Origin of the sequence: Rhizobium sp. RHZ01 (genome assembly GCF_014851595.1) — a bacterium.
In the GTDB taxonomy this organism is placed as follows: Bacteria; Pseudomonadota; Alphaproteobacteria; order Rhizobiales; family Rhizobiaceae; genus Rhizobium; species Rhizobium altiplani.
The window spans coordinates 1-165670 of the sequence record NZ_JACUZZ010000011.1 but is presented as its reverse complement, the minus strand read 5'-3'; the positions used below and the strand labels follow the sequence as shown (position 1 = coordinate 165670).

Annotated in this window: 166 protein-coding genes and 14 pseudogenes; 92 read left to right on the top strand and 88 right to left on the bottom strand. The window is 58.6% G+C overall.

Annotated features, from left to right (window positions below; genetic code table 11):
- From IB248_RS14135 to IB248_RS14110, 6 genes and pseudogenes are all read left to right on the top strand, one after another.
- Positions 1 to 330, top strand: a pseudogene (locus tag IB248_RS14135) (UDP-glucuronate 5-epimerase); the annotation flags it as partial.
- Positions 327 to 1130, top strand: coding sequence for an acyltransferase (locus IB248_RS14130; RefSeq protein ID WP_192241111.1), 804 nt, complete (start codon positions 327 to 329; stop codon positions 1128 to 1130). The pseudogene IB248_RS14135 and the gene IB248_RS14130, both read left to right, overlap by 4 nt.
- A complete protein-coding gene (locus IB248_RS14125; protein ID WP_192241110.1) occupies positions 1097 to 2275 on the top strand; it encodes an acyltransferase family protein in 1179 nt (392 codons plus the stop codon). Before IB248_RS14130 ends, IB248_RS14125 begins: the two co-directional genes overlap by 34 nt.
- A gap of 74 nt (positions 2276 to 2349) precedes the next feature.
- Positions 2350 to 3561 (top strand): acyltransferase, encoded by a 1212-nt coding sequence (locus tag IB248_RS14120; protein WP_169683113.1) that lies wholly within the window; start codon positions 2350 to 2352, stop codon positions 3559 to 3561.
- Positions 3562 to 3579: 18 nt separating this feature from the next.
- Positions 3580 to 3810, top strand: a complete 231-nt coding sequence (locus IB248_RS14115; RefSeq protein ID WP_169683111.1) for a hypothetical protein — start codon at positions 3580 to 3582, stop codon at positions 3808 to 3810.
- Between the two features lie 65 nt (positions 3811 to 3875).
- Entirely contained in the window at positions 3876 to 4136 is a 261-nt protein-coding gene (locus tag IB248_RS14110) for a response regulator (protein ID WP_281412466.1), read from the top strand.
- A gap of 446 nt (positions 4137 to 4582) precedes the next feature.
- On the opposite strand, the gene IB248_RS14105 is transcribed toward IB248_RS14110, so the two are convergent.
- Positions 4583 to 5314, bottom strand: coding sequence for a hypothetical protein (locus IB248_RS14105; RefSeq protein WP_169683107.1), 732 nt, complete (start codon positions 5312 to 5314; stop codon positions 4583 to 4585).
- 698 nt (positions 5315 to 6012) lie between these two features.
- Positions 6013 to 6462 (bottom strand): annotated as a pseudogene (locus IB248_RS14100) (alpha/beta hydrolase); the annotation flags it as partial.
- Positions 6463 to 6732: 270 nt separating this feature from the next.
- On the opposite strand from IB248_RS14100, the gene IB248_RS14095 reads away from it, so the two are divergent.
- Complete coding sequence (locus tag IB248_RS14095) at positions 6733 to 7659, top strand: cation transporter (RefSeq protein ID WP_169683105.1); 927 nt, start codon at positions 6733 to 6735, stop codon at positions 7657 to 7659.
- Between the two features lie 533 nt (positions 7660 to 8192).
- On the opposite strand, the gene IB248_RS32185 is transcribed toward IB248_RS14095, so the two are convergent.
- A complete protein-coding gene (locus tag IB248_RS32185) occupies positions 8193 to 8318 on the bottom strand; it encodes a hypothetical protein (protein ID WP_281412465.1) in 126 nt (41 codons plus the stop codon).
- 1543 nt (positions 8319 to 9861) lie between these two features.
- Here IB248_RS32185 and IB248_RS14090 point away from each other — a divergent pair.
- Positions 9862 to 10248 (top strand): hypothetical protein, encoded by a 387-nt coding sequence (locus IB248_RS14090; RefSeq protein ID WP_062368878.1) that lies wholly within the window; start codon positions 9862 to 9864, stop codon positions 10246 to 10248.
- A 245-nt stretch (positions 10249 to 10493) separates the two neighbouring features.
- Positions 10494 to 10919, top strand: a complete 426-nt coding sequence (locus tag IB248_RS14085; protein ID WP_169683103.1) for a SyrB-like regulator — start codon at positions 10494 to 10496, stop codon at positions 10917 to 10919.
- A 1689-nt stretch (positions 10920 to 12608) separates the two neighbouring features.
- Here IB248_RS14085 and IB248_RS14080 read toward each other — a convergent pair.
- The gene (locus IB248_RS14080; RefSeq protein WP_169683101.1) at positions 12609 to 13490 is read right to left on the bottom strand and encodes a LysR family transcriptional regulator; all 882 of its coding nucleotides are present in this window, start codon (positions 13488 to 13490) and stop codon (positions 12609 to 12611) included.
- 97 nt (positions 13491 to 13587) lie between these two features.
- On the opposite strand from IB248_RS14080, the gene IB248_RS14075 reads away from it, so the two are divergent.
- Positions 13588 to 14334 carry a sulfite exporter TauE/SafE family protein gene (locus tag IB248_RS14075; protein WP_192241109.1) on the top strand — a complete coding sequence of 249 codons (747 nt, stop codon included), beginning with the start codon at positions 13588 to 13590 and terminating at the stop codon, positions 14332 to 14334.
- 182 nt (positions 14335 to 14516) lie between these two features.
- On the opposite strand, the gene IB248_RS14070 is transcribed toward IB248_RS14075, so the two are convergent.
- The 10 genes from IB248_RS14070 to IB248_RS14025 all read right to left on the bottom strand — a co-directional run bounded on the left by IB248_RS14070 (position 14517) and on the right by IB248_RS14025 (position 23824).
- A complete protein-coding gene (locus IB248_RS14070) occupies positions 14517 to 15428 on the bottom strand; it encodes an ABC transporter permease (RefSeq protein ID WP_169683097.1) in 912 nt (303 codons plus the stop codon).
- Positions 15425 to 16525, bottom strand: a complete 1101-nt coding sequence (locus IB248_RS14065) for an ABC transporter permease (protein ID WP_018857910.1) — start codon at positions 16523 to 16525, stop codon at positions 15425 to 15427. The genes IB248_RS14070 and IB248_RS14065 overlap by 4 nt, the downstream gene beginning before the upstream one ends.
- A complete protein-coding gene (locus IB248_RS14060) occupies positions 16522 to 18045 on the bottom strand; it encodes an ABC transporter ATP-binding protein (RefSeq protein ID WP_169683095.1) in 1524 nt (507 codons plus the stop codon). The genes IB248_RS14065 and IB248_RS14060 overlap by 4 nt, the downstream gene beginning before the upstream one ends.
- A 3-nt stretch (positions 18046 to 18048) precedes the next feature.
- Positions 18049 to 19146: a BMP family ABC transporter substrate-binding protein gene (locus tag IB248_RS14055; RefSeq protein WP_026371865.1), complete on the bottom strand. Its 1098-nt coding sequence runs from the start codon at positions 19144 to 19146 to the stop codon at positions 18049 to 18051.
- 23 nt (positions 19147 to 19169) lie between these two features.
- Positions 19170 to 20549, bottom strand: a complete 1380-nt coding sequence (locus IB248_RS14050; RefSeq protein WP_169683093.1) for an amidohydrolase — start codon at positions 20547 to 20549, stop codon at positions 19170 to 19172.
- Between the two features lies 1 nt (position 20550).
- Positions 20551 to 21210 carry a glutathione S-transferase family protein gene (locus IB248_RS14045; RefSeq protein WP_169683091.1) on the bottom strand — a complete coding sequence of 220 codons (660 nt, stop codon included), beginning with the start codon at positions 21208 to 21210 and terminating at the stop codon, positions 20551 to 20553.
- A complete protein-coding gene (locus IB248_RS14040; protein WP_018116632.1) occupies positions 21207 to 22052 on the bottom strand; it encodes an aromatic ring-hydroxylating dioxygenase subunit alpha in 846 nt (281 codons plus the stop codon). Before IB248_RS14040 ends, IB248_RS14045 begins: the two co-directional genes overlap by 4 nt.
- Entirely contained in the window at positions 22045 to 22701 is a 657-nt protein-coding gene (locus tag IB248_RS14035) for a Rieske (2Fe-2S) protein (protein WP_169683089.1), read from the bottom strand. Before IB248_RS14035 ends, IB248_RS14040 begins: the two co-directional genes overlap by 8 nt.
- A 159-nt stretch (positions 22702 to 22860) precedes the next feature.
- The gene (locus tag IB248_RS14030; protein ID WP_169683087.1) at positions 22861 to 23130 is read right to left on the bottom strand and encodes an acylphosphatase; all 270 of its coding nucleotides are present in this window, start codon (positions 23128 to 23130) and stop codon (positions 22861 to 22863) included.
- Positions 23131 to 23308: 178 nt separating this feature from the next.
- Positions 23309 to 23824: a DUF6428 family protein gene (locus tag IB248_RS14025; protein ID WP_169683085.1), complete on the bottom strand. Its 516-nt coding sequence runs from the start codon at positions 23822 to 23824 to the stop codon at positions 23309 to 23311.
- 42 nt (positions 23825 to 23866) lie between these two features.
- Between IB248_RS14025 and IB248_RS14020 the strand changes: the two genes are divergently transcribed.
- The 6 genes and pseudogenes from IB248_RS14020 to IB248_RS13995 all read left to right on the top strand — a co-directional run bounded on the left by IB248_RS14020 (position 23867) and on the right by IB248_RS13995 (position 29948).
- Positions 23867 to 24226 (top strand): metalloregulator ArsR/SmtB family transcription factor, encoded by a 360-nt coding sequence (locus IB248_RS14020; RefSeq protein WP_025661954.1) that lies wholly within the window; start codon positions 23867 to 23869, stop codon positions 24224 to 24226.
- On the top strand, positions 24168 to 25427 hold the full coding sequence (gene arsK, locus IB248_RS14015) for an arsenite efflux MFS transporter ArsK (RefSeq protein WP_169683083.1): 1260 nt from the start codon (positions 24168 to 24170) through the stop codon (positions 25425 to 25427). Before IB248_RS14020 ends, arsK begins: the two co-directional genes overlap by 59 nt.
- Positions 25428 to 25488: 61 nt before the next feature.
- A pseudogene (locus IB248_RS31740) lies at positions 25489 to 25801 on the top strand (sulfite exporter TauE/SafE family protein); the annotation flags it as partial.
- A 383-nt stretch (positions 25802 to 26184) separates the two neighbouring features.
- A complete protein-coding gene (locus IB248_RS14005; protein WP_192241108.1) occupies positions 26185 to 27021 on the top strand; it encodes an N-formylglutamate amidohydrolase in 837 nt (278 codons plus the stop codon).
- Positions 27018 to 28904 carry a flavohemoglobin expression-modulating QEGLA motif protein gene (locus IB248_RS14000; protein ID WP_169683081.1) on the top strand — a complete coding sequence of 629 codons (1887 nt, stop codon included), beginning with the start codon at positions 27018 to 27020 and terminating at the stop codon, positions 28902 to 28904. The genes IB248_RS14005 and IB248_RS14000 overlap by 4 nt, the downstream gene beginning before the upstream one ends.
- Positions 28905 to 29948, top strand: a complete 1044-nt coding sequence (locus tag IB248_RS13995; protein WP_192241107.1) for a glutathione synthetase — start codon at positions 28905 to 28907, stop codon at positions 29946 to 29948. It abuts the gene before it with no gap.
- A gap of 34 nt (positions 29949 to 29982) precedes the next feature.
- On the opposite strand, the gene IB248_RS13990 is transcribed toward IB248_RS13995, so the two are convergent.
- From IB248_RS13990 to IB248_RS13970, 5 genes are all read right to left on the bottom strand, one after another.
- Positions 29983 to 31383 carry a CehA/McbA family metallohydrolase gene (locus tag IB248_RS13990; protein ID WP_192241106.1) on the bottom strand — a complete coding sequence of 467 codons (1401 nt, stop codon included), beginning with the start codon at positions 31381 to 31383 and terminating at the stop codon, positions 29983 to 29985.
- Positions 31384 to 31389: 6 nt separating this feature from the next.
- A complete protein-coding gene (locus tag IB248_RS13985; protein ID WP_029792795.1) occupies positions 31390 to 32490 on the bottom strand; it encodes an ABC transporter ATP-binding protein in 1101 nt (366 codons plus the stop codon).
- A gap of 13 nt (positions 32491 to 32503) precedes the next feature.
- Entirely contained in the window at positions 32504 to 33334 is an 831-nt protein-coding gene (locus IB248_RS13980; protein ID WP_018857924.1) for a carbohydrate ABC transporter permease, read from the bottom strand.
- Positions 33334 to 34242, bottom strand: a complete 909-nt coding sequence (locus IB248_RS13975) for a sugar ABC transporter permease (protein WP_192241105.1) — start codon at positions 34240 to 34242, stop codon at positions 33334 to 33336. The genes IB248_RS13980 and IB248_RS13975 overlap by 1 nt, the downstream gene beginning before the upstream one ends.
- A gap of 78 nt (positions 34243 to 34320) precedes the next feature.
- Complete coding sequence (locus tag IB248_RS13970) at positions 34321 to 35685, bottom strand: extracellular solute-binding protein (RefSeq protein WP_192241104.1); 1365 nt, start codon at positions 35683 to 35685, stop codon at positions 34321 to 34323.
- Between the two features lie 274 nt (positions 35686 to 35959).
- Here IB248_RS13970 and IB248_RS13965 point away from each other — a divergent pair, with 274 nt between their 5' ends.
- Together IB248_RS13965 and IB248_RS13960 are read left to right on the top strand one after the other, a co-directional pair.
- A complete protein-coding gene (locus IB248_RS13965; RefSeq protein ID WP_192241103.1) occupies positions 35960 to 36997 on the top strand; it encodes a LacI family DNA-binding transcriptional regulator in 1038 nt (345 codons plus the stop codon).
- 29 nt (positions 36998 to 37026) lie between these two features.
- Positions 37027 to 38964, top strand: a complete 1938-nt coding sequence (locus tag IB248_RS13960) for a DUF5054 domain-containing protein (RefSeq protein ID WP_192241102.1) — start codon at positions 37027 to 37029, stop codon at positions 38962 to 38964.
- A 301-nt stretch (positions 38965 to 39265) separates the two neighbouring features.
- Here IB248_RS13960 and IB248_RS13955 read toward each other — a convergent pair whose 3' ends face one another.
- Positions 39266 to 40405, bottom strand: a complete 1140-nt coding sequence (locus IB248_RS13955) for a Fic family protein (protein ID WP_192241101.1) — start codon at positions 40403 to 40405, stop codon at positions 39266 to 39268.
- A gap of 406 nt (positions 40406 to 40811) precedes the next feature.
- Between IB248_RS13955 and IB248_RS13950 the strand changes: the two genes are divergently transcribed.
- Positions 40812 to 41066 carry a type II toxin-antitoxin system prevent-host-death family antitoxin gene (locus IB248_RS13950; protein WP_192241100.1) on the top strand — a complete coding sequence of 85 codons (255 nt, stop codon included), beginning with the start codon at positions 40812 to 40814 and terminating at the stop codon, positions 41064 to 41066.
- On the top strand, positions 41063 to 41485 hold the full coding sequence (locus IB248_RS13945) for a type II toxin-antitoxin system VapC family toxin (RefSeq protein WP_018857931.1): 423 nt from the start codon (positions 41063 to 41065) through the stop codon (positions 41483 to 41485). Before IB248_RS13950 ends, IB248_RS13945 begins: the two co-directional genes overlap by 4 nt.
- A 45-nt stretch (positions 41486 to 41530) precedes the next feature.
- On the opposite strand, the gene IB248_RS13940 is transcribed toward IB248_RS13945, so the two are convergent.
- Positions 41531 to 41686, bottom strand: a complete 156-nt coding sequence (locus IB248_RS13940) for a hypothetical protein (protein WP_246734496.1) — start codon at positions 41684 to 41686, stop codon at positions 41531 to 41533.
- 428 nt (positions 41687 to 42114) lie between these two features.
- Entirely contained in the window at positions 42115 to 42801 is a 687-nt protein-coding gene (locus IB248_RS13935) for a FadR/GntR family transcriptional regulator (RefSeq protein ID WP_018857933.1), read from the bottom strand.
- A gap of 163 nt (positions 42802 to 42964) precedes the next feature.
- Between IB248_RS13935 and IB248_RS13930 the strand changes: the two genes are divergently transcribed.
- The 6 genes from IB248_RS13930 to IB248_RS13905 all read left to right on the top strand — a co-directional run bounded on the left by IB248_RS13930 (position 42965) and on the right by IB248_RS13905 (position 48708).
- Positions 42965 to 43759: a transporter substrate-binding domain-containing protein gene (locus IB248_RS13930; protein WP_018116614.1), complete on the top strand. Its 795-nt coding sequence runs from the start codon at positions 42965 to 42967 to the stop codon at positions 43757 to 43759.
- Positions 43760 to 43829: 70 nt separating this feature from the next.
- A complete protein-coding gene (locus IB248_RS13925) occupies positions 43830 to 44504 on the top strand; it encodes an amino acid ABC transporter permease (RefSeq protein ID WP_018116615.1) in 675 nt (224 codons plus the stop codon).
- Entirely contained in the window at positions 44501 to 45238 is a 738-nt protein-coding gene (locus tag IB248_RS13920) for an amino acid ABC transporter ATP-binding protein (protein ID WP_025662401.1), read from the top strand. Before IB248_RS13925 ends, IB248_RS13920 begins: the two co-directional genes overlap by 4 nt.
- 28 nt (positions 45239 to 45266) lie before the next feature.
- Complete coding sequence (locus tag IB248_RS13915) at positions 45267 to 46538, top strand: cysteine desulfurase-like protein (protein WP_113471638.1); 1272 nt, start codon at positions 45267 to 45269, stop codon at positions 46536 to 46538.
- A complete protein-coding gene (gene hydA / locus IB248_RS13910; protein WP_169683064.1) occupies positions 46538 to 47950 on the top strand; it encodes a dihydropyrimidinase in 1413 nt (470 codons plus the stop codon). The genes IB248_RS13915 and hydA overlap by 1 nt, the downstream gene beginning before the upstream one ends.
- Before the next feature lie 332 nt (positions 47951 to 48282).
- Positions 48283 to 48708, top strand: a complete 426-nt coding sequence (locus IB248_RS13905; RefSeq protein WP_169683063.1) for a BA14K family protein — start codon at positions 48283 to 48285, stop codon at positions 48706 to 48708.
- 195 nt (positions 48709 to 48903) lie between these two features.
- Here the strand turns inward: IB248_RS13905 and IB248_RS13900 are convergent.
- The 4 genes and pseudogenes from IB248_RS13900 to IB248_RS13885 all read right to left on the bottom strand — a co-directional run.
- A pseudogene (locus IB248_RS13900) lies at positions 48904 to 50195 on the bottom strand (IS66 family transposase); the annotation flags it as partial.
- 495 nt (positions 50196 to 50690) lie between these two features.
- Positions 50691 to 51926, bottom strand: coding sequence for a cyclopropane-fatty-acyl-phospholipid synthase family protein (locus IB248_RS13895; RefSeq protein WP_192241098.1), 1236 nt, complete (start codon positions 51924 to 51926; stop codon positions 50691 to 50693).
- Positions 51927 to 52005: 79 nt separating this feature from the next.
- A complete protein-coding gene (locus tag IB248_RS13890; RefSeq protein ID WP_246779245.1) occupies positions 52006 to 52806 on the bottom strand; it encodes a DUF1365 domain-containing protein in 801 nt (266 codons plus the stop codon).
- A 46-nt stretch (positions 52807 to 52852) separates the two neighbouring features.
- On the bottom strand, positions 52853 to 53230 hold the full coding sequence (locus tag IB248_RS13885) for a DUF2147 domain-containing protein (RefSeq protein WP_018116541.1): 378 nt from the start codon (positions 53228 to 53230) through the stop codon (positions 52853 to 52855).
- 117 nt (positions 53231 to 53347) lie between these two features.
- Here IB248_RS13885 and IB248_RS13880 point away from each other — a divergent pair, with 117 nt between their 5' ends.
- Positions 53348 to 53749: a DUF2177 family protein gene (locus tag IB248_RS13880; RefSeq protein ID WP_192241096.1), complete on the top strand. Its 402-nt coding sequence runs from the start codon at positions 53348 to 53350 to the stop codon at positions 53747 to 53749.
- Here IB248_RS13880 and IB248_RS13875 read toward each other — a convergent pair.
- Genes IB248_RS13875 through IB248_RS13855 form a run of 5 tightly spaced genes read right to left on the bottom strand, consistent with a single transcriptional unit; the run spans position 53714 to position 57450 of the window.
- The gene (locus tag IB248_RS13875; protein ID WP_169683055.1) at positions 53714 to 54313 is read right to left on the bottom strand and encodes a hypothetical protein; all 600 of its coding nucleotides are present in this window, start codon (positions 54311 to 54313) and stop codon (positions 53714 to 53716) included. The two genes, IB248_RS13880 and IB248_RS13875, sit on opposite strands and share 36 nt — an antisense overlap.
- Positions 54310 to 55347, bottom strand: coding sequence for a cyclopropane-fatty-acyl-phospholipid synthase family protein (locus tag IB248_RS13870; RefSeq protein ID WP_192241095.1), 1038 nt, complete (start codon positions 55345 to 55347; stop codon positions 54310 to 54312). Before IB248_RS13870 ends, IB248_RS13875 begins: the two co-directional genes overlap by 4 nt.
- Before the next feature lies 1 nt (position 55348).
- Entirely contained in the window at positions 55349 to 56158 is an 810-nt protein-coding gene (locus tag IB248_RS13865; RefSeq protein ID WP_169683051.1) for a DUF1295 domain-containing protein, read from the bottom strand.
- A 3-nt stretch (positions 56159 to 56161) separates the two neighbouring features.
- Positions 56162 to 56815 (bottom strand): ChrR family anti-sigma-E factor, encoded by a 654-nt coding sequence (locus tag IB248_RS13860; RefSeq protein WP_192241094.1) that lies wholly within the window; start codon positions 56813 to 56815, stop codon positions 56162 to 56164.
- Entirely contained in the window at positions 56812 to 57450 is a 639-nt protein-coding gene (locus IB248_RS13855) for a sigma-70 family RNA polymerase sigma factor (RefSeq protein WP_192241093.1), read from the bottom strand. Before IB248_RS13855 ends, IB248_RS13860 begins: the two co-directional genes overlap by 4 nt.
- Positions 57451 to 57582: 132 nt before the next feature.
- On the opposite strand from IB248_RS13855, the gene IB248_RS13850 reads away from it, so the two are divergent.
- The 3 genes from IB248_RS13850 (at position 57583) to IB248_RS13840 (ending at position 60961) form a co-directional block, all read left to right on the top strand.
- Positions 57583 to 58917, top strand: a complete 1335-nt coding sequence (locus tag IB248_RS13850) for an FAD-dependent oxidoreductase (protein WP_192241092.1) — start codon at positions 57583 to 57585, stop codon at positions 58915 to 58917.
- Positions 58918 to 59004: 87 nt separating this feature from the next.
- On the top strand, positions 59005 to 59487 hold the full coding sequence (locus IB248_RS13845; RefSeq protein ID WP_169683046.1) for a TspO/MBR family protein: 483 nt from the start codon (positions 59005 to 59007) through the stop codon (positions 59485 to 59487).
- Positions 59480 to 60961 carry a deoxyribodipyrimidine photo-lyase gene (locus IB248_RS13840; RefSeq protein ID WP_246733769.1) on the top strand — a complete coding sequence of 494 codons (1482 nt, stop codon included), beginning with the start codon at positions 59480 to 59482 and terminating at the stop codon, positions 60959 to 60961. Before IB248_RS13845 ends, IB248_RS13840 begins: the two co-directional genes overlap by 8 nt.
- A 42-nt stretch (positions 60962 to 61003) precedes the next feature.
- On the opposite strand, the pseudogene IB248_RS31735 reads toward IB248_RS13840, so the two are convergent.
- The 3 genes and pseudogenes from IB248_RS31735 to groES all read right to left on the bottom strand — a co-directional run.
- Positions 61004 to 61183, bottom strand: a pseudogene (locus IB248_RS31735) (arginine deiminase family protein); the annotation flags it as partial.
- Positions 61184 to 61885: 702 nt separating this feature from the next.
- On the bottom strand, positions 61886 to 63514 hold the full coding sequence (gene groL / locus IB248_RS13830; protein WP_169683044.1) for a chaperonin GroEL: 1629 nt from the start codon (positions 63512 to 63514) through the stop codon (positions 61886 to 61888).
- 47 nt (positions 63515 to 63561) lie between these two features.
- A complete protein-coding gene (groES, locus tag IB248_RS13825; RefSeq protein WP_169683042.1) occupies positions 63562 to 63876 on the bottom strand; it encodes a co-chaperone GroES in 315 nt (104 codons plus the stop codon).
- Positions 63877 to 64156: 280 nt separating this feature from the next.
- On the opposite strand from groES, the pseudogene IB248_RS13820 reads away from it, so the two are divergent.
- Positions 64157 to 64420, top strand: a pseudogene (locus tag IB248_RS13820) (aspartate-semialdehyde dehydrogenase).
- Between the two features lie 332 nt (positions 64421 to 64752).
- Here IB248_RS13820 and IB248_RS13815 read toward each other — a convergent pair.
- The 4 genes and pseudogenes from IB248_RS13815 to gatC all read right to left on the bottom strand — a co-directional run.
- The gene (locus IB248_RS13815; protein WP_169683040.1) at positions 64753 to 65058 is read right to left on the bottom strand and encodes a DUF982 domain-containing protein; all 306 of its coding nucleotides are present in this window, start codon (positions 65056 to 65058) and stop codon (positions 64753 to 64755) included.
- Between the two features lie 1158 nt (positions 65059 to 66216).
- Positions 66217 to 66399 (bottom strand): annotated as a pseudogene (locus tag IB248_RS32380) (Tn3 family transposase); the annotation flags it as partial.
- Between the two features lie 98 nt (positions 66400 to 66497).
- Entirely contained in the window at positions 66498 to 66800 is a 303-nt protein-coding gene (locus IB248_RS13805) for a DUF982 domain-containing protein (protein ID WP_246733767.1), read from the bottom strand.
- A 243-nt stretch (positions 66801 to 67043) separates the two neighbouring features.
- Positions 67044 to 67199 (bottom strand): annotated as a pseudogene (gene gatC, locus IB248_RS13800) (Asp-tRNA(Asn)/Glu-tRNA(Gln) amidotransferase subunit GatC); the annotation flags it as partial.
- 233 nt (positions 67200 to 67432) lie between these two features.
- On the opposite strand from gatC, the gene IB248_RS13795 reads away from it, so the two are divergent.
- The 5 genes from IB248_RS13795 (at position 67433) to IB248_RS13780 (ending at position 70020) form a co-directional block, all read left to right on the top strand.
- Complete coding sequence (locus tag IB248_RS13795; RefSeq protein ID WP_169683123.1) at positions 67433 to 67657, top strand: hypothetical protein; 225 nt, start codon at positions 67433 to 67435, stop codon at positions 67655 to 67657.
- 641 nt (positions 67658 to 68298) lie between these two features.
- On the top strand, positions 68299 to 68775 hold the full coding sequence (locus IB248_RS13790) for an Hsp20 family protein (protein WP_169683033.1): 477 nt from the start codon (positions 68299 to 68301) through the stop codon (positions 68773 to 68775).
- A 70-nt stretch (positions 68776 to 68845) separates the two neighbouring features.
- Positions 68846 to 69145, top strand: coding sequence for a DUF982 domain-containing protein (locus IB248_RS13785; RefSeq protein ID WP_169683031.1), 300 nt, complete (start codon positions 68846 to 68848; stop codon positions 69143 to 69145).
- 9 nt (positions 69146 to 69154) lie between these two features.
- Positions 69155 to 69436: a hypothetical protein gene (locus IB248_RS31730; protein ID WP_246733765.1), complete on the top strand. Its 282-nt coding sequence runs from the start codon at positions 69155 to 69157 to the stop codon at positions 69434 to 69436.
- Positions 69437 to 69786: 350 nt separating this feature from the next.
- The gene (locus IB248_RS13780) at positions 69787 to 70020 is read left to right on the top strand and encodes a transposase (protein WP_169683029.1); all 234 of its coding nucleotides are present in this window, start codon (positions 69787 to 69789) and stop codon (positions 70018 to 70020) included.
- Positions 70021 to 70451: 431 nt separating this feature from the next.
- On the opposite strand, the gene IB248_RS13775 is transcribed toward IB248_RS13780, so the two are convergent.
- The 8 genes and pseudogenes from IB248_RS13775 to IB248_RS13740 form a co-directional block, all read right to left on the bottom strand.
- Positions 70452 to 71789, bottom strand: coding sequence for an ATP-binding protein (locus IB248_RS13775; protein ID WP_192241090.1), 1338 nt, complete (start codon positions 71787 to 71789; stop codon positions 70452 to 70454).
- The gene (locus IB248_RS13770; RefSeq protein WP_169683025.1) at positions 71786 to 72463 is read right to left on the bottom strand and encodes a response regulator transcription factor; all 678 of its coding nucleotides are present in this window, start codon (positions 72461 to 72463) and stop codon (positions 71786 to 71788) included. The genes IB248_RS13775 and IB248_RS13770 overlap by 4 nt, the downstream gene beginning before the upstream one ends.
- Positions 72460 to 73027, bottom strand: a pseudogene (locus IB248_RS13765) (cytochrome b/b6 domain-containing protein). The gene IB248_RS13770 and the pseudogene IB248_RS13765 overlap by 4 nt, the downstream one beginning before the upstream one ends.
- 1 nt (position 73028) lies before the next feature.
- Complete coding sequence (locus tag IB248_RS13760) at positions 73029 to 73295, bottom strand: PepSY domain-containing protein (RefSeq protein ID WP_169683023.1); 267 nt, start codon at positions 73293 to 73295, stop codon at positions 73029 to 73031.
- A 217-nt stretch (positions 73296 to 73512) separates the two neighbouring features.
- Positions 73513 to 74304 carry a sulfite exporter TauE/SafE family protein gene (locus IB248_RS13755; protein WP_169683021.1) on the bottom strand — a complete coding sequence of 264 codons (792 nt, stop codon included), beginning with the start codon at positions 74302 to 74304 and terminating at the stop codon, positions 73513 to 73515.
- 38 nt (positions 74305 to 74342) lie between these two features.
- Entirely contained in the window at positions 74343 to 74783 is a 441-nt protein-coding gene (locus tag IB248_RS13750; protein WP_169683019.1) for a YeeE/YedE family protein, read from the bottom strand.
- Entirely contained in the window at positions 74783 to 75211 is a 429-nt protein-coding gene (locus IB248_RS13745) for a YeeE/YedE thiosulfate transporter family protein (protein WP_025662572.1), read from the bottom strand. The genes IB248_RS13750 and IB248_RS13745 overlap by 1 nt, the downstream gene beginning before the upstream one ends.
- 6 nt (positions 75212 to 75217) lie before the next feature.
- Positions 75218 to 76156 carry an MBL fold metallo-hydrolase gene (locus tag IB248_RS13740; protein WP_169683017.1) on the bottom strand — a complete coding sequence of 313 codons (939 nt, stop codon included), beginning with the start codon at positions 76154 to 76156 and terminating at the stop codon, positions 75218 to 75220.
- A gap of 107 nt (positions 76157 to 76263) precedes the next feature.
- Between IB248_RS13740 and IB248_RS13735 the strand changes: the two genes are divergently transcribed.
- From IB248_RS13735 to IB248_RS13725, 3 genes are all read left to right on the top strand, one after another.
- Entirely contained in the window at positions 76264 to 76911 is a 648-nt protein-coding gene (locus IB248_RS13735) for a peroxiredoxin (RefSeq protein ID WP_169683014.1), read from the top strand.
- A complete protein-coding gene (locus IB248_RS13730) occupies positions 76908 to 77333 on the top strand; it encodes a metalloregulator ArsR/SmtB family transcription factor (protein WP_192241089.1) in 426 nt (141 codons plus the stop codon). The genes IB248_RS13735 and IB248_RS13730 overlap by 4 nt, the downstream gene beginning before the upstream one ends.
- Before the next feature lie 661 nt (positions 77334 to 77994).
- Positions 77995 to 78906 carry a phosphatase PAP2 family protein gene (locus IB248_RS13725; protein ID WP_246733763.1) on the top strand — a complete coding sequence of 304 codons (912 nt, stop codon included), beginning with the start codon at positions 77995 to 77997 and terminating at the stop codon, positions 78904 to 78906.
- Here the strand turns inward: IB248_RS13725 and IB248_RS13720 are convergent.
- Positions 78858 to 79997 (bottom strand): annotated as a pseudogene (locus IB248_RS13720) (AarF/ABC1/UbiB kinase family protein). The gene IB248_RS13725 and the pseudogene IB248_RS13720 sit on opposite strands and share 49 nt — an antisense overlap.
- A gap of 23 nt (positions 79998 to 80020) precedes the next feature.
- Here IB248_RS13720 and IB248_RS13715 point away from each other — a divergent pair.
- Both IB248_RS13715 and IB248_RS13710 read left to right on the top strand, forming a co-directional pair.
- On the top strand, positions 80021 to 80239 hold the full coding sequence (locus IB248_RS13715; RefSeq protein WP_169683010.1) for a hypothetical protein: 219 nt from the start codon (positions 80021 to 80023) through the stop codon (positions 80237 to 80239).
- Between the two features lie 131 nt (positions 80240 to 80370).
- On the top strand, positions 80371 to 80652 hold the full coding sequence (locus IB248_RS13710; RefSeq protein WP_169683008.1) for a hypothetical protein: 282 nt from the start codon (positions 80371 to 80373) through the stop codon (positions 80650 to 80652).
- A gap of 401 nt (positions 80653 to 81053) precedes the next feature.
- Here the strand turns inward: IB248_RS13710 and IB248_RS13705 are convergent, their stop codons facing one another.
- Entirely contained in the window at positions 81054 to 81887 is an 834-nt protein-coding gene (locus IB248_RS13705; RefSeq protein WP_169683006.1) for a universal stress protein, read from the bottom strand.
- Between the two features lie 374 nt (positions 81888 to 82261).
- Here IB248_RS13705 and IB248_RS13700 point away from each other — a divergent pair, with 374 nt between their 5' ends.
- Complete coding sequence (locus tag IB248_RS13700; protein ID WP_113164025.1) at positions 82262 to 82957, top strand: VIT family protein; 696 nt, start codon at positions 82262 to 82264, stop codon at positions 82955 to 82957.
- Between the two features lie 184 nt (positions 82958 to 83141).
- Here the strand turns inward: IB248_RS13700 and IB248_RS13695 are convergent, their stop codons facing one another.
- From IB248_RS13695 to IB248_RS13675, 5 genes are all read right to left on the bottom strand, one after another.
- Positions 83142 to 83531: a DUF302 domain-containing protein gene (locus tag IB248_RS13695; RefSeq protein WP_169683004.1), complete on the bottom strand. Its 390-nt coding sequence runs from the start codon at positions 83529 to 83531 to the stop codon at positions 83142 to 83144.
- A 269-nt stretch (positions 83532 to 83800) separates the two neighbouring features.
- Positions 83801 to 84721 (bottom strand): FAD:protein FMN transferase, encoded by a 921-nt coding sequence (locus IB248_RS13690; RefSeq protein ID WP_192241088.1) that lies wholly within the window; start codon positions 84719 to 84721, stop codon positions 83801 to 83803.
- Between the two features lies 1 nt (position 84722).
- Positions 84723 to 86921, bottom strand: coding sequence for a PepSY domain-containing protein (locus tag IB248_RS13685; RefSeq protein WP_169683000.1), 2199 nt, complete (start codon positions 86919 to 86921; stop codon positions 84723 to 84725).
- An 18-nt stretch (positions 86922 to 86939) separates the two neighbouring features.
- Entirely contained in the window at positions 86940 to 87410 is a 471-nt protein-coding gene (locus IB248_RS13680; RefSeq protein ID WP_025662080.1) for a DUF2271 domain-containing protein, read from the bottom strand.
- Positions 87411 to 87445: 35 nt separating this feature from the next.
- Positions 87446 to 87760: a hypothetical protein gene (locus IB248_RS13675; RefSeq protein ID WP_169682998.1), complete on the bottom strand. Its 315-nt coding sequence runs from the start codon at positions 87758 to 87760 to the stop codon at positions 87446 to 87448.
- 156 nt (positions 87761 to 87916) lie between these two features.
- Between IB248_RS13675 and IB248_RS13670 the strand changes: the two genes are divergently transcribed.
- Both IB248_RS13670 and IB248_RS13665 read left to right on the top strand, forming a co-directional pair.
- Positions 87917 to 88576 (top strand): response regulator transcription factor, encoded by a 660-nt coding sequence (locus IB248_RS13670; RefSeq protein ID WP_169682996.1) that lies wholly within the window; start codon positions 87917 to 87919, stop codon positions 88574 to 88576.
- Complete coding sequence (locus IB248_RS13665; protein ID WP_169682994.1) at positions 88573 to 89937, top strand: ATP-binding protein; 1365 nt, start codon at positions 88573 to 88575, stop codon at positions 89935 to 89937. Before IB248_RS13670 ends, IB248_RS13665 begins: the two co-directional genes overlap by 4 nt.
- Before the next feature lie 480 nt (positions 89938 to 90417).
- Here the strand turns inward: IB248_RS13665 and IB248_RS13660 are convergent.
- Positions 90418 to 90804 (bottom strand): annotated as a pseudogene (locus IB248_RS13660) (DUF2254 family protein); the annotation flags it as partial.
- Between the two features lie 350 nt (positions 90805 to 91154).
- Here IB248_RS13660 and IB248_RS13655 point away from each other — a divergent pair.
- Entirely contained in the window at positions 91155 to 91592 is a 438-nt protein-coding gene (locus IB248_RS13655; protein ID WP_169682992.1) for a universal stress protein, read from the top strand.
- A gap of 38 nt (positions 91593 to 91630) precedes the next feature.
- The gene (locus IB248_RS13650) at positions 91631 to 92014 is read left to right on the top strand and encodes a phasin family protein (RefSeq protein WP_113164022.1); all 384 of its coding nucleotides are present in this window, start codon (positions 91631 to 91633) and stop codon (positions 92012 to 92014) included.
- A 59-nt stretch (positions 92015 to 92073) separates the two neighbouring features.
- Here IB248_RS13650 and IB248_RS13645 read toward each other — a convergent pair whose 3' ends face one another.
- A complete protein-coding gene (locus IB248_RS13645; protein ID WP_113164021.1) occupies positions 92074 to 93012 on the bottom strand; it encodes an ABC transporter ATP-binding protein in 939 nt (312 codons plus the stop codon).
- Positions 93013 to 93116: 104 nt separating this feature from the next.
- The gene (locus IB248_RS31340) at positions 93117 to 93473 is read right to left on the bottom strand and encodes a hypothetical protein (RefSeq protein ID WP_312867251.1); all 357 of its coding nucleotides are present in this window, start codon (positions 93471 to 93473) and stop codon (positions 93117 to 93119) included.
- A 242-nt stretch (positions 93474 to 93715) separates the two neighbouring features.
- On the opposite strand from IB248_RS31340, the gene IB248_RS13635 reads away from it, so the two are divergent.
- A complete protein-coding gene (locus IB248_RS13635; RefSeq protein ID WP_246733761.1) occupies positions 93716 to 94042 on the top strand; it encodes a hypothetical protein in 327 nt (108 codons plus the stop codon).
- Here IB248_RS13635 and IB248_RS13630 read toward each other — a convergent pair.
- A complete protein-coding gene (locus IB248_RS13630) occupies positions 94039 to 94851 on the bottom strand; it encodes a universal stress protein (protein ID WP_169682988.1) in 813 nt (270 codons plus the stop codon). The genes IB248_RS13635 and IB248_RS13630 overlap by 4 nt on opposite strands.
- 76 nt (positions 94852 to 94927) lie before the next feature.
- Positions 94928 to 95761 carry a universal stress protein gene (locus IB248_RS13625; RefSeq protein ID WP_169682986.1) on the bottom strand — a complete coding sequence of 278 codons (834 nt, stop codon included), beginning with the start codon at positions 95759 to 95761 and terminating at the stop codon, positions 94928 to 94930.
- Positions 95762 to 95910: 149 nt separating this feature from the next.
- Between IB248_RS13625 and IB248_RS13620 the strand changes: the two genes are divergently transcribed.
- Positions 95911 to 96168: a hypothetical protein gene (locus tag IB248_RS13620; protein ID WP_169682984.1), complete on the top strand. Its 258-nt coding sequence runs from the start codon at positions 95911 to 95913 to the stop codon at positions 96166 to 96168.
- A 62-nt stretch (positions 96169 to 96230) separates the two neighbouring features.
- On the opposite strand, the gene IB248_RS13615 is transcribed toward IB248_RS13620, so the two are convergent.
- Positions 96231 to 96542, bottom strand: a complete 312-nt coding sequence (locus tag IB248_RS13615; RefSeq protein ID WP_169682982.1) for a hypothetical protein — start codon at positions 96540 to 96542, stop codon at positions 96231 to 96233.
- 155 nt (positions 96543 to 96697) lie between these two features.
- On the opposite strand from IB248_RS13615, the gene IB248_RS13610 reads away from it, so the two are divergent.
- The 3 genes from IB248_RS13610 (at position 96698) to IB248_RS13600 (ending at position 99489) form a co-directional block, all read left to right on the top strand.
- Positions 96698 to 97681: a zinc-dependent alcohol dehydrogenase family protein gene (locus IB248_RS13610; protein ID WP_192241087.1), complete on the top strand. Its 984-nt coding sequence runs from the start codon at positions 96698 to 96700 to the stop codon at positions 97679 to 97681.
- Positions 97682 to 98140: 459 nt separating this feature from the next.
- Complete coding sequence (locus IB248_RS13605) at positions 98141 to 98590, top strand: EF-hand domain-containing protein (RefSeq protein ID WP_192241086.1); 450 nt, start codon at positions 98141 to 98143, stop codon at positions 98588 to 98590.
- Between the two features lie 236 nt (positions 98591 to 98826).
- Positions 98827 to 99489 carry a hypothetical protein gene (locus IB248_RS13600; RefSeq protein WP_192241085.1) on the top strand — a complete coding sequence of 221 codons (663 nt, stop codon included), beginning with the start codon at positions 98827 to 98829 and terminating at the stop codon, positions 99487 to 99489.
- Between the two features lie 95 nt (positions 99490 to 99584).
- Here IB248_RS13600 and IB248_RS31720 read toward each other — a convergent pair whose 3' ends face one another.
- From IB248_RS31720 to IB248_RS13585, 4 genes are all read right to left on the bottom strand, one after another.
- Entirely contained in the window at positions 99585 to 99785 is a 201-nt protein-coding gene (locus IB248_RS31720; protein WP_246733760.1) for a hypothetical protein, read from the bottom strand.
- A gap of 22 nt (positions 99786 to 99807) precedes the next feature.
- Positions 99808 to 100602 (bottom strand): DUF2092 domain-containing protein, encoded by a 795-nt coding sequence (locus IB248_RS13595; RefSeq protein ID WP_192241084.1) that lies wholly within the window; start codon positions 100600 to 100602, stop codon positions 99808 to 99810.
- A gap of 460 nt (positions 100603 to 101062) precedes the next feature.
- On the bottom strand, positions 101063 to 102220 hold the full coding sequence (locus IB248_RS13590; protein WP_169682974.1) for an HlyD family secretion protein: 1158 nt from the start codon (positions 102218 to 102220) through the stop codon (positions 101063 to 101065).
- Positions 102220 to 102561, bottom strand: a complete 342-nt coding sequence (locus tag IB248_RS13585) for a DUF3302 domain-containing protein (protein WP_169682972.1) — start codon at positions 102559 to 102561, stop codon at positions 102220 to 102222. Before IB248_RS13585 ends, IB248_RS13590 begins: the two co-directional genes overlap by 1 nt.
- Positions 102562 to 103399: 838 nt before the next feature.
- On the opposite strand from IB248_RS13585, the gene IB248_RS13580 reads away from it, so the two are divergent.
- From IB248_RS13580 to IB248_RS13565, 5 genes are all read left to right on the top strand, one after another.
- Positions 103400 to 103624, top strand: coding sequence for a hypothetical protein (locus IB248_RS13580; protein ID WP_169682095.1), 225 nt, complete (start codon positions 103400 to 103402; stop codon positions 103622 to 103624).
- A gap of 189 nt (positions 103625 to 103813) precedes the next feature.
- On the top strand, positions 103814 to 105181 hold the full coding sequence (locus tag IB248_RS13575) for a SulP family inorganic anion transporter (protein WP_246733689.1): 1368 nt from the start codon (positions 103814 to 103816) through the stop codon (positions 105179 to 105181).
- 44 nt (positions 105182 to 105225) lie between these two features.
- Complete coding sequence (locus IB248_RS31715) at positions 105226 to 105516, top strand: sodium-independent anion transporter (protein ID WP_312867247.1); 291 nt, start codon at positions 105226 to 105228, stop codon at positions 105514 to 105516.
- A gap of 53 nt (positions 105517 to 105569) precedes the next feature.
- Complete coding sequence (locus tag IB248_RS13570; protein WP_192241083.1) at positions 105570 to 106988, top strand: DUF2252 domain-containing protein; 1419 nt, start codon at positions 105570 to 105572, stop codon at positions 106986 to 106988.
- 234 nt (positions 106989 to 107222) lie between these two features.
- The gene (locus IB248_RS13565; RefSeq protein WP_025661492.1) at positions 107223 to 107597 is read left to right on the top strand and encodes a hypothetical protein; all 375 of its coding nucleotides are present in this window, start codon (positions 107223 to 107225) and stop codon (positions 107595 to 107597) included.
- A 50-nt stretch (positions 107598 to 107647) separates the two neighbouring features.
- On the opposite strand, the gene IB248_RS31710 is transcribed toward IB248_RS13565, so the two are convergent.
- On the bottom strand, positions 107648 to 107866 hold the full coding sequence (locus IB248_RS31710) for a hypothetical protein (RefSeq protein ID WP_246733690.1): 219 nt from the start codon (positions 107864 to 107866) through the stop codon (positions 107648 to 107650).
- A gap of 206 nt (positions 107867 to 108072) precedes the next feature.
- Positions 108073 to 108888, bottom strand: a complete 816-nt coding sequence (locus IB248_RS13560) for a class I SAM-dependent methyltransferase (RefSeq protein ID WP_192241082.1) — start codon at positions 108886 to 108888, stop codon at positions 108073 to 108075.
- 102 nt (positions 108889 to 108990) lie between these two features.
- Here IB248_RS13560 and IB248_RS13555 point away from each other — a divergent pair, with 102 nt between their 5' ends.
- From IB248_RS13555 to vapB, 4 genes are all read left to right on the top strand, one after another.
- Positions 108991 to 110121: an ABC transporter substrate-binding protein gene (locus tag IB248_RS13555; RefSeq protein ID WP_169682099.1), complete on the top strand. Its 1131-nt coding sequence runs from the start codon at positions 108991 to 108993 to the stop codon at positions 110119 to 110121.
- Positions 110122 to 110124: 3 nt separating this feature from the next.
- Positions 110125 to 111189: an iron ABC transporter permease gene (locus IB248_RS13550; protein ID WP_169682100.1), complete on the top strand. Its 1065-nt coding sequence runs from the start codon at positions 110125 to 110127 to the stop codon at positions 111187 to 111189.
- A complete protein-coding gene (locus IB248_RS13545; RefSeq protein ID WP_169682102.1) occupies positions 111183 to 111935 on the top strand; it encodes an ABC transporter ATP-binding protein in 753 nt (250 codons plus the stop codon). Before IB248_RS13550 ends, IB248_RS13545 begins: the two co-directional genes overlap by 7 nt.
- A gap of 346 nt (positions 111936 to 112281) precedes the next feature.
- A complete protein-coding gene (gene vapB / locus IB248_RS13540) occupies positions 112282 to 112512 on the top strand; it encodes a type II toxin-antitoxin system VapB family antitoxin (RefSeq protein ID WP_169682104.1) in 231 nt (76 codons plus the stop codon).
- A gap of 326 nt (positions 112513 to 112838) precedes the next feature.
- Here the strand turns inward: vapB and IB248_RS13535 are convergent, their stop codons facing one another.
- From IB248_RS13535 to IB248_RS13515, 5 genes are all read right to left on the bottom strand, one after another.
- The gene (locus IB248_RS13535; RefSeq protein WP_169682108.1) at positions 112839 to 114281 is read right to left on the bottom strand and encodes an amidohydrolase family protein; all 1443 of its coding nucleotides are present in this window, start codon (positions 114279 to 114281) and stop codon (positions 112839 to 112841) included.
- The gene (locus IB248_RS13530; protein ID WP_169682109.1) at positions 114274 to 115371 is read right to left on the bottom strand and encodes an amino acid ABC transporter permease; all 1098 of its coding nucleotides are present in this window, start codon (positions 115369 to 115371) and stop codon (positions 114274 to 114276) included. Before IB248_RS13530 ends, IB248_RS13535 begins: the two co-directional genes overlap by 8 nt.
- A gap of 2 nt (positions 115372 to 115373) precedes the next feature.
- On the bottom strand, positions 115374 to 116522 hold the full coding sequence (locus tag IB248_RS13525; protein WP_169682111.1) for an ABC transporter permease subunit: 1149 nt from the start codon (positions 116520 to 116522) through the stop codon (positions 115374 to 115376).
- Between the two features lie 68 nt (positions 116523 to 116590).
- On the bottom strand, positions 116591 to 117610 hold the full coding sequence (locus IB248_RS13520) for an amino acid ABC transporter substrate-binding protein (RefSeq protein WP_169682112.1): 1020 nt from the start codon (positions 117608 to 117610) through the stop codon (positions 116591 to 116593).
- Between the two features lie 94 nt (positions 117611 to 117704).
- Positions 117705 to 119261 carry an amidohydrolase family protein gene (locus IB248_RS13515; RefSeq protein ID WP_192241081.1) on the bottom strand — a complete coding sequence of 519 codons (1557 nt, stop codon included), beginning with the start codon at positions 119259 to 119261 and terminating at the stop codon, positions 117705 to 117707.
- A 170-nt stretch (positions 119262 to 119431) separates the two neighbouring features.
- On the opposite strand from IB248_RS13515, the gene IB248_RS13510 reads away from it, so the two are divergent.
- Positions 119432 to 120997 carry an ABC transporter substrate-binding protein gene (locus tag IB248_RS13510; protein WP_192241080.1) on the top strand — a complete coding sequence of 522 codons (1566 nt, stop codon included), beginning with the start codon at positions 119432 to 119434 and terminating at the stop codon, positions 120995 to 120997.
- A 177-nt stretch (positions 120998 to 121174) separates the two neighbouring features.
- Here IB248_RS13510 and IB248_RS13505 read toward each other — a convergent pair whose 3' ends face one another.
- Positions 121175 to 121339 carry a hypothetical protein gene (locus tag IB248_RS13505; protein ID WP_169682114.1) on the bottom strand — a complete coding sequence of 55 codons (165 nt, stop codon included), beginning with the start codon at positions 121337 to 121339 and terminating at the stop codon, positions 121175 to 121177.
- Between the two features lie 13 nt (positions 121340 to 121352).
- Between IB248_RS13505 and IB248_RS13500 the strand changes: the two genes are divergently transcribed.
- The 6 genes from IB248_RS13500 to IB248_RS13475 are packed head-to-tail and all read left to right on the top strand — an operon-like array spanning position 121353 to position 127947.
- The gene (locus tag IB248_RS13500; protein WP_169682115.1) at positions 121353 to 122321 is read left to right on the top strand and encodes an ABC transporter permease; all 969 of its coding nucleotides are present in this window, start codon (positions 121353 to 121355) and stop codon (positions 122319 to 122321) included.
- An 18-nt stretch (positions 122322 to 122339) separates the two neighbouring features.
- On the top strand, positions 122340 to 123299 hold the full coding sequence (locus IB248_RS13495; protein WP_169682116.1) for an ABC transporter permease: 960 nt from the start codon (positions 122340 to 122342) through the stop codon (positions 123297 to 123299).
- Between the two features lie 5 nt (positions 123300 to 123304).
- Entirely contained in the window at positions 123305 to 124498 is a 1194-nt protein-coding gene (locus IB248_RS13490; RefSeq protein WP_169682117.1) for an amidohydrolase family protein, read from the top strand.
- Complete coding sequence (locus IB248_RS13485) at positions 124498 to 125985, top strand: amidohydrolase family protein (RefSeq protein WP_169682118.1); 1488 nt, start codon at positions 124498 to 124500, stop codon at positions 125983 to 125985. The genes IB248_RS13490 and IB248_RS13485 overlap by 1 nt, the downstream gene beginning before the upstream one ends.
- A complete protein-coding gene (locus tag IB248_RS13480; RefSeq protein ID WP_169682119.1) occupies positions 125978 to 126961 on the top strand; it encodes an ABC transporter ATP-binding protein in 984 nt (327 codons plus the stop codon). The genes IB248_RS13485 and IB248_RS13480 overlap by 8 nt, the downstream gene beginning before the upstream one ends.
- Positions 126958 to 127947, top strand: coding sequence for an oligopeptide/dipeptide ABC transporter ATP-binding protein (locus IB248_RS13475; protein ID WP_169682120.1), 990 nt, complete (start codon positions 126958 to 126960; stop codon positions 127945 to 127947). Before IB248_RS13480 ends, IB248_RS13475 begins: the two co-directional genes overlap by 4 nt.
- A gap of 178 nt (positions 127948 to 128125) precedes the next feature.
- Here IB248_RS13475 and IB248_RS13470 read toward each other — a convergent pair whose 3' ends face one another.
- Entirely contained in the window at positions 128126 to 128803 is a 678-nt protein-coding gene (locus tag IB248_RS13470; RefSeq protein WP_037135495.1) for a GntR family transcriptional regulator, read from the bottom strand.
- Positions 128804 to 128933: 130 nt separating this feature from the next.
- Between IB248_RS13470 and IB248_RS13465 the strand changes: the two genes are divergently transcribed.
- From IB248_RS13465 to IB248_RS13455, 3 genes are all read left to right on the top strand, one after another.
- Entirely contained in the window at positions 128934 to 129563 is a 630-nt protein-coding gene (locus IB248_RS13465; RefSeq protein WP_037135497.1) for a flavin reductase family protein, read from the top strand.
- Between the two features lie 22 nt (positions 129564 to 129585).
- On the top strand, positions 129586 to 130308 hold the full coding sequence (locus tag IB248_RS13460; RefSeq protein ID WP_192241079.1) for an aspartate/glutamate racemase family protein: 723 nt from the start codon (positions 129586 to 129588) through the stop codon (positions 130306 to 130308).
- 209 nt (positions 130309 to 130517) lie between these two features.
- Entirely contained in the window at positions 130518 to 130688 is a 171-nt protein-coding gene (locus IB248_RS13455; RefSeq protein ID WP_192241078.1) for a 3,4-dihydroxy-2-butanone-4-phosphate synthase, read from the top strand.
- 84 nt (positions 130689 to 130772) lie between these two features.
- Here IB248_RS13455 and IB248_RS13450 read toward each other — a convergent pair whose 3' ends face one another.
- From IB248_RS13450 to IB248_RS13440, 3 genes are all read right to left on the bottom strand, one after another.
- Positions 130773 to 131000 carry a hypothetical protein gene (locus IB248_RS13450; protein ID WP_113163781.1) on the bottom strand — a complete coding sequence of 76 codons (228 nt, stop codon included), beginning with the start codon at positions 130998 to 131000 and terminating at the stop codon, positions 130773 to 130775.
- 159 nt (positions 131001 to 131159) lie between these two features.
- Positions 131160 to 131534, bottom strand: coding sequence for a DUF983 domain-containing protein (locus IB248_RS13445; RefSeq protein ID WP_192241077.1), 375 nt, complete (start codon positions 131532 to 131534; stop codon positions 131160 to 131162).
- Positions 131535 to 131587: 53 nt separating this feature from the next.
- On the bottom strand, positions 131588 to 132004 hold the full coding sequence (locus IB248_RS13440; protein WP_169682123.1) for a DUF983 domain-containing protein: 417 nt from the start codon (positions 132002 to 132004) through the stop codon (positions 131588 to 131590).
- A gap of 315 nt (positions 132005 to 132319) precedes the next feature.
- On the opposite strand from IB248_RS13440, the gene IB248_RS13435 reads away from it, so the two are divergent.
- Complete coding sequence (locus IB248_RS13435) at positions 132320 to 133696, top strand: PLP-dependent aminotransferase family protein (protein ID WP_192241114.1); 1377 nt, start codon at positions 132320 to 132322, stop codon at positions 133694 to 133696.
- 42 nt (positions 133697 to 133738) lie between these two features.
- On the opposite strand, the gene IB248_RS13430 is transcribed toward IB248_RS13435, so the two are convergent.
- Entirely contained in the window at positions 133739 to 134179 is a 441-nt protein-coding gene (locus IB248_RS13430; protein WP_192241076.1) for a type II toxin-antitoxin system HicB family antitoxin, read from the bottom strand.
- A gap of 5 nt (positions 134180 to 134184) precedes the next feature.
- Entirely contained in the window at positions 134185 to 134373 is a 189-nt protein-coding gene (locus IB248_RS13425) for a type II toxin-antitoxin system HicA family toxin (protein ID WP_192241075.1), read from the bottom strand.
- A 320-nt stretch (positions 134374 to 134693) separates the two neighbouring features.
- Here IB248_RS13425 and IB248_RS13420 point away from each other — a divergent pair.
- From IB248_RS13420 to IB248_RS13385, 8 genes and pseudogenes are all read left to right on the top strand, one after another.
- Positions 134694 to 134888, top strand: a pseudogene (locus tag IB248_RS13420) (LysR substrate-binding domain-containing protein); the annotation flags it as partial.
- Positions 134889 to 134917: 29 nt separating this feature from the next.
- Positions 134918 to 135418 (top strand): GNAT family N-acetyltransferase, encoded by a 501-nt coding sequence (locus IB248_RS13415; RefSeq protein WP_192241073.1) that lies wholly within the window; start codon positions 134918 to 134920, stop codon positions 135416 to 135418.
- 114 nt (positions 135419 to 135532) lie between these two features.
- Positions 135533 to 136534 carry a LacI family DNA-binding transcriptional regulator gene (locus IB248_RS13410; RefSeq protein ID WP_113471146.1) on the top strand — a complete coding sequence of 334 codons (1002 nt, stop codon included), beginning with the start codon at positions 135533 to 135535 and terminating at the stop codon, positions 136532 to 136534.
- A gap of 148 nt (positions 136535 to 136682) precedes the next feature.
- Positions 136683 to 137717, top strand: coding sequence for a sterol desaturase family protein (locus tag IB248_RS13405; RefSeq protein ID WP_192241072.1), 1035 nt, complete (start codon positions 136683 to 136685; stop codon positions 137715 to 137717).
- Positions 137714 to 138025 (top strand): MocE family 2Fe-2S type ferredoxin, encoded by a 312-nt coding sequence (locus tag IB248_RS13400; protein WP_018857947.1) that lies wholly within the window; start codon positions 137714 to 137716, stop codon positions 138023 to 138025. The genes IB248_RS13405 and IB248_RS13400 overlap by 4 nt, the downstream gene beginning before the upstream one ends.
- A gap of 74 nt (positions 138026 to 138099) precedes the next feature.
- The gene (locus tag IB248_RS13395; protein ID WP_169682142.1) at positions 138100 to 139044 is read left to right on the top strand and encodes a substrate-binding domain-containing protein; all 945 of its coding nucleotides are present in this window, start codon (positions 138100 to 138102) and stop codon (positions 139042 to 139044) included.
- A 51-nt stretch (positions 139045 to 139095) separates the two neighbouring features.
- On the top strand, positions 139096 to 140301 hold the full coding sequence (locus IB248_RS13390) for an FAD-dependent oxidoreductase (RefSeq protein WP_192241071.1): 1206 nt from the start codon (positions 139096 to 139098) through the stop codon (positions 140299 to 140301).
- Positions 140301 to 141134, top strand: coding sequence for a sugar phosphate isomerase/epimerase (locus tag IB248_RS13385; protein WP_192241070.1), 834 nt, complete (start codon positions 140301 to 140303; stop codon positions 141132 to 141134). The genes IB248_RS13390 and IB248_RS13385 overlap by 1 nt, the downstream gene beginning before the upstream one ends.
- 323 nt (positions 141135 to 141457) lie before the next feature.
- Here IB248_RS13385 and IB248_RS13380 read toward each other — a convergent pair whose 3' ends face one another.
- The 4 genes from IB248_RS13380 to IB248_RS13365 form a co-directional block, all read right to left on the bottom strand.
- Entirely contained in the window at positions 141458 to 141679 is a 222-nt protein-coding gene (locus IB248_RS13380; protein ID WP_018857951.1) for a hypothetical protein, read from the bottom strand.
- A gap of 293 nt (positions 141680 to 141972) precedes the next feature.
- Entirely contained in the window at positions 141973 to 142491 is a 519-nt protein-coding gene (locus tag IB248_RS13375; RefSeq protein WP_192241069.1) for an RES family NAD+ phosphorylase, read from the bottom strand.
- Positions 142488 to 142877, bottom strand: coding sequence for an antitoxin Xre/MbcA/ParS toxin-binding domain-containing protein (locus IB248_RS13370; RefSeq protein WP_192241113.1), 390 nt, complete (start codon positions 142875 to 142877; stop codon positions 142488 to 142490). Before IB248_RS13370 ends, IB248_RS13375 begins: the two co-directional genes overlap by 4 nt.
- Positions 142878 to 143128: 251 nt before the next feature.
- Positions 143129 to 146155 (bottom strand): glycoside hydrolase family 38 C-terminal domain-containing protein, encoded by a 3027-nt coding sequence (locus IB248_RS13365; protein WP_192241068.1) that lies wholly within the window; start codon positions 146153 to 146155, stop codon positions 143129 to 143131.
- Between the two features lie 212 nt (positions 146156 to 146367).
- Between IB248_RS13365 and IB248_RS13360 the strand changes: the two genes are divergently transcribed.
- Positions 146368 to 147504 (top strand): ROK family transcriptional regulator, encoded by a 1137-nt coding sequence (locus IB248_RS13360; protein ID WP_192241067.1) that lies wholly within the window; start codon positions 146368 to 146370, stop codon positions 147502 to 147504.
- A 15-nt stretch (positions 147505 to 147519) separates the two neighbouring features.
- On the opposite strand, the gene IB248_RS13355 is transcribed toward IB248_RS13360, so the two are convergent.
- On the bottom strand, positions 147520 to 148566 hold the full coding sequence (locus tag IB248_RS13355; protein WP_192241066.1) for a Gfo/Idh/MocA family oxidoreductase: 1047 nt from the start codon (positions 148564 to 148566) through the stop codon (positions 147520 to 147522).
- A gap of 268 nt (positions 148567 to 148834) precedes the next feature.
- Between IB248_RS13355 and IB248_RS13350 the strand changes: the two genes are divergently transcribed.
- The 9 genes and pseudogenes from IB248_RS13350 to IB248_RS31700 form a co-directional block, all read left to right on the top strand.
- Positions 148835 to 150133 (top strand): extracellular solute-binding protein, encoded by a 1299-nt coding sequence (locus IB248_RS13350; RefSeq protein ID WP_192241065.1) that lies wholly within the window; start codon positions 148835 to 148837, stop codon positions 150131 to 150133.
- A gap of 68 nt (positions 150134 to 150201) precedes the next feature.
- Positions 150202 to 151131 (top strand): sugar ABC transporter permease, encoded by a 930-nt coding sequence (locus IB248_RS13345; RefSeq protein WP_062369754.1) that lies wholly within the window; start codon positions 150202 to 150204, stop codon positions 151129 to 151131.
- Positions 151128 to 151970, top strand: a complete 843-nt coding sequence (locus IB248_RS13340) for a carbohydrate ABC transporter permease (protein WP_018116375.1) — start codon at positions 151128 to 151130, stop codon at positions 151968 to 151970. The genes IB248_RS13345 and IB248_RS13340 overlap by 4 nt, the downstream gene beginning before the upstream one ends.
- A gap of 41 nt (positions 151971 to 152011) precedes the next feature.
- Complete coding sequence (locus IB248_RS13335; protein ID WP_192241064.1) at positions 152012 to 153250, top strand: ROK family transcriptional regulator; 1239 nt, start codon at positions 152012 to 152014, stop codon at positions 153248 to 153250.
- 31 nt (positions 153251 to 153281) lie between these two features.
- Positions 153282 to 154136, top strand: coding sequence for a sugar phosphate isomerase/epimerase (locus IB248_RS13330; protein ID WP_192241063.1), 855 nt, complete (start codon positions 153282 to 153284; stop codon positions 154134 to 154136).
- A gap of 22 nt (positions 154137 to 154158) precedes the next feature.
- Complete coding sequence (gene ugpC / locus IB248_RS13325; RefSeq protein ID WP_113583040.1) at positions 154159 to 155229, top strand: sn-glycerol-3-phosphate ABC transporter ATP-binding protein UgpC; 1071 nt, start codon at positions 154159 to 154161, stop codon at positions 155227 to 155229.
- 216 nt (positions 155230 to 155445) lie between these two features.
- Entirely contained in the window at positions 155446 to 155634 is a 189-nt protein-coding gene (locus IB248_RS13320; RefSeq protein ID WP_192241062.1) for a hypothetical protein, read from the top strand.
- A gap of 214 nt (positions 155635 to 155848) precedes the next feature.
- Positions 155849 to 156034 carry a hypothetical protein gene (locus tag IB248_RS31705; RefSeq protein ID WP_113583057.1) on the top strand — a complete coding sequence of 62 codons (186 nt, stop codon included), beginning with the start codon at positions 155849 to 155851 and terminating at the stop codon, positions 156032 to 156034.
- A gap of 649 nt (positions 156035 to 156683) precedes the next feature.
- Positions 156684 to 156845, top strand: a pseudogene (locus IB248_RS31700) (VapC toxin family PIN domain ribonuclease); the annotation flags it as partial.
- Positions 156846 to 156885: 40 nt separating this feature from the next.
- On the opposite strand, the gene IB248_RS13315 reads toward IB248_RS31700, so the two are convergent.
- Entirely contained in the window at positions 156886 to 157131 is a 246-nt protein-coding gene (locus tag IB248_RS13315; RefSeq protein WP_192241061.1) for a helix-turn-helix transcriptional regulator, read from the bottom strand.
- 92 nt (positions 157132 to 157223) lie between these two features.
- On the opposite strand from IB248_RS13315, the gene IB248_RS13310 reads away from it, so the two are divergent.
- Positions 157224 to 158111 carry a LysR family transcriptional regulator gene (locus tag IB248_RS13310; RefSeq protein WP_192241060.1) on the top strand — a complete coding sequence of 296 codons (888 nt, stop codon included), beginning with the start codon at positions 157224 to 157226 and terminating at the stop codon, positions 158109 to 158111.
- Between the two features lie 526 nt (positions 158112 to 158637).
- Here the strand turns inward: IB248_RS13310 and IB248_RS13305 are convergent.
- Positions 158638 to 159654 (bottom strand): transposase, encoded by a 1017-nt coding sequence (locus IB248_RS13305; protein ID WP_348648599.1) that lies wholly within the window; start codon positions 159652 to 159654, stop codon positions 158638 to 158640.
- Between the two features lie 226 nt (positions 159655 to 159880).
- Here IB248_RS13305 and IB248_RS13300 point away from each other — a divergent pair, with 226 nt between their 5' ends.
- Together IB248_RS13300 and IB248_RS13295 are read left to right on the top strand one after the other, a co-directional pair.
- Positions 159881 to 161128, top strand: a complete 1248-nt coding sequence (locus IB248_RS13300) for a toll/interleukin-1 receptor domain-containing protein (RefSeq protein ID WP_192241059.1) — start codon at positions 159881 to 159883, stop codon at positions 161126 to 161128.
- Positions 161125 to 163449, top strand: coding sequence for an SUMF1/EgtB/PvdO family nonheme iron enzyme (locus IB248_RS13295; protein WP_192241058.1), 2325 nt, complete (start codon positions 161125 to 161127; stop codon positions 163447 to 163449). The genes IB248_RS13300 and IB248_RS13295 overlap by 4 nt, the downstream gene beginning before the upstream one ends.
- Here IB248_RS13295 and IB248_RS13290 read toward each other — a convergent pair.
- The 4 genes and pseudogenes from IB248_RS13290 to IB248_RS13275 all read right to left on the bottom strand — a co-directional run.
- The gene (locus IB248_RS13290; RefSeq protein WP_192241057.1) at positions 163446 to 164357 is read right to left on the bottom strand and encodes a hypothetical protein; all 912 of its coding nucleotides are present in this window, start codon (positions 164355 to 164357) and stop codon (positions 163446 to 163448) included. The genes IB248_RS13295 and IB248_RS13290 overlap by 4 nt on opposite strands.
- On the bottom strand, positions 164354 to 164731 hold the full coding sequence (locus IB248_RS13285) for a hypothetical protein (RefSeq protein ID WP_192241056.1): 378 nt from the start codon (positions 164729 to 164731) through the stop codon (positions 164354 to 164356). The genes IB248_RS13290 and IB248_RS13285 overlap by 4 nt, the downstream gene beginning before the upstream one ends.
- Before the next feature lie 29 nt (positions 164732 to 164760).
- A complete protein-coding gene (locus IB248_RS13280) occupies positions 164761 to 165504 on the bottom strand; it encodes a hypothetical protein (RefSeq protein ID WP_192241055.1) in 744 nt (247 codons plus the stop codon).
- Between the two features lie 39 nt (positions 165505 to 165543).
- Positions 165544 to 165670 (bottom strand): annotated as a pseudogene (locus IB248_RS13275) (IS481 family transposase); the annotation flags it as partial.

The window sequence follows — 165670 nt, the reverse complement described above, 5'->3', positions numbered from 1 at the left end:
CCGTCGGAGGCCAACCGCGTGGCCGACGAACGGGTGGAGACGCTCTCGCATCAGGCGCCATTCCGCGTCGTCAATATCGGCGGCGGCCAGCCGGAGAACCTGATGACCTTCGTCGAGACGGTCGAAAAGGCCCTCGGCCAGCCGGCAAAGCGCAAGATGCTGCCGATGCAGAAGGGTGACGTACCGCGCACCTTTGCGAGCCCCGATCTGCTGGCGGCTCTGACCGGTTACAAGCCGGAGACGACACTCAATGTCGGTGTGAAGGCTTTCGTCGACTGGTATCTGGAAGCGCGCGGCGAACTCGACCGTGAACCAGGGGTCATCCGATGAACTATCGTGCGGAAATTGACGGGTTGAGAGCAATCGCCGTTGTTCCCGTTCTCTTCTTTCATGCCGCGATCTATCCCTTCAGCGGCGGGTATGTCGGTGTTGATATCTTCTTCGTCATCAGCGGATACCTTATCACCGGCATTTTGCTGAACGAGATCGAGCAAGGCAGCTTTTCGGTTGTCGGCTTCTATGATCGTCGTATCCGGCGCATTTATCCCGCACTTTTTGCCACGATCGTCGTCACGGCGATTGCCGCCGCGTTCGTCCTATATGCCGACGACCTAAAGGACTTCGGGCAAAGTGTCATTGCAACGCTTACCTTCATGTCCAATGTCTTGTTCTGGCATGAAACCAATTACTTTGCGCCAAATGCAGAATTCAAGCCGCTGCTGCATACCTGGTCACTCGCGGTTGAAGAGCAGTTCTACGTTCTCTTTCCGCTGCTTCTTTCCGTTCTTGCTTACCGGGGCCGACGCAGCCAATTCGCAGTTATTGCGATCCTAACCCTCATAAGTTTTGCAGCAGCCGACGTTGCCTCGCTGCGATCTCCAGCAAGCGCGTTCTTCCTTTTACCCTTCCGGGCATGGGAACTGTCGGTAGGTGCGCTCCTTGCACTTTATGAAAATGGACGATCGCGCCCGGCTGGACGTATCGCGTCGATAGCTGCGATCGTCGGTCTTCTGCTGATTGCCTATGCGATCGTCGGTCTCATCTTGAGACCCCGTTTCCGGGGCGATGGGCGTTGCTTCCGGTTTGTGGAGCCTTATTGGTCCTGCATTTTGCACAGCCCTCCAATCTGATCGGCAGGATACTCGGTTCGCCGGTTCCGGTCGCCATCGGCTTGATAAGCTACAGTCTCTATCTTGTGCACCAGCCCATCTTTGCACTGTACCGATATGCCCGCATCGCTGAACCGTCTCGCTTCGAGATGGTGGCCTTGATCGCGTTGAGCTTTGTGTTGGCATCGATATCCTGGAAGCTTGTGGAGCAACCATTCCGACGGGTCCGCTATCGGTCACGCACGGTCTTTGCTTCAGCCGCATGTGGCAGCCTTGTTTTGATTTCATTTGGCGTAGTGGCGCACCTGAACGCAGGCTTCCCCTCCTGGACGCTAGCACGGCTTTCGCCGCAGCAGGCGGTGGTCTATCGAAATCTGCTGGAAGAGCGCGGTCGTATCGACAAGGTAGCAGACCGCAACAAGTTCGCTGAGTGTGTATTTCGCACGGGTGAACTGAACGAGACCTTCCGTCGACAATTTGCTGATTGTTCAAAGGAGCATGGCGCCGCGACCATCATTGTCGGCGATTCGCATGCAGGCAACCTTTTCGACGCGATCGCGCCGCTATCGGGCCGGCCGTTTTTCATCGGAATAAACAAGGGTTTTTGCCGCGCTGTCGAATCCAACCCTCAATGCTTCTATGATGAACTATTGGACTTCGTCGCAACGAACGCTGCTTCAATCGATAAGATCATTTACATGCAGGCGGGGTTCTATCTTCTCGATGCCCCGGACGGCGCCATCGGTAGTCGGGACATGTTCCAACGCTACACCGACCGACAATTTCCGGTTAGCCAATCTCGTATCGACCAGACGCTGGCGTATCTCGGCAAGCTTGCGAACCACGCAAATGTGGTGTGGTTGGGTCCGTGGATAGATCCGCATGTCACACATAACCAGCTTGTTGCAAACGGCTGCAACGGCGCAACTGACCTGCCCAATTCCTTTGTGATACCGTCATATATGCACCTTGATCAGACAGTGAACGCGTTGGCTCGTAAAAGGCAACTATCCTACTTGTCGACGATCAACGCGCTGAATTTCAACGCGCGGCACGATCTTGTCGACTGCCAGAATGTCTACTTCATCGATGCCGACCACTGGAGCGTCGCGGGCGAGCAGAGATTTGGGCCGAAGGTGCTGGAAGCACTCAACAGGACAATGTGAAAGGGGCTGCTGCCCGGGCAGGCGCCTTGATCGAAGGCAAGCTATCGGCGTGAGATCCATCAGGGGAAATTGTCATGACAACGAAAACACCGCGATATCATGCCCTCGATGGTGCACGCGGCGTTGCCGCTTTTGCGGTGGTCTTATGCCATTGCCTATCCAGGGCATATCGCCACCCTGAGCTGTCGTCGCTGCAGCTGAACGCTCTGAAGGCTTTCCTTACGCTCGGTCACCTGAGCGTCATCTTCTTTTTTGTCCTCAGTGGGTTTGCTCTCGGCATTCGCTACACCTTGGGAAAGAACAGTTCATACTGGCGGTTTCAGTTGAGCCGGCTGGCGCGTCTGGTGCCGTGTGTAGCAGCCGTCGTCGCTACCGCAACAATCCTTCGGTTGATGACGCCGGACCTTTCTGTCGACATGCTCTCGGGCGCTTTTGTCGATTTGTGGAAGCTTCCGATTAACGGCGAGCTGTTGGCCCGACACGTCTTGTTGATCGGGGTCAGTCGAATGGACACCGACTTGGATCCTCCCTTGTGGAGCCTCGTTTACGAAATGCGCGCCGGGCTCTTCATTCCCTTGTTCATGTATTCGCTCAAACGATATTCGCTTCACAGCAATATTATACTGATTATCGCCCTCTATGCTTTTTCCTCGATCTCACTGTCCATGTTCGGGTTACCAAACCCGGTTTTCTATGGCGAGACACTGTTTGGTTCGCTGCTGGCAACGTTCCACTATCTGGGGTCGTTTCTTCTAGGATGCGTGATCTGCCATTGCCTGCATCAAAGCGAAGGGAATTGTGCTCCAAACGGAGCTCGGCGCCTCACACTATTGATGGTGGTGGCATTCCTCGCCTTCTGGCTTGGAGGCATTATCACCCATAGCGACCTACTTCTAAGTCTGGCGGCGGCTTGTGCGATATTTTGCATTTTGCGCATCGCGCCATTGCAGCAAGGGCTGGAGTTGGCGCCGATCCAGTTTCTCGGAAGAATATCCTATTCACTGTACCTCGTTCACATGCCTGTTTCGCTGGCGGTCCTGCGATTGACGGGAGGCGCCATCGGCGATGGTTACTTCCTTATCATTGCCCCGACGCTTAGCGTTATTGCCGCAACGGTGCTGTTCGTGATTGTGGAACGTCCCTCGATAGCTCTTTCAAGAATAGTCGGGCGGCAAGGTAAGGCCTCGAGCCCAGGCAGCCAAGGCGGGCGTGACGAGCAACGCCCGGCCGGGACAAGAAAATCGTCGATTGATCAGCCTGAAGACATGCAAGTTCAATCGCAGTGATCATGAAGGAGAAAGCTGATGGATGCCAATGACCCGAGCTGCCCGAAGAGTATTGATGAAATGGCGTTGATTGCAGCGTCCATCCTGAGCTCGGCCAGCTCTTCATCAATTGAAATCTCCAGTGCAAGGAGTGTTCTCGTCGAAGTTAGGCGCGCATCGTACCGTCTTGCGACTGACGAGGACGTCAAGGCCCAATACCAGCGCCTTGCCCTGGCCTGTGCTGCTCGCAGCCAGACATCCAGGCGCTAAATCAGCGAACCCTTCGCCCGGTCATCGAATCGTGCTCGTGAACGCTCCAACGCGTCAGGTGTGGGATGCGAACGTCAAATTCGAACGCGATTGCAATCCTCGTCGTGGACGACGAGCTACCGGTGCGAATGGCGCTGCGTGCCGAGCTTGAGGATGCGGCGATGACTGTAATCGAAGTGCGAAACGCTACAGAGGCGTTGTGGGAACTCGAAACAAATATGAGCATCGAGGCTGTGTTGAGCGATATCCGAATGCCTGGGGATTTGATGGAGCCGCCCTGGCAAGGTTCGTGGAACGTTGATGGACGTTTGTTGGAATTCTGCTGACGTCGGGGGAGCACGCAGTCTCTGACAGGGACCTACATTCGGGCACGCGCCACATCGCCAAATCTACGAAGGACGACAGGTGGTCACAATCATTCGCGGGATGGTATGAGGTTACGCCTGGGCATAATTTGACACCGATCATATCGGCACTGGCAATCGATCGGATTTTGATCGGAGCTCTGCTGCAAACGGCCATATGAACGATCGCCAGCTGAGCCCTGGAATGGTCTGTTCGGGGTTTTCGAATAAGCTTTGTGCAGGAACAGCCCTCTGTCAGCCATTTCTTCCTTTTCGAGCGCGCATTTGGATCGCAGTAGGGTTCGTGGCCTCTTCAGCCGCGGCCGGGGAAACCAAATCGTTCGTCTTCTTGAGATCCCGTCACGAGCCGGCGGAAAACGCCGGCCCTAACGCGTGGCGGCAAGCCACAACCTCGTTGCCGTATTGCGTCAATGCCTGAGCCGCGCCTTCAACCTGCTATCGGCGTGGGGATCGAAATAGTGGTAGAGAGCCGTCGCGCGCACGGTGCCGGGATCGCATGGTTCGTTTGCGTGGATACTTCGGTAGCCCCAAAACAGGTAGAGATTTCCGGGAACCATTTTGATCCTCGTGAATGACGATGGATCCTTCGCTGCTCGGGTTCTCAGTGACCGTTGCCGGATCTTGTCGACCATTATTTTATCGACGAGATTTCCTGCATAGGTTTCCCGGACGGGTCTGGTATTCGGGAGGAGGAGGAGATCGCCGGCCAGGCCGACGGTGGGGATGACAATGGGAAGCAATGCTGTGACGAGGTAGGAGTCGTAGTGGAAGTTGAGGGAATGTTGCATCATCCCCTTGCCGGTCAGGCATCTAAGCAATTGATAGAATTCGACAGCAGGAGCAGGCTTGCTGCGGCTCGCCACATAAAGCCTCGAAAAGATAGACTGGAAGCGCGTGGATTTGGCCAGTTGATCAAGCCCGGAACCCTTGACGGCTTCGCTCCCTTTGAAGGCAACATATTCGTTCCGGGAGTCGCGCACGGATGATTTAACGAACTCCTGCATCGTCACTAAACTGGCGGGCGCCAGGAAATCCGGTACGCAGCAATACCCGTCGCGCTCCATAGTGGAGAAGAGTGATTGCAGTTGGGCATCGGAGATTTCGGGGGTGTTTTCATCAAGCGCACTTGTAGTATCCATGACGGACCTCGAAGCGTTTGACCTCCCATCACAACCATAGCTTCTATATCTAGGGTTGTCTAGTCGTTGGATCAAAGAATCGAGGCCAATACGGCATCGTTCGCAGGGGCGCAGCGCTCTGCCCCCGCGTCTCCGCGGCCTTTCATAAATGGATAAACTGTGGTTGCATCATGGTAACCACAGTTGCCTCGCGCACATATGGAGAGGTGGAAATGACCGCGGCACCAGAATGCAAGCAACTTTTACGAGTGCGTTGCCGACTGCATTGCAGCCGGCATCCGATCCGCGCATGATGGCCAGCGGCTGTTCTGTACCGCATCAAAAGGCCGGACGCATGGCGGCTCCGACGAGCAAAGCGCGTGAAAGTTGGCCCAACTGTCTTGCCAAACCGGAGCCGTCGGCCAATCAGGCTGACAAGGTAGAGCCGGATGTTGTCCAGCACTTGCTTTGATGCGATCGGTGAGTTGCGCATCTCGCAGAATTCCGAGATTCCTCGCTGAAAATGACGTGATGAATGAACTTGTTTGGCGATACTCATCCCGTTTCTCTCGGCACCATTGCCGAGGGCGAGCGGAAATAGGAGCGCAGTTTTAAGGAAGGATGTATCGGAGGCGGCACATTGAGGTCTGGCCAAATCCATTGTCATTCAGATCTTATGCAGCCTGTTCTGAATCTGAGTTGCGAGCCGAAGGGAGCGCCTACTCGGTCAACGGTTGCGGCTTGAGATCGCCTTGCAGGGTTTCGTCGACAGGGCGCTTCTTGGCCCGCATCGGCTGTTCAAGCACGGTGACCGGCGCGGCGACAGCCGTGGCTGCGACGTTACCGATGGTCGTCACTGTTCCGCCAACAACAGCGGTAAGTCCCTGGCCGAGCGTGACGTTGGAATCCGTCAGCGTCTGACCAGTGACGATCCGCTGGCCAATCAGCTGAACGATTTCAGGACTTTCGGCGAACTTGCCGTGGTTCAGGCCTTCGCCTTTGACCTTGGTGAGATCGATGGCGGTAATGCCGGCGGCTTCGAGTTTCGAGCGATAGGGCTCGACGGTCGGATCGATCGCGCCCAAACGCGAAACCTTTCCAGTGATGAAACTCGAAACCGCAAGCGCCTTGTCATCCTGAGACACGAAGATCGTGAATTTCGGCGTCGGTCGGTTTTGGGCATCCGCAAAGGACGTGTCGAGGGGGAAACGTCTCGGGACACCGCCGAGAGGGAGGCTCTCGAAGAGGCCGGCAGCAAACCCCCTGGGATCGAATGGGTCGTTCACCGGATCTAGTTTGACGAGGAATTTGTAACAAAGGGGTCGTTGGTTCTGACCCCCATCAAGACCGCCAATTCAAGCGTTCCGACGTCGTTCGTGAGATTTTCGTCCCAGCGATGCCATAACGATATGTTGGATTGGTTCTGTGGAGATACGTGAATGTTGAACGAGCAGCAGTTTCTACGCATTTCTATCGCGGCAACGGTTATTGTCGCCGCTCTTGGAGTGGCCTTTGGCATATTGTCGGGCTCGTTCTCCATCGCCTTTGACGGCGTCTATTCTCTGGGCGACGCGGCGATGACCGGCCTTGCGCTTTGGGTGTCGAGCCTGATCGTGAAGTCAGCGCAAACCGACGCGTTGTCTGGAAGAGTTCGTAACCGCTTTACAATGGGCTTCTGGCATCTGGAGCCAATCGTCTTGATGCTTAACGGCAGCCTGCTGATGACCGTTGCGGTTTACGCGCTGATTAACGCGATCATCAGCATCCTCAATGGCGGGCACGAACTGCGTTACGGCGTGGCGATCACCTACACGGCGGCGACCGTACTCGTCTGCGCTGTCATGGCCGTTATTGGTGTCAGGTTGAACCGCCGCCTGAAATCGGACTTCATTTCTCTCGACGTCAAGGCTTGGATCATGTCGGGAGGTATTGCCCTTGCCCTGCTGATCGCGTTTTTCATCGGTCTCGCTGTTCAGCCGACCCCTGTCGCGTGGATCGCCAGCTACGTTGACCCAGTCGTCCTCGCATTGGTTTGCGTGGTGATGATTCCGCTTCCAATCGGTACAATCTGGAAGGCACTGACCGAGATCCTTCTCATCGCGCCGGTCGAACTTAAGAACCATGTGGACAACGTCGCTTCCGAGACCGTGCGTCGCCTCCACTTTCTTTCATATCGCGCCTACGTTGCTCGTGTCGGTCGGGCGACACAGATCGAACTCTACTTCATCGTTCCCAAGGGCCTTCCGCCGAAAACGGTGGAGGATTGGGATGCGCTGCGCGACGAAATAGGGAATGCGATCGGCGATGAAAGCACCAACCGCTGGCTCACCATTGCGTTCACGGCCGATGCGGAATGGGCGGAATAGCCTTTCGAGCATCGCGCTTTTCGGCACAGCTCTTGCGCTTTGAAGAGCATGATTGACTGCCGTTGACTGATTTGAACACCGCTTCGTCACAAGAGGCCTCACTCGATACGGTGACAGCTCAGAAGACCCCTTGGGCGCCGACTTTCTCTCAGCGTCCGCTATCACGCGACGCTTCAAAATGCCAAGCCTCCATTTCCTCAGATCCGAGAGCTGCTTGGCAGGTCACGCTGACCGCGCCGTTAAGGTCGACACCAACGCCTACCCGGAACCGCCGCGCCGAGAACAATCAGCCGTGACCGATCGCGGGGCCGCGCGGCGCCGACTATTAACGACGTTGAAGAATCGTGACTCGACTTGTCCTTCACGCCCGTAGTTCAATTCGCAAACGGGGATTGGAGGGTAGGTCAATGAGATACGAACGGCATGATGCTCGGGCTTATGTGATCAAGATAGTCTCGATATTGTTGGCGTCAGCCGTAACGGCCGGGGTTCCCACCTGGATTGTGGCTAGAGCCATGGGTTTTTGACAAAGGTCAATGCCGCGCTGCAAGCCTGCCCGCAACGTAAAACAGGCGGGCCGCAATCGCCACTGCCTGGCTGCCTGTCCTTGCCAACGATCGAGCGGTTTCGACGATATCGTCGCGCTCAGCGGTTTTCATTTTCTCCATCACCCTGGCCCAAATCGGCGATGGGCAAACGTGACGCCAGCACCTAGGACTTTGGACCGAGGTGCTCGGACCTTGGTCCAACTAGCGTGCACCGCCCACGGCGGCTATCTCTAGGTTGTCCTGATCGCTGAGCGGCTGGGAAGCACAAGAAGGGAAGCCCCCGCCCCAAACGGCTTCCCTTCGCCCGCTTCAGACCGACAATATCTTTGGGCCCCCAGACCTGCTTAAAACGGTGCTGGTCAAACAGCCTACACGGTCGTTGCTCAAACCCACGCTCTTTCCGATCGAGTGAAGGCTCTCGCGTTCAGTCCGCCGCAAGGCGGCCCTGCGTCGGCGACATTGCTGCTGACTGCGTTATTGACCAGTACTATCCTGCAGAAGGATGGGACAGCTTTAACATGATCCCACTTGCATGCGGTTTGGGGGAAGGGCGCTCAAGCTGACTTTAATAGGGCTATGGAGCCTGTAAGAATCCGTGCCTCACCTATGGAGACGCCATAGGATGCCATCAGCAACAAACTCAATGCGACGGCGCGCGGAACGGGCAAGTCGCCTGTGGCCCATCGGCGGCTTGTAAGTTCGTCTACATCGAAAAGCTCTTGCACGACGCTTGCCGTCAATCCGATGACAGCCAGCGTCGCCCGGTACTCGGACGGTGTCATTTGATTCGTTCCCGGCGCGATTTGTTTGCGCTTTATTTCATTATAACTACATTACCTTTCATTTAATTACGTGATGTCCAGATTACGACATTCGTCTATCCAATAGCGACACACCGCCAACGGCTCTCCAGCATAGCGAACTTGCTATCCTCATCAACCAAGCGGTGAATGGAGCCAAGCATGAAGGCGATGCGATACCTTCGTAAATATCGAGGAGGATTCGGAACTGCATAACACGCCGCTGGTGTCGCAATCATGTTGGTCGGGGAGGACGCACGGCGATTGGAAGAGAATCGTAGAAGACCAGGTAGTCGTATGTGTCATCTTCCAGTTTCTTGCAGGTCTGATTGAATTCGGCGACGAGGCCAACTTGTCGTGCCCGCCTCATCTTTTCACGAAAGGTATTGGCCGCGCTGTTCGCTTCAGATAGGTCTCGAAGCTTGTGTTGCTTGCCCTCAAATGAGCGAAGTCGATGACACCCCATTTCAGGGCGGCCCAGCCCGTGTCGTGGCCGAATTTTCGAGCGTATCGCCGCAGGTTTCCCTGCTGGAATGACCGGGAATGACCAAGACTAACGTTCAACAGCTGATCTTTACCTTGAGCGCTGCGCGAGAGATGGCGTCGCGGGGTCTATTTTTCACAGCCGGCTATTAGCGCTGCGTAACGACCCGCGGTCCCACGATTGTTCTCCTCGCCCATCAAAGCTTGCGGCGGCCGCCCCTGCAAGTGAGACGAGTAGCGGCTAGCTCGCCAGAGACCTTTACAATATATCGCCGATCCGCAATCCTTGAGCCGGGATAATCAAAAACGCAATCAGCGCGGAAGAAAACTCGCACATCAACGCCAAGTCACAGCCAATAGGAGGTCGAACCATGAGACAGAAGAACGTTCGGATCTATCGAAATCCAGAGCGCGGCGAGTCCGTCAAGGTCACTTGGGGCGAGGGCGGGGAGAACGACTATTCTGACGTCAACGCGGCCGCGACCGCGCTTGGCTGTTCGGCAGAGTGGCTGGAACAAAACCTGAAGACCAGCTTTCTCACGAGCGTTGGCATATCGGAACTCGACCTATATTGGGACGACTCGATGTGGCGTTCCGACACGTCTAGCAGGAGTTTCACCATAAAAGACCGTGTCAGTCTGTTTGGTGAGATTACTGCCGTGGACGACGAAAAGGGAGAGGTTACCATTCGGATCAATGGCGCTCCTGTGACTGTAACCTTGTCGAACGAGAACGTTGTTCTTCTCGCAAGGAACTAGGCTTGATCGAAGAGAGTTTATGCCCGTAGCGCTGGTGGGGCATTGCAGGATCCCGCCAGCTTCATTCAAGCGGCCATTCGTCGCCCTCGAAGCGACCGCTCACGACTTGAGCAAGCCACCAGAATAGGGGGTGTCGCACCGAATTGAATGAAGCGGGTAGAAATCACAATCCCGCCGATTGGCCTTATGTTGACTCTGTCCCCCGCGCAGTTGAAAAGAATCCCCAGCTAGTGAGGGAGAAAATCATGGCTGACGACAATAATACCGCGTCGATAACCGAGGGCGCAGAAGCGACTACTTCGGCGGAGGCGCCTGCGCCGAAGAAAACACGGGGACCACGACGTCCGAAGGCCGCTGCCGACGTAGCGGCAGCGCCGGTCGTAAAATCGCCCCGAGGTCGCCGCAAGAAGGTGGAAGAGCCAGCGAGCGAGCCAAAGCCAGCTGCTTCGGCAACGACCGCCACGGCGAAAGCGAAGGGCGCGGTCAAGCAAGGCCGGAGACTTGGAGCGCAAAAACAACTGACCAAGACAGCTCCCGCTTCTGTCTCGGCGCTGGACGATATGGCAGATCTTATCCAACTCGAGGAAGAGAACAGCCGGTTGCGCAAGACACTTGCTGAAAAGCTACGCGCCGAAAATGCTGACCTTCGCAAACGGCTTGGTCTTAACTGAGAGTTCAAAGAACTCGATCAGTTGCGGTAACCCAGCGTGACATGATGTGGCGACGGACGTTGTCTAAACTGATTTGGTCGGGCCCAGTTCCGGGCCCGACCAATATGCTACTGCAACCTCGCGATGCAGCTTGTTCAAGATTGAAACACGATGAAATCTCCTTGGAAATTCCTGTCAAACCTGACGTTGCGCCAACGGCGAACGGAAGGTGTATCTTCACCCGGTGACGAGGCCGACACAAAGGCGGTTGAAGTCGAGAAAGAGCACTTTCCCGCATCGCCAAAGGTACCGGATGCGCTGGATCTGGCGCCAGGAAACGACGACACGCTCGCAGGTCCGGACGCGGCCAGAAGCGACATTGATCCTCCATCATCGGGGCTGCCAGTCGAATTTGTCGGGGATGAAGCACGGAGCAATGCTCAGGTCCCTTCGCCGGGCGCGAGAGCTCAGGAATCGTTTGGGGAAGGCGGCTCCGGTGGGCAACACGCACGCAAAAGCAACGCGCGACGCATGCGCCATGTCAAAGAAAACCGCCCGGATGGAGTTGTCGGAAAGACCGTGGTATCAGGGGAGGGTCAAAGAGCGAGATCAATTTCGCCGCCCCGAGAAACGCCCATTGACCCGTTGAGGGAACTCGATGACGAAATAGGGCAGTTGAGGATGCGACTGGCTGAAAAGTTGCGCCAGCAGAATGCTCAGCTTAGAGAGATGCTCAAGAGATTCGACGCAAGCTGAATTGCGTCGTTCGCACAGTTTGGGAAACCATGAAAACACAGCAACGGAAATTTGTCGTCGAGTTCAAGTCAGCGCGGCGTCGATCGAAAACACAGTCGGCTTCCATTTGGGCCGGTACGGATCTTGAGGCCGCCGTCCGTGAAACGGCCTCGCAGACACCGAACCTTTTCGGGCCGAGCACTGTTTCGATACCTGCCGTCCAAGAAAGCCAAATCGAGTCGGTTCCGGTTCCAGTGCGATCAATTCATGTGCCGAGCGAAAGTCGCACCGACCAAACGATCCAGGTTCCGGTCGCCGCTTTTGAGGCTCCAACGGTTCAGCAAAAAGACGGCGTAACAGTCAGCTCGGATTCCAAGGCAGAGATAATGGAACCTGAGGTCACTTCGCCAAATCAAAGTGCGCCTCCTCCCAAGAAACGCGCCGCCCGCCAGAAAAATCGCGTCCCACAGGCGAGCAATCTGACCACGCGCATTGCGAAGATCGAAACGCAATTCGACGATCTCGCTGACCTGGAGGAGGAGAACAGGCGGCTGAAACGACTTTTGGCAATACGCCTTCGCCAAGAAAATCTGCAGCTCCAGACGATGCTTCGACGCTTCGTCGAATGATTATTGAATAACGGACCAGGGTCGGTGCGGCTCGTCCCGCAAACCCGAGTCTGGTGAAGAATACCACATGCCGTCCGCTCGCTAAGTGGTGACTCGGACAGGTGTGTGATGTTTTCTTAAATTCCTTGCTTTTTTTCCGGGATAGCAGAGCGAACCGTGGAATCCTTACCTTGCAAATGTACGGGTCCCTGCGTCGAAGGCGAAAAAGAAACCCCGCAAATTGGCGGGGCCGTTTAGGTGGAATTAAGAGGACGCACCAGAACAGGTGCAAGAGATAAACTAGCGCAGAAGTCGCATACGTCAACAAAAAGCCCGCTTCGTTGCCGCGGCAAATGCTGGCATCAGGTCATGTATTTGCCAAGTGGTCGAACAGCTCTCGAGCAATTGGAGTGGGATCGAATCCAGAGGCCACGCAAACGGAAAGATTTCGCCGCGCCCATGCGTCGGTTAAGGGCGTTATCCCGAAGTTATAAGCCCGCTTGCACTGCCGCGCCAGCGTGTCCGGCACGATAGCGACCCCAACGCCGTTACTTGCTGCTGCACATATGGATTCAAACGTGCGGAGGCGGATCCGGTATCGGAGCACTACGCCCAGCCTCCCGGCTTGAGTGTCGAGATGGTCCTGCAATGCGCCGCTTTCCAGGCCTATGAAGTATTGCTCGGCGAGCCGGGCGAATGGGATTTCCTTTTCAGTCGCGAGCCAATGTGTCTTTGCTGAGACCACGACGAGTTTGCTCACCGCGAAAGGTTTAAGGATTAAACCTTCGTGGGCAGCTGCATCCGACAATACGCCGACATCGGCGAAACCTGCAGAGACGCTTCGGGCGATTTCATGGCTTTGGCGCTCCCGGAAATCAATATCGACTTGCGGATGCGAAGCAAGCCACGACGATAGACGGATTGGAAGAGCCTCGACGATGGCCGCAGTATTTGCGATTAGACGAATAGTCGCGCGTATGCCTTGTGCGAAGCGTCCCATTTCCCCACGCATTAGCGTCACTTGATTTAGAATCTCACGAGCGTGGTGCGAAAGCGCCTCGCCCGCTTCGGTCAATGTCACGCCCCGACGACCTCGTTCGAGCAGGCGTACGCCTCCGGTTGTCTCCATTTCCCGCAGGCGCTCACTCGCCGCCGCAAGCGAGAGGTTCACCTCCGCCGCTCCGTGGGTGATGCTGCCAGCGTCAGCAACAGCAAGAAAGAGGCGAAGATCGGTAAAGTCGAAGCGCATCCTCGAAGGTTACACTCCTCGTTGCCTTCGGTCCAGGCGAAGGCTGGAAACGGAACTGCCGCATTGTGGACGATGTCAGAAGTCGTAATGAGAAGACATGAATGATGTCTCGATCTCATTGCTGCTCGCTGTCGCAGCTACATTTTTTGTCGCCGGTATCGTAAAGGGTATCACAGGGATGGGCCTTCCGACGGTCGCCATGGGCATTCTCGGCGGATTGTTGTCGCCCGTTACAGCGGCATCGCTGCTCATCATGCCCTCGTTCACAACGAATGTCTGGCAGCTCATCGCTGGCCCGAACGTTGTCGCAGTCGTTTGTCGGCTTTGGCCGATGCTGGCTGGAGTTTTTGTCGGCACACTCGCCAGTACGTCTGTGCTGACAGGTGGCGAAACCCGCCTGAGCACCGTCTTCCTCGGCCTCGCGCTTACGGCATATGCGATCTACACGCTGTCAGCCAAACCTTGCCATATTGACCAAACACACGAGTGTTGGCTCTCGCCCATGATTGGGTTGGCGACAGGCCTCATCGCAGGCGCAACCGGCGTGTTCGTCATTCCGGCCGTACCGTATGTCCAGGCACTTGGCTTTGAACGGGATGATCTCGTTCAGGCGCTCGGACTATCCTTCACGATTTCCACCATCGCGCTCGCCGCTGGGCTTGCTCTGCAAGGTACATTTCAGCTCGATGGAGTAGCGCTGTCGAGCCTCGCTGTTCTTCCAGCTCTGATCGGTATGTGGGCCGGCCAGTACATGAGGAAGGCGGTTAGCCCAGTGACGTTCAAGCGCTGCTTCTTGATCGCCCTTGCGCTTCTCGGGATAGAAATGCTGCTGCGAAGCGTTTAGTCAGCCTCTCCTGGCATGACCGCTGGCCAGATCGGGACCGCGCATAAGGGGATCTCGCTTCAATACGTATGGCCCTGAGAACATCGACGCTCTTGGCAGGTGCGATTGGGTTAGCCGGCGGCGAAGCCATCATAATCTCTCCCACCAGCTTCGATCGTGCTCGATGCAGCTATTTGCAACGCTCAGCGTTCGAAGGGCTCGCCGAGCGAGGCGACCCCGTTCAGCTTCAACAGGCGACGATCTGCCGAAATGATGCCGAGCACGATGATGGTAACGAGGTAGGGCAGGCTTGCAAGAAGTTGCGAAGGCACGTTCAACCCTGTCGCCTGTGCGGCAAGGCCCATCAGGGAGACGGCGCCAAACAGGCACGCTCCGAGAAAGATGCGGCCAGTCAGCCATGTGCCGAAGACAACAAGCGCAATGGCAATCCAACCTCGACCAGCGATCATCCCGTCTGCCCAAAGCGGCGTGTAGACCACCGAAGCATAGGCGCCCGCAAAGCCTGCCATCGCGCCGCCGAAGGCTACAGCAATCACGCGAACAGCAATCACGTGATAGCCTATGGCGTGAGCAGCCTTGGGGTTTTCACCCACTGCCCGCACGACGAGCCCAACCTTCGAAAAGGTAAAAAAGGCCCAGATGCCGATCGTTGCGGCGAGCGACAGCCAGACGACAACGTCTTGAACAAAGATCCCACCGATGACCGGGATGTCGGACAGAAACGGAAGGGAAAGTTTGGGCAGGCCCTTGACCGTGAGACTCTCGTAGGACTTGCCAAACAGTGCAGACAGACCCTGGCCAAGGATGCCGATCGCAAGGCCCGTTGCCACCTGGTTGGCCCTGAAGCCAAGGGCAATCAGCGCAAAGACCAGGGAAAGGGCGGCGCTGCCAAGCCCCGCGACGACAAACCCCGCAAAGTGCCCGCCGCCGTGATAGACGATGATGAAGGCCAAGGCTGCGCCAAAGGCCATCAGACCCTCTACGCCAAGGTTCAAAACCCCTGCGCGCTCAACGACCAGCTCGCCAAGCGCCGCAAGAAGAAAAGGGGTTGCGGCTGCGAGCATGCCCGCAAGAATGAACTCGATGGCATTCATGATTGGCTCCGGTGGACGATCCGACGCCACTCAAGACGGTACCGGACGAAGGCGATTGCAACCAGGTAAGCGAGAAGGAGACTTCCCTGGAAAACCCGGACCGCAGCGATGGGCAGGTTTGCTGATACCATGGCATTGTCGCCGCCAATGTAGAGAGCCGCCATGAACAATGATGAGGCGATGATGCCGATTGGATGCAGACCGCCCAGATAGGCGACGATGATGGCCGCGTAGCCGTAGCCGGTGGAGATTGACCGCTGCAACTGTCCCAGAGGCCCTGCGACCTCAGCGGCTCCGGCAAGACCTGCGGCACATCCACCGATCAGGAGCGAGAGCCAGATTGCCCAGCCTTCCTTGAAGCCGGCATAGGCTGCAGCACGCGGCGCCAGGCCTCCAACCTGTAGCTTGTAGCCGGCAAAGCTCCGCTGCATGAATATCCAGGCAGCCAAGGACAGGACGATTGTAATGATCAACGAGACGTTGACGCGCGTACCCGAAATCAAGAGCGGCACCATCGCGTCGTACTGGAACATGACCGATTGCGGGAAGTTGAAACCGTTGGGATCCTTCCAGGGGCCGAGCAGCAGGTAATTCAAAAGCTGCGATGCAACCAGGCTCAGCATCAGTGAAACAAGGATTTCGTTTGCATTCAGCCTGACACGCCAGAACGCTGTGAGTGACGCCCAAAGGGCGCCACCGACTGTCCCAAGGACAAGCATCAGGGGCCAAATCCACTGACCGGTTGCCTGAGGAAACCACACGGGAATTGCAGAGGCAAAAATGGCGCCGAGAATGAACTGGCCTTCGGCACCGATGTTGAACACCTTGGCTCGGAAGCCGATCGCGAGACCCTGCGCAATGAGCAATAGCGGCCCTGCTTTCAAAAGCACTTCCGAAAACGATGCCCACGACAGAAAGGGCTCAAGCAGCATTGCATAGACGACGGCGACCGGGTTGCGGCCCATCGCCACGTAGAGTGCGACATTCAGGATGGTTGCTACCACCAGCGCCAGGAATGGCGCAGCCAGCGTCGCAGAAAACGAAGCGCGTTCCCGGCGGATAAGCGTAGGCAGAAAGGCGGCAGACACGGCATTCATGCGATGACTTTCTTTGAAGCGTCTTGCGCGCCAATCATGTAGCGGCCGATTTCCTCGGGTTGCGTTTCCTTGGTGACAAGCGGCGGGCTCAATGTGCCGTGGTACAATACCTGGATGAAATCGCAGAGCTCGAAAAGTTCCTCGAGTTCTTCTGAAATGACGAGAATGGCCATGCCTTCGTTGCGTAACGCGACAAGACGGGCGCGTATAGCGGACGCCGCGCCAACATCCACACCCCATGTGGGCTGCGCGACAAAGAGCAGCTTCGGCGCCAACATGATCTCACGGCCAACGATGAACTTCTGAAGATTGCCGCCCGAAAGTGCGCCAGCTTCGGCGTCGGGGCCAGGCGTGCGCACATCATACTGGCGGATGCAATCCTCGGCAAAGGCAGACGCCCTTGTCCTGTCTATCAGGCCGTGACGAAGAAGGTTCAAAGGGTGGGCGGTCAACAGCCCGTTGAGTACGAGTGACATTTCAGGAATTGCTCCCCGTCCCAGCCGGTCCTCCGGAACGAATGCAAATCCAAGCTGGCGTCGGTGAGCTGCGTCGAGCCTTCCCACATCACGTCCCATCATGTAGATCCGGTCGCGCTGGTCTCTCGGGAGGACGATCTCGCCTGAGATCAGCGAGGCAAGCTCGCTCTGCCCGTTGCCGGAAATGCCCGCTATCCCGAGGATCTCGCCAGAACGGACCGTCAGCGCAATATCAGAAAGCGGCACCGCAAAGGGATCTTCCGGCCGATGATGAAGGCCGATGATCTCAAGGCGTTTCTCGCCGCCTGAGAGCGGCACGGCGGCCATGGGTTCGGGCATGTCGCGGCCAATCATCATGCGGGCGAGGTCATGGGCATCGTGTTCTCGCGGGTCGATATGTCCCGTGACGCGGCCGCCGCGCAAAATGGTTGCCCGGTCACAGATAGCCCGGATTTCCTCCAGCTTATGCGAGATAAAGAGGATCGATACACCGCCGTCCCGCAGCCGGCGCAACGTCTCGAACAGCTTTTCAACCAGCTGTGGCGGCAAAACAGATGTCGGTTCGTCGAGGATCAGCAACCTCGGATTGGTCATCAGGCAGCGGATGATCTCTACTCGCTGACGTTCACCGACCGAAAGCGCATGCACGTGGGCGAGCGGATCGACTTCAAGGCCGAATTCATGCCCAAGAGCACGGACACGTTTAACGAGATCGGCTTTTTTGCCAGGGACAACGAGCTGAATATTTTCAACGACGGTCAGGGTCTCAAACAACGAAAAATGCTGGAATACCATGCCGATACCCTTGGCCCTTGCCTCCGCCGGGGAGGCAAGGGCCAAGGGTTCGCCTTCCCAGGCGACCGACCCGCTGTCTGGTTGCTCGACGCCGTAGATCATTTTCATCAGCGTCGATTTGCCCGCCCCGTTTTCGCCGAGAATTGCATGGATCGACTGCGGGGCTACGTCCAGATCAACGGCCTGGTTGGCATGGACCTGGCCGTAGGTCTTCGAGATGCCGCGAAGCGACAGGAGCGGGGCGGTCATGGCTTACTTTGGCAGCGGCGTGGTCACGCCCTTGACGTGCCAGTCCATGGCCACGATTTCTCCATCGGCCAGGGTCTTTCCAGCGGCCGCGCCCTCGCTGCCGTCGGCCTTGCTGATCGGGCCGGTAAACGGTGAGAGACTTCCGTCGGCAATCTTTGCCTCTGCAGCCTTGATCTTCGTCATCGTTTCTGCGGGGATCGAAGGGTGCCAGTCAACAACCTCGACGACTTTGTCTGCAACACCCAGGAAGGTGTTTGCACCCTTGAAGGTGCCGGCGAGATGAGCGTCGACGGAGGCCTTGAAGAACGGGGACCAATCGGTGGACACACAACCAAGATATGTCTTCGGCGCGTATTTCTTCATCGACGAATTGAGGTTGAATGCGTAGACGCCAGCCTCCTCGCAGGCGGAGATGACGGAGGGCGTATCCTGCGCGTTGGAGAAGATCACGTCGCATTTTTGCGCAATCAGCGCCTTGGCCGCTTCCTGTTCCTTGGCCGGATCAAACCATGAGTTTACCCAGACGACCGAAACTTCGATGTTGGGGTTCACGGCCTGAGCACCGAGCGTGAACGCGTTGATCGAGGTAATCAGTTCCGGAATGGCGAAGGCGGATACGGAACCGAGCTTTCCGGTCTTTGACAGCGCAGCCGCCGCCATGCCAAGCAGATACGTCCCCTGGAAGTACTTGGCAGCAAACGGCGAGAAGTTCGGGGCCACCTGGAAACCCGATGCATGCAACACGGTGACATCAGGGTTGCGGCGAGCAATCTGCAGGGCACCGTTTTGATAGCCAAAGGAGCCTGCGATCAGGAACTTGTTTCCGTCGGCGACTGTCTTGTTCATGATGCGGTCAGCATCCGGACCCTCCGCAATGTTTTCGACGACCGTCACCTTCACCTTGTCGCCATATGCTGCCTTGATCGGCTCCAGACCCGCAGCCAGCGCGTGACCCCAGCCAACGTCACCAATGGGCGAGGGAACGACGAGCGTGATCCCGAGCGGGCCGTCGGCCGCAAATGCGGCGCGGCCACCAAATGCGCCGGCCAGGCCGGCAGCTGCAACGCCCTGCATCAGGGTTCTTCGAGAAATGTTTGTCATGCTGGTTCCCCTTCTTTGTGATTTTAGAGATCGACAGTCGCAAGTGCAGCTTCAGCCTCAGCGAACATCCGGCTTTCATCGAGGCCGATGAACTCGCCCTTCTGCCATACAATGCGGCCATTGATCATTGTCAGGTCCGTCGGCATGCCGATACCGACCTTGGCCATCAGGCTCAGCGGATCATGGCGTGTGCCGACATAGTCCATCCGCCGCGTGTCGATAGCAAACAGGTCGGCGGCCATGCCGGGCGCCAGCCTGCCTATGTCCTGGCGACCAAGCAGAGCCGCACCTCCCGCCGTCGCATAGCCCAGAAAATCAACCGGAGGCGGGACAGGGTGGTTTCGCGTCGATGCGGTCAGGCACTGCAGCATGTAGGCGGAGTGGATGCAATGCATCAGGTTTGAGTTGTCATTCGAGGCAGCGCCGTCGCAGCCCAGTCCGACGCGAAGGCCAAAGGCTGCCATGGCGGGAATATCGGTTACCTCGGCGCCAACCAGATAGACGGGCTCCGGGCAATGTGAAACGCCGGTCCCGTCCGCAGCCATCTTGCGCAGTTCGTCTTGGGTCAGTTCCCAGCAATGGGCGTAAAAGGCATCAGGCCCCGCAAAACCCAGCTCTGCACAGTAATCTACGGTGCGCATGCCATGTCGGGCCTCGATCACGCGGCTTTCACCCTCCCCAACATGGGTATGCATCTGAACACCACGATCACGTGCCAGAGCCACCGATTCCACGAAGGTTTCACGGTAGCAGTTTACCGGCTGGCATGGGGCGACCACCACCTGGCGCATGCTGAAAGGTCGGGCATCGTGATAGGTGTCGATCAGCCGCTCGCAATCACCAATGAACGCGTCCGTCGTTTCGAGCATCGCGTCGGGAATGGTCGAGCCTTCGGATTTCGGAAGTGTGTTGCCACCGCGGCCGGCATGAAAGCGCATGCCCAGAAGATCGGCCGCCTCGAACTGGCGGTCGATCAATCTTTTGCCTGCATGCCTCGGGAAGCAGTACTGGTGATCGAAAGCCGTCGTGCACCCGTGCTTGATCATCTCGGCCATGGCGGTGACTGAGGAGTGATAAAAGCAATCCTCGTTCAATCGCGAAAAGATCGGATAAATGCGATCAAGCCACTCGATGACCGACAGCTTCGTCCAGTCGAGATCCGCACGGTTGCGCACAAAGCATTGAAAGAAGTGGTGGTGTGTATTGACGAGCCCAGGATAGACGAACCAGCCGCTCGCATCTTGAACGATCGTACCGGTCGGCAGTTCGTCCTGTCCAAGATTGTCGCCGATTGCCTGAATGGCGGAACCGTTTGTCAGGACGTCAACGTTGCGACGGGTCGTCTGGCCCTTGCCCTCATCGACGATAACCGCTGCGCAGTTCTTCAGAAGATAGCCGGTCATGTTACTCCTCGCCCGTTCCAATCTGGGGCTCGGGCTTCAACTCATGCAGTCGGTGTATGCCTGGCATCTCAATGAAGTTATCGAGCGCGCGAATGGCGCGCGACCAGCGCCGGATCGCAGGGTAGGGGTCAAGCGAGACACCGCCATCTGGCGCGAGCGCCACGTAGGGAAAGCACGCGATGTCTGCGACCGTCGGGCGATCGGAAGCGAGGAACGGCATGCCTCGAAGATCTTGCTCGACCAGCCCGGCTTCAAGTTCGCGCAGCGCAGCAACGCCCTGCGCTTGCAACAGGGCGATATCGCCCGGGCGAAGCAACATCTCGTGGAGGCGCGCGCCACCAAGATTTGCGGTCAGCCGGTGAGAAAAGGAAAGCCACTGTTGCAGCCTGGCCGATTGCTCGGCCGTTCCGTCCCCAAGCCACTCCGGAGCCGCCTTTCTTGCGAGGTACACGAGCATTGCTGACGATTCCGTCAGGAGCAGATCCCCGTCCTCCAGGATAGGGATGGAGCCAGCCGGGTTGAGTGCCAGAAGTTCCGCTTTGCGGTGCTCGCCGCCCGGATGAAAGTCGACCGGCCGGATATCCAGTGACTGCCCGGTCAAAGCCGCCATCAGGCGCACTTTGTAGCAACTGGGCGAGAGGATGTAATCGTAAAGCCTCATTGCGCCACCAACTGTGCGCCATAGGTGTAATTGTGGCGCTTTAGCCAGCGTCGGTAGGCTACCGATGTCAGATCGGCGCGCGTCGGGATCTCCATGCCGGGGTCGAGTGGCAAAAGACGCGGGATCTGATTCTCAAGGATCGAGCGGTCCTGCAGAAAGATCGTCTGCTGGAAATGGATGAGGTCGGTCATCGATGTTTCATCGTCAAACAGCGCCATCCACGGCCAGACATCGCAAAGATCCTCGGCCAGCGGCTGGACGAAAAGCGTAATGACGTCCCATTCACTAGGGCGCGGTGGGCAGGTTTTATAAAGCACTGAACAGGTCGGGGCCGGCACGCGGTACATGTACTCTGTCGTAATCCCGCCGCTTGCCGACTTTGCTGCTTGCGGCTGGTAGAATTTCACCTGCGTTGCCCAGACTTCATCCTCGACGTCGCGAATTTCAACCTTGTAGTTCTGCACTTCCGTGTGCGGCTCTGCTCCGAGGATGTCAGTATGGACGAAAGGAAAATGAGCGATGTCGAGAAAGTTCTCGACCGCGCGAAGCGGCGAACAGCGAACGCGAACCACACCAACATCGACAAACCGGCGACCAGGTTGGTCAGCCTCGGGAATGGAAAAGATCTCCTTTTGAGGATCTCCGATGGACGACCACACGTGGCCATAGCGAACACGTGACGACAAAACACGTCCGCCCGACGTCGTCACGATCGCATTGCCGTCAGCCCCGACAGAAACCTCGATCGGTTCGCCCATCAGGGCCGTCTTGTATGCGGTCGTTTTGACCTGGCTGAAGAGGCCGACTGGATACCACTCGTCGAGCATAGCTTCCTTAGCCATCACGAGATCTCCTTGCCTGAAGGTCTTCAGCACATCTGCGCAGGCTTTCGACGCCCCGCGACGCTGAGATGCGGTCACCGAGCGTGTTCTCGCCGTCAAGGAGTACATGGACGAGGGTGTGGCCCTGTTCCTGTTCGGAAAGCAGCAGCCACATCGTTTCGGATTGCTGCGTTGCTTTTATAAGGCCGGTCTCGTCTGATTTCGCGCCGGAAGCCGCCTCAATGGTGGTAACATCGGCATGCATTGTTAGCGAGCGCAATGCAACGAGACCCTCCAATTTCGGGGGCGGATGCACGGGTTCTCCGACGGCTACCCAGATCACGCCATCGGCTTCCTCGACCAGATGCGTCGCAACGCGGATCGTGTCGGGCGGGGTAAGACCAGGGTGAGCCGGGATGCGCAGGCAGTTTCCCGTCTGCGTGTAACTCCAGCCGTGATAGATGCAAGACAGCGACTCACCGCGCACAAAGCCATAAGACAGGCGCATGCCACGATGGGGACAGCGGTCTGCCGATGCCGCGACCCGTCCTGAATCACTTCTCCAGAGGGCAATTGAGCCGGCTCTTGTGCGTGCGGGGATTACCGTCCCTGACGGCAAATCCGCTGAAAGCGCGACTGGCGTCCAAAAGCCCGTCGTATCGGCTGACATGGTGGAACTTTCTCAGCATTATCAACGTTTTGTCCGCTTCAAGGCAACCGCTTTGATTGCGGCGGTTCGTAGCGGACGGGAGCACGTTTGCATAATTTTTCCGCATTGGCAACGCTGATCAAATAACGTGCAGTGGAAAATTGAAGGGCGTCTCAACGCCTACTCTGCGTCGCTTTCGATCGGCGTGCGGAGTATGGTTTCCACCCATACATCAATAGGTCCGAGCGAGCATCCCACCTCCATCATGTCGATCAATTCTATCGGTCCGGCGACCTCGAGTTCGATCCGGTCGACGCTTCGATGAGATATGGCCTGGGACAGGCCGAGCTTTGCTGCGTGACGACGGATCCACGGAACAAACGATGCGGCTTGGAGGTCGCCAAGGATCGTCATTCGTTCGTGCAGGTGTCCGTGATGTTGAGCTGTCATGAAAGTCTCGTGCTGGCGCCTCCTTGGCACGATAGCGCCTAAATGGACTTTCGAAACCCCTTCTTTTTCCAGTTCACAGAATCCGGTTCAACATAAAGGGCTTTCGGAGAGCTCGCGCTTCGTCCTGAAAACTCACCGCTTCCGGCGTAGCGTCCGGGAGCGATCCAGACTGGTCGGTTCACCCGCAGCACTTCGACGAGTTGGTGGCCGGCGCGCAGCAAGATGATTTTTCCTGCTCCTCCGCCAGCCAGCGATCCCGCGGCTTGCAGCTTGCGGGTCGGGCGGCAAGCGCTACTTCGAACGTGCCGGCGATGAGCCGCGGCGCTGCCGCGCAATAAAGGGCCATCGGCCGCTCTCCATCACTAACCTCAAATGTGAGCTTGGCCGATGGCTCGAGCTGTACGTGATCGGAGACCTTGCGGATGATCGCAGAGAACTTGCTTGCCGGCATATGGGTCCGACCGTCCTCATCGATATCCCAGAGTTGGACGAAGATCTCAGACCAGGCTTCCGGATTGGCGCCGCAGTCCAGCGCCGAAAACTGACCTGCCTTGACCTCGGTGACATGGTAGCCCGACCGGACGGCAATGCCCTCATAGCTGAACACCAGTGGTGCGTCTGGCGCGACCGCGAGAACATCGAGGAGATGGCCGAGAGAGATGTCGGAAGAATGTGTCTTGTCGATTGCGTTCATGTGGGCTATTCCTATATCCAATAGTTCAAGGATTATTGAATAATGGAAGAACGTCAAGCCCTATCTTCATTTGCCGCGCTGTCCCAAGAGACTCGTCTCGCCATTGTCCGGGCGCTGGTTATTGCCGGCCCCGAGGGAATGGCCGCTGGCGCGATCGCGGAACGCATGGGCGTGTCGGCGACCAACGTCTCGTTCCATTTGAAGGAGCTGGAGCGGTCGGGATTGATCTCCCAGCGAAGGGAATCCCGCTCGATCATCTACAGCGCCAATTACGACGCGCTCGCCGATCTCGTCAAATTCCTGATGGAGGACTGCTGCGCCGGCCATCCGGCGATCAGGGAAAATGTCGAGCGTAGCGACGACTGCTGCGGTTCCGCCGGCAAGGGTGAGATCGTTGCATAAAATCCCTGCGGGCATCGTCTCGGCGCTCGGCCTGACGCAGATCATCGGCTACGGCACGCTCTATTACAGCTTCAGCATTCTGGCTCCCGGCATGGCGGATGACCTCGGCCTGACGCTGGCCGAAGTGTTCGGGGTCTTCTCCGTGTCCCTATTCATCGGCGGCCTGTCGGCTACCTATATCGGCAAGCAAATGGACCGGATCGGCGCAGCGGCGATTATGACGATCGGCTCCATGTTCGCGGCGCTGACGCTTGCGCTTTGCGCCTGGTCGCCATCGGTCGCCATCTTCACCGTCGCCATCATCCTGCTCGAAGTGTCGTCCGGCATGGTCCAGTATCAGGCGGCTTTCGCTGCGCTAGTCGAAAGCGATCCCCGCACCGCCTCGCGCAGCATCACCTATCTGACGCTGATCGGCGGCTTCGCCTCGACGATCTTCTGGCCGATCTCGGCCGCTTTGACCGGATATCTCTCCTGGCGCGAAATCTATCTCGTCTTCGCGGCTCTGAACCTCTTCCTCTGCATGCCGCTGCACCTCTGGATCCGGAGTCTCGGACAAAAGTCGGGCGACGCAACGATCCGGACACGCGAGACGGTGATCGGGGCAATCCCGCCTTATGAGCGACGCCGCGCGATGGTCATCGTCTCTATCGCCTTCGCGCTTCTTGGCTTCACCCTGGCCGCGATCCTGGCTCATATGGTCCCGATGCTCGACTCGATCGGGCTTGGCACGGTCGCCGTCGTCATCGGCTCACTGTTCGGTCCTGCTCAGGTCCTCAGCCGTCTGATCAACATGGTCTTCGGGAAAAACCTGTCGCCGCCAACACTCGCTGTTCTCTCAGCCGTCCTGATCGTCTTCGGCGTCCTGATCCTGCTGGTAACTGGAAACTGGCTACCGGGAGCAGTTGCATTCGCCATCTGCCTTGGTTTGGGCTCCGGTATCAACAGCATCGCGCAGGGTAGCCTGCCGCTCTATCTATTTGGATCGGACGGATATGGCGCAATCACCGGCAAGATGGCTACCGCCCGTCTGGCAGTCGGGGCCGGAGCGCCGTTCGTGTTTGCGGCAGCCATGGAAAATGTCGGACTAAGTTTCGCACTGGCCGCAAACGCCTGCCTCGGCGCGATCAGCATCGCGGCTTTCGTCGCGGTGGCGGCGTCTGCAAGATCAAGGGCTATTGGCGTCCTTGCGGAGAACCGGTGAAGTTTGTTCGACAGACGACACCGCGCAGAGAAAACTCGTTCCGACCTTCGCCGACCGCGGGATCATCGGGGCGTTGGGTGGCCTGATCGGGCTTGGCGGCTCTGAATTCCGTCTTCCTCTACTCATCGGTATCTTCAACTTCGCGGCACTCGGGGCCGTCATCCTCAACAAGGCCATGAGCCTGGTGGTTGGCGCGTCAGCCCTGCCGTTCCGCACGGCGACCGTGCCTTTCAACGAGATTGGATCGAATTGGCGGATCGCGGTCAATCTGCGGCCGGAAGCCTCGCTGCGCGTGGTTCGGCGCTGGATGGGCGACCCGTCTGAAGTCCGAGACATTGTATAAGACAATCTCGGCGCGTCTCGTGGTCATCGCCAGCCATACGACGGATTCTGACATGGCGAGACATACCGCACCGATCTTCATCACCCGGAAATTCGCAGTCGGCCTCAGGGTTCCAAGGAAACACAGAGGCATGCTCCCGGCTTCCAGTCGGGAAACGCTGCCGTCCACTCCGATCGACCGCTATTTTTCCCCCAAGCGGAACCGGCTCCGCGGTAACTGCGTTCTTCGAGCAGGCATTTGAAGCCAAACGGCCATTGCGTTTCAACGGGGAGGCGATCCCACACGGAGCAGCGACCGGTTCTCGTTTCAGGGGCCACGCCAATCGGCGCTTGGCAGACGATGATCAACTCTGGCCCGTACACGTGCATTCTGTTCTGCGCGGCCGCGAGGTTCCCGTAACTTGAGGCGGAGTCAATGCAGAGAGGCTCTATGGCGATAGAGAACGTCGAGGTTCCAAAGGGGGAGAATTCCGATCCTCTGTGGACTCTCACGAGAAGTCAGTCGCCCATTATTGGAACGGCGATCCATGACGGCAGCCATGTTCGGAGAAGTCTGCGTTCTCGATACGCCTTGAACGAGGTCGAGCGTCTTCGCGAAGAAGACCCGTTCACGGCGAGCTTGATCGGGGGCTTGCCAAACCAGATTGTATTTCACCGTTCCCGATTTGAAATCGATCTCAACCGAAGCCGTGACCAGGCTGTTTATCTTCGCCCCGAGCAGGCATGGGGGCTGACAGTTTGGAAAGAGGATCTTCCGCAATCGGAATATCGTAGGTCATTGCTTATCCATGACGACTACTATGAGATGCTTCGCTTCTTTCTTGACGGCATCGTGCGATACCATAAGCACTTCGTTCTCCTGGATGTGCATAGTTATAACTATCGTCGAGCGGATCCGGACACGCCAACGCCCCAGGATCAGGCGCCCGACGTCAATATCGGTACGTTCTCCATGGATCGAGAACGATGGGTCCATGTAGTCGAGCCATTGATGGATCACTTCCGATCCTTCGGCGTTGGCGGCAGGCGGCTTGACGTGCGGGAGAACGTTGCCTTTCACGGGAAGGGAGAACAGACGCGGTTCGTCCATGAACAATATCCGGGAATCGGCTGCGCGATCGCCATTGAGTTCAAGAAGATTTTCATGGACGAGTGGACGGGAAAGCCAGACAACTCGACACTTCGTGAATTGCGGGAGGCGCTTACCTCGGCCGTTCCGCTTCTCGAGCGTGCTTTGAGGCCAATGTCATGACGAAACACGCGTCAGCGACCCAGGACGATTGGCTATGTGATATCAAGCAGTCGCTTCGCGACGACAAACCGATCCGAAGGGAATTCCCCGAAGGTGGTCGCTTGCATATCGATCGACCACTCCCCTTTCTGTTCGTCCATATCAACACAGGAAAGGCGGAGGACGTGGCGCAAGCGGTAGTCCAGGCCAATGCTTCCTATCTCCTTGCATCGGACCCTCAGGAGGTCGTGTCGATTGTCGAGGCGATCGCCGCGGTCGCGGTCGAGCAGTTCGGGACCCTCCTTGTCGTTCGAAGCAGTGAGCTTGAGCGTGACCGGTTTCTTACCGATGACGCTCCCTATCTCCCGCCGTTTGAGGTTTCCGTTTGGTCATCCGAGAATGCCGCCCTTGCAAAGACGACTTTCTCGAAGACCATTATGGCGAGCGAGGCCAGGTTCCGCACACCGAGAGTCCTTGAGCGGAATATCCCCACGTCGACCATTGACGCACAGATTGCGGCCATGCCCGGCTGCGCCATACTTGGTGTCGAGTTCGCGCCGATCTACCGGACGCCCGAATCCGGGGAGATTTACCCTGAAGTTCGCGACCAATTGGTCTCGACACTGTTCGACGCTGGGCTCCGCGCGTGTGGCGCCTTTCTGGAAACCAAGAAAATTGTCAAGCTTGCGTCGTATCGGTCCCTTGGCAGACGTGCCTTCGTCGACGCTGTCAGCCGCGTCGACAGAAGCATCGACGAGATTGCATCGCTCTTCGACGTTCTCCTTGCCGTCACCCCCATCAACGCAAGGCAAGCATTTGACGAATTCAGATTGGCTGGGTTTGAAAGCGAGCCGGTCTTTCTATACCGCCCGCTGACGACCCAGGTGGAAAATGCGAAGCATCGGCTCTTTGCTATCTCCTTTGACCAAATGGAAGATCCGGTCCTATACGACCTCTGCCGGGAAAAACAGCGTGAAGTCGACTTGCAACTTTCGCTGATTGCTGCGCGCCAGACCAAGAGCTTCGTAGAGTTTGGCAGGGCGCTTTATGGTCCGGTCGAGCATTCTCTTTTGCTCGAAGCCGAGGATATTCTTGGAATGCTCGCGGACGAGTATCCTGTGGATCATCTTAAGTCGCGTTCCAATATTCCCACCGCCGATGCCGACTACGTGGAACGACGTGCGCAAGCCATGATTGATCGTTACCGAACGGTCTGGCCGGACTTCAAGGCAAGCATTGTGCTTCGCGATGACCTTCCTTCTGGCCTGATGGTGACCAATCATCGTCTCCTCATTTCGAGGTCGACAATCATGGACCGACGACGTGTCGAGTCGCTTCTTGCGCATGAAATCGGCGTTCATCTCCTCACCTATTTTAATGGTTCCTCTCAAGGGCTGCGACTCTTTCGCTCCGGGCTGTCCGGATACGAAGGCATGCAGGAGGGGCTGGCGGTTTTCGCTGAGTATCTCTCGGGTGGCCTGACTGCCGAGCGGCTTAAGCTGATAGCTGCGAGGGTCGTCGCATGCGCTTACATGCTTTCGGGGCTAAGCTTCGCCGAAACTTTCGGTCGGCTCGTTTCCAGCTACAAATTCTCCGATCACGGGGCGTTCAACCTTGCACTGCGTGTTTACCGCGGCGGCGGATTGGCCAAGGATGCGATCTACTTGAGAGGCCTCCTTCAAATATTGGACCATCTGAAACGCGGTGGCGCACTCGAGCCGTTCTGGATGGGCAAAATCGCTTCCTCCCATTTCGCCGTTATGGAAGAGCTTGCATTACGCGGACTGCTCAAGCCGCCATGCGTCCATCCGCTGTTTCTGGAGACTGCTGAAGGCCGCGAACGACTTGACAGCGCAAGACAGGGATTGCGCCCCATCGACCTGGTTCAACCAAAGGAAGCCTAAATGCGAATAGCATTCTTCGTGAACGCGATCGAAAGCGAGGCGCCTTATTATACTACGACATCCCTCGCAATGGTCGCATGCGCCCGTGGCCATGATGTTTGTTATGTCACGCCTGGGGATTTTGTGCTGCGATCCGACGACAGCTTGGCAGTGCGCGTACGAGCTCCGAGTGTGGGCAAACCGAAGAATGAAGACGCGTTCATTGCCGATCTCAACGAGAAGGCGCGCGTCGAAACGATTGACGTGAAAGATGTGGACGTGCTGTTTTTGCGCAACGACCCTTCCCTTGATGCCGAAGAGCGACCCTGGGCCGCTCATGTCGGCGCGATGTTCGGGCGACTTGCCGTCGAGCGAGGCGTGCTGACGGTGAATGATCCCGACACCTTGATGAAGGCTCAGAACAAGCTCTATTTCCAAGACTTTCCCGAGGCTATTCGTCCCACGACACTGATTTCGAAAAGCCTGGACGAAATTAGAGCCTTCATCGACAGCCAGAAACGCGGTGTGATCCTGAAACCACTACAGGGATCGGGAGGCCGGCATGTATTCAGAATTAAATCGAGCAAGGAATCCAATCTCAACCAGATTTTTGAAGCAGTCAGTGGCGAAGGGTATCTGATCGCTCAAGGTTACCTCCCGGATGCGGTTGATGGTGACATCCGGTTGTTCCTGATGAACGGTCAACCCCTTGAAAAGGACGGTGCCTATGCGGCATTTCGCAGAGTTCCTGCGAAAGGAGAGATCCGCTCCAATATCAGTGCCGCCGGAACAGCTGCAGCAGTAAAGATTACCCCCAAGATTCTTGAGGTTGCCGAGACTGTCAGGCCTAAGCTTGTCGCAGACGGAATGTTTCTCGTGGGCTTGGATATCATCGGTGACAAGATCCTCGAGATCAATGTCTTCACGCCGGGCGGACTGCGAAATCTCGAACAGCTCTATTCCGTGGACTTCTCCGCAACGGTCATCGAGGCTCTCGAAAGGAAAGTCAGCATTCGCCGGAACTATGGTTCCCAACTGTCGAATGCAGTGCTGGCGACACTCTGAGAAGCCGTCGCAAAAGGATCTTCCGGCGCTCCTGTCACCATTCTACATAGACCGGGTTGCTGATCGCCCGGCGGATCGGTTGGTTTGCCATATCAACGCCCTGGAGCTGCCAAGGGAGCGAACGTCCTTCGAGCGCTGAGGAGAATTCGGAAATCAAGCCCTCGCGACTTGCAGCAGCGATGATTTCAGTGCGCAGAAAAGCCTTCGGCCTGCCGGTGAAGCCACCGGTCCAATCATCGGAACGTATCGTCTCGGTCGAAAGTATGCCGGTCGCGTCGATCCATACGAGCGTATCGCCTTCCGCGCGTTTCGTTTCCGCCGTTGCGGTAACTTCGGCGTGCGTCGTCGACCCCATCGGCTGGCCATTGACGGTCAGAGCAAGGTGCGGACCGGTTGGGCTTTCTGTTACGTAACCGCGCCCGGCCTTCATGGCGGCGAGGATCGCGTCTTCTGAAAGTTCATCGAGCCATAGCACCGTCGTCGGGCGGGCCAGAGCCAGCGGTCCTTCCGGCATCAGCCGTGCAGGCTGATGAAAGTCGCTGCCGCCAATTGCTGAAATCTTGAGGCCAGAGGCGAGCCGGTCCTGATAACGGCCGAGTGATACCCAGTTCCAGGCCATCCAGTGAGATTGCCAGACTTCCATACAGTCGATCCTCGGCAGGTCATAGTCCCACTGGATCGTCGGTTTGTCGTGGTTGATCGAAAGAAGGCCACCATGGTCATGAACAAGACGCGACAGCGTATGGGCATGCTCTGGTTTCGTCATGCGGAAATCTATCCATTCATCGACACCGTAGACATTGGCATGTCCGACGGCGGTGGTGATTTCCATCGCACGCACAAAAATCAGTTCCGGCGAAGAATGCGGATGGAAATAACGTCGCTGGGTGATCGTGTTGTGGTCGGCGATCGCAAGGAAATCGAGGCCTGCCTGCTTGGCTGCAGCGTGCAGGAGTTCGGGCGAGCCGGCCGCATCTGAATGAAAGGTGTGGCAATGCAGGTCGCCGCGATACCAGCCCGCGCCCTGTCGCACCGGGAAAGTTCGCGCCGGTGGTGGCAAGAGTTCGCGCGATGCGCTGTCGAAGAGGACTGTCAGCCGCACATCGGCACCGCCGGGCGGTACCTTGTAGAGGCCGAGCATCACCTTCCATACGCCGGCCGGGATTTCACCATGAATGTAGCCCGGCGTCGCATCATCGGTCGCAACGAAGAAACGATCCCGCGCCCCGCCGCTCCAGCCGCGAAAACCCGCCGTGGTCGGATAATCGCCGGCATGGGGATCGAGCATTCCGAGATCGATGATGCAATCGTCAGCCTTCGGGTAGCTCATTGTCACGTCGATGCGTGTCGTGTCGGCGGGAATATCGACGGGCACGTAGAAATATGGATCGGCGGCCTGATCAGCAGGGGTCACGTGAACGGTGATTTCGACCATGACGGCTTACTCGCCTATTGCCGGAATACGGGCGCCGGTCTCGTCGAACAGCGTCACGTGGCGGGTATCGAAGGAGAGTGTGACCTGATCGCCGGTGCGTATTTCGTCGTCGGTGAAGATGCGCGCGGTCACCCGGCCGGAATCTGCACGTTCCATCGTAACCAGACTTTCCGGCCCCATGTTCTCGTTGGCAAACAGCTTTCCGGCAATCGTATTGGCGTCGCCCGCCTCCGCCATTCGTAGGTGTTCCGGGCGAATTCCGAGCGTCATCTTGCCTTTCGCCGCAGCCTTGGCGATGGCATCGGACACAGGGAGGCTGGGCAGGGTCAGGCCGTCCGCGCGCAACCGCAGTTGCCCGCCATCGACCATTGCCGCCACCGGCACGAGGTTCATCGGTGGATTGCCGACAAAATTTGCCACGAATGTCGTAGCCGGCCGGCGATAAATCTCGATTGGCGGCGCGAACTGCACGATCCGGCCCTTGTCCATGACGGCGATGCGGGTCGCAAGCGCCATGGCCTCGGCCTGATCGTGGGTCACGTAGACGGCGGTCATGCCCATGTCGCGCTGCAGGTGGTTGAGGAAACCGCGGGCCTCGAGGCGGAGCTTGGCATCGAGGTTTGAAAGCGGCTCGTCGAAGAGATAGACCTGACTCGGATAGACGAGCGCACGAGCAAGCGAGGTGCGCTGCTGTTGGCCGCCGGAAATCTGACTCGGCAGTCGCCTCATCAGGTCACCGATCTTCAGGACGTCGGCCACTTCTCTGGCGCGTGCATGTCGCTTGTCCTCGGTCTCGCCGCGCACCTTCAGCGGATAGGCGATATTGTCGGCGAGATTCATATGCGGATAAAGCGCATAGTCCTGAAAGACCATCGAGATCTGCCGATCCTTGGGATACAGATAGGTGACGTCCTTGCCGCCGATCAGGACCTTGCCGGCGGAGGGAGTTTCAAGGCCGGCAATCATTCGCAGGCTCGTCGTCTTGCCGCAGCCGGAAGGGCCGAGCAGGCAGACGAATTCGCCATCGGCGATCGAGAAGCTGATGTCCGGTACCGCGGTAAACGAACCGAATGTTTTGGAGACGTTCTGGAATTCGACTGAAGCCATGAGAAAGGTCCAATTACGACTTGATGCCGCCGAAGAACCGGAAGCCAAACTTCCAGTTGACGAATAGGTAAAGCACAATGACGGGCAGCGAGTAGATGAGCGAATAGGCGGCGAGCAACGTGACAATCGGCGTACCGGCCTCCGAATAGAAGGAATAGATGGCGACCGAAGCCGGCATCAGCGTATCCTTGCGCAGCAGGATGAACGGGATGAGGAAACTTCCCCAGATGTTCACGAAGGCCCAGACGACGACCACGACGATCCCGGGCCGGATGACCGGTAGCGCCACATCGAAAAAAGCCTGGATCGGTGAGGCGCCGGCCACCATGGCGCTTTCCTCGTAGGATCGCGGAATGGCGTCGATGAAGTCACGCAGGATGAACATGGCGGTCGGCAACAGCCCGCCAGCGAACACCAGGATGACGGCGAGATGCGTGTCGATCAATCCGATTGCCGAGATGATCAGGAAGATCGGCACCATGGCTGCCGAGCCGGACACGACCGAGGAGAAAAGCAGGAGGATATAGGTGACCGCGCCCTTGCCGGGAATGGACGATCGCGACAGCGCATAGGCGGCAAGTGTAGCAGCGCCGCCGACCAGAATGACACCCCCAAAGGCCTGGATCAGGCTGTTCAAGAGCGCGTGCATCGCGAAGCTGTTCTGGAACACGGTCACGAAATTGGACAGCGTGAACGGCGAGGGAATGGCAAGGCCGAGTTCTGCGCGCGCATTGAACGGCGCGAAGATGAACCACACAAGCGGCAGGGCGAAGACCACGCCGATCAGCGAGGCGACGACCGAAAAGACCGCGCGGCGCATATAGATGCTGCGGGAAATCTGCATCACTCGGCCTCCGCCTTCTTCTTCTTGGCGATTTGCAGGTAGATAAGCGCGAAGGCGAGGTTGATCAGCATGATGATGACACCGACTGCCGCGCCGCGACCAAATTCGAAGTCCTTGAAGGCAACCCGGTAGGTGTAGATCGACAGCAGCTCGGTCCGGTATGAGGGGCCACCGCTGGTCAGCAGGAAGGGCGTGAAGACGTTGAATGTCCACATGGTGATAAGGATGAGATCTGTCACCACATGGCCGCGTATCAGTGGCAGGGCGATATCGCGCAGTTTCTGCCACGAACTCGCACCGGCAACATCAGCCGCCTGAAAATAGCTCGGAGGTATCGACTGGAAGGCGGAGTTGAACAACATCATGGAGAAGGCCGCGCCCCGCCAGGTGTTGAAGACCACGATGACCCAGAAAGGCTGTTGCAGCAGCAAGTCGCCCGGCGGCAGACCGAGGCCGCGCATGATCATGTTCAGTGTACCATTGTCGTAATCGAGAAAGGCGAACCAGGCGAAGCCGATCACCACTTCCGGCAGGATCCAGGCAGCAATGACAGCCGTCTGCAGGAAATTCTTGAGCGTCGGCGAGACGGACTGGCTGAGCCAGGCAAGGATGAGCCCGAGCAAGGCCTGGCCGATCAGTGCCGAAAATAACACGAACTGGACCGTCAGGATCAGCGAAAAGCCGAACTGGCCGCGCGTAAAGAACGTCGCGGGGTTGAACAGCGTAAAATAGTTCTGCAGCCCGACAAAATCGGGATCGAGGGCCGTGCGGCCGAGTAGCGTTTTGTTTGTGAAGGAAACGACGATCACCCAGAAGAACGGGATGATGACGAAAACGCCGACCAGCGCGGCGACGGGGGCGAGAAACACCGCGCCCGCGCGCGTGGAAAGCAGGGAGAATTTTTTCATGCGCGATTACCCCGTGGCAGCGCCTGCCGCGACGCGGAGGCCGGACCTTGCCGACCGGCCTCCGTTTGATTTTGGTGATCAGAGACGGCTGATTGTGTTCTCTTGGCCAACGATGGCGGTGACTGCTTCCTTGTACTGCTTCATCGCGTCTTCCGGTGTCAGTTCGCCTGAAACGACGGCCTCGGTCATGCGCTGGATTTCGGCGGAGACCTTGTTGTAGTTGGCGTCGTTCGGTCGGGCTGTCGTGAACGGCAGCAGCGTCTTGGCGGTTTCGGTCAGGAACGGCGAATTCGGGATCGCGACATCGTCGCGAATGCGGATGGCCGGCTGGATATCCTGAAAGGCGGTGAGCTGTTCCTGGCTGTTCATGAAGGAGAGCAGCGCCCAGGACTCTTGCGGCGCGTCCGTATGCGGATTGATGACGAAACCCGTACCGCCGGAAATGGTGACGAAATCCTGGCCGCGCAGGCCCCGGCCCGGCTGTTCGGACGGCATCTTCTTCCAAGTCATCACATTGTCGCGGTCCGCGACCGCAAATTCCGCGCCCGGCTTGGTAACGGAACGATAGAACCAGTCGCTTTCGATCAACATCGCCGTCTTGCCCTCGCGAAAGTTCGCGAAGGTACGATTGCGCCCATCGCCAAGCATCTGGGCGCGTTGATCGCCAAGCTTGTCGTCGACATAGACGGTCTTGTAGAGATTGAGCGTGTCCAGAATGCCCTGGCTCGAAACGATATATTTGCCGCTCTCGTCAGTCACCTGCTCGCCAGTGCCGAGCAAAGCCATCCAGTAGCCCTGCATCGTGGTGGCTTCGCCCATCGAGACGCCGGCATTGATCTGTAGCGGGAAACTCGCTGGATCAGCCGCCTTCAGCTTACGGGCGGCGTCGAGCAGTTCGGCCCAGGACTTCGGCTGCCAGCCGTCAGCGTCAATACCTGCCTTCTTGAACAGGTCCTTGCGTACGAAAATCATACGGGCATCGGTGCCGAGCGCGATGCCATAGGGCTTGCCCTGATAGCTCATCAGCGCCTTGGTGCCGTCGGAAATATGGCCCCAGCCATCCCATTTTTCGACATCGGCGCCGCCGATCTCATCGAGCGGCTTCAGGAGGCCGCCCTGAACGAAGCTCGGAATGAGGAAGCCGTCGAAGCCGGAAACATCAGCGCCAGCGCCGCTGGAAAAGTCCAGCGCGAGCTGCTGGGTCAGCTGCTCGTCAGCTCCGCCGAATTGAGTGAGCTTGACGGTGACATCTTTGCCGTCTGCCTTCATCTTGGCGGTAAAGGCGGGAATGACCTTCTTCTCGATCCATTCCGCCATGCCGCTGTTGACGCCGCCGATGACGCAGCGGCAGGTGATGTTGAGTTCCGTCGCCGCCATGGCCTGGCTCGACAGCGCAATCACCGCCGAAGCGCCCAGCAACAGAAAACGTATGCTCTTGCGCATGTGAATTCCTCCCGAATTGGTCCGTTACCGGACAAGTTGGTTCGGTGCATTCGGACCGCCGGAACCCTCCTCCCGGCGTGCCTCGCCTCACCCGGCCCTTAGAGTGAACACGTTTTCATTTTTGTCAACAGTGCCTTCGAGACGAGAAATCAATTTTGACTCCACAAATTCGCAAGTTGCGCGGTTGCCAGCAGGAATCGCATCGCCGGCCCCTTGACGCACTATTGTTTAGGTCCCAAAATAGTGAACACGTTTTCATTTTGTTGATGCATTGATGACCGCACGAAATGACAGAAAGAGCGCCCGTGCGACGGCGGATCTCGTGGCCCGAGAAGCGAATGTCTCGCGCGTCGCCGTGTCCCGCGCTTTCAATCCGAATGCATCGTTGAAGCCGGAAAAGCGCGACCGAATCCTGCAGATTGCCCGCGAACTGAATTACACGCCGGACATGGCAGCCCGATCTCTTGTTACCCGCCGCTCGCATCTGGTTGGCATGATCGTGCCTGATGTCTGTTCACCCTGGGAAAGCCAGGAGATCGACGCGCTGACGACGGCGCTGCAGGCCGAAGGCTTCGCGACCTTGCTGTTCAAGGCCAAGGCCGATTTCAGCATGGACCAGACACTGCTTACCTATATGCGCGGCTTCAACCCCGATTCTGTGATCGCCTTCACGGAAAATGTCGATGCCGACGTTTTGAGCGGCTTTCTCGACCGCGCCGTGCCGATCTACGTGATCTACGACGACGGTGCGCAATTTGCGGACACATCCTCCAGTCTTTACGACCGGCTGCTGGTGCGCCAGCGGGACGGTATCGAGCAGGCCGTTGCGCTGCTGCAGGGGTACGGTGTCCGTCGCGTTGCTTATCTCGGCGGCAAGCGCCAGTCGCTCGCCAACCGCGAGCGCGAGCGGATGATCACCAAAATCCTCGTCGAGCGCGGTATGCAGCCGCCGACAGTCATCGATGGCGACTATACCTACGATACCGCCTATCGCGCCACGCTCGACCTTTTCCGGGTCGAGGACGGTGCGGACGCGATCTTTGCCGCCAACGACGTCGGTGCCTTCGGGGCGATTGATGCCCTGCGCCACGATCTTGGCTTTTCGGTGCCGGGCGACGTCAAGGTCATCGGATTCGACGACATCCCGCAGTCGCACTGGAAAGCTTACAATCTCACCACCGTCCGGATCGATCTCGAGGACCGCGTCCGCGCCCTCGTTCGCCTCATTCTCCGGCGTCTGAGGAATCCCGACGACGGTCCATTGACCGAAACGCTCGGCACCCGGCTCGTCGTGCGTGGCACAGTGGGTTGATTGAAATTGATCGGCTGATTGAAATGGAAATGACAGAAAAGCGCGTCCATCTGGTCTTCAAGACGCATCTCGACATCGGCTTCACCGATCACGCGGAAAAGGTCCGCAAACAGTATCACGACCGGTTCATTCCTCAGGCAATCGAGACGGGCGCGCACTTCTTCGCCGAGAACCCGGATGAGCCGCGCTTCATCTGGACGACTGGCGCCTGGCTGATCTGGGATCACCTGAATTCCCGCTCACCGGCAGAGGTCAAGCGTCTGGAACAGGCGATCGAGCACGGTCTCATCCGCTGGCACGGCCTGCCCTACACGACGCATACGGAACTGATGTCCCCGGCGCTTTTCCGTGCCGGCCTCTCCTATTCGCAAGAACTCGACCGGCGTTTCGGCAAGAGGACGATCGCCGCCAAGATGACCGATGTGCCGGGTCATACGCTCGGGATGGTGCCGATGCTCGCCGACGCCGGCATTCGTTTCTTGCATCTGGGCGTCAACACAGCCTCTCCACCACCGAACGTGCCGGATGTCTTCCGCTGGCGAGCCCCGGGCGGCGAGGAGATCGTCGTCATGTACCAGCGTTCCTATGGCGAGACCTATTTTCCGGAAGGCATGAGCGACGCGCTGAGTTTTGCCCATACCAGCGACAACATCGGCCCGCAGAGCGTGGCTCAGACTGTGGACGTCTATCGCGAGATGCACCACAAGGCGCCAGATGCTGTCATACGCGCCGCGACACTCGAAGACTACGGCGCAATCCTCTGGGATGCCCGCGAACAATTCCCGGTGCTCGATATCGAACTCGGCGACAGCTGGATCCACGGAAGCGCCACGGATCCCCAAAAGACCGCCCGGTTCCTCGCATTGCAACGCCAGTATGACCGTTTCGCTGACGACGGGCTGACACCGAGCCGGCTCGCATTCGGGCGCGGCCTGGCAATGGTCGCCGAACACACGTGCGGCGTTGACATCAAGACCTATCTCCGGGACGACAAGGCCTGGTCGCGGAAGGACTTCGAAGTTGCGCGGGCATCCGATTACCGGTTTGCCTATTCGGAAGTTTCCTGGGCCGAGCAACGGGCCTATATCGACAAGGCTGTCTCGATGCTGGGGTGTGACGACCGCGAGATTGCCGAAGCGGCAATTTCCAGGCTCGCTGCACCCGCCCTGCCAGCGATTTCGGCTCGGGCCGGAACGATCAGTGCCGGCCGATGGGAAGCTCATGTCGACCCGGTAACCGGAGATCTCACGGCCCTTGTCACGCCCGCCGGGCGTACGATTGAAGGCCGAACTGACACGGAGGGACGACATTCTCTGGTCGCATACCGCTACGAGAGCTACGACGCCACCGACATGGCGCGGCATATGGACACCTATCTGACGCATCGGCAGGAATGGGCGATCCTCGACCACGACAAGCCGGGTCTTGCCGCTTCTGGAGCCGGTCTCTCCAAGGTCTTCGTGCCGGTGCTGACGGCTGCAGAGGGATCCTCCGCCGTCCTCTCCATGCCCAAACAGGCAAACGGGCAGTATGGAGCGCCGCCGATTTTGTCGCTGCATATGGAGGAGGGGGAGGGGTTGATTCTGACGTTCGTGTTGCGCGGCAAGCCCGCGAACCGAATGCCGGAGGCAAGTTTCCTGTCTTTCACGCCGGCCGGCGCATCGGACTGGAGTTTCAACAAGATGGGCCTCTGGCACTCATCGGAGCGCATTGCCGAAAGTGGCGGGGCACAGCTTCAGGCGGTCGCTGCTGCGCGGGAGGCCTCCACTTTGACGATCGAGCCGCTGGATACACCGCTGGTGGCGCCGCAGAGCTGGGACTTCATGACCTTCTGCAAGACGCGCCCGAGCTTTGCCGAAGGCATCCGCTTCAATCTGCACAACAATAAGTGGGGAACCAATTTCCCCATGTGGTGCGAGGGCGATATCGTCGCCCGCTTCCGGATCACGGAATCCACCGGATACTGAAGTCTACAAAGTGAGAAACTGGTCCGGCCCACCTGATCGGAATTCACCGGCATTGCCGCGCCCCGCTCTTAAAGAGCTTCAGTCTTCAAGTATACAGGATTGATGGCTCAGATCTTATCAAGAGCACAACCCTGGCTGAAGGCACTTTACCGCAAAATCGAGGAACGCTCGTCGCTTCTGGTAGAGACAGACGCAGAGTAGTCGCAATAAGCGACCAACCCGGCAAACCGCCGGCGATCTCGTCTGATTGCTTCCATGGTGTACGGCTCACCGGAGGGTCTTGTGGCTGATCGGATCGATCTCACTCGGATCGCGAGGTGTGCGTCGGAAAGTCCATAACCAGTTCATAGGCTGTGCTGCGCCCACCAGCCTCACCTTTTTGCAGGATCCCTTTCGCCAACAGGTCCGCAATATCGCGAGACGCTGTGTCCTGGGATGCGTTCGTCAATTTCGCCCATTTCGTCGATGTAAGCTTGCCTTCGAAGTTTCCTTCTAGCAATTGGTTAAGGACCTTGGCTTGTCGCGGATTGAGATCGCCTGTGGCATGGGCTTGCCAGAAATCATTCTTCAGCATGACGTTGTCGAGGGTTAGCAACGCGTCGCCGACAGCATTGCCCAGACGATCCAGGAACCACCCGATCCAGCTCGTGATATCGAGAGCTTCCTTGCTCGTGATTGACTGCAGGGCTTCATAGTAGCCGAGGCGCGATCTCTCGATCGCTGCAGACATGGAGTAAAGTCTCTGAGCGCCGCCATCACCGCGTGCGAGCACCATATCGGCGATTGCGCGGGTTATGCGGCCATTACCATCGCCAAAAGGGTGGATGGCGACGAACCAGAGGTGGGCGATCGCTGCTTTAACGAGAGGATCAAGGTCGTTCGATCCGTTAAACCATTCGAGGAAGGCTGACATCTCAGCGTCCATGCGATCTGCTGGTGGAGCAACATAGTGGACTTTCTCATGTCCAAATGCGCCGGAAACGATTTCCATGCGGCCGCCTGAGTCGTCGCGCCAATCGCCGACGCGAAGCCGGTGACCCCATTCGTTGCGGCCGGTCGGAAAAAGGGCCGCATGCCATTGAAACAGCCGCTCCGTCGTCAGTGGTTCCGAGCAATTGATTGTGGCATCGAGCGTGATATGGACGATCCCCTCAACCGAGCGGTCGGGTGTCACGAATCCGTCGATATCGATTCCGAGCCGCCGTGCCAGCGACGACCGCACCTGTTGTTCATCCAGCCGCACTCCCTCGATCGCCGACGACTTGACGACGTCGTCAGTTAGCGCTCGCAGAAAGGTCGCCTCGCGCGTACGAAAACCGAGGCTCTCCACACGGCCGATGAGGCGCCCCTGATCGAGGCGTACGGTTGCAAGTCTTGATGCAAGGTTATCGAATTTCCATTCGAAACGCGGCCAGTAGGCAGACTGCCATATATAGGTCATGTCTCAAGATAGGGTACGAATGCGGAGAATGGCAAGCATAATCTCCGCATTTATGCGGATATTGTTGAGGTTAATCTCCGCATTTTACTACTGTACGGTCATTTCGACCGATAGCGCCTGTCTCACTCAGCGTTACCTGACAACGAATGTCTGTGGTCCGGTGCGAGCAAAACGGACTCCAGCACCGTCCGTCGAAGGTGAGCGGAAACACCAGGTTTGGTAAATCTCGAACTTGGAAATCTGTGAGTCCCGTTACAGGTCATTGCCTAGCCTGGACAATTTGTTGTCAGAGGAAAACAAAACAAAGGGGTCATCAGTTCCAACCCGTTCACGTCGGCTAACTTGGATATTGCTCCACATTCAACCGTATCCTATATGTAGGTATGTTCCTACATGGAGGAATTCTATGAGCATCACAAGTTTGTCTAGCCGAGAGTTGAACCACGACGTGAGTAGGGCAAAGAAGGCTGCAAAAAAAGGACCTGTAGTTATTACAGATCGCGGGAAGCCGTCACATGTGTTGATGACGTACAGCGAATTCGTGCGCCTGACCGGCAAGCGCCGCAATCTCGTCGATGCTCTTTCAATGCCTGGTTTGTCGACGATCGAATTGGATCCGCCGAGAGTCGAAATTGCACCTCGCGAGGTCGATCTGTCTTGAAGTACCTGTTGGATACAAACGTCGTCTCCGAGTTGCGAAAAGTTGGAGACGGTAAAGCAGACGCCAATGTGACAAAGTGGGTCGGGGCGCAAGATTCAAATGACTTGTTCATTTCCGCGATTACGATCCTGGAAATTGAGCGCGGGATATTAACCATCCAACGTCGCGACGCCGCCCAGGGCTCTCGCTTGCGAGGATGGATGGATAGTCGTGTTCGCCCTGAATTCGCCGAGCGAGTTCTGCCAATCGATGACGCGATAGCGACGCGTTGTGCCCACTTACATATTCCAGACCGCCGCAACGAGGCTGATGCTTTGATCGCCGCTACCGCGCTGGTTCACGGTTTAACTGTAGTCACGCGTAATGTTCAGGATTTCGATGATACGGGCGTGATCGTCGTTGACCCGTGGCAAGACTGAACTCGGCGCGGGCACCCGCTAGGGATGTCCTTTTAATTCCTTAGATCACCCCAGAGTTTTTTGTGATCGCCAGAGGCTGGATAGCCCCTCAGGCGCGATCCGGCCGATAGAACGCCAAGCACCTTTGAATTCGTCGATTTCGGTGATCAGCGACAGGACTTCGGGCGTGATCCGCACGGTCGCCGTGTTTAGAAATTCCATATTCCCATCCAATTCTTGGGACACTGTCATGCACTATTTATCCATCCGTTTCCATCCAATTTCCACGAGATAGTTTGTCAGGTCTGTCAGTTGATCGCGAGCTAGATGACTGCCCAGACTTCACTCGAGCGGATTCAGACTTTTGCAGCGAGAGGACGACAGCTATCAGAAATTCGAGACAGTTCTCCTATGTCATTGGCAAGGCACTGGCGGCCGAGGACGAGGACTGGGATTTCTAAGCCTCTGACGTCTCTAAGAGTTCGGATGAGATCGACGCGAAACAACAGTGGGTCGTAGGTTCGACCCCGCTCTAGACCAGACGAGTCGTGCCCGCGATATATGGCCGGCGTTGTTGACGCGGCTCGCGTTGCTTGTGGGGGGGCACCTCTGCTCGATCGAAACCGTCATGATGGCCGCGCCACTGAAGTTCACGGGTTCAGCCCCGCGCAGCGCGCCGTGTTGAGTACATGCGTTTCCATTTCAAGGCGGGCGCGTGCCGCATCATTGTCGCTTAGAGCCGCAATGATGCGGCGATGCTCGGCGATCGAGGCCTGCATGCGCGCGGGCTCTGTGATCGGAATCGGTTGGCGCTGCGTTTCCGTCAGCTGCTCGCGCACGACTTGGTAAAGCGCCCGCAGCATGGCATTGCTGCAGGCAGACGCAATGATGCCGTGGAATTCGAGATCGGCTTCGACATTGGCCAGCAGATCCTGTTTGGCCCAGCAATCCTCCATCTGCTTCGTTGCCGCTTCCATCGCCTGCAGCTGATTGCCGGTGAGGCGTCCGGCGGCGAGTGCGGCGATATTGCCCTCAAGCATGATGCGCGTCTGGAAGACGTCGAAGACCGAATAGGTGTCGGAGTAGCGCCAGGGTGCCATATTGCTTCCCGGGGCGCCAGGGTCGGCAACAAAGGTGCCTCGGCCGGCTTCGGTTTTGATCAAGCCCAGAGTTTCGAGAGTCAGCAGCGCTTCGCGTAGCGAGGCCCGGCTGATGCCGAGCTTCAGGGAAAAATCACGCTGCGACGGAATCTTCTGACCGGCGGCGAGTTCGCCGCTCTGGATCATGTCCTGTATCAGTCGAGCCGCCGATTGCGGCACCAAAGTCCTGTTCAGCATTCTTGCGCTTCTCCGACATCTGATCGGCGCGTCTGGTTCGCCCCGTACATTTAAATCCATCACGCGCTTGCAAATGACAAGATACCATGATTGATTTGGCCTGACTGGTCAGACCGGTTAGACCATTAGCAAAAATACGCGCCATAAAACAAGGGGAACCTAGATGCGTCATTTTTCCTTTCTGAAGACTGCGGTGATTTCGGGCGTTCTCGCCTTCGCCAGCCATGCATCCCTTGCCGCCGATCTTTCCGTCGGCGCCAATATCGGCAATGTGCCATGGGAATTCCAGGACGAAACCGGCAAGACCGTCGGCTTTGAAGTCGATCTCATCACCGAAATTGCCAAGCGCCTCAACAAGTCCGTCGAATTCGTCAACATCCCGTTCAACGGCCTCTTTTCTGCCGTCCAGTCGGGCCGAATCAACATGGCCGTCTCGTCGATCACCATCACCGAGAAGCGCCTGGAATCGGTTAGCTTTGCCCAGCCCTACTATGACAGCGACCAGTCGCTTACTGTCATGGCTACCGCCGGCATCAAGGATCTCTCGGGCATGAGCGGCAAGGTGGTTGGCGTCGACACGGGTTCGACTGGCGACGTGTGGGCAACCACCAACACCGCCAAATACAGCCTCGGCGAAATCCGCCGCTTCGAAGGCCTGCAACCGGCCATGCTCGATCTCGCTGCCGGCCGCATCGACGGCTATATCAGCGATATTCCGGCGCTTCAGTATTACGTAAAGGACAAGCCGACAATCAAGGTCGTCGAGCGTATCCCGACCGGCGAAAAATACTCGATCATGTTCAACAAGGGCGACCCGTTGGCCAAGCAGGTCAACGACGTGATTACGACACTGAAGGGCGAGGGCTTCATCGCCAAGCTGCACGAAACCTGGTTCGGCGCGAAGGCCGAGGATACGACCTCTACAATCAAGGTCGCCGACATGCCTGCTGCTAAGTAAGGCCGGATGGTTCAGGCCACGGATGGCGGCTTGTCCGCCATCCGCCCCACAACGACCGACCGGTGCCTAAATGGATATCTTTACGACCTTTTTTAATCTGGCGGTGCTGGAGCGCTCTTTTCCGCTGCTCCTCTCCGGCCTCTGGATCACCCTCGAACTTGGCGTCGTCAGCATCGTTGGCGGCCTGGCGGGTGGGTTGATCCTCGCGCTCCTGCGCCTCTATGGCGCCACGTTTCTCCAAGCGCTTGCCAAGATCTATATCGACATCTTCCGCTCAATTCCGCTGCTAGTGCTGCTCATCGTGATCTACTATGCCTTGCCTTTCGTCGGCATCCGGCTCTCGCCGTTCCTTTCGGCCGCCGCTGCCTTGACGATCGTTTCGACGGCTTACACGGCGGAGATCTTTCGCGCCGGCATCGAAGCCATTCCGCGCGGCCAGTTCGAGGCCTCGGAAGCGCTCGGACTTTCCTATCGTCACATGATGGTGGAAATCATTCTGCCGCAGGCGATCAAGATCGTCATTCCGCCGCTGACGAACAACTGCATCAACGTGATGAAGGATACGGCGCTGGCGTCCGTTGTCGCCATGCCCGATTTGCTGAAGCAGGCAACGCAGGCGCAGGCATTGATGGCAAATCCCTCGCCGCTCATTGGCGCAGCCATCATCTACGTCGCGTTCCTGTGGCCGCTGGTCAGCATCGTTGCCCGTCTCGAAAAACGCTTCAGTGCCGGGAGGCGTCGATGAAAACCATTGTCAATATCCACAACCTCAACAAGTCTTATGGCAATTTCCAGGTCCTTCACGGCATCGATCTGGCAATCGGCGAAGGCGAGGTCGTGTGCGTTATCGGCCCCTCGGGCTCCGGTAAATCGACGCTGATCCGCTGCATCAACCACCTGGAGAGCTTCGCAAACGATAGCCACGTCGAGGTCGATGGCATCAAGGTGGAGCGCGGGCGCAATCTGGCGCAAGTGCGCGCAGAAGTCGGAATGGTGTTCCAGTCCTTCAACCTCTTCCCGCATTTGACGGTCATGAAGAACATCATGATCGCGCCGATGCGGGTACGCGGCACACCGCCTGATGAGGCCGCCCGCAAGGCGCGCGAACTGCTTGCCCGCGTCGGTATCACCGAGCAGGCGGAGAAGTATCCGGAACAGCTGTCCGGCGGCCAGCAGCAGCGAGTGGCGATCGCCCGCGCGCTGGCGATGGAGCCGCGCGTACTGCTCTTCGACGAGCCCACCTCGGCGCTCGACCCGGAGATGGTGGGCGAAGTGCTCGACGTCATGCGCACGCTCGCCGGCACCGGCGTCACCATGATCGTGGTTACGCATGAGATGGGCTTTGCCCGTCAGGTCGCCGACCGTGTCATTTTCATGGATGGCGGCCGGATAGTGGAAGCCGGCACACCCGCCGAGATATTCGACAATCCGCGGGAGGAGCGCACGAAGAGCTTCCTGCGCGCCGTTCTCAATCACTGACAATAAAGACAAGGTTCCGGAGGACCACATGGAGACGCAACGCCCACTCGACATCGACTTTGTCAGGAGCCAGTTCCCGGGGCTTCAGCATGGATGGACGTTTTTCGACAATGCCGGAGGCTCGCAGATCCTGAAGCGCGCGGTCGAGCGCATCAATACGTTCCTCTATGACAAGAACGTCCAGATCGGCGGCAGCTACGACGTGTCGCAGCAGGCGGCGAAGGCGTTGATGGAAAGCCGCGTCGCCGCCACACATCTGGTGAACGCGGCGCGCCCGGAAGAAATCATCTTCGGGAGCTCGACCACGGTGCTGCTGCAGAATCTGGCGCGCGCCATGCGCAGCCAGCTTTCGGCCGGCGACGAGATCATAGTTACCATTTCGGACCACGAGTCCAATATCGGGCCTTGGGACGGGCTGCGCGACATGGGCGTCGTCGTCAAGTTCTGGCCGCTCGACACCAAGACCTATGAGCTCGACCTTGCCGATCTCGAACCACTGATGAGCGAGAAGACAAGGCTCGTCTGCGTCACCCATGTCTCCAATATTCTCGGCGCCATCAATCCGATCGCCGATATCGCGGCCATGGTGCATGCGCGCGGCGCGCGTATCTGTGTCGATGCCGTCGCCTATGCGCCGCATCGCGCCGTCGATGTCCGAGCGATGGATGTCGATTATTACGTCTTCAGCTTCTACAAGACTTACGGCCCGCACTACGCGATGATGTACGGCAAATATGATTATCTTCTGGAGCTCGATCCGCTTTATCACTTCTTCTATGGGCGCGACAAGGTTCCGGGAAAGCTGGAGCCGGGCAATCCGAACTACGAGCTCGCCTATTCGGTCACGGGGATCGTCGATTATCTCTGCGAACTCGGCGCAAAATCCGGCGCCTCGGGCTCGCCGCGTCAACTGATCCTTGCGGCCTTCGAGGCGATCACCATTCAGGAAAACGCGCTGACGGATCGGCTGCTAACCTATCTGCGCAGCCGCAACGATTGCCGCATCATCGGCGAGACGGCAAACCGCAATGGCCGGCGTATCCCGACGATCAGCTTCGTCTTCGAGGGGCGCAATTCGGAAGATATCTGCAAGGCCATGGACGCCTATAAGATCGCAATCCGTTTTGGCGATTTCCACGCGCGGCGGCTTGGCGACCATGTTGGCCTGCCGCAGTACAATGGCGCCGTGCGCGTTTCCATGGTGCATTACAACACGGTCGCTGAGGTCGATGGACTGATTGCGGCGCTTGATGAAATCTTGGGGCGCGACAATGCGGGCCTGAACAAGGGGGCTGCCTGATGCATTTCGATACCATCATCAAGAACGGCACAGTCTTCACCGCGAGCGATACGTTTCGTAGCGATGTCGGGATTCGCGATGGAAAGATCGCTGCGCTGGCCGCTGGTCTTGATGATGCCGATGAGATCATCGATGCCACCGGCCTCTATGTCATGCCCGGCGGCATCGACAGCCATGTCCATATCGCCCAACCCTCGGGCGACGGGATCGTCATGGCCGACGATTTCGCGAGCGGTACCCTTTCGGCCGCCTTTGGCGGGAACACGACGATCCTGCCTTTCTGCCTGCAGGAAAAGGGCACGACGCTGCGTGAATCGCTGAAGGATTACCATGCCAAGGCCGATGGCCAGTGCCATATCGACGTATCGTTTCATCTGATCCTTAGCGATCCCACGGCCTATGTGCTCGGGCAGGAGCTTCCGGCGCTTGTCGAGGATGGCTATACCTCGCTCAAGGTCTTCATGACCTATGAGAACCTTCGCCTGCGCGACGACCAGATCCTCGATACATTGGACAGCGCCCGCCGTTCCGGCGCGCTCGTCATGGTCCATTGCGAGAATGAAGACGCAATCCGCTATCTGATCGGCAAACATGAGCGGAATGGCGATCTGGCGCCGAAATTCCACGCGCTGAGCAGGCCTGCCGCGGCTGAGCGCGAGGCGACGCATCGGGCGCTTTCGCTTGCCGAAATCGTCGATACGTCGATTGTCATCGTCCATGTCTCGAACCGCCAGGCGATGGAAGAAATCGAGCGGGCCCGCAAGCGCGGCGGCAAGGTCGCGGGCGAAACCTGCCCGCAATATCTGCTGTTGACGGCAGACGATCTCGATGCTGCCGAGCTTGAGGGCGCGAAATTCGTTTGCTCGCCGCCGCCGCGGGACAAGGAAAGCCAGATTGCCTGCTGGGAAGGCCTGCAGAATGGCACGTTCGAACTTTTCTCGTCCGATCATTGCCCCTTCCGTTACGAGGATGAGGGAGGCAAGCTCAACGAGAAGGGCAAGCGGAATTTCCGTTGGATTCCAAACGGCATTCCCGGCGTCGAGACGCGGTTGCCCATTCTGTTTTCGGAAGGGGTGAGCAAAGGCCGGATCGATATCAACCGCTTTGTGGCGCTGTCATCCACCAATCATGCCAAGCAATATGGCCTCTATCCGCAGAAGGGCACGATCGCGATCGGCTCGGATGCCGATATTGCCCTCTGGGATCCGTCGAAGAAGGTGACCATCACCAACGACATCCTGCATCACGGCGCCGATTACACACCCTATGAAGGTCTTGAGGTCGAGGGCTGGCCCGTGCGCGTCATCCTGCGTGGCGCGACCATCGTTGATGGAGAGGCGTTCACCGGCGCTGCGGGTCAGGGTGCCTATCTTCGCCGGGCGAAAGTTGGCGTCGTATCGCAAAATAGATAAATGCGAAAACGCTCTTTGGTTTTGCGTAGCTTGGCGAAGTATGGTGGTTGAAAGCTGGAGAGCGGCTGAGGGTGCTACCGCAGAGCCATAGCCCTTTCCCGTTCTCGGCGTTTTCGCATTTTGGGGGAAGCCGATGCAGGTCTTTGCCTTGGCACGAAAGCGGCCATCGAAGGCGCAACTGTTGTAGAGAAGTCTGCCAAGGGGCATTTCATCATCGGCCGGTCGCGTGCAAGGTGGCCAAGGATCGCTTCGGGAGCACCTATTTGCTTGTAGCTACACGGAACGATTGTCGTCATACTACGCTCAACGTCGGTTGAGGAGCAGGGCAGACCATGGACAAGTTAGGCCCGGTAGCGTTTGGACTGATCATAAGCGTTCTCGGCATCACATCAGCTCAAGCGTTTCCGGCAATTAGTCCACCCGGGATCCAATTGCCGCAGCAAACAGAAACCGTGCAATGGCGTCACGGAGGCGGCGGCGCATACGGCGATTACGGTGTAATCGTCGGCGGCGCATTAACACGGCCTCGCTACGGTCCCTACGGGGCTACATATTACGGCTCGTTCTACGGGTATCAGCGCCGGCCAGATAGCTCTTATTGGCCGTACCGCGGGTATGAACCGTCAGTCGCCTATGAGGGCGGCGGCCATGTGAGTTGGTGCTATGCGCGCTATCGTACGTACAGGGCATTCGACAATACGTTCCAGCCTTACTACGGCCCCCGTCGCGAATGTGTCGGACCATATCGATGGCGCTAATCGCCTATCTCCTACCGCCAGGTGCCCCTAGTCTACGTTCGAACGCCCTTCTGGCGGATTCGAGCGTTATTGCGGCGATGCCGTTCGCCTCTCTGTATGCGACGTCCACGCCCCATCGATTTCTCAATCAGTTGCAGCGATCTGAGGTTGATCTACGGGCCGTCAAATGCGCTCACCGACGAGTACCTGACGAGCTCATTGTGAGGCCTTGATGCGGGCGACATAGGCCCATGGCATCAGGGTATCGATGTCTTTGACGAGGTGGCCATTTGCGAGGCGGGTGAAGAGGTCGCACAGATAGGCGCAGGGTTCAACGCCGTTCATCTTGCAAGTGCCGATCAGCTGGCAAACCCGGCCCAATTACGGCCCCCTTCATCGTGCCCCGCAAAGAGGGCATTGCGGCGGTTCATGGCCGGACGGCGGATCGCGTTTTCCACCAGGTTGGAGTCGATATCGACGTGGCCGTCGTCCAGGAACAGCCGGAAGCCGTCCTGCCGTGTCAGCATATAGGCCAGGGCTTTTCCGAGGTCAGACTTGCGTGAGAGACGCTTGGCTTGCGCTGCCAGCCAGGTGAAGAACGCGTCCACCAGCGGGAGGGACAGGTGCTGTCGAACTGCCCGCCGATGATCGGGATCTGAGCCCCGGATACTGTCTTCGATCTTGTAGAGCGCGGCGATCCGCAGCAGCGCCTCGTCGACGATGGGCGATCCACTCTTTGGCGTGGCCTTGATCAGCTTTCTGCGTCCGTGCGCCCAACAGAAAGCCAGTTTCAACGGGTCACCGCCCACCCGGTCCGACGTGGCGAGGTGAGAGTAACCACCGTAGGCATCGACCTGGATTGTCCCGTTAAACCCTTCGAGGATTTCAGCGGCATATTCGCCTTTACGCCCATGTCGATAATGGAACACCACGCCCGGCGGCGCGGAGCCATTCCAGCCGCGATCGTCACGCAACACGGCCCAGAGATAACCGGTCTTCGTCTTGCCTCGCCCCGGATCCAACACCGGAGCCGTGGTCTCATCGACATAGAGCCGCGTGCTTTCCAACAGTAGCCGTTTTGCCATGTGGTCGACCACCGGTGCGATTTCGCTGCCCGTGCGCCCCATCCAATCGGAAAGGACCGTGCGGTCTATCGGCACCCCGTGTCGCGCCATGACCTCAGCCTGCCGGTTGAGCGGCATATGTTCGGAATGCTTGGAGACGGCAATCTCAGCCAGAAGGGCTTCGGTCGGGCAGCTCCCTTCCAAAAGATGTGCCGGCGCTCTCGCCTGGACGACGCCCGTTCGACCCTTGGGGCATGCGTATTTCGGGCGGATCGTGACGATCACCTCGTAGCGCGCCGGAATCCGGTCGAGCCGTTCCGTCCGATCCTCGCCAATCCGGACCATGTTGCCGCAACCGCAGGGACAAACGATGCTCTCGGGCTCGATCACTCTCTCGACCCGTGGCAGGTGTTCGGGCAGTGCACGGGCCTTACGCTCCTTGCGAGGAACCGCCTTGTCCGGAAGCCCTATATATCGGTCCATGGTTGCCTCCATTCGATATTTGGGCCCCCGGTTCCAATCGTGAGCCCGTATTTCCATCTGATCGGGGGCAACCAACCCAGCCAGCATCATCTTGCATAAAGTTGCCGGGGGCAGTCGCACCGCGATTACCCCATGTGTAGCCGCTTGCCGCAAATTCGATCCGACGCCTCCCAAACAACGACGAGCGCTGCCCGCACGTCATCACCGTAAACCCGCCACCCTGCCCGATCGCGGAACGTTTTCGAATTTGCATTGACGTTAATTTTGGCCTCTTTCGCGGCCGTGACAAAGGCGGCTCTGGTGCTTGTGGCAAGCGGCTCTCACGCAAGAATCGCAAGCGACCTTCCACGCGTCGTTTGGCTTAACCTCCGGTCATCGCTCGGCCATGCGGGCCGACAGGCTTTGTCGTCAACCAGCAGTCACAGCGTAATAGCGAGCCGCCGGCAAATCGACCCGCTATTTGTCTTCCGGTTGCTTTTCTAGGACGTAGAGGCCCACGTCGATGGTCCCCGCCTTAAAGCCCGCAGCGCAGTAACACATGTAATAGTCCCACAAGCGGTAGAACTTCTCGGAATAGCCCATTGCTTTGATATTGGGCCAAGCAGCCAGGAATCGCTCTCGCCATTCGAGGAGCGTCCTCGCATAATCCATGCCGAAATATTCGGATTGTGCCAACCGAAGGCCGGTGCGCGCGGCCTGTGTCCGGATGACCGCTTTTGTCGGCAGCATGCCACCGGGGAACACATGGCGCTGAATGAAGTCTGACGTGCGACGATAGGCGGCAAACCGGTTCTCGTCGATGGTAATGACTTGGAGTACAGCATGTCCGCCTGGGCGAAGCCGTTTATGCAGCGTTTTGAAGAATACGGGCCAGTAAGCCTCGCCTACCGCTTCTAGCATTTCAATCGAAACAATCCGGTCGTAGGTTCCGGTCACATCCCTGTAGTCTTTCAGTTCAATCCTAACAGTTTCGTGGAGCCCTTCGGCTCGAATGCGCCCTGTCGCAAATGCCAATTGCTCAGAGGAAAGCGTGACGCCGCTTACCATCGCACCGGCACGGCCAAGCCTTTGGGCCAGCGATCCCCAGCCGCAGCCAATCTCCAGAACACGCTCCCCGCCCTTGAGCTTCAGCAGCTCTTCTACCCGCTCGAGTTTTGCTGTTTGCGCGCCTTCCAGGCCTAGGTTCGGCTCCAAATAGAGTGCGGACGAGTAGGTCATGCTCGGATCGAGCCACTGTCTGTAAAACGCGTTGCCGAGATCGTAGTGGTAGGCGATGTTCTTTCGGCTTCCGGCCTTACTGTTTGCATGCAGCGTGTGACGAAGCCGATTTAACAGCCTAGCGATTGCATTACCCGAAATCCTTCTATCAAGGAGATCGATGTTACGGGCGGTCAGCTCCAGGAAGGCTTCCAAATCCGGCGTCGTCCAATCCCCATCAATGTAGGCCTCGGCGAAGCCCAGATCACCGCGTGTCGCAAGCCGCTTGATGGTGCGCCACTTGCGAATGACGATCGTCGCGGACGGTCCCGGCCGGGTGCCGGTTTTCTCAACCCGTTCTAAGGATGGAAGAACCACTGTAATTTTACCGGTATCTATCGAAGAAACGGCGGCAACTATTGCCTTCGCGAGAAGCCCGTCCTTGGTTAAAGTCTTGTTGATGGCTCTCTTAAGTATTCTTGCCAGGGCTACCACGATTATTTCCCGAAAATCTCATTGTTGCTTGCGAGGACTTGTGCGTCTATGCCTCGACCACTGCTACGCCAAAAGCAGGTCAGGTGGTGTCCCGGTAGCTTGATGTCTTGGGTGGGGGCGGGCTGGTTCGGAAGCTTGCGCCCTTCAGCCATAGCCTGAGTGCCTCCCAGTGGATACAGGCCATCACCTTCAACGTCATGAAAGGGAACCGCAGGAGGCAGCGAGCGAGGTTGGCGTCGGTCAGCGGTGCCGCGTCGGCGTTGAACGTGGCGGCCAGCACCGGTTGCCCGCCAGCAGTCTCGTGGATGCGCACCCGCACGGTTTTGCCGGGCGGCAAGATACGGAAGTGGTAGCGCAGCCCCATGTCCATGAAGGGCGACACGTGAAAGATTTTCGTCCTCCTCTGGCGGATACCGGCTGGACTTTCCTCGCCCGGAAGCACCGGCGCCACATAGTTATGCCGCTCGCCGAAAGTGTTGCGCACGGCGTAGATGATCGCGATCAATCGCTCGTTCTCATCATAGGCGAAGTAGGTCGCGAGCGGGTTGAAGACGTATCCGAACATACGCGGATAGGCGAGCAGCAGGATCCGTGCCGCCGGCTTCTCGAGTCCGGCGTGTGCCAGCAGGCGATCGACAAACTGGCGCAGCATCTCGTCCTTCTCGTCGACGTGATCACGCTCGTGAAAGGAAATGATGCCAGGCCGATTGACCGACAGCAGGCTGGAGAGCTCGGCAAGATCGCCAAGGCGGTCGATATCCACTAACAAGGAAAAGACGCTGTAGCTGAAGCGATGGCCGAAGGGACTGAGCCGCTGGTGCATGACCTTACCTGGAAAGAGCGTGCCGGCCGCCGCGGGCGGCGGGCCGTTGTTGGCCATGCTCGTGATGCGGTTTTCCCTCATTCTTTACCCCTTGCCGAGTCCGTCACCGGGAAGGCTGCCAGCGCACATTCTTGCACAATAGCCCACCCAGAATGCAGCCGCGGGTGAGAAGCGATTTGTCGGAGACCCGCACGGTGACCGAAAATGTGCGGTCTCGTTTCGGGTCATAAGCAGTCCCTGCTAGTGTATCGGACGATTTCGGCTGAAGGGACATGACCAGGCGATCGCCGGCCTCTTCACCCTTGGTGGTATCGCGGATCCACAGATTGGTCGCGCAGATATTGCTGCCGCAGGGTGCTATGCGCACACGCGCGTTTCCGTCGTCGCGTAGCCAGATACCGCTCGGATCGGCGGATTGCTGCGCCTGCACGGCGGCTGTCGATATCAAGGCGGCATACGTAGTCAGAACCGCTATCCTCATCGGTCCATTCTCCTTCTTTTCGTGACATACGCACGGGCAAGTCGATCGGTTCACTCGAGGTGATCCGCCGAGGCGGTGATGCCGTAGAGAATGTCGACACCATCGGGGGGACACCATATGAAAACCATGATCACGGCCTATCTGGCGACAGGCGTCGCTTTCCTGACTGTCGATGCCATCTGGCTTACGACGATGGCAGATATGCTCTACCGACCGCGTCTGGGCGATAAGCTTGCGCCGCAGTTCCACCTGGCCCCGGCAATCTTCTTCTATTTGACCTATGTCGCCGGCATTGTATTCTTCGCCGTGCTTCCGGCTCTCGGGAAAGGCGGTCTTTGCAGGGCTGCACTGAACGGCGCCGTGCTTGGTCTTATGGCCTATGGGACCTATGACCTCACCAATCAGGCTACGTTGAAGGACTGGCCACTGGCCATCACGCTTGCCGATATTCTCTGGGGCGCCTTGGTAACTGCCGTTGGCGCATCAAGCGGCTTTTGGGCCGCCAGCCGGCTCGGATGATTGCTCGGCCTGCGCAAGGAGGTTGGAGAAAATAAGGGCGACGAAAGCTGTAAGGGTGCAGCCGCTGATGAGATTAAGCCGCGCCAGAGCGTAATATTCGGCCGCGTCATACCACGCTAGCGGCGGCCCATAGGCATCGTGCCACACTAGAAAGACGCCGAAGGCGACTGCGGTCAGCGCCAACCCGATAAGGCGTTCGTGCGGGCGAAACAGCAAGAGGGCGATCACCGCGCAGGGAACGAGGAAGATCTCGACCCCGGATGCCGTGCCGAAGAGCCAAGCCGAAAGTACCGTATTACCGATACCCGCCAGCGGCAGGAGCGCCCGGGCGGCGACGCAGTTCCAACGTGCAACGGCGGGCACGACGAGAAAGAACGGCGTTGAAAGGAAAGTGAACCAGGCGGGCGTTATGTCGGCGCTAACCAGCCAGAAAAGGTAAAGCGGATAAAACGGCTGGTTCGAGGCAATCAGAAGTGAAATGACGTTCCCTGCAGCGACACGTGGGTCTGGGTGGCGAGCGTAGGCTCGCACGATCTTTGTAAGTGTTCTGAAAAGGGAGGTCACGGCCGTGCGCTGGCGGGTCGCAGGCGATAGTGGCTGACACCCCATTCCTCGCCATTGGCATGGCCGAAAAGCCCGGCCGTTGCGAGAAAGAATATCCGCCAGCGCCTCATCCAGAGCGCCGCATCTTGCCCGTAGGTCGCCTCAAAAATGGCGCGGATGATGTGGCGGTTCCGGTCGAAATTATCTAGCCAGTCAATCGCCGTGCGTTCGTAATGTTTTCCGCTCCAGCGCCAGTCCCTTTCGACAATGAAGCTGTCGCTAAATTCTCGGACCAGCTCGTGGCTCGGCATGATGCCGCCGGTGAAGAAATACTGGGCGATCCAATCCGCCTTGTCGGCATGGTCGAAACGGTAAGCGGTCTTGCGATGGGAAAAGATATGCAGGAAGAGCCGGCCGTCGTCACGGATCCAGACGCGCACCCGTTCAAGCAGCGACTTCCAGTTGGACATATGCTCGAACATCTCGACGGAGACGATCCGGTCAAAGGTATTGTCGGGAGCAAAGCTATTCATGTCAGCGGTGATGACCGTCAGGTTCAGAAGACCGCGCCGTTTGGCTTCAGTCTCGATATAGCTGCGTTGCGATGAAGAATTCGAAACGGAGACGATGCGGGCCGACGGGTAACGCTCGGCAATGAACAGCGAGAGGGAGCCCCAGCCGCAACCGAGATCCAGAATATCCTGTCCGTCCGCAAGGTCTGCATGAATGCGGGTTTCATCCAGCGCCGCAATCTCAGCTTCCGCTAGCGTGCTGTTGGGTGAGGTATAAAGGCACGAGGAATATTTGCGCCGCGGACCGAGCGTCAGCGCAAAGAACGCCGTCGGTAGGTCGTAATGCTGCGCGTTGGCTTCATCGGTGTGAACGGCGATCGGCCATCCGGTCATCGATTGCGCAAACTCGCGATCCGTCACACCGCCTCCGTCCGCCAGAAGCTTGCGCCTGCGACCGACGAACCGGCTGATGACGAAGCGCAAGGCGTCATCAGGAAGCGGCAGCTGCTCGGCGGCAGCGATGGCGGCAGCGACAAGATTCATGTCAGCTTTCCCCGTTTTGCAAGCCAGGCCAGAAAGCATTGACGCGATTGGCGTAGGCGGAGAAGGCCGCGCCGCGTGAGCGCATCATATGCGCTTCGAGCGGCGGAATTCCCGAGACATGCACGAGCAGCAAATACATGAAGGCGGGACCGACAAGCGCCAGCCAACCCCAGCCCCATACCCCTGCGGGGCCGATAGCGATGACTGCATATCCGGTCCATCCGAGCCACTGGAAGAAGTAGTTCGGATGGCGCGAGAGGCTCCACAAGCCCTCGTCACAGATCCCTCCGCGGTTCGCGGACTTACCGCGAAATCGCGCCAACTGCGCATCGGCGAAGCCTTCTCCGACTATGGCTATAACAAGGATGGCAATGCCGGCGAAATCACTCCATTGCAGGCCCGTTGAAGGGTTTCGTGCGGCGATGAAGATGGTTGCAGTTAAGAGTAGCGCGGCTCCTGCCTGTATCTGCAGGAACAGGTACAAACGTAAACGCCAGCTTTTGCCCCATTCCTCACGCAGTTTGACATATCGTGGATCCTCTCCGCCCTGTAGGGTGCGCTGCAGGATATGGAGGCCTAGGCGGCAGGACCATAACCCGGCGGGGGCGGCGACAACGAGCCGCCGCTGCCATTCTCCCTCCCAGCCATCGACCGGGACGAGCGATGCTGACAGGCCGGTAGCTCCGACGAGAAACGACCAGACTACGTCGATCCAGCCGGATGCCGCGCTTCTTACCACGGCAAACCAGACAGCAGTCATCGCAAGAGAAACAGCGGCTGCCAGCAGGATGAAAAGCGCGGTCGCCGCCACGGCTCAGATCCCGAAGATCGGCTGCAGCATGCGGCCGATAAAGCTTTTGAACCGCATCTTTCCCTCCATGGCGGCAAGGCAGATGCACTCGCCATTCTTGTCGACAATAGGTTGATGCTCGGCATCTTCATTCATTTCCGCAAGATCACCAGGGCGGAAAGTGCCGAACCGATCTGAGAACGAGCCCGAGACGACATAGGTGAATTCCGTGCCGACATGTCCGTGATCGGGGAGGGCGCGGCCCGGGCTAACCTTGAGCAGGATGAGATTGGCATCCGGATCGTGCGGCACGCCGACCCGGCTCATCCTCATGCCGGGGCCGATCCAGCGCCAGCGCCCGATTGCGCAGCCGCACAGGGCCTTTGGCAGGGGAATGCCCTCGATCTCCACCGGCACAAGTGGCGGCAGAACGAGAGAGTGTCCCGCGTCCTCATCATCGAGCATTGCAAGCACATCACTCAGCGCGGTGGCCGAAAGCGTCGTTGGTTCTATTTCTTCCAGCAGGGCACCGCCGAGCGCCTCATGTTCGCGAACGCGAGAGCGGCAGGCCGGGCAAGATGCCAGATGCGCCTCGACCGCGATGGCCGGACCTGCGGCAAGCGTGCCGGCCGCAATGCGCATCAAGGTTTCGTCGGTTGCGTGGTGTGTGATCGTCATGATTTGTCTTCCAGCAGCGCGCGCAGGCGGTTCATTGCCAGGCGTGTTCTAGATTTTACCGTGCCAAGCGGGATGCCCAGTTCATCGGCGATTTCGGCTTGCGATTTCTCGTTGAAATAGGAAAGGCGGATGATCGTCTGCTGCTCCGGTGAGAGCGTGGTTAGCGCCCGGCGCACCAACGCGTCCCGCTCGGCCCCAATCAATCCCTCCTCAAGCGTTTCCGGTGTATTCTCGGGATCGGGCGGCAGAGCTGAGGGATTGCGCTGGCGGCGCACGTGGTCGATGCGCATGTTGCGGGCTATCGTAAAGATCCATGTGGCAACACCCGCCCGCGCAGGGTCAAAATACGAAGCCTTGCGCCACACCGTCAGCATCGTCTCCTGCATGAGCTCCTCGGCCATGCCCGACGAGGGCGTCCAGCGCAGAAAGAAGGTTTTCAGCTTCGGCCCGAAATGGCGGAAAAGCCGCGCAAAGGCCTGTCGGTCGCGGTCTTGAGCAATCTGAACCATCATCTCTGCGAGCGCATCGGGTGAAGGCGCCTGCTGTACATCCCTCGAACTCACCACGGCAAGTCGCCGGCCTCTCGGCACGCCTGGTCTGCGATCCATCTCAATGGAGCTCGAAACTTCATTCATGCATCCTTTTACGCGGCGGTCTCCAAAGCGGATCACACGTGCAGAAATCGCTTGTAGTGATCCGCCAGAAGCCGCTCTTCGTACACGTTACTATAAGGTTTCGACAATATCGACAGCTGCAGAAGGATCGACATGCGCCATTTTCCTCAATCGGACCGGCCGATGAAGATTGCTGTTGTTGGCACGGGCATCGCCGGTCTTTCCGCTGCTTGGCTTCTTTCGAAACGTCATGAGGTGACGGTCTTTGAGGCTGACAATCGCGTCGGCGGTCATTGTCACACCGTCAATGCAGGCGGTGTCCCGGTCGATACGGGCTTTATCGTCTATAATGAAACGACTTATCCAAACCTGACGGCACTATTTGCGCATCTTGATGTCTCGACCAAGGCCTCGGACATGTCCTTTGCCGTTTCGATTGACGGAGGACAACTTGAATATGCAGGAACGAACCTTGCCGGTCTATTTGCCCAGCGCCGTAATCTTGCAAACCCACGGTTCTGGTCGATGCTGCGCGACCTCGTGCGCTTTTACCGCGAGGCGCCGAGCGGCGTGCGAAATCTCGATCCATCCGCGAGCCTCAACGACTATCTTGATAGCGCAGGCTTTGGCCGAGCCTTTCGAGAGGATCATCTATATCCGATGGCGGCTGCAATCTGGTCAACACCGGCGCTGGAGATCGGCAATTATCCGGCGCATTCCTTCGTAAGCTTCTGCGAGAACCACGGCCTTCTGAAATTCGTGCGTCGGCCGATCTGGCGCACGGTGGTCGGCGGAAGCAGCGCCTATGTCGAGCGGCTGTCCGCGCCCTTCCGCGATCGCATTCGTACCAATGCCCCGGTGAGGTCGATTCGTCGTGTGAATGGTGCGGTGGAGGTTTTCGTGCCCGGCGTACAACCAGAGTGGTTCGACCATGTCGTGATTGGTACTCATGCCGATGAAGCACTCGCTATGCTGGCCGACCGGTCGCAGCGCGAGGCGGAACTGCTGAGCGTTTTTGCCTATGGCGATAACGAAACCGTACTCCATGGGGATGAAAGCCTGTTGCCCCGCCGCCGACGCGTCTGGGCGAGTTGGAACTATCTGGCATGTTCGGGGCGTGATGGCGCCGCGCGGCAAAAGCCCTGTGTCACCTACTGGATGAACCGACTGCAGGGTATCGCCGAACCGCGCTCCTTCTTCGTGACGCTCAGCCCGCTGCATGACCCGGCCGCAGACAAGGTGATCTGGCGCGGCCGCTACAAGCATCCCTTGTTCAACGCAGCCACGCTTGCAGCGCAGAAACAGCTTTGGTCGCTCCAGGGTGAAGCCAACACCTGGTTTTGCGGCTCCTACTTCGGATCCGGTTTCCATGAGGATGCGATCCAGGTCGGCCTTGCAGTCGGCGAAAACCTGGGCGGTATCGCTAGGCCGTGGTCTGTCGACGGGGAATCGGATCGCATATTTCGAACGGTCGGTGCGCGATCATGAGTTTCCGTGTGAGTGTGTGTCTCGTCGAAGAGCCACCCACAAGCGACCCTCTTAACCGAGAATGCTGAAGCGAGAAACGTGTCCGACATGAGTAAACAGTCCGTTCTGATAAACACAGCAATGGCGATAATTCCCGTAGTTATGGTTTCGCTGCTCGGCCAATTGGCCACCTACCCAAATATTGCTGGTTGGTATTCTGGACTGCTCAAGCCAGCCTTTAATCCACCGGCTTGGATTTTTGCGCCTGTTTGGACCGCACTGTATATTCTGATGGCTTGGGCGGCATGGCGTGTATTGACGATGCCTTCAGATCGCCTTGGCCGTAGCACTGCGCTTGTCTTCTTCTTCACCCAGCTTGCTATGAACGCTGGATGGTCCTGGATGTTTTTCGGACTGCGCTGCCCCCTGGCAGGTTTGATCAATATCGTGCCGCAACTGCTGGTGATCGTGCTAACGCTTACATTCTTCTTTCGGCTGGACCGAGTTGCGGGAATGAGCCTCGTGCCGCTTGCCGCATGGGTTTGTTTCGCGACCTTGTTAAACTTCGAGATCTGGCGGCTAAATGGCTAATTCTCAACCTCTCGATCGTGCCGGCTCGAGCGACATGGCGCCTATTGTGGTCTGGTTCCGCGAGGACCTTCGTCTTGGAGATAATCCAGCATTTTATCACGCTGCAGCAACGGGGCGGCCGCTGGTGTGCCTCTTTATAGACGAAGTCGCTGGACCAGATGTGCGGCCATTGGGCGGTGCTGCGCGATGGTGGTTGCATGGCTCGCTGTTGGAGTTGGACAAATCATTGCGCGAACGTAGCGGACGCCTGCTTTTGTTTCGCGGCGTTGCCGGAGAGATCGTGCCCCTAGTCGTTGCTGCTTGTCGGGCCATCGCAGTTTTCTGGAACCGTCGATATACCGAAGCAACGCGCCGGATTGACGAAGATCTGAAAAAGTCCTTCAGACAGCAATGCATTGACGCCAGAAGCTTCAATGGCAATCTGTTATACGAGCCCTGGACACTGTCGACGAGTGCCAAGGCACCGTTTAGGGTGTTTTCGGCATTTTGGCGTGAGGCGCAAGCTTCTGGTGAACCGGACCCACCATTGCCCGTCCCGGAACGACCGCATTTTTATGCCATTCCACACGAGGTCGAGGTACAAAGCCTGCGGCTTGAAGATCTGCGCCTGGAGCCTGCCGCACCCGACTGGGCGCGCGGTTTACGCACAGCATGGCGGCGCGGTGAGCGTGGCGCCCACACACGCTTGAACAACTTTATCGGCGGTGGCCTTGCACATTACGAAGACTCGCGCGACCGGCCCGATCGGCTGGCGACGTCGCGCCTTTCACCCTATCTGCGCTTTGGCAACATTTCAGCTCGTCAGATCTGGCACCAAGCGAGCATTGCCCCCAACGCGCGAGGTCCAGCGCAGACTACGCGTAGTCTCAAGAAATTCCAGTCAGAGCTTGGCTGGCGCGAATTCTCATATCATCTACTCTATCACAATCCCGATATTGCAAAACGAAACCTGCAGAAGAAATTCGATCGCTTTGCCTGGCGCACCGACCCCGAGGCGCTAGTGGCATGGCAGCAGGGCAGGACGGGATATCCACTCGTGGATGCCGGCATGCGGGAGTTATGGAACACCGGCTACATGCATAATCGCGTGCGCATGGTGGTTGCATCTTTCCTCGTGAAGGATCTTTTGATCGACTGGCGTGAGGGCGAATCCTGGTTCTGGGACACGCTGATCGATGCGGATGCCGCCAACAACCCCGCAAGCTGGCAATGGGTGGCCGGCTCGGGAGCGGATGCCGCCCCGTTCTTCCGTGTCTTCAATCCCGTGTTGCAGGGTGAGAAGTTCGACCCCGATGGCGACTATGTGCGTCGGTGGTTGCCGGAGCTGGCGCACCTGTCCGCGAAATTCATTCACCGTCCATGGGATGCGCCCGACCTGCTTCGACGGCGTGTAGTTGATGTATATCCCGATCGAATCGTCGATCATGGCAAGGCACGCAAACGGGCGCTACAAGCTTGGTCCGAATTGAGCTGAATCTCTCTGATCCCTTCCGACGCCGGTTGCGCCAACGTCACCGTCGGCGAATGTGAAGATCGTGTCAAGATGCATGGCAGCGCGTAGCTTTGGTTGCGACAATAGCGCGCTCGGCCGCACTTTTTTCGAACAGCGCCTGGGCAACCTGGCTCTGATCGCCTGGCGCGAGGTCCGCTCGCTCATGCCGATTAGCACGTTGCCTTTGCCGATTGGCATGACGTCATCGGCATATGTTCGCATCTCCGCAAGCGTTTCTTCCGGCGCAACTGGAATGGCGACGATCAAGTTTTGAGGCGCCCTGGCTTCTCATAGCAATTAGTGCCGCTATTGCGGTCCCTCCCGTCGCCAGACCATTATCGACAATGATGGCACGCATCCCTTCGGCGCCCGGTCGTCGAGATAAATCGCGCGTCGAAGTTCGATCTCGCCGAGTTCACGTTGTCGAGTGGCTGCCTCGTCGGCCTGATGCAAATCAATGCCGGTTTCACGATCTGGTGTACCTTTGGCGGCATTTGGACGATCTCGTCGAGTCCGTAGCCATCCTGATCAACTGCACGCTCCGGCGTCGGGTCGCCTCGAAAAATGCCCGTTTGCAGACCGCAAGCGACCCTCGCCTTTCACTCTTTACTATTTGACGATGTGCGCATTCCAGTGTGGGTCTGCATCAGATCGCTCTGCGAATGGGCTGATCGCATAGCGGCTGACGTGAGATCATCGCGTTCTCGGAGCCCGCTGTTGAAGAGCCGCGCCACCAGCACGGTTAGCTTTCCGATAGCGACCGGGTCTCTGGAAACTCCCCTTGTCTGGGAGATTTCCTTGACGACACTCGCGCACAAACGCGCCTCCTCCTTTGTTGGCAAAGACGTCGGATTCATTTCTCACTCCGGGAACGGCCCGCCCGACGGGCGGGCCTGGCTGATCCACCTAGAAGTCCATGCCGGCGCCAGCGGGGATCGCCGGAGCGGCTTCCTTCTTGGGTTTTTCGGCGATCATGGCTTCCGTCGTCACCAGCAGGCCGGCAACGGAGGCTGCGTCCTGAAGCGCGGTGCGCACGACCTTGGCCGGGTCAATGACGCCCTGTGCGTAGAGATCACCATACTCGCCGGTCTGGGCGTTCCAGCCGTAGGAGAAGTCGGACTTCTCGCGCAGCTTGCCGACGATGATCGAACCTTCTGCGCCGGCATTCTCGGCGATCTGACGGACAGGGGCCTCGATCGCACGTCGGACGATGTCGACTCCGACACGCTGGTCCGGGTTTGCCACATCAAGATTGTCGAGCGCCTTAATGGCCCGCAGCAGTGCCACGCCACCGCCCGGCAGAATGCCTTCCTCAACCGCCGCGCGGGTCGCATGCAACGCGTCGTCGACACGGTCCTTCTTTTCCTTGACTTCGACTTCGGTCGAACCGCCGACGCGAATGACAGCCACGCCGCCAGCGAGCTTGGCAAGACGTTCTTGCAGTTTCTCCCGGTCATAGTCGGAGGTGGTTTCCTCGATCTGCGCGCGGATCTGCGCAACGCGGCTGTCGATCTCGGCCCTGGAACCGACGCCATCGATGATCGTCGTGTTCTCTTTCTCGATCGCGACCCTCTTGGCACGCCCAAGCATGTTCAGCGTCACGTTCTCCAGTTTGATGCCGAGGTCTTCGGAAATGACCGTGCCGCCGGTCAGGATGGCAATATCTTCCAGCATAGCCTTGCGCCGATCGCCGAAGCCCGGAGCCTTGACGGCAGCAATCTTCAGGCCACCACGCAGCTTGTTGACGACCAGCGTAGCGAGTGCCTCGCCTTCGACGTCCTCGGCGATGATGAGAAGCGCCTTGCCGGACTGCACGACGGCTTCGAGAAGCGGGAGCATCGATTGCAGGTTCGAGAGCTTCTTCTCGTGGATGAGGATACAAGGATCTTCGAACTCGACCCGCATCTTGTCAGCATTGGTGACGAAGTAGGGGCTGAGATAGCCGCGATCGAACTGCATGCCTTCGACGACTTCGAGCTCGGTTTCGGCGGCTTTGGCTTCCTCCACGGTGATGACGCCTTCGTTGCCGACCTTCTCCATTGCTTCAGCAAGGTAACGGCCAATCTCGGAATCACCGTTAGCGGAGATCGTGCCGACTTGGGCGATCTCGGAATTGTTGGAGATCTTGCGCGCGTTGGTCTTCAGTTCCTTGACGACAGCGTCGACGGCAAGGTCGATGCCGCGCTTCAGGTCCATTGGGTTCATGCCGGACGCCACCGCCTTGGCACCTTCCCTGACGATTGCCTGGGCAAGCACCGTCGCGGTCGTTGTGCCGTCGCCAGCGAGATCGTTGGTCTTCGAAGCCACCTCGCGCAGCATCTGCGCGCCCATGTTCTCGAACTTGTCCTCAAGCTCGATTTCTTTGGCGACCGTTACGCCATCCTTGGTTATGCGCGGCGCGCCGGAGGACTTGTCGATAACGACGTTACGACCCTTCGGGCCAAGTGTCACCTTCACAGCATTGGCAAGCACATCCACCCCACGCAGCATTCGTTCACGGGCATCGGTGTGGAACTTGACTTCTTTCGCAGCCATTTCTTTAACTCCTCAATAGGCAGCTAATTTAACTGATCGGTCGGCCTTCAGGCGGCCTGCTTCTGCTCTGCCGGGGCTTCGATGATGCCCAAGGCATCGCTTTCCTTCATGATCAGCAGGTCTTCGCCGTTGATCTTGATCTCAGTGCCGGACCATTTGCCGAACAGGATGCGATCGCCAGCCTTGACGTCGAGCGGCTGGACCTGGCCGGCATCGTTACGCGCGCCGGGTCCGACGGCGATGACCTCGCCTTCCTGTGGTTTTTCTTTGGCGGTATCGGGAATGATGATGCCACCCTTGGTTTTTTCTTCGGACTCAACCCGGCGGACAAGAATGCGATCATGAAGCGGTCGGAACGACATGTTTTCCTCCGATGGACAAACAATGATGACGTTGTTCCCCTGGCCGAACCGGATGACCAGTCCGGGCGGGAGCAAAACCTCAGTCGAGCGTTTTGCGCGAAATGATCTGGTTTTGCGATTTTTCGATTTCAAGAGGTCAAAACAAAAAAATGGCTCTCTTCAGAGGCGGCTGCTAACACGCTGGAAAAAAACAACAACAGGGGTCTTTACGTTTGAAAATCCGTTGCTGGCCTCAAAATTTTGCGCCACATTCGCCAGTGTCACTAAACGGAGATGAAGCATGGGATTTTCATCGGATCTGGAGTGTCAGCTCAATGGCTTCGGCCTCACCACTGCCCATAAACTCTACCGCATTCCTGATTTTGAATCCGTGCTGCAACCCTTCGTTTGGCAAGATTGCTCCCGATTTTCCTGCGATGCAGAAGTTCCTTGATTACTGGCGGGCCAATCTCGATGGGTGCTGCGTTCCATCCGCTATACGCATCAGCGCCTGACCGGACAGAACGAATGGTGCCGCGTCGAAGGCGAGTTCAAGCTGCACTGAGACTTGAATTTCCGGATTCTTCGGTTCTTGGCTTTTTTCGTGACGCAGGTTTGATGAGCCCGGCCTATCGCACGTCACCGGTCTCCGTGTGATGATGGGTCGCGGAAGCCAGTTGCTCCAGACTGCTTGCGTAGGTCGTCGGAATTTAGGGGCTCATCTTGTGACTGAACTGTTTTCGAGACATCACAACATCCTCCATGAAGAACGTCTCTGTTTCGATCGCTTTGGAGGCCCCGCTAGAAGAGCGGGGCAAGCGTTGGGACTGAAGGGTTGAGGCAAATGCCTCTGGCCGATAAAGGCGGTTGCCGGTCATTCGTTCCGGCGTTGTCGGATCAGAAATGTCGGTGAGCGGTTTCCGATAAGCCGTGGCCGCTCGCTCGCCTGATAACGCTTCGAGCCGTAAAGCCCGCCTCTAGGCATGCCGCGAGAAAGAGTTCTTTACTTACCGCGGGAGGAGTTTGTCGATTGAGGGCATTTCGGCAGCTCGCTACTGCTGCGTCGTGATACGCACCGTGTACCTTGGGCCAATCGTTCTCAAGAAAGTCCAAGGTGTCGTGGATACTTTGGAACGACTTCTCAGTGCCATTCGGAAGCCGAACATTTACGGGACTATTCCAAAGGATATCTGACGTCGGCATTTTTTCCTCCTTTTCCTACCAACGACAATAACCAAAAGTTAGTATTGGAGACGGGCGCGTGCAAGGGCCAGCGGGTGAGCGCCGCTAGGCGGTTCAAGACCCCCGGCCGGCCATACGCGAGGGTCTCAGAGCCAGCCCTCAGCGCAATGCCTCGGATCAGCAGCCGATGTGGCTCGGAGGCCGATTATACCCTCATGCGGTTCCGGCTGGTCGACCAGGGCGAATTCCAAAAAGGCGGCCCAACGCATTTTTGGCGAGAGGTCTCCGGAACGCTGCCGGGGAGCTGCTCGAACGGGCATGGCGCGGCAGCAGAGCGATAGGATCCATGACCGGGTTTCGTATGGCCTCTCCTCGCCGCGAGGCGTTCCGATGCGCCCGAGCCCCCCGTAAGCCTTGCCGAGATAGGATGTCTATGGATGTTGGAGCGGTCGGCGGAAGAAGTGGCACATAGTTGCAAGCCATACGCGCGATCGTACGAAATAGGTGTCATCAGCCGTCTTGTCTTGGGAAACCCGCCACACCAGATCTTCTAGCGCCACCGCCAGGTCGAAAGGTCTCAGGATGCGGAAGGTCGAAGAACGGGTTTCTCCTTTATCAAAACTCAACACGGTGAATGCTGTCGCAGGAGCGGTATTGTTTTTCTGCCCATGGGTTCTGAGCTACGAAGGGGCTTTGCTCGCATCAATCAACGCGTGGATCGGTGGGCTGGCGTTGATGGTTCTCGCCGGTGCTGCTGCAACGGACATCTGGCCAAAGCTAAATCTGGTATGTCTGTCGATAGGCGTCTGGATCTTCGCAGCCCCATGGATCCTGGACTTTCCGAACAAAGCCGACCCTACCACCTCACACCTCGCGGCAGGGGCCATAGCGATTCTTGTCCCCCTTGTATGCTTAGGTGGCAGATGGATCACGAGACCGCATCAATGAAGTTGCCGCCGCAAGTCAACGGCTCGAACCGTCGGTATAGGAATTCGGCGGTGGTTGCCTGAGCTCAATTGAACACCGCCGGAGCATGGGTATGAGGGGGTCAACGAACAGAATAGGCAAGTGATCGACATGATTGGGGTTATGATAGCCAGGGATGTGCAACGAGCTCAAAGCTCGCAGATTTGACCTGGACCCAATCCGCGTATCGCTATACCGGCCCGCGTTGGGCGCAGCCGGACAGCGCCGACGCAACGACTTTTGTATTCCATGCGATTTTCAACCTGGTTGGCTCAATGCGGCCGAGTTCGCTCGGCGCTTCGGCAAGGGGCTGGATTTCGATAAGCTGACGACTTTGAGGATCGTCGATGGCGCAACGGTGCGCGTCGTGATCGAGGCCGCCAGTCGCAGGAGATCAAGGCAGCGTAAACATAATGCAGCCGAATTGCCTAAGGTGCCCCGCGCGATGAACGTTCGAAGGTTGGGGCACTAAGAGGTGCCCCAACCCAGCCATTCTAGGCAAGCGAGTGTTGACCGCCAGCGCCGGTCTTCGTCCCGAACGGTCCATCTACGCCCGTTGACAATCCCGCATCGCGGCAGGCGTCAATGAACGCTTCGCGCGCGATGGTGACTGGCGTCATTCGGTTTAGAGCACGGCGGCACGTTTGAACCGCCCGATTGTAATTTCTGCCTCGATAGATGGCCCAATCGCCTTCCAGAAAGTCGAGCGCGTCGTTGACAGAAGCGAAGACCTGGGAGCTCTCGTCCTTCATGCGGACGGCGACGGGCGTCATCCAAACCAATTCCGGGTGAAGCATGATGTCCTCCTTTCGCATTCAAACCGGATGAAAAAGAAGAAAAAAAATATCGGTGCCGAGCGAGTGAATTTCAAGGCCTCAGAACCTGCCACATCGTCGACGCCGACTGACCATCGTAGCGAACAGATCGTCACCTCACCCCTTCCATACACAATGACAGCGGAGGCGCGCGCCTGGCAAAGGCACTAAGGATCGCGCTACGCCGGTGGCCCGCCGATGCTAAGTTCTCCAATTCCTGCGATTTGGGGGGACGCCTTGGACATCAACCTCCGAAAGTTGCTCGATAAAGGTCAGAATCTCCTTAAGCTCGCCGCACATTTTTTCAGCCTCGTCTTCAGTGAGTGCTAGGCTGGCAAGGCGCGCAACATACCTGACGGTAGCGATATCTATCGACGTGATCTGCGTCCCATGTGGCAGTCGACAACGAATGACTGAACCAGATGCTGGCTGCGGCGAGGATCGCGACGCCAAGAGCGGCCGGCGTCTCCTGGACTTGTGTCGACTCTCATCGGGAAATCGACTAATATCAATATAATTCAGTGCGTTAATGTTTCAAGGAGAGTGGATTATCTCAGGTGGAAAACCGAGGCGCGACCATATTTTGGCCGAGGTAGAGGGAGGAGTAAATGGCTATGACAATGACTTCGGACGACGTCATTGCCGTCCTGGGACCTGTCGACGAAACGCTGGTGGCCGAGGTCATCGCGACAGGCGCTACGCAGGCTGAACTTGCCGAGGCATTTGCGTGGGCCAGCAACGACGAAGTCTTGTTGGGTGAAGGCCGGCATCTGCCGACGGGGAGGGTTGCTGTGCTCGTTGATCTGCTGTCCGCCGACGAGGAAGAGCAGGATGAATAGCGTTCTGGCCACTGCCCCCCGGCGCGATCGACCCGACCGGTCATATAGCCCTTGCGATCGATCACCTCCACCACGACTGGCCAGCGGAGGACGGAGATCGTAAAGATGGCTATGGCTGCTAGATGAATGGCGGGCGGTCAGGTTTCAAATATATCCGAACCCACGCGTCGTCGATAAGGGCACTCCGCTCGAGGAGGAAACAAGCACGTCCCGTGATCGGATGCGGACAAATCCCCCCGGTCTGGGTTTCGCTGGGGTGTACGATAGTGAACAGTCGCCATCGAGGAGGATTTCAATCGCTGTTACATCGGAGCACCAGAGATGGCGTGACGATGTGCCTTTAATGTCGTTCTGCGCCTGTGATTGTCGGGTTTGAATTCCGTGGTGGGACCGACGGCGGCAATCTGCGCCCGCCTTATGTGAAGGCTTGCGCGATATACAGAATATAGCTCCAAGCTATGAGCTCGATTGTATGCTTCGCCAGGACTGAAACACGCTAATTTTTCTCAAGCGCAGCTCTTGAATCCGAAGTTTTCAAAAACCAAATCGATATCCGCCAGCCGCTGAGGATAGGGCTGGCCTTGCTGGAAGCGCCATCTTTCGGCGCTCCGTACCCATGTTGCTTCAAGGAGGATATGGCTATGGCAACATCCTACGACTATGCACCGCTGTTCCGATCCAGCGTCGGTTTCGATCGGGTCTTCAATCTTCTCGAAAATGCTCAGCGCGCCCGCTCGATCAACGACTGGCCGCCCTATGACATTGTCAAGACTGGCGATGACAGCTATCGGATCTCAATAGCGGTGGCAGGTTTCGCCTTGGACGATCTCGACATAACATTCCAGTCCAACCTTCTGACCGTGACCGGCACGAAGCAGGAGGCGGCTGCCGAAGCCTACCTTCATCGCGGCATAGCCGGCCGGCCGTTCGAACACCGGTTCGAGCTGGCCGACCATGTCAGGGTGAACGGAGCGGATTTAAAGAACGGTCTCCTGTCCGTGGATCTCGTTCGTGAGGTTCCGGAGGAAATGAAGCCGCGGAAAATCGCCATCGAGACCGCTTCAAGTGTTGAGCCGTCGGCTTCTCCCACGCAGATCGAAGCGCAGAAGGCCGCCTAAGTAGAACCCCTCAAGGAGGGCGTCGCTGCGGCGGCGCCCGTCAACATCGCGGGTTGGAAAGGAGAGCGTAATGAAACCCGATATGTTCAAAGAGCCTGTTTCTATTCTGGTCGGCCTGGGCTTTCCGGCCGAAGTTCGCAGCGCGATGGATGCCTACAGGCATCTCGTCGAGTGGCCTGAGGCGCTCAGAGATAGCGCGCACTCCGTTGCGCTTAAGGCATGCGGAGCTGCGCTGCGCGGTGAAATCGAAGCGGAGACCGCCCGCGGCCTATTTGCCGCCTTTGCTGAAAAGCACGATCTGCTGGCGCCGGAAACCAACGTCCTCGTTGCGTCTCGCCTGCGCCGGGACAGGGATCCGCACATACGCTGAGGTAAATCGATGATGGACAAGATGTTGGAGCTGGCTGCCAGCAATGCCATGGCGATCGGGCCAACAGTTCTAGCGCCGCAAGGTCTGCTGTTTCGACGGCCAATCGATGTGGTAAGGGCGCCAGTACTTTCTGTCGATGATAAGCGAACTATCCTCGCGGCATGGGCTTCGGACTTTTACGCGATCGATTCGAAACCGTCTCTCCGTCACGTTCCAGGAACACCGGAGCCAGTTTCGATCGATGAGGTTCAGTCTGCCCTCAGAGAACTCGATCGGCGCTACGATACCTGAGATCAGGCTGTCAGGCCGTCTATCTCGGCGACTTCCGCAGCTGCTTGACGGTGCACCAACAAGCGAGCGTTGTTCGTCGCCGCCAGGCTCTACGGAGTTTAATGACTCCGGCTCGCGAACGGGCGTTAGTCGCGAAGGCTCTACTAGCAGCGGCGATCGCCTCGGTGTCGTGTGCGAGGGCATGGCCATATGGGGCGAGGCAAAAGCGGTGGTTAGGGGAAATTGGTGGCGCTTGGTGCGTCGTCTGGCCGACAAAGCGGACGATAATGAGATTGCTCCGCGAGCCAGTTCCATAAAGCGCAGCCTGGCAAACGACCTGGCCGCCCAACGGGCCACACTTGGGTATTGGAGTGCTGAACGCCTCGACCCTGGTTGCTGCAATAGGCAATGCCACCAGCTTCGATCGTGCTCACGATCTCAGTGCATGGCTAGGCCGCGTTCCGTGGCAGTTTACGACCGGAGGCAAGCCCCGTCTGCTCGGTATCCCGAAGCGCGGCAACGTCTACCTCAGAACCCTAGTCGTGCACGGCGCGCGAGCGGCAATGCCTGCACTCAGTCAAAGCAATACACCCATCGGACATTAGCTTCGCGCGTTACTTTCTCGAGGCATCCATCGCAACGTGGCGATCGTCGCGCTCGCAAACAAGCTCGCCCGTATCGCTTGGGCAGTTCTCCGTAAGGACCGACCGTTCGAGCGAACTTATGGCATGGCGCCAGCTTAGTAGGGAGGATTGGCTGCGCGTCCTCACGGCCCATGATGTTTGCGAGAAGGACTATAGATGGCCCGACTGTCGACCGGCGTGCGGAAAGCCCAGCAGTGCAAATGGCTCGTTGAAGCCGCGTTGATTATTGAGGCTCCGGACGTGCGAATATCCATCTTGGCCGCGGCGTGACCGTGAGACCGAAAACGTTGAAGCAGACTGCAGGGATCTAAAATTCTACTCGCGAACAGGGCGGGCCATAGGTTTGCACTGAGAAATGACTCGGCATTTTGCGCCGAGAACAGACCCGCCTCTTAGGCATGTTTCGGGTCGGGGTTGCCGAAAGTTATCTCGAAGACGTGCCCCAGCTTGGAAGTAGACTGGCGAAGCGAGCCTCGGTGCAGTTCAGCTATTCGTCTGACGATCTTCAAACCGATGCCCAGGCTGTCACTGCAGCGGGACGCGCTGGTTTCTCGCCGCATACCACCTCGATGCCGATCCTCGACACGAACCGTATTGCTCCCCACGTACACAAGAATATCAGTTCCGGTCGGCGTATGGCGCACGGCGTTTTCGATGAGATTGCGCAACGCGTCCTTCAGCAGCGCCGGCGCCCCTTGAACGAGGGCGGTTTCGACTTGAGGGTAAAACTCGAGGGAATGAACTTGCCCATAGACCCACGGAGCGAGTTGCTCGACGACGGAGGACGAAAGCGCTACGAGATCGATGGTCTCAAACATGCCATGATCGAAGCTATCAAGCCGGGCGAGGGTCGTCAGTTCTGCGACGAAGCGTACGAGGTCATCCAGATCGGCTTCCGCTTTGCGAGCACGCGGATGGTCGATGTTTGCCAGTTCAAGCTTTATGGCCGCAAGTGGCGTGCGGATTTCGTGAGCTATGCCTGATGTAAGAACCTTCTGTGACGTCATCAGTTCGCCTACGCGCTCAAAAGCGCGATTGACGGCGATAGCGAGATGGGCGACCTCGCGCGGCATCGCATCGAAATTCAGATGCGAATTTGCATCCATGGGATCAATGTTATCAGCCGCGTCGGCTGCGGCTCGCACGGGCTTCAATGCCTGTCGTACGGAGAGCAAGGTGGCGCCGAGAACCAGGACCAGCAAGATGCTCATCGGCACCAGCATATGTTCGATGACTTCCTTCCAGAAGACCGAGGTGACGACGTTTTGCGGATCGTCGATTGTTGCGACGTCGACGACGAACCGTTGATTACCAACCACGAATGCACGACCTCCCACCAGCGCCAACGGCTTGCCGGGCCGCAGAGACCTTAGCCAGAAATCGGGAGGATTGACATCGGCAGGAAGAAAGCGGTTTTCGCAGGCATCGTCGCAAGACTCGAATACCAGCGCGCCGCCGGCGTCGCGAATTCGAGCAACGTAGCCGGTCGACCGCTCCTGGTAGCGCTGCCTGAGGTTCTCGGGGAGCCGATACTGCACGCCTTGGCCATCGATGGTGATGCCCGAGGCAAGCCGCTCAGTTTCCTGTTCGACAAACAGACGCGATAGCTCGCCGACATTCCAGTAGTAGTCGGAGAAGATCACGGCAAGCTGCAGGACCACGGCAAGTACGGCAAAGAACGCAATCCGTCTCGTCAGAATCACACCCAGGGTAGGATGCGAGCGGCTCATGCGCTTTCCTCTCGCATCATGTAGCCGACACCTCGGACGGTCTCGATCGAAGAGCCGGTCGGATGCCCTTCGAGCTTCTTGCGCAGCCTCGATATCGCGAGCTCGACCGCATTGCTGCTTCTTTCGTCGCCGAATTCTGAAAACGCATGCTCTATCTTAGCCTTGGAGACGACCTTGCCGCCATTGCGCATCAGAAGTTCGAGCAGATCCTTTTCCGATGGGGCCAGTGCGATCTCGGCGCCGGCGCAGGTTAGGCATCGCGAAGCGACATCGAGTCGAAGTTCAGCAAACTCCAATATTGGCATGGTGGTGAGGGGAGCTCGCCGCATGAGAGCACGAATGCGCGCGATCAGTTCGCCATTGTGGAAAGGCTTCGCAAGATAGTCATCCGCGCCTGCATCCAGGCCAACGATGCGCTCGTCGATCGCGCCGCGGGCCGTCAACGCGAGAACGGGCGTCTGAACCTTTGCACTTCGCAGTGATTTCAGAACATCGATTCCGTCTTCATCGGGCAGGCCGAGATCAAGAAGGAGAAGATCGTACTCCGCTCCGTTGAGAGCGAGACGTCCTTCCTGCGCCGTCGCGAAGGCGTCGATTTTCCAACCGACGCTCCTGATAGCTTCGCAAAGTAGGTCGCGAAGCCGTAAGCTGTCCTCGATCAGCAGAATTCTCATGCCTTCTTTCGACCTGTAACCATCGACCAGACCAGATTTTCCCTGTGTCTCCAGCTTTCGATGACAGCGGCGCCGGCATGGATGAAAGCGAGGACCATGATGCTGTTGGCGATTGCGCTGTGCAATTCCTCCAGCCACTTTTCTCCCCAGAAGGCGTCGAGCGTCGTCATCCAGCCCGTCAGCGTCGTTGCGGCCAGCAATGCCATCAGGCAAAGCATCATCACTGAAGCTAACGGATTATGGCCAACGTAGCGCTTTTCGTTCCGATCGAGGATGTCCAGGATGTGCCCCATCACCTTCGAAGGCGTCGGCAAGAAATCAACGAAACGGGAGTGCTTCGTGCCAATGAACCCCCCAAACGACGCGGACGGCGATGGCGGTGGCAACGACGTATCCTGTGACGCGGTGCCAGTACTTTCCCTCCTCGAGCACAACGAGATTGAGGATGCATGCCGCAACCACCGTCCAATGAAACAACCGCACAACAGGATCCCACACCTTGATCATGCGCTGGGCAGTGTTGGAGGGCGCTAAGCCCTCCTTCTGCGGTGAGACCATCGTCATCTCAGTCCCCCTTCTGGACAATGGCACCGGAAACGGGATTGAAATAGACCTCGGCACGGTTGCCGCTCTTATCCTTGCCGTAGATTTCGTAGCAGTTGCCCGTAACCTCGAACGTCTTCACCTTGTAGCCCATGGCGTCGATCTTCGCCTTCATGGTTCCTTCGGACATCCAGTTGGACTTCGGTTCACCGGTGCAGCTCGGGCTTGCGAGCGCCAGGGCGGGCGTTGCGGATGCGATGGCGATTGCGGTGATAAGTTTCAGCGTCATGAACAATGTCCTCTGTTGATACCCGTTGCGGGCGACAGGCACATCGTTAAGGCTGCGAAGCTGTCGATTTCCTGTGCGATGCGCGATGATCCGCCGAGCGTTGTTTTGCCGCTCGCGCCGGCGCGGCGTTCCGGTCGGTAGCCCAAGCATCACAATAGGCCGCGGCAGCGTGCGGACAATCTGACCGACAGGCAAGGGTCGATTTTCGTATCCGATACTACGCACCCAATGTCTGCCCGGCGCTTCGATAAAGCATGTAGGCGGCAACGACGAAGATTAGGGCCGCAAAAAGGCTGTTCAAAAGCCCCTTACGCGCCGAAAGATGTCGGGCGAGATTGGCACCAACCAATCCTCCGACCACGCCGCCGGCGATGAAAACCGCTGCGAGCAACCAGTCAACATATCCGGACAGGGCGTAGTTGAGCGCCGTCGTCAATCCGAATGCAGCGACGGCGACGAGTGACGATCCGATTGCGAAGAGGATCGGCATTCCGGTCGAGGCGATCAGACCTGGAACGATGAGAAAGCCGCCACCAATACCGAAGAAGCCGGAGAACACACCTGTCAGTCCGCCAAAACCGACCACCTTGTGCGCGTTTCCTCGTGAGCATTGCGCACCTGGATCGCCTTCCGCTCCGCGCTTGCGGAGCATCAGGAAACCGACCGCAAGCATGAGAAGTGCGAAAAAGACAAGCAGCTTCTGTCCGTCGATCATCTTGCCGACGGTCGACCCGATGAAGGCTCCGATGATGCCCGCGACACTGTAGACGCCAGCGCATCGCCATTTGACATTGCCAAGCCTCGCATGCCCGAGGAGATTTGCAAATGCATTGGCGGCAACTGCAAAGGCGCTCGTCCCGATTGCGAGGTGAGCGCTCGGAACGCCGACGAAGTAGACCATGAGTGGAACGGCAAGGATTGAACCGCCACCGCCGAACATCCCAAGGGTGAAGCCTACAAGTCCGCCGGAAACGGTCCCAAGAATATATTGCATTGCATCGAGGTACATGGCGATGGTTTTTGGGCCGCCGCGCGGCCTCCTCATACTCAACTAAAGCGAAGTGGCGCGCTTAGCCTTGATTTGGCGATGCGGTAGGCGAACATGCCCGCAATCATGGCCATAGCGAACAGAACGGTCTCCCAGCGCCCGGTGACGAGTGATGCGATCGCCGGGCCGGGGCAGAAACCGACTAGGCCCCATCCCAGGCCGAAGAGAACCGAGCCCAAGACGAGCCTGGCGTCTATAGAGCGGCTAGTCGGAACGTGAAATTCTGTATCGAAGGCCGGGCGTGATCGATATTGCTTAATCGCATAGGCTACGGACGAGGGGATCAACGCGCCGCCCATGACAAAGGCGAGAGACGGATCCCAGTCTCCGGCGACGTCGAGGAAGGCAAGCACGCGAGCCGGGTTGACCATGTCCGACACGACCAGGCCAATGCCGAAAAGAATGCCGCAGAAGATCGAAGCAAGGATACGGCTGGTCATCACAGCCCTCCAATCAGATGGCGCATCATGTAGACAGTCACTGCCGCAACCGCCATGAAAGTCGCTGTGGCAACGAGCGAACGCGGCGACAATCTTGCCAGACCGCAGACGCCGTGACCGCTGGTACAGCCCGAGCCCAGTCGTGTGCCGAAGCCTACGAGCAGGCCCCCGGCAATGAGAAGGATTGGCGACGATACGATCATCAACTCGGCATGCCGAATATAGGTGAACGCGATGCCAGCGCCGCCGACGATCCCGCCAATGAAGCCGATGCCCAGGGGACTGACGCCAGCACCCGTCCAGCCGAAGGCAGAGGCAGTCAAGCCGGATATGCCTGCGATGCGGCCGTCGAGTAGCAGGTAAAGTGCTGCTGACAGGCCGATCAGAAGGCCGCCGGAAAGCGGCCAGATGTAGTTCAAGTGAGACATGAGTGCCTACAGTGCGTTGATTGGAATCTTCAGATAGTGAATGCCGTTGTCCTCGGCCGGGGGTAGTTTGCCCCCACGCATGTTCACCTGCACGGAGGGGAGGATCAGCTTCGGCATCGCTAGCGTGGCATCGCGATCGTTGCGCATCTTGACGAAGTCGTCTTCGGTCACTCCCTCATGCACGTGGATGTTGCCTGTGCGTTCGGCGCCGATGGTCGTCTCCCAGGCGTAGTCGTCGCGCTTCGATGCCTTGTAATCATGGCACATGAACATACGCGTCTCGTCGGGAAGTTGGGTCAGGCGCCTGATGGACCGGTAAAGCGTGCGGGCGTCACCACCCGGAAAGTCGCAGCGCGCCGTGCCGTAATCGGGCATGAACAGGGTGTCGCCGGGAAAGACGGCATCGCCGACGACGTAGGCCAGGCAGGCGGGCGTGTGGCCGGGAACGTGAAGAACCGTCGCATTCAGATCGCCGATCTTAAAGCGGTCGCCGTCCTGGAAGAGCTGGTCGAACTGGCTGCCGTCTCTTTGAAACTCCGTGCCGGCATTGAAGATCTTACCGAAGACCTCCTGGACGCGAACGATCTCGCGGCCGATGGCGAGCTGGCCGCCGAGTTCAACTTGAAGGAGCGGCGCGGCCGACAAGTGGTCGGCATGCGCATGCGTCTCGAGAAGCCATTGAACTTCGAGACTTTCGGATTTCACGTAATCGATAAGGGCACGAGCGGACACGTTTGTCGTTCGCCCGGATGCTGGGTCGTAGTCGAGCACACTGTCGATGATAGCGCAGGCGTTCGAGTTCGGATCGCGGACGACATGGCTGACGGTGAAGGTCGAAGGATCGAAGAATGATCGAACGTCAGGCCGCTTCGAATGATTTTGAAGAGCTTCCCGGACGATCCCGGACGCATGTGAAAGAGGGGTGTCTATAGCCGAGCTGGGCATGGCCTACTCCATTTGGTAAAGCTAAAATACATATTTACATTAAACATGCAAGCATGTACTTTGATGTCGAACGGCTTTGCGATACTGTCCGATAGACAGGGGTAGGAATGGACACGACGACTGAAAATATGGAGGCCGCGTCAGGGGCTTTGCGGATCAATGACAGGGCGCCGGGCTTTGTTGCGCGCTCCACAGGCGGGGAAGTGTCGCTCTCGAGCTATCGGGGACGATGGCTCTTGTTTTTCTCTCACCCGGCCGACTTCACCTCAGTGTGCACCAGCGAGCTAATCGCATTCGCTCGTGCCCATGAGAGCTTTTCCAAACTAAACTGCGACCTTCTCGGCCTGTCCATCGACAGCCTCTATTCTCACGTCGCTTGGCTGCGCGACATCGAGCACAGCTTTGGAGTGAAGGTTAAATTTCCGTTGATCGAAGATTCGGCGATGGTGATCGCCAGAGCCTATGGCATGTTGGATAGTTCTTCCGAAAATAGCGGGGCCGTGCGTGCCACCTACGTGGTCGATCCGAAGGGGATCATCCGGGCCATCGTCTGGTATCCGATGAATGTCGGGAGATCGGTAGGCGAGCTCCTCCGTCTTGTCGAGGCATTGCAGACCTCGGAAAGGGAAGGGGCTCTGACGCCCGAGGGCTGGAAGCATGGGGAAGCACTGCTTGAGCCTGCTGCGGCTTCAATGGATGAAGGCAACGACCTTCGCAAAGGCGAGTCCTGGTACTACCGGGAGCGACGCGGATGAGCGGCGCTGCTCTGGAAGAAATGCAGGAGAAGGCCGTTGAGGCTGCCGAGTTCATGCGACTGTTCAGCACACCAAGCCGGCTGATGCTTCTTTGCTGCATTGCGCAAAGAGAGCGTTCTGTCGGCGAGATCCAGGAAGAACTCGGTTTTAAGCAGCCGGCGCTTTCGCAGCAACTCGCGGAACTTCGCCAGGCGGGCGTGGTCGAGACCCGTCGCCACTCGCGCCAAGTCTACTACTCGATCTCCGATGGGCGCGTCGCGGCCGTCATGAGTATGCTCACGCAGATGTTCTGTGAGGTTGGACCGAAAAGTGACGCGCAGATCGCGCCGGTTAGTCCCGCCAAACGACAATCCCGTGCGGGGGCCGGGGCTGCTATTCCGGGAGAAATGGCGCACTGGGCGCGACTGGAGAAGATGGACTGAATTTGGAGGGTGCCGGATGGAGATGCTCGGTTTCGAAGCGTCGCTCGACCATGCTCGGTAGGGCGCTAGCAGCCGTAGGCGATCAGGTGACCAACAGGACCGCCAAGGCATTCTGCGCCTGATCCAAGGGACTCGTTCTTCTGCAGTGATCCAAAAGTGATGATGGGGATGGGGTATCCGGACGAAATGCAAATCAAACAGAGGCGAAAATCCAGCTCATACCTGGGCGGCAGCGCCCCATGCGTCTCCCGTGTCCGCTTGGGTGCCACTCCAGGCGGTAGTTTCAAGGAAGATATGCAGAACCAATTGCAGTCACCACGGCCCACTCTCGATTTGATCGCGAAGACGTTGAGTTTTGACGATCGCCGCCCTAATGGCTTGCCAACATCTTCACGCCGCAAATGGAGGCGTCGCTCAGCGATCTGTTGTCACGACAGGAAGATATGGCGCTTGGATTGGGATCTATCTACACAGCCTCCTATTCTGGGCCCAAAGCTTCCTGCCTTTCAGTGCAGGACGCTGTCACAGACTAGGGGCGAAGAAAGAGAGCAACAGACTGGTTTCCGAGAACAAAATTGCCGTTCTTAAGCGGTTTCGGGTAGCTGTCAGGCTATGGTGGCGTTGGATAAAGGGGCAACCATCGGCTTCGAGCGCTAAGACAATGATATCCCAGGCACGCCACCAGTCGTACTGCGCAACACCATCGGTAACGATGTTCTTCGCCTTGATCGTGGCTTGGTTTACCTTGCTTGCGACATTCTACACTCATCCCACTATCGATATCAGCGTGTCCTCGGCGTTCTTCAGAGGGCCACTTTGCGCTGGGGCTCTTTCCGGGGTCGAATGCGGATATTTCCCGCTTCGTCGAATGGAAGTGTTCAAGGGTATTCGTTGGATGCTCTACCTCCTTCCATACGTCGCCGCGATGCTCATCGTTGTGATGGGATTGATCGGCGCCTTCTCGAGACAGCTGCGGGAACATCTACCGATGACGCGCCTTTTGGTGGCGTTGATCAGTCTTGGTGTCGGACCTGGCCTATTGGTGAATTCGTTCCTGAAGACTTTTTCCGGTAGACCGAGGCCCTTCCAAACGAATCTCTTTGGCGGAAATCTGGATTTTACTGCCGCCGGAACGTTCGTCGGCGAGTGCACCCGAAACTGCTCATTCGTGTCCGGAGAAGCGTCGGGAGCGGGCTGGCTGTTGTGCCTTCTTTTCTTGGTTCCGGCTAATGCTCGCGTGTGGATTGCACCGCCGTTGATTATTGCTTCCACAACCATGGCGGCTTTGCGTGTCGCGGTTGGATCTCACTACGCTTCCGACGCGCTTCTCGGGTGGCTTCTGGCGGTAATCGTATTCATGGGGATGCTTATTTTGGAAAGTAAGATCCTTGCCGGTTGGGATAGAAGTTCAAAAAAGGCGAGCGAGCGTTCTTTGCGGGGCCGGTGGCGTCGAACCTCCGTTGATGGGTCGCAAACAGCCCGCTCTGAAGGATCCTGCAAGCCCCAAGAAGTTGGTGGACTATTTCAGACCCGTTCCCTAAGAGGGGGCGGGGACATCACTTCGGGAGGATAGGCAGAAGTGAGTTCGATATACGACGTGTCCGACTGATTTTGCAAGATTCCAGTGAGTGCGGTGGCCCGATGACCAGCAGAGGGGCGCCGGTCTTCACCTTGTGCCGTTGAAATAGTCCATTCTGAGCTCTGGCCCATTGAGAGGACAGCAACCGTCTCCCAGACGAACAGATTAGGATCGAGGATGCGCACGGTGTGTTCGGCGAGAAACATCGCCCGCATTAGAATGAGAAGGTCAAGCGGGACAAAGACATTCTGCGCCTGTCCGAGCCGCGTCACTCGCAGGAAAGCTTCGGCCAGGGACCAGTCCTTGAGCGGCAGTGCGGCATAGTCGCCAATGATCTCCACAAGGCCGCGGCGAAACTCGCTTCGGTCCAGGTCTCCCCCCAGGATGCCAAGATCTATTGCGGCCTCAAGGAGCCAGTCGGCGTCCTGGCGAACGAAGGCCAAAGCAAAGGCGGCAAGCTTGCGGCGCATGGCCTTGTCAAGAAATCCGACGATCCCGAAATCGTGGAGGCAGAGCCGCCCGTCTTCAGTGATAAGGATGTTTCCCGGATGAGGGTCGCCGTGAAAGACGCCCTATACGAAAATTTGATGCAGATAGGCGTCGACGAAGTTTGCTGCGAGGCGAGGACCGGCGGATTTCAAAGATGCGTCGTCGATCCGCAGCCCGCTGCTCCGCTGCTGTACGATCACGGTCTCTGCGACCAGGTCGTCGACCACATCTGGAATTTCGAGCGCCGGCCAATCGGCGAAGGCCGCCACGAAGTGCCTGACGCTTCTTGCCTCGCGGCAAAAATCTATCTCCTTCAGGAGGTTTGTCCATATCTCCGTGATGATGCGCAGCGGCTGGTAGTGGCGCAGGCGCGGCATGATCACCGTAGCCACGCGCGCCAGCCAGAAGAGTGAACGCATGTCCTGATTGACCTGGCGTTTCAGGCCAGGCCGGCGAACCTTGACGATGACGCTTCGTCCGTCGTGCAAGTGTGCGGCGTGCACCTGCGCGACGGACGCCGCTGCAAGTGGCGTTTCCTCGAAGTCCGCAAACAACTCCGCTAGGGATTTGCCGAGGCCGTGCTCGATTTCTAGCACGGCGACGAGAGGAGAATGCCCTGATGATCACTGCATTGCTGCGTCCGGCCACGCTTGCCACTTTTGTCGCTGTCGCCAGCACCGTCGGCGCCGCCGCACAAACGACCGCGGTCGATCCGCATCATCCCAATCCGACGCTCGCCTGGGCGACGCCACCTTCCGGAATTCAAGGAATGTCATGGCAAGGCAGGCAGCGGAAGGCCCAAAAACATGGATCCGACGGCGTGGCCCACAGACTTTGATCCTGATCAAAGAACTCTGTCATTGTTCGCCTAGAATTCAATCGTTCTGGATCAGCGCAGTTGCTGGATGTCACAAGAGCGCTTGGCTCGTCCAAGTTAGACGGGGCAGTCGGCGGGAGGAGGTTGTTAACATGTCCGTCAGATTTCTCACCGCGTTTCTCAAATCCTCCGGCGAAAACGGCATCGTGATGCTCGAAAGCGGGGGCGAACAAAAGACGGTGCTGGTCGATCGAAAGGCTCTGATGGCGCTTGGATCGCCGCCACGCGCGGATGAAACACGTCTCCAGGAAAACGTGCAGACATTGTGCGATATCGCGGAGGCGAAGCTTCTGCACCCGGTCGCTATGGGGCGGTCCATCCGGATTAGTGAGGCCGACGTGACTGATTGGAAGCGGCGGCACCATTTGCGCTGACATCCCAACGCCTATCTTTCGCAGATGTTATGGGCGCATGTTTGCCCGTGCCAACAGGACGGCGAGACGGTGCCCGAGGAAGTCCAAATATTCATACCTCTGGCCGTTGCCGCCTATGGCGGAATTCGGCACGACCTATCGCAGCCGCCTCACCCCCGCGATTGATTTCGCTTGAGGGGGGACTTGACCCCGGCGTTGTACAGGCGTCCGCGCAAATCTCGACGAACTATTTTGCGAGAGGGCTGTCGAGACATGCGGTGGGTTCAAGCCGGTTCCCGATCGCGACTTTCCATACGCGAGGTCATATGAGGCTAGGTTTGGGACCACTCCGATCATTCGGACCGCCCATTCAGGCGCAGATGCGTTGGCTGCGATGGCGGAGAAGAAATCTTCACAGTTCGTCAATGTGACATGAGGACAGGTAAAAGAGGTACGTGCAAGACGCCATCGGTTGCTCCTCCAAGGACAAAATCTCGCAACCTCGAGTGCCCAAATCCTCCCATCACCAGAATATCGGCGCCAAGTTCCAACGCGGCCTGCTGAATGCTGAGGCCGATGGATGACGAGGTGAACCGAGCTACCGTGGCGCTGGCATTGACACCGCCCGAAACCAAGATCTCAGCAAGATGTGCCCCGGTCGTCTCCGGCAGCGGCTTTTCGCCCGTCAGAGACAACACCGAGACACGCCGGGCCATGCGAATGAGCGGCCTTGCATCGTTGACCGCCCGAGCGGCTGCTCGGCTTCCGTCCCAGGCAATAACCAAATGGTCGATTGGGCCTGCAAGGGTCTTGTTGGGAAAGATGATGGCCGGCCGGCCGGAGCCGAATATCACCGCTTCGGCAATGGTACGGGTATCCGGAACGTCCGGGATACATTCGAGAATAGTCAGATCGAAAAACCGTGCTTCGGCGGCCGCCGTCTCGTGCAATAGAGGCAAGCTGATTTTGACTGTTCGGCAAAATAATCCGATCTTGGCATTCGCTCCGAGATTGGTCGCCGCTTCAACCAGTTTTGCGGCGCGATTTGCGCTCAAAGCTTCGGCCTGCTCGATCATCTTCGGGGTATCCAGCAGCAACGACGACCATTCCTTGGGAATGTGCGGGATCACGACTCTTAATGCGCATACGTGAAGATTTGCGCCACAGTACCCCGCAAAGGCTACAGCGTTGGAAATGATCAATTCAGAACTTGAATAGGGATAGGTCGCTAGCGGAAGAAAATACTGTGCCTTCATGTCCTACTGCACCTCTCGGAGACCGCAACTATTATAATTATCTATCTGTTTTGGCAGCTCGGCATTGATGTAACGCAATTGCGCGAATGCCGAAGAAGCCGACAGGAAGTTCGCACAGGCTGCCTTTTGACTGGAAGTCTTCGTAAGTTGATCGTAGTCAAATCCTTGATGGCCGAGGTCCAGTATTGAATTCGGGAGGACGAGCCTTTGACAATGGGAGCGCGAAGTGAATCAACCACGGCCGAAACCGCGGGGATGCAGCCCAGACTCGCACGCACGCCAAGCTTGGCGCACGCCGTGCTCGTGATCGACATTATACTCTTCTGTTAATCTCGCACTCATCACGTCAAATCGGTTTTGTCTTGGAGACACTCATGGGCAGACTGCATTCCGAACATCACCTGATCTCCCGCATCGGCTGGCTCCGGGCAGCCGTCCTCGGCGCAAACGACGGAATCGTCTCGACGGCGAGCCTGATCATGGGCGTCGCCACCGCGTCGGCGGAACCGTCACAGATCCTGGTGGCGGGCGTCGCGGGTCTGGCCGCGGGCGCGATGTCGATGGCGGCCGGCGAATATGTGTCGGTGAGTTCGCAGGCGGATACTGAGGAAGCCGATCTTGCGCGGGAGCGGATGGAGTTGGAGACGCAGCCCGAAGCGGAGCTCGAGGAACTGACGCAAATCTATGTCAAACGCGGTCTCACCCAAGAGCTGGCCAGGCAAGTCGCGACCCAACTGACCCGTGATGATGCTCTCGACGCGCATTCGCGCGATGAACTCGGTATTGTTGATCACACGGCGGCCCGGCCCGTTCAGGCAGCGCTGACGTCGGCTGCCACGTTCGCCGTAGGGGCCGCATTGCCCCTTCTTACGGTCGTCCTTTCACCCACCTCGATGCTCATCTACACCGTTGCAGCCGCTTCTTTGGCCTTCCTCGCGCTGCTGGGCGCAATCGGTGCGAAAGCGGGCGGCGCGAACGTCTGGCGAGCCACCACCCGGGTCACTTTCTGGGGTGCCTTCGCCATGGCATTGACGGCTGGAATCGGTGCGCTGGTTGGCACTGCGGTCTGAGAGGCGGCCTCAACCCACTCTACCTTTCTACACGCCTGGCTTGTCGGACGAAGTGAGCTTCTTCCGATGCTGCGGTTCGCGTCGCGCAATGAACGAGAAGCCGATCCAAGTTCTCTGGTCGGCGCAGGCTGTTTGGATCCACAATCAGAACGGCTTGGGAAGCCGGCTCTCGCAATATCCGATGTCAAACCTCCGCCACCGCGTCGGCGAGCATCGAGCGGACCTTGCCTGCCAGAAGGCTCAGCCTTTCATTGTCGATCGAATGCATCGACGCGACCGGATCGATGGCGCTCACCACGACCTCGCCGCCACCGACGTCGCGCACGATGACATTGCACGGCAGCATGGCTCCGATCTTCGGTTCCAGTTTCATCGCCTCGAACGCCATGTGCGGATTGCAGGCTCCGAGGATGAGGTAGTCGTCGATGTCGACCTCGATCTTCTTCTTCATGGTTGCCTTGACATCGATCTCCGTCAGAACACCGAAACCGTGCCTTGAAAGAGCGGATTTCGTCCTGCGGACGGCATCGTCGAAACTGGTTGCCGACAAGGTTCTATCCAGCGTGTAGGTCATACGATATCTCCTTTGGCAGTTGGACGTCTCAACATAGACTTTCCGCATCTCTCCTTGAGCCGTTATCATCGCCGAGCATGGAACTGTTTTTTAGGATACGATGAATGCCGGGTTCAAACGTTGCGATGGATCAAACCACAAGCCGCAATGCCGATGAAATGCTGAGGATCGAGCCGCCCGACCCGAGAGCAAGGGTTCTTTCAGTACGATTGGCTCATTTCAGGGCTCATAACCGTTGAGCTTTTGAGCTGGCTGTTTCGCGGCGCCGATCAGCGCGCAAACAGGCCGCATCCGATCCCTTTCGACTGGTCGTGCTCGATGAAGAGAACCGGCAGCCCAAACGTTTCGGCGAGCGCAAGACCACGTGCTTCGCCGAGAACCATCATCGCCGTCGCCCAGGCGTCGGCGCTCATACAATCGCAGGCGATCACGGTAGCGGACGCGGGCGGATGCCTGAGCGGCATGCCGAGGTGCGGGTCTATGGTGTGCGACAGACGGCGGCCGCCGACATCGATCCAGTGCCGATAGTCGCCTGACGTCGCAACGGCGGCATCTTGTAGCACGAGGACGGAATGCGCGGCACGCGTTTCCACGTTTGGCATTTCGACGGCGACGGTCCAGCCGCGACCGTCGGGCTGTGTGCCAAGCGCTCGCAGTTCGCCGTCGATGGCGAACAGGCCGGCTTCGATACCGAGCTGGCGCGCAGCCCGGGTCAGTTGATCGACGCCATAACCCTTAGCGATGCCATTGAGATCGAAGCACATCTCTGAGTGCTTGCGGGCGCGTCCGGCGGCCTTGTCTAGCTCCAGAACATCATAGGCGGGGCTGCGTCTCGCTAGACGGGCGGTCTTGATCCGGCCCTCGCTTGCGTCCGCCGGGCCGAAACCCCAGGCGGAGACGGCGTCACCCATGCCGATATCGAAAGCGCCGCCCGAGGCCTGGCCGATTTTAAGACCCGTTCCCAGCACGGTAAGCAGGCTGTCGGGCAGAGAAACCCATTCACCGGGCTTTGCGGCACTCAAGCGGCTAAGGTCGCTTTCAGGCCGCCAGGTGGACATTTGTTCGTCGACTTCCGTCACGGCGTCGGCCATCGCCTTGCGGGCGCGGTGGACATCGAAATCCGATGGCATGTGAAAGAGGGCTGACCAGCGCGTGCCCATAGTCGGACCGTTCATCGCGTAGCGCGTCATGTCAGTACACGTCCTCGGCATAGCGACCATTGGCTTTCAGGACCGCGAGGTTGAAACCCTGTGGCGCGAGAATGTCGGCGAGCACGGTTGCAACAGCCGCCGCCATGTCCCGACTCCCGCAGATGAGAACCTGACCGCCCGCAGCGATAAGCTTGCCGATTCGCTCGGCATCCTTGCACAGGATATCCTGCACATAGACCGGGTTGGCGGTTCGCGAGAAAGCGGTCGAGACCGAGGTCAGCCGGCCGTCCTTGTTCCAGTTGGAAAGTTCCTCCGCGTAGAGCGCATCGCTAGCTGGATGGCGGGTTCCGAAATAGAGATGCATGGGACGGCATCCCCGGTTTCCGCGGGCAAAGCCGGCTAGCGGACCGATCCCCGCGCCAGCGCCGATGAGGATGACGGGCTTGCGTCCGCGCGCCGGACGGAACGCCGGGTTTGGACGCACGAAGGCCGCAATAGTCTCGCCCGGTTCCAGCGCGGTGAGTTGGTTGGAGCAAAGCCCTCCGACTTGCTTGCGGACACAGATTTCGAGAAAGCCATCTTTCATACCGGAAGCAAGCGAGTAGAATCGCGGCAGATCCGAGCCTTGTGGCACGATGCCGATCAGGTCTCCGGCCTCAAACCGCGAGAAGCCCTTGCCCGTTAGACGCTGCCAAAGCGATATCTTCGGAAGGGCAAAGCGCAGGATGGCGGTTGTCGCCTGTACGCTTGCTCCATAATCGCGGCGAGATATGACCGGCAATCTCCAGGTCTTCGGAGCGGTCGGTTGGTGGTTCAGCTCGAAAACGAGGCCAAGCGTTTCAGCCAGGCGCCGCCCCCAACGGGCGAAATCCTGTGGCGATTGTCGATCTACCGTGTCGAAGGGGCTAAGGACGGCCCAGCCCTTGTCCTCAGCGATCCTCGCGATCTCGGTGGCGAAACCGCAGAAGGCCGGGAAGCTGCGATCGCCGAAACCGAGCACGGCGAGCGGCAGGCCGGGCATTGCCGGCACACGCTCGAAGCGTTCGACGAATTCCTTGGAGGCTGCAGGCGCCGTGCCATCGCCATAGGTGGCGGCGAACAGAATGACACGCCGCGCCTTTGGCCAGTGGGCCGGCTCGAAATTGGACATCGGGCCGACATGAACGCAAAGACCCTGTGCGGAAAGAGCAGTCTGCAGCGTATTGGCGAAGCCCCAGGTCGTTCCGTTCTCACTGCCGACTAGCAGGATCGTATCGGCCTCGTCGGCGGCAACCGAGGCTGCCTTGGGGTTGCGGCGCCCCCTCAGCCAGACAATCATGCCAGTCCAGCCAAGGACGGGTACCGCAAGCGCAGAGAACCCGAGGACGAGCCCAAGCCACGCCACGCCGCGCCCGGTGTGCAGCATGGTCATGAGGCGTGTGACCTTGTCGACCCAGCCGGCGTCAGACCAAGCCAGCAGCGCACCGTTGCCCTGGTCGATGTAAGCTTCTCCTCCTGTTTTCTTGAGTGTGAAAACGTCCGTTGAGTCGCCGGTGGCAGGGAAGTTAAGCGAGAGCAGGTCATCGACCATAGTCTCTTGAAGCAGGGCGACAGAGGTAAGGGCCACGCCGGTCTTGCCGCTGACGTTGGCCGGGAAGGCCGGCGCATTCGCGCCTTCCGGCAATAGCCCGAAAACAGCAGCCGTCATCCAGAACGCGGTGAGCGCGGAGAGGAAGAGGCCGGGCAGGGCAAGGCGTGAGACGACGGCGTGTAAGCGTCCATCGCCGTAGCCGCGAACGGATGTCAGGACGGACCGCCAGCCGCCGGCGCGCCGCGCCATCAGGAATAGCCCGGAGATTGCAAGGGCAAGCACAACCGCTGCACTGCCAGCAGTTATGAAGCGTCCGGGATCGTCCAAGAAAAGCGAACGATGAAGATTGGTCAACCAACGCTCCAGCTCCGAGGTGCCGGCGCTGCCGACCGGCTGGCCAGTGGCAGGGTCGATGACAGCGGAGGCGGGTTGGTCGCCTTCGTAGTAATAGGCGGTGATCCGCCCAGACGGCGCGCGCCTGATCTGTTCGACCGTAGGTTCTGACGCCTGGACTCGCGTGGCGAGTTCCGCGACGCTGATACGCTGCGCCGCAGGTGTGGTGAGCGCCTCTGCGGCTGGGAAGATCGAGAGTGCGGCGCCGCTCAGCGCGACGACGGTGAGAAGGACGGTAGCGATCAGTCCGAAGCAGCGGTGGAGCGAGCGACTCATGACAGGTGTCCCTTCTCCTCAACGCACGTAGGTGAAGGCGGCGATGTAGCGCGTACCTTTCACGTTCTGGCCCGAGCCGCCCGACGTCAGCGGCACCACGATCTCATTCGGACTGTCGCGCATGTCCTCCACGGCGGAATCGATGTGAAGCTGATAGCCGGCATCGAACAGCGTATCGGCAAGGTCGACCGTGACCTTAAGCGAACGACCCGCCCCAACGCTGGCGCCCGTAATGCCGTTGATCTCGCCGATGTCACCGCCGGTGGCACGGTACCAGCCGCCGAGATGCTCGTAGTATCTAGTCTTGCCGCCCGCCATCCAGAGACTGCCGACATACTTGCCTTGCGCATCGGTGACGTAATAGGCAACGTAGGCGCCATCACCGCCGTAGCTGCGCATGTTGGTGGTGAAGGTCACCTCGCGGGCCATGGCAAGGCCGGGAACGGTAAGGGCCGTAGTGACAGCAAGCAGGGCAATGAAGGACTTCATTCTCATTTATCGTCTCCTTGGTCGGACTTGGCGGTTCAGTTCGTCTGGGCGCGCGGCTTGGAGCCAGGCGTGAACAGGCCGTTGCTTGGCGGGGTGGCGTTCTGCTGCTGCAAGACGCCGCCTCGACCGCAGGAATTTTCATCCTCGTCTTCGCAGTCGTCGGCGGCGTAGCGGCCATTGTCGTCATGACGGAGGCGATGTTCCTGGTGATCATCGTCCTCGTTCTCTTGATACCCGGCCAATATGGCCCCAGTGGTCTTCGCTGCGGGGAACGGCATCGCGAGACTGCCCAGGGGGGCGAGAAAGCCTATGCCGGCGCACGCGGCCAGAAGAAGTTTGCGGTATGTCATAAGTGATCTCCAGTTGGGCATCTGACGGGGATTTCGGGCTGATCAATTGCGTCCTAAGCTGACCGCCACCTGACAATTGGCGCGACAGCGCTTCAGGTTCCCGTAAGCTGGCGGGTGGACTACGGGGCCAAAGAGAGGCAGAGAGGAAAGATTGCGATGCGGGTTCTGCTGATCGAGGACGATACGGCGCTTGGTGCGGCCATTCGCGACCAGATCGCCGCCGATGGGCATTCCGTCGATTGGGTCAACCGGCTCGACCAGGCAGGCGATGCGATCGTTGCGGCTGCCTATGATCTGGTGCTGCTCGATCTGATGCTGCCCGATGGGCTCGGCGTTCCCTTCCTGAAGGGATTGCGCGGGCGGGGCGACGTGACGCCGGTTATGATCCTGACAGCGCTCGATCAGGTCTCTGACCGTATTGCCGGACTGAACGCCGGCGCTGATGATTACATGGTGAAGCCCTTCGACCTTGCAGAACTATCGGCCCGCATCGGATCGGTGGCGCGCCGTTATGCCGGCAACCCAAATCCGAACATCACGCTCGGTCCGCTCGCCATCGATCTCGCGGCCAGAAGCGTCGCGTTGAATGGCAAGCCCGTTGCTCTTACGGCGCGAGAATGGGTCCTGTTTGAGGCCTTTCTGCAACGTCCCTCCCAGCTCCTATCAAAGGCACAGCTCGAGGAGCGGCTCTATTCCTTCGATACGGAAATCGACAGCAACGCCATCGAGGTCCATGTCAGCCGGTTGCGCAAGAAACTCGGCGCTCATGTGATCGAGACCGAGCGCGGCCTCGGTTATCGGCTGGGGCAACCGTGAAGATCGGCGCTTCGCTTCAGACGCGCCTGGCACTTGCCATCGGGCTTTCAGTGACGCTTCTGTGGTTGGCGGCGGCGGCGCTCACGGCGCACCGCCTTGGCGGGGAAATGCAAGAGGTGTTCGACGACGGGCTGAAGGCCACGGCGCTGCGCGTTTTGCCGATTGCCCGGCACGACTTGCGTGAAGGCGACGAACGTGGCGATCCTGTAGAACATGATGGTAACGAGGAAGGCGACCATGGCGAGAGGCGCATCGGCCGCGAGGCGCGGTATGGCGAGGACGTAACTTTTGTCGTGCGTGACCGCAACGGGAGGGTTCTTCTCGCCTCCGCAGGCGCGGATGCCTCCATCTTTCCGCCGTTTGTCAAGCCTGGTTTTCTGCGCACCGAAACGCACCAACTCTATTACGATGCTAGCGTCGATGGCGGCCTGACGATTGCCGTTGCCGAACCGCTGGATCGTCGCACGGAGCTTTCCCGCAAGATGCTGCTGGGGCTTCTGCTGCCGTTGATCGTGATGATCCCATTCAGTCTTCTCGCAATCGTTCTGGCGGTGCGCCGTTCCTTGCGCCCTGTACGCTTGCTTCGACAAGAGCTTGCCCGCCGCGGTGCGCAGGACCTGTCGCCCCTACCAGATGGCGGTCTGCCGAGCGAGCTTCGCCCGATCTCGGCAGGCGTCAATCAATTGCTGGACCGTCTGACGGCGGCGTTCAATGCCGAGCGCGCCTTTGCAGCGAACGCGGCGCACGAGCTGCGCACGCCGGTTGCAGGCGCGATCGCGCAGGCTCAGCGCATTCGGACTGAAACCGGCGAGGAATTAACGGGCCAGCGGGCAACAGAGATAGAGACCACGCTGAAGCGACTGATGCGCACGTCGGAAAAGTTGATGCAACTCGCCCGCGCCGAAGGAGGACGGCTGCAAACAGACGAGCCCTCCGATCTGAGACCTGTCCTGGAGATGATCGTCGAGGGTTTCACGCGGACTGGAGAGGGACGGATCCTGCTGACCCTTCCGGAAGAACCGGTTCTTTCCAGGTTAGACCCCGACGCCGTTGGCATTCTGTTTCGAAACCTGATTGAAAATGCGCTGAAACACGGGGCTCAGAATGGTTTAGTCGAGGTCGCGTTGCAGACAGACGGCTTACTTTGCGTCGCCAATGACGGCGCGGTCCTGTCCGCCGATGCCACGGAGAGGCTGGGGAAGCGGTTCGCGCGCGGTGGGGGAAAGGTCGGCGGTAGCGGCTTGGGATTCTCCATCGTAAAGGCAATCGCCGACCGCACAGGCATGAGTTTGAAAGTCGTTTCCCCGAGGCCGCTCAAGCATGAAGGCGTACAGATCCAGGTAACGCTGCCTCTCGCCTGACTTTCGCGGGAACCGACAAAAAGAGACGAACAAAGGAGCTGCCGATCCCTGATCGAGTTTTGACCTCCGGGATTGAGCGCCTGAACTAGCGGCGCTAAGCGCTCTGTCGAGGTGTGGCCAAGAAATCGCCGAAGATTATTTCTCCTTACGACTGCAGACATGCGACGGCATCTGCGACGTGGACGATTTTCCCGAGTATGATATCCGTTAACACGTTTCTATGATCGCATTCTAGCTCAGGCTGAACATCGTGATGCCCACGGCCGCCATGCAGCTGGTGGCCAACCATCCCATTACGGGCAGTCCAAATGAGGCGACGAACTGCCCCGTTTCGTCCTTCCGGAAAACCGTGATCATCATTGCCGCTCGGAGATCGCGCCTTTGAGGACAGCGTTCCAGAAACGGCACCCGTATGATGCTGGCTGGGTCTTGCGTTTGCAAAGTTGCTGAATCGACTGGCTTCGGATCCACGTCTGAAGCTCAATCCGAATTAGCCTGTCTCGACCGTCTCTCCGAGCCGCCCAGCCCCTGCGAGTCGGGCGTCTGAGCCAGGTTCAAATCCTCCGGAAAAACATAGATCCTCTCGAGCATTCGGTCGCGCAGATCCAGTTCGCTGAGGAGGGCTGGGCGACGATCGTCAGGCAGAACCTGTGATGCAAATTCGATCACCGCGCGAAATCGACGGGCGATCTGGAAGTTTTCAGCGCCGTAGAGGCCGATCTCGCTGAAGGTTAACTGCACGAAATCCTCCCAGTTCGTCGTTCTGCAGATCAGCCGCAACTTGCCGGACTTGCTCCTCATCTCATCGCCGAGCAGGTGCCTTCCACTGACGAAGCATAGGAGACGTTGAAGCTGGTCGATCGCAAGGACGGCTGTCGTTGCCTTCGGCGACCATCCGCATCACATCGCTGTAAGGGATATGTGCGATGTCGCGCGAGGCCGCCAGCCAGAATGCGACCGATCCCCCCGATCGCCAGAGCTGTGACCAGATGTCCGATCCGTATGACCCTCTCGCGTTTCATCGCGATTCCGCCTAGCTGATTCCTCACGGCCTCTTTGCATATCCGCTCCATGAATTCCTTGATCTTGGTCAAGGTAGGGCCGCCTTGCGAGCAATTGGCGATAGGTGACGACCGCAGTTTCCTCGCCGAATATTGACACGGATCAAAGACGGGCGAGCGACCGGCCGTAGTATTTATGCGAGGAGGAAGTGTGTCATGTTTGCAAAGATTCTCGTTCCAACGGATGGATCCAGACTTGCGGTCACGGCCGCGGAGAACGCGGTGGCGTTTGCCAGAGACGCGAACGCATCGGTCGTATTCGTCTGCGTCATCGAACCATTTCGCATCTTCACAACGGACAGCGATAAGCTGGCGGCCAGCCGGGAAGACTACGATCGGTTGTCGGATGAACAAGCCGTTCAATTCCTAGACGAGGTCGAGTTGCGCGCTCGTCATCAGGGAGTTACCTGCTATACTGTCAAGCTCCGGAGCGATGAGGTGCACCAAGCCATCATCGAGACAGCCGATCTTCATGGATGCGATCTGATCGCAATGGCATCGCATGGCCGCGGAGGTGTCGCTGCGTTGATCCTTGGCAGCGTTACGAACAAAGTCCTCAGTCATTCGCGTATCCCCGTGCTTGTATATCGATGAAGGGATCGGGGATTTTATCCGCTAACGGGAGAACCGAAATGATCCAAAACACCGACAAGATCTATCCCATTCCCTCGAATCTCCCGGCTGTTGCAGCGGCGGAGAAGTTTCTGGAAGCAGGTGTAGGCTTTCAGATCCAGGCCTTGAGCACTGCCTCGCGCCTCCAGATCGAGTCCTTTAGTTTTCTGATGCGCCGTTACCAGCAGCATGTGAGGCTCGTTGGTGATCTTGTTGGCAGTGCAGGAAGAAACGACGCGCTCGATGTCATCGGCGATTTCGTTCGAGTTGCTAAAACCGATTACGCTAGCGAAATCAGCAATATGCTCATGATTGGTTCGAAGCTGGCCTCGGAGGCAGCACATCGCATAGAGGAGGAAGCCGCTTCGGGATTGGAAGACATGGCCGCTCGAACTGTCGCCTAGCCTTCCTTTCCTCCTCCCTGGCGACAATGTCAGGAGGCCCATGCAACGATATCGCAGACCTAATTCGCCTGCATGTTTGCCTGACTGGCATTTGCCGTGCTCGCGTCACGGATAAGCTCGTATTTCACCTGGGTTACCTTCAAGTCGCGATACCAGTCGACGAGCGCTCCCCAGGGGTCCGACACTTTGTTGAGGCCCGCAATGAAGGCGACGACAGTCCCAATCTCGATCTTGCCCGTTATGACATAATAGCCCCCAAGCGCGAATATTCCGGCAAAACCGAGCTGAAACATCAGGTTCATCAGGAAGTTGAGCGCGTACTTGAGCTTGTAGATGCTCATGTTGGTCGAAAATAGTCGTTGGACGCGGGCTGCCTGGTGCTTCGGCGAGTTCGGCGAAGTATGGTCGACCATCTCCTCACTGAGGTGTCGCATGACGGTGATCTTCGTCTTGACCCGCTGATTGATTAGCCCTTGGAGAACAGGAACCAGGACGGACTGCGGGACGAATACGGCGATGACGGCTAGAGCAAGGAGCGGCTGAAGGTAGATCATGTAGCTACCGACTGCCAAAAGGATGCCCGCCTGTAGGATTGGCTCCGAGATGCTGGTGCCGACAAACCCACCCACAGGTTCCGCCTCCGCGAGCACGATCGACATTTCGACGCCTTCGGCCAAGGTGGTAAGATCATCGGGATGGCGTTCTCTCGTATCGATGACCGCCATGCGAAGCCAACGAATGGAAACTTCTCCGATCCAGCCGCGGTAGACGTTCAAAACAAGCTTGATCCCACCTTCGCTCAGGACGAGCGCCAGGTAGGCGAGCACGAGTACGAGGATCGTGTTCAGAGTCGCTCCCTGTGTCGCGCCGTTTACGATGCGTCGTTGAACCTCGAGCGGCAGAATTCCCACGGCGAACAAGAGAACCGACAGCAAAACCAACATTGCCTGATGGCCCCGTCCCATCATCGAGATGAACCCGGAAAGCCTCCGCGGCATGGCGTCTTCCTTGCGAGATAGCATATTCGCCTCCGTGTCTGCCTGTGCGGGCGCCTCGTGTCGTCTCCCCTCAAATCCAATCGAGCGTCCTCCTGAGGGGACATTCAGCCAGATCCGGGCCCTCGCTTCATTGACTCACCGCAATTTCGCTGGCGGTCGGTAGGGCACGCGGAGATCGAGCACCTATTCCTACAAGCCCCATCATCGGACAAACCAGTCCTTCGCCAGTGTGCGAGGATTGCATAGAGAAAGAGGATTGCCGCCAGCATTGGCCAGTACAGAAGAGGCAGGGACACGAAGCCCAGCGCGCTTCCGACGCCAGTAAAGGGTAGGAAAACGCGGACGCCCGCGATGAGGAGGCTCGTTGTCACCAGGGCCGGGTTGGCGGAGCTTTCGACGAACGGAATGCGGGAAGTCCGTATGATATGTATGACCAGAGTCTGCGTCAGCAGCGACTCCACGAACCATCCCGTTTGGAATAGGGCAGGGTTCGTCCACGCCTTGAACACTAAGCGGGGATGCCGTTCGGGCAATCGAAGATCTCCGCATGCTCGGCATAAAGCATATTTCGCTCGCAAGCGGCGATCGGCTCGAGGTCGCTAAGGTAATCGCTGACCGTCTTGGAATGGACACCGTCTAGGCAGATCTCAGTGCGGCAGACAAGGTAGAAGTCCTTTTAAGGACGAAGACGCTGGGCAACGTGATGATGGTGGGCGACGGCGTCAATGACGCTCCGGCACTGGCCGCAGCGGACGTCGGACTATCGGTCGCCCGCGGCAAGCTGGCCGCCGCGGCTGAGGCTGCGGACCTCGTGCTGCTCAAGAGCGGGTTGAGCGGCATAGTGGCCGCGTTGGGGGTCGCCCGTCGGTCGTGGCGAATTGCACTCCAAAGCGTGGCAGTTGGTATTGGTCTGTCTGCGGTCGCGATGGCATTCGCCGGAGTCGGACTTCTCCCGCCGGTCCAGGGCGCTCTGATCCGGGAGGCGATCGATGTCGCGGTCGTCGTGAACGCCCTTCGAGCGCTAGCTTAGTGGGATAGCAGGGCCGGAATGCGGAGATTGTCGAGTAAGGTGCGCGTCACACCGCCGACCAGGGCCTCGCGCAGCTTGGTGTGCCCATAGGCACCAGCGATAAGAAGGTCGGCATGGCCCTCTATGGCGTTGTCCTGGATGATGGTGGTGACGTCTTCTGCGTCGCTGTGCACGACAGCTAACGCGACTTCGAGCCCTGAATGCTTCAGTGCTTCGGTATAGCGATCAAGAAAACCCTCACTCCGCCGAGCCGCGGCGCCCACACATATTACTGTCGCTTTCGTCGCCGATTGGATCATAGGGAACGCGTTGGCGACGGCGCGGGCCGCCGTTGCACTCCCATCCCATGCGATCGCAATATTGTCGATGCGGCCATAGAAATCGGCCGACGGCAGGAGAAGCAGCGGGCGACCGCTGTCAAAGACGAGGCTTTCTACAATCGGCCTCGCCAGCTCGGTGTTTTCCAGGATCGTAACGTCGTAGGCGCGAGCAAGTTCGGCCAGCCGGATTGTCGCCGACATCGCCTCGGCCTCAGTGGGAACAAGCCTCACGTCGAGGCCAACCCGTTCGGCCCCCTCCCGCAAATGCCTGACGAGCTGAGCTGCGACATCCCTATCAAAGCGGTCTGCCTGGAACTCGTCATCGTCTGAATATGCTTCGGCGGCTTCGTCGCCATGGCGCCGCGCGGCAGCAAGGCTGGCGACAAGATGGGCACCCTGATGCAACGAAAACTGAATAGCGTTCTCGATGATCGCAAACGAACTCGCTTCCGGACGCGTGGTCAATGGCAGATGAAACTGTGGCTTCATGGCGTCCTCCCAAGACATTACATGGTCCATTGCTTCTAGCGTCCGGGCCGACCGGCAGGGCCGCTAGACGTTTCCACTACCGCGACAGGAAAAGCGGAACCCGGCTGTCCTTCAGCATCGAACGGGTGACGCCTCCAAACAGGCGTTGCTGTATCCGCGGGTGATTGTAGGCACCCATGACCACCATGTCGGCTGCCACGTCCGTGGCATGTTGGCGCAAGGTTTCGTCCACGCGGCGTCCACCGCTGGCAACTCGATCGACCTCGACCTTCACGCCGTGACGGGTGAGGAACATGGCGATGTCGGATCCGGGCTCTTCGCCATTCTCCCAGCTTCTCGCGACCGGGTCTACGATCGTGATGTGAACGGCACCACAGCCCTTCAGGAATTCCAGCGACTGGCGGGTGGCACGCGCTGCCTCGTCGCTCGAATCCCAAGCGAGCAGGATCGACTTTGGAAACGAGCTGACAGCCTGCGTACGTGGGTTGATCAGGATCGGCGTCGGAGACTCGAACAGGGCACCGTCGACGATACGTCTCTGAAGATCCTCGTTGCCGGCAGCTTGGGCTCCCACGAGAACGAGATCGGCGTACAGCGCATGCTGAGCGATGTCTCCTTCCGCCCACGCAAACTCTGTGTAGACCTCCTGGACGTCGAAGGACAGCTCCGTCCTTTCCAGGATCTCCTGTACCGCTTTCGTTTCCGCGGCGAGCCGGTCTATTTCCTGCTGTTGGCCTTCGAGCCACGCTGTTGAGATTGCTTCGTAGGTGGCGATCGCCGGAACGGCCCCCATGCAGATCACAAGGGCGGTCATATGGGCGCCCTGTGTTTCGCAAAATTCCATTGCCGACTTGAGGTCCTGGTCCCAGCGGTCGACGTCGAAGACGCACATGACGGTTTTGATACTCATTGCACTGCCTCCTTCTTGATAGCTGCAATCATATCGCTTTCCTGGAAGGCTTCTTTGATGCTCGTCAAAATCGATTGCTGAGCTCAGGGAACCGCTGGACGACTTCTGCGTTCAAACGTCCAATCGAAACGCAGTACCGGCAGCCTGCAATGCGACAAACATTCGGTCCTTTCGCTCACGGCTGGCTGCTTCTGCAGATGCGGTATCGGGCCTTTCGCGGCAAGCGGCATCGCGTAAAGGACCTATGCGAATCCTACAGCGAGGTGGTTCTTTATCTCGAATGGTTGCGGACGTCGGGAGATAAAAAGCTGCTCGGCGAGTACGGTCAGCTATGTGCCGACCTCGAGCAGGACGTATATTGGTTTCTCGGATTCTACGATGCGCATCCCGAGGCGGGTACGGGATAGCCGGCAAGCCGCGGGTTAACCCCGGTCGACTCTCGATTTGGTGGGCGTGCGCCGGTCGGGCGCTAAAAGACGTCCATTCCGCCAAGCCCGACGAACTCCGTCCTGAATCCCTGGGTGCGAGCTTGCTTCAACAGACGGTCGGCGCTCATCATGTCTAGCAGCATGCTTCCGGAGAAGCAGGAACGAAGAGGACAGCAGAGCTCCCTTGTCGCCCAGTCGAGAGCCCGCGGTGAGATCATCGTGACGACCCAATGGTCGTCGTCCGCCCGCTCGAGCAGGATGTCGCCTTCGTTCTTTCTGGCAGGAGGGGCGGATGTGCACGCGGCGAAAGCCGATGCGTCCTTGTCCTTGGCGGCGGTCACCATCTGGTTCATCCTGCTATCCTCCTGTTGCTGCGGCCACCACGACGTGGGAACCGACTTAAGCTTATCCGGAGACGGGGTCAGGGTTGTTGATCCAGGTCAAGGCGGCAAGCTTTGGCTTTCGGATTGATCGAAATGATCCATCGGGTGTCGACAAGGAGAAAGAGATGAGGGCGATGGTCCTGGAAAGAGTCGGCGTTCCGCTGCGTCTTATGGAGACGCCGGATCCGTGTCCTTCCGCGGGTCAGGCTGTGATAGCGGTGGAAGCCTGCAGGGTTTGCCGCACGGACCTTCACGTCTTCGATGGCGATCTTCCAAATCCGAAGCTGCCTTTGGTGCTTGGACACGAGATCGTTGGTCGCGTGGTCGCCGTTGGCCCCGGTGTCTCGAAAAACCTTGAGGGATGGAGGGTGGGCGTGCCATGGCTCGGACACACGTGCGGATGTTGCTCATTCTGTCTCTCTGGAACCGAAAACCTTTGCGACGCACCCGGCTTTACCGGCTATACGCTCGACGGCGGATTTGCGACGCATGTCGTGGCCGACGCGAACTATGCGTTCACTTTACCAGAGGGCTTAGACCCTGTCGCAACCGCGCCTCTCCTTTGCGCGGGTCTGATCGGATGGCGATCATTGAAAATGGCTGGACAAGGCAAGGCGATCGGCCTCTATGGCTTCGGTGCAGCGGCGCACATTCTCGCGCAAGTGTGCCAGTGGCGAAAGCAGGAGGTCTACGCTTTTGTTCGTCCGGGGGATGAGGCGGGAAGGCGCTTCGCGCTCGAGCTGGGCGCCAGCTGGGCGGGCTTCTCGGACGAGATGCCACCTGTGCAACTGGACGCGGCTATCATATTTGCGCCAGTAGGAGAGTTGGTTCCCAAAGCTCTGGCGGCGGTCCGCAAAGGCGGCACCGTCGTTTGCGGGGGCATCCACATGAGCGACATTCCGGCCATGCCCTATCGGCTCCTGTGGGGAGAGCGTCGCATCGTATCGGTAGCCAATCTCACACGCGACGATGCTCGAGAATTCTTCGGGCTGATGGGACAGGCGAGCATCCGAACAGTCACCACCTCCTATCCACTGGAGCGTGCCAATGACGCGCTGGCCGACTTGCGGGCAGGGCGGATCAATGGGGCAGCGGTGCTCGTGCCGTGACCCAGCCGCTCGACGATGCACCGCGGCATTTGCTTTGGTTGATGCCGGGTTCCGAAGCGGAAGGGTGATGTTTCCACACTCTTGATTCATATCAAAGAAGCACGCAGCCGGCAGGTTCATTGTTCGCATGTCAAAGTGGCTGCATATGCAGCCCGGTGGAGGGCGAACTGCAGGGCATTGCGAGGGCGCGAAAGCTCAGCCAGGCGATGATGAGCAACATCCGCCAGAACCTGTTCTTCGCTCGCATACTACAACGCGGCGGGTGTGCCCGGAGCGGCAGGCGTGCTCTATCCAATCTTCGGGCTGCCTCTCGCCGATCCTCGGTCAGCGTCATCGGCTGCGGCTGCGGCTGCGGCGCGCGTCGATCGCCTAGTTGTCCCCCGGCGCGGTCGTCGGGAACCACAATAGAATTCGTTCAGTAAGAAGCCGCGGATACAGACCAGCAAAAGGAGAAACGACATGAGAACCATACGAACTGCAAATGCGGTCCTGCTGGCCGCGCTGATTGCTATAGGAGGAGCCGGCGCCGTCTACGGCCAGACGAGCGGAGCCGATCTCCATCATCCTGTGAATTTGGCGCAGGCCACCCCACAGTCTGGAATGCCGCACATGATGGGGGGTGGCATGATGGGACAGGGCCAGGGCGCTATGCCAGGCGGACCAGGCATGATGGCTGGTGGTATGATGGCCGGGAACATGATGCAGTCCGGCATGGTTGGCGGCATGCCTATGATGGGTATCCGAGGACCCATGATGAAGATTATGTTTGCGATCGCCGACACGAACGCGGATGGCGCGCTGTCCTTCGAGGAGGTGATGACGATCCACAGGCGAATCTTCGACAGCGTGGACGCCAACAAGGACGGAAAGGTCACGCCCGAAGAGATGCAGACGTTCTGGCAGCAATAGGCTTCGGAACGATGACCGGGATGATCGACGATCGCGCCATTCGGCTGGCGCGACCGCGATCCGTTGCCAAGACGACGAACGGTCATGTAACTTTCTGATCCTGGCTGCCCAGACTTTCCAGATTTCCCATTGGCGAGGTATCATTCGAAGGCGCATTGATGCTTAGACCCGCTGACATTCTAGCGGGGACAGGAGCTGGACGATGACAAGCATACGAAATTCGCAGGACGTCTGACATGGGCGCGACTTCACGCCCGAGAACAACCGGTGTGGGACAATTCCTCGATCTTCAGCAGCAGCGCGATTGGATAGCGGGGAAGATCGACTTGTTGGACGCGGGCGAGCGCCCGGAGTCCCTTGAACAGCGCTTCAAATATGTCGCTCGATTTGAGAAGCTCCTCAGTCGCCCGCAAGCGAGGCAACTGCTGGAGATTCTCGGGCTATACGGTCCAAACTGCATTCCGATCAGGCGCAAGACCGAGCGCTACTACTGGTCGGTTTCCTGTCTGCCATCCACCTCGGACAAGCCGCTCATACGAGTCAATGCGAGCTGGATGGAGCTCTTCACGCTCTATGCCCACGGTGACGATATCCGCGCCCGATTCATCGTGCATCTTTCGGATTTCACTACAGATGGTTCAGCAACACCGAGCCGGGTGGACGAACACTTTCTCGAGCAAAGTGTCGCGATGCCAGAGCACGTCAGTTACTTCTTCCCGCGTGGTGCTGATATTCTCGGCATCAATGTGCGCGGCTCTGTCTCGATCCGCAAATTTCTCAGAAGCCGCCGCGTACTGAGCGCCATTCGCACGTTCAACCTGACGCACATGAACCGGGGGCGGAACGCCTATCAGGCGAGCCATTGCTACAGTGTGGCGGATTACATGCAGGCAGTTTGAGGGGTTCACCAACGCACGCTTTCCTGGCGAACTTGCCGTCGTTGCTCCCCGAAGAGGAGGAGATGGATGCTGTTCGCTTTCGGCCGCCACCTTAGCTAACAATTATAGACCCCAGCCGCGCATCGGCGCGCGCTCCTGCGAGCAACGCCGGCGACGCTGACAGGTGTCAGCGGACGCCCGACCCTGGCCTCGGCGTTTGACACGAAGTTGAATTCGACCGGTAGGCCGCCGCCAATTTCGATGCATGAAGCGCCGGCGGCCAAAGCCAGCAATATGATTGCGATTCGCCTGAGCATGTCGTTCCTCCTTCGAGTTTGATCATTTTACGGAGAATATTTCTGGCAGTTCGTCGGTGTCGGGAAGGTCGTTCAACTTCCGCTCCTTGGCCCCATCGGGAACTTTGAAGCTGAAGTCGCCTGCTGCCCCGTCCGCTCCCGCCTTCCAGGACCTTATGTCGATCGTGTATTGCGGAAACCCCGCCACTTTCGTGCTGGTGACGACATAACGGCAAGGATACGGGCTCTGACCCTGGGCGATCCAGATTTGCCAATCCACCCCATCATCGGTGCGAAAGGCGAGGTGGTCGCATTCCTCACCCCGAATGACGCCGCTCCCGAGATCCTTCACATCGACGACATGGGGCATGAGCTCGTCGTAGGGATGAGACATCAAGATGTCCCCGGCCGGCAACGGCCTGTGGAATTTGTCCCGCAATGCGTCGATGAGGTGATCAATTGTTCCCGGCACTTCGGTCTGAGCAAAGAGGTTGGCGTCCTTGCCGAGCACCGACAGCGTTTTTCCGTCAAATACCATTTCGACATTGGCGAAGCCGCCCTGACGAGTAACGCGTATCTTGTCGGGCCTTTTGAGCGTCACGGCGCCGGAGCTCGCAAGTGCCAGCTTTTGGTGCTTCTTGGTAACGACTTCCAGGCTCGTGTCATACTCGAACGAGATTGCCTCTTGCGCCGCCATATAGTCCGACATGGTCTTCAGCAGGTCCTTCGCCTGCTTTTCATCGGCGTGGCCGGGCGTCGCGCCGGCCAGCGCCGCGAGGGCCAAGGTAACGGTAAGCAGTCTGGCATTTTGAAACGGGGATTCCGATCGATATCGCATGGGTGTTTCCTCCGCTGACACAGTAAGAATACACTCCGCGTGGCTTAAGCAACGGCGCGGGATGGAATAGCCCCTACAGCGCTCACTTGGGTCCGCTCTCGCTTGGACGGTCCGGTTGCGACTCTCGGCTCAACCTTAACCCTTCAAAATGACGGCTTGCATAAGAATTGCGATTGTCGCAAGCGGCGCGGCCAAGTTCGGCAGACCTCCGGCTTTGCCTATTGATTGGTTGTGCGCGCAATGTCACAGGTGCTCTCCCTAATATACAGCAACCTAGCGGCGCAAGGAAGCCGCCACCAAATAGGGCAAGGCGGCTTGCTTTGCCTTCGATTGCTCCCATGATGGGAGAGCGAAGGAGCAATTGTAGACGACCCACGAGATCGGAAAACCTCGTTCTCTCTCACTCATCTACACCGGCGAGAATCGCCCTTCCAGCCAGCGGGCGTGCCGCCCGCCCGCATCAGTGCTCGAGGAACACGTAGTTCATCCAACTGCTCATCCGCAGGAGAACCTTGCGGAGCAGAGCAAGGTGATGCAGGTGCTCGGTGTAGATGGCGACTTCGGCAACGACACCACCCGGGAGTTGGTACGGGGTCAAATCCTCGGTGATGTTGATCTGGGCCAAGGTCAGGCCGGGTTGAAGGCGCTCGGGCGACTGCGGGTCGATGAGGGCGCCAGTTGGCTGAAGTTGACCCTGCGCCATGACATCGATGATCTGCCCCACCTTTGCCTTGAAGATCTTGCCGGGAACTGCCTTGAAGGCGACTTCCGCTTCATCATCCGTCCGCACGCGCTGGAGGGAATTCTGGATAAATGCCGCGGCAAGTTGCCTGTCTTCGCTGTTGATGAAGACCATGACCGGCCTCAAGGGAAGCGGGTTGGCCATCATGCCCGGACGCAGAAAGAGCTGGGCCACATAGCCATCGCTCGGCGCCCGAACGGTCGTCTGGTCGAGCTCGAACTGAGCATTGTTCAATTCGGCAGTGACACGGGCAACGGTCGGGTTTACCCCGTTGACTTCAGATTCATAGGCAAGGCGCGCTTGTGTGGCCTGCGCTTGTGCCGTGGCTACAGCAGCCTCGGCCGTCAGATACTGGCCGCGCCGGTTGTCGACTTCGAGTTCCGAATAGACAGCGGCACGCCCCACCTCCTTGGCCTTCTCGTTCGACTGTACTATGCGATCGTAGCTCTGCTGCGTCCGGTCGCGCGTGGCGATGGCGCCCTCCACCCCCGACTGGGCTGCATCCAGCGCGGCCTTCAATTGCAGCACCGTCTGCTTGGCCTCGGCGAGTTGCGCCTTCTTCTGATCGACAGCGAACTCGTAGGGGCGTCGATCAATCTGGAACAGTACGTCGCCCTTCTTCAACGGCATGTTCGCTTGGACCGGCACGTCAACCACCAACCCTCCGACCGCCGGGATTACCGGCGATGAGGTGAAATAGATGCGGCCGTCGCTTGAGAACGGGTGGTTGTAACTCATCCCCAGGATCAGAGCGGAAATGATGAAGATGCCGCCAAGCACCGCTGTGGAGAGGGACCATTGATTGACCGGAATTCTGAACAGCTTGAAGATTACAATGCAGATCGCTGCGTAGATCATCATAAGCAGGAGTTCCATCAGACTATCTCCCTCGCTGTCCCTTGTCCTTCAAGCTCGGCGATGCGAGCATGCAGACGGGCGATCTGGGCACTGGCTTCGAATTGAGATGGGAGCTTCCCATCTTGGCGGATGCCCCAGCCGCGATCCTCACGATAGAGCGTTGCCCATATAAAGAGGAACGGCCAGATGGCGTGGAGTGTGAACAGGCTTACCCAGCCTGCGATGTGGATTGCATCCTGATGCGGGTGATTGCGCGACTTGGCGATGAGATGGGGTATGTCGTGAATGGCGATGATCCCATAGAAAATGGTTATCACCACGAAGATCAGGACGCCCAGGGCGAAATAATCGAGAAACATGAGCTTGCCCTCCTTGGCTTCAGACGCCACACCTGGGGGCCTAGACGGCGCCCTCAAGGATACCGTCGGAATGGCATTATAGCTCAACCTCACCAGAGGGTGTTACGGATCTCGAACGTAGCCTCCAGACCGGTTGATGTAGTATGATGAGTAGCTGCATTAGGAGCGGCGGGTGTTCGTCCGCGGCACGGAGAGGTTGCTGACCGTTCCGCAACGACCAGCGAGTACCTCGATCGTTCAGTCATCGGCTCGCTGTTGTCATCGCACACTTTGCTCGCGCTACCAATTGTTGCGCGTCTTGGAGTTCTCGGATTTGAACCGGTCGTCGTCGTGATTGGCGCGACTTTGGTAGCGGATACGTTGTCGCTTGTCGTCTTCTGCTGCGGCCCCTCAAGTCAGTTCCGAACGGAGCCAATGGCGAGTCTGATCCGGTATCAGCGGATTGGTTGCGCTAGCTATGATGCGAAGTCACGCAACGGTATGTCCTGCCGGACCCGTTGCGAAAAGCAATGGCAAACTGCACTTCCATGAAAGCGTGATATTTCACATGGTTTTCTGCGCAACCTCCTGCAATACAACATGGCCTTAAAGTTGATTTTCGCTCGCCAACGACCGAAATTAGGAGCATAATTTGGGGAGTAGGGCTCTTCCGAAATAAGCATCATAGATGCGAGATCGGCTGTGCTTCCGCTTTTTTCGGAAAACTCTCGCAACAAGCTGGGCCCCAGATATCTGGTAGGCGCACAGCTTCTTTGGCAGCATGATCATCGGCTGCCCGGATTCCAGAGTTGAATCGACGTTCTCAAGTTTGAATGAAGCGCAACAGTAGGAGGGAACAATGATCAGACTAATTGCTGTTCTGGGGTTTGTCTTCGCCATCGCTTCGACGCCGCAGGCAATGCCTCGCTCGCCAATTCAATCAGAGAGCATGATCACGCCTGTCGTCGCCGGTTGCGGCGTGGGCCAGACAATGGTCAATGGCAAATGCGAGTCCAGAGTCGAGAAGCGCCACAACCGCCGCTGCTTGCGCTGGTCGGGAAACACCTGCCAGAAGTACCAATGAAACGCCGCCGAACTGGCGTCTGATCAGTTCGAACCGAGCGCCAGTTCGGGTCATCGGCTCCATCCTCGTCGGGACCTGGGGCTCATCTTCCTTGTGTTGGCGTAGCCGGTGGGGCGGAGAAAGATAAGGCAGTGATTTGTCTTCGGCTTTGCGTGTGCATGTGACAATTCGCACGTGGGAGGGTGGACGATGGCCAACGCCGCTGTGGCACCTGCAGCTCATAGATATCTGCCTATTCTGGATTGGGCTCCAGGCTATCAACCCGACTGGTTATTGCCGGATGTTCTTGCCGGCCTCGCGCTCTGGGCGGTCATGGTGCCTGAGGGCATGGCCTATGCGGGCATCGTTGGTGTACCGCCAATCATGGGCCTCTATACGATCGTGCCGGCGTTAATCGCTTATGCCCTCCTTGGCACGTCGCGGCAGCTTGTGGTCGGACCAGACACGGCGACCGGGTTGATCTCCGCGGTGACCATTGGCGCCATTGCGTCTCAGGGAACGGCGGAATTCAACACGCTGACTTCTACGCTTGCCGTGCTGATCGGTTTCTTCTTTCTCGCTTTTGGAATCATGCGCATGGGGTGGGTCGCGAGCTTCATCCCAACGCCCGTGATGCGTGGCTTCATCGAAGGGCTGGTTTACGTCACCATCATCGGCCAGGTGCCTCATCTGCTCGGAATCAGTGGCGCGTCGGGCAACTTCTTCACCAAGCTTTGGCACATCTTGCAGCATTTGCCGGAGGTTTCTGCGGCGCCGGTCATAACCGGTGTTCTATCTCTCGGCGCTATGCTGCTGTTGCGCCACCTGGCTCCGAAGATACCCGCGGCCCTCGTCGTCATGGCCGTTGCGACAATCATTATCGGACTACTTGGCGGCGAGGCGACTGGAGTGCATGTGGCTGGCCACCTCCCATCCGGGTTGCCCCACCTAACTCTGCCCAATCCGGAAATCTCCACACTAAGCGAGCTTGTGCCGGGCGCGCTTGCAATCGTGATGGTCGGCTACGCAGAGGCGCTTGGGGCGGCAAAGGCGGCCGCTCTACAGAGCGGTGGTACGATCGATCCTAATCAGGAGCTTGTGGCACATGGGCCTGCGAACATTCTGAGCGGACTTTTCGGTGGCTTTCTCGTGGTCGGCAGCCTATCGAAAACCTCGGTTGCCACCGCTGCTGGCGCTCGCAGCCAGATCGCCAATGTGGTTGCGGCCGTCTTTAGCTTCTTGACGCTGATCTTTCTGACCCCTCTGTTTCGAAACATGCCCCAGCCGGCGCTGGCGGCTATTGTCATCGCGGCGATGCTGCATCTGACCAAGCCAAGCTATTTGCTGGAGTTGCTGGCTCGAAGCCGCTCGGCGTTCGGCAGCACTGCCATTGTCATCGTGGGCGAGTTGACGCTGGGGGTGCTGCAGGGAATCGTGCTGGGTGTCGTGCTGTCGTTGATAACCTTGATCTATCTGACCAGCCATCCAAAAGGGGCCGAGCTTGGTCAGCTGCCGGGCACGGAAGCCTATCGGGATGTCAAGCGCCATCCGGAGGCAGTACGTTTCCGGGGCTGCTGATCTGGCGGGTCGGCGGCGACCTGTTCTTCGCAAGCATAGGCCACGTGAGCACGGCCCTGAAGGCGTCGCTCGCGACGCGGCTCGACGTGAAGCGCGTCCTTCTGGATTGTGATTCCGTCGACTTCATCGACATCAGCGCCGGAGATGAACTGCTTGGTCTAGTCAAAGAGCTGCAAAAAGCCGGCATTGCTGTGGGCTTTGTCCGCGTGCGCGACGCCGTCCGCGACGATATGCGGAAAGCCGGTATCGAGACAGCGGTAGGCCCACCAAACTTCTTCGAACGGACGACCGATGGCGTGCGCGCCTGGCAGCAACAAAGTCCCCCCGAGGCCTGAGTTGATATCATGACTGGTTCTCAATCCTCAGTGAAACTGTCGGCTTTCTGAACATGGTACACGCAGAAGACGCCACCAAAACCTCAGTCTCGTCTGGCTCTGGGCATTCCGCGAATTTCGTGACGCCGAACGCCCGGCTTGCGGAGGGTAAGGCGCTGCGCGACAAAATCCTGCGCGAGCAGCAGGGGCGATGGAATGAGATCCAGCGACGGCGAGATCCGATCGACCTGTTGCGCGAGTCGGATGACGGTCGAATGAAGAAGCTCATTCCGATCCGGTATGGCCGTATGCTGCCATCTCCCTTTGCGTTCTATCGTGGGGCGGCCGGCGTCATGGCCGCCGACCTGGCACAAACGCCAGCCACGGGACTGAAGGTCCAGGCATGCGGCGATTGTCATCTTGTCAATTTTGGTGGGTTTGCCACGCCCGAACGCAGCATCATCTTTGACATCAACGATTTCGATGAAACGGCGCCAGCCCCTTGGGAGTGGGACGTCAAGCGACTTGTCGCATCAGTCGTTCTTGCAGCCAGATCGAACGGAATCTCGGACCACCGGGGCCGGGATAGTGCCGTCAATTGCGCGCGCAGATATCGCGAGCACATGCGCAAACTCTTCAAAAAGAGCCCGCTTGCAATTTGGTACGCGAAAACTGGGGCCTCAGACTTTGTCGAATCGTTACCGACGGCCATGCAAGGGAGCACCAGGAAGCGGATCGAGAAGGCAGCAAACCGTAGTGGCTCAGAATCTGATTTTCCAAACCTCGCGGCTTCCGTCGGCGGGCAGATCCGCATTACGGACCAACCGCCACTGATCTTTCATGAGCGGGCGACCAGCACTCCCGAAGCGGAGGTACCCCTCGAACAGCTTTTGCACATTTACCGCCAATCGCTGGATGAGGATCGTCGGATGCTGCTCGATCGCTATCAACTCGTCGATGTCGCCATCAAGGTGGTTGGCGTCGGTAGCGTTGGCCGGAGATGCTGGATCGCGTTGATGATGTCCGAGGGGAACCACCCCTTGTTTTTGCAGTTCAAGGAAGCGGTGAACTCCGTCCTTGAGGCCTATGCTGGGAAGAGCAAATATGACCATCACGGGCAGCGCGTCGTGATCGGACAGCGCCTGATGCAGCCGGCCTCGGACATATTCCTCGGTTGGGTCACCGCGCCAAACGGGCGACAGTTCTATGTGCGACAGTTACACGATGCCAAGATCAAGCCTTTGGTGGATACATTCGATGCCGAGATGTTGGACGCCTATGCCCAGGCGTGTGGCTGGGTTCTTGCTCGCGCTCATGCAAAGGCCAGCGAGATATCGGCAACGATTAGCGGCTACCTCGGTTCCTCAAATGACGCATTCGACACAGCAATGGGAAGTTTCGCGTTGGCTTACGCGGACCAGACGGAGCGCGATCATGCTTTGCTCAAGGCTGCCGTGCGCGAGGGAAGGATTGCAGCTATCAGAGACGCATAGCCATGCAAATTGGATAAGGCGAACGTTGGTTTTTCGTTGCACGCTGTCTGCCGGCGGATCTCGCCTTTGCCTATTGTGAAATATGCCCGCAATTGGCAACGGTCACGATGCTCAGGTGACAGGCAGACTGGCGGAGCCGGAGCTGCCATTCGCCAAGCGAGATGATCGTATGACTGAACTCAGGTACCGGGCGTGCGAAGACTGCCCATTTTCATTCGCGCTTGGAATCAAAAGGTGGCGGAGAAACTGAAAATCCTAATCATCGCATCCGCGCTCTCGTTGGGTCTGGCCCTCATGGCAAGGGCCGATGACGTGGCTGACCTGTTCTTTGCAGTCACCAATATCTATGGGATGAAGGTCGTTGACTACAGGAACTGCGGCCGGGAGGTTCCCAACGATAGGGACACCATTCTTCGTATAATGGCCAAGGCTCCTGGTGTCGATATGGTTGAGGTCGGCAGGCGGTTGGACGAAGCCGCTCACAACGCGGAGAGTGAGATCGGCGGCGAAGGCTGCCGCGGGAATAGCATTGAGGACGACGAGCGGAGAATGACGGAGTACATATCGCAGCTCCGCAATGCCGTTGCCAAGAAATACGGCGGGAAATGATTGTTTCCCGTCGGCTATGAAGCCGAAGGCGGCGTACGCACGGCCAATCGTCAAGCGTCTTGGGGTTCATGGGTTTGAGGCGCGTCCGCCGTCGTAAAGCCCAAAGGGTGGGATCTGTAAATCTGTTCCGCCCGCTGTCGCCCGGCGGGCATGGTTCCTCCACGTGCAATAAGACGTCTTCCCGACTGAACGCGGACAAGCGTCTCCGATGCTTCGCGGACAAGCGCGGCGGTTTCCTTAGTGCCGGTTAAGGAGCGGGCCTTTTCCATAAGCGCGTCATCAAGCTATGCTTCATTTGCACTCTCATGCATTGGGGGCGGTCCTATCGTCACTGCTGTTAAGCGGCGCCGGCCCTGCAGGTGAATAGCCTCCAAACGCTCACCGGGGGCCGTCGCTAATGTGTGCCACGGTGCCGGCCGCTATTCACACTTGATGACATCTCAAGGGCTGGAGGTTCCTCAAAATCCGCGGCTGACTATTCAGCTGGCTTTTGCGCTATGATCGCGTAGCGATGCTGAAGGCCTCGTGCGATGGCTTTGAAGAAGCCGAAATAGTGCGACTGCGCCTTATGGATCTTCCGCAGGTTAGTGTCGGCCGCAACGGGGGAGAAACCGGTTGCTGTCAGCATGCGGGAAACCGTATCAACTCGTGCGCCTCCAGAAAAATGGACGCGCGACAGGATACTCTCATGCATGCTGCCCATGGTGGCGGGGGCATGGGGTGCCTGTGTCTTGATGAGGTTCGTCCGTTCGAGGAAGGTCGCGAGACGCTTGATGAGCCGCTCAGCAAGGCCCGTGTTGACGAAATCCCCGTCGATGATCAGCAGCTTCCCGCCCGGCTTCAGGACGCGCAGCCATTCCGCAAAACAGGCTTCGGGGTCAACCAGCGTCCACACAAGGTGGCGGGTGATGATAACGTCGTAGCTGTCATCGGCTTCAAGCGTGTTCTCTGCATCGCCAACGTGAAAGCGGATCGCCCGTCCCCGCGATGCCGCCTTGGCGCGTGCCCGCTCCAGCATGGCTTCCGACCAGTCGATGCCGGTGACTTGGTAGCCGAGATCGTCCATCAAGTGGGAGATCACACCGGTGCCGCTGGCAAGGTCGAGGGCCTTGCGGCCATCGCCGCGGCCGAGATGCCGCCCGATCAGTGCGTGCCAGGCCGCACGCTCCTCCTCGGAGAAAATTTCGTGGCCGGGCGACTGGTCGAATGTTGCCGCGCGTTCGGACCAATAGGCCTTGATCTCATCGCGCAAGGTGAAATTGGCGCTGTCTGCCATTCGATCGCTCTGCATGTTCCGTCCTTATCTCAGCTTCGAACACTTCTAAAAGATAAATCTTGACTATGAAAGTCATCAAATAATAAGTGCCGGTCAGTTTCCACCGGAGATTCAACCATGCGCTTTTCTGGCAAGTCGGCAATGATCGCCCTTGGCGTTCTCGTGTCCAAAGTGCTGCCCGCGATTGCCGACCCCGTCGTCGTGAGGGACGTGACGGGCCGCGACGTCGAAGTCAATGTACCGGCAAAACACGTCATCCTCGGCGAAGGCCGGCAGATCTATTTCCTTGCCGGGCTCGACAAGGACAACCCGTTCCAGCACGTCGTCGGCTGGCGCGACGACCTGCCGAAGGCGGACCCGGAATCCTACGCGGCCTATCTCGCAAAATACCCTGGCATCGCCAAGCTGCCGACCTTCGGCGGTATGAAGGATGGCACGTTCGATATCGAACAGGCAGTAGCCTTGAAACCCGACGTCATCCTGATGAATGTTGACGCCAAGACAGCTACGGAAGAGGCCGGCTATATCGACAAGCTCGCCAAGGTCGGCATTCCCTTGGTCTATGTCGACTTCCGGGAAAAGCCTATGGAAAACACCGAGCCTAGCATGCGTATCATGGGCACGCTGATGGGCAAGGAGAAGGTTGCCGAAGACTTCATCACCTTCCGCGCCGACGCCATCAAGAAGGTCACGGATGTCCTGGAGAAGAGTAACCCCGCAAAGCCGGTCGTCTTCATGGAGCGTGCGGGCGGCTATTCCGACGATTGCTGCATGTCCTTCGGCAGCGAGAATTTCGGCAAGATGGTCGAGCTGGCCGGCGGCATCAACATGGCAAAGGACATCATTCCAGGCACCTTCGGCACGGTGAACCCGGAACAGATCATCGCCTCCAATCCTGATCAGGTCATCATCACCGGCGGCATGTGGGAAGGCTATGTGCCTGGTGGCAAGTGGGTCGGCGTCGGCTATGGCGCAGATATCGCCGAAGCGCACCGCAAGCTGGAAAACCTGACGAAACGCCCGGCCTTTACCGGCATCAAGGCAGTCAAGGATGGCAATGTCCATGCCATCTGGCACCAGTTCTACAACAATCCCTATCAGTTCGTCGCAATCCAGCAGATCGCCAAGTGGCTGCACCCTGACCTGTTCAACGAACTCGACCCGGAAGCGACCTTCAAGGAGTTGCACGCTCGCTTCCTGCCGCTCGACTACAAGCCAGGCTACTTTGTCTCGTTGAAGGGCGAATAGGCGATGAGCGTTGCGACGATCGAAACGAAGGTGACGGGGCGCGATCAATATCGCGCCCTTGCCTTTCGGCGCATCCTTATCCTGGCAGGTCTTGTCGTCGCGCTTGCGGCAAGCATGGCTGCCGACATGGCATTGGGCCCCGCGAATTACAGCCTTGCCGAGGTGCTGTCGGCGCTCGCTTCCCCGGAGGCTGCCGGTGACCAGCTGCGTGTCGTCATCTGGGATATCCGCATGCCGATTGCGCTGATGGCGATCACGGTCGGCGCGTCGCTCTCGGTGGCAGGTGCGCAGATGCAGACGATCCTTTCGAACCCGCTCGCCAGTCCCTTCACGCTCGGCATTTCGGCGGCCGCCAGCTTTGGCGCGGCGCTGGGGCTCGTTGCAGGTGTCGCCATTTTTCCGGGCGCGGTTCAATACATGGTTCCGGTCAATGCCTTTGTCATGGCGATGGTGGCCGCGCTCTTCATCCATTTCGCATCGACGCTGCGCGGTGTTACGGTCGAGACGATCGTGCTGCTCGGCATCGCCCTCGTCTTCACGTTCAATGCCGCCCTGTCGCTTCTCGAATACCTCGCCTCCGAACAGGCGCTCGCCGCAGTCGTGTTCTGGACCATGGGAAGCCTGACCAAGGCGACGTGGGACAAAGTCTTCGTCACCGGCGCAATTCTCGTCGTGACGCTACCGCTCTTCGTGCGTAACGCCTGGGCGTTGACAGCCCTGAGGCTCGGGGACGACAAGGCTGCAAGTATGGGCGTCAATGTCCGGCGCCTGCGCCTTCACACCATGCTTGTCGTCAGCCTGCTTGCCGCCATTCCTGTCTCCTTCGTCGGGACGATCGGCTTTGTCGGCCTTGTCGGCCCCCATATCGCGCGCATGGTCGTCGGAGAGGACCAGCGGTTCTTTCTGCCCGGTTCCGTGATCTGCGGTGCGCTGCTGCTCTCGGCGACGTCGGTCGTCAGCAAGGTGCTGATCCCCGGCGCCATCCTGCCGATCGGCGTCATCACCGCGCTTGTCGGCGTTCCCTTCTTCTTCGTCCTGATTTTCTCGAACCGGAGGCGTGCATGGTAAGTCTGGTGCTTAAGGATCTCGGCGCCAGCTATGGCAGCACGACGGTTCTGTCAAAGGTCGCAATCGAGCTCTTGACGCCCGGTTCCATCACGGCCGTGATCGGCCCAAATGCGGCCGGCAAGTCGACGCTGTTCAAGCGAATCGCCGGTCTAATTTCCGGCCCCGGTGTCGTGCAGCTTTCGGATGCGACGCGCGGCGACCGGGCGATCTGCTACATGCCGCAGGACACCGGCTCGAATGCCGTGCTGACGGTCTACGAGTCGCTCCTGCTTGCCACAAAACAGGGCGGCGGCTGGCAGGTAAAGGACGAAGAGCTTTTCGAGATCGACGCGATCCTGAAAGCGTTGCATATCGAGGACCTTGCCTTCCGGGGGCTAGACGCCCTGTCGGGCGGCCAGCGACAGCTCGTCTCGCTCGGCCAGGCGCTGGTGCGCAAACCCGAGGTCTTGCTGATGGACGAGCCGACCTCGGCCCTCGACCTCCATCGCCAGATCGATGTACTGGAATTCGTCGTCGATCTCGCCAGCCGCACCGGCATGATCGTGCTCATTGCGCTCCATGATCTCAATCACGCCTTGCGCTATTGCACAAACACGATCGTTATCGCCAATGGGGAAATGACCTCGAGCGGCGCGACCGCTGACGTGATCACATCGAAAATGCTGCGCGACATCTATCGTGTGGATGCCCGCATCGAAACCTGCTCGCGCGGGCGACCCGTAGTCGTCGTCGACGGTGCGCTCTGATCGAGTTGATGCTGCCGCGATAAGCCGGAGCGATTCCGATCGCAAATCCAGAATCGCTCGCTTCGCGCAGGCACGATGACTCATTTTCGCTTCAGGCAGGCTATTCGACGACCTGACCTTCGAGTCAGCTGCGTGCCGCGATACCGATGATCGCAGTGTCTGGTGGCAGGTCGTCGAAAATACCTCCAGCATGGTGCTGATGTCCGGCCTTGAGCGCATCGACACAGGCCGCGGCGTTGGACCGAGTTCTCAAACCTCGCCCAGTGTGCCGAGGTATATCCCATTGCCATATCCCATTCGCAAAACTAAGTGGGATATGGCTTTCGTATATCGCGGAGGATAGGAAATGGAACAAGGTGCAGTGTTTCAAAGCAATCGCAGCCAGGCCGTTCGGTTGCCGAAGGCCGTCGCTCTGCCTGATGATGTAAAGCGCGTCGATATTGTCGCAGTTGGACGCACGAGGATTATCGCCCCTGCCGGAGAAGTTTGGGACAGCTGGTTCGATGGCGAAGCGGCTACCTCGGATTTTATGAACGAACGTGATCAACCGGCCCTGCGGGAGCGTGAAGCATTTTAATGCTGCAGTACATGCTGGATACAAACGTCTGTATCTTTACGATGAAGAACCGCCGGCAGCAGGTGCGCGAGGCGGCAGTTCGTATTCTATCAAGGGCTTTTGCTACGCTCCCCCCGATCGAGTAATCGGCGCGAGTTTGATTGTGTGCCCGGCTTACGCGTCGAGGACTGGACTGGCCAACTCGCACTCATGAACGCTGTACGATTGGAAAAAGCGAATCGAGTCGATCATTCCGATCGTCGTTTTCCGCTGCCGATGAAAGCCACTCCTGACGTCGTTCTCAGGATGCGTACTCCCGACTATGAATTTAAAAGCTGTGTGTTTGCCTACGTTTTGGTAGGAAGGGACAAGGGCGCGAGCTCGGATAGCGACCTGCCGCGCGGGTCGTTCGCAGCAATACGGCCTGTCGTGAATTTCAATGCTTCCCGCATGACCTGAACCGCGCCGTCATAGTCCAGCCCCTCAAGCTTCCCGTCGCTGGCAATGCGCCTTCCGTCGACATAGACAGCCTTGACTGCCCGCTCGGCTGCGCAATGGAGAAGATTGCGCAACGGGTCGTAAACCGGTTGCATGGCGGGGTGATTGAGGTCGATCAACGAGAAATCCGGTTTGGCACCGACTGCGATCCGTCCGATATCCTTTCGGCCCAGCGCATTCGCACCCGCAAGGGTCGCCATGTCGAGGATGTCGGATGTCTTGATGTCAAACACGCTTTTGCCGGCGACGCGGGAGCAGATGAGCGCCCTGCGCATCTCTTCCAGCATGTTGTAGGGATAGCTATCCGTGCCGATGCCGACATTCACGCCGGCGCGGCGATAGCGGCCGATGGACTCCAGGATCATGCCGCTGCGGGAGAAGGTAACTGGGCAGTGTGCTACCGTTGTGCCACGTCGTGCAAGGAGCGCCATATCTGTCTCGGTGCGCTCTCGGGTCCAGGAATGGCTGTCGATGAAGATGCAATGTCCGAGGATCAGTCTTTCATCGAGAATACCGATGCTTTCCAGATATTGCACGGCGGTCATGCCGGTTCGACGCACCAACTCTTCATGTTCAGCCATGGTTTGAGCTGCGTGGAGCGTGATCGGGACGCCGCGGTCTTTTGCGGCGGTGGCGGCTTCGATAAGTAGATCTGGCGAGCAGGTTTCGACTTGGGACGGCGAAACGATGCCGCCGAGACGGCTTGATGGGTGAGCTTGTGCCGCGTCGACGCAGGCAAGTGCTTCTTGAAAAGCCTCCCGCCCACGGCGCCGGTCCCAGTGATAATCGAGGCGGTGGCTGTCTGCAACATGCCACCTGGCCTCGCGAAAGCCCGGCGCGGCGTAGGCGCGGGCTCCACTTTTGACGAGCGTGGGGAGCCAAGCATCGTGCGGGCCCGCGATATCCACCAGCGTGGTGACTCCGCTGCGGATCAAGTCTCCGAGCATGACGGTCAGAGAGGCTTCGCGGGCCTCCTCACTGATCTCGATCAGTGTCGAATATTCATACATCGCCTGCCCCCAGAGGGCGGCGGTACCGACGTCGTCGAAAATGCCTTTAGACAAGGGCTCTTCGTCGGAATGGCAGTGAATGTTGATCAGGCCCGGGAGCAACATGCGACCGTGCCCGTACTCTTCCCGGTCGAAGGGACCATTGTAGCGACCGCCAACATGCAGGATCGCAGTCTCATCGAAGGCGATATCGCCATCGGACATATAAGCATGGGTGCCGGTCTGGTCGTCATGGGCGACGATGGTTTCGACTTTTCTGATGACATGAACTGGCCTAGTCATGGGTGGTCCTGAAATATCGCTCCAGGAAGCGGCTATAGGCTCCCATCAGCGCGCTAAAGATGAAATAGACGACAGCGGCGAAGATATAGCCCTCCAGCACCGCGATGCCTTGCCATGATGGGTCGCGCATCGCCGAGCGCACCGTATCGAGAAAGTCGAGCAGACCGACGATGGTGACGAGCGTTGTGTCCTGAAAGAAGCCGATGAAAAGCGCGACAAGTGGAGGAATAACCTTCTTGATTGCCTGCGGCAGTACGATCTTGAACATGACGAGCCAATAGCCCATCCCCAAAGCCGCCCCGGCTTCGAGCTGGCCCTTCGGTACATCCTGCAGGCCGCCGCGAACGATTTCGGCGATGTAGGCAGCCGCAAAGATGATGATGGCGATCTGGGCGCGCAGCAGCTTATCCACGGTGATGCCATCTGGCATGAACAGCGGCAGCATCACCGTTGCCATGAAGAGAATGCTGATCAACGGTACGCCGCGCACGATTTCGATGAAGCTTGTCGCCAACACCCGGATGACAGGCAGATCAGAGGCGCGCGATAAGGCAAGCAGGATGCCGAGCGGCAGCGCGCAGATAAGACCGATGAAGGAAAGCATGAAGGAGAGCGGAAGGCCGCCCCACTGTGTGGTCGGGATCGCAGGCAGGCCGAAGATGCCGCCGGCCATCAAAACCCAAAGTCCCGGCAGGATAACGACGATCCAGAGCAGTAGGAGCCTGCTGCTCCACAGCCGCGGCACCATCGAAAGGAAGGAGGCGCCAAGGAAGACGATGAGTGCCAGCAACGGCCGCCATTGCTCTTCGAAGGGGTAGAAGCCGAATGCCATGTAGCGAAGCTTCGTGCTGAGAAACGGCCAGCAGGCGCCGCTCGCTGTCTTGCAGGCTTCCGGCGTGCCGGTAAACGTCGCGTTGAGAACGAGCCACTGGGTTGCGAGCCAGCCTATTGTGGCAAGGACCACGACGCAAAGCACCGTTATCAGCGCATTGCCCGGTGTGCCGAACAGATCGCGCCGCCAGCCGGATTGCCGCGGAGGAGGGGCTTGGCTTGTGGTTGTTGTGACGAGCACGAGTTGAAGTTCCGTCACGGTCAGCGATCCTTTAGAGCTACGTGGCTGTTATACCAGTTCATGAGCAACGAAATGGCGATCGACAGGCCGAGATAGGTTCCCATAAAGATCGCAATGGTTTCCATCGCTTGACCCGTCTGGTTCATGACGGTGTTGGAGACCATCACGAGATCGGGGTATCCGATGGCAATCGCCAGCGAGCTGTTCTTGAAGACGGTAAGATAGGTGTTGGTGAGCGGCGGAATGATCAGCCGCAGCGCTTGCGGCAGGATGACCAGACGCATAGCGCGGCGCCGGGGGAGACCGAGTGCCATCGAGGCTTCCCATTGCCCCTTGTTGACGGCCTGGATGCCCGCGCGCACGATCTCGGCGACGTTTGCCGAGACGCTAAGCGCCAACCCGAACAGCAGCGCGACGAATTCGGGCTTCACCTGCAGGCCGCCGCTCAGACGGAAACGGCCTTTTTCCGGAAGATCGAATGTCATGGCGATACCGCCAAGGAAAAGCACGAGCGCGATCGGTGTGATCGCGGAGATCCAGGCGAAAAGTACGCCGTGGTTCGGCTGGCCGGTTGCAACCCGGCGGCGCATGGCGACGTGCCGGATGACAATGGCACAGGCTATGCCGATGACAAGAGCGGCGGCCCCCAAGGCAAGGCCGCGTTCGAAGGTGACGGAGGGGATAACGAGGCCGCTGTTCGACAGATAGACATGTGGCGCTAAAGTCAGCGCTGCGCGCACCGGCGGCAGCACATTGATAATGACGGCATACCAGAACAGCAGATAGAGCAGTAGCGGAACATTTCTCAACGCCTCGACATAGGCGAGCATCAGCCTTTGCAGCAGTGGATTACGCGACATGCGGCCGATACCGACCAGAAGCCCCAGAATGGTGCCGAAGAGGGCGGCAAAGATGGAGACCTTGACGGTGTTGGCGAACCCGACGAACAACGCTCGGGCTACCGTATCGGTCGGCTGATAGGATATCGCGGCGTCGCTGATTACGAAGCCAGCCTGCCTCGAAAGGTAGGAGAAGCCGGTTGCGATATCGTGCTTAGCAAGATTTTGGCTTGCGGTCGCAAACATCGACCAGGCGATGAGAGCGATCACGCCGATCGCCAACCATTGATAAAAAAGCGCGCGGTAGCGCGCATTGCGCAGCAGAGCCATTCGAGCCCTCCGTCGAGAGAACCGCGAGAGGTGGTCGCGCCCGCGCGGGGGCGGACGCGAACCTTATCTCAACGGAAAGGCGGCGCGTAGAGCAGGCCGCCCGCGTTCCATTGGGTATTTGGACCGCGGGTCATGCCGAGACGGGTTTTCTCGCCGACGGCGCGTTCGAAGACTTCGCCGTAATTGCCGACAGACTTGACGATGTTGTAGCCCCACTTGTCGTCGAGCTTCAGCATTTCACCGAGCTTGTCGGTAACGCCGAGCATGCGCTGGATTTCCTGATCGTCGCTCTTGAGCTTCTCGTCCACATTGGCCTTTGTGATGCCCTTTTCTTCGGCCGCCATCAGCATCCAAACCGACCAGGAGACGACATCGCGCCAGTTGGAGTCATTCTGACGGACGGCCGGCGCCAACGGTTCCTTCGAGATCGTTTCCGGCAAAACGACGTAGTCATCAGGATTATTGGAGACCGCGCGGATCGAGGCTAGGTCCGAGCGGTCAGACGAGATCGCGTCGCACCGACCGCTGAAAAAGGCAGCGCGGTTTTCATCCGGGCTTTCGAACACAACGAGTTCGAACTTTGCACCCAGCTTGCCGAAGAAGTCGGTAAGGTTCTGCGCCGTGGTGGTGCCCGGCAGGGTGCAGATCGCAGCGTCCTTGAGTTCGGCGGCACTCGTCACGCCGAGCGACTTCGAGACCATCAGGCCCTGGCCGTCATAGAAGACGACGGGCGCAAAATCGAGGCCGAGCGAGGCATCACGGGTATAGGTCTGCGTGGTCTGGCGCGACAGGACGTCGATTTCGCCGGACTGCAGCGCCTGGAAGCGAGTGTTGATGTTGGTCGGTACGTACTCGACCTTTTCGCCATCACCGAAGACGGCAGCTGCAACGGCGCGGCAGATGTCGGCGTCGAAGCCTTCCATGCGACCCTGGTCGTTAGGGGCAGCAAAGCCCGGTGTCGCAAGGGAGACACCGCAAACGAGCTTGCCGCGCTGTTTTACGGTGTCGAGTGTGTCTGCATGCACTGTCGTGGTTCCCAGTAGTCCGAGAACTGCACCAAGGCAACCTGCCAGAGTCCGTCTTTTCATTCATTCCTCCCTTTTGATTGATGCATGATCGCCGGCAGCTCCTCTCCGCCTCGAGGGCCATAATGCATACACGATTGTGTACAATACCTTTCAATTATTGGCAACACGGACTCTGATAGTTGATGCACGAAGAATGCACGTCACCCGGCGTATGGCGGGATGCACGACTTCCTGGGTCAGCACATGGGGGGTGAGGCGGCAAAACTGGCTCGTCGAAGGTGCGCAGCAGGCGGCCCCAGCCGGGGTCGTGCATATGGGCTTCAAGACCGGCACGCGCCGCCAATGCCAATGCTTCCGCCTGGCCGAAGGAAATGGCCGCATCAACGTCGACGGTCCTTACCTGGCCACCCTCCATCAGGACATTGCCATCGACAATAACCATATCGACGTCGCTTCCGAGCGCTTGGTGAACGAGTCGGTGAACGGGCATCCACATCGGCATTAGATGTGGCTTGCGCATGTCGATGATGGCGATGTCGGCCTTCTTGCCGACTTCCAGCGATCCGATTTCATGTTCCATGCCGATGGCGCGAGCCGCGTCGATGGTTATCATCTCGAAGACCTTGCCCGGTGGCAGCAAGTAGCGATCGTGGTTGTGCAGCAGGTGCTGGGTGAATTGCGCCAGCCGGGCGGTCTGCAGCATGTCGAAATGACGGCTGGGTGCTGCGCCATCCGTCGTGATGGCAACCCGGATACCCTTTGACATCATCTCCATGATTGGTGTTGAGCGGCCGGGCGGGGCGTGTGTAACGTGGGTGCCGGTCTCGGCCAGGATATCGATTTCCTCATGCGAGATGCCCCAGCAGTGTTGGAGGTGGATATCCGGTCCGAGAAGGGCATTTTCCTTGTCCTGAAACGCCATGCGGATTTGACCGGCAAAGGCGTCGGAATGCAGCCGAACGCCCCACTTTCGTGCAGTTTCGCGGATGCGACGAGCTTGCAGGCGATCATTTTCGGTGAGTCTCACGGCCTGGTCCGGCGTGGAGGCATTCGAGGGTTCGACGGAGGGAACGATGGTGAACGGTGTGAGGAACACCTTGATGCGGCCCTGCGCGCTGCCGTCCAGCGCCTCAATAACGGCTTCGCTGCCTTCGATCATTTCGTCGAAACTGACGTGACGTCGCTCTGGTGAGCCGGTTTCCCAGCGCGTGACAGGATGCGGCCAGGGCAGGCCGGAGGGGCCGACGCAGATGACTTCCCGCAGTCCGATTTCGCTGTAGGCACGAGCGTGATTGATCGCAAATACCGGATCATCGGCACGCGGCATCGAGGTGATGATGCTGGCCGACGTCGTTACCCCTGCGCACAGGCGTTCGATGCCTGAAACGAGGCCGTCGGCGTACCAATAGTCTCGCGTGACGTAGTGGTAGTAGGTGGGCGTGACGACTTTCATCCACATGGAGTTGGTATCGGCCGCAATGCTGCGGATCAACGCATGGCCCGCATGTCCGTGGGCGTCAATGAGGCCGGGAATGATCAGTTTGCCGCGGCAATCGATAACCTGTTTGTCCGTGTGTCGTTGCTGAAGCTCATCTGCCGTGCCGATATCGACGATCCGGTCGCCCTGGATTGCCAGAGCGCTGTCCTCGATAATCCGCCTCTCGTGATCCACGGTTACCATGGTGCCGTGCAGCAGCAGCAAATTTCCCATGCTCTTTCCTCCGCTTTTTCGAACGTCGTAATATTGGTAACTTTAATCGTTGTTTTTGGGTACGATAATTGTCAACAATATAATTGACAATGACGACGAGCAAAACAATACTCCGCTTTGCCTGGGGTCTAGGCCGGTCAGGCTTATCAACGATCCATAAGGGGGGAATCATGTCCCGTGTGAAAAGCTTCATCCTCGCCGCGATGGCCGCGGCTGCCATCGCCGTTCCTGCCAGCGCAGAAACACTTCGCTGGGGCGGACGCGCCGATCTCTATTCGCTCGACCCCTATTCGGTGCCGTCGACTTCGAACCTCGCTTTCCTCAATCACATCTATGAGGGCCTGGTGCGCTATGGGCCTGAATTCCGGATCGAGCCCGCACTTGCCACCGAATGGAAGCTGGTTGATGACAAGACCTGGCGCTTCACCTTGCGAAAGGGCGTAAAGTTCCATGACGGCGCCGATTTTACGGCCGACGACGTGGTTGCATCCTTCACCCGCGTTTCCGATGCGACCTCACCGCTACGTGGAAACATTCCGCTCTATGCTGGAGTGACCAAGGTTGACGACTATACTGTCGATATCGCCGTTACTGCGCCGACCTCGCTGTTCCTCAACGACATCACCAACATTTTCATCTTTGATGCCGGCTGGCTGAAGACCAACAATAGCGAGAAGCCGACGGACGTTGCCACGAAGACCGAAGGCTATACCACCATGCACACCAACGGCACGGGCCCGTTCAAGCTCGAAAGCCGTGTGCCGGACAGCAAGACGGTTCTCGTCGTCAATGACGGGTGGTGGGATGAGAAGAAGCATAATCTCGACCGTATCGAATTCGTGCCGATCGCCTCTGCCGCAACCCGTGTTGCTGCGCTTCTCTCCGGGGAAATTGATCTCATCGATAGCGCGCCGATCCAGGACCTGCCGCGGCTTGAGTCGTCGCCGGGCGTCACCGTCAAGAAGCGCACCGAGCTGCGCACTGTTTTCCTGAACTTCAACCGCAAGGAAAAGCTGGAAGACGGTCGTCCGAACCCCTTCAACGACATCCGCGTGCGTCAGGCTGTCGAAGCCTCTGTCGACCGTGAGCTCATCAACAAAAAAGTCATGCGCGGCCTTGCCCGCCCTTCCGGTTCGTTGATCGCGCCAGAAATCTCCGGCTACGACAAGGCACTCGATACCTATAGTCCGGCTGATCCGGAACAGTCGAAGAAGCTGCTGGCCGAAGCCGGCCAGACGGATCTCGCCTTCACCTACACTTGCATGAATGACGAAAGCATCAACGAGGAAGATATCTGCTCGGGTATCGCCAACATGATGAAGCGCGGCGGTTTCAAACCAACGATCGATATCGCTCCGCGCGCCGTCCAAACCCCGAAGCGCAGCGCCGGCAAGGCCGACATGTTCAACCTCAGCTGGGCGAACGAGCCGACGCTAGATGCCTACTCGATGTTGGCGCAGGTGCTGTCGACCAAGCAGGGCGCAATGGGGGTGTCCAATTACGGCAACTGGTCCAATCCGGAACTCGACAAGCTTGTTGCTGCCGCTGCCCAGGAACCTGACAATGCCAAGCGCCTTGCGCTTGAAGGCCAGGCCCTGAAGATCGCCAAGGACGAAGTCATGCTGATTCCGCTGCACCAGCAGCCGATCGCCTGGGCCATGCTGGGCACGGTCAAGAGTATCGACTTTCGCGCCGATAACAAACCGCGCCAGTGGTTGACCAAGATGGGACAGTAACGGCCAGACATTCTCGTGTGACAATAGAAGAGCGTTTCATCGAGCCATGAAACGCTCTTTTCATGTGGGGTTGCACGAGTTCCATCGGTCACAGCTCGGCCGAAAATGTTGGTAATAACGCAATTTTTAATCACCAATATTGTCTACAATTACGTTGACAACTTTTTAAAGCCTGTCTTAATAGGCAAAGACGAGAGCAAGGGAGGTTGTGCGCGGAGGAGTGCTCGTCTCGCTACGATCGGCAAGCTGCAGCGGCGGGCGCTCGGCTTCCCGCGAGCCGGTCTCCCAGCTCTTGATGTGATTGATCGAGCCGTCCGGCCTTTTGCCGGGAGTGGCGCGCACCTAAGGGGTTCCCATGCTGGTTTTCATCATCAAGCGCCTCGGGAATGCGATCCTGGTGATGCTTGCCGTCGCCATGCTTGCCTTCCTGATCTTCAGGTTGGCGGGTGACCCCGTCGAGCTGATGGTCGGAGAGCAGACCTCGCAAGCGGACAAGGATGCGCTGCGTGACCGGCTGGGCCTCAATGACGGTCTCATCACCCAATATGTGCGTTTCGTCGGCGATGCGGCGCAGGGCAATTTCGGCGTTTCCTACCGCAACGGCCAGAAGGTGCTGCCGCTGATCGCCGAACGCTTCCCGGCGACACTGGAATTGGTGCTGGTCGCAACATTTCTGTCGCTCGTCGTCGGCCTGCCGCTTGGGGTGATTACGGCCATCAAGCGCGGCAAGTGGTATACTGAAGGCCTGCAGTTCCTGTCCATTGTCGGGGTTTCACTACCGAGCTTCGTCGTCGGCATCCTGCTCATCCTCGTCTTCGCCGTCATCCTTGGCTGGGCGCCATCCTTCGGGCGCGGGGACGTGGTGCAGATCGGCTGGTGGTCGACGGGGTTCCTGACGCCGTCCGGGCGCGCCGCCCTGATCTTGCCGTCGATCGCGCTGGCACTCTATCAGATCACGCTCGTCATGCGGCTGGTGCGCGCTGAAATGCTGGAAGTCCTTCGATCGGATTTCGTCAAGTTCGCCCGCGCCCGCGGTATCCCGCGTTGGCGCATCTATTTCCGCCATGCCTTGCGCAACTGTCTGATGCCGGTCGTCACCATGACGGCCATGAATGTCGGTTCGCTGATTGCGTTTGCGTTGATCACCGAGACCGTCTTCCAGTGGCCGGGTATGGGCATGCTGTTCATCCAGGCGGTGACCTTCCTCGATATCCCTGTCATGGCCGCCTATCTCTGCATCATCGCCTTCATCTTCGTCGTGCTAAACACGCTGGTCGATATCACCTATGCGGTGATCGATCCCCGTCTGCGTTCGACACGCTAACTTAAGGGGACCGGTTCGATGACCCTTCCACAAACGACCATGCAGCCAACGGCAAAGCCGACCCGTCCCTCGATCCTGAGGCGTATCCGCAGCAGCGACATCTGGTGGTCATTCACCCAGAGCCGCTCGGCGCAGATCAGCGCGCTCGTGCTGGCGATCCTCGTTCTCGCGGCGGTCTTTGCTCCGCTGATCGCCCCGCAAAATCCCTATGACGGCGCTTCACTCGACATGTGGAAGGCGGAACTGCCACCGATCTGGGCTCCTGAAGGCGAATGGCCCTACCTGCTCGGCACGGATACGCAGGGCCGCGATATGCTCTCAGCCATCCTCTACGGCACACGCATTTCCATCGTCATCGGCGTCGCCTCCGTGGCGCTGTCGCTGGTGATCGGCATGGCTGCTGGTTTGATTGCCGGCTATTTCGGCGGCTTCACCGACAACCTTTTGATGCGCATTGGCGATATCACGCTGTCGATCCCGACCATCCTTGTCGCCATCCTTGTTTCGACGGTTGTTCGGCAGATGCTCCCGGAATATCTGCGCGACGCCGGAGCTTCGGCGGTGCTCGTGCTTGCCATCGCGCTCTCAGCCTGGGTGCAGTATGCACGAACTGTACGTGCCCAGGCGATCGTGGAAAGCGGCAAGGACTATGTATCGGCGGCAAAACTCATTGGTGTGCCGGCCCGCCGCATCATGATGCTGCACATCCTGCCCAACACGCTGACACCGGTCATGGTCGCCGCTACGCTGAACTTCGGCATGGCGATCCTGACGGAAGCGACGCTGTCGTTCCTCGGCATTGGCATGCCACCGACCCAGCCGTCACTCGGCACGCTGATCCGCATTGGCAACCAGTTCCTGTTTTCCGGTTCCTGGTGGATCGTCCTGTTTCCGGTCATTCAACTCTGCCTGCTTGTCGTCACCGTCAACATGCTCGGCGACTGGTTGCGTGACGCCCTTAATCCGAAACTGAGGTAAGTCCCATGCACGATCTGCTTCTCCGCAATGTCAGGCCTATGGCCGGCGAAAGCTGCGACATCCTGATCAAGAACGGAAAGATCGCAGGCCTTGGTACCTATCAGCCCGAGACCGGCATGGCCGTGGAGGATGGTCACGGTGCAATCGTTTCGCCAGGCCTGATTGATGCCCATACCCATCTCGACAAGACGACCTGGGGCATGCCTTGGCATGTCAACAATCGTGCCGCGATCCTGCGTGGCCGCATCGACTTCGAACGCGAAAATCGCCTGGACATCGGCATCGATCCGCATCGCCAGTCGATGCGACACGCAATCGGCCTTGCGGCCCACGGCTCAACCCATATCCGCAGCCATGTCGATATCGACACTACGCACGGCCTGTCGATCGTAGAAGGCGTCTGGAAGACACGGGATGCGCTGAAGGGCATCATCGATATCGAAATTGTCGCCTTCCCGCAGTCCGGCGTCATGGTCATGCCGGGCACAGTGGAGCTTCTGGACGAAGCCCTGCGTCAAGGCTGCGAGGTGCTAGGTGGTATCGACCCCTGCGGTATCGATCGGGACCCCAAGGGGCAGCTCGACATCCTCTTTGCGCTTGCCGTCAAGCACGGCGTCGATATCGACATCCATTTGCACGAGGCAGGCGATCTGGGTGCCTTTACGATGGAACTGATTTTCGAGCGCATCCGCGCCAACGGTATGGAAGGCAAGGTGGCGATCAGTCACGCCTTCGCGCTCGGCATGAACGACTATCTCCGCGTCGGCAAGCTGATTGAAGAAATCGCCCGCCTCGATGTCGCGATCCTGACCACCGGTGCGCCCTCGGCCACCGTGCCCTCGATCATGCGGCTGAAGGAAGCCGGCGTGCGGGTCGGCGGCGGCTGTGACGGCATTCAGGATACCTGGGGTCCGTGGGGCCAACCGGACATGCTCGACCGCGCAAAGATCATCGGCATGAAGAACGGCCTGCGCTCGGATATCGAGCTGGCCCACGTGCTGCACGTCGTCTCCCAGGGGGGCGCCGATGTCATGCGACTGGAGGGGTACGGCCTCGATGTCGGCTGCAATGCCGACTTCACGCTCTTGACCGGCGAAACTCTCGCCCATGCAGTCGTTGACGTCGCGCCGCGGCCGCTGGTCGTCAAGGGTGGTCGCGTCGTTGCCCGTCAGGGCAAGGCCATCGTGGAGATGCCATGATGAGCGATCTTTCCCTCGATCTTGGCCGTCGCCCCGAAGGCCGCACGCTCATTACTGCAAGCTGGGTCGTCGGCCACAGGGACAGCGCCCACCGCCTGCTGCGCAACGGCGAAGTGGTGTTCGAAGGTGGCGAAATCCTGTTTGTCGGCCATCGCTTCCCTGGCGAAGTCGCCCGCCGCATCGACTACGGCAATGCGCTGATCAGCCCCGGCCTCATCGACCTCGATGCCTTGTCGGATCTCGACACAACCATCCTCGGCATCGACCATCATCCCGGCTGGGCCAAAGGCCGGGTCTGGCCGCGCTCCTATGTCGAGGCTGGTCCCTATGAAATGTATAGCCAGGAAGAGCTGGCCTTCCAGAAGCGCTTCGCCTTTGGACAACTGCTCTTGAACGGCATTACCACCGCTGCTCCGATCGCCTCGCTGTTCTATCGCGAATGGGGCGAAACGGTCGCCGAATTCGATGCTGCCGCCGATGCTGCCGGCGAACTCGGTTTGCGGGTCTATCTGAGCCCCGCCTACCGCTCAGGCGGTATGGTGCTGGAACAGCCCGGCCGCATGGTACCGGTGTTCGACGAGGAGCGTGGTTTCCAAGGCTTGAAGGAAGCCATCGCCTATATCGAGCGTCAGAACGGCCGCCATGGCGATCTCGTGCGCGGTATGCTGGCGCCCGACCGGGTAGAGACCAGTACGCTCGCGCTGATTCAGCGCACGGATGCGGCAGCCCGCGATCTCGGCTGCAAGTTCCGCCTGCACATGGCCCAGGGTGCGATGGAAGTCGATACGGTGCGGATGCTGCACGGCACGACGGCGCCGGTCTGGCTGGCCAATGCCGGCCTGCTTAGCGATCGGTTGATCGCGCCGCATGCGACCAATGCGACGGAAGAGGACCTGGGACTCTACGCGGAAAACGGCGTCTCGATCGTTCACTGCCCCCTGGTTTCCGGCCGTGGCGGCAGCATCCTCAATTCCTTCTCCGCCTGCCGCAAGCGGGGCATCAACATCGCGATGGGCACGGACACGACACCGGCGGACATGCTGATGAACCTGCTCGCCGGCCTGATCACCGGCCGCATCGCCGATGGTGCACCCGACAAGCTGCGTACGGTCGATCTCTTCGATGCGGCCACGATCGGTGGCGCTCGCGCGCTCGGGCGCGATGATATCGGCCACCTGTCGCCTGGCGCCCGCGCCGATATCGCCGTCTTCGATCTCGATGACGCGGTGATGGCGCCGTCGATTGACCCGATCACGACGTTGGTCACCGGCGGTTCGGGCAAGGTCACCCGCGCCGTCTTCGTCGATGGCCGCGTCTCGATGCTGTCGCGCAAGGTGGCGGGCATCGACATGGAAACGGCCCGCATTCAGGCACAGGTCCAGTTTGACAGACTGATCGCCAAATACCCCGAGCGAAGCTGGGACAATCCCCCGGTTTCGGAAATCTTCCCGCCGAGCTATCCAATCGAGGTGGACGCAAATGGGTGAAGCACAACAGGCGGTCATCGATGTCCGCAACCTGAAGGTCGAGTTTCCAGGTCGCCGCGGCACGGTGACTGCGCTGTCTGATGTTAGCCTTTCGATTCGTGCGGGCGAAATTCTCGGCGTGGTCGGGGAGTCCGGCGCCGGCAAGTCGATGACCGGCCTTGCCATCCAGGGCCTGCTCGAACGTCCCGGTCGGATCGCCGCCGGCGAAATCTGGCTTGGCCAACGCCGAATCGACGCGCTTAACGACAAGGAAATGGAGCGCATCCGCGGCCGCGAGATCGGCGCGATCTTCCAGGACCCGCTGACCTCGCTAAACCCGCTGTTCACGGTCGGCGCGCAGCTCACCGAAACCATCCGCCAGCATCTCTCGCTCGGTAAGGCCGAAGCGCGAGCACGCGCCGTTCAGCTCTTGCGCGATGTGGGCATCCCCTCGCCGGAGGAGCGGGTCAGCCACTATCCGCACCAGTTCTCCGGCGGCATGCGCCAGCGCGTGGTGATCGCGCTTGCACTCGCAGCGTCCCCGAAGCTGGTCATCGCCGACGAGCCGACGACGGCGCTCGACGTGTCGATCCAGGCGCAGATCATTTCGCTGCTGCGCCGTCTCTGCAAGGAGAAGCAGACTGCCGTCATGCTCGTGACCCACGACATGGGCGTCATAGCAGAAGCCGCCGATCGCGTTGCGGTAATGTATGCCGGCCGCCTCATCGAGATCGGCCCGGTCGAGCAAGTGCTGCATGCCCCGTGCCATCCATATACGCAGGGGCTGATGGCCTCGATCCCGTCGCTCGGCGCGCGGGTGCAGAAACTGAACCAAATCGACGGTTCGATGCCCCGGCTAGACGCGATTCCGCCCGGCTGCAGCTTCAATCCGCGCTGTCGCTCCGCCGGGGCGCGATGTCTAGACCAACGTCCCGAACTCACCGCTGTCGGCGATGGTGCAAGTGCCTGCTGGCTGAACGCAGGAGGAACCGCATGACCGTATCCGCTCAGAAAGTACCGGCGCTGACCGTCCGCGGCCTGTCCATGACCTTCGACGTTTCCGTCCCTTGGCTGAACCGCGTCATCGAGCGCAAGCCCCGTCAGTTCGTGCAGGCCGTAAACGGCATCGATTTCACTGTGCCGGCCGGCGGCTGCCTCAGCATCGTCGGCGAAAGCGGTTGCGGCAAGTCGACCGTGGCGCGGCTGGTGACCGGCCTGTTCAACCCGAGCGCGGGCGAAATTGGCTTCGCGCCGGGCCGCAAGGGGGCGCCGCTCTCCGCCCAGATGATCTTCCAGGACCCCTATGCCTCGCTCAACCCACGCTGGCGGGTGAAGAACATCATCGCAGAACCGCTGCGCGAGCTGAAGCTGCGGGAGACGCAGGCCGAGATCACCGAGCGCGTGGAAGACCTGCTGCGCACAGTTGGTCTTTCCGCCTCGGACGGCGAAAAATTCCCGCACGAATTTTCGGGCGGCCAGCGCCAGCGTATCTCCATTGCACGTGCGCTTGCGAGCGAGCCGGAATTCCTAGTCTGCGACGAGCCGACGTCGGCGCTCGATGTTTCGGTACAAGCGCAAGTTCTGAACCTCATGCGCCGGCTGCAGGATGAGCTGGGCCTGACATATCTCTTCATCAGCCATGACATGAGCGTGGTACGGCACATGTCGGATCGCATCGCTGTCATGTATCTCGGCCGCATCGTGGAAGAGGGGGAGACGGAAGAGCTCTTCGCGAACCCGCGCCATCCCTATACGCAGCTTCTGTTGCAGACCATTCCCAACATCGACGCGCCGCAACGCGATCGGGAGCTTTCGGGCGGCGAAGTGCCGAGCCCGCTAAAGCCGCCGACAGGGTGCACTTTCCATCCGCGCTGTCCGATGGCGACCGCGCGCTGCTCGGCCGAAGTGCCGGCCGTGCGCACGCTTGCCGGTGGCACGCGCGTTTCCTGCCATCTGGTAAACGATGAGGTCGTTCCGGCTTGAGTCGGCATTCATATTGCAAGGTGCGGCTTGCCACCTTCGCCGCAGCCGGGCGGAGGGGCTAGACGGACCGGATAAAGGGGAAGGCTTCCTCAGGGTCGTGGAGACAACCTCACATCGCCTCGCGTTCGCTCGGCACTACTCTCCGTCAAGCGAGGGGCTCAAGATCGAGCTTCGATTGTCACGCCAGCGCGGCACGCAGGTCGTGAGAAAGGTCGCGGATCTCGCTGAGGTCGAGCTCGGATTCAACGTGTTCGAGATGATGCGCCATCAGGTGGGTCGCCTTGTCTGCATCGTTGGCAGCGATCGCCTCTACGATCTCGGCGTGCTCGTCAGGTCCGCAGTTGAAGCGGTTTGTGTTGCGATAGACGGCCGTGATCAGGGAGGAACGGGAGATCAGGTCCCTCATCGTCGTGAATAGGAAGTCGGAACCGACGGTTTCGGCAAGCAGCAGGTGGAAGCCGCCGGAGAGCTTTATGATATCAGTGGTGACATCCTGGGTATTGGCGATGCGCTCCTTGGCAACATGCTCGCGCAGGCGCTTCAGGTCAGCTTTGGAGACGGACTTGCACAGGCGCTCAACAACGCAACGCTCCACCGTGCGCCGCACGAAGAACACGTCGCGCGCCTCTTCGACGGAGGGCTTGGAAACGAAGGCGCCGCGATTGGGAATGATGGTGACGAGACCGTCGCGTTCCAGGACTGTCAGCGCCCGGCGGATGCGGGCGCGGCTGACATTGAAGATCGCGGCCAGTTGCTCTTCCTTCAGCTGTACCCCCGGACGCAGTCGGCGCTCGGCGATGGACAGCCAGACTTTCTCGACAATCTGCTGCGTAGAAGGACCGTTTTGCTCAGTCATCAAGTTGACTCCCCATTGGCCGTAGAGAGCGTGATGCCGCAGAAAAAGTCAACCGTAACAATGGGATTTTGATTGCAAGATTGTGAACAATATGAAACGATATTGTTGATTAAAATATCGGAACTCGATCATGGAATTCGACTTCACCCAGCTTGAGCCGCAAAGCCGCTACCGTCTGCTGACGAACTTCATCGGCCCGCGCCCGATTGCGCTTGTCACGACCCGGTCCGAAGCCGGCCACAACAATGCAGCGCCGATGAGCTTCTTCAACGTCTTCTCTCACGATCCGCCCATCGTGGTGCTCGGTATTCAACCGCGCCTTTCCGGCGAAGAAAAAGACACGATGGCCAATATTCGCCGGACGCAGGAATTCGCCATCTCCATGGTGGATATGGCCATTTCCCGGCAAATGCTGGTGTGCGGACTGGGGTTTGACAACGAGATCGACGAACTCTCCATGGCCGGGCTGACGGCGAAGACCTGTAGCAAGATCGACGCGAGTTATCCTGCTGAAGCACCGTGCGTTTTCGAATGCCGGATCGAGCGGTTGATCGACTACCCGCGTCGTACCCTCGTTCTTGGCGAAGTCGTTCACATGCACGTCCGCCGCGAATGCCTGGATGAAGAGGGGCGCTATGTCGACCCTGAGCGCTACCAGCCTATCGCTCGGTTGCACGCCGACAATTACATCACGTCGGACCGTCAGTTCGTCCTGACGGCTCCACCGATTGCCGATTTCATAAAGCCGCAAGACAAATAAGGGCTTTGAAAGGTTCGACCATATGCACATTCGTTTGATCAATCCGAATTCAACCGCGTCCATGACGGCCCAGGCGCTGGCCAGTGCCCTGCGTGTGAAGCAGCGGGATACGGATGTCTCCGCCGTCAACCCCTTCGATGCCCCGGTCAGTATCGAGGGTGGTGCGGATGAAGCGATGGCGGTACCGGGCATGCTGGATGAAATACGCAAGGGCGAGCATCTGGGCGTCGATGCCTATGTCGTTGCCTGCTTTGACGATCCGGGGCTCCATGCCGCCCGTGAGGTAGCGCGGGGACCGGTGATCGGTATCTGCCAGGCCGCCGTGCAGGTCGCCATGACCATCAGTCGCCGCTTCTCGATCATCACCACGTTGCCGCGCTCCATCCCTATAATCGAGGATCTGGTGAGCGATTATGGTGCCGAGCGTCATTGCCGGAAGGTGCGAGCCATCAATCTGCCGGTGCTCGGGCTGGAGGAAGATCCGGTTACCGCCGAGCAGTTGTTGATCCGCGAGATCGAGATTGCCAAGAAGGAAGACCGGGCCGAAGCCATCATCCTCGGTTGCGCCGGCATGTCGGCACTCTGCGATCGGTTGCGCGAGGCCACGGGCGTTCCTGTCATTGACGGCGTAACATCGGCGATCAAACTAGCCGAGGCTTTGGTCGGTGCCGGGTATACGACGTCGAAGGTCAATGCCTATGATTATCCGCGCATCAAGGAGACCAAGGTGGCTGCCTGCGCTTGAATTGGAAACCAGACGACGACAACAGCAAACCGCCTAACCACGGCCGCGCGGCAAAAAGTGATCGTCGAGTAACGGCCTTCGACGCGCCAGCACGTTTCCCGGTCTGTTGGCCACGGCGTTTCTGAGAATCGCCCTCTGCACGCGTTCGCGGCTTTAGGGTGGCAGGGTACGCGACTGGGCCTACCGCTAGCAGCACGTTGCAATGGGCTATGTCGCTCTTCGGCGTCCTGTTCCGGCCAGGCCACACGGAAGTTGCCGTCGACCTTTCGAGGCTTGCAGGACTTGCTCCGTCGGGCGTGATCTGCGAGGTGGCAACGATAGCCCACTTTCCAGACTTGGAAGTATTCGCGAAGCGGCACGGTCTTCAGGGCCAAGGCTGACCGGGCCCGCCGGCGATCGCGTTCAACGCAATCGGAAAATGTGGCACTCCGGGAACGTCTCTAAGCGTGGCACATTTGGTACCATCATGGGAAGCTCAAGTCCAAACCGAGCATCCTGCTAAAGGTGAAGGCGACTAGCCCCACGCCTATTAGTGCTAACATGAAGACTGCAGCCATCTTGCCGCCGGTGCGCAGCATAGCTTTCGTTTCCCCCTTCTCCCCCTGATCGTAGTGCCACTTGATGGCGAAGAACATGGCTATGCCTAACGCCAGTAGCTTAAACGTAACGAAGACTATAGGTACCCAATCCATATTGAAGCCTCTCTTGTGCAGCGTGACGACCAACTTTGACACCGTGCGTAAGCACCCTGGCTTCCGGCTTGACGCGTCAACGCGTTTTCAATTCGGTCTGCGATTGCAGGTGTCGATATCAACCGTGCTCGGTGTGCGATTGCGCGGCTCCCGTCGAACCTAGTCGGGGTCGATCTTTCCCTCTTTTGCGTTGAAGCAGAACCGGCTGCTGATAAGCCGGCCTTTCGACGCCCGAAGGGGCAGAAGATAAGCCAGAAGCACGGGCGGGAAAGCGGCGAAGAGGTGGACCCAGATAGAAGGCGAATAAGCAACCTGGATCCGGCACGCCAGCGCAACACCTGTTACCCATATGAAGCAAATTACAAAGAACGCCAGTCTATCCGCCGGCGCGGCCAAAGAACGATCGGGGCCACAAACTTCGCATTTAGGCTTCACAGTTACAAAGCCAACATAACGCTGGCTTTGCCCGCACTGGGGACACAGCCCTCGCAATTCAGTTTTGATTGACGACAGCGGAGGCCATTGGTTGGTCATTTTCGTGCGTTCCAAGAATTGATTGGATGTGTCTATGCCCGCAGGAGCCGACGTCAGTCGTGCTCGATTTGCGGCTCGGGTGCAGTAGGCCTCACGTAGTCGCGGTCGATTTTTCCTTCCTCTGCCTTGAAGAAGAACTGACTGTTGATCAGCCAGCCCTTCAATGGCCGGAGCGGCAATAGACATGCCAGCAGTACCAGCGGGAGAGAGGTGAATAGGTGCACCCATATCGAGGGGGAATAGGCAACCTCAATCCAACATGCCACCGCGACGGCCGGCACGCATGTGAAGCAGATCACGAAAAACGCCGGCCCGTCTGCGGGATCGGCGAAGGAGTAGTCGAGGCCGCAAACTTCGCATTTGGGCCTCACAGTCAAGAAGCCGTCAAAAAGGTGTCCTTGCCCGCACTGGGGACACAATCCGCGCAGTCCCGTTTGAATGGGTGGCAGTGGAGGCCATTCCTCCGTCATCGCGTTACACTTCCATAATTGATTGAATTAATGTATGCATACAATAATCCAATCAACTCCTACAGTTTACAATTTGTCGCAGCTGTCGGCGCGTACCTGAAAGTGATTGACCGGTTCGGCTTTCAGCCTGAACACCGCCGCAACCTCGACGCATCTGGGAGCTGCCACTCGATCACCACTCCGACAAAACATCATTTCTGTTATTATGGCTCCGAATTTCGGGAAGTCGTTCATCCCGGCCCAAGCTCCTTGACAATCAGGAGAAATATATGGAGCTTATATGGATACCATGTAGTTACATTGAATGGAAAATCGATGACCGCGGCATCTTGGACGCCTTACCTTGGCACCCGCGAGGGACCCATTTATCTATCGATTGCGGATGCTTTGGCCGAGGACATCGCAAGTGGTCGATTGGCCGAAGGGGTGCAACTTCCAACGCAGCGCAAACTCGCTGACGACCTCGGCATCGACTTCACCACAGTCAGCCGAGCCTACTCGGAGGCCCGCAGCCGTGGCCTGATTGAAGGCAAGGTGGGTCAAGGGACATACGTGCGATCAAAGCGTGGCGCGCGTCCATCACAACAGCCCTCTGGCGTCGTCGACATGAGCATGAACCTGCCGCCGCGGTTTCTCGATCCCGTCCTGGAACAGAGAATGTGGGATGGGGCGAAAGAGCTTCAGCAACAGGGCTTGGACCTCCTGCTAAGGTATCAGGAACCCGGCGGCATCATGGAGGATCGTATCGTCGGCGCGTCTTGGCTTTCAAGGCGGCTTCCGGGGATATCGCCTGATCGTGTGGTAGTCGCCTCAGGCGCGCAGGGAGCGCTTCACGCCATTCTCAGCGTCTTGACGGAGCCTGGTGATATCGTCTGCGCAGAAGAACTCACGTACCCCGGATTCCGCTCGATCGCATCCCATCTCAGGCTCAAATTGGCACCGGTTGCAATGGACGATCACGGGCTTGTTCCGGACGCCTTTGCGCAGGTATGCAGGGAGGCGAAGCCGAAAGCGCTCTATTGTATGCCAACGCTTCACAATCCGACTACACGGACACTGCCCGTTCATCGAAGGCAAGATCTCGTAAATGTTGCGCGGACATATGGCGTGCCGATTATCGAGGACGACGCGTATAGCGCCCTTGTCCCGGCCCCGCCACTGCCACTCGCTGCACTGCTGCCCGAGGCGGTCTATCATGTGGCGAGCTTATCCAAATGCCTGTCTCCCGCTCTTCGAGTCGCATATGTCGCCGTGCCGGAAGGTCGTACACACAGGGTGGCCAACGCGATCCGGGCGTCAGCGTCAATTGTTTCTCCGCTCACGAGTGCTCTCGCGTCTCAATGGATAGAGACGGGAGTAGCGGATGTTGTCAGAGGCGAAATTGTCAAGGAAACAGTGAAGCGCCTGGATGCCGTCAAGGCGCTCCTTCCGTTCGATGTCGAATCCTCTCCGGGCGGCTTCCACGTGTGGCTTAAGGTTCCTGAACCTTGGACGCGAGGCGAACTGGTTTCCAGATTGCGTTCGACAGGGATCGGTATCGTCACCAGCGACGCCTTTGCAATTGCGTCCGCGCCCGAAGCCATACGACTTGCGCTTGGCGCCCCGGTGAACCTGGAGGAACTTACACGTGCCCTCCGGATTTTGGCAGACCTTCTAGCCCAGCAGCCCGCGTTCTCGACGATGGTGGTCTGACCGAAGAATCGCAAGGCCTCGTCCATCCTCACCGTCGTCCGCTTAGGCCCCTAGCCGTGTCTCCGCGTAGTTATCGTCGTAGTCGTCGTTTGCGTGCCCGATCTCATGCTTGGCGGCTCGGACCAAGAAGCCTGATCTGGTCAACCCATGGGCTTCGGCGAACGCATCAATTGCCTTCAGGACATCTTCTGGCAGAGTGATATTTACGCGAACCGCTCTTTTGGCTTCCGTCTTGACGCCAACTAGAATTGCAACGCCGTCTTGGTTCTCCACGTCTGCCATCACCGCCTCCAGTGTGGAGGGTTCGGGAATTGCTTCGCCGTCTTCGGCTAGACCTTCGATGTGTAGGGCTAAGGCTTCTTCGGCCATAGCTCGCGCATCGTCGAGGTCAGTTCCAGCAGTGATCAGGCCAGGAAAATCGGGAAAGGACACGCCGTAGTCACTGTCAGCGTCCTTATGGATCAATCCGATATAATTGCGCATGTTCGCTACCTCAGTTTAAGTCCGGCTTGTTTCTCGATACTCTTCAGTGTTCCGATTGGGATGTCCCTTTTCGGGTGTGGAACAGTGACGCGTCCAGGTTTCTCGGGATGCCTAAACTGGACATGGCTGCCCTTGGTGGCGACCTCGTAACAGTCATCCTTTTGCAAGGCCACAATGATATCACCGCTCTTCATTCCCAGACGATACACACGAATGTGTATAGCGACAAGCGCAACATAGTATGCCTCCTGATCCTCAGTGAGTGAAGGTGAGGTTCTCGCCACCAATGCGCGACGGACGCGTTTCGCCCTTGAACGGTTATTGTTTCGGTCGCTACCGCCGGTTGTGGGGCGATTGCAAGTCGATTGCGTCGACGAAGTGAATAACGGGGTCGTCGGTTCGTATCCGCTCAAGACCTTTAAGTGTTGTGACAGACCTAAAGGTCGTTAGGGTGAGCGCGTGGGGTCGCACCAATACGTCATCAACACGACAGTGGACATAGTGTCGGGGACGGAGCGTGGATGGCTTCGGCCTGGGCTTCATCATGGAGGATAGTGTCGCCGACCATCTTGCGAGCGGCAGGCTGATCCGGGTGCTCGACGACTGGTGTCCGCCATTTCCCGGCTATCATCTATACTGCCCGAGCAGGCGGCAAACTTCGGCCGCGTTTTCGGTGCTGGTCGAGGCGCTTCGCTTCCGCGGTGAATGAGCCTGCAAAGCATGGAACTGGAAAGCAAAATGGAACCGGAAACCAGCGACGAGTTTGAGACGACCTTGAGGCCAGCCACAAAGGCAGACATCGATCTCCTTGGCATGTACGGAGCGGAGCTTGTCTCGATCCACCACGGGTGGGATGAGCGACGCTTTATCGCCGGAGGTCCTAGAACGCCGACGGCATATTCGAGCCACCTGAGAAGTCAACTCGACAAGCCTGACGTCGTGGTGCTTGTTGCCGAGATCCATGGAAGGGTCGTCGGATACGCTTATGCGGGTCTTGAGGGATCCGATTATATGTCACTGCGTGGGCCGGCTGGCGTCATCCATGACATCTTCGTCGAGGAGCGCCACCGTCGACGAGGAGCCGGTCGAGCGTTGCTGGCGGCAATGGTCGGCGAGTTGGGAGGGCGAGGGGCCACGCAGATCGTCTTGTCGACGGCGCATCGCAACGACGCCGGGCAACGTCTCTTCGCGTCTATGGGTTTTAAGCCAACGATGGTGGAGATGACCCTCCAGCTTTGAACGGCGGCCTCGATTGACAGCAGCTCTTTGATCGGCCCACGTTGGTTCGAACTAAGGGCAAGATTTGCAAAACGGCGGTGCCCATTGGATAATTCCGCGACACGCGGGGGGAACATGAGCAAGGCGAATTACACGGACATTGCCCGCGAGGCAGGCGTGGGGACGGCCACCGTCGAGCGAGTGATGAACGGGCGAGGGGGCGTCAGGCCGGAACTGGTCGAGAAGGTCGTTATTGCCGCGCGCAGTCTGGATTATCCGCGTGTCCTTCCCGATACGCATCGCGGTCTGCTGCGGGTTGACGTTTTGATGGTCCGTCCGGAAACCACGTTTTATCGGCGGCTCTCCAAGGCATTCGAACAGATTGCCCACAGTATTGATCCGCTGGTCGTCGTCCACAGGCGCTTCGTCGAGGAAATGAACCCGCAGGAAATCGCTCGCGCAATCACAGCGGCGGACTATCCGCGAGCTGGGCTTATCCTCGCCGTCCCCAACAGCCCGCTGGTCAAGGCGGCGGTGGAAGCTGTGGCAGCGCAGGGTATCCCTATCGTCCATGTGGTTACGCGCGCGTCTGAGGATCAGGTCGAATTTGTCGGAATAGACAACTACGCCGCCGGCCGCACGGCGGCCCATTTCATCTGCCGCATGGTTCGGTCGCAGGGGCCGGTTGTCGCCCTTTGCCACCCTATCTACCAGGTGCATCGCGATCGGATCCGCGGCTTTTCCGAGTACTTCCGTGATCACCCAGGTTCGATCAACTTCGAGTGGCTCGGCTTTACCCGCGACGAGGAGCGGTTCAGTGCGGAGACCTTGATCATGGCGATGCAGAAGTATTCGAACCTCGTCGGGCTCTATAATGCCGGTGGCGCGAATTCCGCCTTGATCGACGTTCTCCGCCGCAGCGACAGGGGCAGAGACATTCTTTTCGTCGGTCACGAACTGACCGACTACACCCGCACGGCGCTGCGCGACGGCATCATGGACGTGGTGCTCGATCAGGCGCCCGAAGCACAGGCGCAGCGCGCCCTCGATATCGTGCTGCACCGCGTCGGTCTTACGAAAATCGAGCCTGACCGTAACCCCATTCGCTTCATCACGATCACCGCCGAAAGCCTTTGATCTATTTTGATCAATGAAGTCTTCGCAGGTTTCAGTGTCTCCTGCTAGTTTCAAAAGCGGGAGGAGAGCCGGCGTTTCAAGGGAAACGACACGGATTCAGGCGCTTGGCCACTCCTTTCCGTAAAAGGATTTGCCGAAGGAGAGCGCCATGGACGACCTGAAATACGGGACGCGGAACAAGCGAGGCGACTGGGCGCCGAACAAGCCGGTCGAGACTGCGCCGCTGTTCGTCTTTCCCCCAAAGCTGATGGCAATCGCAAAGTGGCTGCCGCACTATTTCTTCCCCTGGAACGTCATCTTCGCGGCTTCTGCCGTCGCCTATTGGGCTTTGATCGTTCCGTCGGTCGAGACGCTGCAGACGTTGAGTGTTGGGTGGGCACTTTGGCTCTATGCGGTAAACGCAGTTTGCGTGTTCCTGTTCTACGGAGCCTTCGAGCTTCATCTCTATGTGTTGAAGCGGCAGGAAAACCGCTTCAAGTACAATGGCAAATTCCCGGCTGATCAGAAGAACAACGTCTTCTGGTTTGATCGCCAGAACCTCGACAACATGTTGCGTACATTCCTGTCGGGCGTGACGATCTGGACGGGCATCGAGGTCGTGATGCTCTGGGCTCATGCCAATGGCTATGCGCCGTGGCTGAGCTTTTCGGAAAATCCGTGGACACTGGCGCTTGTCGCTCTCGTTGTTCCTATCATCCATGAGTTCCATTTCTTCTGCATCCACAGGCTCATCCACACGCCGTTCCTCTACAAGTGGGTGCACTCGGTACACCACAATTCGGTGAATCCGTCGCCCTGGTCGTCGCTGTCGATGCATCCGGTGGAACATCTCCTTTATCTCGGGACCGCGTTTTATCACCTCATTCTGCCGTCAAACCCGATCCTGATGCTCTATCAGCTTCACTATGCGGGCTTCGGCGCAATCCCCGGTCATGTGGGCTTTGACAAGGTGGAAGTGGGTGAAGACAAGCTCGTCGACAGCCACGCCTATGCACATTACCTGCACCACAAGTATTTCGAGGTGAACTACGGCGATGCCCTGATCCCGCTCGATAAGTGGTTCGGGACCTGGCATGACGGCTCTGCCGACGGCGAGGCCCGCATGCAGGAACGCTATCGCAAGCGCAAGGAAAGGCTCTCCGCCCGCAAGGCTTCCTCCGAACTGCAGGGAGCCGCCAAATGAGCTGGGTATCCGCATGCAAATTCGAAGACATCGAACAGGAAGGCGCGATCCGCTTTGATCATGAAGGCCGCACCTATGCGATCTACCGCGGACCGGATGACAGCATCTACTGCACGGCCGGTCTCTGCACCCATGAGAAGATCCATCTTGCGGACGGGCTCGTCATGGACTTCGAGGTGGAATGTCCCAAACATTCCGGCGCCTTCGACTATCGGACGGGGGAGGCCATGCGGCTTCCGGCCTGCGAGAACCTCAAGACCTATCCGGCCGAGGTGGTTGATGGAGAGGTTCGTGTGGCCCTCGGTTAGGCCGCGCTTCAGCCAATAGCCCATCGGGCTTCCGGAGTGCAATCGGGGTGATCCGGCACCTTACGGAGGATGACATGAAATCAGTGTGCTTGGCGGCTGCTCTGGCCGCCATGATGGGAAGTGCTGCCTTCGCTGAAACGATCGGCGTCTCGATGCAAAGCTTCGACAACAACTTCCAGACGCTTCTGCGTGAAGGCATCACTGCAAGGGCATCGCAGGTCGATGGTGTCAGCGTGCAGGTGGAAGATGCCCAGACGGACATTTCCAAACAGCTGAACCAGGTCAACAACTTCATAGCCGCCGGTGTCGATGCCATCGTCATGACGCTGACAGACACGTCAGCCGCCCCCGGCATCAGCGAAGCCGCGGAGAAAGCCGGCATTCCTCTGGTCTATCTCAACCTTGAACCCGACAATTCGGGCAAGTTGCCGGAAAAGCAGGCCTATGTCGGTTCGAAGGAAACGGATTCCGGCAGGCTTGGCGCAGAAGCGGCATGTTCGCTTCTGAAGGAGAAGGGAAAGGCCAGCAATGCGCAGGTCTACATTCTGATGGGCGATCTGGCTCACCAGGCCTCGCGCGATCGCACCAACTCCTTCAAGGAAGCGTTGGCGGCCGGAGATTGCAAGGGTGTCACGATTGCGGACGAGCAGTCCGCCGCCTGGAACCGCACGACGGCAATGGACCTGACGACGAACTGGATCACCGCGGGTAAACCGATCGATGTCGTCTTTGCAAATAACGATGAAATGGCCATCGGCGCTGTTCAAGCGTTGAAGGCAGCGGGCGTCTCTATGAACGACGTGATTGTCATCGGTATCGACGCAACCCAGGATGCCCTTGCCGCAATGGCTGCCGGTGACCTTGATGCGACCGTCTTCCAGAACGCAAAGAGCCAGTCAGCAAGTGCAGTGGATTCTGCAGTCGCACTTGCGCGCGGCAAAGCCATCGACAAGCAAGTCTGGGTGCCCTTCGAACTCGTCACGCCGAAGAACATGGCCGACTACACAAATAAGAACTGATCCTTCCGACCGGCGCTTTCATGCGCCGGCCACTTTTCAAGGGGAGAACGCATGAGCGGGATCGTCATTATCGGCGCCGGAGAAGCCGGCACGCGCGCAGCCTTTGCCTTGCGGGAGGCTGAATACGGCGGAGCCATTGCGATGGTCGGCACCGAGCCGAACATGCCTTATGAGCGACCGCCTCTCTCCAAACCACTGGACGGGGCGGTGCAGATGAAAGCGATCTGCTCCGCTGAGGCACTGGACGCTGCCGGCATCGAGTATTTTCCCGGCAGATCGGTGTCTTGGATTGATCCGCACGAGCGGCGCGTCGTTTTGAGCGACGGACAGGCGCTGGCTTATGACAAATTGCTTCTTGCAACCGGCGCGCGCCCCAGGCAGTTGTGCTGCCCCGGCGCGGAACGGGCACTTGATTTCCGGACTTTCTCGGACGCGTCCACGATCTTCTCACGCGTGGAGAGCGCCAGAACCGTCGCCATCATCGGTGGCGGACTGATCGGTATGGAGCTTGCAGCGGTGTTGCGCGGCAAGGGGGTTGCTGTCAACATTGTCGAGGCTGCATCAAGGCCGCTCGGTCGCGCTGTGCCGGCACGATTTGCGCAAAGCCTGCACGCCCGCCACGTCGAGGAGGGCGCCGGCTTCTATCTCGGGCAGGGCGTTGCTGAAGTCAGATCCGATAGCGTCGTGCTGGCTGATGGTAAGCAGGTTCCCGCCGATATTGTTGTGGCCGCAATTGGCGTCGTGCCGAACGTTGAACTCGCACAAGCAGCGGGGCTTGCGACGGATAACGGCATTCTGACGGACAGCTTTCTGCGCACGAGCGATCGACATATCTTTGCTGCCGGCGACTGTGCCGCAGTAGCCCAGCCGGGAGGTGGCCATGTCCGGTTCGAAAGCTGGCGCAACGCGCGCAACCAGGCGGAGACTGCCGCCCGCAATATGTGCGGTGCGAACGAGACCTTTGCTGCGATGCCCTGGTTCTGGTCGGATCAGTATGATCTCGGCCTGCAGGTCGCTGGCATGCCGCAGCCGCGGCATCAGATCGTCCTCCGCTCGCTTGACGCGGGTGTGCTTGAATTCTATCTCGAAGACGGCCGCCTCGTTGCTGCCGCGGGACTTGGCACCGGAAACAGCCTTGCCAAGGAAATCAAGCTGGCGGAGCTACTGATCATGGCGGGTGTCAATCCAGATGCTGCTGATTTGGAAGACCCGGCGGTCAATCTGAAGGCCCTTCTCAAAACTGCGCGGGCTGCGTGATGCAGGAGTTGTTGTTCTTTCAGTCGCTCTGGGCCATGGAGCGCCGCCATACCGACGGCCACGAGCGCAGCCTCGAAGAGAACATCGAGATGATTGCGGAGGCGGGCTTCGACGGCATCAGCGCCCACTATACGAAGCGATCGGATGTTGTAGGCCTCAATGAGGCGATCCGGGGCAGGGGGCTGAAGATCGAAGGCGTGTGCTTTCCGCGTTCCGTGGAGGACTTGCGCCTGTCGCTGGAGCTCGCGGCAGAATTTCCGGTCACTCATATCAATTTGCAGCCCGACGTGCGCCTGAGAAGAGTGGAGGATTGCCTACCGCTCCTCGACGGCTGGATGCGGCTTGCGCAGGACGCCGGGATTCCCGTTTTCATCGAAACCCATCGCGACAGGATGACGACGGACTTGTACTTCACGCTCGACCTTCTCGATCGGCGACCGGATCTGCCACTCCTCGCCGACCTCTCGCACTTCCTCGTCGCTCGCGAATTCGCCTTTCCGGTTACGAAGGAAGACGATGCATCCATCCGGCGCATACTTGCCAATGCTCACGCCTTCCACGGCCGTGTCGCCTCGCGTGAACAGGTGCAGATCGAGATCTCCTTCCCGCACCATCGTCCGTGGGTCGATCTCTTCCTGGGTTGGTGGGAGTACGGTTTTCGCGCGTGGCGTGCGCGCGCTTCGGAAGACGCCAAACTGGTCTTTACCTGTGAGCTGGGACCGAAGCCTTACGCGATAACCGGAAGGGATGGTAACGACACGACCGACCGCTGGGCCGAGGCCCTCATGCTCCGCAAGATGGTGCATGATCTTTGGAGCGCCACCGCGCAGTAGAGCCGTCGCCAAAGGCAGCTAACTTTACCGCCGCGCCGCTGGCCATCACGTAATCTTCGGTGCGTTTAAAGATGCTGCTCGTTCATGAGTTGACGGCCTGCTTTACGGAATGCCGAGGCCGCGGCAAATGTCGCGGCCTGGCTGTCGACAGCGGCGGACAAGGGCCAACCGGGGTCTGTCGGGCCTTGGTGCCGATAAACCCTGCTCACAGAAGAGCTAGAGTACATAGCATAATACCACTTTGACGGGAAAGTTTGGCGCATCCCTTCGAAGAGGATGGCTCAGCCTTTAGGTGGGGCAAAGGACGGGGCCCGCAGCTCAGCCTATTCGTCGTCGTTTGGCACCAGAACGTCGAAGACTTCAAGGAGAGCCTCTGCAATGGCGGCTCCGAGCGCGTTTCCGGTCGCAGCGATTGCCGGTTCATCCATATCGCGTGCTGCAATCGCCAAGTTCCCACCTTGCTCGGCGACGATTGCCCGTGCCCGCTCGATTGCCCATTGCGCGAAGTCATTCCGGCTTTCGATCGTAACTGTTTCGGTTTCCATGAGCTTTCTTTAGAGATCCTTCAGATTTATCTGGGAAAGTGCTGCTGCGCGTTGAGTTGTGCGTACGCGCTCGTTAGTCGAAGTATCGGTGAGACGCCCGCCTTGCAAGGCCAATGAGCCAATCCGGGCCGCTCCCGCTTCGCATTACTCGCACCAAGACCGATTTGTAAATTGCAATGGTGATAAGTGTGGCAATGGCAGCCAGGGCCTACAAGTCCGGTGACGTCTGACCCCTTGGCATGTTGCGACGAGGCTTGGTGCAGGACAGGAACAGGTAAGCATCAGGATCGCCATCAGAGCCAAGACAGTTGGTCTCTTGGCAGCCGCCCGCTGGGGTCGAAAACCTCTACCCGATGGGGCAAGTTCGGTCCCCAGTCCCAGAGCACCAGATTGCGGTCTGACGGATCCGCGCCGGGCGCAAAACTCGGAACAACAACGCCGGCAATACCCCTGGCCGTAAGCCGGTCGTAGATTGACCAAGAGGACGGCCGGTTGCCGTTCGCAAGCGCGGTCGCCCAGGCGCAGCTCATATCCTCCTGCGTCACCGAGAATTCCCTCCTGCCCTCATCGGCGGAGAGATCGGCTATATCCTCGCAGTCGATTTCATAAGAGCACAATACACAGGGGTCGATACGGTGAGCGAAACCCTGGTTGGCCTCTTTTATGGCCGTTAAGATGCTCAATCCGAGATAGAGCGCCGGTACGCCCCGGGGATTGAAGCGAGCGCCACGGATCGCCGCACCGTCACCGGACGTCGGTTTGAAAGACCAGCGTGGATCATGGGCTCGGTAGCAGGTTGAGGTAAACCTCACGCAAAGCCACCAACCGCCATGTGATCGAGATAGTCCCTGACCGCCCCGGCCTTGCCGTCCTTGACGAGCGCTTCTGCTGTTCTTCCGCCAAACGCCGGAAGCGGCTGAGCACGGTACCATGCCATGGCTTGTTCTTTGCCACCTGCCCAGTCGCTGACCCGGCTGATGATTTCAAGCATTTCTCGTAGACGCCCCTGGGCTTTTGCTGCTCCGCTTCGCTCTGCTCTGTAGAGCGTCTCGCGTGATAATCCGGCTGTTTCGGCAAGCTGGCCTTTGGACATCCCAAACCCGTCCGCAACCTGCGCAATGCCAATCTTGCCGGACCTGTCCATGTAGGACAGAATTAAGGGTTCATTTTGAGCGGGTTGCTTGAGAGCCTGTCCCATCGTCTTATTGCCATATTGGATGTCACATTTTCTGTACAAAATATATGACATACCTCGGCTCCATTCAAGGAGGCAAAATACACAACGTCGCGGCTACGGGCACGAATTGGATACCGCATGGGCAGAGCCTCCATTGAAGAGATCACCGTGATTGGAACCGACATCGGTCGATATTCTGCGACCGCTGCAATCAGGCGGGGCCTATATAAACAAAGCCAGACATGACATCGCCGACCCTGACCCGGCTGCTGCTAGCGTGGCTGCAACCGCCAGGTCCGGATTTCAAAGGGCATGATATCTGCCGGTCCAACACGTTCAATCGGCTCTTCAAGGATGTTCAACGCTCCTGAAGCCTGCCATCCCGACGGCAATGTCAGTGACAGGCGCCCGCGGCGGCCTGCGGGTTCGTAAATCCGCAGGATCAGACCCTTTCCCTCCTCGGTTGGCTTCAATCCCGAGAGGGCGACCGGTATGCCCTCCACGCCAAGAGGCGATAGTGTGCCCGCCGAGAGACCGCTTGCCTCGATGGTAACGAGTGGCTGATTGAGATCGATCGCCTCTTGCAAAACGCCTCCTTCATGCCATGCGCCCTCATGTGGCATCAGTGCATAGGTGAAGCTTTGTTCGCCTTCGTCGGCAAGTGGATCGGGATAGATCGGTGAGCGCACCAGGCTCATGCCGATGACATTGCCGCGCGCGCTGTGTCCGTATTTGGCGTTGTTGAGCAAAGCGACGCCAAAGCCCGGTTCGCTCAGATCGACAAAACGATGCGCGGCAGCCTCGAACATCGCCTGTTCCCAAGACGTGTTCGTATGCGTTTGCCTCTCGACGACGCCGTAAGCGCATTCGAAGTTGGCGGTGCGCGAGCGCACAGCGACCGGGTTCAGCGTTCTCAAAAGCGTACGCCGGTCATGCCAGTCGATCGTCATCTCGACGTCAAGCCGGCGCGCAGTGGCCGTCAGCACATAGAGCTGAGTGACCGTTGAGTTTCGGTACCGGTAGGCGACACGGATCGCGGCACGGTGCGGTCCCTGTTCGACAAGCGTAATGCTCTCAGGCTTGTCGAGGCGGACAGCCTTTTCGGCATAGTCGGCGTCAACGTCCCAGGCATCCCAATTGCGGGGCTTGTCGGCCGGATAGACCCATAGCTGATTTGCCGTGCCATCTATCGCTTCCCTTCCCGATGCCTTGTGGACGAGGCTTGAAACGGCTCCATCCTTGCCGATGACGACCGACAGATACTCGTTTTCGAGGCTGTGCGCGGTGGATTTCAACATGCCGGCGGGCCTGAGCGTCTTGCGATCAAAAACTGCGACGGAAAGAGGCGCGACTTGATCGGCGCATGACAGGACCGTTCCGTCGGCGAGCTTTGCAGCAAGTGGCCGCGGCGCAAGTGACGGGTTAACCGCAATCAACGCGTCCGACACTCCACCTGCCGGAAGATTGGCCGACAGCGACTTGAGAGCCTTTGCCTGCTCCAGCCTGGCATTGTGTATAACCCCGTCGAGCTCTTGTTCGGCATCGATATAGACTTCGCGTATGCTCGAGCCTGGCAGGATGTCATGAAACTCGTTCTTCAGGACGACGCGCCAGTCCGGCTCGAGGCTTTGAGGTCTGTCGGCGCCCAAAAGATGAGCGAGTGAGGCGAGTGTCTCTGCTGTTATCAGCGCCCGTTCTGCTTGGCGGTGCTTGCGCTTGACGCCGCTTTGCGATGTCAGCGTGGCGCGGTGGAGCTCGAGGTAGATTTCCCCATCCCAGACCGGAAGGTCCTTTTCTGCCGCAACCCGGTGCGCCATTTCGTAATAGCCCTTCACCGTGCCCCAGCGCGCCGTGGGGATTGCAGGGAAGTCACGCAGTTGCACTTCGCGTTCGACCATCTCCGGGGTAACACCGCCACCGCCATCGCCGTAGCCGACCGCCAGCAGTGACGTGTCGTGCTGCGTCTTGCCGCGGAAATTCTTCCACGTCGGCACGAAGCAGTCCGGCTGCACGAAACCATTATAGCCCTGCATGGGGTTGTCGAAGGTATGGGTCAGTACCTTGCTTCCATCCAGCCCCTTCCACCAGAAAAGATCAGACGGAATATGATTGGTCTCGCTCCAGTTCACCTTGATCGTGAAGAAGCTGTCGATACCTCCAAGCCGCAAGATCTGTGGCAATGCCCCTGAAAAGCCGAAGCAATCTGGCAGCCAGCAGACAGTGTGGCGCAAGCCGAATTGCTTCTCGAAATAGCGCTGCCCATAAAGCACCTGCCGTACAAGGCTTTCGCCGGTTGGCATGTTGGTGTCGGGTTCGACCCACATGCCGCCAACAGTTTCCCACTTGCCCACGGCGACCTTCTTCTTGATGCGCTCGAGAAGCTCGGGATCATCTTCCTCCATCTGCGCGTAATAGTGAGCAGTCGATTGATTGAACCGGAAGTCGTCCGACCGCTCCATCAGCGAAAGCGCGGTATTGAAAGTGCGGCGCATCTTCCGACGCGTCTCGCCGTAGGGCCAAAGCCAGGCGAGGTCTATATGAGCATGGCCGGTCAGTAGCAATTCGCCGTTCGGCGGAAAACGTGTCTGAAGCTCCTTCAGTCGGGTAATCAGCGCATCGAAAGCCGTAGCTGCCAAAGCGCTCTGCGCCTCACTCAAACCGGCCGGATTTACCTGAAGCTCCGGCAGCTCCCAGATCTTCTGCTGCATGACCGCATCGGATGTGCGCGAAATATAGGATGATGTGTCCGAAGGCCAGTCGAGGCTGCCAAGCGCCCGTTCGGCCGCATCAATCATGTGCGGCACCACCTCGTGGGTTTCGAGTGCGTCTGCGGCCTCGCCGATTTGCCGCAATAGAAGGTGAAGCTTGTGGACCGGTTCATCCAGCCAGATCAGCCGCGCCTTATTGAGCCGCGGTGCCCGGTTCGGCTCTCCAAAGGGAAAGCGCGCGACGCTCTCCGTGGTAATCGAAAACTCCCTGCCTTTGATCGGGAACTCCTGATGATAGGGATCGAGCCCGAATGTCTCGGTCTGGCCGCCAGAATAATGCAACGTGATCAAGCTCTCACCACCGAGATCGAGCTGCAGGCGGGTCTCGTCGATTGGCCAGTCGCGCGGCGCGCTCACCGATGTCGCGAAATGAACTGTCCCCTTGCGGTGCGGCCAATCCTGATGATGGGCAATCGGCTCGCCCTCAAAGGTCCAGCCGTCGATCAGGACGCTTTGCCTGTCGCGCCAGTGGGCGAGCTCGGCTGTACGGACCTTCAGACGATCAAGGCGTTGGGCAATCGTGAGAGACATGGCGGGTCCTATCGGAAAAGAAGCAACTGTGGGCGGGGAGAACACGTGGTCGCGCGATTGGGCCGCTGGCATCCGCGTCCCGTCTCCTCCAACCGAGGCGCGTTGCAGCGCTTAGATTAAGTAACTTTGTTTTCGCGTCAAGCGCACAAGAAATAAGTTGCGAGAGTTTTCCTTGTGATACACAAGCATTCAGGTGCTTGGGGAAGACAGTTATGCGGTATCTTCGTTCTGGGCCGCGACGACGCCAACCAGATGAATCGGCCGTTTCGCGGGGAAAAACAATTGGTTTGCGGTCGGGAGAAATCGCAGACAGAAATATCCGCGTCATCCTTGAGGCAATCCGCCGGCACGGTCCATTGACCCGCATGGAGCTCGGCCAGCACTCCGGGCTCACAGGCCCGGGTATCACCAATATTCTGCGCCGCCTCGCCGACGAGGGTCTGGTGACATCGCATCGGCGAAGCGGCCCCGGTAGTGGTGCAACCGCCACCGAATTTGCGTTACGCCCGGATGGCGCATTTTCAATCGGCGTCAGGGTCCGCCAAAGCAGAGGCGAAGCCGTCCTTATCGATCTCAGCGGCCAGGTCCGTGACCGCCAATATTTTCCGCTCGTACCGACAGCAAGAGTTCCGTCGATCCTTTCAGCCACGCAGACCATGATGGGTCGGCATGCCGGCCTGCCGATCATTGGCATGGGGATAGGGTCAAATGATTGGACTTCGCAAGAAAGCGCTGAGCTCGACGCGGCATCGATCGTTGTTCGCAGCCATGTGGAAAATGAGTGCACGGCAAGCCTCCTTGCCGAGCGCACCATTGGCGCGCCTGCCCCCGAAGGTGGACTGGCGATGATCATCATCGACGAAGATGTGCAGGCCGGGTTCCTCGTTCGCGGCGTTCCTTATTCAGGCATGCATGGACGCGCAGGCAGCATCGGCGAGATGCTGACCGGCCCCGACAATGTCCAGCTGAACACAGTGGTCGGCTTCGGCGCCCTGCGCGCACTCGTCAGTGATGACGAGTTCAAGTGCCTTATCGCGGGCGAGGAGGCGTCTTCCCCTCAGTTGACCCAGTGGATCCGCGACGCCGCAAGCCACCTGCTCGACCCGATCATTGCGATTGCAGGCTTCATCGCGCCGAGCACCATCATGATCGGCGGCGACCTTCCGCGAGGCGCCATCGAGGCGCTGATTCACCAGCTCTCCGTCGAACGCCGTGACACATCCAAAAGGCCCTTCCTGACGCCATGGATTTCGCCGATGAAACCCGCAAGCTTCAGTGGCGGCGGCGTTGCGTTGGGGGCGGCACTGCTTCCCTTTCTCAACACCTTGCTGCCGCCGGTTTCCGTCTGACACCGACGTGCCGTCTCAGGCCAATGCCTCGTCTGCGTGGCTGATATCCGAGGCAAGCGCCTTATCGAGCACCTTTTGGATATTTGCCGCGCGGCGGAAGGAGGGTTCCTGTGTCTTGCCTGCCCGGACGGCCTGCACGAACCGCTGGTAGTTGGTCTCCACCGGCTCGAAGGGAATGTCACGCCATGTCGCGGTGTGAACGTCTTCTTTGAGGCAAGCGCGCAGCGTTGACTTTCCGGTGTCATAGATCATCTCGATCGACCCCGTCTCGCCATAGACCCTGAGACGCAGTTGATCCATCTGGCCGGCGGCAGTTCGTGTCGCCTGGATGGTGCCGATCGCCCCTGTCGTGAAGTCGACATTCATCGTGAAGCTGTCATTCGCATCGAGATCATATTCGCCGATCTTGTCGCCCGGCGCCTTGTTGAAGGTTTTCAGCCGCGCGAAGACATGGGCGACATCCAGTCCCGAGCCGTAGGAGGCAAAATCGACGATATGGATGCCGATATCGCCGAGTGCGCCGTTCGACCCATGCTTCTTGCTGAGACGCCAAAGCCACTTGCTCTCGGTTTTCCAGTCGCCCCAATGACGCCCGACAAGCCAGCTCTGCAGGTGGGATGCCTCGACATGCCGGATCTCGCCGATCTCACCGGCCAGCACCATCTGGCGGCCCTTCTGCAGGGCGGGCGAATTGCGATAGGTGAAGTTGACCATGCCGACCTTGCCCGCTTTCTCGATGGCATCGGTCATTTCCATCGCCTTGATGGCATCGGTCGCCAGCGGTTTCTCGCAAAAGACATGTTTGCCCGCTGCAATCGCCTGAAGCGTAGTCGGGTGATGGATACGGTCGGGCGTGACGTTGGCAACGGCATCAAACTCGCCCCAGGCAAGGGCTTCCTCCAGCGAGCTGAAATGGTTGGGGATGCTGTGCTCCGAACAAAAGACCGCCAGCCGTTCTGGCACGACGTCCACCCCGCCCACGACGCTAACGCCGTCGATCGCCTTGAAATTTGCAGCATGCTGGTTTGCCATCCCACCGGTGCCGAGAATGAGTAAGCGCATCTTTTCCTCCATGGAAGTCACATTTGGCCAAGCCTAGGCAAAGCCTCACCACGCCATTGCGGGTGCCCGAAATGGCTCAATTCTTGTGTGATCGGGAAGTGCGGTTGCGAGCCGCTAACTTGTGTTGAATGTCGCCGGCATCTCAATCCTCCCAAGCTGCGGCTTGACATCAAATCAAAGTAACTTAATCTAATTAATGCAGCATGGAAATGAGGAGAGGTCAACCGACCACCAGGCTGTATCCGTTTAAATGGGGAGGAGACCCATCATGAAGAGAGCGTTCATCAGCGCACTAGCGCTGAGCACAATGTTATTTTCAGTGCCTGCCGCATTTGCCCAGGAGCTCGCGACAAAGGATCGGATCGGCGCTGCCGACGCACCGAAAACGCTCGTCGTACGGCTCACGAACGATAGTCCCAACAATGCCGATCCGGCTATTGCCGAGGGGTATCAGAAACTCTTCGTCGACTTCATCAAGAAGCATCCCGACTGGAAGCTGCAGATGCAGTTCATGTCGGCTGACATCGGCACCGAACAGGCCAAGATGCTCGAGCAGGCCAAGGCCGGAAATGCTCCGGATTGCGCTGCGGTCGACTCCTTCGTGCTCTCCCAGTTCATGGTCAACCATGTCCTCGCCGACTTCACGCCCTATTTCTCGAAGGACGAGATCAACGATCTTTTCCCCTTCATCCGCAACGGCATTACCGACAAGGACCAGACGATCCGTGCATGGTGGTGGGATACGGACCTTCGCGTGCTCTACCGCAACAAATCGATCGTGGCCGATGCGCCCCAGACCTGGGATGACCTGAAGAAGGCCGGGCTTTCTTCCGTGGAGAAGGGCATGGAAGGCATCCTCTTCAACGCGGGCCGCTACGAGGGGTCCACCTTCGATTGGCTGGCGAACTACTGGGCGCTCGGCGGCAAGCTCGTCGACGATTCCGGTAAGCCGATCTTCGGTGAGGGTGAAAACAAGGAGAAATTCCTGAAGGCCCTGACCTATTACAAGGATCTCGTTGATTCCGGTGCAGCGCCGAAGCGTGTGACAACCATCGGCAACTATGACGACCTCAACGCCGCGGCGGCGGCCGGAACCACTGCTCTTTTCATCGGTGGCAACTGGCAATATGCCCAGTTGAAGGTCACGCTCGACGAAGACGAGTTCAAGAACTGGACCTTCTCGCCGATCCCCGGCCCAACCGCCGATCAGCGATCCACAGGAACGGGCGGATGGACAATCGCCTCGTTCAGCAAGGACAAGGACAAGGTGGAGATGTGCGCCAACCTTGCTCGTGAAGTCTACATGGGACCAGCCAACGCGCTGCAGCAGCAATTGCCGACGCGCAAGGCGCTCTTCGACAAGTATGATGTCTTCGCCACCGAGGCCAACAAGACCTTTGCCGGGGCTCTCGTCGATGGTCAGGCCCGTCCAGGCGCTCCGATCTATCCGGAAATCTCCAACCAGATCCAGATCATGATGGGCGATGTGCTGTCTGGAACCAAGAAGCCGGAAGAGGCTCTGGATGCCGCGTTCAACGCGACGATGGAGGCTTACAAGCGTCTCTAGCGAATGAGATCGCGGCGGCGCCCATGACGGGCGTCGCCGTTCGTGTCAAACCCGGACAGAGAAGCCCAATGAGCCCAATTGCCATCGAGGCTGCCAGCGCGCCTCACAGCAGACCGTTCATGCGCCGTTTTGCCGGGGCACCCTTGCCCTGGATCATGCCCGTGATCGTCGTCATCGGCATCTTCTATCTCTACCCGGTGATCGACGTTTTCCGCCTGTCGTTCACCAATGCAACGCTGATCGGCGACAATCCCGTCTATACGCTGAGCACGATATCAAACACGCTGAGTTCGCCGCAGCTGCCCGACATCCTGTGGGCAACCGTAATTTTTGTCGGTGGCAGCGTCATCGGTCAGCAGATACTGGGTCTTGCCGTGGCCGTCGTCGTCGTTCGCGGCGAGAAGCGTGGACTGTTCGGCACGACCATCCTGCGCACGACAGCGCTCGTTGCCTGGGTCGTTCCGGGGATTGCCGGCGGCATCATCTGGCAGATGCTGTTTTCCGAGGCTCCATACGGGGCGCTAAACAGCATCTTGCGGCTCATGCACCTTCCCGTCGTCGCCTGGCTTTCTGATCCGGCAATCGCCCCGTGGTCGGCGCTGATTGCCAACATCTGGCGCGGCACTGCCTTCTCGATGGTGGTCATGTACGCCGCGCTCAAATCGATCGACCCCTCGCTCTACGAAGCGGCCGATGTCGACGGCGCAACGGGCTCGCAGCAGTTCTTCTTCATCACCATCCCCCAGCTGCGCGCAGCCATGCTCGTCAATATGATCCTGATCACGATCATGACGCTCAATACCTTCGATGCGATCATCACGCTGACGGGCGGTGGCCCCGGGCGCGCGACCGAGGTTATCTCGCTTTACGTGTTCAATATCGTCTTCCGCAATTACGATCTTTCCGGCGGAAGTGTGCTCTCAGTTCTGATGCTGATCATCAGCCTCGGACTTGCCTTCGTTTACGCATCGTTCCTGCCCAAGGAGGAACAGCAATGAGCAGGCGTACCGGCACGCGCTCCGGCGATTTCCTGAGCTACCTCTTCATGCTGGCGATGTTCATCTTCTTCGCCGGTCCCCTCAGCTATCTCCTATCGATGGCCTTGCGTGACAAACGCGAAATCTATCGCGGCGTGGCACGCTATATCCCGCACAACCCCACCATCGACAATTTCGCAACAGTGCTCAATAACAGCTACTTCCCGCTTTATCTCTGGAACGGGCTGAAGCTTGCCGCGCTGAGCGGCCTCGGCGTCCTGATCGTCGCCTTGCCGGCCGCTTACGCCTTCTCGCGTTTCCAGTTCCGCGGCAAGGGGCTGTCGATGATGGGTCTTTTGCTCTTCCAGATGATCTCGCCGCTGGTCATCATGGTGCCGCTCTATCGCTACATGAACCGTCTCGGTCTGCTCGACACACATTTTGCGGTGACGATGGTCTACATTGCTCTTGGCGTGCCACTCGCGACGTGGCTGTTGAAAAGCACGGTCGACGGGATCCCCCGCAGTCTTGACGAAGCGGCCATGATCGACGGATGCAACCGCTTTTCGGTTTTCTGGCGGATCGTCCTGCCGCTGTCAGCGCCTGGTATCGCTTCCGTCTTCATCATCACCGTGATTGCAGGCTGGTCGCAGTTTCTCGTGCCCTTTCTTCTGCTCACACAAAACAATCTGATGCCGATCGGCGTTGGAATCTTTAACTTCCGTGGCATGCAAACCGACTCGTCCATCCAGCTGCTTGCGGCCGCCTGCCTGATCTCCGTCGTGCCCGCGATCGTGGCGTTCCTGTCGCTCCAGCGGCTAATCCTCGGTGCCATGACCAGCGGCGCGGTAAAGGGGTAAGGACGGTTTGCGTTTCCGTGGCTGATCAAGGATCCCGATTCATGAACCAGATAACCGGCACCAGATTGTCCCCCGACCTGACGGGGGCCAATGTTGAGGATGCGGGCGAGCACAACAGAGCCGTTGTGCTGCGCTGTATCCATCGGCAGGCACCGATTTCACGAGCCGAGATCGCCAGGCAGACCGGTTTTACCAAGCCGGCGATCGCCCGGATCGTTGATCGCCTGCTCGACGAGGGACTGATCATTGAGGCTCGCCGCCGGCATGGGCTGAGAGGCCAGCCGGCAATCGAGCTCGAGATCAATCCCGACGCCTTCTTCGCGATCGGCATCAACATCGACCGCGATCACCTGACGATCCTCGCTGTTGATGCCGTCGGCAACGTGCGCGCACGCGTCCATCACGAGAAACGTTATGTGCGCCCTGCCGAATTCATGCAGCTGACGGCCGATGCGATATCGCATTTCCAGCGAAGCCGGCTGATCGACGACGCACATCTGGCCGGAATTGGCCTTGCGATGCCGGACTGGCTCGGCGAAATCTCGTTCCTTGGCATGCCTGACGACTACTCCGATTGGATGGAGTTCGACGTACGCGCGGCACTCGAAAATCTGACACAGCATCCGGTCTTCATCGAAAATGAGACGAATGCCGCAGCCCTTGCCGAGCTTGACTACGGCCTTGGAGCGGAAAGCCGCAGTTTCTTTTATATCGCCATCAATGCCTGCCTGGGCGGAGGCCTCGTGCTCGATGGCAGCGGCCATCGCGGCGCCATGGCTCTGAGCGGCGAAATCGGTTGGCTGCCGATTGCCAATGACCGGGACAAGTCCGCACAGAAGGTCGATCTGCTTGGCGAAAAGGTGACGCTCTTCTTCCTCTACAAATTCCTGGCAGAGCACGGCATCCGTGCGAGCGTACCCCAGGACCTCTTATCGCTTGACGGGCACGGCAGAGCGCTTGTTTCGAAGTGGCTCAAGGAAATGAGTGCGCATCTTGCCGTTGCGGTCAAGCATATCGGCATGATCGTCGACCCTGACGCCATCATTATAGGGGGCAGACTCCCGATCCGCATGATCGACGAGTTGCTACGCTATGTTCACGAACATCTGACGGCAGGAGACATCACTTTGCCTTCGCTGCATCGCGCCTCGCTCGGCGAGGACGCCTCAGCGCTTGGTGCGGCAGCGATGCCAATGGGGGCGGCCCTGATGCTGGCATCGGCCGACGCCGTTCAACGCACCCGTTCGCCCCTCAAATTCATGGATCGCCTGAACAACTGAAGCAGCCGGCAATGCCACTGGGAGGATTTTGATGAGGATTGGGTTTTATACGTCGACATTCAACGATCGGCCGCTTGAGGAAGTAGTGGAGTTCGCTGCCTCTGCCGGTTTCGACGCAATCGAAATTGATGTCGGCGGCCATATCAAGACGCCGGAGAGGGTGCGGGCCGCCGTAACACTCGCTCGCGACCACAATCTCTTCGTCTCCTCTATCACCTACTTCGGCAATCAACTCGACAGCGATCGCGGCAAGCGTAGCGAACTTCGCGCCAGGACGGAGGAATTTGCTGAGGCGATCGGCGAAGCGGGCGTGCCGATCTTTGTGATCTTTCCCGGGCGCGACGACAATGCTGACGACGAAGCCAACTATGATGGTTTTGCCGAGTTCGCCAATCGGCTGATCAGCAAGACGGCAGCAAGCGGTCTCATCTTCGCAATCGAGAACTGGCCGGGCCCCAAGGACAACTTCATTGGAACCACGCCGAAGGGCTGGGAAGAGCTCTTCAAGCGGATACCCGACCGGCGCTTTGGTCTCGAATTTGATCCTTCGCACCTTATCCGCATTGGCATTGACCCCTATGCCGCGATGGACGCAGTCAGGGATCGCATCGCCATCCTCCACGCCAAGGATACCGCAATCGATGCGGCCACGCAGCAGGCCGTCGGCTATCACGGCAAGGGTTGGTGGCAGTACAAGCTGCCAGGCAAGGGCCTCCTCGACTGGCCGCGGTTCCTGCGCCAGGCCCGCACCAACGGCTTTAACGGCACCCTTTCGATCGAGCACGAGGATGCCGCCTACGGATGGCCGGGCAAGGATTTCGAAGCACGAAAAGAGGGCGAACGCCTTGGCCTCGCCTATCTCAGAAACGTTTTGAACAAGCTTTGAGAGCGACCCCGGGAGGACGCAAATGGCCCATGTCAGAGTGAATAACGCGCGCAAGGATTATGGCGCCTTCAAAGCCATCAAGGGCGTTTCCGTCGATATCCGCGATGGTGAGTTCGTCGTGCTCGTCGGGCCCTCGGGCTGCGGCAAATCCACCCTACTCAGAATGATCGCCGGTCTGGAAGACATCAGCTCGGGCGAGATCCAGATCGGCAAGCATATTGTCAATGAGCTGGCGCCAAAAGATCGCGACATTGCCATGGTGTTCCAGAATTACGCCCTCTATCCGCATATGACGGTCGCCAGGAACATGGGCTTCTCATTGCGGCTGAAGCGCATGCCGAAGACGGAAATCGATCAGCGTGTCGGCAACGCTGCCAAGATCCTGGGCCTTGAGGCCCTTCTCGAGCGCTATCCGAAGCAATTGTCCGGCGGCCAGCGGCAGCGAGTTGCGATGGGCCGCGCGATCGTTCGGGATCCTGCCGTTTTCCTTTTCGACGAACCTCTATCGAACCTTGATGCCAAGCTCCGTGTCCAGATGCGATCCGAGATCAAAGAGCTGCATCAGCGGCTGCAGACCACGACTATTTATGTCACGCACGATCAGATCGAGGCGATGACGATGGCGGACAAGATCGTCGTGATGAAGGACGGGTTGATTGAACAGTCGGGTTCGCCGCTTGAGCTCTACGACCGCCCGAACAACCTCTTCGTCGCCGGTTTCATCGGTTCTCCCGCAATGAACTTCATCAAGGGAAGCATGACGAATGAGGGCTTCCGGACAGAGGACGGGCTCGTCCTGCCAAGCGAGCGACGCCCGTCCGGCGCCGTTACCTACGGCATTCGCCCGGAGCACATCAGGCTCGACCCCAATGGCATCGAAGTGAAAACCGTTGTCGTTGAACCGACGGGGTCGGAGACGTTGGTGATAGCCCGCCTTGGTACCCAGACGATCAGTTGTGTCTTTCGTGAAAGGATCAGGGCAGCCCCCGACGAGGTACTGCGGATTGCTCCGGTCCACGATGCAGTCCACCTGTTTGACGAGGGTGAACGGCGCATCACCGCAGGCGAGCCGATGTTGACCACGTGCGCGTGAAAGAGGTTGCCGCGGCGAAGGTTTGTGCGAGATTGCCTAATGGCAATTTCGTCGCCATGCGTAGGGCAACCGGCTCGGTTGCGGCGCTTCGTGTGAGAGTCTTGGTACGTGTGTACCAAGACCGTAGTGGTTTTTCGCACCAGTTCACGGGACCGTTGGGATAGTTGCACGTCCGACCGAGGTCTAGAATTGCCCCGGCTTCCGGGGGGCGGTGTTGTGACCGAGACAGTTGCGCAAGAATTGATCTTCACCTTGCGCGTTGCGCAAGAGATTGCGTCGCGGGAAAGCCCCGACTATGACCTCGTTCTGCTTTTCATCCAGAAAGCCCTTGAGGTGGCAACGGAAGTGGCGTCGCGTCACGGCATCATGGTCGATTTCGATGACGTCTCGGAACGCGAGCATTGAGCGCGCGGTCGCGGCCATTCGTCTTTAGCTCAGACCGAAAGTCGTTGACTTGGAAGGGGCGGTGGTCAATGTCCTGGGTGGGATCACGGTTAATTCCGGCGTTGCCGTCCTCCTCCAAATCTGCCTTTTCTTCGACAATTTGAGGTCGGGGATCTTATTTTATTGCAAGCTAATTTGCGCTTCGATAGCCTCTCTCCACGTGGGGAGGACTTAAATGCAAAACATCGATTCGACTGCCGCCGAGCCAATCGTGACAACGAGGGTATGGAGTATCGCGGATTTTTGCTTGCAGCACCGTTTGGACGGCAAGGAAGAAGCAAGGCTCACGGCTTTGTTTGGCCAATTCGCGACGACCAGTGAGCTGGTTCACAACGTGACGCGCAGATCGCGGTCAAGGTGACAAATTCGGCCGACAACCTGCGCTCAGCTTAAATCTCATTCGGCCTAAATGGCCACGAAGCGACCCCAGGAGTGGTCCACGCCGCCGCGCGGCATACGGACCGCCGTGCGCCGTCCAAAAATCCCTCGAGGTCGCCACGGAAGAGGCGTCGCTTCACGGTGTCATGGTCGATTTTCGGCGTCTCGGAACGAAACGCATTGAGAGCGCGCGGTCGAAGCAAATTCGCCATGAGCTCCAACCGCACACCCGTTGCTCCGGAGGGGCTGGGGTCCTGGCTCCAAAAGCAACGTGCTGGAAGTTAAGGGCTCATGGTTAATTTAGTATTTACGCATTTACTAATGTGCGAAAAAAAGCCCTGCTGTCGCGGTTGCAGGGCAGTCGCGCGTATGGCCAAGAGACTACCGCAATCGACGGGCTATGCCAGTCGGACTAAAGTCCCAACGAGGTGAGAACCCTTGCATCGTCGGGTGGTCAATTTTGGCCGCTGCTGGTTCGACAATCAGCGTGGGCCTCAGGACCACCGCCGAGTCGCCCGCTGGTGTACGCTTCCAGGGGAAACGCGATTATCATACGCCTACGGCGGGACAGTGGCCAGCAAGTACATCCGCATTCTGCCGACCTCATCCGTACCTTCGCGTGGCCACCTCGCAATTTACTGATGGCACGTGCTCGAGTATCCTAAAAGGCGATCAGAAATGCTGGTGGATATATTGTAGCCACAGCATTGGAAAACGGACTCGCCGTCGCAACCCGTGACACGAGCCCATTTAAGGCAGCTGGGTTGAAGGTGATCAATACGTGGTCCGCATAGATATCATGTAAATCACGGTATCAGCGGTTCGGCTCCTCCATCAACGCGAGGGAATTTGCGCGATAGCTTCCAATACTTCGACAGCATCGAATTTGAGAAGGTCGGATAGCTCCAAGAATTCAACAAGGTCTACTCTGCGCTGGCCACTCTCCAATCGTGCGACAAACGACTGATATTCACCGAGCTTAGTGGCGAGGTCTACTTGTGTCAGGCCAGCTGCCTCGCGTTTTGCGATCAGCAACTCGATCAAGGCCTTATGTCTTTTACTGCCTAGGGTCTTTGCCACGGGACGCCCACCTATGAAGAGATGGGGTCTTCCGTTATATCTGATTTTCAGTTATCTTAAATTCAGATATTTCGTGCGAGGCTGTGAAACCTATGGAATTACGCCAACTCACCTATTTCAAAGCAGTGGCCGAGGAACTGCACTTCGGCCGGGCGGCAGCCAGGATGTGCATTGCCCAGCCGGCGCTCAGCAATCATGTGATGTCGCTGGAAAGGGAGCTTGGCTGTCCGCTGTTCATCCGCTCGACCAGAAGAGTGGAACTGACCAGGGCAGGCGAGACCTTCTATGATCGCTGTGTGCGGATCCTGAGCGACATCGACCTGACCACCGAACTGACCCGGGCAGCCGGCGGCAGTCGCATCCGCCAGATCAGGATCGGCAGCATCTACCCGGCCACCATGGGCATGCTGCCAACCTTCCTTGCCAAGATCGCCCGCAAGTATCCCGATGTCCGCATCCATATCGCGTCGGGCAATACCGGCGAGATCATCCGCGGCCTGGAGACCGGCCAGCTCAATTTAGGCTTCATCCGGCCGGTGGAAAACATCGGCTCCTTGCGCTTCGTCTCGCTTGCGCATGAGCGCTACTACCTGGCGGTCGGCCATGCCAATCCGCTGGCAGCCAGGGACGAGATCAGCATCGACGATCTGCGCACTCAGAAGATCATCGCCTTCAACCGGCAGAACCTGTCGTTCACCGAGCGCTACTTCAATGAGAAGTTCGCGGAATACGACCTCACCGCCAACATTGCCTTCAGCTGCGATGACACCTATGCGCTGGTGTCGCTGGTCTCTGCCGGGCTTGGTATCGGCTTTGCCCCGGAATGGACGCTTGATCTTCCCAATCGCGGCTTCGAACTGAAGAAGGTAAGCGGGATCGACTTCCGGATCGGGCTTGGAATCGCCTGGAACAAAGAGGATCCAACCGCTGGGCGCGACGATATCATCGACATTGCACGGTCGCTTGCACGGCGCGGCTGACAACATAGATCAACGGATCTAGGCGGGGTCGGTTGCCCGCCGCTCTTTTGTTGCGCTCGCCGAGACGCGATAATGTGGGGGATTGCCATCTGAACCTGTTGATTCGCGCCGCAGGCATGAGTTTCATCTGCAGCCACGGATACTCCTAACCTCTGTCGCCTCCCTTGGGGGCGTATGTCGTTATTCCATGTAAAACGCCCGGATTTGTGGGGAATCCGCTCATTCAGGCGACTGACAAAAGAGATTCGCGAGCTTTGTCGATCTACCATCGATAACCGGTCATTATCGATGGCTATAAGCCCAGCCCGGAATCGTCAGCAGCAGCGGGAACAATCAGCAATATCACTTCTGGTCAATGGCGTGTTTACCATGATTTCAATGCATTACGACCTCGACAGATTGCTGATACAGAGGGTATCGGGGGCAGATTTGTAGGCAGTGCTGGAGTATTGGGCAGGCGAGGTCGGCGCGATGATTGCTGCCAGTAAGGCGCAGACATGGCCAAGGCATCGTCATAGGAAGGGCGTCAGGATTTCGCAGCGATAAGGTTTGCAAGCGGCGGAATGACCTTACCGCTAATGCCGAGCCGGTGGCCGAGGTAGTGATAGAAAGAAAGCCTAAGCTTCTGACAGGTCTTCATCAAACCAAGCATGGTGTCACGGGCAACGCGGCCGTCGCGGCTGACAGTGCCGCCGGAGATCTTTCGCTTGGTAACGAAGCTGCGCAAGTCGTTTTCTGATGCGTTGGTGTGCAACGGGATCGTCGGCCAATCGAGCACTCGCAGCAGTTCATGTTTGCGCCGGTGAAGGCGCGCCAGCAATGCGTCAAGCTCTGCATAGCCGGTGTGTAGGCTAAAAATCCTGTCGAACCTTTGGCGGAATCCGTTGGCAGCCTGTGGCGACGGTTTTTGCTTCCAGGCTTTCAGCGCCTTGTAGAAACGCCAGATTAGGTCGCGAACCAGAGCGACCGATTTCGCGTGCTTCGGCTTTACAGGCATCAGCTTTTGCAGAAGGCGTTCGGCGTGAACCCAGCACAAAGCATGATTGCCAACACGAACCTGGCCGGCATCGTCGGAGATGATTACCGTGTCGCCCACAAGGCCGTGATGGTGGATGGAACCCCAGGTAGCCGCTTCCCCCAGAATGCGGACCGCAGCCTTGTCGAAGATGTCGACGCCTTGTCCTGCCAGATATTCGAGAAAGGGCACCTGGTTGCAAAAGCGCATTGGCTCAGGTGCTCGCAATCTGGCAGTCATGTCCACAGAGGAAGGGTGGCCTTGTAAATAATCAAATGCGGCGTCGTTGAGGACATAGTCGTGATAACTGCCGCGCAGCAGCGATAAGAAATTCAGCCGCGATTTCGATGCGGTTGTGCGAAACGCCGTAAAGTGTTCGCCGCCGATCTGGGTGGTGTAGAAGTTATCATGAGCGTGACGAGCGCCGGTGTCGTCGACTGTGACATAAGGTGCAGACACCATGCCGGTATGTAGCACCGACATATCCTCAGCGACAAAACCATCCAGTCCCTTGGCTAGAAGGCGCACGACCTGGCGCTTCGATATGTCTACTTTGGCGGCTTCGTCACAACATTTGCGACAAATCCAGAGGGTTGCTTCCCATGATCAGCACGAAGTCGTTCAAGCGATTTGCAATGCGCCCCGAAAATTCGATCTCAGTGTTTCAAGGGGAACTTGATTTGGATTTCAACTAAAAATACCATCGAGTGGTTCAGCGATATGACGCTAACTGCAGCCTAGCGAAGAGCGACTCATGACCAACTCGCCCGCCTTTTTTGTGAGTTACGCCCGAGAGGATGTTAAGCACGAGCAATTCCGCGAAAACTTCAGAACTTTCATCACCGATCTCGGGGCGAGGGTCGCCGGCCTGCTGGCTATCCCTATCGAAGACGCATACTTCGTCGACGAAAACATTGAGACGGGGGAACTCTGGCCCGAGCAACTCAAGAACGCCTTGATGAAATGTAAGGCATCGATAGTTCTCTATAGCCCCAGTTACTTCACCCGCGAATGGTGCGGCAAGGAATTCCAGGTCCTGCTCGACCGCTGCAAGAAGGATGCAGGCGTCACCGGCATCATCCCGGTCCGCTGGCTGAAAACCATTCCGGAGCTACCCGAGAGCGCGGCCAAGGTGCAATACCAGGATGGTAGGCTGCCGCCGGAATATAGTTCCCGCGGCATGCGACAGTTGGCGGCGCTCCAGGGGGCGTATCCCGCCCTTTACGAAGATGTTCTCGATGTGTTCGCGGACCGGATTGTGGACGCCGTTCAAAATGAGTTCCTGACACCCTTGGACAGCCTCGATTTTAACAAGGTGAAGTCGGCCTGGTCACCGGCCCGCAACGCGGCTCCCCAGCCCTCCCATATGCAGGGCAACATCTCGAAAACATGCTTCGTGTACCTCGCCAGGGAAGGCTGGGACTGGAAGCCCTATGATCCGGACAAATCTGGTATTGGGGCACTGTCCCAGAAGATTTCAGGCGATCTCGGTCTTCGATACGAAGAAATCCTCTGTGACTCTGCTCTATCGCAGAAATTGAAGGAGACCTACGAGAACGACGTTCCAACGGTGCTTTTTCTCGACCCAAGAAGTCTTGGCGAGGAGGCGGTGTCGGAATCGATGGAGCAGTATGACGAGAAATACTATCTGAACTGTGCTGCAATCGTTCCGTGGGAGGCGGAGGTCAAGGACAAGATCGAAGACGACACGCGTTGGATTACTCTCCAGACCATGTGTCCACAAAAGGTTGGGGACCCGCCGCCCTATCATGAGTGGCGCACGATCTTTTCGCAGAGCACGCTGGAAGAGCGCACGGCCAAACTGATTGAGGAAATACGTTCACGCCTGATGAAGAAACTGATGTCCGGCCCATCCGCTTCGCCAGGCACGCCCCGGGCGTCAGTGTTGCGATGGGCCGCAGATGACTATATGGCCGAAACCGCTGCGGCCATGGGCATTTCCACGGGTTCGTTGCCAAGTCTGGGAAGTCCCGACCGATGATTTCCGCGACAAAGCCCATGCCCCAAGGGAAGATCGTCACCTTCTACTCTTACAAGGGGGGCACGGGGCGGTCGATGGCGCTGGCCAACGTCGCATGGATTCTCGCCAATGCCGGCAAGCGCGTTCTGACGATAGACTGGGACCTGGAGGCACCCGGCCTGCATCGCTATTTCGAACCCTTTCTGGACGACAAGAATCTCGAACATTCCACCGGTGTGATTGATTTCGTGCGCGACTTTGCAACCGCCGCTGTTTCGAAAAATGACGGATCGGACTCCCGGTGGTTCGAGGAGTTTGGCGACATCCTGGCACACGCCATCCCTCTTAATTGGGAGTTTCCGAACGGGGGCATCTTGCACCTCGTGCCAGCAGGCAAGCAGGACAGCGCCTATGGCGTCCGGGTAAATTCCTTCGACTGGCATGACTTCTACGAGCAGCTTGGCGGTGGCGTGCTGTTCGAGGCGGTGAAGGTCAATCTGCGCAAAGCCTATGACTTCATCCTGATCGATAGCCGGACGGGTGTTAGCGATACGTCGGGTATATGCACGCTGCAGATGCCGGACGAGCTCGTCGTGTGCTTCACGCTCAACCGCCAGAGCGTGTTCGGCGCTTCTGCCGCCGCGCGGCACGCTTTCACGGCCCGGCACGCGCCCTCCGGTGAGCCGACGATCAAAATCTGGCCTCTGGCCACCCGGGTCGAGGCATCGGAAAAGGACCGGCTCGAAATCGCGACCAACATTGCACGTGCCCGCTTTTCAGGCCTCATGGTTCATCTCGATCCTTGGCAGGAGGAGACTTACTGGGGCGAAGTTCCCGTGAGCTACGAGCCCTATTATGCCTATACCGAAGTGCTGTCCCCGTTTCGCGACCAATATCACCAGACGACATCGATGCTCGCCCGCATGCTGAAGCTTTCGGAGTATCTCAACGGCGAGCCACTTAACGACGATTACCTGATTGATGAAAGTCGGATGTCGGAGGGACTGGTTGCATTCACCTCGCACGGAGCAAACGATTTCTACGAGGAGCTCCGTTGGCTTGGTCTGGAATATGACGATATCAGAAAACGCATGCCGGCCAGCAACGCGCGTACGAACCTAATGACGTCGATCGTGAACCGCGCCCAGACCCTTGCCGGGCAGCGCGATGCGGGGACGGTAGGGGAAAGGTTGTTCAGTGAGGCGAACGATGGCGCACGTATCGTCGGTCTCGCCCTGGCGCGAAAGGATCCCCAACGGCATCATGCTGACATGGCGTTGTCCGCCATCGGGAGCGGCAAGTCGGCGTTCGAGCAATTCCAGGGGCTGGTGCTGCTGCAGCGCCTGATCTCAACAATGCATCCAGCAACCGCCGCGCGTTTCGAGGATGCCATCACGGCGCAACTGGGACGCACCATCCTTGACGATGATCCTTCGCGCGCCCGGCTGGCAAAGCAGCTGCTGCCGATGCTGGCTGGGATCAGTGAGACGAGCAGCGTTGAGGCCCCGATATCGCCGGCGTTCGTTGGGGCGCCGAAACGGCTGTCGCTGATCAGGGTTACGCCGGCTTCGAGCGTTATTCGCTACATGGATCCGGACGAACGTCACAGCCCATGGATCGTGACGCGCGGAAACCATGCCGTCAGGCTGCCAAAGACGATCCGTATCGCGCCTTACCCTGTCACGAACCTGGAATATTTCGAGTTCGTGAAAAGCGGCGGATATCACAACACCGCATTCTGGACGGTCGGCGGGTCCTATCGTGCTCAGTTCTTAACGAGCGACAAGAAGTCGATGGGGCCGGGAAATTGGGCGAATTCCGACGCAATTCCGGCAGGGCAGGAACATCACCCCGTCTCGTCCATCTCCTTCCTCGAGGCCAAAGCCTTCATAAACTGGTACAATTCGGAAGCCAATGGCGACGAGGAATGGATTCTGCCGACCGAAGACCAGTGGGAGTTTGCCGCACGGTCGGAGGAGGGGCGTATTTATCCCTGGGGGGACGTCTTCGATCTATCGCGCTGCAATTCGGCCGAGGCCGGTGTGAACGGGACTTGCCCGGTGACGGATCACAAGGATGGCGCCAGCAAATTTGGCTGCTTTCACATGGCCGGCAATGTCTGGGAGTTCGTGGTTGCCGAAGGAACGCGCGAGAGTGACTGTGTCCTGCGCGGTGGCTCGTTCAAGAACGACCGGTTTGAGGTCCGGAGCTATCTCCGTCTTCATGGCGTGCCCGTCACGCATCGCCCAATGGATTTCGGCTTTCGCCTGGCGTTGTCGGAGGCTCAACCCGCCGCGGGATGGGAAACAGATCGAATTCCCGCTGCTGAAAGAAGGGCCTAATCGCTCCTTGGCGGCGAAGGGTTCTGCGCCCAGTCTGCTATGACCGCGACGACAGCTGCGGCGAGCGTTTCCGATCCATCATCGTCGGCCAGGGTAGCCAATCGGTCCCGCAAGCTGGGTGGTAGCATGTTGCGCAATCCGCCGAGTTTTGCGACGGCATCATGATAGGACGGCATCTGTGTCCCACGCTCCACGCTATGCCCGGCCGGCAGCAGACCAAGCGCGATCGCCGCGTCCCGAGTCGCACCGCCGAAGGCCCCAAGCAGCACGCAGGGCTTCTTCGCCTCTAGGTTCAGGGTAACTTCCTCGATGATGCCCGGGGCAGCGCCCTGATAATGGTCATTTGGGTTGTTCAGCAGCCCCATCTTGCCGCCCATCGCAATCCGCGCTTCCGTCATGACGGTGACCGCCTTGCGGGCGATGGTGAAGGCCACTGCGTCATCAACGCGCGGCAGCGACGACTGCCATGCAACGAAGGCAGCCTCGTCCTTGATCAGCAGAGATGGGACTTCTCCGGCGCTACCGACCAGAAGCCCGTCGGCAGCACGGCGAAACGCGACCACGTCATCCCCTATGACGAGCAATGTCTTCGCGGTGTTGCGGGCTTCCTTCAGCGAAAGGTCCCATTCGTCGAATTTTGATCGCATGAGGGCTGGCTGCGGGACGACATGGGTGAAGGGAGTCACTCCCTGTGCGGCGTAAGCGCCTGCGAGATGGCGAAATATCTTGAACGTGTAGCCGGTTGGCCGGAGGTCACCGGAATAGAAGATCCGGCCGCCGGACCTAACTACGGCCATGCAGATCGAATAGACTATGCGCTCGATCTCGCGCTCGGGGAAGCCAAGTCTGAGCCTGTCCGGCGCATCGCTTATCGATATCGCGACGGATTTGCCCGTCAAAACCGTCATATGACGTCTCCCAAGCTCAATATCGACGAGCCCGGCGCCACGCGCGCGAGGGCCTTCTCCAATATGTCGCGCTCGATCTTGCCGAGGGGAGGGGACGGATAGACGATGGTACGGGGATGTTCGCGAAGCTCGACGATATCAAGCAATTCCGGCGGGCGGGGCAGCACGGTCACATCTTTCAGCGTGGTTGCCGCAAGGATCTGTCCGGCGTGAGCGACGAAGAGATCGCATCTAAGCCCCTCGAATAGAGTTTCGACCAGCAAAGGCTCGATCCAGATAGAACTTTCCTGTTCGGGCGAAATGCGGATACGGGGCAGGTTCGCGCCATAGGGATATGTCCGGCTGACACGGACCTTCCCGACATCCGCCAGCACGATCGGGCGCTGATGCCGCTTGGCCGTCGTCAGTTCATAGACGCACCATGTCGCGCCTCGTAGATGTCCGACACAATCGCCAACAAGGTGCCCTTGCTGATCTCCTCCTCGAAACGCTCCTCGAAATCGTCGCTCGGCGAGAGTTCCATCGCATCGTAAAAGGTCTGCACAGGAACGTCGTTGCTGCTGTCGTTCACGTAGTCTATAATGGCGAGTGCTGTGGTGTCTCCATCTGCCTTGGCATGACTGACGAAAAGCGGCTCTGCCTGCGTGTCCTTGCCGAGCGGACCGCGCAGGTGCCTTCTGAGTTTCAGCAGAAGATGGAGCAGGAGACGGCTGTCCCTCGCGCTGTCCGACACAAGCCGATGCCACTTGTCGCGCCTGGCATATTGCGTGTTTCGGGCCAAGTCACTGGCGAATGGCGTCTCCCCAGTAGGACTTCCGAAGGCCATGTAGACATCGGCGCCGGCCCGCGTGTCGATCGCGGACCGAATGCCGCGCACATAATCCTCCCATGCGGCGCGCTCGGTGTTCATATAGTCGTCGAACAAGAGCACCACGGCATTGTGCTGCGCCTTATCGAGCTCGACGGCACGCGGGTGGAGCGAGCCCAGTTTCCAAGGTGCGCTTCTGAAACGAACGGGGACGCGGAAGGCGACGCCTTCACGCTCCATTCCGATACCGTCGAAATGCCGTGAAATGACTTCCGCAGTATGGGTCGCCGCGGCCGACTGGATGTCCCAGATGACATGAATGCGAAGGAGATCGAGCATGGTGCTTCCGCCTCTCGATTGATCTAAGAACATAAGGCGCTAGGTGTGTGGTCCCGGAATGAGATGGTGCGGATTGATTTTGAAGATTGACGGGTCCCTTGTCCAGGCGTTGCAGATTGCTTGATAGGGCGTTCGCCATCGGAGCGCCTTGAGGTGTTTGGCGAGG

What these genes read in the sequence shown, in the direction of transcription:
- IB248_RS13545 (WP_169682102.1), top strand. Translation starts at nt 111,183, where the DNA reads ATGGTAAGTCTGGTGCTTAAGGATCTCGGCGCCAGCTATGGCAGCACG.
- IB248_RS13460 (WP_192241079.1), top strand. Translation starts at nt 129,586, where the DNA reads ATGCACATTCGTTTGATCAATCCGAATTCAACCGCGTCCATGACGGCC.
- IB248_RS13525 (WP_169682111.1), bottom strand. Translation starts at nt 116,522, where the DNA reads ATGGCTCTGCTGCGCAATGCGCGCTACCGCGCGCTTTTTTATCAATGG.
- IB248_RS32185 (WP_281412465.1), bottom strand. Translation starts at nt 8,318, where the DNA reads ATGAAAACCGCTGAGCGCGACGATATCGTCGAAACCGCTCGATCGTTG.
- IB248_RS13995 (WP_192241107.1), top strand. Translation starts at nt 28,905, where the DNA reads ATGCGAATAGCATTCTTCGTGAACGCGATCGAAAGCGAGGCGCCTTAT.
- IB248_RS13975 (WP_192241105.1), bottom strand. Translation starts at nt 34,242, where the DNA reads ATGAAAAAATTCTCCCTGCTTTCCACGCGCGCGGGCGCGGTGTTTCTC.
- IB248_RS13710 (WP_169683008.1), top strand. Translation starts at nt 80,371, where the DNA reads ATGTCCGTCAGATTTCTCACCGCGTTTCTCAAATCCTCCGGCGAAAAC.
- IB248_RS13965 (WP_192241103.1), top strand. Translation starts at nt 35,960, where the DNA reads ATGACCGCACGAAATGACAGAAAGAGCGCCCGTGCGACGGCGGATCTC.
- IB248_RS14115 (WP_169683111.1), top strand. Translation starts at nt 3,580, where the DNA reads ATGGATGCCAATGACCCGAGCTGCCCGAAGAGTATTGATGAAATGGCG.
- IB248_RS13850 (WP_192241092.1), top strand. Translation starts at nt 57,583, where the DNA reads ATGCGCCATTTTCCTCAATCGGACCGGCCGATGAAGATTGCTGTTGTT.
- IB248_RS14005 (WP_192241108.1), top strand. Translation starts at nt 26,185, where the DNA reads ATGCAGAGAGGCTCTATGGCGATAGAGAACGTCGAGGTTCCAAAGGGG.
- IB248_RS13670 (WP_169682996.1), top strand. Translation starts at nt 87,917, where the DNA reads ATGCGGGTTCTGCTGATCGAGGACGATACGGCGCTTGGTGCGGCCATT.
- IB248_RS13410 (WP_113471146.1), top strand. Translation starts at nt 135,533, where the DNA reads ATGAGCAAGGCGAATTACACGGACATTGCCCGCGAGGCAGGCGTGGGG.
- IB248_RS13755 (WP_169683021.1), bottom strand. Translation starts at nt 74,304, where the DNA reads ATGTACCTCGATGCAATGCAATATATTCTTGGGACCGTTTCCGGCGGA.
- IB248_RS13355 (WP_192241066.1), bottom strand. Translation starts at nt 148,566, where the DNA reads ATGCGCTTACTCATTCTCGGCACCGGTGGGATGGCAAACCAGCATGCT.
- IB248_RS13490 (WP_169682117.1), top strand. Translation starts at nt 123,305, where the DNA reads ATGCACGATCTGCTTCTCCGCAATGTCAGGCCTATGGCCGGCGAAAGC.
- IB248_RS14050 (WP_169683093.1), bottom strand. Translation starts at nt 20,549, where the DNA reads ATGACCGGCTATCTTCTGAAGAACTGCGCAGCGGTTATCGTCGATGAG.
- IB248_RS13480 (WP_169682119.1), top strand. Translation starts at nt 125,978, where the DNA reads ATGGGTGAAGCACAACAGGCGGTCATCGATGTCCGCAACCTGAAGGTC.
- IB248_RS14035 (WP_169683089.1), bottom strand. Translation starts at nt 22,701, where the DNA reads ATGTCAGCCGATACGACGGGCTTTTGGACGCCAGTCGCGCTTTCAGCG.
- IB248_RS13385 (WP_192241070.1), top strand. Translation starts at nt 140,301, where the DNA reads ATGCAGGAGTTGTTGTTCTTTCAGTCGCTCTGGGCCATGGAGCGCCGC.
- IB248_RS31705 (WP_113583057.1), top strand. Translation starts at nt 155,849, where the DNA reads ATGCAAAACATCGATTCGACTGCCGCCGAGCCAATCGTGACAACGAGG.
- IB248_RS14130 (WP_192241111.1), top strand. Translation starts at nt 327, where the DNA reads ATGAACTATCGTGCGGAAATTGACGGGTTGAGAGCAATCGCCGTTGTT.
- IB248_RS14065 (WP_018857910.1), bottom strand. Translation starts at nt 16,525, where the DNA reads ATGAATGCCGTGTCTGCCGCCTTTCTGCCTACGCTTATCCGCCGGGAA.
- IB248_RS13360 (WP_192241067.1), top strand. Translation starts at nt 146,368, where the DNA reads ATGCGGTATCTTCGTTCTGGGCCGCGACGACGCCAACCAGATGAATCG.
- IB248_RS13985 (WP_029792795.1), bottom strand. Translation starts at nt 32,490, where the DNA reads ATGGCTTCAGTCGAATTCCAGAACGTCTCCAAAACATTCGGTTCGTTT.
- IB248_RS13805 (WP_246733767.1), bottom strand. Translation starts at nt 66,800, where the DNA reads ATGCTTCACCCGGAATTGGTTTGGATGACGCCCGTCGCCGTCCGCATG.
- IB248_RS13730 (WP_192241089.1), top strand. Translation starts at nt 76,908, where the DNA reads ATGAGCGGCGCTGCTCTGGAAGAAATGCAGGAGAAGGCCGTTGAGGCT.
- IB248_RS13380 (WP_018857951.1), bottom strand. Translation starts at nt 141,679, where the DNA reads ATGGAAACCGAAACAGTTACGATCGAAAGCCGGAATGACTTCGCGCAA.
- IB248_RS13390 (WP_192241071.1), top strand. Translation starts at nt 139,096, where the DNA reads ATGAGCGGGATCGTCATTATCGGCGCCGGAGAAGCCGGCACGCGCGCA.
- IB248_RS13885 (WP_018116541.1), bottom strand. Translation starts at nt 53,230, where the DNA reads ATGAGGATAGCGGTTCTGACTACGTATGCCGCCTTGATATCGACAGCC.
- IB248_RS14025 (WP_169683085.1), bottom strand. Translation starts at nt 23,824, where the DNA reads ATGAACGCAATCGACAAGACACATTCTTCCGACATCTCTCTCGGCCAT.
- IB248_RS13845 (WP_169683046.1), top strand. Translation starts at nt 59,005, where the DNA reads ATGAGTAAACAGTCCGTTCTGATAAACACAGCAATGGCGATAATTCCC.
- IB248_RS14120 (WP_169683113.1), top strand. Translation starts at nt 2,350, where the DNA reads ATGACAACGAAAACACCGCGATATCATGCCCTCGATGGTGCACGCGGC.
- IB248_RS14110 (WP_281412466.1), top strand. Translation starts at nt 3,876, where the DNA reads ATGCGAACGTCAAATTCGAACGCGATTGCAATCCTCGTCGTGGACGAC.
- IB248_RS14080 (WP_169683101.1), bottom strand. Translation starts at nt 13,490, where the DNA reads ATGCGCTTCGACTTTACCGATCTTCGCCTCTTTCTTGCTGTTGCTGAC.
- IB248_RS14055 (WP_026371865.1), bottom strand. Translation starts at nt 19,146, where the DNA reads ATGACAAACATTTCTCGAAGAACCCTGATGCAGGGCGTTGCAGCTGCC.
- IB248_RS13280 (WP_192241055.1), bottom strand. Translation starts at nt 165,504, where the DNA reads ATGCTCGATCTCCTTCGCATTCATGTCATCTGGGACATCCAGTCGGCC.
- IB248_RS13365 (WP_192241068.1), bottom strand. Translation starts at nt 146,155, where the DNA reads ATGTCTCTCACGATTGCCCAACGCCTTGATCGTCTGAAGGTCCGTACA.
- IB248_RS13790 (WP_169683033.1), top strand. Translation starts at nt 68,299, where the DNA reads ATGGCAACATCCTACGACTATGCACCGCTGTTCCGATCCAGCGTCGGT.
- IB248_RS13990 (WP_192241106.1), bottom strand. Translation starts at nt 31,383, where the DNA reads ATGGTCGAAATCACCGTTCACGTGACCCCTGCTGATCAGGCCGCCGAT.
- IB248_RS13430 (WP_192241076.1), bottom strand. Translation starts at nt 134,179, where the DNA reads ATGCGCAATTATATCGGATTGATCCATAAGGACGCTGACAGTGACTAC.
- IB248_RS14000 (WP_169683081.1), top strand. Translation starts at nt 27,018, where the DNA reads ATGACGAAACACGCGTCAGCGACCCAGGACGATTGGCTATGTGATATC.
- IB248_RS13440 (WP_169682123.1), bottom strand. Translation starts at nt 132,004, where the DNA reads ATGACGGAGGAATGGCCTCCACTGCCACCCATTCAAACGGGACTGCGC.
- IB248_RS13345 (WP_062369754.1), top strand. Translation starts at nt 150,202, where the DNA reads ATGAGCCCAATTGCCATCGAGGCTGCCAGCGCGCCTCACAGCAGACCG.
- IB248_RS14090 (WP_062368878.1), top strand. Translation starts at nt 9,862, where the DNA reads ATGAGACAGAAGAACGTTCGGATCTATCGAAATCCAGAGCGCGGCGAG.
- IB248_RS13580 (WP_169682095.1), top strand. Translation starts at nt 103,400, where the DNA reads ATGATCAGACTAATTGCTGTTCTGGGGTTTGTCTTCGCCATCGCTTCG.
- IB248_RS13700 (WP_113164025.1), top strand. Translation starts at nt 82,262, where the DNA reads ATGGGCAGACTGCATTCCGAACATCACCTGATCTCCCGCATCGGCTGG.
- IB248_RS13770 (WP_169683025.1), bottom strand. Translation starts at nt 72,463, where the DNA reads ATGAGAATTCTGCTGATCGAGGACAGCTTACGGCTTCGCGACCTACTT.
- IB248_RS13690 (WP_192241088.1), bottom strand. Translation starts at nt 84,721, where the DNA reads ATGACGCGCTACGCGATGAACGGTCCGACTATGGGCACGCGCTGGTCA.
- IB248_RS13590 (WP_169682974.1), bottom strand. Translation starts at nt 102,220, where the DNA reads ATGGAACTCCTGCTTATGATGATCTACGCAGCGATCTGCATTGTAATC.
- IB248_RS13520 (WP_169682112.1), bottom strand. Translation starts at nt 117,610, where the DNA reads ATGAAAAGACGGACTCTGGCAGGTTGCCTTGGTGCAGTTCTCGGACTA.
- IB248_RS13795 (WP_169683123.1), top strand. Translation starts at nt 67,433, where the DNA reads ATGACAATGACTTCGGACGACGTCATTGCCGTCCTGGGACCTGTCGAC.
- IB248_RS13630 (WP_169682988.1), bottom strand. Translation starts at nt 94,851, where the DNA reads ATGAAGCCACAGTTTCATCTGCCATTGACCACGCGTCCGGAAGCGAGT.
- IB248_RS13750 (WP_169683019.1), bottom strand. Translation starts at nt 74,783, where the DNA reads ATGACCAGCCGTATCCTTGCTTCGATCTTCTGCGGCATTCTTTTCGGC.
- IB248_RS13915 (WP_113471638.1), top strand. Translation starts at nt 45,267, where the DNA reads ATGGAGACGCAACGCCCACTCGACATCGACTTTGTCAGGAGCCAGTTC.
- IB248_RS13920 (WP_025662401.1), top strand. Translation starts at nt 44,501, where the DNA reads ATGAAAACCATTGTCAATATCCACAACCTCAACAAGTCTTATGGCAAT.
- IB248_RS31720 (WP_246733760.1), bottom strand. Translation starts at nt 99,785, where the DNA reads ATGCTCAGGCGAATCGCAATCATATTGCTGGCTTTGGCCGCCGGCGCT.
- IB248_RS13655 (WP_169682992.1), top strand. Translation starts at nt 91,155, where the DNA reads ATGTTTGCAAAGATTCTCGTTCCAACGGATGGATCCAGACTTGCGGTC.
- IB248_RS14075 (WP_192241109.1), top strand. Translation starts at nt 13,588, where the DNA reads ATGAATGATGTCTCGATCTCATTGCTGCTCGCTGTCGCAGCTACATTT.
- IB248_RS13650 (WP_113164022.1), top strand. Translation starts at nt 91,631, where the DNA reads ATGATCCAAAACACCGACAAGATCTATCCCATTCCCTCGAATCTCCCG.
- IB248_RS13645 (WP_113164021.1), bottom strand. Translation starts at nt 93,012, where the DNA reads ATGCCGCGGAGGCTTTCCGGGTTCATCTCGATGATGGGACGGGGCCAT.
- IB248_RS13300 (WP_192241059.1), top strand. Translation starts at nt 159,881, where the DNA reads ATGACCAACTCGCCCGCCTTTTTTGTGAGTTACGCCCGAGAGGATGTT.
- IB248_RS13860 (WP_192241094.1), bottom strand. Translation starts at nt 56,815, where the DNA reads ATGACGATCACACACCACGCAACCGACGAAACCTTGATGCGCATTGCG.
- IB248_RS13340 (WP_018116375.1), top strand. Translation starts at nt 151,128, where the DNA reads ATGAGCAGGCGTACCGGCACGCGCTCCGGCGATTTCCTGAGCTACCTC.
- IB248_RS13905 (WP_169683063.1), top strand. Translation starts at nt 48,283, where the DNA reads ATGGACAAGTTAGGCCCGGTAGCGTTTGGACTGATCATAAGCGTTCTC.
- IB248_RS13620 (WP_169682984.1), top strand. Translation starts at nt 95,911, where the DNA reads ATGCGACAAACATTCGGTCCTTTCGCTCACGGCTGGCTGCTTCTGCAG.
- vapB (WP_169682104.1), top strand. Translation starts at nt 112,282, where the DNA reads ATGGAACAAGGTGCAGTGTTTCAAAGCAATCGCAGCCAGGCCGTTCGG.
- IB248_RS13560 (WP_192241082.1), bottom strand. Translation starts at nt 108,888, where the DNA reads ATGCAGAGCGATCGAATGGCAGACAGCGCCAATTTCACCTTGCGCGAT.
- IB248_RS13330 (WP_192241063.1), top strand. Translation starts at nt 153,282, where the DNA reads ATGAGGATTGGGTTTTATACGTCGACATTCAACGATCGGCCGCTTGAG.
- IB248_RS13350 (WP_192241065.1), top strand. Translation starts at nt 148,835, where the DNA reads ATGAAGAGAGCGTTCATCAGCGCACTAGCGCTGAGCACAATGTTATTT.
- IB248_RS13605 (WP_192241086.1), top strand. Translation starts at nt 98,141, where the DNA reads ATGAGAACCATACGAACTGCAAATGCGGTCCTGCTGGCCGCGCTGATT.
- IB248_RS13510 (WP_192241080.1), top strand. Translation starts at nt 119,432, where the DNA reads ATGTCCCGTGTGAAAAGCTTCATCCTCGCCGCGATGGCCGCGGCTGCC.
- IB248_RS13570 (WP_192241083.1), top strand. Translation starts at nt 105,570, where the DNA reads ATGGTACACGCAGAAGACGCCACCAAAACCTCAGTCTCGTCTGGCTCT.
- IB248_RS13535 (WP_169682108.1), bottom strand. Translation starts at nt 114,281, where the DNA reads ATGACTAGGCCAGTTCATGTCATCAGAAAAGTCGAAACCATCGTCGCC.
- IB248_RS13715 (WP_169683010.1), top strand. Translation starts at nt 80,021, where the DNA reads ATGATCACTGCATTGCTGCGTCCGGCCACGCTTGCCACTTTTGTCGCT.
- IB248_RS13470 (WP_037135495.1), bottom strand. Translation starts at nt 128,803, where the DNA reads ATGACTGAGCAAAACGGTCCTTCTACGCAGCAGATTGTCGAGAAAGTC.
- IB248_RS13695 (WP_169683004.1), bottom strand. Translation starts at nt 83,531, where the DNA reads ATGACCTACACGCTGGATAGAACCTTGTCGGCAACCAGTTTCGACGAT.
- IB248_RS13815 (WP_169683040.1), bottom strand. Translation starts at nt 65,058, where the DNA reads ATGCCGACGTCAGATATCCTTTGGAATAGTCCCGTAAATGTTCGGCTT.
- IB248_RS13555 (WP_169682099.1), top strand. Translation starts at nt 108,991, where the DNA reads ATGCGCTTTTCTGGCAAGTCGGCAATGATCGCCCTTGGCGTTCTCGTG.
- IB248_RS13500 (WP_169682115.1), top strand. Translation starts at nt 121,353, where the DNA reads ATGCTGGTTTTCATCATCAAGCGCCTCGGGAATGCGATCCTGGTGATG.
- IB248_RS13625 (WP_169682986.1), bottom strand. Translation starts at nt 95,761, where the DNA reads ATGAGTATCAAAACCGTCATGTGCGTCTTCGACGTCGACCGCTGGGAC.
- IB248_RS13600 (WP_192241085.1), top strand. Translation starts at nt 98,827, where the DNA reads ATGGGCGCGACTTCACGCCCGAGAACAACCGGTGTGGGACAATTCCTC.
- IB248_RS13495 (WP_169682116.1), top strand. Translation starts at nt 122,340, where the DNA reads ATGACCCTTCCACAAACGACCATGCAGCCAACGGCAAAGCCGACCCGT.
- IB248_RS13890 (WP_246779245.1), bottom strand. Translation starts at nt 52,806, where the DNA reads ATGGCCAACAACGGCCCGCCGCCCGCGGCGGCCGGCACGCTCTTTCCA.
- IB248_RS13435 (WP_192241114.1), top strand. Translation starts at nt 132,320, where the DNA reads ATGACCGCGGCATCTTGGACGCCTTACCTTGGCACCCGCGAGGGACCC.
- arsK (WP_169683083.1), top strand. Translation starts at nt 24,168, where the DNA reads ATGTCGAGCGTAGCGACGACTGCTGCGGTTCCGCCGGCAAGGGTGAGA.
- IB248_RS13485 (WP_169682118.1), top strand. Translation starts at nt 124,498, where the DNA reads ATGAGCGATCTTTCCCTCGATCTTGGCCGTCGCCCCGAAGGCCGCACG.
- groL (WP_169683044.1), bottom strand. Translation starts at nt 63,514, where the DNA reads ATGGCTGCGAAAGAAGTCAAGTTCCACACCGATGCCCGTGAACGAATG.
- IB248_RS14095 (WP_169683105.1), top strand. Translation starts at nt 6,733, where the DNA reads ATGTTGAACGAGCAGCAGTTTCTACGCATTTCTATCGCGGCAACGGTT.
- ugpC (WP_113583040.1), top strand. Translation starts at nt 154,159, where the DNA reads ATGGCCCATGTCAGAGTGAATAACGCGCGCAAGGATTATGGCGCCTTC.
- IB248_RS13970 (WP_192241104.1), bottom strand. Translation starts at nt 35,685, where the DNA reads ATGCGCAAGAGCATACGTTTTCTGTTGCTGGGCGCTTCGGCGGTGATT.
- IB248_RS13465 (WP_037135497.1), top strand. Translation starts at nt 128,934, where the DNA reads ATGGAATTCGACTTCACCCAGCTTGAGCCGCAAAGCCGCTACCGTCTG.
- IB248_RS13705 (WP_169683006.1), bottom strand. Translation starts at nt 81,887, where the DNA reads ATGAAGGCACAGTATTTTCTTCCGCTAGCGACCTATCCCTATTCAAGT.
- IB248_RS13735 (WP_169683014.1), top strand. Translation starts at nt 76,264, where the DNA reads ATGGACACGACGACTGAAAATATGGAGGCCGCGTCAGGGGCTTTGCGG.
- hydA (WP_169683064.1), top strand. Translation starts at nt 46,538, where the DNA reads ATGCATTTCGATACCATCATCAAGAACGGCACAGTCTTCACCGCGAGC.
- IB248_RS13515 (WP_192241081.1), bottom strand. Translation starts at nt 119,261, where the DNA reads ATGGGAAATTTGCTGCTGCTGCACGGCACCATGGTAACCGTGGATCAC.
- IB248_RS14040 (WP_018116632.1), bottom strand. Translation starts at nt 22,052, where the DNA reads ATGGCTAAGGAAGCTATGCTCGACGAGTGGTATCCAGTCGGCCTCTTC.
- IB248_RS13760 (WP_169683023.1), bottom strand. Translation starts at nt 73,295, where the DNA reads ATGACGCTGAAACTTATCACCGCAATCGCCATCGCATCCGCAACGCCC.
- IB248_RS13415 (WP_192241073.1), top strand. Translation starts at nt 134,918, where the DNA reads ATGGAACCGGAAACCAGCGACGAGTTTGAGACGACCTTGAGGCCAGCC.
- IB248_RS13610 (WP_192241087.1), top strand. Translation starts at nt 96,698, where the DNA reads ATGAGGGCGATGGTCCTGGAAAGAGTCGGCGTTCCGCTGCGTCTTATG.
- IB248_RS13870 (WP_192241095.1), bottom strand. Translation starts at nt 55,347, where the DNA reads ATGAATCTTGTCGCTGCCGCCATCGCTGCCGCCGAGCAGCTGCCGCTT.
- IB248_RS13980 (WP_018857924.1), bottom strand. Translation starts at nt 33,334, where the DNA reads ATGCAGATTTCCCGCAGCATCTATATGCGCCGCGCGGTCTTTTCGGTC.
- IB248_RS13680 (WP_025662080.1), bottom strand. Translation starts at nt 87,410, where the DNA reads ATGAAGTCCTTCATTGCCCTGCTTGCTGTCACTACGGCCCTTACCGTT.
- IB248_RS13960 (WP_192241102.1), top strand. Translation starts at nt 37,027, where the DNA reads ATGACAGAAAAGCGCGTCCATCTGGTCTTCAAGACGCATCTCGACATC.
- IB248_RS13925 (WP_018116615.1), top strand. Translation starts at nt 43,830, where the DNA reads ATGGATATCTTTACGACCTTTTTTAATCTGGCGGTGCTGGAGCGCTCT.
- IB248_RS13785 (WP_169683031.1), top strand. Translation starts at nt 68,846, where the DNA reads ATGAAACCCGATATGTTCAAAGAGCCTGTTTCTATTCTGGTCGGCCTG.
- IB248_RS13840 (WP_246733769.1), top strand. Translation starts at nt 59,480, where the DNA reads ATGGCTAATTCTCAACCTCTCGATCGTGCCGGCTCGAGCGACATGGCG.
- IB248_RS14060 (WP_169683095.1), bottom strand. Translation starts at nt 18,045, where the DNA reads ATGACCGCCCCGCTCCTGTCGCTTCGCGGCATCTCGAAGACCTACGGC.
- IB248_RS13940 (WP_246734496.1), bottom strand. Translation starts at nt 41,686, where the DNA reads ATGGAATTTCTAAACACGGCGACCGTGCGGATCACGCCCGAAGTCCTG.
- IB248_RS14030 (WP_169683087.1), bottom strand. Translation starts at nt 23,130, where the DNA reads ATGACAGCTCAACATCACGGACACCTGCACGAACGAATGACGATCCTT.
- IB248_RS13290 (WP_192241057.1), bottom strand. Translation starts at nt 164,357, where the DNA reads ATGACGGTTTTGACGGGCAAATCCGTCGCGATATCGATAAGCGATGCG.
- IB248_RS13775 (WP_192241090.1), bottom strand. Translation starts at nt 71,789, where the DNA reads ATGAGCCGCTCGCATCCTACCCTGGGTGTGATTCTGACGAGACGGATT.
- IB248_RS13405 (WP_192241072.1), top strand. Translation starts at nt 136,683, where the DNA reads ATGGACGACCTGAAATACGGGACGCGGAACAAGCGAGGCGACTGGGCG.
- IB248_RS13445 (WP_192241077.1), bottom strand. Translation starts at nt 131,534, where the DNA reads ATGACCAACCAATGGCCTCCGCTGTCGTCAATCAAAACTGAATTGCGA.
- IB248_RS13575 (WP_246733689.1), top strand. Translation starts at nt 103,814, where the DNA reads ATGGCCAACGCCGCTGTGGCACCTGCAGCTCATAGATATCTGCCTATT.
- IB248_RS14020 (WP_025661954.1), top strand. Translation starts at nt 23,867, where the DNA reads ATGGAAGAACGTCAAGCCCTATCTTCATTTGCCGCGCTGTCCCAAGAG.
- IB248_RS13935 (WP_018857933.1), bottom strand. Translation starts at nt 42,801, where the DNA reads ATGCTGAACAGGACTTTGGTGCCGCAATCGGCGGCTCGACTGATACAG.
- IB248_RS13740 (WP_169683017.1), bottom strand. Translation starts at nt 76,156, where the DNA reads ATGCCCAGCTCGGCTATAGACACCCCTCTTTCACATGCGTCCGGGATC.
- IB248_RS14105 (WP_169683107.1), bottom strand. Translation starts at nt 5,314, where the DNA reads ATGGATACTACAAGTGCGCTTGATGAAAACACCCCCGAAATCTCCGAT.
- IB248_RS13370 (WP_192241113.1), bottom strand. Translation starts at nt 142,877, where the DNA reads ATGGGACAGGCTCTCAAGCAACCCGCTCAAAATGAACCCTTAATTCTG.
- IB248_RS14085 (WP_169683103.1), top strand. Translation starts at nt 10,494, where the DNA reads ATGGCTGACGACAATAATACCGCGTCGATAACCGAGGGCGCAGAAGCG.
- IB248_RS13550 (WP_169682100.1), top strand. Translation starts at nt 110,125, where the DNA reads ATGAGCGTTGCGACGATCGAAACGAAGGTGACGGGGCGCGATCAATAT.
- IB248_RS13295 (WP_192241058.1), top strand. Translation starts at nt 161,125, where the DNA reads ATGATTTCCGCGACAAAGCCCATGCCCCAAGGGAAGATCGTCACCTTC.
- IB248_RS13455 (WP_192241078.1), top strand. Translation starts at nt 130,518, where the DNA reads ATGTCGCTCTTCGGCGTCCTGTTCCGGCCAGGCCACACGGAAGTTGCC.
- IB248_RS13855 (WP_192241093.1), bottom strand. Translation starts at nt 57,450, where the DNA reads ATGAATGAAGTTTCGAGCTCCATTGAGATGGATCGCAGACCAGGCGTG.
- IB248_RS13425 (WP_192241075.1), bottom strand. Translation starts at nt 134,373, where the DNA reads ATGAAGAGCGGTGATATCATTGTGGCCTTGCAAAAGGATGACTGTTAC.
- IB248_RS31710 (WP_246733690.1), bottom strand. Translation starts at nt 107,866, where the DNA reads ATGGAAAAGGCCCGCTCCTTAACCGGCACTAAGGAAACCGCCGCGCTT.
- IB248_RS31730 (WP_246733765.1), top strand. Translation starts at nt 69,155, where the DNA reads ATGATGGACAAGATGTTGGAGCTGGCTGCCAGCAATGCCATGGCGATC.
- IB248_RS13880 (WP_192241096.1), top strand. Translation starts at nt 53,348, where the DNA reads ATGAAAACCATGATCACGGCCTATCTGGCGACAGGCGTCGCTTTCCTG.
- IB248_RS13595 (WP_192241084.1), bottom strand. Translation starts at nt 100,602, where the DNA reads ATGCGATATCGATCGGAATCCCCGTTTCAAAATGCCAGACTGCTTACC.
- IB248_RS13955 (WP_192241101.1), bottom strand. Translation starts at nt 40,405, where the DNA reads ATGACCTATATATGGCAGTCTGCCTACTGGCCGCGTTTCGAATGGAAA.
- IB248_RS13725 (WP_246733763.1), top strand. Translation starts at nt 77,995, where the DNA reads ATGATATCCCAGGCACGCCACCAGTCGTACTGCGCAACACCATCGGTA.
- IB248_RS13675 (WP_169682998.1), bottom strand. Translation starts at nt 87,760, where the DNA reads ATGACATACCGCAAACTTCTTCTGGCCGCGTGCGCCGGCATAGGCTTT.
- IB248_RS14070 (WP_169683097.1), bottom strand. Translation starts at nt 15,428, where the DNA reads ATGAATGCCATCGAGTTCATTCTTGCGGGCATGCTCGCAGCCGCAACC.
- IB248_RS13450 (WP_113163781.1), bottom strand. Translation starts at nt 131,000, where the DNA reads ATGGATTGGGTACCTATAGTCTTCGTTACGTTTAAGCTACTGGCGTTA.
- IB248_RS13685 (WP_169683000.1), bottom strand. Translation starts at nt 86,921, where the DNA reads ATGAGTCGCTCGCTCCACCGCTGCTTCGGACTGATCGCTACCGTCCTT.
- IB248_RS13400 (WP_018857947.1), top strand. Translation starts at nt 137,714, where the DNA reads ATGAGCTGGGTATCCGCATGCAAATTCGAAGACATCGAACAGGAAGGC.
- IB248_RS13745 (WP_025662572.1), bottom strand. Translation starts at nt 75,211, where the DNA reads ATGTCTCACTTGAACTACATCTGGCCGCTTTCCGGCGGCCTTCTGATC.
- IB248_RS13950 (WP_192241100.1), top strand. Translation starts at nt 40,812, where the DNA reads ATGAGCATCACAAGTTTGTCTAGCCGAGAGTTGAACCACGACGTGAGT.
- IB248_RS13615 (WP_169682982.1), bottom strand. Translation starts at nt 96,542, where the DNA reads ATGAACCAGATGGTGACCGCCGCCAAGGACAAGGACGCATCGGCTTTC.
- groES (WP_169683042.1), bottom strand. Translation starts at nt 63,876, where the DNA reads ATGTCGTTCCGACCGCTTCATGATCGCATTCTTGTCCGCCGGGTTGAG.
- IB248_RS13310 (WP_192241060.1), top strand. Translation starts at nt 157,224, where the DNA reads ATGGAATTACGCCAACTCACCTATTTCAAAGCAGTGGCCGAGGAACTG.
- IB248_RS13930 (WP_018116614.1), top strand. Translation starts at nt 42,965, where the DNA reads ATGCGTCATTTTTCCTTTCTGAAGACTGCGGTGATTTCGGGCGTTCTC.
- IB248_RS13475 (WP_169682120.1), top strand. Translation starts at nt 126,958, where the DNA reads ATGACCGTATCCGCTCAGAAAGTACCGGCGCTGACCGTCCGCGGCCTG.
- IB248_RS13335 (WP_192241064.1), top strand. Translation starts at nt 152,012, where the DNA reads ATGAACCAGATAACCGGCACCAGATTGTCCCCCGACCTGACGGGGGCC.
- IB248_RS13395 (WP_169682142.1), top strand. Translation starts at nt 138,100, where the DNA reads ATGAAATCAGTGTGCTTGGCGGCTGCTCTGGCCGCCATGATGGGAAGT.
- IB248_RS14045 (WP_169683091.1), bottom strand. Translation starts at nt 21,210, where the DNA reads ATGAGGCTTTACGATTACATCCTCTCGCCCAGTTGCTACAAAGTGCGC.
- IB248_RS13585 (WP_169682972.1), bottom strand. Translation starts at nt 102,561, where the DNA reads ATGTTTCTCGATTATTTCGCCCTGGGCGTCCTGATCTTCGTGGTGATA.
- IB248_RS13635 (WP_246733761.1), top strand. Translation starts at nt 93,716, where the DNA reads ATGATGGTGGGCGACGGCGTCAATGACGCTCCGGCACTGGCCGCAGCG.